This window comes from Phyllobacterium sp. K27 (assembly GCF_054796155.1).
This window is the reverse complement of record NZ_CM139240.1, coordinates 516,817-743,384: the sequence shown is the minus strand read 5'-3', so window position 1 is coordinate 743,384 and position 226,568 is coordinate 516,817. Positions and strand designations below refer to the sequence as shown.

Genomic DNA, 226,568 nt, shown 5'->3' with positions numbered 1-226,568 from the left:
GTCGGATCAGCTAAAGCAACCGTTTTCATCGACAATGACAAAGTGATTGTGACCGAATATCGGTTTGGCGTTGGAGATAATACCGGCTGGCATCGCCATGGCCATGATTACGTGGTGGTGCCATTGATGGACGGAAAAGTGAGGCTCCTCACCAAAGACGGAGAATCAATAGCCGAGATGAAGAAAGGCGTTCCTTATTTTCGGTCCGAGGGCGTGGAACACGATGTCGTAAACGCCAATGAAGGCGAATACGCTTTCATTGAAATAGAGCTAAAGTAGCGCTTTTAGCGAAAATTCACGTCACGGCCCGCTGAACGAAGAGAAACGGTGAAGCCGGCAAGAATATCAAAAAACGCCATCGCCATGAGAATGAAGAACAGTGAGTGCGAAGCGCTTGGCACGAGCAAGAACTCGACAAGAAACGCAACAAACACAAATGTAGAGAGTAGATGATCGACAACTGATGCATTGCTGGTGCGTGTTGACTTCATGATCTCGAAGAAGAGAAGGGCGAGCGACAGAACGATCATCAGGTCGCCGAGTGTCATGACCCACGTACCACCGGACAGCATCTGCATGGAGTAGAGTTGCGTAGCCCAGGGATCAGCACCACCTATTCCAGCCAATCCGGCAATGACCAGATTGAAGACAATGAGCGGCACAATCATCAACGGTATATTTGAAATCACGAAGCAATCTCCCACAAAAGCCGCTGGCCAAAAATAAAAAGACCGGCACATGGCCGGTCCTTTTAGCATGCTTTCGAAGGAAAGATCAGCCTTCTTTAGGCGTCAAAACCTGACGGCCACGATACATGCCGGTCTTCAGATCGACATGGTGTGGGCGGCGCAGTTCGCCTGAATTCTTGTCTTCGACATAAGTCGGTGCCTTCAACGCGTCAGCGGAACGGCGCATGCCGCGCTTCGACGGAGAAGTTTTTCGTTTAGGTACAGCCATTGTTCCAGCTCCAGTAATCAGTCAAAATCCGGCACTGGCCCAACTGAGCCTGTCACAATGGACAAAAATCCGGAAAGTTCGGCTGGGCTATACACCGCCTAAGAGCTTTTGACCAGCATGAGTCTTACATTTTTTGTCACGAAGCTATTAAACGAGACAATTGTGCTCCATTGGCGCCTAACCAATGCACCCGACATAAGCTCCTGCAGCACGCGCGCGGCGCTCATTGACCCTTGCCAGCATTTTCAAGCCACGGCCAGGTTTTGCCGGGTTTCGCATGATGGGGTTGGGAAGAGTGACTGCAAGATAGGCGGACTGGCGTGCAGATAATTTCGCGGCGCTGGTATTGAAATGGTGCTGCGCTGCAGCCTCAATACCGTAAATTCCAGGGCCCCATTCTGCAATATTCAGGTAGACCTCCATCAAACGCCGTTTAGGCAATATCATATCTGTCATAACAGCCAGCGGCACTTCGAGCCCTTTGCGGATAAACGAGCGGCTATTCCACAAGAACAGGTTTTTTGCTGTTTGCATTGGAATCGTCGAAGCACCTCGCGTTTGCTCTCCATCAATCGCATCGGAAACGACGGAATTCAATGCCTCCCAATCAATACCGGAATGCGAGCAGAACTTGGCATCCTCGGACATCATTACTGAATTGACGAGCGATGGCGATATATCATCCATGGAAACCCACTGACGATCATAACCGGAGAGCGTCACGAGGTCCTTGGCCATCAAAGTGGAAATCGGATGGACAAAGGGCAACCTGTAAAGACACAGCAGAATTAAAGGCAGCATTACCAGTATAATGCCCGTCAGAACCAAATAGCGCACGATGCGCCCTAAAGGCGAACGTCCGGGATCGACAAGATACCCCCTGCCCCGCTTGTTTCTGACCAAAACCCTTGCCACGTAGACCTTCCGCTTTAATTGCCATCCCGGACATAGAGCATCGAGAAGAAGAAGGGAATTCTTTCTGCAAAATTCTAGGGTCAGGACCCACTAATATGATCGAAATGGCGCCTGAAACGGCAAGAAGATGCGAGGAGAAGCGCGAAGGGCGGGGCCTTTCCCCGGCCAAGCGGTTCGACACTGCAGCTTGCAGCCGTTTCGGCGTCCGCAGGATATGGTCTTTTCGCCCGCCTACTTTGTCGCAAAGTCTTGAAAATGAACCACATTGCCATCGCCTTTGCTCCTAGTATCCAAACGAAAAGCCTCATACCATTTCGACCAGATTAATGGGTCCTGACCCTACGTGACATTTGCAAGTTGAGCAGAAAATTTATCTCATACTTGACCCAAAGACCTTTTATTGATCATTGGGCAAATATGCACGACGATGATTTCTCACTTTTCCAGTTAAGTTTGCAGCAAAGGGCGGCATCTGTAGAGATATTGCTGTCAGAGCTTTTATCCGACCGGCCGCGGAGTGGTGAGATCACACGCCCTCCAAGACTGCTTGCGGCAATGAGGCATGGGGTTCTTAACGGCGGGAAACGGCTTCGCCCTTTTCTGGTCATGGAAAGCGCAGCATTGTTCGATGCCGATAGTTCGGCTGCTTTACGTGTCGCAGCGGCTATTGAATGCATCCATAGTTATTCTCTCGTTCACGATGATCTGCCTGCTATGGACAATGACGATTTACGCCGGGGGCAGCCAACGGTGCATCGCAAGTTCGATGAAGCCGCCGCAATCCTTGCAGGTGACAGCCTTCTGACTTACGCCTTCGAACTGATCGCCAGCGAAGAAACTGAAGTTACCGCGCAAGCGCGCCTCTTGCTCATAACCGAGCTTGCCCGTGCTGCCGGAATTGGCGGCATGACCGGCGGCCAGGCACTCGATCTGGAGGCTGAAAAAGTGAAACCCGATGAACAGGGCATTATTCAGCTTCAAGCAATGAAGACTGGTGCTATTATCCGGTTTGCATGTGAATCAGGCGCCATCATGGGCAATGCCGATCAGCGAGAGCGCGAGCGCCTTGCTGAATATGGCTCCGCTATCGGTCTGGCTTTTCAACTTGCCGACGATCTTCTGGACGTGACTTCCGATGCTGGAAACATGGGGAAAGCGACAGGAAAGGATGCGGCCGCCGGGAAAGCAACACTGGTCTCAATTCACGGGATTGAGTGGACGAAACGCCAGCTTTCCGGTCTCGTCGAGCAGGCACAGCTTCTGCTTGAGCCTTTCGGTGAGAAAGCTGAGCTTTTGAAGGAAGCAGCACGCTTTATTGTGGAGCGTAAGAGCTGATCTTATTCCGCTGCCTGACTGCCCTGTCCAAAACGGTTTTCAATATAATCTGCAACCATTTTTTGAAATTCTTGAGCGATGCCGACCCCACGCAATGTCGCGACTTTCTTACCATCGACAAACACCGGTGCGGATGGGGTTTCACCGGTTCCGGGTAGCGATATTCCAATGTCAGCCATTTTGGATTCGCCTGGTCCGTTGACGATACAGCCCATGACGGCCACGTTCAGAGCTTCAACGCCGGGATATTTCTCACGCCAGATCGGCATATTCCTTCGGATATCATTCTGAATAGCCTGCGCTAACTCCTGAAACACCGTTGATGTTGTACGCCCGCAGCCGGGGCAAGCAGCAACGATAGGGATGAATTGCCTAAAGCCCATGGTCTGAAGCAATTCCTGTGCGACCTGGACTTCGCGCGTGCGATCTCCGCCGGGCTCCGGGGTCAGTGAAATACGTATCGTGTCGCCGATCCCCTGCTGCAAAAGAATGCCCATAGCGGCTGATGAAGCCACTATGCCCTTTGTCCCCATGCCGGCTTCAGTCAGCCCCAAATGCAATGCGTGATCGCACCGGCGTGCCAGTTCAGCATAGACAGCAATCAAGTCCTGAACCTGGCTCACCTTGGCCGAAAGAATGATCTTTGAGCGCGGCAAACCGATTTCTTCTGCCAATTGCGATGAAATTAAAGCAGATTGGACAATCGCTTCACGGACGACCGCCTCGGCTGTCAGCGGCGAACCTGCTTCACTGTTTTTATCCATCAGGACTGTAAGCAGTTCCTGATCGAGCGATCCCCAGTTAACACCAATGCGCACAGGCTTGTCATAGCGGACTGCCATTTCGATAATGGCGCCGAACTGCGCATCCTTCTTGTCTTTAAATCCCACATTCCCGGGATTGATCCGGTATTTTGCCAATGCTTCGGCACAGGCCGGATGATCAGCCAGCAATTTATGCCCGATATAATGAAAATCCCCGACAAGCGGCACGCTGAGACCAAGACGATCGAGTCTTTCTCGAATACGCGGAACAGCCGCAGCGGATTCGTCGCGGTCAACAGTAATGCGAACGATCTGCGAACCAGCACGCGATAACGCTGCAACCTGGGCGACGGTTCCATCCACATCCGCTGTATCGGTATTGGTCATGGACTGAACCACAACCGGCGCACCGCCACCAACCATAACGCCGCCCACATCGACACCAATCGATGAGCGTCGGGCAAAAGGTTGCGAAATATAGTCGGACATCATCAAGCTCCAGAGATGCTGTTCAGGTGGCGCAGACACAGCCATTTGTCAACACCAGCCACTCTAACCCACAGCCCCAACAGCTGGCAAAACCCATATGACAAAGTGTTCATCATCCAAACCTAGCAATTTTGCTGCAATGCAATATATTCCTCAGACACGTTGCAGAAATCTATTGCAGTTCAGGAAGCTTAAATCATGGCCAAAAAGACAGCTATTATTACTGGTTCAAATTCAGGTATTGGCCTTGGCGCAGCACATGCGCTTGCAGCCGCTGGTTATAATGTCGTGATAAACTCGTTTACCGACCGGCCGGAAGATCATGCGCTCGCCCAGGAACTTGCAGAAAAATACTCGACAGGCGTTGTTTATATCAAGGCAGACATGTCGAAAGGAGCCGACTGCCGTGCTCTCGTTGAAAAATCTGCTGAGAAATTCGGGACTGTCGATGTACTGGTGAATAATGCTGGCATTCAGTTTGTTGCCCCGGTCGATGAATTCCCCACCGAGAAGTGGGATGCAATCATCGCGATCAATTTGACTTCTGCCTTCCACACCACAGCCGCTGCCCTTCCGCACATGAAGAAGGTGGGTTGGGGTCGTATCATCAATATCGCTTCTGCCCACGGCTTACGGGCATCGCCTTTCAAGTCCGCCTATGTTGCAGCCAAACATGGTGTCATCGGATTTACCAACACCGTAGCGCTGGAAGTTGCTGAGAAACATATTACCAGCAATGCCATCTGCCCCGGCTATGTTCTTACACCTCTGGTTGAAGCACAGATCCCGGATCAAATGAAAGCCCATAACATGGACCGCGAAACTGTCATTCGCGACGTCATGCTTGAGAAGCAGGCAACCAAAGAGTTTGCGACGGTGGACCAGATCGGTGCTACAGTCGTCTTTCTGGCCAGTGATGCTGCCGCCCAGATTACAGGGACATCCATATCTGTCGATGGCGGCTGGACTGCTGCATAATGGCAAAGTCCAAAACCATTAATGTGGCCCTGCAGGGCGGCGGCTCTCATGGTGCTTTCAGTTGGGGCGTTCTTGACCGCATTCTTGAAGATGGCCGCCTGACTATTGAAGGTATTTCCGGCACCAGCGCAGGCGCCATGAACGCTGTAGCACTTGCAGATGGGTGGTCACAAAACGGCGCAGAAGGTGCGCGGGCCAAGCTTTACGAGTTCTGGCGTGCTGTTGGCCGCAGTGGGCGTTTCAGTCCGGTACAGCGCACACCGTGGGATGTTTTCTTTGGCAATTGGTCTGTCGAGAACGGTATTGGCTACAATATTTTCGAGAGTATCACCCGGGTGTTCTCACCTTACGAATACAATCCGCTCAATCTCAACCCGCTTCGCGATCTGGTCGAGAAAGAAATAGACTTCGAAAGGGTGAAAGCCTGTTCGGCACTCAAGCTTTTCATTTCCGCGACGAATGTTGAAAGCGGAAGATTGCGGGTTTTCTCCCAGAGCGAGCTCAATGCCGATGTCATCATGGCATCTGCATGTCTCCCCTATATTTTTCAGGCGGTGGAAATCGATGGCCAGCCCTATTGGGACGGTGGCTATGGCGGTAACCCCGCCCTGTTTCCCTTTTTCTATTCCAGCGCCAGCGAGGATGTGCTGCTTATCCAGATCAATCCTATCGAGCGCAGAGGCACGCCGAAAACCGCCCGTGAGATTACTGACCGCATCGACGAGATTACGTTCAATGCCGCGCTTTTGCGAGAATTTCGCTCAATTGCCTTCGTCAACTCGCTGATCAAAGCAGGCAGAATCGAGCATGGGGAATATCGCAACATCCGCATGCACAGGATTGATGCGGACGAAGCATTGGCAGGCCTTTCCGCATCATCAAAAATCAATGCGGAATGGGCATTTCTCGAATATCTGCGTGATCTTGGTCGGGCCGCGGCTGAAGATTGGCTGGAAGAGCATTTCGACGCAATCGGCGAACATGAAACGCTTGATCTTTCAGACGAGCTTGCACCGGAAATGAACATTGGTCTCAGTAAGAAGAAGCCGGGCAAACGTGTTACCGACTTCCTTATCCAACGCAAGAAACCAGCCGCCTAGCGCTTTCTTGCTTGGACTCTAGTTCTTGACGCGATCAGCAGTTGCCGCAAGGTTGGCCATCAGGAAAACAACGATCAACAACGCGGCCAGCACCATGTAGACAGGACCGAAACCTGTACTTCCACCGACGAATCCGATCGCCGAGGGCGCAACCAATATCCCTGAATAGCCCATCAGCGTCACCATGCTAAGCGCAATACCGGAGGATGTACCCGGCTGGTTGCCAGCGGCGGAAAATGCAATCGGCACCATATTTGCGATTCCAAGGCCCGAGAACGCAAAGGCGAGAATTGCAATCCATGGCGTCGGGGCAAGGCTTGCCACCAGCAATCCGGACGCGCCGACGAGAGCAGAAATGCGCAAGGTTTTCACGGCCCCGAAGCGGTTACGCACGTTATCTCCCAGAAAGCGCATAATCGACATCGTGCCGGAAAATGCAGCAAATGCGAACCCGGCGGTTGCAATGTCTGCCCCTCGTTCCTGCTTCAAATAAAGGGCAGCCCAGTCGAGCACTGCCCCTTCAGGCACCATTGAAAATAGCGCCATCAAACCGATCAGATAAATCAGCGGATTGGTCGGGAAGGACAGTTTCTGCTTTTCATGCACGATCGGCGCATCTTCCGTGATCATAAATCTGAATGATGCCAGTCCCAGAACAATTGCGATTGCCGTTGCGACAACTGCGTGCGTCAAATGTCCGTGTGCTTCAATAAGGATGCCGCCGAGAGCACCTCCGGCAAAACCACCCAGGCTCCAGAAGCCATGCGAAGATGACATGACGGCACGGGATAGTTGTTTTTCCACCTCAACTGCGTTGGCATTCATCGCAACATCCATACCACCAATGACCGCGCCAAACAGGAAAAGCGCCGGCGCTGCGGTGACAAGATTGGGGGCAAGGGCAACCAGAAGAAGTGAAAATGAACAAAAGAACGCGAAGCTGTTTACGACAGTACGTGATCCAAATCTGCCTATCAGATAGCCGCACCACGGCATGGCAGCGAGTGCGCCAATACCAAAAACCAGAATCATCAAACCTAGAGTGAACTCGCTAATACCCAAACGCGTCATGAACACTGGAATTTGCGGTGCCCAACTGCCCACAAGGAAGCCATTGAAGAAGAAAGCGCAGGCGACGGCCCAACGGCCATACACGGCGCGCTTGCGATAAACAGAAGCATCCATTGATTTTCACTGCCATACGAAATTGCGGGTCCAACAAGCTTTTAAATCGATTTAAAATCCTGTCAAATCACTCTTTCTGATCATTTATGAATAAAATTGACATCAGTTTTTGTGAAATCCCCTCATTCATAGACAATCATGAGATCCTTGGCATCGATTTGATCACCTGAACGAACAAGCACTTCTGCGATCACTCCGTCACGTTCTGCTCGCAATGCAGTCTCCATCTTCATCGCTTCGATCGATAGAAGAACATCGCCCGCATTGACTTTCTGGCCCGCCGAGATGCCGACAGTTGAGACGATGCCCGGCATTGGCGCACCAACATGCTTATCATTGGTAAGCTCCGCCTTACGCCTCACACCAGCGCCACTCGCACCATGTGTTCTGTCCGGCACTTTGACGCGTCGCGGTTGACCATTCATCTCGAAGAACACCGTGCGCATACCCTTTTCATCCGTCTCACCCACGGCCTGATTGCGCACAACCAGTGTCTTCCCACGCTCAATGGTCAGGAAGACTTCCTCTTCCTGCCCCAGACCATAGAAGTAGACATGCGTCGGCAGGACACTCGTCGGACCATAAGTATTATGCGTCACTGCAAAGTCGGTGAACACTTTTGGATACATCAGATAAGATGAGAATTCCTGATCGCTGATTGTGCGCTCCAGCTTCTCCTCGATTTCCTTGCGCTCTGCAGCAAGATCGGCAGCTGCCAGCAAGGCACCTGGACGTTCGGTGAAAGGCTTCTCGTCTTTCAGCACCTTCTTCTGGATATCTTTTGGCCAACCCTTCGGCGGTTGACCAAGATCGCCACGCATCATCGATACAACAGAGTCCGGGAAGGCAATATCCTTCTCCGGATTCTTCACATCGTCAACCGACAGATCCTGGCTCACCATCATAAGGGCCATATCACCAACAACCTTCGATGATGGCGTTACTTTGACGATATCGCCAAACATCTGGTTCACATCGGCATAGGCTTGTGCAACCTCATGCCAGCGCGTCTCCAAGCCGAGCGAGCGCGCCTGTTCCTTAAGGTTCGTAAACTGGCCGCCTGGCATCTCATGGAGATAAACCTCCGAGGCTGGGCCCTTCAAATCGCTCTCAAATGCGGCATACTGCGTACGGACAGCCTCCCAATAGAAGGAAATGCGGCGGATCCATTCAGGATCAAGCCCCGGATCGCGTTCCGTGCCTTTCAGCGCTTCAACGATGGAGCCGAGGCAAGGCTGCGACGTGTTGCCAGATAGCGCATCCATAGCCGCATCGACCACATCGACCCCTGCATCCACAGCGGCAAGAACAGTCGCAGCAGAAATACCCGACGTATCATGTGTGTGGAAATGCAGCGGCAAATCCGTGGCCTCACGCAGCGCCTTGAAAAGAACCTTGGCAGCCCCGGGCTTCAAAAGCCCGGCCATGTCCTTGACCGCTATAATATGCGCTCCGGCCTTCTCAACCTGCTGTGCCAGATCAACATAATATTTCAGGTCATATTTCGGCCGGGCAGAATTGAGAATATCGCCTGTATAGCAGATCGCTGCCTCGCAAAGCTTGTTCTCTTCCAACACCGCATCCATGCTGACCCGCATGTTTTCGACCCAGTTCAGACTATCGAAAACGCGGAACACATCGATCCCGCCACGGGCTGCCTGTTGGACAAAATACTTTACGACATTATCCGGGTAACTCTTATAGCCCACGCCATTGGCGCCGCGCAGCAACATTTGAAGCAGGATGTTCGGAGCCTGCTCACGAATTTCCGCCAAGCGCTCCCAAGGGTCTTCCGTCAAAAACCGCATGGCGACATCAAAGGTCGCGCCGCCCCAGCACTCTAGCGAGAAAAGTTGCGGCAAAGCGCGTGCATAAGTCCCGGCAACCCGCGCGATATCATAAGTCCGCATACGTGTAGCAAGCAGCGACTGGTGGCCGTCGCGCATGGTGGTATCCGTGAAGAGAGCACGCTTTTCATTGCGCATCCATTCCGCAAATTTTTTCGGCCCTAATTGATCGAGAAGCTGCTTTGTCCCATCTGGAATGGGTGTTTCAATAAATGGTACCCGCGGCAACGCTGCCTCAGCGGAAGGAACGGCTCGTCCTTTTGTTTCCGGATGGCCGTTCACTGTCACATCAGCAAGATAAGTCAGAAGCTTGGTCGCACGGTCCTGGCGCTTAACCTGTTCAAACAGCTCTGGTGTCGTGTCAATAAACTTCGTTGTGTACGAATTATCCGTGAACTTCGGATGCGTTATGATTGCTTCAAGGAAGGTCAGATTTGTCGCGACACCACGAATGCGGAATTCACGCAGGGCGCGGTGCATGCGGTGTATGGTTTCCTCAGCAGTTGGAGACCAGGCGGTGATCTTCTCAAGCAAGGGATCATAAAAACGCGTAATTACAGCGCCCGAATAGGCGGTGCCGCCGTCAAGCCGTATGCCAAAGCCGGTTGCGCCACGATAGGCCGTGATCCGGCCATAGTCTGGTATGAAATTCTGCTCTGGATCTTCTGTCGTGATCCGGCACTGCAAGGCATGACCATTTAGCCGGATATCGTTTTGAGCCGGAACGCCCGATTCTGGTGTACCGATTGTTGCGCCTTCAAGAATACGTATCTGCGCTTTGACAATATCAATGCCGGTTACTTCTTCTGTAACTGTGTGCTCAACCTGAATACGCGGGTTAACTTCAATGAAATAGAATTCATTGGTATCTGCATCCATCAGGAATTCGATTGTACCAGCACCAATATAGGCCGTTTCTTTGGCGATTTTCAGTCCGTAATCGGCAATCTCTTTGCGCTGGGCCTCAGTAAGGTAAGGAGCAGGTGCACGTTCAACGACCTTCTGATTACGCCTTTGAATCGAGCAGTCGCGCTCGAACAGATGAACCGCATTGCCATGGGTATCACCCAAAATCTGCACTTCAACATGTCTGGCGCGCTGAACCAGCTTTTCAAGATAAACTTCATCCTTGCCAAAAGCCGCCTTGGCCTCGCGCTTTCCTTCGGTAACTTCGCGGGCAATATCCTCTGGTTTGAAGATGGCTCGCATACCGCGTCCGCCACCACCCCAGGAGGCCTTAAGCATTACCGGATAACCGATCTTCTCGGCCATCTCCTTGATCATATCCATATCGTCCGGCAAAGGCTCTGTGGCGGGAACAACAGGAACACCGATTTCGATTGCCAGATTTCGAGCAGCAACCTTATTGCCAAGCCGGCGCATCGTTTCCGGCTTCGGACCGATAAAAATGATACCCGCTTCCGCGCATGCATCGGCAAATTCGGGGCTTTCCGACAAGAGTCCGTAACCTGGATGGATCGCATCGGCACCAGACAGCCGCGCCACGCGAATGATCTCTTCAATCGAGAGATAGCTTTCGATTGGCCCCATATCCTTTGCCAGATGCGGACCACGCCCAACCTGATAGGATTCGTCAGCCTTGAACCTGTGCAGGGCAAGCTTGTCCTCTTCCGCCCATATCGCCACGGTTTTCATGCCCAGCTCATTGGCAGCACGGAAAACGCGGATAGCAATTTCTGATCGATTGGCGACGAGGATTTTCTTTATAGGCAAAATGAAAACTCCGGACGAGATGCAAATCAAAATTGATTTGATGCTTTTAAGACGGCTGAAAGATTGCTGCAGTGCAAACAGTACATATTGACCACAGGAGCAGGAAATTTCCAATAGCAAAATGCCCGGTACAGGACCGGGCATTTTCTAGCATCTTAAGCAGGGTGATTACTGCTGTGTATAGCTGTACTTACCGTCTTCGCCCTTCTTCCATTCGTACATAACGTAGCCTGGAAGCTTGGGGTCACCCTTTTCATCGAACGCGATATCACCGAGCACAGTCTTGAATGGACCATTTTCCTTCATCGCCTTCGCAACAGTCTCCGGATCATTGGACTTGGCAGCTGTAGCTGCCGCTGCAATAATCTGCATTGCTGCATAGGAATACAGTGTATAAGCCTCGGGCTCGAAGCCTTCGGCACGGAACTTCTCGACAAGTTCCTTGTTTGCCGGGTTCTTGCTCGGATCTGGACCGAATGTGTTCAGGGTGCCGGCAACAGCATCACCAGCAATCGACGCCAATTCGTTTGACACAATACCGTCACCGGAAATGAATGTAACTTTCAGGCCCTGATCGGCGAGCTGACGAATGATCAGACCAGCTTCCGTGTGCAAACCGCCCCAATAAAGAACAGTTACGCCAGCCTGCTTTGCCTTGGCGATCAGCGCAGAGAAATCCTTGTCGCCGACATTGACACCTTCATAGAGCACTTCTGTCATGCCCTTGGCATTCAGTGTTTTCTTGGTTTCGTCAGCAAGGCCCTGCCCGTAAGGTGTCTTGTCATGGATGACAGCAACCTTGGCATCCTTGAACTTCTCAGCAATGTAACCACCGGCAACAACGCCCTGCTGGTCATCGCGACCGCATGTGCGGAATGTGTTCCACAGGCCGCGTTCAGTGAACACAGGATTCGTCGAAGCTGGCGTAACCTGTAGAATGCCATTTTCGGCATAGACGTCAGAAGCCGGAATTGACACGCCGGAGTTAAAGTGACCGACGACGAACTTTACTCCATCAGCAACAAACTTGTTGGCAACTGAAATACCCTGCTTTGGATCAGCAACGTCATCACCGAGCGACAACTTGACCTGTTCGCCATTAATACCGCCAGCAGCATTGATTTCAGCAACGGCAGCTTCTGCACCCTTCTGCAGCTGTGCGCCGAATGCAGCATTCGGGCCTGTCATAGGACCGCCAACACCGATCAGAAGATCAGCATAGGCATGGCCGCTCAGAGCGAGCATTGCAGCAAATGCAACACCTGAGAATAGTGACTTCTTCATTTGAAAACTCCCATTTTTCTAAGTACTTACCAAACCCCTCGCGATGTTATTTTTACATCGCTTAAGACTACATTTGCCGATTTTCCGGCAGTTGTCACGCTGATTCATTTCGCATCAGCGAGATAGATCAAGCTCCTGTTCTTTCCTTCCAACTGAAAGGAGAAACTTTTTGGTAGAGCCAGTGATATTGCCTCACCATCTGGTTTGTTCTTGTGTACCGGTACCCAAGTGTTCCGATGATGACGAGGACAATGGTGTCAACCGCATAGAAGTGCAACGTGAACATCGTGCCGCCGAAAAGGGCAAAGTGGATGAAGCGAACACCCAGGCCAAGCAGCAGCATGTAGAAGATGAGAGTAGCGACTGGTCGCCATGTCTGGGCGCAGGCCCGCCCCGTCATCCATGCGGCCCAGCCACCCATCATGCAGGTGACCAGAATGAATAGCCAGATGGATGGTTCTTCGTATAATATGCCCTGCATGGCGAAGTTCTCCTTGCGGCGTTTAAGAGCCGTCTTGTCGTGTCAGTGACGCCCGCCTTCAAGATAGGCAGCCCGCACTTCGGGATTGGCCAGAAGATCCTTGCTTGCGCCGCTCATCGTCACAATGCCGTTGACCATCACATAGCCGCGATCGGCTAGCTTCAATGCACCAAAGGCATTCTGCTCAACCAGAAACACGGTCAGACCCATTGTCTTGTTAAGCTCCTTGATCGCCTCGAAAATATGTTTGATGATCAAAGGTGCAAGACCGAGCGAAGGTTCATCCAACAGAAGCAGGCGCGGCCGCGCCATGAGCGCACGGCCAATGGCGAGCATCTGTTGTTCGCCGCCCGAAAGGGTCCCGCCGCGTTGATTGATGCGTTCCTTGAGCCGCGGGAACAGGTCGAAGACCTTGCGCACGTCCTCATCAAAATATTCGAGCTGGTCGAGGCTGGCACCCATTTGCAGATTTTCCTGCACAGTCATGCGTGGAAAAATGCGCCTGCCTTCGGGAGATTGTGCAATGCGCAGCCTTGCGATCTCATGGGTCGGTAATTGAGTTATGTCTTTACCGTCGAACATGATACGGCCCGAGCGCGCGCGCGGCATACCGAAAATCGTCATCATCAGCGTTGATTTGCCCGCACCATTGGCACCGATCAGTGTGACAATCTCACCCGCATCCGCATGCACGGTGACCCCGCTCAACGCGCGGATGTTGCCATAATAGGTCTCGACATTCTCAATGCTGAGAAGAGCTTTGTTCTCCGCCATTACTTAGCTCCTCCGCTCTTCTTGGAAGTCGGTTTCTTCTGGCTTTCCTTGACCATTGCCTTGGCTTGACCAATCCAGTCTTCGCGGGCTATGCGCCCGTCAAAAGCCAGATAAGCTTCGGCTGCGATAACATCGGCTTTCTTCCAGGACGCGATCTGGTCGAAGTGGAATATTCCATGCTCGTTGAGCTTGCGTTCGTTAACCGGGCCGATGCCCTTGATGTCGATCAGCCTGTCGGCTTTGCCGCCACGTGGTGCAGGCAGCGCATTGGCTGTTGCGCCTGCTTTAATGTGTGACGTTGCGGGTGCAGCTTTCGCTGCTGCTGGTGATGATGCAGTTTTCGCTGGCGCCTTCTTCGCTACCGGCTTGGCTTTTGAAGTTTCCGTCGTCTTGGCTGCTGTTGCCCGAACTGGTTTGGCTGCTGACTGCTTTTTCGCGGCTTTCGGCTTTGCCGGATGTACCGGTTCGGTTGCAGCGAGGCTGGAAGCAGGAGCATTCGGATGTGTTTCTTCGAACTCATGAATGGCTTCCGTCGACAGGAGATCGACCGCTGCAGTGATATCATCAGCACCGGCAGCTTCCGCATGTTCGAGCATTTCGACAATTTCTTCGTCTTCAACACCGAGATAAGCGGCAATGACTTTCGGATCATTCTTGACGCTATCCGGTGTGCCGTCAGAGATCTTGGTGCCATATTCCAGCACGACCACATGATCGGAAATTTCCATCACAACCGACATATCATGCTCGATCAAAAGAATCGAAGTCCCTGTTTCGTCGCGAATGTCGAGCAGGAGTTTATTAAGCTCGGCTGATTCACGCGCATTAAGGCCCGCTGCCGGCTCGTCAAGGCAAAGCAGTTCCGGCTCGGTGCACATGGCTCGTGCAATTTCCAGACGGCGTTGCGCGCCATAAGGAAGGTCCCCGGCCGGATCATCGGCACGATCCACGAGATTGATCTTCTCAAGCCAGAATCTGGCCTTCTCGATCGCATCCGCAGCCGCCTTCTTGTAGGTGGGAAAGCCGAGCAGCCCAAGGATCGTGTAGCCCGATGACAACATCAAAGGATTGTGCTGGGCCACAAGAAGGTTCTCAAGAACGGTCAGACCAGAGAACAGCCGGATGTTCTGGAATGTACGCGCCACCTTCGCCTTCTTGGTGATGACAAAATCCGCCATACGTTCAAGCAGATATTCCTCGCCATTCTGGCGGGTCATCGTCAGCATGCCTTCGGTTGGTTTGTAAAATCCCGTGATACAATTGAAGACCGTTGTTTTGCCCGCACCATTGGGGCCGATCAATGCCGTGATAGCACCACGCTTTGCCTCGAAGTTCAGATTGTTGATGGCGATCAGGCCACCAAACTTCATTGACAGGCGCTCTACGCGCAGAATTGCACTATTATCTTTTTGCACTTCCGAAACCATCAGCCGTGCCCTTCCTTGGTGAACTCACTCGATACCAGCTTTCGCTTGTGCAGGAATGCACTCGGTTCTCGGTTACCCACGAAACCTCGCGGCTTCCAAACCATGACCACGATCATGGCCAGACCGAACAACAGCATACGATAGAGTTCTGGAGTGAAATCATTGCCGAAAATACGCTTCAGGAACTCAAGTTCACGCAACAGCTCTGTACCGCCAATCATGACAGCAGCAGCAATTGCAATGCCAACCAGCGAACCCATGCCACCAAGAACCACAATTGCCAGGATAATTGCCGATTCGAGGAAGATGAAGCTTTCAGGACTGACAAAGCCCTGGCGAGCAGCAAAGAACGATCCGGCAAAGCCGCCAAACATCGCGCCTGTCGCAAAGGCAGTCAGCTTGGTTGTTGTGGTGTTGATGCCAAGCGAGCGGCAGGCGATTTCATCCTCACGCAATGCTTCCCATGCACGGCCGATCGGCATGCGGCGCAAGCGGATGGTCACCCATGCGGTCAACAGTGCCAGAAGCAGGATAAGGTAATAGAGGAATATTTTGTAATAGACGCCAGAATTGGGTAGGCCAAGCAGATTGGCAAACCCGCCAGGCCCAGGCGTGAATGGTATGCCGAACAATGTCGCCTTGGCGATGCCTGAGATACCGAATGTGCCCTTGGTCACCACTGTCCAGTTGATCAGCACAAGACGAATGATCTCGCCGAAGGCCAGCGTGACGATAGCAAGGTAGTCACCACGCAGGCGCAGCACCGGAAAGCCGAGAATAATACCCCACAATGCAGCGAAAATGCCCGCCATAGGCAGAAGAAGCCAGAACGAGAGCCCAAAATGCGTCGACAGCAGTGCGTAGGAATATGCCCCGACCGCATAGAACGCGACATAGCCAAGATCCAGTAGTCCGGCGAGACCGATAACGATGTTCAGCCCCCACGCCAGCATGACGTAGATAAGAATCTGAATACCGAAATTATCGACATATTTGAGAGAACCCTGCAGGCCGCCCATCATTGAGCCATTATAGGCCGCGAGAATTGCAATCACCAGAAAGGGATAGACAAACAGCAGCACAAGACCGATCTTCGGAAAGCTCTTGCGAAAGGTAGACTGTTCCTTCGCTTCTTTTGCTACGGCAGTACGCTTTTTGGCCGCGCGCGCTGCATTCCATGGCGTCACATATGCCGTCAGAAAAAATCGACCAAAACCGGCAACCAGAACAAATATCGCAAGCAGACCCCAGCGCTGGTTTAGGACAAGTTCATTGCGAATATTCTGATCCGTACGAAAGCCGACAATGAGAAAAAACAATCCCAAAGCAAGGGCTGCGGCAACCAGTCCTTCCTTTACTGCCTTGGCGAAGTTGGAATCCGGGTTAGTCGTTTGTGTATCGGCCATATGCTTAAACCTTTTCGACTTCAGGCCGGCCGAGAATACCCGACGGCAGGAAGATCAGAACGATCGCCAGGATCGAGAATGCCGCAACATCCTTGTAGTCGATGGAGAAATAGGCTGACCAGAGAGCCTCAATCAGGCCAATCAGCAGGCCGCCGATCACAGCACCTGGCAAAGAGCCGATGCCCCCAAGCACTGCCGCTGTAAAAGCTTTAACGCCGGGCGTAAAACCGTCGGTAAAGGATATGACTCCGTAGAACATCAGGTATAATGTACCGGCTACCGCCGCCAGCATTGCCCCCATCACGAATGTCATGGAAATTGTCTTATCGACGTTAATGCCGAGCAAGGCGGCCATCTTGCGATCCTGCTCGCAGGAACGCTGGGCTCTGCCAAGCGTTGTCTTGTTGACGAGATACCAGAAAGCAACCAGCAATATTGCCGTCACAACGATAATCACCATCTGCTTATAGGCAATGCTGATATCGGTGCCGGGGATGATTATGCCACCGTTGACGAGTGGTGGGATTGGCTTGTTACGAGGTCCTTGCGTGACCTGCACAAAGTTGGACAAGGCTATCGACATGCCGATAGCGGTAATCAACGGCGCCAGCCGGAATGACCCGCGCAAGGGTCGATAAGCCAGCCGTTCAATTGTCCAGCTCCAAAGGCCGGTCAAAAGCATGGCGACCAGCATCATCAGCAACAGCGCCAGAACAACCGGAACGCCACCGATAAATGTCGTTAATGCCAGAAAAACAATCATCGCCATAAAGGCGCCGAGCATGAAAACATCGCCATGGGCGAAGTTAATCATACCGATGATCCCATAGACCATCGTGTAACCAATGGCGATCAGGCCGTAAATTGAACCAAGCGTCAACCCATTGATCGATTGCTGGATGAAATACTCCATTGCAACGATACCCCTCGTTTTATTGGGAAGTTTCTTGTCCGGTTTTTCTATCCGGTTACTGTTGCCCCAACGTCATTACACCTAGCGCCTGCCATACAGAAAGCAACTGCTTTTTTGGAATCGGCGATACACTTCTTATTTGCTGGCATAGATTCTCCGGAATTTTACACCAAATTTTATCTGGCCTTTGGTGTTTTCTGCAGCACATCCGTCCATTTTAGAAAAAATCACCAGCAGAGCCCAAATTTCGCAATGCAGCAAAAAGCGTTACTTCACCACAAAACCGTGAGCAAAGGGGTCGCGATCATCTATAAAAATCGTATTATAACCCGTCATACGCGCCCACCCCGCCACGGATGGAACGATCGCAGGCTTTTCTCCAACGCTCAGCGCCTCTTCAACCCGCCCATGAAACAGCGAACCTATAATCGATTCATGGACAAAATCATCACCCGGTTTGAGTTTTCCCTTGGCCGCAAGTTGCGCCATACGCGCTGATGTGCCCGTGCCGCAGGGTGAGCGATCAATGGCCTTGTCGCCGTAGAATACAGCGTTTCTGGCATGGGCCCCAAGGACCGTTGGCTTACCGGTCCACAGGATATGACTAAGCTTGTTGACCCCGGGATTCTCCGGGTGAACGATTGTATAGCGCTCGTTCAATCGTTCCCGCAGTACAGGGCTCCAGCCGATCAAATCCAGCGCTCTGTAATCAGCCATGTCCCTGTAGTTGGCCTGCGATTCCACAATCGCATAAAAATTCCCCCCATAGGCCACATCGACAACGAGTGTGCCGAGATCCGGGCATTCCACTTCCAGAGCCTCCGCATAGAGGAAAGCAGGCACGTTGGTGATTCGCACACTCGTTACGTATTGCCCCTCTTGTGTGTACTCGGCGACGACAAGCCCGGCTGGGGTGTCCAATCGCAAAACACCCGGCACTTTTGGCGTGACCAGTCCGTGTTCGATCGCCATTGTCACGGTACCAATCGTACCATGGCCGCACATGGGAAGGCATCCGGATGTTTCGATAAACAGGATAGCGATATCGCAATCATCACGTGTCGGCGGATAAAGTATCGAGCCCGACATCATGTCATGTCCGCGAGGCTCGAACATCAAACCCGTTCTTATCCAGTCAAACTCGCCAAGAAAATGCGCACGCTTTTCCATCATCGTCGCACCGGTCAAATTCGGGCCACCGCCAGCCACCAGCCGTACTGGATTTCCACAAGTATGGCCATCTACGCAAAAGAATGAGTGACGTGCCATTTGAACTAGCTCCTGAAGCGTTTGGGACTATAGGGGGCAATCGGTATCGAGGGCGTGTGCCCTCCAATCAGATCACTGATTAGCCGGGCGGTTACCGCAGATTGAGTAAGTCCGAGATGACCATGGCCAAAAGCATAGAAAACTCTATCTGTTGATTGGGAGGTACCTATAACTGGAAGAGAATCCGGCGTCGAAGGCCTATACCCCATCCACTGGCGCCCATCCTTTGATTGCAACCCAGGCATGAACTGCTCAGCTTTACTCAGCATGATTTCAGCGCGCTTATAGTTGGGAGGCAATTTCAGTCCACCTAGCTCCACGGCACCGCCGACACGCACACCGGTCTCGAGTGGGGTAACCACAAATCCATGCCCGGAAAAGATAAGTTGCCGTTTCAGGTTGAATGCGCCAACTGGTAGTGTCGTATTATAACCACGCTCCGTTTCCAGCGGTATTCGGTCGCCGAGATTTCGGGCCAGGCGGTGCGACCAGGCTCCTGCTGCAATCACGATCCTAGCAGCATTGATGGTTTGGCCGTCAGCAAAATGCGCAATCGCGCCGTGTTCGCCTGTGCTTATTGAGGCAGCTTCGCCTTGATAAAAAACTGCACCATTTCGCTGCGCATAGTCCCACAAACCTTGGCCGACATGTTTTGGGTCACTGACGGTTTTCCACCCGGGAACGAACGTCCCGGCAATGAAACGGGGGGAAAGCCCCGGCTGACATTCCCGCAATTCACTTCCTCGCAAATGCTCAAAGGCAATTCCGGCAGATCGTCTTGCGTTCCATCCAGACAATGAAGCGTTGAGCTCATCTTCACTCTCATAAAGCTCCAATGAACCATCTTCGCGGATCATATGATCGATACCGGCACGTTGCATCAGCCCGAGCATTTCAGGCTCAGCAAGACGCATCATTGCCCCTTGCGCCTGAACCGTGCGCTCAAGCATCTCGGCACTGCTGGAACGCCAGAAGCGGTACAGCCAAGGCAAAAGTTTAGGAAAGTAAGACGGACGGATCGTAAAGGGTCCAAGCGGATCTAACAACCAGCCGGGTACCTTTGCCAGTACGCCCTTGGAGGCCATCGGCAATATATCCGAGAAAGCCAGAGCTCCGGCATTGCCGGAGCTGGTTCCCTCACACACACCCTGACAGTCGACGACGAGAACTTTATGGCCACTCTCTGCAAGAGCAGCTGCTGTCGCCACGCCGACAATGCCGGCGCCGATAATCAGAATGTCGGTATTGTCTCTTTGCATGATCAGTAAAGTGACATGAAATTTAGAGCGCCGGCAATGTCGGACGCGACGCTATCGCATCCATGACTGTCTTCTCAACCGATGTTCGGCGTGCTCCACGCAGAGGTTGGCGCGGCAAGCGTACACGATCATTGGTCCCGATCTCCAAAACCTCTGCCAGTTTAATGTTCTGCACCAGATAGGTTGAAACATCGAGATCAAGAAGCGGACGGAACCAACGGTAGATCGCCAGCGCTTCGGCATAACGACCTGCAAGGACAAGCCTGTAGATGGCCACCGTTTCTTTCGGGAAAGCTGTTACAAGCCCCGCAACCCAGCCGACAGCACCGGCCGTCAATGCTTCAAAAGCAAGATTGTCGACACCGGTGAACAGATCGAAACGTGTACCGAAATCATTGATGATATCTGTCGTGCGGCGAATGTCGTCTGATGACTCTTTGATCGCAACAAAATGATCATCCGAGGCAAGCTCAGACAAGATCGCGCTGGTGACATCGACACGATAGGCGATCCGGTTTGAGTAAATCATAACCGGAAGATCGCCCGCAGCAGCAACGGCTTTCAGCGTCGTAACCGTCTCTTCCGGGTCTGTATGATAAATGGGACTTGGAACAAGCATCAGCCCATCCGCACCTGCCTTGGCAGCGCGTTTGGCAAGAGCAGCACCATCACGCGTCGCTGCTTCATTGATTGTCAGCAGCACCGGCTTACCCTTGGCGACACCCTGCGCTGTTTTCAGCACTTCAAGTTTTTCATCATGGCTGAGCATGGGGCCTTCACCAAGCGAGCCGGCGACGATCAGACCATCGCAGCCAGCCTCCATCAGCAAAGAGAAGCAGCGTTCCATTTCGCTGTGATCGAGCCTATCATCATCAGTGAATTTGCTGGTAACCGCGGGAAGAACACCTGACCACATGATCGTACTCCTTGTTGATATATCAGAAATATATCTGTAGGGTGTGCCCCTGTCAATCGTTTCATTGAAAGACCCTGCCTCATGTTTCAACTCAATGCACATATACCCGTACAATCAGGCGAAAGCCTCGCTGAACTGGCCTACCGGCAGATTGAAGAGATGATTGTCACGCTTGAGCTTGAGCCCGGTGCAATCGTTAATGAGCGTGCATTGACAGACATAACAGGAATGGGGCGAACTCCGGTCAGAGAAGCAGTGCAGAAGCTTGCATGGGAAGGTCTGATGGAGATCCGCCCCCGTTCAGGCATAGCAATTGCGGAATTGAACCCGCAGGATTTTTCCAAAGTTCTGGATGCGCGTGAGGGAGTAGAACGCGTATTGGCACGCGGTGCAGCCCAATATGGTGCACAGTTGCACCATCACAGATTAAGTGAAGCCTCCGACGCTATGAGCAAAGCTGTGACTTTAGAGGATGTCACTGCCTTCCTGACGGCGGACAAGACTTTTGACACAATACTGGGTCAGGCCGCTGGAAATCCATTTGCAGCCCGCCTCGCATCGCCCCTGCAAACGCACAGCCGGCGTTTCTGGTTTCGCTTGCAAAGGCCTGGCGGGCTGCAACAGTCAGTTGCAGCGCACAAAGCGCTGATTGAAGCGATTATCGACCGCAATCCGGAAGAAGCTGAAGCCGCAGCGAGGAAACTGATCGAACATCTCAGAGTACTTGCACCATAAAAAAAGCCGCCAACGAAATTGCTGGCGGCTTAATTCTATTCCAGTAGAACAGCTTAGTTCATCGTCGGAATAACAAACTCCGCACCATCCTTGACGCCCGAAGGCCAACGGGATGTGACAGTCTTTGTCTTTGTGTAGAAGCGGAATGCATCCGGACCATGCTGGTTCAAATCACCAAAGCCGGAACCTTTCCAACCACCGAATGTGTAATAAGCGATTGGCACAGGAATTGGCACGTTAATACCAACCATACCGACCTGTACCCGTGACGCGAAATCACGTGCCGCATCGCCGTCACGCGTAAAAATTGCAACGCCATTGCCATATTCATGTTCGTTCGGCAGGCGCAGAGCATCTTCATAGGTGTCAGCGCGGACAATACCAAGCACTGGCCCAAATATCTCTTCTTTGTAGATCCGCATATCAGGCGTCACATTGTCGAACAGGCAGCCACCCATATAGTAGCCATTTTCATAACCCTGCATCTTGAAGCCACGCCCATCAACAACGAGATTCGCGCCTTCCTTCACGCCAAGGTCGACATAGTTCTGGATACGCTCAAGCGCCTGTTTCGTAACAACTGGGCCGTAATCTGCAGTCAGGTCAGTAGACGGCCCGACCTTGAGAGCCTCAACGCGCGGAATGAGCTTTGCAACCAGACGGTCAGCTGTCTCCTTGCCTACAGGAACAGCGACCGAAATCGCCATACAGCGCTCGCCAGCCGAGCCATACCCTGCACCGATCAGCGCATCGACCGTCTGGTCCATGTCAGCATCCGGCATGATAATCATATGGTTCTTGGCGCCACCGAAGCACTGCGCACGCTTACCATTTGCCGTTGCGCGGCTGTAAATATACTGAGCAATCGGCGTGGATCCAACAAAGCCGACCGCTTTGATGTCTGGATCGTCAAGCAGTGTGTCCACGGCTTCCTTATCGCCATTGACCACATTGAAAATGCCAGCCGGCAATCCAGCTTCAATGAAGAGTTCGGCAAGTCGCATCGGTACGCCTGGATCTCGCTCCGAAGGCTTCAGGATGAAGGCATTGCCCGATACGATTGCAGGACCGGCTTTCCAAAGCGGGATCATCGCTGGAAAGTTAAACGGCGTAATGCCTGCAACAACACCCAGCGGCTGACGCATTGAATAGACGTCAATGCCCGTACCCGCGCTGTCAGAAAATTCGCCCTTGAGCATGTGAGCCGCGCCCAGGCAAACTTCGACGACTTCCAGACCGCGCTGGATGTCGCCCTTGGCGTCAGGAATAGTCTTGCCGTGTTCACGGGCCAAAAGCTCGGCCAGTGAGTCATACTCGGCCTCAACAAGTTCAAGAAACTTGCGCATGACGCGAACGCGACGCTGAGGATTGGTTGCTGCCCAAGCAGGCTGTGCTGCCTTTGCGTTTTCAACGGCTGCGCGAACTTCGGCCGGGGTGGCCAGTGCGACAGTTCCCTGAATTGTCCCATCCATGGGCTGAAAAATTTCGGTCGTGCGACCGCTTGTGCCAGCGACATGCTTGCCGCCGATAAAATGTCCAACTTCGCGCATTGCGAGCAACCTCCCTTTGATCATGTTCGTATGCAGCATCATAGGCGCTTCAAAATATTAAATGCAAGACGTGCAAAAGCGCACCTGTTGTGCAAAAATTAAAGTACACCAGGAGGCAGTCAATGAATTGGGATGACGTTCGTATATTCCTGAGCGTAGCGCGTTCAGGTCAGATACTCGGCGCAGCGAAACGGCTTGGCGTTAATCACGCAACGGTGGCAAGACGCCTTACCGCTCTAGAGACGGCGCTTAATACCAAGCTGCTGACAAGGCGCACGAACGGTTGCGAACTGACACGCGCAGGAGAAGAGTTTCTTCTTTCAGGTGAGCGTATGGAAGCGGAAATGCTGGCTGCACGCTCTTCCCTTGGAGATGCTGACATAGCCATATCAGGTTCGGTTCGCATAGGCGCTCCGGACGGCTTTGGCGTAACCTTCCTGGCGCCGCGCCTTGCCAAGCTGACAGCAAGCTATCCGGATCTCAAAATCCAGCTCGTTCCGGTTCCGCGCTCTTTCTCGCTGTCGCGGCGCGAAGCCGATATTGCCATAACCGTTGACCGTCCCGATCAAGGTCGGTTGGTGGCAAGGAAACTGGTTGACTATAGTCTGTGCCTTTACGCCAGCCGCGCTTACTTAGCTGTCCATCCAGCGCCGCAATCAATCGAAGAACTACCCGAACACCGACTCGTCGGCTATGTCGACGATCTTGTAATCAGCCAGTCACTGAATTATGCGCCGGAAATTACCCGCGAATGGCACCCTGCTTTTGAAATATCGAGTGCGTTGGGGCAGGTCGAAGCCGTCAAGGCGGGTGCTGGAATAGGTATTCTTCATACATTCATCGCCCGTGAGCACGATGACCTTATTGCAATTATGCCGGAACGAAAAATCCGCCGATCTTATTGGCTTTCTTATCATGAATCAGTGCGCACCCTTCGCCGCATAACCGCGGTATCAGGTTTTATTTCCGATCTGGTTCACAGCGAAGCCAGCCGCTTCTCGTGATCGTTGTGAATTGTGTTCTGAAAGCATTTTTCGTTAAACACGATGATATGGATGACCGGAAAGTATTGTTGTCGCCCGGTAAAGTTGTTCGGCGACAAGAATACGAACAATTTGATGCGGCCAGGTCATGGCACCCAGCGCAAGAACAAGGTCAGCACGCTCTCGCAGAGCGGCATCGTGACCATCTGGCCCGCCAATCGCCAGCAAAAGCTGACGTTTTCCTTCGTCACGAAACTTCGCGATACTGGATGCAAATGCTTCTGACGGCATGGTCTTGCCCCGCTCATCAAGAAGCACCAGCACACCACCGGCATCAAGGGCCCTCAATAGCTGAGCGGACTCTTCCTGTTTTCGCAAATCTGCCTGTTGCGCACGGCTTTCCACGATTTCCGTCACTGACGAAAATTCGAGACCTAACGAAGCGCCAGTCTTTTTGAACCGGTCGAGATAGCGATCCGCCAGTTCACGCTCAGGGCCGGACTTCATGCGGCCCACGGCAAAAATACTGATCCGCATGATACTCCAGTCCGGCAGAGTTAAGATTTAACCCGCACCATACCGGACTCTTGCCGGCCTGTGGAACACCAGAGCTGTTCGACCCTAGTGTACGGTTTCCCCATCAAGTTCGGGAGCCTGCCACATCTTTTCGATGTTGTAGAACTCGCGCACTTCGGGGCGGAAAATGTGGATGATGATGTCGCCTGTGTCGATCAACACCCAGTCACCGCTGCTAAGACCTTCAACCTTGGCGTTATTACCGTATCCGTTCTCTTTCAAAGTCCGAAGGAGCTGATCGGCAACCGCCGTAACATGGCGATGCGAACGACCGGACGCGATGACCATATGGTCAGCGATGACGGATTTGCCTCGAAGATCGATGGGGACAACTTGTTCAGCCTTGGAGTCTTCAAGACTATCAAGCACTGATTTGAGGGCATGAGCGACGGTATTGATACCGCTGATCTCTGCCGAGGAAGGAGCCAAAGCTTCCTTCTTTTGAATTGCTGTTCTCAGTGTATTTCCTTTCCCTTAAGAACAACGCGCCGCAGCTATTGAACTCGCTGCACACGTATAAGATAGGCAGAGTTGCATAGCAGTTTCAAGACATCATCTTGATCTAACCAGCAACAGATTATTTCAGCTGCCTTTTTTTACTTTGCCGTTGCGTATTGCCGTAGAGGAGAGCAACGACCTTGGCCCATGAATGAATGTCCATGCAGGCGCTCTCGAGCGTGTCAACAAAGGAGCATCATCTTCATCAATACGGGCATAATCAAAAGTCTTGGCCATACGCGACGAAAGAAATGCCAGCGTTGATCCGGGGCGGTCGATGACGGCGATCGGAAAGGTCGAGGCAATCTGCTGCCAACGCTGCCAACGATGAAAATCTGCCAGACTATCCGCACCCATTATCCATACGAAATGCACGCCTGGATTACGCAGTTTTATCAGCGCCAGCGTATCGGCTGTATATCGAATATGGTGAGCCGCCTCAAATGCGGTAACTTTCACCCGTGGATCATGAATCAGCGCTTCACACTTTTCCAAACGCTCAGACAGCGGCGCCAGCTCACGCTTGTCCTTCAGCGGATTTCCGGGCGTGACAATCCACCAGAGCTGGTCGAGCTTCAGCCTGCGCATGGCTATTTCTGCAACCAAGGCATGCCCTGCATGCGGAGGGTTGAACGACCCACCAAACAAACCAACAGCCATGCCCTTTTCGACAAAAGGCATGCGCAGATGCGCATCGCTAATGCCGGAAATGCTCGCTGCTCGAAACGTCACGGACGTATCTGACCAGTACCGCGGACACGATATTTGAACGAAGTCAGTTGTTCGACGCCAACGGGACCGCGCGCATGCATCTTTCCGGTTGCGATACCAATTTCGGCGCCCATGCCAAACTCACCGCCATCAGCAAACTGTGTCGATGCGTTATGCAAAAGAATCGCTGAGTCGATTTCGTTGAAGAAGCGTTCCACGACATTCTGGTCCTCTGCAATAACAGCTTCCGTGTGATGCGAGGAATAGTGATTGATATGCTCCAAGGCTCCATCAATACCATCGACCAGTTTCACGGAAATGATCGCATCCAGATACTCGGTTGACCAATCCGTTTCCGTCGCCGCTTTCGCATTTCGATAAAGCCCGATGACCTGCGCGTCACCGCGAATTTCACAACCGGCCTCAGCGAGATCATCCAGCAGAGGTGTAAGATGCGTTGGTGCAATCAGACGGTCCACAAGAAGCGTCTCGGCAGATCCACAAACGCCTGTCCGGCGCATTTTGGCATTCACAACGATCTTGCGCGCCAGCTCAAGGTCAGCTGATCCATCAATATAGACATGGCAGAGCCCTTCCAGATGCGCAAAAACCGGAACGCGTGCCTCTGATTGAACACGGGCCACCAGGCTCTTGCCACCACGGGGGATTATAACGTCGAGATTGCCATCGAGACCTTTGAGCATTTCCCCAACGGCACTACGATCTGTCGTTGACACCAATTGGATTGCATCGCGCGGCAGTCCCGCCGCTTCCAGACCGTCTGAAAGTGCTGCATGGATCGCACGTGATGAATTTGCCGAATCCGAGCCGCCGCGCAAGATAACGGCATTGCCGGACTTGAGACAGAGCGCTCCAGCATCGGCGGTCACATTTGGGCGGCTTTCATAAATCACACCGATAACGCCGAGCGGAGTACGAACGCGCTCAATGTGCAGACCATTAGGTCGATCCCATTGTGCAATAACTTGGCCGACTGGATCAGGTAATTCAGCAATAGTGCGTATACTTTCGGCGATTCCTCTGATCCGTTTTTCATCAAGTTTCAGCCGGTCAAGCAACGCAGGGGTCATTCCTGCAGCTGTGCCATCAGCCATATCGCGCTCATTGGCTTGCAAAATTTCGACTTTGCGGCGCTCGATAGAATCTGCCATTGCCAAGAGTGCTGCAGTCTTAACTTCCGGCGATGCTATAGCCAATGGACGCGCAGCAGCTCGCGCCTTGCGGCCGGTTTCAGCCATCAATTCAACAATGGCTTCAGCTTCCGAAGTGTTCGCACCGGTACGTGTCAACATTTTCTACTCCTTCGCAACAGCAAGGCGCTTTGCTGCTCGCACCACCAGATCATCGCGGTGTATCATCGCTGAACGGGCATCATATCCCAGAATTTCCGCAATCTCGTTCGTCTTGCGTCCAGCAATTTTTAAGGCATCTGCCGCATCATAGGCGATGAGACCCCGCGCTGCCTCATGACCATCAGGCCCCACCACGGCAACAGTATCACCGCGCATGAATTGCCCATAAATTTCGCGAACCCCTGCCGCCAATAGCGATTTTCCCGATTTCAGCGCAACGAGTGCTCCCTCGTCAATCACCAATCGTCCCGATGGTTCCAGATTACCGGAAATCCACGTTTTCCAAGCATTTACCGGCGAAGCACTTGCTCTGAATAAAGTCGCGCGTTCACCATCATCAATGGCCTTGAGCGGGTTCAACCGCGTGCCCGAAGCAATAATCATCGCCGTGCCCGCAGCATTTGCGATCTTGCCGGCATCAAGTTTTGTTTTCATGCCGCCGCGTGAATATTCGGAAGCCGCCGCTCCTGCCATGGCCTCGATATCGGGCGTAATTGCCTCGACCATTGGTATGAATTGTGCATCCGGGTTCTGATGCGGCGGAGCCGTATAGAGCCCATCAATATCCGAAAGCAGGATCAAGAGATCAGCGCTCATCATCGTTGCAACACGAGCGGCAAGGCGGTCATTGTCACCGTAACGAATTTCCGTAGTCGCCACCGTGTCATTTTCATTGATGACCGGAACGGCCTTCAATCGCAACAATGTACTGAGCGTAGCGCGTGCATTGAGATATCGTCGCCGCTCTTCCGTATCAGCCAGTGTGAGCAGGATTTGACCTGCACGCAGGCTATGCCCACTCAAGACCTCGGCATAAGCCTTTGCCAGTTCGATTTGTCCTGCAGCCGCAGCAGCCTGGCTTTCTTCCAGCCGCAAAGCACCTTTCGGCAGACCGAGCACGTTTCGGCCAAGGGCGATTGCACCCGACGAGACAATCATCACTTCCACACCGGAGGCGGCAAGTGCCGCTACATCGGCACCGAGGCTTTCCAGCCATTGCCGTTTCAATCCGCTGGTCCTGTCAACAAGCAGTGCCGAACCGATTTTCACGACGATTCGCCGATAGGCGTGCAACTTTGGCAAGTTGTTTACCACCACCTGCTCGCCGTCACTGCGGTATTGTGTGGATTTCACGGACATTTCGGCACTCAATACTTGTAACGGTTGTCGTCCTCTACGGGCGCTTCCGATTTTCGGGAATCCAGAATAATCGCCGACAAGGCGCGCAATACCTGCTCAACACCTTCGCGGCTAACCGACGACAAGAGCATCGGCTCAACACCGGACGCTTTCTTCAATGCCGCAATCTTCTTCTTCCGCGCCGCCGCATCCAACGTATCTATTTGGCTCAAAGCGACAATTTCAAGCTTTTCAGCAAGGCCACCGCCATAGGCTTTCAGCTCATTGCGAACAGTCTTGTACGCTTCGGCAACATTTTCTTCTTGAGCCGAGATCAGATGCAAAAGGACGCGTGTCCGCTCTACGTGACCAAGGAACCTGTCACCGATGCCGACGCCCTCATGAGCACCTTCGATCAAGCCGGGGATATCGGCAATAACAAACTCACGAGCGTCGACCCGCGCGACGCCAAGGTTAGGATGTAGCGTTGTAAAGGGATAATCGGCGATCTTGGGCTTGGCAGCCGTGACACTGGCAAGAAATGTTGACTTGCCGGCATTGGGCTTGCCGAGCAACCCTGCATCAGCGATCAGTTTCAGTCGGAGCCAAAGATTGCGTTCCTCACCCTCAAGGCCCGGATTGGCACGACGTGGTGCCTGATTGGTCGAAGTCTTGAAGTGCGCGTTACCAAAGCCGCCATTGCCACCCTTGGCCAGACGATAGCGCTGTCCTACGGCTGTGAAGTCAACAATCAAAGTTTCATTGTCATTCTCGAATATCTGCGTGCCAACCGGCACTTTCAAAATGACGTCCGCGCCCTTGCCACCGGTCATGTCCCGGCCCATGCCATGCATGCCGGTCTTTGCCTTGAAATGCTGCTGATAGCGATAATCAATCAGCGTATTCAAGCCATCGACAGCTTCGGCCCAGACATCACCGCCACGACCGCCATCGCCACCATCGGGACCACCAAATTCCAGGAATTTTTCACGGCGAAACGACACCGAACCGGCACCACCGTCGCCGGAGCGGATATAGACTTTCGCCTGATCGAGAAACTTCATGGAATTTCAGTCCTTTTGTGTCGCTCGCAGGCAATACAGCAATTCCAGCGAGAATAAAACTGGCCAGTTCCCGGCGTATGGCCGTTCGGGAACCGGCGCTTTGATTTTTGATAGGCGGAGCCGGAAGTCATACCCCGGCATTCACCATACCTGCATTAGGAGGTCCAACTCCGAAGACCAATCCAGGTACGCCGGTCCAGCATATAGCGCTCCACCGGAACATTTCCCGCATTGATGGAATCCATCATACCGGTATTGGTATACTGGAACCCGCTTTTATAGAGCACCCGGCGCGATGCAATGTTTGACACGCGGCACGAAGCGTAGAGCTTTTCCACCTGCGTTGCGCGAAACACCAGATCCACCAACGCATGAGCAGCTTCGGTCGCATACCCCTTGCCCCAATGTGGCTCACCAAGCCAGTAACCTATCTCCAGTTCGTCTTTGCCTGCACCACGTCGATAATTGATGCCGCAACAACCGACGAAGGTTCCAGTTTGAGCAAGGGTAATAGCGTAGACGCATTTGCCAATCTCGCCCGCATTGGCGCGGCGCACGAAATCAACCGCATGGGCTTTTGTGTAGGGGTGCGGCATGCGTGACAGCATTTCTGCCACACGCAGATTATCGGCAAGATTGGCAATTGCATCCACGTCCTCAATGTGAGGCGCGCGCAAAACGAGGCGTTCCGTAACGAGAACCGGACAGTCTATCAGATCCAGCCGCTCATCTTCTTCTTCAAATATATCAGCAACCATTTTTCATTCCTCCAGATACGAAAAGGGAGACGGGTAGTGCCCCATCTCCCTTTGATCTTTTGGCGGTTGCCATTTTTTCACCGGGTCCGATGGGACGCCGGTGCTTCAAGCATGACCGGCTATTCTGCTGCTTCGGCGATCGGGGTGACGATCGACACGAAACTACGGCCGTTGGCTTTGGTACGGAAAGAAACTGTGCCTGCTTCAAGCGCAAACAGAGTGTGGTCCTTACCAAGACCAACATTGACACCTGGGTGCCATTTGGTGCCACGTTGACGAACGAGAATGTTGCCAGCAAGAACGCGCTCGCCGCCGAACTTCTTCACGCCAAGGCGCTTTGATTCTGAATCACGACCGTTGCGTGACGAACCACCAGCTTTTTTGTGTGCCATGGGATTGCTCCTTTAAACCTGTTCTTATTCGCCCGAAGCGGGCTTCTCAGCCTTGGCAGCAGCCTTCTTGGGCGCAGCCTTGGCCTTTGGGGCGGCTTTGGTCTCTGTCGCGTCAGCTGCAGCAACTTCTGCCTTTGCAGGCTTCTTGTTGGCCGGCTTTTCAGCGGCAGTCTTCGAAGGCTTCGCACCACCGGTGAGGATCTCAGCGATACGGATCGTTGTCAATTCCTGACGATGACCGCGTGTGCGCTTCGAATTCTGGCGACGGCGCTTCTTGAAGGCGATAACCTTGCGTGCGCGGCCCTGCTCAACAACTTCGGCTGTGACCAGCGCGCCGCTGACAACAGGAGCACCGATTGTTGCATCGGCACCAACGCCGACCATCAGAACTTCTGCGAACTGTACGATATCGCCAGCATTGCCGGAAACTTTTTCGACCTTGAGTAGGTCATTGGCGGCAACGCGATACTGCTTACCACCGGTCTTGATGACTGCGAACATTTTGTGCCCTTTCGGCGTTCGGTTCGGTTTTCTGCCGATTTCCCGGCAATAACCGTCTTTTTGTCAGTCGTGACAGATTGATCGAAAGGCACTTTTATCCATAAGAACGAAGGTACCCGAATTCAAAAACAAACGGCGCGGAGAATCCCCCACGCCAGTCGTTGGGCGCTTATAAGATCAGGATCGACGTGGAGTCAAGAAATTTAACGCAAAATTGCTCTTGTATCTGCGCGCTTTGCCCGCTATCAAGCGCGTCGCACGCTCAAGCCAAGCCCTTTGGGGCATCGCGGCACTATAAATACGGGGTCTCGACGTTGATCCCAGACGCGGAGAGGTGGCTGAGTGGTTGAAAGCACCGCACTCGAAATGCGGCATGGGGGCAACTCCATCGGGGGTTCAAATCCCTCCCTCTCCGCCATATACAACCTTTGGCCGTAAGGCTCCCCGCGATCTGGAGCATTAATTGCCAGCAACGTAATCTGACCGGTCGATTCCGTGACGCTGTAGTTTGTCATAAAATGTCTTCCGGGGGATGCCCAGTGCTTTGATGGTAGAGCGCACATCACCGCCATTTGCTGCCAAGGCTTGCTGGATGAGCCGTACCTCATATCGCTCCATGGCTTGCGGCAAACTCGAACCATCACTTTCAATGTCTGATTTTGTCGTTTCGATATTATCAAGACCAAGTGCTGTTCGTTCTGCAAAATGCACCAGTTCCCGCACATTTCCGGGCCAGTTATGTTCCATGAGATAGGAACGCAGTGCCGCTGTCGTCTCAGGCGCATCTGTCTTAAATCTTGCAGAAGCGCGATGCAGAAAATGCGTAAACAGAAGCATGATGTCATCGCGTCGCTCACGGAGCGGGGGAATTGAAACAGTCACGACATTGAGCCTGTAAAACAGATCTTCGCGAAAATTGACGCGCTGATCAGCGCTTCCAAGATCAACCTTGGCCGCAGCCACCACACGTAAATCGACCGGTCGATGATCGTTGGTACCAAGTGGTGTAATTTCCCGGCTTTCCAGAACGCGCAAAAGCTTCACCTGGGTTGAAAGTGGCATGCTCTCAATCTCGTCGAGAAATAAGGTTCCGCCGCTTGAGTGCTCGATGCGGCCGACGCGCCTTTTCTGGGCACCTGTGAAGGCTCCAGCTTCGTGGCCAAAAAGCTCACTCTCTATGACTGTTTCCGGTAGCGCTCCACAATTGAGAGCAACAAAATTCCCCTGTTTGCGCCTGCTCCATTCATGCAAAAGTCCGGCAACAACCTCTTTTCCGGTCCCTGTTTCGCCGGCAACCAATACGTCTACATCGGCACCCGCCACATGGCGCAGGGTCTTTCGAAGATTTTGCATAACCGGTGTTTGGCCAATGAGCGGCAAGGACTCGTTCATGCTTTCCACTGCCAGCCGCAATTGCCGGTTTTCCATAACCAGCCGACGCTTCTCTAACGCTCGCATTATACTTTGTACGAGGCGATCGGCAGGATAGGGTTTGGCAATAAAATCATAAGCGCCTTTATGGATCGCCTCGACAGCCATATCAATATCACCATGTCCGGTAATCAGGATGACCGGCAGATCAGAGTCCATTTCCTGCAAACGCCGAAACAGTTCAAGTCCGTCCATGTGGGGCATTCTCACATCGGTAACAACGACACCCGGAAAGTCCGGCGTCAGGAATCGCAAAGCAAGCATTGCATTGGAAAATGACTGCACCTTGAATCCCGCCAATTCAAGCGTCTGGCAATTTGCCGCACGAAGGTCATCATCATCTTCAACAAAGGCAACATGATTTGAATCCATAGTCAGATTACCCTTTTCAGATGCACGGTGAACTCGGTTCCGGCAGAGCTGCTTTCAACCTCAATGTGTCCGCCATATTCGGCGACAATGTCATGGCAAATCACCAGCCCGAGTCCCAGCCCCCGATCCTTGGATGTGTTGAATGGTGTAAAAAGCATTTGCATGATTGAATCCGGTATCCCCGGCCCATTGTCGGCAACAATCAATCGCAGTTCGTCTTCGTCAATCGAATATCGAACACTGATCTTGCTGGTCGGCCCGCCTTCTGTCGCCTCAAGCGCGTTTTGCATGAGATTGATCAGAACTTGTTCGAGCCGGATGCGGTTGCCATAGACCCTCACGTCAGGCGGCGGCATTTCAGTCAGGATTTGTCCGGCACGCTGGCGAAACCTGCTCCCTAGAAGCAACATCGCACCCTCAATGATATCACTGACACTGACCGGACCAGACTCCCCGGTGCCTTTGCGGGAAAAGGTCCTGAGTTCGTCTGTGATACTTCCTATGCGCTCCGTGAGCCCGGCAATTGCCTTCAGATTGTCCTTGGCAGGGTCGACCTGATTGCGGCCCAAAAATGTCGCAGCATTATCAGCATAGGATCGGATTGCAGCCACTGGCTGGTTGATCTCATGGGCAACCCCCGCAGTCACTTGACCTAGAATCGCCAAGCGGTTCGCCTGCACAAGCTCCAACTGTACCGACTGAAGTTTTGTTTCCGTTTTCTGACGCTCTTCCGCTTGCATGACCAGTTCGGCATGCGCCGCACTCAAATCTGCAGTTCGGGCAGCGACACGACGCTCAAGTTCGATCCGGGCCACCTCCTGCTCATGCGCGCGGCGCAACGCCAACCCGCGGCGGCGAAGGAAGAAAGCCGTGAAACCCAGCAGAGGGGCAAGGAAGAGCAATGTAATCAACCGGGCCGTACGGACCGATTCGGTCACCGTTGGCGCAGCCGGCGTCAAGGATTGCAGTTTCCAGCTTGTGGTCGGGACCGGCGTTTGAACCCGTACAAACTCTCTTCGGGACGGGGCACCCGGCAATCTTGCTCGAACGATATCCGGCTGCGCTTCTGGTATGGCCGGAGAAATATCCAGCGCCTCCAATGGTGCTCCACCAAATTGCAGGCTTTCGCGAAGCGGCCCCATGCGCTCAGCGGGAATGACAGTTTCTGTCATAAAACGCCAGTCGGGGAAACTTGTGACCAGCACGATACCACGTTGATCCAATACCAATGTCGGATCGCTGTTACGGCGCCAATCCGCCTCAATCTCATCGAATTCCAGCTTAACGACGATGACACCCAACGAACCCGTCGGCCCATCGATACGTTTTGAAATATAAAGCCCAGGCCGCTTGCTGACCGTGCCAAGGGCATAGTGTTCTGCACTGCCGTTTCGAATTGCGCGTGTGTAATAGGGCCGAAAACTGTAATTTGTTCCAACGAAACTGATGGGCTCGTTCCAGTTGCTCGCGGCGATAGCCAGTCCGTTCGCATCAAGTAGGTAAATCACTGCTGAACCAGTGCCTGCAATGAGACTTTCAAGCTTATGATTGAGACGTTGCAGCTGGCTTTCACTGCTGGTGGAAAGCGCATTGATAACGTCCCTGTCCTGTGACAGGACAAAAGGAACTGCTCTTTGCTTTTCAAGTACCGTACGCAGCAGGACAGCATTCAATTCGGCTGTACTTCGTGCACGTTCCGTTACAATTTCATACCCCCGTTCGCGGCCAACATTACCCGCCACGAAAAGCGCTACGATGATGATCAGCGCCGCTAAGAAGATCAGAACAGCCTTGTTTTTCCAACCAGACACGTCGGTCGAATGAGAAGGCTCAGGCAATTGCTCCGGATGATCATCCATAACGCGATGTGTGCATATATTCGCACAGAACACAACATTGTTGTGCGATATATCGCACAATTCTGCATCTACAAGAAAGAAACCCACACATATATTCTAATAATTTCAATTGGTTATGGAAATATCACCCAACTGGCACGCCATTTGCAATCGTGGAAGCAAGGACGGTCTACCCGTCTTTCTAACAGAGCCTGGGAGGCTAGCAGGTTGGTCCTGTCAGACGAGGCTCGCATCATGGAGGAAGTCATGAGTCCGGTGACATTAACCACGGCCAATGCTGGCCCGCAGCCATCAACAAAGGCTCCAATCTATAGCCATTTATATTTTCAGGTACTTGTTGCCATCGCGATCGGCATCGCGCTTGGGCACTACTATCCCGATATCGGAACCAGCATGAAGCCTCTCGGCGATGCTTTCATCAAGCTGGTAAAAATGATCATCGCCCCGGTCATTTTTCTGACCGTATCCACCGGCATTGCCGGAATGAGTGATCTTAAGAAAGTCGGCCGCGTTGCTGGCAAGGCCATGATCTACTTTCTGACGTTTTCGACGCTCGCCTTGATCGTCGGACTGGTCGTTGCCAACGTGGTTCAGCCAGGCGCAGGCATGAATATCGACCCCGCCTCGCTCGATCCAAAGGCTGTTGCCACTTACACGCAGCAAGCGCATGAGCAGAGCATCATCGGATTTCTGAACAATATCATCCCGACCACGATTGTCGGCGCTTTCGCATCCGGCGACATTCTGCAGGTACTGTTCTTCTCTGTGCTGTTTGGTCTCTCGCTCGCCATGGTCGGTGAAAAGGCCGAACCGGTAACCAACTTACTTCTTTTGCTTTCAGCGCCAATCTTCAAACTCGTTGCCATATTGATGAAGGCTGCACCCATCGGCGCATTTGGCGCAATGGCGTTCACCATTGGAAAATATGGCATCGGGTCTGTCGCCAATTTGATCATGTTGATCGGCACATTCTACCTGACGTCACTCTTGTTCGTTATTGTCATTCTGGGCGCGGTGGCCTGGTATAATGGCTTTTCCATCTTGGCCTTGATCCGCTACATCAAGGAAGAGCTATTGCTCGTACTTGGCACAAGTTCTTCTGAAGCAGCGCTGCCGACTTTGATGGCAAAAATGGAAAAGGCAGGCTGCAAGAAATCCGTGGTTGGCCTTGTTATCCCGACCGGCTATTCTTTCAATCTGGACGGCACAAACATTTACATGACCTTGGCCGCCTTGTTCATCGCTCAAGCGACAAACATCGACCTCAGCATGTCGGATCAGATTCTGCTTCTGCTTGTTGCAATGCTCAGCTCCAAAGGCGCTGCCGGTATCACCGGTGCCGGTTTTATTACTCTTGCAGCAACGCTTTCTGTTGTACCTGCCGTTCCCGTTGCTGGCATGGCGCTGATCCTGGGCATTGATCGCTTCATGTCAGAATGCCGCGCTTTAACCAACCTCGTTGGCAATGCTGTTGCGACGATTGTCGTGGCGCGTTGGGAGGGCGAACTCGACAAAGACAAGCTGGCTCAGGCGCTCAACGGCGAGTTGGTTGAAGAAGACGCTCTGGTCTTGGCGAATTGATTATTCAATTCGCTTTCTTGTCGATGTAATAAAAGAGTCCTGCGGTACACCATTTTTCCCCACTCCGGTGTCACCGCAGGCGCCGGGAGGTTTCATGAAAGCGATTCTTTATGCAGTGACATTGGCTGCAAGTGTTCACAGCGGTGTAGCATTTGCTGCCGAGCAACCACCAAGAGATGAATTCTTCTGGTTGGGTATGATCAATAAGACAACGATCATCATCAACTCCGAGGAAGGGTTGTTAGACAAGAATCTAACGCCAAAGATTACTGCCGGACTAAAAAAGGTTCTCACAGACGGCGCTCAACCGGGGGCAAAGCGACCCTCTACCGTCATCTCATTCGAGCCTTTGCTCATTGAAGCAGCCGGTCCGGAGGTCACCCTCATCCATGCCGGACGTTCAAGTCAGGATATGCATGCGACATACAGAGCCGCTATTTTGCGAGATGATCTTTTAAGGCTCGCAGATCAATTGGACAAGACAACAAGCACTATGGTTGATCTTGCAGAGCGCCATGTCGATACAATCGTACCCAACTATACCAACGGCGTAGCGGCTCAACCCAATAGTTTCGGTCACTACCTGCTTGGCCATGCAGCGGGTCTGGAACGCGATGCACAACGTATCAGGGAAGCTTATGCCCGAATCGACAGAAGCCCGATGGGGACAACTGTACTGAACGGCACAAGCTGGCCGCTCAACCGTACCCGCATGGCGGATTATCTTGGTTTTGGTGGCATTGTAGACAATGCTTATGATGCCTCACAAATATCATCCGTAGACGAACCGGTTGAAGTTGGAGCGATCGTCACGAGCATCGCGCTCCATACGGGACAATTTGTCGAAGATATGATGACACAATATGCGCAGCCCCGGCCCTGGATATTGCTGCAAACAGGGGGAGGCAACACATATGTCTCCAGCGCCATGCCTCAGAAGCGCAACCCTGGAATTTTGAACTCCACAAGGCAAGCCGCTTCCACGGCAGTAACATTGGCAATGGGGCCCATTATCCAAGCCCACAATATTACGCCCGGCATGCCCGATGCCAAAGACGTGGATGCCAACACGGAAGTCGTCGAAAGCGCCATCAAAGCGCTGGAAGGCTGGGAGAAAATACTCCGCTCATTGGTGATTGATCCGGACCGTTCACTTGAAGAGCTAAACAGTGATTGGACTGCATCGCAAGAATTGGCTGATGTTCTGATGCGCAAATATAAACTGCCTTTCCGAGTCGGGCATCACTTTGCTTCCGAGATTGTGGATTTTGCCAAATCACAAAACATCAAGCCACTCGATTTTCCCTATGCAGAGGCCAAGCGAATCTATGCTGAAGCTGTAAAGGGATCGGACTTTGCCAGCGAACTGCCTATGAATGAGGAGGAGTTTCGAGCCACACTCGATCCCGTGGCAATCGTGAAGAATCGTGCCACCATCGGCGGGCCACAGGCCAGGGAAATGGCCCGAATGATCAGGGCCGCCAAAGAGAAAATCGTTCTACAGGAAGCTTGGGTAGCTGAGAGGCAGCATGCGATCACTACGGCGCTTGAACGCTTGGATGATGATTTCGACAAACTTTCCACAAGCGCGAAATAAACAGCTATTGGCGCTGCTATTTTAGGCTTAGCGGGCCATAAACCCATCATTCATCATCACAGATACCGAGGTTTTCGAGATCTTTCCGGCCAGCAGCCAGAGCTTCGTCCTCGGTATCGTGCGGTCCCATCAAAACACCAGTTTCACCATCGACAACGACGACATAATACCATTTATCGTCGCTCTTCTTGTCGGCTTGGATGTAGCATCTCTGTTCGCATGTCATGCGGTATCTTCATGTATCGAAATGCCAAATGCAAACTGTGCCGCGCCTTGGCCGATACACCCGTCAGTAAACGGAGCGGTCTCCATAAATGCCGCTTGGATCATACATCTGGAACATTTCCAGCTCCACTGCGCTGAAAAATGCGCCCACTTCCTCGTCCTGTTCGTCTTCAGAAAGACCAATACGGGCCAGATGTTCGAACAGACCATCAGCAACCCTATTTCGGTAAGCTTCTTCATGGCGACCGTTCTTTTCTCTCAGTTTGGTCGCGACTTCACGAACCGTCGCTAGCCTCTTCGTCAGAGGAAAAGGGATTATCTGGCAACCCATCGCAGATTCAATTTTTTGCATGCTCGCTTATTCCCAAACGGCATTTGCCGCGTTTGCATTGATTCGCACGGAAGAATACGGGCAAGGTTCCTAACAATTTGTTCAGCATATTTTTGAGGCAAAAAAATCAATGTTTTCAAACGTTACGTAACATAAAACAGCAATCTGCCGGGTAACAGATTTGTGCGTAACAGCACCCGAATCTTGCCCGTTACGGCATGCAGGCCTATCACTTATGGGTAAGTGATTCGTTTGTTAACGGCGTAGATACTCATATATGGCACTCAGTAACGCAGAACGGCAAAGACGGCATCGTGAACGGCAGAAGCAAAAACTAGCAGCCGTCGCTCCCGATATCGCTATGCAATATGAAAATGTCGGGGCTGATCTACGCGAAAAACTCTATGCTCTGATTGATGCGGAGAACGCAGCAAGACAGCGCGCGGCAGCAGGAAAACCAATCGAGCTTACCGATTTCCGACGCGTCATTCTCGACATAGCCCTCAATGAAAATCAGTCGTCGATCGTCGACGAAGCGCGAATGATACTATTGAAAGCACTTTCAATGGGCGAGAGTTCAGAAAGAGAGATCATTGAGGCCCGCCGTCAAAAGTCCGCAAAGGCAATCGTCAAGCCTGATATGCGGGTATCGCCAGAAAGCCGCCTGTCCAAGGAACAAATAACGCCGCTTCCTCATTATCTGCGTGTTCCCAATTTCGGCTGATTGCCCAGTTCAACGGGTGACGCCGTGAAAAGCCGCTTCTCCAACAATCGAGGACGACTGTCATGACCCATCCTGCGTTATCCGAGTCCAGTGTTGCCGTAATTACCGGAGGGGCCTCGGGAATTGGTTTGGCGGCTGCAAAGCATTTTGCTGGTTTGGGCATGAAAGTCGCCATTGCCGATCTGGGTGGCGAGAAGTTGGAGGGCGCGCAGCGTGAAGTTGCCGGTCAGCATTCAGCCCGGCCGGACAATGTCATTGCAATTGCAACGGACGTGACGCGAGCCGATGACCTGCGGAACTTGAAACAGACTGTCGATGAGAGATTCGGCGGCACTGACATTTTGATGAACAATGCGGGCATACAGCCGGGAAGCAGCGTTTTCGATGTGAACAATTGGGATCGTATTATTGCGACCAACCTTATGGCCATCGTTCACGGCTGTCAGATATTCAGTCCCGCAATGATTAAGCGCCGAAAGCCAGGCCTGATTATCAACACGGGGTCGAAACAAGGCATAACCACACCGCCTGGCGATCCCGCTTATAATGTATCGAAATCAGGCGTAAAAACCTTTACGGAGGCGCTCCAGCACGAGTTACGCAACACAAAAGATTGTTACGTAACCGCACATCTTTTCATTCCCGGTTTTGTCTACACGGCCCTGACAAAGGGGGATCGCACCGAAAAACCTGCTGGCGCATGGACACCAGAACAGACGGTTGATTTCATGTTGAAGAGCGTTGCCGCCGGTGATTTTTACATTCTGTGCCCTGATAATGACGTCACGCGCGATCTGGACGAGAAGAGAATTCTTTGGGCGGCAAATGATATCATCCAGAACCGTCCACCGCTTTCACGATAGCACCCCGATTTTGAATCTCCGTTCGCCAATTTTCTTAAAAAGAGCACCTGACAGTCAGGTCAGCCGCGAGATTGGATAAATCCAAACTATCGGCTTGAAGAGCGTAGCAAGCGCACTCTATGCTGGCGCAGAAACTCTTGAACCGCATGGGCATACTATGAATTCACCTCAAAAAATTCCGACCGTTGATCCAGTCAAGCTCGACCGACTGGGTGAAGTCGCCGTGAAAATCGGACTGCAATTGCAACCGGGACAAGACCTTTTGATCACGGCGCCACTTGCAGCCTTGCCCCTCGTTCGCCGCATCACCGTGCATGCTTATAAGGCGGGTGCGGGGCTGGTAACAACGTTTTACAATGACGAAGAAACAACGTTGATGCGTTATCGCAATGCGCCGAACGATAGCTTTGACCGTTCCGCAGGCTGGCTTTACGAAGGCATGGCGAAAGCGTTTTCTGCCAACACAGCCCGCCTCGCCATCGCGGGCGATAATCCCATGCTTCTTGCGGCGGAAGATCCGGAGAAAGTAGCACGGGCAAATAAAGCGCAATCAAAAGCCTATCAACCGGCGTTGGAAAAAATTGCTGGCTTCGACATCAACTGGAACATCGTTTCATATCCGAATCCATCTTGGGCAAAGCAAGTCTTTCCAGACCAGGACCCTGAGACGGCTGTCTCAATGCTTGCCGATGCTATTTTCGCCGCATCGCGGGTGGATATTGATGATCCGGTCAGTGCGTGGCGTGATCATAACGCAGCACTGCTCAAGCGCAGGGAGTGGCTGAACGGCCTGAACTTCGCGTCCCTCAACTTCAAAGGCCCCGGGACAGATCTGATTGTAGGTCTTGCCGACGACCATGAATGGCAGGGCGGTGCCTCCACAGCCAAGAATGGCATAAGCTGCAATCCCAATATTCCAACTGAGGAGGTGTTCACCACCCCGCATGCGCTTCGGGTTGATGGCCACGTATCCAGCACCAAGCCCTTGTCGCATCAAGGTACTTTGATCGAGAATATTCAGGTCAGCTTTGAAGGCGGCAAGATCGTGCAAGCCAAGGCGACGCGCGGCGAGGAAGTGTTTAATAAAATTCTCGGAACGGATGAGGGCGCGCGCCGCCTCGGGGAGGTTGCGCTTGTTCCGCATTCCTCACCGATTTCGGCTTCGGGATTGCTGTTCTTCAATACGCTGTTCGATGAAAATGCTGCAAGCCACATAGCACTCGGCCAATGCTACTCAAAATGCTTCATCAATGGCGGAGAATTGACCCCGGACGAGGTAGCATCGAAGGGCGGCAATAAGAGCCTTATTCACATCGACTGGATGATCGGGTCCGGTGAGATCGACGTAGACGGCATCCATAAGGATGGTTCAACTGTTCCCGTTATGCGCAAGGGCGAGTGGGCCTAGAGCGGAGAACATTCAAATGGAACCAGTTCTGTTTCTCGGATGGCGAGAAAATCCACGAGAAAGGTGGCGAGGTCGATGTCTTTCCATCGTCCGACGCCGCCTGACAAAGTGGTTGGCCGCCAGCCGGAAACCCAAAGGGCCGGGTGAATTCGGACCAAATCCATCGGGCTTCGACATCGTCCGATGGAAAGGCATCGGCCTCGCCAAATCTCTCGACCTTGTTCACGAATTCCCTCCGGCAGAACGATTCCATTTGGACGTTCTCCGCTCTAAAACCTGCAATAAGAATCGCCACCGCGAAGGCGGTGGCAATCTGTTTGATCTAAAACACTATCAGGCGACGAGACGTCCGGCAGTTTCGGTCTGGGCATAAGCCCTGCCGAAGCGGTTGGCCAAAAATGCGTCAAGTGCGATGTCTTCCTGCTTGATGAAGCCCTGTTGTGGAAGGTCGCCCTTGGCAAGCATGTCCAGAACGGCGCAAATGGCCGATGCAGTGGTGATCTGGATACCGCTGTAAAGCTGCGCTCCGATATGGCCGCTATAGACCTTGTTCGCATAGGTCTCCTGCAACAGACGACCCTTCTTGCGACCACTGACTGTTACAAAAATCACGACCACATCCTGCATGGTTGATGGCAAAGCGTTTTCAAGAATGTCCTTGAACACATCGCGGCGATCACGCAGCCCGAGATCGTTCAGCAAGGCCTTCATGATCGCGGCATGGCCCGGATAGCGGATTGTACGATAGTTGAGCGTACGCACCTTGCCTAGGAGGCTTTCGCACAATGTGCCAAGACCACCGGACGTATTGAAGGCTTCATAGGTGACACCATCGAGCGAAAATTCTTCGCGCTCTTCAAGTGGCGGCACTTCAGTCAATTCGCCATCGACGATCGCTTCGCATGGCTCGCAATATTCATTGATAACGCCATCTGTTGACCAGGTAAGATTGTAATTGAGCGCATTGGATGGATATTGCGGCAGCGCACCGACACGCATGCGAACGCTTTCAAGCGTATCGAAGCGTTTGGCCAAATCATTGGCAACGATGGAGATGAACCCGGGAGCGAGGCCGCACTGCGGAATGAATGCGCTCTTTGCTGTTGTGGCCAACTGCTTGACAATCCGCGTACTGGCAACGTCCTCGGTTAAATCGAGATAGTGGACACCGGATTTGGCAGCCGCTTCAGCAATGCGCGTGGTCAAGTGGAAAGGCGCAGCGCTCAGAACGGCGAATTTGCCGTCCAGCACTTGTTCAAGCGCACCGGCTTCGGCAATTTCGATACAGCTGGTAGCTACATTCGCCGAGACTTCCAGTGCATCCAATTGCGTCTGCGCGCGATCAACCACGGTTACGTGGTAGTCCCCGGTCTCGCTCAGCAAATTGGCAATCGTTCCTCCGATTTTACCGGCACCTACAACGACGATCTCTTTCATGTGATTTCCCTGAATATGCATAAACCTTTCGGAATTTTCTCATATTGTTCGGCGGAATGCAGTGTATATACTGACGATATAACTTGTTAATTTAGTCAATATGCCGAATGGATTTGTCATTATGCTGACACAAGCCGATCATGCCTTGCTTTCCCTGCTTCGGGAAAACGCACGGGCTTCCACTGCCGATCTTGCACGCAAGCTCGGGCTATCACGCACCACAGTGCAAAGCCGTATCGAGAGGCTCGAAAATCGTGGGATGATACGCGGCTACAGCGTTCAGCTATCACCGGAGTATCAGCAGAATTTGGTCAAGGCCCACGTTCTGGTCACTGCTTTGCCTAAGTTTGCCGTGCGGGTTGAGACCTCACTTCGCAAAATACCATGGGTCAGAACCCTGCATTCGGTCAGCGGACAGTTCGACATGATCGTTATTGTTGAGGCCCCGTCGATTCAGGAGCTGGATAGATTGCTCGACGAGATTGGCGCACTGGAGGGCGTTGAAAGAACAATGTCATCAATCATCCTTTCCACACGCATAGAACGCTAAATCTGAGTCTATTTCTCTGTCTTTGCCAATGCAACTCTATCCACGGCGGCAATCATGCAAATCTCGAGATCGCCCAAACCATCCTTGATCTCGGCTTCGGTGATACCCTCGGCCTCAGCATCGGCAGCACAACGCTCTGCGAGACGTTTGGGGCGACTATCATGATTCTCCATATCGACTGGCTTGGTGGTATCAATATTGGCGTCAATCCAATTATTAACGAAATCAATGGCTCGTTGACTCATTTTGTGCTCCTGGAATTATTGTCCATCGAGCCAGTAAAACAATTGGATAACGATAAGGTTGCGCATTAACAGGCTTCGTCCGCCCATACCTTGAACTTTGTCAGAGAATTTGGGCCGAAAATATTGGTCAAAGGCACATCTGCTGCATCGCGACCGTGCGCTATCTTTACCCGGCCGATACGAGGTTTATTGTTGCGCGGATCAAATGTGTGCCATGCACCTCCAAGATAGACTTCCATCCAGGCGCAAAAATCCATCTCAGCATGCGGGAGCGGTATGCCAATATCGGTAATATAGCCGGTGCAATAGCGGGTCGGAATATTCAGGCACCGGCAAAATGCAACGGCCAGATGGGTATAGTCGCGACAAACCCCGCGCCCTTCGAAATAACCTGATGATGCCGTGCGGGTCGGATTGGAATATTCATAACCAAAAGTAATGTGGTTGTGAACGAAGTCGCAAACAGCCTGAACCCTTTGCCATCCTTCCGGAGAACCACCAAACAGCCGCCAGGCCTCATCACTCAGAAGATCCGTTTCACAATAACGGCTGCCCATCAGGTACACCAGCGTCTCGTCTGGCAGGTCCTGTACGCGATGCTGCACAGCATCCAGCACAACCGGGTCCGGCAATCCGCTATCGCGAACAAGAGCGTTCGTGGAACAGATAAAGGTTCCCGGCTCGGCAACAATCCGGTTGCACCAATTACCGAACTGATCGTGATAACCAGTGATGGTTGAATCAAAGTTGGTCTGAAATGTTTCGATACCTTCCAGATCGTCAAAACGTGAATGATGGACATTCAATATCGCTACAAGAGGTGTTTGCTGCGTGAACTCAAATACCAGCTCGCACCCTACATGTAATATCATCCACGATTCCCTTAATTGTAATTTGCGTTGAGACAGCATCGGCAGAGTCTGATGAAAAAGCAACCGCAATAGACGACCCGGCACCCACGGGGGAACAGGCACCGGGTCTTATGTTACCGATCAAAGGCTCGATCAGCTTGTGAGAAACGTCGCAGTCATATCTTGGTTCCCCTAAAATCCTTCGCGAAAAAGAAATACATAAAACGACCGCTCCCTATCATAATTCCTGGACCGCCTTCTCGATTGAAGTCGCAAAAATGCAGTTGCGGGTCGAACCGACGATCTTCTCGGCGTCGACATTTTCCGCATCCTCACCCCAGAACCCGATGATGATTTTTATACGCGCATTGCGCCGTCTGATCCGCCGTATCAAGTATCGCGCATGGGCGATGGATGAGGTGTTGAGGTAGCTGATGCAGATAGCGCTCACGCCAGCAAGTTCGAGCTTGCCGATATTTACAGCTTCGAGTTCATCATGAGTGATGTCATGAACCTCAAAATTGCTGCGCTCAAAAATATCACCAACAATAACAGCGGCAACGTCGTCCAGATCGCCACGCCCACCAGCTGATATGATGGTCTTCGGTTTGCTCGGCTCTGCCTTTTTGGTGTTCGTCTTGTTAGTTTTAGTTTGTTCCTCTAGCTCAATTCCCTCCTCCAGAATTTCCTGGTAGTCAGACAGGTTTTCGACGAGAAAGACCATGCTTTGTGCAACACGGTTACGTCTCGGGGCATCCAGAACACCGCGCCCGCGATCATGTTCGGCTAACAGAAGCGCAGGAATAGCGACAGACGAATAGTAATCAACGATGGAATTTGATTGGAGATATTCCTCTGCTTTTTCTGTTGCCTCGTCGGGGTCGCCCGACAGCAGCCGTTGGTATAATTGCTGCGGCGGCAGAAGCACCGGCTCATTCCCAAGCAGCACATCAAGAAACTCAAATTTCGGTACATGCCGCCCAAGAACGACAAGGCACACGGTCAACGGCGTAGAAAGGATAAGGCCGATAGGTCCCCATATCCATGTCCACACAATTGCCGCCATGAGAATGGCGACGGGCGAAAGGCCAGTCTTTGACCCATAAAGCAACGGCTCCATGATGTTATTGCTGATCAGCTCAAGCACGATGAACAGGGCTGCGGTCCAGACGAGCAGCATCCACCCCGGGTCAACGGCAAGCGACAGCATCAAAGGAAAGAACGCTGCGATAATGGGCCCGATATAGGGCACAAATCGCAAGACAATAGCCAGCATGCCCCATAGCATTGGATTAGGAATGCCGATCCACCAAAGCCCAATTCCTATCGGTACGCCAAAGCTGATATTGATGATAAGCTGCATCAGCAAATATTGCCCCACGCGCTTGCCCGCATCGTGCAGCGCTGTGGTCGTTCGGTGAATATCGCTTGCTCCGACCAGCTTTATGAAGCGATCCCGCAAATCTTCCCGGCGCATGAGCATGAAGATAACGACGACAATAACGATACCGATGGTTGCCAATGGCTGGATTAGCGGTCCGGCAAATGTCTGCAAGAGACTCAGCGGGTCAGGTGGAGGATTACGAATTTCGACCGGCACCGGTTTATTTGGATCCTGTACTTTCAGTGCTGTACCACTTGCAGGGTTTTGCCCCTCGACATTTTCCGGCGGTTTGCGGGCCTCATCCTGATTGTCGGGAGCATTGTCGACAGGAAAACGCTCCACTTCGTCCGATCGCCCGATTTCTTCGCTAAATCTTTTGAACATGCGGGCGCCGCGATCAAAGATACTGTTGCCAGATTGCGCATCTTTGACCGTGCGTATCTTTGTTTCGATATTATACTGATAGCTCGGCAGGTTTTGTGCCAGAACGGTTAGCTGGCTCACAACGATTCCAACAAATATTGCAATCACCATGAATGCCGCAACCACAACACTGATGACAGCGATGGCCTTTGGTACTCCATTGCGCTGCAGCCGTGTCACCAGCGGGGACAGAGCGAACGTCAAAAGCAATGCTAGCGCCAGTGGCACGAAGACGTCGCTGGCAAAATAGAGAGCTGCAACAATCGCTATTACAACTATAATCGGCGGGAAATGGGCCCGTGTATCCTCGACAACAATTGGTGAATTCACAGACTTTCTCGTCACGCGTTCCACAGCACGCGGCAATCGCCCGCTGAAATCTTCAGGGGGCATGAAAAACCTCCAATCGGAAATGCATAGAACGTCTCTCCATTAAAACCCGCCACTGCAACGCTGCCTGAGCAAATTGGTTGCATGGGATCCACAACGTTTCGTCTGGTTGATAACTGTGGAAGGTTTGGAACGAAACTCATTGTTGCGGTGTTTATTATTCGAACAATTAATCAGAGGGATCGAACATGTCGCTAACAACAATTCTTGTCGTCATCCTTATTCTTGCATTGATTGGCGTCTTCCCCACTTGGCCGCATGCGCGCAATTGGGGTTACGGCCCTTCCGGGCTACTTGGCATCGTCCTGGTGGTTCTCGTAGTTCTACTGCTCATGGGCCGCATCTGATACCAAGGAAAAGGAGTATCCATCCATGTTTCGTGGCGTTTTACTTTGGCTTATCGGGCTGCCGCTTCCAATCATCATCATTCTTTGGCTGATGGGCTATCTTTCATAAAGTCTTACAAATTCAATCATGCACACAAGCGGATGTGGGTACAGCCGAACAATAAGGAACTTACTTTGTGACACGGCCCGCTCATCGCAGCTTGCCGTGGCCACTTTCGCATGGAACAAATAGTTTCCAGTAACGTTTCGAACTCATATGCATCTATTTTCCAAGGAGTTACCGCATGGCCACCGTTTCCTCGAAAATTAAAAAAGCAGTCGACGACGCTACGGAGACGAACCCTGATTTGCAGGCGCAGGTCGCCGCGTTAAAGGAGGACATCGCCAGTATCGCTGCAACGCTCGCACAAATTGGCAAAAACTCGACCAAGGAAGCCCGAGCCAACGCTGCCAATTCTTTTGAAACAGCCAAAGTACGCGGCGAGGAAGTGTTCGAAGACCTGAAATCGCAGGCTCTGGACATCGAGGATCATCTGACCGAAACAATCCGTGACAAACCGCTGACATCGATAGCCGTCGCGGCTGGAGTTGGCTTTCTCCTCGCCCTGATCTCACGTCGCTGATCATGCTGAAACTGCTGACCCCTTTATTGACCAGCCTCGCCGCCGGGGAGATTGGCCTTACAGTTAGTCGCGTCAAACGAAGCGCGATGTTCCTGAGTGTCATCGCAATACTCAGCTCTATCGGTGCAATCTTTTTACTGATTGCAGCTTATATAGCCTTGTCTGAGCGTTATGGTGAATTGCGAGCGGCGCTTTATATTGGCGGTGGCGCAATCATTCTGGCTATCGTTCTATGTATCGCCATGAAAATATCCGACGCCATCATTCGCAAGCGCCAGCGCGACAGGGCAAAAACCGATACAACAGCGCTTCTGACAATCGCTGCTATCGCCGCCGCACCGATGCTCCTGCGTTCACGTGGCTTGTTGATGCTGGCGATACCTGCAATCGCTTTTGGCGGTTTATCGTTGCTCGGAAAAAAACCCGCAACACGACGTAGGCGTCGCCGCCAATCAGAGGAACTCAGGGATTGAGTTGTCCTTAATGGGCATGGATATAATAGCCTCCATACCGCTTTTCGAGTAACTTAACCTGACGCTGCTCGATATCACCTTGTCCAGGCTCCGCTCGATCAGACGCTCACCCAGTCCGCGTGTCCCGGGTGTGGTTACGGGGGGGCCTCCCACTTCTGTCCAATGAATAATTACACGCGATCCATCCAGCCCTGGCTCAATTTCCCAGGACACTCGCACTTGGCCTCCAGCCGCCGAGAATGCACCATGCTTGGCCGCATTTGTCGCCAGCTCATGCAACGCAATACCTAAACCCAAGGCATGATCAGGCGGCAGCACTATGTCTTCGCCGACCAATACCATCTGAGCGGCATCGTAGATTGCGTAGGGCTCAACCTGTCTTGTGATCAAGTCGACAAGATTGATTCCGCTCCACTCCCGATCGGATAAAAGAGTATGCGCCTCGGAAATCGCGCGCAATCGGCCTGAGAATGCTTCCATGAATTCGGCTGGGTCTGATGTCCGGTTCAAGGTTTGACGTGCCAATGATTGCAACATGGCCAAGGTGTTCTTGACGCGATGATTGAGCTCGCGGAGCAGGAGCCGTGTTTTCTCGGCAGCATTTTTTGTCGCAGTTATATTGATGTTCACACCGACAGCAACTGTTGGCCGACCCGATTCATCCCGTTCGAAAACCCGGCCTCTCCCCAGCAGCCACTGGCCGGATGAGGCGGCTCGGAACTCTCCCATATAATCGTGGCCATGAGCCAGGGCACGGGTAATAGCGGACTTCATCATGGGAAAATCATCCGGATGCATGGCCCGGAAAACATCCTCGCCTGTAACGGGATTATCCTCGCTCAAACCCAGCATGGAATAGGCCATCTTGTTGCCGGTAAAAATTCCGGTTTTAAGGTTCCATACCCAACTGCCAACGTTTCCAACCTCCAGCGCCATGGCATTGCGATTCTCCTCGAGGTGCAGTTTTGTCACGGCGGTTTCGTCGAGTCGGGAGTTGCGCTTCAACTCCATAAGCGACTCGGCAAGACGGGCCAGTTGTAACAATTTTTCTTTCTGCTCGTTTGTAAACTCGGACCATGCCTTAAGTGACACAATGCTCAGCGTACCGACACGCTCATTGGCGACATGAATTGGAGCAATCGCCAAAAACCGTATGGGCGGCGCTTGCGCAGCTGTATTGATTTCAGCAAACAGCACATCCTCAGATGCATCCAGAACAACGAAACATTTCTTTTCCGATGCCGCAATCGCATGTGCTTCGACCGCCCATATATCGACACCACCAACAGGCCCGCAATGAGATAGAGCGAGGCTTTGATCACTGTCCACCAGAGACACGCGCGCGCCATCAGCATTAAAAACCGATAAAGCGAGTTCCGTGAGGTTTTTCAGATCGCCATCATCTTTTCCGATCGGTCGGAGCGTAGAAAGTACATCTCGACGCGACGTTTCCGCCAAGAACGCAAAATTACTATTGGAAGTATCCGTCAACTTCATATCCCACGTGACGACCCATATTAAAGAGGCGCCCCTACTCCACTAATTTATATATCCAACGACTTCAACGCCGCCACCTTGGCATTGTTCCTCCTACGGAACATTTAATCATTCCATTCGTTGCTGAATTGCAATCAATGGAGGACAAAATGCTCAACGCAAACGACATCCTATCGGACGCAGGCCTTAGCAAAGTCCAAAAAATTGCAAAACTGGAAGAAATTCTGGCAGAAGCACGTGGCCTGCAAAGAGCGGCAACAGAAAGTGGAATGGACCCCGAGGACGGTGTGACCAGAAACCTGCGCGATATTGAACTGGCACTGGACAAACTAAACGCAGAAATGCCCGAACCCGGTGCTGCTACGCTCTAGATGTGGAGCCTCAAGAGGTTGTCCCAGTTTAGACTGAGTCGACTGATGGCGGGCGATGCCAATTGTACATATGCGTCCACTCGGGGAGATGGGCTTTGCGGAGCTCTGACGAAGGATAGGCACGTGCATAGGCCCATTCTCGCAAGGCTGTCTGGATGAAGCGTTCGGCCTTGCCGTTGGTTTTGGGCGTATAGGGTTTGGTTCGGATATGCTTGAGACCGAGCGCCTTGCAGGCCTTTGCAAAGTCCTTGGCTTTGTAGCATGAGCCGTTGTCGGTCATGACGCGTGTGACGGTGACGCCGAGGTGCTTGTAGTAGGTGACCGCCGCCTTGAGAAAGGCAATGGCGCTGACGGCCTTCTCGTCGGGCAAGATATCTGTGAAGGCGATGCGGGAGGCGTCGTCGATGCAGACGTGAACGTATTCCCAGCCGACACCACGTGAGTTGCTCTGCCCTTTGCGGTCACCGGTGATGCGGTGACCGACCCGTTCGAAACGGCCTAGCCGCTTGATATCGAGATGGATCAGGCCACCTGGCTCACTATACTGGTAGCGCACCACCGGTTCGGCCGGTTCAATGTCCTTCATCCGCGAGAGCTTTGCGCGCCGCAGGATACGGCTGACGGTAGCGGGCGAGACGCCCGTTTCGAGAGCAATGTGCTTGCCAGTCAGGCGCTGGCGGCGAAGCGTGATGATACGCTGCGCCAGCGCCTGATCTGTCTGCTGTGGACTGTTTTGCGGGCGCGACGAGCGATCGATCATCTGGGCACGCCCACCCTGTTCGAAGCGTTTGACCCAGCGCGACACGATCTTGAGCGAAACGGCATAAACGCGGCCGGCTTCTGCCTTGGTCAGCGCACCGCAAAGAACCGCGACAGCCATTTCCTCTCGACGCAACGGGGTCAGTCGGGCATTCTTATGAATGTTCATTCGGAGCGATCCTGGAAAACTGAGGTGTGGTAACTCCAGTCTCCTAAATCCGCTCCGAATGGACAACCTCCTGAAAGCTCACATCTAGAGCCAGTTGGGTTTAAATATATGGCCGGGGTGTAGCCGACAGCCCCTGCCATTTGGCAATGTCGAGAAGTATTTGATTATCAATAACTTCACACCCGCGGTCGAGCCAACGCAACGCGCCTGTGGCCGCGAGTTTCTTCAATGTTTTGTTCGTATGAACAATCGACAGACCAAGCGTGTCAGCGACGTGCTGCTGGCGCAGAGGCACCATCAGCTTGTTGTTCTTTACCATTCCGACCGATTTGGCGCGCTGGTATAGAAACGCGAAGAGATAGGCTGCCCGTTCCAGTGCTGACCGACGTCCAACACTCAACAATATCTCATCAAGCATCTGCTCCTCGCGGGAGGCCAGCCAGGTAATATCATACGCAATAGTTGGAAAACTCTGAAAGAGCGTCGGCATTTTGTCTCGCTGGAACACACACAGCACCATGGGAGAAAGCGTCTCGACAGAATGTTGCATCTCTTTCATCAACGAGCCCTGTAGCCCGATGAGATCTCCCGGCAGCGCATAATTGAGAATCTGCCGACGGCCATCTTCAAGCGTTTTGTATCGGAACGCCCAGCCCGAAAGGACGGTGAAAAGATGCGCACTACTGGCACCCTCGCCAAGCACTGTGGTACCAACATCTGCAACCAGTTCTCCTATCTTGAACCGGGACAGAAAGCTGACTTCGTCTTTTTCATGCGGCTGGAAATGCGGATAGTTCTGCAAAGGGCACCTTTCGCAAGGGTACTGTCTTACTGCCGATGCTCCATTATTCTTCATTGCTTTACCCGGTTGCAGCTCAATGCAAACTACCACGCCTTTAAAAAATCACATGCGCTTTCTTCTCAATTGATATGTCTTAGTTAAATGACAGTCCCGCAAAGGAGTCCCATAACCGCCGCCACACTGGAGTTTGGGATATGGAACTGGCTGGCAAACGCGTCTTGGCACTCGAAGACGAATACTTGATTGGTTTGGAGCTGGAACGAATTGCGGAAGAATGTGGCGCCAGATCCGTATACGTTGTTTCTACCATTGAGCAGCTGCTGGGCTGGATAAGAAGCGGCCAAACATGTGACCTAGCGATACTTGAAGTGGAGGCTCACGGTGTCTCCTCGCTTAAAGCGGCATCATTGCTTCAGGCACGCAACATCCCTCTCCTGTTCACCAGTGCTTATGATGCCGATCTGTGTGGTATTGCCGAGTTTACAGATACGCCTGTTGTGGGAAAACCTTATGGGAGAAGCCAAATCATACGGGCTGTCGCGTCGCTTGGCAGTTTTCCAACCGACCGGCCCTCAAGCTAAGGCAATTCAGGCGAACTTGTTTGATGTAACCTGGGTAGCAACAGCATCCGGACCGTAGTCGACCTCACCTTCAATTTCCAGAAGTTCCTGCAGGCGGGTCCGGGCACGGCTGACACGGCTTTTGATCGTTCCGACAGCGCATCCGCATATTTCAGCGGCCTCTTCATAGGAAAACCCGGAAGCTCCCACCAGAATGATAGCCTCGCGTTGATCATTGGGAAGTTTTTCCAAAGCTTTTCGGAAGTCCTGTAGATCCAAGGATCCGTATTGCGCAGGGTGAACCGACAATTGTTCCGTAAAAATTCCGTCTGAATCCTGCACTTCACGACCGCGTTTGCGCATCTGACTATAGAACTCATTGCGCAGAATCGTGAAAAGCCACGCCTTGATGTTCGTACCAAGCTCGAACGAATCCTGCTTGGCCCAAGCCTTCATGATCGTGTCCTGAACAAGATCGTCTGCTCTGTCCGGGTTACCGATCAACGAAACCGCAAAGGCTCGCAACTTAGGCAGCGAAGCAATCAGATTTCTTTTAAAGTCCTTTGATTCATGTACCATTCAAGGGCCCGCTTACTTCGAGGATCGCGAATGCAGGCGTTCAGCCTCGTCGAGCTTCTCTAGAAGATCGAGAAATCTGGCCGGTATCTCCTCTTCTTGTACAGACGCATATAACGCTCGAAGCTTTAAACCAATTTCCGTTTCAGCATTTTTTGCATCGCGGCGAAGAACACGCGCTTTGGTGGGCGCAACGGAAGGTTTTATTTTTGCGTTCATTGCTTGATCTTTGCTGGTATGTCGACGCGATGTTCTTAGGCACATTAATGGCGATAATGTCTGAGTGAAGAAAAAGTTCCGGCCATGGGAACTTTTTTTTTGCACAAGTGTTGTAGGACGGAACTCTCTAACTATTCTGATCAATATCGCCTGAACAGGGAACGCACTCGAATGTCATTATCCACCCGGATAGCCCCCCATTTGCCTTATCTTCGCCGTTTCGCCCGCGCCATCACCGGATCACAATCTTCAGGGGATGCTTATGTAGCGGCCACCCTTGAAATTCTCATAACCGATATTTCCCTGTTCCCCGATACGGGATCAGACCGGGTCGGTCTTTATAAATTGCTGATCAAACATTTTAATTCAGTCAATGTCCGGCCTTTGGAAATTCAGTCAGAATATGGCTGGGAAAAACATGCTGCTGCAAATCTGACATCGATTGCCCCGAGGGCACGTCAGGCATTTTTGCTTATCAGCCTTGAAGGGTTCAGCCAGTCTGAAACCATGGAAATTCTCGATATTTCCGATGACGAGCTTTATGCCCTTCTCGATGAGGCGTCCGTTGGCATATCAAAACAGATCGCAACAGATATTCTTATCATCGAAGATGAGCCTTTGATCGCTATGGATATTGAACACATGGTTGATAGCCTGGGCCACAAGGTCGTAGGAATTGCCCGCACCAAAGATGAAGCGTTGAAGCTTTACTCGGAAACACAACCAAGCATGATACTGGCGGACATTCAGTTGGCAGATGGCAGTTCGGGAATTGATGCTGTCAACAACATCCTTAGTCAGGACGCGGTTCCCGTAATTTTTATCACGGCATTTCCAGAGCGCCTGCTGACAGGCGAGCGACCCGAACCCACCTTCCTTGTTACCAAGCCGTTTAACCCGGATATGGTGAAGGCACTCATCACTCAAGCTCTGTTCTTCAAGGAAAGCAGTAAGGCAAAAGCATAGGACAGCAAACCTTCTTCCTCAATATTGCCGGAACCAAACGAACCTTATTTCGTTTCTATTTCAACAATAGAGGGAGTCGACAATGCTTTACTATGCAGTAATTTTTCTGATCATCGCGCTCGTCGCGGGCGCTCTCGGTTTTGGCGGAATTGCTGGTGCTTCTGCTGGTATAGCCCAGATTATATTCTACGTGTTCTTGGCACTGCTTCTTGTGTCACTCATCGCAAGCATAATAAGACGCGCCTGAACCGGGTAAAGTCGCCATTAAAACTGGCGGTTTTACATTTAGGCTTACACTTAATTCAACTTGTTGATAGCAAGCCGGGATTGCACCGATCCACCTATCGTAGTAGTCCACCTGGAAACAAGCGGTGGGGTTTGGAGTGGTTTGGCGGAAATTCAACTTGGCCTCACTTGACGGTCCGGAAATAAACTGGGCGTGGTTTGCACGGCGCGCGCCTCGAATAATTGCTGTTTACATTATCCTTCTCCTCGCTTTACGCCTGTTGCTATCCCGCTTCATGGAGATTGACGAGGCCCAGTTCGTCGGGGCTGTCGACTTTTCATGGATATATGGCAACTCCCATCCACCCTTGTATAATTGGCTCGTCCGGCTGGCGCTTGAACTGACAGGCTGGAACTGGGTGCTGTCGCTTGCACTTGTGCGTCTGTCACTTCTCGGTCTTTATCACTGGCTTGTCTTCGATACAGCAAGGCGCTTTGCTGGGGATCGGGCGGGTGTTCTGGCGCTCGTGGCCTCGGCTTTTCTGCCACAAATCGTGTGGATGTCGATACAAACAACAGCACACACGATTCTTGTCATCGTCGCCTCAATTGGAGTAATCCATGCTCTGGCGCTCATGAGGTCCGGAGCCGGTAACATTGCTTATGTGTGGTTCGGGGTTTGGGCCGCCATAGGCGCACTTGCCAAGTACAACTTCTTTATATTTCTGATCAGCTTCCTCGTCGCCGCGACCCTGACACCATCCATCCGCCGTCAGCTCTTTAGCCGGCCAATCTGGATCTCAATCCTGATCTTTATTACGGCGTTGACGCCAGTCGTTTTAGCATCGCTGAATGCTCCGCTGGCAGCCACCGCAGGGCGCATGGCAAAACTAAGCCAACCCGTAGAATATCTCAATCTTATCGACCTGCCTTATATAGGCTTGGATGGATTCTTCAGCCTTGTTGTTTCTACTGTGCTCTGGTCTGGATTGGCTTTTGTCGTGTACGTCATTGGGAGAACGCGGGATCACCCGCGCCCCGTAGCCGACGGTGACGAAGAAGTTCGTAAACTGCTCTTGCGCACAATACTAATTGGTCTGGGAGCGTTTGCACTGCTGGTTTTGCTGGCCGATTATCATTCAGTGGCCCAACGTTACATGGCACCCATTTTGGCACCGACAGCAATCTTGCTTGCGCTGCGCTTCCCTCAGGTCCTTGGAGCGCGCAATCTATTGTTTTTATCGGTGTGCATGTTTGTGCTCGCTCCGCTCGGCTTTGCCGGCGTAGCGCTTTTTGGAACGCCGCGATTCACCTTCCCTTTCGATGCAGTCAGCAGCGCCATTCGCGCCCAAAATCCAGCTCCGGCAACAGTCATCTCAAATCGTCAGGACGATGCTGCGAACATCTCCGTCCTTTTGCATTGGCCGCCCGAGCGAGGCACAGCCACGGACACCGTTATTGTCTGGCACGGCAATGATGCCCCAGCCGAAGATCTTCTCGCTCAATTGCCTGCCGATGCCCTGCCCACCAGCCCGGTTACGCGCGTCTCTGCTCCTGTCAGAAATTTCAACGGAGAGCTGCGAACTTTCAGCTTTCAGCGCTTTTCATCTCGGTCACCTGTACCGGATCAGAATAACGACGGATAAGCCAGAACACGCCAACCGTATCGAGAAAAGCAACGGCAGCCCGATCAAAGAAACCATATTTGGAAACGCCAGCCAGTCTTGGCCGGTCTTCGATGTCGACCTCAATAACGGCCATGCCAGCACGGCGTGATAGCGCCGGCATAAATCGATGCATATTGTCGAAATAAGGGAAGTGCCGCGCCGCGGCGGCCGGCAGGATTTTGAAACCGCACCCTGCATCCCGGCAATCATCTTTCAGAAGACGCTTGCGAATAAAATTGGCAATGCGTGAGGTCACGAGTTTGACCAAGCCATCATTCCGACGTTTGCGCACGCCTGCAAAAAGCACTGGCGGCGATGTTTCTATACGGCTCCACAGCTTTTTAATATCGGCAGGATCGTTCTGGCCGTCACCATCCAATGTGGCAATCCACCGGCCATTGGCGGCTTGAAAACCGCTAAGCAACGCGCGCGATTTGCCCGTACGCTTTTCATGTCTCAACACGCGAATCCTGCTATCTGCACGCAAGGCTTCACCAGCCGAACCATCCGTCGAACCGTCGTCAATGACGATGATCTCATATGCTGGGCCGTTGGCCATGACAGTGCTGATCTCTTGGACAAGCAAACCAATATTGCCGGCCTCATTATATACAGGAACAATAATTGTCAGTTCGATCATATCAGGAAACCATTAAACGATACCGGAAGGATGCTGGCGGCAGAACCAGTTCATACTCGATACGATAATTTGCTATGTATAGATACGTCGAAACGATTTCCATCCCTTCCATAGCAATTCCAGCAAAAGTGGGAATCGGTTTTGCGTCCGGAATTGCGTAAAAGCAAAGAGATAGAGCATTGAAGGCGACTCCGTTTTCGCCGGAAATGCTCTAATCGGACAAAATCAGACCTTTCGCTGTGCAACTATGCGGCTCGTTATTTAACGCCGCAATTCCGCCATTCGGATTGCTAGTACAATAAAGAGCTTTCGATGCGAACCCATCATGGTTAATGCTTAGGTGGAGCTTTCTAGAGTGGTTTGAATAACATGTTGATTCCGGACAGGTAATGAAACTTGAGCTAAGCAGAGCATTTATCGGTTCGGGCAAGAGCATTTCCGGAGCAATCATTCTTGCCTGCGCTATGGCGTTCAGCCCGGATGCCCGAGCCCAACCAACAGCTACTCCGTCCGAGCAATCATCCATCGAATCAAAGCGTGCGGAAACCGCAAAAGAGCTTGAGGAGTTGACCAGCCAGATATCGCTTTCAGCCGACAAAGTCGCTTCGCTCGACAAAGAAATCTCCGGTTTGAAAAAAGACCAGACAACGATTACCGCTGCGCTTATCCAAGCGGCCAAAACCGAAAAAAAGCTAAGCGAAGATATTAGCAACTTTACGGATCGACTCACCGGGCTGCGCGAACGCGAAGATGGCGTAAGGCTCGTCTTGCGGCAGCGCCGTGGCGCCCTGGCCGAGGTGCTCGCTGCCTTGCAAAGAATGGGCCTAAGCCCGCCTCCAGCCCTGCTCGTACGTCCCGATGATGCCTTGGCATCTGTGCGCAGCGCTGTCCTTCTGGGCGCAGTTGTTCCTGAAATGCGCGAACAGACGGAAGCCTTGGTCGCCGATCTGAAAGAACTGACCAGAATCAAGACTTCGATTTCAGAAGAGCAGGCCCGATTGACTTCGGCACTGTCCAGTCAAGCAGAGGAAAAGAAACGACTCGACCTTCTGCTGGCTGAAAAGCAAAAACTGCAAACCACATCCGAGGAAACGCTGACCGCTGAAAGACAGCGGGCCGAGCAGCTGGCGAAGCGTGCCACTTCGCTGCAGGGCCTTATCGCCGCTATGGAAAAAGACATGGCGGAAGCACAAAAAGCCGCCAACGAAGCCAGCAGCGAAGAGCAGCAGAGGCTCGAAGCCAGCCGGAAACGCGCCGATGAGTTTGCCGCAAATCAAAACCGCCTGGTTGCGCAGGTAAACTTTGCCTCATTGCGCGGGCGACTTGCAATGCCTGCCGCAGGCAAACTCGTTAAGCACTTTGGCGATAATGACGGTCTTGGCGGCACTCTTCAGGGAGACACGCTGGAAACCAGCTCCGGTGCGACAATAACCGCTCCTGCGGATGCGGTTGTTCTTTATGCGGGCGCATTCCGCTCCTATGGTCAACTCTTGATACTTGACGCCGGCAATGGCTATCATGTCGTTTTGGCGGGAATGTCCAAAATCAATGTCTCGCAGAACCAGTTTGTTCTGGCAGGAGAGCCGGTCGGTGTAATGAACGAACAACTTATCGCGAGCAGTGCACCTGTACTGGGAAATGGAGCTCCAATGCTTTACATTGAGTTCCGGAAAGATACAAAACCTGTTAATCCCGCCCCATGGTGGGCTGATCGACTTGCTGGAAGGACCGCAAATGATACGTAGACTATCGCTTCTCATGGCTGGAGCACTGATGGGCGCTACGGCAATGGTTGTTGTGCAGGGTGCCCTGCCCACTACCGCTGCAGAGGCTGCGGGCAATGACACCTATAAACAGCTATCAATTTTTGGTGACATATTCGAGCGCGTGCGCGCCCAATATGTCACCCCGCCGGATGACAAGAAGCTGGTTGAGAATGCCATTAACGGCATGCTGACCTCGCTTGATCCGCACTCATCTTACATGAATGCTGAGCAGGCGCAGGACATGCGCGTTCAGACCAAGGGTGAGTTTGGCGGTCTCGGTATCGAAGTCACCATGGAGAATGAGCTGGTAAAGGTCATCGCACCGATTGATGATACGCCAGCCGCGAAAGCCGGCGTTCTCGCCGGAGATTATATCTCGAAAATCGATGGCGTCGAAGTTCGTGGGCTGACACTGACAGACGCGGTCGACAAGATGCGCGGCGAGATCAAAACCCCGATCGAGCTTACGCTGATCCGTCAAGGCGCGGACAAGCCGATTGTGCTGACAATCATCCGTGATGTGGTTAAAGTTCAGGCGGTGAAATCGCGCGTCGAAAATGACGTTGGCTATGTCCGCGTGATCTCCTTCACTGAAAAGACATTCGATGACCTGCAAAAGGCCATCAAGGATATTCAGAGCAAGATTCCCAAAGACAAGCTCAAGGGCTTCGTTCTCGATCTTCGCCTCAATCCGGGCGGCCTTCTCGATCAGGCAGTCGCTGTTTCGGATGCTTTCCTCGACAAGGGGGAAGTTGTCTCGACGCGTGGCCGCGATCCCCAGGATATTACCCGATTTGATGCCCGTTCCGGTGATTTGACCGACGGAAAGCCGCTGATCGTTCTCATCAATGGCGGTTCAGCCAGTGCATCCGAGATTGTCGCCGGTGCATTGCAGGATCATCGTCGTGGCACCATTCTGGGTACACGTTCATTTGGTAAAGGCTCTGTGCAGACAATCATTCCGCTTGGCGAAAACGGTGCACTGCGCTTGACCACGGCGCTCTATTACACGCCTGCCGGCAAGTCCATTCAGGGCAAGGGCATCATCCCCGACATTACGGTGGAGCAGCCATTGCCGGACGAGCTCAAGGGCAAGGTTGAGCCGATGAGCGAGTCAAGCCTCAAGGGCCACATAAAGGGTGCTCAGGAAGATGCCGAAGGTTCCGGTTCTATTCCTTATGTTCCACCGGAGCCAAAGGACGATCTGCAACTCATTCAGGCAATGAAACTTTTGCGCGGCGAACAGGCCAATGCAGCTTTTCCTGCCGATCCCAAAAAGGGCGTTCCTAACTGACATGATCAAAATGGCCGGGCTTTCCTTGAATAGTCCGGCCACTTTCCTTTCTACCCGCGGCACTTGCCGCCAGCCCTTCCTCCTTTCCCCCCCTATAGCGCGCCAAAGGCATTGCCGTTGCAACCGGCTCGATCTTTGACATGACCATTGAAGCAGTCGCGGCATAAGCGAATGAGGCAAAGACGCGCGGTATAGGGATCGTCCCGTATCGGCGCTTGTCCACGATCTCCAAAAGGGTTAGCACTTCCAACGCGCCCACCGGAGCTTTCGCATGAGCAAGAACAAAAAGCCTGTCGATCCACAATCCCTGCCCTATCGTCCTTGTGTCGGCATCATGGTGCTCAACAAGGAAGGACTTGTCTGGGCCGGCCATCGTATTGTCATCCCTAATGACGAGATGGATGGGCAGACACAGCTTTGGCAAATGCCGCAAGGCGGCATAGATGTGGGTGAAGCTTCAGAACCGGCAGCCCTGCGCTAGCTTTACGAAGAAACCGGTATGAAGTCCGTATCCTTGCTGGCCGAGGCGCCAAACTGGATAAATTATGATCTGCCACCGCATCTCATAGGCATTGCTCTCAAGGGTAAATATCGCGGTCAGACACAAAAGTGGTTTGCTTATCGCTTCGAAGGCGACGAAAGCGAGATCGCGATCAATCCCCCGCCCGGAGGACATACGCCCGAATTCGATAAATGGGCGTGGAAGCCAATGGCCCAATTGCCTGACCTGATCGTGCCATTTAAACGCGCCGTCTATGAAGAAGTTGTGACCGCGTTCAAGCATTTGGCGGGATAATCCTCCCGCTCTTCATTCCGCTGCAACCGGGCTTTCTTCGTCTGGAACCAGTATACGTCGCTGACGATAGTCTACGCCTCGTGAATTCCAGAACACTCGAATAGCTTGGCCGATAATATCGTCGGAATGAACGAATCCGAGCGCAAACCTGCTATCATTTGAAGTATCCCGATTATCTCCCAATACAAAGTAATGATCAGCAGGGACAACCGAAGTTTCCGTGTCGTCCCCCGGATGCCCTTCTATGAAGTTTACAACCTCATAAGATACACCATTTGGGAGCGTCTCCCATTGTAGCTTGGCCAAAGGTGGCATTCCCGGGCAGTTGCAGTCACCTGTCGGTACAAGTGACACGGCGCTGCCATTAATATGTAGAGTGCCGCTTATCATTTGAATCGTATCACCGCCCTGCCCCACAATCCTGCCGACTGAGGTTCTAGGGCCGTCGCCAGTATGAAACTCGACAACACTGCCGAGGCGCGGAGGCGAATCGAATAAAGCGCCTTTCAGCACAAGATAATTGTCGCCATTCACCAGCGTTGGCTGCATGCTCTCATCATGCACTGAAAATGGTTCTCCCAGCCATGCATAGCATCCAATCGAAAGCGAAATTGGCAGAACTATCCCAAGCACAGTGACGGCCGCGCCATGGGAGTACCATTTCGTTGACACAGTTCCTAACCTCCAGCGCCAAACGAAGTCGACACCTGTAAGTCCGTAGGCCAGCCAGCCCCAGGTCACCAGCAGGTCACCGCGAATGTGCTTTGGCAGGACTGGCAACCCATACAGCAGAGCAAAAATAAGCGCAGCGGAAGATACCAAGGCCCAGATGGCTGCCAAACGTCCTCGGCCAACCCACAGCAAACCAGCAAATATTCCAAAAAAGAATGTTATAAGGCCTGTCGATACAAGCCCTCGAGACTTGTGAAAAAGCATAATAAAAATCCATAATAAAAAAGCGGACCTAAGCCCGCTTCATCATCATCGATCATGCAGAACGATTCAAGCTGCCTTGATGGCATCCTGCAAAGTCGTCAACTGACCGAGCAGGTCTTCGGCGCGGGACTTTTCTTCGCGCGTGGTTGCATCTTCGAAGTCTTCCTTGGCGTCCTTGATGCGGTTCTGCAACTCATCAGCCTTTATATCGGTAACGTGTACCGCCGATTCCGCCAGAAGAATGCAGCCATCCGGAGTGACATCAACGAAACCACCAAAAACAACATAGCTGTCCGGCTTGCCGTCAGCTGCCTTCACAGTGACCACACCCGGCTTGATCGTTGCCATCAATGGAGCATGGTGAGCCATGACAGTCATGTAACCTTCCGTGCCCGGAACAACGACTTCAATGACCTGCTCCGAAAGAAGAAGGCGTTCTGGTGAGACGAGTTCAAACTGGAAGGCTTCAGCCATGATATCCACTCAATTCCTGTGATCTAGAGCGCTTTACGTTTTGATGAATCAAAACTGCGCTCTAAGCCTTTGTTCCTACGCAATCCCGGACGCAAAACCGTTTCACACTTTTGCTGGTATTGCTCTAGACCTGATCAATTCAAGCAATTGCAAAACGGGGGAACGGGTCCCAATAGCAATTGCCAAGTTAGACAGAAAAGGGCGGGCCGTGGCCCGCCATCATTTCCGCAATCAGGCTGCTTCTGCTGCCAGACGCTGTGCCTTTTCGATTGCCTCATCGATCGAGCCAACCATGTAGAACGCTGCTTCCGGCAGATGATCATAATCGCCATTGCAAAGGCCTTTGAAGCCCTTGATGGTATCGGCCAGGTCGACCAGCTTGCCCGGTGAGCCGGTGAAGATTTCAGCAACGAAGAACGGCTGTGACAGGAAGCGCTCGATCTTGCGGGCGCGTGCCACGGCAATCTTGTCTTCTTCCGAAAGCTCGTCCATGCCGAGAATGGCGATGATGTCCTGAAGCGACTTGTAGCGCTGCAGAATTGACTGCACCTGACGGGCAACCTGGTAGTGTTCATCGCCAACGATGATCGGATCGAGCATGCGCGATGTTGAGTCGAGCGGATCCACAGCCGGGTAAATACCCTTTTCGGAAATCGCACGGTTCAAGTTTGTCGTCGCATCCAGATGGGCGAAGGATGTCGCAGGCGCCGGGTCGGTCAAATCGTCGGCAGGCACGTAAATTGCCTGAACCGAAGTGATCGAACCCTTGTGCGTCGTGGTGATGCGTTCCTGCATCTGGCCCATGTCGGTTGCCAGCGTTGGCTGATAACCCACAGCAGAAGGAATGCGTCCGAGCAAAGCCGACAATTCCGAACCAGCCTGCGTGAAGCGGAAAATATTATCCACGAAGAACAGAACGTCCTGGCCCTCATCACGGAAATGCTCCGCAACTGTCAGACCGGACAGAGCAACACGGGCACGTGCCCCTGGCGGCTCATTCATCTGACCATAAACAAGCGCTGCTTTGGAGCCTTCGCCGCCGCCTTCCTTGTTCACACCGGACTCGATCATTTCGTGATAGAGATCGTTACCTTCACGGGTACGTTCGCCCACACCGGCAAATACCGAGTAACCACCATGCGCCTTGGCGACGTTGTTGATCAACTCCATGATCAGAACGGTCTTGCCAACGCCAGCACCACCAAACAGACCAATCTTACCACCACGTGCATAAGGTGCGAGAAGATCGATAACCTTGATGCCGGTGACCAGAATCTGCGCTTCTGTTGACTGCTCGACATATTCAGGAGCTGGCTGGTGAATAGCGCGGGTCAGTGTCGTCTTGATTGGGCCGGCTTCATCAACTGGCTCACCAATAACGTTCATGATACGGCCAAGCGTTTCAGGTCCAACCGGAACCATGATCGCTGAACCTGTGTCATATACAACCTGACCGCGAACCAGACCTTCAGTCGAGTCCATGGCGATCGTGCGAACAGTGTTCTCGCCGAGGTGCTGTGCAACTTCCAGAACCAGACGGTTGCCAAGGTTGTCGGTTTCCAGAGCGTTGAGGATCTTTGGCAGAACGCCGCCATCGAAAGCCACGTCGACAACAGCGCCGATGACCTGGCTGACACGACCGACAACGCCGGTTGCCTTCAGTGCAGTCTTCGGTGTTGATGATGCCTTGGCAGATTTGGCTGCCGGAGCTTTCGTTGCCGCCGCCTTGACAGCTGGTGCCGCCTTGGCTTCAGCCTTCGGAGCTGCTTTCGCCGCTGCTGGCTTAGCTGCTGCCTTGGGTGCAGCTGCTTTTGCGGCTGCGGGTGTTTTCGGGGTCGCTGCTTTTGCCATCGATCCTTACCTTCGCGATTAGAGCGCTTCCGCGCCCGAAATGATTTCAATCAGTTCTTTGGTGATCTGGGCCTGACGCTGGCGGTTATACGACATTGTCAGCTTGTTGATCATGTCACCGGCATTGCGGGTTGCGTTGTCCATTGCGGACATGCGCGCACCCTGTTCCGATGCCGCGTTTTCAAGGAGAGCGCGGAAAACCTGGACAGAAATATTGCGCGGGATCAGATCGCCGAGAATGGCTGCCGGGTCCGGCTCATATTCATAGACTGCATCACCCGCTGTTTCCGGCTCGGCATCGCCAATGGCGCTGGCCGGGATCAGTTGCTGTGCAGTTGGAATCTGCGAAATCACAGACTTGAACTCGGAATAGAACAATGTGGCGACATCGAAAGCGCCTTCATTGAAAAGTCCGATGATCTTACGACCGATCTCGTCAGCATTGGTGAAACCAACCTGTTTCACTTCACGCAGATTGACGTGATCAATGATGTATTTGCCAAGATCACGGCGCAGAATATCTGCACCTTTCTTGCCAACAGTGATGATCTTCACCGTCTTGCCATCAGCAAGCAACCGGCGCGTATGTTCGCGGGCCAGCCGCGCGATTTGCGAGTTGAAACCGCCGCAAAGTCCGCGTTCTGACGTGCAGACGATCAACAGATGCACATCATCCTTGCCGGTTCCGCTCATCAGCACAGGCGCGTCATCACCATCCACATTGGAAGCAATATTGGCCAGAACCGCAGCCATACGCTGCGAGTAAGGGCGCGCGGCTTCCGCAGCTTCCTGTGCACGACGCAGCTTCGCCGCAGCGACCATCTGCATCGCCTTGGTGATTTTCTGCGTCGCCTTGACCGAGGCGATCCGGTTTCTCAGATCCTTTAACGAAGGCATCCGTTCATCCCGTCAGTGGTTACGCGAAAGACTTGGCAAAGGCATCAACTGCTGCTTTGAGCTTGCCTTTGGTGTCGTCGCTGATCTGCTTTTCTGATGCGATTGTGCTCAGAACATCCTTATGTTCCGTGCGCAGCCAGGTCAGCAGGCCCTGCTCAAACTTGCCAACCTGATTAACAGCAAGCTTGTCGAGATATCCGTTAACACCTGCGAAAATCACGGCAACCTGTTCTTCCGTCTTGAGCGGCGAGAATTGTGGCTGCTTCAAAAGCTCGGTCAGACGCGCACCGCGGTTTAGCAGGCGCTGCGTCGAAGCATCGAGATCGGAACCGAACTGCGCGAAAGCAGCCATTTCACGATACTGCGAAAGCTCACCCTTGATCGAACCGGCAACCTGCTTCATCGCTTTGATCTGCGCAGCAGAACCAACGCGGGAAACCGACAGACCAACGTTAACAGCCGGGCGGATACCCTGATAGAACAGGTTGGTTTCGAGGAAGATCTGGCCGTCGGTGATCGAGATCACGTTGGTCGGAATATAGGCAGACACGTCGTTTGCCTGCGTTTCGATGATTGGAAGGGCGGTCAGCGAACCGGCGCCATTTTCGTCATTGAGTTTTGCAGAGCGCTCCAGCAAACGGGAATGCAGATAGAAAACGTCGCCAGGATAAGCTTCGCGGCCCGGAGGACGGCGCAGCAACAGGGACATCTGACGGTAAGCAACAGCCTGCTTGGAAAGATCGTCATATGCGATCAAGGCGTGCATGCCGTTGTCACGGAAATATTCACCCATGGCGCAACCGGCAAACGGTGCCAGATACTGCATTGGTGCAGGATCCGAAGCAGTCGCAGCAACGATGATCGAATATTCAAGCGCACCGCGCTCTTCAAGGATCTTTACGAACTGGGCAACAGTTGAACGCTTCTGGCCGATAGCGACATAAACGCAGTAAAGCTTCTGGTTCTCGTCACCGGCATCATGCGCAGGCTTCTGGTTGAGGAATGTATCGAGAATAATCGCGGTCTTACCGGTCTGGCGATCGCCAATGACCAACTCGCGCTGACCACGACCAACCGGGATCAGAGCGTCAATAGCCTTGAGGCCAGTCGACATTGGCTCATGCACCGACTTGCGGGGGATAATGCCAGGGGCCTTCACGTCAACGCGCGAACGCTGCGTCGCCTTGATTGGACCCTTGCCGTCAATTGGATTGCCAAGAGCATCAACCACACGACCGAGCAATTCCTTGCCCACCGGAACGTCAACGATAGCGCCTGTGCGCTTGACCGTATCGCCTTCCTTGATGTCACGGTCGGAACCGAAAATAACGACACCAACATTGTCGCTTTCAAGGTTCAAGGCCATGCCGCGGGTTCCGTCAGGGAACTCCACCATTTCACCGGCCTGAACATTGTCCAGACCGTAAACACGGGCAATACCGTCACCGACGGACAGAACCTGACCAACTTCGGAGACTTCTGCCTCCTGGCCAAAATTCTTGATTTGATCTTTAAGGATTGCGGAAATTTCCGCGGCGCGGATGTCCATCAGCCGACCTCTTTCAGTGCAAGCTTAAGCGAAGAAAGTTTTGTGCGAAGCGAAGTGTCGATCTGGCGGGACCCCAACTTGACGATGAGACCTCCAAGGATCGACGGATCAATGGAGACATTGATTGTCACGTCCTTGCCGGCGACGCTTTTCAGCGTGGCCTTCAATTCTGTCTGTTGCGCTGCCGTCAAGGCATGCGCGGAAGTAACATCTGCCGCAACCTCACCGCGATGGGCGGTGGCGATCTGGCGGAATGACTTGATCATTGCGGGCACCGAGAACAGGCGCCGGTTCTGCGCAACGAGACGCAGAAAATTATTAACGAGACCGCCAATCTTGGCCTTGGTCAAAATGGCGGAGATCGCCTTGACCTGATCGCCGGAAGAGAAAACCGGGCTGACGATCAAACGCTTCAGTTCAGGACTGCCATCGATAAGGGCCTCGAACCTGCCGAGATCTTTCTCTACCTGCGCAACGGATTTTGCCTCCAGTGCGAGATCAAACAATGAACCCGCATAGCGCTGGGCAACACCGGAAATGAGCGACGAAGTTTCTGCCACGAACGACAAGCTCTCTGCGTTTTGGCCAAAAATCGGACGACCTGAAGGGATTTCGGGTCAAATCTTTGGCATTATTGATTTTTTTAACTTCAGAACATGACCCGGAGGCCATCTCTGACGAGATTTGATTGCCGTCTAGCATAGGAATACCGGACTCGCAACACGGGAATCCGGTAAAATACCTATCAGAATTGCCGCAACTCTGGATAATTATGAGTCGGCTATTCCACTAACGCCTTTTAGACTATGCGATAAAGCCGAAAGCAAACAGCAGCGGTCCAGCGGCAAGGGCTAGTTCAATAATAACCATTACCCAGTTGTAAATCGTGTTGCCACGGTCTGACATCATCGAGATCAGGCGGCCGAAAAGCGTAATCCCCCAGGAGACGCCAAGAGCGATCCACAGGAAGGGCTGTGAAAAGATCAAAGCGGAAAGGCCAAGTCCCAGATAGAAGCCGGCCAGAGGTCCGCGAACCGCTGAAAGAGCCTCCGGATGAGCAGGAACTGTCTGGAGCCGCAGAATCTTCAAGGCAATGCGCGGAGCAAAAAACAGGATGCAGCCGAATACCACCGTGATGGCAGCCGATAACCAGGCCATCCATTCCCCCTGACTTGCCGGCCAGTAAAGTTCCATTTCTTGCCCCTTCCTTAAACACACAATTCGCCCGCTTAATAGATCGCCTGACGTCCTCACGGACGCAAGAGGGTGATCTATCCTTTTGTTTTAGCATCGGATTATCCGAAAACCGGAATTCCACTTTTCGGTCCGATGCTCTAGCAGCACCTTCTATAGCACCGCACTAAAACTTGTCATGGAGCGGCGAAAATGGTGATTTTCGAACCCCGGAGCGAATGTACATTTGGGTACATGAGCACCGGCGTACAGAAAAGCGCCATTTGCAGCCCACCATGGCGGGTTTTATAGAAAGCTCTGCGGATCAATATCAACCTGCACCCTAATCGACCCTCTTTCTTTTGGCCCGGCGCTGAGCATGGCGCGAATAAAGCCCTGAATATCCGCCTTGCGTGTGCCGTGGATAAGCAACCGGAAACGATGGCGTCCGCGCACCAGCGCCAGCGGCGCTTCTGCCGGACCCAGAACACTAATCTGTTGCGATACAGGCGCAGCACGGCGCAAGGCTCGCGCATGCCCCTCTGCTTCTGGCCTTGTGGCAGCGGAGATAATCAATGCACCAAGTCTGCCAAACGGAGGAAGGCCAGAGCGTTCCCGCTCTTCTATCTCCCGATCATAAAATGCCTGTGCATCGCCCGAAACAATAGCCCGCATCACCGGATGGTCAGGCTGATAGGTTTGCAACAAGCCCGTACTTTTCTTGCCGGTTCGCCCGGCCCGGCCCGTTACCTGATTGAGCAATTGGAACGTTCGCTCCGCAGCGCGCGGATCGCCATTAGCGAGGCCTAGATCCGCGTCGACCACGCCGACCAGCGTCATATTGGGGAAATTGTGCCCTTTGGCGACAAGCTGCGTCCCGATCACAATATCGGCCTCGCCGCGCGCAATCGCATCAAGCTCAAGCCGCAACCTTTTGACACCCATCAAATCTGACGACAGCACGATAATTCGCGCATCAGGGAAGGTCTTTTCAGCTTCTTCAGCAATGCGCTCGACACCAGGCCCACAGGCGACAAGATGGTCGAGCGTCCCGCAGGAAGGACATGCGTCCGGCTTGGGCTCATGATGTCCGCATTGGTGACAGACAAGCTGGCCGCGAAACCTGTGTTCGACAAGCCAGCTGGAGCAACACGGACATTGGAAACGGTGGCCGCAAACTTTGCAAAGGGTCAAAGGAGCGTAACCGCGCCTATTGAGGAAGAGCAGCGATTGTTCCTTGCGCTGCAAAGTCTGGTTAACCGCTTCCACCAGCGCAGGTGACAGAAACCCGCCCGGACGCGGCGGCGATTTGCGCATGTCGATGGCGCGAAGATTGGGCATGGCAGCTTCGGCATAACGACCTGTCAGGCGGATGCGGGTATATTTGCCCTGTATCGCATTGACCTGGCTTTCAATCGATGGTGTTGCCGAGGCAAGGATCACCGGAAAATTGCCGATATGCCCTCGCACAACGGCCATGTCACGGGCATTGTAAAATACCCTGTCTTCCTGCTTGTAGGCAGCGTCATGTTCTTCATCGACGATGATCAATCCAAGATCATTGAATGGCAGAAACAGGGCTGACCGCGCGCCAGCCACAACCCGGACCTGACCCTCCATCACCTGCCGCCAGACACGCTCACGCATTTTGGGCGCCAGGTCGGAATGCCACTCTGCAGGCTTGGTACCGAAGCGATCATGAAAACGGTCAAGAAACTGCTGGGTCAGTGCGATTTCCGGCAAAAGGATCAGCACCTGTTTGCCCTGCTCGATTGCCTTTGCAAGCGCTTCGAAATAAACCTCTGTCTTGCCCGAGCCGGTTACACCATCAAGCAGAGTAACCGAAAAATCTTCATTCGATACAGCTTCCACCAGCTTGCCCGCAGCTTCGGCTTGATCACTGGAAAGAACTGCTTTCGCATAGTTGACGTCTGGTGCAGCGACAATCGGGCGCGGCGGGATCATCACCTGCTCAAACACACCCGCAGTATGAAGACCATCGATCACTGTAGCGGACACACCGGCAGCGTGGGCAAGGCCCGTGCGCGTCCAGGCCATGCCATCGTCAGCAAGCTCAAGAACACGGGCACGTGCCCCCGTCATCCGCTCCGGCTCTTTACCCGAAAAGCGCAAGCCCGGCACATGCGGCTCCGGGTCGAAAGCCGCCGGAACGCGCAGCACCATGCGCGCCACCATGCCGGGCGGCGAGATTGTATAATCGGCAGCCCATCGCATAAAGCGCATCATGCCGTCATCGACAGGCGGACAATCAAACAGTTCCGAGATTGGGCGCAATTTCTTGGCAGAAATATCCTCGGTAACATCGCTTGTGACAATGCCCGCGACCTCACGCGGTCCCAATGGCACCCGCACAATGGAGCCCGATTTTACATCCATTCCCTCCGGCACGGCATAGCTATAGGGCCGCTCTGCCGGCATAGGCACGAGCACCGGAACGATTTTTTGCGGGGTAGACGAATCTTCACTCATATGTGCGTGACCTTGACGCGGCTTTGGTCTAAAGAAAAGCCACTTTCCGGAGATATATCCCATCTCCTGTTCCAGACCAGCTGTCATATTAGGAAGGAATGCCCCAATGAAGTTCTTTGTCGATACTGCCGATGTTAAGGAAATCCGCGAGCTTAACGACCTTGGACTGGTCGATGGCGTTACGACGAACCCTTCGCTCATTCTCAAATCCGGCCGCAGCATTCTCGAAGTCACCAAGGAAATCTGCAGCATCGTCAAGGGCCCGGTTTCAGCAGAAGTCGCTGCCGTGGAATACGAGCAGATGATGAAGGAAGCCGCGGTTCTTGCCAAGATTGCTGACAATATCTGCATCAAGGTTCCGCTGACCCTTGACGGATTGCGTGCCTGCAAGGCGCTTCGCTCCGACGGTCATCTCGTCAATGTCACCTTGTGCTTCTCCGCCAATCAGGCGCTTCTTGCCGCCAAAGCCGGTGCAAGCTTCATCTCACCCTTCATCGGCCGTATTGATGATATCGGCGTTGACGGTATGGAGCTGATCTCTGAAATCCGCACCATCTATGACAATTACGATTTTCCAACCGAAATTCTTGCTGCGTCAGTCCGCACGGTCAACCATGTCAAGAGCGCAGCTTTGATCGGCGCTGATGTTGTCACTGCCCCGCCTGCCACTTTGAAGGCGCTGGTCAAGCACCCGCTGACAGATAAGGGCCTTGAGACATTCCTTGCCGATTGGGCAAAGACAGGCCAATCCATCGCTTGATTCGATCTGATAACTCAATTGAAAAAACGCCCGCCTTGATTGATCAAGGCGGGCGTTTTCGTCTCGTTTACATTGCCTCTCAATCATCGAACTGGCCAGTAAGGCCCAGTCCCTCTATTGCTGTTGCACCGTCTTTGCGGATCACTGTCATTGAACGCACGCCTGTCCGGGCGGTGATTTCCTCAGCAAGTATCTGTGAATGGGTTACGATCCACACTTGCGTGCGTGCGGCGGCCTGCGCGATCATTTCGGCCAATGCTGGAAGCATTGAGGGATGCAGACTGGTTTCTGGCTCATTCAATGCAATCAAACCTGGAAGGCGATAGGACATAAGGGCTCCAGCCAGCGCAAGAAACCTTATTTGCCCGTCGGATAGTTCTTCCGGACGGAAAATACGTTGCGGAAACTCCGGCAAGCGCAATCCGAATGTAGCCGTTTCGCCCGGTAAGGGTACATCCAGAATGGCACCGCCAAGTGCATCGGCAATACAGCGGTCAAGATCAGCCTTATCTTCGCGAATATGCGCCAATGTTGCAAAGACTGCCGCCAGATTACGTCCGTCCTCGTCAAGCATCGGTGCGGTGATAGCCAATGACGGCTGACGGATCGGTGATTCCCTGTCTGTTCGAAAACCATGATAAAAGCGCCAGCCCATTACCGTAGCTCGCAGGTCACCTACTTCAGGATACCGGCCTGAAGTTCCAAGGATAGCCAAGGCAGTCTCGGAATTGAGAAGCTTGAGCGGATATTGCGTACGCCTTCCTGCATCGTCTCGAACTGAAACAGCCGGTCCCTTGCGCTCCATCATATCCACCGGACGACCGCTGTTGATAGAAAGTCCCTCTTCCTTGATCTGAGGCTCGAAGGCAAAACCTGCAGCCGCTGGCGGGCGCAAGCCCAGCTCTACCCTGTAATCGGCACGTATGGCCGTGTCATCGGCTTCAAAACACGCATGGAAGCCCATCCGAACCGGACCGGCTTTGCGTTTTCCACTCCACAGGGCTGACTGCATGCCACCTTCGCGCGCAATCTCGTAAGAGAGCGATCCCTCAGCAGCCGACTTTATTAGCTGCATTGAGCGATAGAGGTTAGATTTGCCAACGCCGTTCTCACCAACGAACAGCGCAAGCTGGCCTATATCGAGACGTATCGAGCGAAGCGACCGATAACCCGTCGCAAAGAGTGAAGTCAGGCGCACAAATTGCCCCCGTCGTGATCATCCATCAGAACTTGGAAAGGTCCTGCGCGACACTCAGGTTCAACGCCTCGGCAAGTTCACGCGCGGCACGATTATTCGCGTCGCGCGCTGCCCGAGTGGCCGCAAAACGCTGTCTCGGCGAATCATAGTTCGACGTCACAATCCGTGTTCCCTTGCCGACGACCTGCCCGTCCGAAGTTCGCGTCAGGACGTAAGTGCCGGTCATACGGATCAAACCTGCTGTCGGCTGACCTGATTTATCGTTGGTTGCATTCTGGATAAGCGCCAGAGACAGATTCTTCGAGCTCACACCGAGCCGCAGTGAATATGCAGGGCTTGCTGGCTGGCCCGCGCCTCCCGCAAAAAGGAAGATCATATGGTTACGCACTTCCTGCGTAACGCGGTCGCCAGGCTGGTTGATGGAAACACTCGCCAGCTTGGAGCGCAGGCTGCCATTGACACCAACGCTGGTGCCGACAGCAGGCGCGGCATCCGAATAAAGCGGCCGCACTTGGCAACCGCTTGCAACCAACGCCAGCCCTACAACGCATAAGGACAACAAACGCTTGGAGCCAAAGCCCTGCATCCAACGATCAGACAACGACATTGATGATCCTCTGCGGTACAATGATGACTTTCTTCGGCGAATTGCCATTCAACGCTGCCTGCACAAAATCAAGCGCAAGCACGGCCTTTTCGACCGTCAATTGATCCGCATCGCGGGCAATTGTCAAATCCCCGCGCTTCTTTCCGTTGATCTGCACAGGCATTGTAACATCGTTCTCGACAATCAATGCCGGATCGAACTGCGGCCATGAGCGGTGCGCAATCAAATCTTGCCCACCCAGCGTTTTCCAGCATTCTTCAGCCAAATGCGGCATCATCGGCGCAATCATCGAAAGCAACATTTCCGTGGCCTGCCGGCAAGCACCGGTCAAGGCTGCATCTGCCTTGCCTGTCGCAATCTTCTGCAAGGGTCCGGCCAACAGGTTCACCAGTTCATAGAGACGCGCCACGGCCTTGTTGAAGCCCAACTTCTCCAGATCTTCGCCGACCAGCTTGACCGTACGATGTGCCGCCTTGGAAATCTGCAAAGCATCGCCATCTGTCGCCGCGACTGGCACCACACCGCGCAGGCCCTCTGCCGCTTCGGATATCAGACGCCATACACGCTGCACAAAGCGGTGCGCACCTTCCGCGCCCGCTTCAGTCCAGATCACATCGCGTTCGGGTGGCGAATCGGACAGCATGAACCAGCGGGCAGTATCGGCACCATAGGAAGCAATAATATCGTCCGGATCGACGACATTCTTTTTCGACTTCGACATCTTCTCGATCGAGCCGATTTCGACCTCCTCGCCAGTTGCGATCAAAACCGCACGGCGCTTCCCGTCGGTTTCTTCCAGCCGCACCTCTGCCGGAGTGACCCATCCATCCTTGCCGTTATAGGTCTCGTGCACGACCATGCCTTGGGTAAACAGGCCTTTGAAAGGCTCGCTGATATCCAGATGACCGGCCACTTTCATCGCCCGCGTAAAGAAGCGCGAATAGAGCAGATGCAGGATGGCATGTTCAATGCCACCAATATACTGATCGACCGGCAACCAATGATTGGCGATTTTAGGATTGGTCGGCTCGTTTTCCCATGGCGCCGTAAAGCGCGCGAAATACCACGACGAGTCAACGAATGTATCCATCGTGTCGGTTTCGCGCCGCGCAGCCTTGCCGCAATTCGGGCAGTCGACGTGACGCCAGGTCGCATGACGGTCCAGCGGATTGCCGGGACGGTCAAATTCCACATCGTCCGGCAGCTTCACCGGCAAATCGGCCTTGGGCACCGGCACCACACCGCAATCGTCGCAGTGAATCATTGGAATCGGGCAACCCCAATAACGCTGGCGTGAAATACCCCAGTCGCGCAGACGGAAATTGACCTTGCGTTCGCCTTGCGGGCGATTGCCGATTGTCTGATTTTCCAGCTTCTTTGCCACCTCATCGAACGCTTCGGCAGGCGTCAATCCATCGAGAAAGCGTGAATTGATCATCACGCCATCATCGACATAGGCTGTCTCTGTTACCTGGAAGGTCGCGGCATTCGCGTCCTTCGGCATAACAACCGGCACAACCGGCAAGCCATATTTATTGGCAAAATCCAGATCGCGTTGATCGCCGGAAGGGCAGCCGAAAATTGCGCCTGTGCCATAGTCCATCAAGACAAAGTTGGCGACATAGACAGGCAAAGTCCAGCTCGCATCCAGCGGGTGGACGACACGCAGACCCGTATCGAAACCCTTCTTCTCAGCCGTTTCCAGAGCAGCAACGGAGGTTCCAGCACGCCGGCATTCCTCGTTGAATTCCGCCAGCGCAGCATTGTGCTCGGCAGCTTTCTTTGCCAGCGGATGATCCGCAGCAATAGCGATAAACGAGGCACCGAAAAGCGTATCGGGGCGGGTCGTATAAACTTCGATCTCGTTTGCCTCAGACGTGGCGGATTTCTCATCCAGCGCCCAGCGGATCAGCATTCCTTCAGATTTGCCGATCCAGTTGCGCTGCATCAGGCGCACCTTGTCCGGCCACTGGTCCAACCCATCCAGCGCGCTCAGCAGTTCTTCGTTGAAATCGGTGATCTTGAAAAACCATTGCGTCAGTTCACGTTGCTCAACCAGAGCACCGGAACGCCAGCCGCGCCCGTCAATGACCTGCTCATTGGCAAGAACGGTCATATCCTCCGGGTCCCAATTGACCTTGGAGGATTTGCGCGTCACCAGCCCCTTCTCGACGAAATCGAGAAACAGCATCTGCTGACGGTGATAATATTCGACATCGCATGTTGCGAACTCGCGCGACCAGTCGAGCGACAGACCCATGGACTTGAGCTGTGTGCGCATCGAATCGATGTTCTGATAGGTCCAGGTTTTCGGATGAACCTTGTTCTGCATGGCCGCATTTTCCGCAGGCATACCAAAGGCATCCCAGCCCATCGGGTGCAGAACATTGAACCCTTTGGCTCGCTTATAGCGCGCCACAACATCGCCCATGGCATAGTTGCGCACATGGCCCATGTGGATACGCCCCGACGGATAGGGGAACATTTCGAGCACATAATAGGGATCGCGCGGATCATCATTGCTGGTTTCAAAAAGCTTGGCATCGTCCCAAACTTTCTGCCAATGTTTTTCTGCCACACGGGGGTTGTAACGTTCGGTTGCCATGAACGGAATTCTCTTGCAAAGGATACTGGATTAGGGTGCATCGAAGTTCAGGTCAGGGTGAGCCGAAAATGGTCGTTTTCGAGAACCGGAACGGAGTGAACTTTGGTTCATGAGTACCGGAAGCAAAGAAAAATGCCATTTGCAGGCCACCATGGCGTGAATCTCGCACACCCTAGTTGGCCGGACCTTCACCACGTATTGGGTGAACCGTCAACCACTTGAGACTTTCGGGCGGGCGAAAACCGGCTCGAACCGTATAAATAGGAACAAAACCTGCCATGTCGACTGCTGTAGATCAACTTTTCTCCGTGCGCGCTGCAATTGGCAAAGCGTCTATCGAGGCCGGGCGCAAACTGGATTCGGTTGTGCTGGTCGCAGTTTCCAAGACGTTCGACGCCGATGAAATCCGCCCCGTATTGGAGGCCGGACAACGCATATTTGGCGAAAACCGCGTTCAGGAAGCACAAGGCAAATGGCCAGCGCTTCGCGCCGAATTCCCCGACCTTGAACTGCACCTCATCGGACCGCTGCAATCCAACAAATGTGAGGATGCTGTTGCACTGTTCGATGTGATCGAGACCGTCGACCGCGAGAAGATCGCAGCCGCACTCGCGGCCGAAATGAAAAAGCAGAACCGCTTCCCAAAACTCTATGTTCAGGTCAATACCGGCTCTGAACCGCAAAAAGCCGGTATCGAACCTAAAGAGGCTGTCGCTTTTGTGCAGCGGTGCCGTGATGTGCACGGCCTTGCGATTGAAGGCTTGATGTGTATTCCTCCTGCTGATGAAAATCCCGGGCCCCATTTTGCTCTGCTGCGCAAGATCGCGGGAGAGGCACAGGTGGAAAAGCTCTCCATGGGAATGTCCGGCGATTATGAAGTTGCCATAGGTTTTGGCGCGACTTCCGTGCGCGTCGGCTCGGCAATCTTCGGTGGGCGTCCCTTGCCGGCAAAGTAGCTATGCTCACACAAACATGGCCCATTGTCGCATATCTGCGACGGAACGCCTTTGCCAGATATCATTTGCTGTATTTACGCAGCGATTTGCATGGTGATAATAAAATCAAATACCTTCCTCCGGGAAGGATTCCGGGTGGAGGCCCGCAAGATCAGTTTGGAGGAAATGAATGTCCGAGAAGGTATATCCCGTGCTGGCCAGCGCGAAGAAGAACGCGCTTATCGACAATGATACCTATCTCAGCTGGTACAAGCAGAGCGTCAAGGATCCGGAGAAATTCTGGGGCAAGCACGGCAAGCGTATCGACTGGTTCAAGCCCTACACCAAGGTAAAGAACACCTCATTCACCGGTAAGGTTTCCATCAAATGGTTTGAGGATGGCGTTACCAATGTTGCCTATAATTGCATTGACCGCCACCTGAAAAAGCGTGGCGATCAGGTTGCGATCATCTGGGAAGGCGACAATCCCTATCTCGACAAAAAGATCACCTATAACGAACTTTACGATCAGGTCTGCCGCCTTGCCAATGTGATGAAAAAGCATGGCGTCAAGAAGGGAGACCGCGTAACCATCTACATGCCGATGATCCCTGAAGCATCCTATGCGATGCTGGCCTGTGCCCGTATCGGCGCTGTTCATTCCGTGGTCTTTGGCGGCTTTTCGCCTGACGCTCTGGCCGGACGCATCATCGATTGTGAATCGACTTTTGTGATTACCGCCGATGAGGGTATGCGCGGCGGCAAGCCTATCCCGCTCAAGGACAATACGGACAAAGCGATCGACATAGCCGCCAAGCACCACGTCATGGTCAGGAACGTCCTGGTCGTCCGCCGCACCGGTGGCAAGACCACTTGGGCAACCAGCCGCGATCTTTGGTATCATGAAGAAATCGCGTCGGTTAAGGGCGACTGCAAGCCGGAAAAGATGAAGGCGGAAGATCCGCTTTTCATTCTTTATACGTCGGGCTCGACGGGCAAGCCGAAAGGCGTTCTCCACACCACAGGCGGCTATCTCGTCTATGCGTCCATGACGCATGAATATGTCTTTGATTACCACGAGGGCGATATTTACTGGTGCACCGCCGATGTGGGCTGGGTTACGGGCCATTCCTATATCGTCTACGGTCCGCTCGCCAATGGCGCGACCACCCTCATGTTCGAAGGTGTTCCAAACTACCCTTCCGTATCGCGCTTCTGGGAAGTCATCGACAAGCACAAGGTCAACATCTTCTACACAGCACCCACTGCGCTGCGTGCTTTGATGGGCGCGGGCGACGCGCCGGTCAAGAAGACCTCGCGCAAATCCCTGCGCATTCTGGGCTCCGTCGGCGAGCCGATCAACCCGGAAGCATGGGAATGGTATTATCAGGTCGTCGGCGACAAGCGCTCGCCCATCGTCGATACCTGGTGGCAGACAGAAACCGGCGGCATTCTGATCACGCCACTCCCCGGTGCGACTGCTTTGAAACCCGGCTCCGCAACACGTCCTTTCTTCGGCGTACAACCACAGCTCGTCGATAATGAGGGTGGTGTCATTGAGGGAGCGGCAGACGGTAATCTTTGCATCACCGACTCTTGGCCCGGCCAGATGCGCACGGTCTATGGCGACCACAAGCGTTTTATCGAGACATACTTCTCCACCTATAAGGGCAAGTATTTTACCGGCGACGGCTGCCGCCGCGACAAGGATGGCTATTACTGGATTACTGGTCGTGTGGATGATGTTCTCAACGTATCCGGCCACCGCATGGGCACGGCAGAGGTTGAGTCGGCACTGGTTTCGCACGACACTGTTTCGGAAGCCGCTGTCGTTGGTTATCCGCACGATCTGAAGGGCCAGGGCATCTACTGCTATGTCACCCTTATGGCTGGCCTCGAGGGTTCCGATGCATTGCGCAAGGAACTTGTCACTCATGTGCGCAAGGAAATCGGCCCTATCGCTTCGCCGGACAAGATCCAGTTTGCACCGGGTCTGCCCAAAACACGTTCCGGCAAGATCATGCGCCGTATTCTGCGCAAGATCGCGGAAGATGATTTTGGTTCACTTGGCGATACATCGACACTCGCTGATCCAGCGGTTGTCGATGATCTGATTGCCAATCGCCAGAACAAGAAGGGCTAAGCTTTCCTCTCTAGCAACATCATGGTGTGGCTCGCTCTGGGCCAGCTAGCGGTGACCTCAATGCGTGGTTCGACGGGGCTCACCATGAGGGAGGCGGTGTTTGGCAGGGAAATAGTTTTGAGATGTTGCAAGTAAATCTTGCAATACAATACCTTTCCTCATGGTGAGCCCCGTCGAACCACGCATTGTGCGATCTGCGGCTAAATTAGCTGTTCAATCCTCTGAACCGGCCCGGTCGAAGGGCGAGCCACGCACAATAAGGCTACCTTCTACCTATACAAATCGGCTCGCGTCTGCGGCACAGCCGATATCCCGCGCTTGCGTCTGGATGCCAATGTCTGGTTGATCTGCACGGTGCCGCGTTCGAAAGCCAATGCGCAGCCGGTCAGGTAAAGCAGCCAGAGCCTTGCTTTTGGCGCGCCGACTTCGGCAATTGCTTCATCAAAGCGGGCATGCAGCCGATCAGCCCAGATGCGGCAAGTCTTGCCGTAATGTTCGCGCAGATTTTCCGCATCATGCACCTCAAAGCCATGGCCTTCGAGGTTCTCAACCGTCATGCCCAGATGATCAAGCTCACCACCCGGGAAAATATACTTCACCAGCGCCAGATGCTCAGCGCTCTTGCGGCCGAAGGCCTTTTTGTTGCGCTTCATGCGGCGGGTAATTGCGTGATGCAGATAAAGCCCGCCGGGTTTCAGCAGCTTGTGCACGCTCGAATAATACGTGTCGTAATGCGCGATGCCGACCGCTTCAAACATGCCGATGGAAGATATTTTGTCGAAGCGCATCTGCGGGTCTTTAGCCAACTCCTCATAGGATTTGACGTGGATGGCAATCTTGTCCTCAAGGCCTTCCGCCTTTATGCGTTCACGCGCCAGTGCTGTCTGCGCTTCCGACAGGGAAACGCCTGTGCCGGTGACACCATAATGTTTGGCAGCATAGATAAGCATCGCGCCCCAGCCGCAGCCGATATCCAGCAGCCTTTCGCCGGGCTCCAAGCGCAGCTTTCGGCAAATCAGCTCCAACTTGTCGGCCTGTGCCTGATCGATCGTATTGTTCCAGTCGGTGAAATAGGCGCAGGTGTAAACCATGCGATCGTCGAGAAAGAGCTGGTAGAACGCGTTCGACACATCATAGTGATGTGTAATTGCCTCTTTGTTCGAGCCACTCACATAGGGGTTTTTGCCACCAAGGCCCGATGATCCACTCTTGCCGCCAATCAAAAGCAGCGCGGGAATGTCCTTCAGCAATTGCCATTTCGGCAGCGCCTTGATCTTCTGTTTCAGCTTGCCCTTTGGCCCGCGCTCCACAAGATCGAACAGCGTGCCATTCTTGACGTCGATCTGGCCGGACACCCACAGCTCGACAATGGAACCAATATTTGGCTTAAGTGCCAGTTGGCGAACAGTCATCGGGTCATTGATGACCAGCACAGGCCCATCAGTAATATCGCCTATACGGGTGCCATCCCACAATTCGACCGAAAATTGCGGCTCGATCAAGTCAATCACGGTGCGGATAATTCGCGCTGCCCGGTGCTCAGCTGCCATTTCTTGCCTCCAGGCACTGGGATCAGTGCTTGCATAAATACGAAACTTGATTTGCTCTAAGCAGGTTTCCCGGAACTGTCCAACAGTTTTCCTGCAAAGAAAAGCTCGCCAAGCCCATTTGCAGGCAGTCCGGCGCGCAAGACTGATTTATCTCTTGAAATTTGCCGAAGACCACCCCATTCTCTTCATGTGTTCAACGAACGTAAAGGAGGTGATCCGATGTCTAGTGATTTCGATATGTGCCACAAGGCGTCTGATGCTACTCTGCGGAGATCATCTCTCCGTTGAAACAGCAGCCCGGTCGCGACCGGGTATAGGGCCTTAGGCCAGACGGAATTGCGGGCCATCCTTAAAGGGTGGCCCTTTCCTTTTGGGTCTGTTGCAGGCGATGCTTATAGCACAGGTTTGTTGACGTGGGCCTTCTCCTGTCAGGCGACACCAACCCGCAATTGCATTGGAAGTGTTTTGCTTCCTTCTCGGAATAATGATACCACCTGATTTGCCTCAAAACGGTGCATTTTGCCTTTTAAAAAGGCACCCCTCTGAAAGACTGAACAATGTCGGTGGTTATAGCTCAAAATGCCGTGTCGCAGCGCGCATGGCGTGATGAAATCGTGGCGATGCTCACTTTGAGCTGGCCTATCATCCTGACCAATGTGGCACAGGTTGCGATGACCGCTACCGATGTGATGATGCTTGGCTGGCTGGGTTCTCACGCACTGGCAGCGGGTGCGCTTGGCACAAACCTCTATTATGTTCCGATGATCTTCGGTCTGGGCCTGATGACGGCAACGACGCCGATGATTGCACGCGAACTGGGGCGTAACCGCTTCACTGTACGCGAAGTCCGCCGCACTGTGCGCCAGGGGTTATGGATCGGTGTGACCATTTCCATACCGATCTGGATTGTCTTGTGGAACGCAACCCCCATTCTTCTGGCAATGGGACAGGATGCGGATCTGGCGCGGGAAGCCGGCACTTATGTGCACGCCATGCAATGGGCCGTGCTGCCCTTCTATTTCTATATTGTACTACGCTCGTTCATGGCCGCCTTGGAGCGTCCCGGCTGGGCACTGGCCATCGCCTTTCTGGCGGTCGGCTTTAACGGGCTGGCAAACTATGCCTTGATTTTCGGCAACTTCGGATTTCCGAAGATGGGTATTGTCGGCTCAGGAATAGCCACCACACTCTCTTCGGCCCTGCTGTTTTTGGGTCTGGTGGTGGTCATAGCGCTTGACCGCCGGTTCCGGCGCTATCGCCTTTTTGGCCGCTTCTGGCGCGCCGACTGGCCGCGCTATGGACAATTGATGCGGCTGGGTCTGCCAATCGCCGCGATCCTGAGCTTTGAAGTCACCATCTTCAATGCAGCAGCATTCCTCATGGGTATTATCGGACCAAGTTCACTTGCTGCTCATGCCATCGCCATACAGATCGCATCCATCAGCTTCATGGTTCCGCTTGGCTTTGGGCAAGCCGCCACTGTGCGTGTCGGACGCGCCTATGGCGCGCAGGATTCTGACGGGATAAAACGGGCCGGCTGGGTCGCCTTCACAGCAGGCACAGGCTTCATGGCACTTACCGCCTTGCTGATGATACTTGCACCTTTGCAACTCATCCGCGCCTTCATCGATATCCATAATCCGGCCAACGCCGAAGTCATTGGTTTGGCCATATCGTTTTTGGCTCTGGCTGCCCTGTTCCAGATTTTCGATGGTGCTCAGGCAGTTGCCAGCGGCATGCTGCGCGGACTGCATGATACGACCATTCCGATGGTCTATGCGGCCATCGCCTATTGGGGCGTTGGTCTGCCCCTCTCCGTGGTGCTTGCTTTCTGGCTGGATATGCAGGGCGTCGGAATCTGGATCGGCCTGTTGAGTGGTTTGGCCGCCGCATCACTGTTGTTGCTTAGTCGTTGGCTAAGGCGAGAGAAGCTCGGGATCGAGATCATACGTTAAAAGTCGATTGTACGGCCTTTGATCTCCCAGTCCCCGAAACGTGCAGGGTCCTTGCCACCCCGTCCACCGATCTCGCGGGGCTGATCGGCGGCGGCTTTTTCCGCCGCATGTCGTGCTTCAGCTTCTTTTAATGCCCGTTGCGCCGCGGGCGGCAGCTGGTCAAAACTTGGGCGCGGGCGCTGATCATCATTGTCGGCCTGCGGCTGTGTCGATGACTGTTCACCGGAATTGGATGGGGTCATGTTATACTCATTCCGAATATACTGATCATTGAAGCTTGCGATGCGAAACCCCATCATATAGCGGAATAAACGCACTAAAGGAACAAACTTGGCTAATATAGAGAGACTTCTTCCATGAACGTAATGCGCACGGGAATGCTGCTCGCCTTCATGACAGCCCTCTTCATGGGCGTCGGGTTTCTCATCGGTGGAACCAGCGGCATGATGATTGCTTTTGTCGTCGCAGCGGGCATGAACCTTTTCAGTTACTGGAATTCAGACAAAATGGTGCTGAAAATGCATCATGCCGTCGAGGTCAATGAAGCGAATGCGCCCGAGTATTACGGCATCGTGCGCGATCTCGCGGCCAATGCCAATCTGCCCATGCCCAAAGTCTACCTGATCCAGAATGCGCAACCCAATGCCTTCGCAACCGGGCGCAATCCGGAAAACGCTGCTGTCGCAGCCAGCACCGGCCTCTTGCAAGCTCTGACCCCGCAGGAGGTCGCCGCGGTCATGGCACATGAGCTTGCCCACGTCGAACATCGCGACACGCTGATCATGACCATCACTGCCACGCTCGCCGGCGCCATTTCCATGCTTGGCAATTTTGCCATGTTCTTTGGCGGCAGTCGTCAGAACAATAATCCCATCGGCTTCATCGGCATTATTGTTGCCATGATCGTTGCGCCTTTTGCGGCAATGATCGTTCAGATGGCTATCAGCCGGACCCGCGAGTATGCGGCTGACCGGCGCGGCGCGCAGATTTGCGGCAACCCGCTCTGGCTCGCTTCCGCACTGAACAAGATTGCGCGCGGCGCAAAACAGATCGTCAATGAGGATGCCGAGCGCAATCCTGCCTCTGCGCCCTTGTTCATCATCAACCCCTTGAGTGGTCGTGGCGCGGACAATCTGTTCTCGACGCATCCAGCCACTGAAAATCGCATAGCAGCACTGGAGGCCATGGTGCAGGAATTTCGTCAGGCTCAACCAGCACCGCAGCAGGGCCGTCCGGTTCAAGCACCAGCGGAGGAAGAAATTCAGGACGACCGCCCTTCACCCTGGGGCCGCAATGGCGGTGGGCGTAAAGGGCCATGGGCATGAGTGTGGAGCACGGTACGAAACGCCCATTCGGTAAAAAGCCTAAAGATTATATCGACGCAGAAGACCGCCCGGGTCTTGCGGCACGGCAATGCGCAACGCGGCTCCTTGGAGCGGTTATCGAAAAACATACATCGCTTGATGGGCTGACCGATAATAATAATGGCCATCCGCAATATATAGAGCTGGAAGATCGCGACCGCTCGCTTGTGCGCGCCATCCTCGGCGCTGCCTTGCGTAATCGCGGCACGATTGAAACAGCCATCGGCCAGATGATCGACCGGCCACTGCCGGAAAATGCCGTTGCCCTGAAGCACCTCCTTCATGTCGCAGCTGCACAAATCCTTTATCTGGATGTTCCAGATCGCGCGGCTGTCGATCTTGCTGTGACGGCTGCCAATAATGACCCGCGCAATCGCCGCTTTGCCTCAATGGTCAATGCTGTGCTTCGCCGCCTCTCCCGCGAGAAAGACACGTTCAAGGCTGGTGCCAGCAATGTGCCGGAGTGGTTTGAGCAAACGTTGATTTCTGCCTATGGCAAAGACAAGGCGAAAGCCATTCTCGACATTCAGGCGAAAGAGCCGCCTATCGACCTGACGGTTAAAGGCGACCCGGCTGAGTGGGCGGAAAAGCTGGGCGGCATTGCCCTGCCAACAGGTTCCGTACGGCTTGGCACGGTAGAAGGTTCGCTGACCGAACTTCCCGGCTTTACTGAGGGTGAATGGTGGGTGCAGGATACCGCTGCCAGCCTTCCGGCCAAGCTTTTTGGCGACATTAAAGGTCAAAGGGTTGCTGATCTGTGCGCCGCTCCCGGCGGCAAGACAGCGCAATTGGCCCATGCTGGAGCGAAAGTTACAGCCCTCGATCTTTCTGCCAACCGACTGAAGCGTCTGCGCGGCAATCTTGAACGTTTGGGCTTGATAGCTGAAACCGTTGAAGCCAATCTGTCCGCCTATAATCCCGCAGAACCCTTCGACGCCGTGCTGCTTGATGCTCCCTGTTCCTCGACAGGAACCGTGCGCAGGCATCCCGACGTGCCTTGGACGAAAACACCTGAAGATGTCCGCAAGCTTGCCAATCTTCAGGCGAGACTGCTCGACCATGCGGTGACCATTGTTCGTCCGGGCGGAATTGTCGTGTTTTCCAATTGCTCACTTGATCCTTTGGAAGGTGAAAACGTTTCCCGCGATCTTCTTGCAAAGAACCCCGCCATTGAACTCGTGCCCGTAACGAAAGATGAGGTCGGCGGCCTTGCCGAACTGATCACACAGGAAGGGTTCGTCCGCTCGACGCCAGCAGACTTGTCTCACGAAAATCCGGCTCTTTCCGGTATGGACGGCTTCTTTGCAGCGCGTTTCCGCCGAAAATACTAAAATTTTAACTGTTCAGGCTGCATAATCGCTGACTGTCGGCAATTTGAAGCAATAATAATATGGTCGCGTTGAGCGAAACACCGCAACTATGGGGACTTGCAACAGCGCAGCTTTGGCGCCGTTTCCGCAGACGTGTGCGTATGGGCCCGCTCTATCGCTGGCGGTTTACCGGCTTTACGCCGGAGCGCGTGCTCATAGCCCCACAGGACTTACGCCCTGCCGATCCGCAGCTTGCCGAAGAATTTTATCATGGTCGATTCGCCTTGGCGGGTCGGGTGGTCGAGACCGGCGGACGTTCACCTTTCCTCGTTGAACCACCCAATGCTGCCTGGCAAGCCGCCCTTCATAATTTCGGCTGGCTGCGCAACCTGCGCGCGGCAAACACGGAACTTGCCACTGCCAATGCACGTGCCCTGCTGGGCGACTGGATTACCACCCAAGGCCGCTCGATCAGCGGCCCCGCCTGGGCACCGGAAGTGACGGCTCAGCGTATCATCGCATGGTTGCAGCACTCTAATCTTATCCTCGCTGGTGCAGAGCTTCGTACCTATCGCCAGTTCATGCGCTCGCTTGCCATGCAGGTTCGTTACCTGCGGACCATGGCCACCGTCATGGATGATGGCGAAGAAAAACTGCGCGCGCGCATTGCGCTGGCTCTTGCCGCGCTGGCGCTGCCTGTTTCTTCAAGCACCAGCCGCTCGGCGCGGCGCAATCTCGAGTTGGAGCTTGTCCGGCAGATATTGCCGGATGGCGGACATATCTCACGCAATCCGCTGGCGATCCTGGAATTACTGGCCGATCTGCTGCCCCTGCGCCAGACCTATGCCAGCGGTCAGGAAGCGCCGCCCAAGGCGCTTATAGAGGCGATCGAGCGCATGCTGCCTGCGCTGCGGTTCTTCCGTCATCACGATGGCAACCTTGCGCTTTTTAATGGCGTTGGTGCAACCATGCCGGAACGGGTGATTGCCGTGTTACGGCACGACGATATTGGCGGCTTGCCGCTCATACACGCCGCCCATTCCGGTTACGAACGCCTCTCCATGGATTCAACAACCATCATCGCAGATACGGGCCTTGCGCCGCCCGTTACGGCATCACGTGACGCCCATGCTGGCTGCCTGTCCTTTGAAATGTCCTCCGGGCGCAGCCGTTACATCGTCAATGCAGGTGTTGACCGTTACGGACCTGCCGAGTTTCGTCCGCTGGCCCGCTCCACCGCAGCCCATTCAACAGCAACAATCAACGATACATCGTCTTGCCGTTTCAGCAATACATCCAGCCTGTCGACAATGATCGGCACGCCCATCATTGCTGGCCCCAGCAAGGTCAATGTCGAGCGTATCGAAAAACCGGGAATAATCGGCTTTGTTGCCAATCATAATGGCTATGTCCGCCCATTCGGTATTTACCATGAACGTCAGATTGTCCTGTCACACAATGGCAGTGTGATCGAAGGCATTGACAGCTTCTTTGCGGCTGGCCGCAATCCTCTGCGCCACACCGGAGCGGAAGAAATCGTCATCCGCTTCCACCTGCATCCTTCCGTCAATGTCAGTGTGGATGATCACGGCCTCATCGTCCTGCAAGCCGATAATGACGATATTTGGATGTTCTCGTCCACCATACAGCCCTTCGTGGAAGACTCGCTCTTCTTCGCCGGTTTTCGGGGTCCCGTGAAAACCCGGCAGATTACGCTTTCCGTCAATGCTGCCAATCGTCCGGAAGTCGAGTGGCAATTCACGCGCACGACACTCGGTGTTTACGGCTGATCCCAAATCGCTGAATCTTGTATGACAACGGGGCGACAAAAGTCCCTTGATCGGCTATATGGAATATAACACCCTCGCCGCATTCGCCGGCACAATCCCGTTTTCAGATATAGTATCAGGAGCCGATCAATGGAGTATCGTCAGCTTGGCCGTTCCGGCCTTAAAGTATCCGCGTTCAGCCTCGGAACCATGACATTTGGCGGGAAAGGCAATTTCGCCAAGACCGGCGACACTGATCTTGAAGGCGCAAAGCGGCAAGTCGATATGGCGCTGGATGCCGGGATCAATCTGTTCGACACGGCAGACATCTATTCCAACGGTGCCTCGGAGGAAATTCTCGGGCAGGCCTTGAAAGGCAAACGCGACAGGGTTCTCGTCGCGACCAAAGCACGTTTCCGCATGGGCGAGGAAATCAACGATGCGGGTCTTTCGCGCTATCATCTTATCCGTGCGGCTGAAGTGAGCCTGAAGCGTCTGGGTACAGATCACATCGATCTCTACCAGCTTCATCAGTGGGATGGTCTTACGCCGCTGGACGAAACCCTCGAAGCACTTGATACACTTGTTCGCTCAGGCAAGGTCCGTTACGTCGGCGTTTCCAACTTTTCTGCTTGGCATCTGATGAAGGCGATGGGCATTGCCGCATTGGAAAAATTCATTGCTCCTGTCAGCCAGCAAATTCACTACAGTCTCGAATCGCGCGATGCGGAATATGAGCTGATCCCTGCCACAATTGACCAGCAATTAGGCGTCCTCGTCTGGAGCCCTCTCGCGGGAGGACTGCTTTCAGGCAAGTATCAGCGTGGCAAACCCACACCGGAAGGGACGCGCCAGCTGGCCAATTGGGGCGAGCCACCAATCCGCGACGAAGAACGCCTCTATGATATTATTGAGGTGCTCGTTGGCATTGCTGAAACGCATGGGGTTTCGGCGGCGCAAGTGGCGCTCGCATGGCTTCTTGGACGTAACGGCGTAACGTCCCTCATAGTCGGCGCAAGGACGGACGCGCAGCTTGCAGACAATCTCAAAGCTGCCGATCTTGTACTAACAGCCGAAGAGCGCGCCAGCCTCGACAAGGTAAGCCAGCCGCCATTGATCTATCCTTATTGGCATCAGGCCCGCACCGCCTCAGACCGCCTGTCTGCAGCAGACCTCTCACTCATCGAACCTTATCTCAGCAAATAGGAATAGACCGGCGCGTTAAAAGGTCTCCTCATTCTTGGGTATTCGCCAACCAAATCACCCGTGTGAACTTGTGTAAAAAGGTAGGATTCCGGCTCGGCCTGTGCTAACGGCCAAGCCAATCCATTGACCCTGCGAAATTTAAGGACGAACCCATGGCCGTCGCCGCGAAATCTTTTCCCGCTCCCAATCTCCATCCGGTTAAACGGGCGCTCATTTCCGTTTCCGACAAGGCGGGCCTGACAGCGCTCGCCCATGCGCTGCATCGTCATGGCGTCGAAATTCTCTCGACAGGCGGAACATCCAAGGCGATTGCTGCTGAAGGCATTCCGGTTCGCGATGTTTCGGACATCACAGATTTCCCTGAAATCATGGATGGCCGTGTCAAGACCCTGCATCCCAAAGTGCATGGGGGGCTGCTTGCAGTGCGCGATGATCCCGAGCATGTCGAGGCAATGAAGACCCATGACATTGGCGAAATCGACCTTGTTGTCATCAATCTCTATCCCTTTGAAGAGGTCCGCCATTCCGGCGCAGACTATGCCAATATTGTTGAGAATATCGACATTGGTGGTCCGGCCATGATCCGCGCCGCCGCCAAGAACCATGCCTATGTCGGCGTCGTTACCGAGACCGGCGATTACGACATGGTTATCGCCATGCTCGACAAGCATGAAGGCTCATTGCCCTATTCCTTCCGCCAGAGTCTTGCTGCCAAGGCCTACGCACGTACCGCCACTTATGACGCAGCAATTTCCGGCTGGTTTGCGGAAGCTTTGATGACAGAAACCCCATCGCGCCGCGCCATTGGCGGACACCTCCATTCGGTCATGCGTTACGGCGAAAACCCGCATCAATCCGCCGGCTTTTATCTCACCGGCGAAAAGCGCCCGGGTGTCGCCACTGCCACCCAGCTTCAGGGAAAGCAGCTTTCCTATAATAATATAAACGATACCGATGCGGCCTTTGAACTGGTTGCAGAATTTGATCCTGCCCGCACATCCGCCGTTGCCATCATCAAACACGCAAATCCATGTGGCGTGGCTGAAGGTGCGACATTGAAGGAAGCCTATTTGAAGGCCCTCGCCTGTGATCCGGTTTCCGCTTTTGGCGGCATTGTTGCCCTCAACAAGACGCTGGATGCGGATGCAGCGGAAGAGATCGTCAAGACGTTCACCGAGGTCATTATTGCTCCTGATGCCACGCCGGAAGCGCAAGGCATTGTCGCGGCCAAGAAAAATCTGCGTTTGCTGGTAACGGGTGGCCTGCCTGATCCGCGCGCTGGCGGTATCAGCGCCAAGACGGTTGCGGGCGGCATTCTGGTCCAGTCGCGCGACAGCGGCGTTGTCGATGATCTGGATTTGAAGGTCGTTACAAAACGCGCGCCAACTGATGCCGAAATGTCCGATCTCAAGCTGGCCTTCCGCATTGCCAAACATGTGAAATCCAATGCGATCGTCTACGTCAAGGACGGAGCGGCGGTTGGCATCGGTGCCGGTCAGATGAGCCGTGTGGATAGTGCGCGTATTGCAGCCCGCAAGGCGGAAGATGCCGCCGAAGCCGCCGGTCAGGCGATACCTCTGACCAAGGGTTCCGTCGTTGCGTCAGATGCGTTCTTCCCCTTTGCTGATGGATTGCTCTCCGCCGTTGCCGCAGGTGCAACGGCTGTCATCCAGCCGGGTGGTTCAATGCGTGATGATGAGGTCATCGCGGCTGCCGATGAGCATGGCATTGCCATGGTCTTCACCGGCATGCGCCATTTCAGGCACTGATTTGAGAGCAATTCCAGGAAAAGTGTGAGGCGGTTTTCCGTCAGGAATTGCGTAAAAATAAAGGCTTAGAGCGTCGTTTTGATCAACGCTCTAGCAGCGGGATATGGCGTCCTTGCCAAAATCGCCAGACCAGCAAGCAGGAAGATGAGGATCATGGCCATGCCGAGGCGTGGCGATCCGCTTAGCGCCGTTACGGTTGCTACCATGAAGGGCGCGAGGAAACTTGTCGCCCTTCCGGACAATGCGTAGAGGCCGAAATAGCGTCCTGCCTCATCGGCTGAAACACTGCGCGCCATATAGGAGCGCGATGAGGCCTGCACCGGGCCGAAGGCAATGCCTATCAGCAGCCCAAAGCAGATATAGGCTTTTTCTGCTGGCGTGCCGAACAGACCGCCGCTATCAACACCGGGCAATTGCAGCAAGCCAAAAAGCGTATAGCCCGGTCCCGTCGAAACGATCCCAAGCGTTGCGATAATAAGTGAGAGCAGAGATGCGATGACGACGGTCTTGGACCCAAACACCGTGTCGAACTTGCTCGCGGCAAGGCAGCCGAAAATGGCCACCACATTCAGGATAATACCGAAGATACCGATCTCCGCCGTTACCCAGCCGAACATCGTCGCCGCAAAGGCTCCGCCAAGGGCGATCAGTGCGTTCACCCCATCCTGATAGATCATGCGCCCGATGAGAAAGCGGACGATCCCCGGTCGTTGCCTTGCCTCGACCAAGGTCAATCTGAGTTCACTTAGGCCAGCGCGCACAGCCTTTGCCGCTGGCAAGCCCTTCACGGCGTCCGGCGTAAAGAAGAACATCGGCAGGATGAAAATCAGATACCAGAGAGCCGCCAAGGGTCCTGTCGCCCGGTCTCCTTCGGAAAGGTTGGGATCAAGTCCCAAAATCGGGCTTGCCCCAAGCAGCGTCTTTCCTGTTTCCGGAGAAGCGGCCATGAACGCCACAACAAAGATCAGAACGATCATTCCACCGAGATAGCCGAGGCCCCAGGCAATATTGGAAATACGGCCAATATCCTTTGGCTCGACCAGTCGCGGCATCATGGAATCGTTGAAAACAATAGAAAATTCAGCGGCTATCGACGCCAGAGAAAAGAAGACCAGCGGCACGATCAGGCCGGAACCCGGCTCGGCAAACCATAACATGCAAAGTGAAAGAATTTTGATAAGGGCAAAGAAGCCGATCCATGGTTTGCGGCGTCCTGTCTGGTCGGCAATCGAACCGAGCACCGGCGATAATATGGCGATGAACAGGCCGGAAATGGCAATGCCATAACCCCATGCTGCCTGCCCCATTGCGGGGTCGGTGGCCATGCGCGAAACGAAATAGGGACCGAAGATAAAGGTTGTTACAACAGTGAAAAAGGGCTGCGCCGCCCAGTCGAAAAACATCCAACCCCATATACCGCGCTTCGGTGCTTGTTGCATGCAGACTCCAGTGGTCAGAAGATCAACTTCGCAAATCTATGGCACTGGTTATCTCTCCCCTTGCGGGAGAGAAAGGATTTTCCTGGATTTAGCCTCTTTACTAAATCCTTGGAAAATCCAAGAGAGGGGATAGTTCGATGGACCAAATCCCCTCTCTTGTGATTTCAAGCACTTAGCAAGAGCTAAGATGCTGAAATCACATTCTCCCCCACAAAGGGGGAGATAGCCACCTCCAAATCACGAAAGATCAGATAATAGCCCGGCAGCAACGGCAAGGCGCGAGACCGTCAAGTCACCCGTTTCGACGATGCTTGCCATGCGCTGCCGCACCTCGTCGATACGCGCACCGCGACCAGTCAGCCACTCCTTGGCAGGATCGGATTTTTTGCCATGCTGGGTGAGTGCTGATACTGCAATGCCCCGCCGCGCCTGGCTGATCAGATCGGTGGCACGGGCAAGCGCCAGCCCATCGTAATAATCAGCAACGGATACATTGCGCGCAGCATCTTCAATACGCCCGATGCGGAAGGCTTCAGAAATATCGAAGTAAGCTTTGGCTGCGGCAGTAATGTCCACATTGGCTGCCTGCGCCACTGCTGCAATATCCGGGATGATCGGAGCGATTTCCAGACGAGCCATCTGCTCGGCCAAGGGCTGCGGCGCTCCCAGTGCAACATTGTTGGCCGTATCCTCGTGAATAAGCGTCATCATGGTTGCTGGCAGCAGCTTGTCGAGACGCGGCAACAAGGCATTGCGACCGGCTTTGATCTCCGCGATCGCGCCGCCGAGATCGGCGCTCTTGCGATTGCGCAATACCCAGGCGGTCGTCCAGTTGAGCATCTGCGCCACCTTGGCGTAAAGTCCGTTCTGCACATCGCCGGGCATGAAATTATCCAGGCGATCAATCGCGTCGAACAGATTGTCCACCTCGAATCCATCGCGAACAATGACATAGGCCCGGACGATTTCCGGTCCCGATTGACCCGTCAGATCCGAAAGCCTGCTAACAAAGGTCGGGCCACCCCGATTGATCACATCATTGGCCAGCTGTGTCGCAATGATTTCCCGGCGCAGGCGATGGGTGCGAATTTCGTCGGCGAAACCCTGCTTCATCTGAACCGGGAAATATTCCATCAGCTCGCGCTCGAAATAAGGATCATCCGGCAGATCGCTCGCCAGAAGCTGGTCTGACAGGACAATTTTGGCATAAGCCAAAAGTACACCAAGCTCGGCACGGGTCAGCGGAATGGCTTCGATCTGACGTTCCTGCAATGCCTTGTCTTCCGGCAAGGTCTCGACCTTGCGGTTGAGAAGCTTTTGCGCCTCTAGGTCGCTGATAAAGCGAGCCTGATAGGCAAGATCCGCAACACCGCGCCTCTGCGCCAGCGAAAGCGCGAGCGTTTGCAGATAATTGTTACGCAGAACCAGAGAGCCGACTTCATCGGTCATGGATTCCAGCACCTTGTCGCGCTTGTCGCGCTTCAGTTTGCCGCTGCGCATGGCCTGCGCCAATGCAATCTTGATATTAACCTCGACGTCCGACGTATTGACGCCAGCAGAGTTATCAATGGCATCGGAATTGCAGCGACCGCCCAGAAGACCAAATTCGATACGCGCTTTCTGCGTCACGCCGAGATTAGCGCCTTCACCAATAACCTTGGCCCGTACATCGCTGCCAGTAATGCGGATGGCATCATTGGAGCGATCGCCAGCCTCTGCATCGGTTTCAAGCGATGAGCGTATATAGGTGCCGATACCGCCAAACCAGAGCAGATCAACCGGCGCTTTGAGAATAGCTGTCATGATTTCGAATGGTGTCGCAGTAACCTTGCTAAGACCGATGGCCTTTGCCGCTTCCTTTGAAAGCGTGATGGATTTTTGCGAGCGCGAGAAAACACCACCGCCAGCGGAAATCTTCGATTTGTCGAAATCCTGCCAGCTGGAGCGCGGCAGATCGAACAGGCGCTGCCGCTCCTTCAATGTCGCATTTACATTCGGTTCCGGATCAATAAAAATATCGCGGTGATCGAAAGCCGCAATCAGTTTGGTCTGTGGCGATAGCAGCATACCATTACCAAACACATCGCCGGACATATCGCCAACGCCCACAGCCGTGAACGGTGTGGTCTGGATATTGGTGCCGATTTCACGGAAATGGCGTTTGACCGCTTCCCATGCACCGCGCGCGGTAATGCCCATTTTCTTGTGATCGTAGCCGACAGAGCCGCCTGAGGCGAAGGCATCGTCCAGCCAGAAATCATGTGCCTGGCTAATCGCATTGGCCGTATCGGAAAAAGTGGCTGTGCCCTTATCGGCCGCAACGACGAAATAAGGATCGTCGCCATCAAGACGGATGATGTTCTCCGGCGGCACAACAGTTTCGCCGTGCAGATTGTCTGTGACTGAGAGCAATGTCGAAATGAAGGTTATATAGGCCGCGCGGCCTGCTTCAAAGATCGCATTGCGGTCAGTTCCCATTGGCAACCGCTTCGGATAGAAGCCGCCCTTTGCGCCGACTGGCACGATAACAGCGTTCTTCACCTGCTGCGCCTTGACCAGCCCCAGAACCTCGGTGCGATAATCCTGAGCGCGATCTGACCAGCGCAGACCGCCGCGCGCGACCGGGCCAAAGCGCAGATGTACACCCTCGACCTCAGGGCCATAGACGAAAATCTCGCGATAGGGACGTGGCGCAGGCAGTTCATCTACAGCCCGCGGATCAAGTTTGAAGGCAAGGGTAATGCGTTCGCTACCGTCTTCTTCCGGCGCAAAGGCATTGGTGCGCAATGTCGATTCGATCAAATTGAGGAATCGCCGCAGGATGCGATCATCATCGAGGCTCGGCACCCCCTGCAATGCTTCCTCGGTAGAAGCGCGAAGCTTTTGCTGTGCAGTTAGCGATTTCGCCACCCCGGACTTGTTTTTCGCAGGATTGAAGCGTTGATCAAACAAACCGAAAATCTGCCTTGCTATAGCGGGATACCGGTTCAGCGTGGCAGCGATAAAGTCCTGCGAATAAGGAATGCCTGCCTGCTGCAAATAGCGGCCATAGGCGCGCAAAATGATGATTTGGCGCGATGAAAGCTGACCTGTCAGTGCCAGCGCGTTATAACCGTCATTGTCCGAAGCGCCATCCCAGATACTGCGGAAAACCTCCTCGAACAGATCACCATCATCGGCAAGATCGATTGGGGTTCCAGATGTACTTGTCAGCTCCATATCGTGGACAAAGAGCGGGCTGCCATCGGCAGCGGGCAGAGCGAAAGTCTGCTCGCTGATGACACGGAAGCCCATATTTTCGAGAAGGGGAACGCGATGTGAAAGCGCAACCGCCGATCCATAATGATAGATCTTCAAGGATGCAGCGCCAGGGCCGTCCGTGCGGTGGCGGTAGAAGTCGACGAACAGCGGATTGTTGCGCGTCAGCCCGGCAATACGCCCGGCATCGACAAGCGCTTCGTCAGGTGAAAAATTTTCACGGTAGCTGTCAGGAAAGACCGCTGCCAGCGCGGTAAATTCCGCAGAGCCAGTGCGGTCTCCAACCTCGGCAACGGCATCCTCCCAAGTGCGTACGATAGCGCGGACATTCTCCTCCAGCACTTCGCGCTTGACTTTGGGGAAGTCGTTTTCCGCGTGACCTATAATGAAGTGGACGCGGGCCAGATTGCCTTCAGGGAAGGCCGGATAATAGGCCGACACATGCCCGTCAAAGACCGAGGCAAAATAGGACCCCATCTTTTCGCGCACGACAGAATCATAGCGCTCACGTGGAACATAGACGATGATCGAGGCGAACCGTCCGAATGGATCAATACGCGGCAGGACACGCACGCGCGGCCGCTCGCCCAGCGCCAGAATGATCTCCGCGTTGCGGGTCAATGTTTTGACGTCGATCTGGAAAAGATCGTCGCGCGGATAGCCCTCAAGCACCTTGATCAATTGCTTGCCGGAGTGATCTTCACGGTTGAAACCAAGTCGGCTGATAACGCTTTCGGTCTTCGAGCGCAGATAGGGGATTTTCAGCACGGAACGCGTATAAGCGCCTGATGTAAACAGGCCGACAAAGCGCAACTCGCCGCTCACTTGACCTTCTGCATCGTAGGTTTTGACGCCGATATAATCCATATAGCCACGGCGATGCACCAGCGACTTTGTATTCGCCTTGGTGACAATCAGCGGCTCCGGACCGGTGAGGAACGCAATGATCTGCGGTGTGGTGGTCACACCCTGATTGCCGCGCTTGAGCACGCGGACGTCTGGATCGCGCAAAATGCCAAGCCCCGGCTTGCCCGAACGTTCCAGCTCACCCTGGCTGGCATCGCCCTGGTAGTCATATTCGCGGACACCGAGGAAGGTAAAATTATTGTCGCGCAACCACTCGAGAAACTCGACCGCCTCGTCGCAAGCCGCTTTCTTCATCGGCGTCTTGCCGATCTTGTATGCCTCGATAGCGTCCTCAAGACGCGCTGCCATGGCTGCGCGGTCGTTGACTGCTTCCCTGACCTGCTTGAGCACCAGATTAAGCGCCGCCAGCATAATCTCACGTGCTGGCGCATCCAGCGCCGGCACATGAATCTGCATGACGGAGACGCGGGCTATACCTGCAGCGGGCTTGTCAGGACCAGCGGCCCCGATGACGGTACCGCTCTTTTTATCCACATCCATTACCGGATGCAGAACGAGATAAACCGAGCTGACCCGCTCGCTGATCTCGCCCAAAACCGAGTCGAGCAGGAAGGGCATATTGTCGTTGATCAGGGAGATGACAGTAATCGGCCTTCCGTCGCGGGCGACAGCACTCCCATCGGAGAGATCAATCAGCGGCTTTCCGGTTTTGAACCGGCCCAACGCGTCTTCGGCAAGCTTGGCGGAAGCAGACAACGCACCCGCATCATAGACTGCCAAATCCTCTTCCGGTGCGCGCGCAAAGAGCAATTCCTCGAAGAGCCTGACCTTGTTTTTCATGCTTGATTTTGACGTCGGCTTGGCCTTTTTCGTGGAATCTTTGCCGGAAATCATAAAATACCCCCCTGAACTCTCGAAACTGGGCCGATCATAGCCATTAAATAAGGCTTTTCGACCCCAAATTGCATGCGGACGTGAAAATAGCGTGACACGCAAGAATATTACAATTCCACGAGGTGATCATCGAGTTCGTTGACATCTTCCTGGCTTACCGGGAAATGTTCCTCCAGCAGCAAACCGGCTCTGTCGATTGCCTGAAGAAAACCCGAGGCAACTTCGCCTTTTTTTGCGTGATTCGTTAGCAGGCTGACAATGCCGTTCCACTCATCCTGCTCGACTTTGGCATTGATTCCAGCATCGGCAATTACCTCGGCATAGCGTTCAGCCAGCGAAACAAAAAGCAATATGCCGGTTCTTTCCGTTGTCAGATGAACATTGCGCGCTAGAAATTGCTGAACGGCATTTTGATGCGCGCGGCGATAACGCACGCGCCTTGGTACGAGCAGCATCGTCATGCCGGGCACAAGCCAAAGCACAAGCACCGCGGTCAGAAATGCGGCCAGAATCGCAAGCCCGAACGTCGGCAGCGGAATGGTGAACCAATACCAGTGCGCGGCGATCGCCACGACCACCGCAGCAAGCAAAATACCGCACGCAGCTGCAAAACCGGCAACAAAGAAGTAACTGTCGCTGCGCCGCGCCACCACGGCATAGATCTCACCGCTTGTACGGCTTTCTGCGGACCGGATCGCCTCGGCAATGCGTTTGTGATCAATCTCTGTGATTAAGGCCAACCTACCAGCTCCCCGATGCGCCGCCGCCGCCGGAAGAACCGCCGCCGCCCGAAAATCCACCGCCACCACCGCCCGACGACCAGCCACCACCGCCGGAGGACCAGCCTCCCCTGCTGCCACCACTCCGCTTTGATGGCCGCGTGTCGATATTCATTCCAAGCCAGCGATATTGGCCGGGGCCGATCTTTTGGCCGAAAACCGGCGCCAGCACAGCCATGCCGAACCCGCCAAAGAAGATGGTGGCCCAGATCGTGATGAAGATCACCATGAACCAGTCAATGTCAGTATTGGGCTCTTTGATATTGCGCTTTGCGCGCGCATCAAGCTCGGCTGTGTCGCCTGAAAGAACCTGAATTATGTCCCCGACACCGCGCGATATCCCTCCGGAATAATCGCCGGATCGAAAACCGGGAATAATGCTGTTCTCGATAATGAGCTTCGACAACAGGTCAGTCAGCGTGCCTTCGAGCCCATAGCCCACTTCGATCCTGACCTTGCGGTCATTGGGAGCAACGACAAGCAAAACGCCATTGTTTTCCTGTTTCTGCCCCAAAGCCCAATGGCGATAAAGCCGATTGGAATAGGATTCAATATCCTCGCCATCAAGATCAGGCACCGTAACGACAACCACCTGATCCGAGGATTTCTTTTCAAACGCTTCCAGTTGCCGCGTGATCGCTTCGCGGGTGCCGGGATTGATGACATTTGCGGCATCGACAACGCGTCCCGTCAGTGCTGGCAACTCCGCCGCAAAGACATGAACGGAGAAAATAGCAAGCAGGACAAGAGCCAGCCAAAGGCGGCTGGCACCGGCAGCTATCGGATACAGCGCTCTCACATCAAAGGCCTAGAATTTCACCTGAGGCGTCTGCTTGGCTGAGTCTTCAATATTGAAGGTCTGGTAAGGCTCATTGCCGGTAAACCAGATCCAGGCCCAGATCATTGTCGGCATGGTTTTCAATGCCGTATTGTAGACCCGCACCGCTTCGATATAGTCGCGGCGAGCCACAGCAATGCGGTTTTCAGTGCCCTCAAGCTGCGACTGCAAGGCGAGAAAGTTCTGGTTGGATTTCAGGTCCGGGTAGTTCTCGACCACAGCAAGCAGTCGCGACAGCGCGCCGGTCAACTGGGCCTGATTCTCCTGAAATACTTTCATCGCATTGGGATCGGTCAATGTTTCGGGCGATACCTGTACGGAAGTCGCCTTGGCTCGCGCTTCGACCACCGAGGTCAACACGTCCTTTTCCTGCGCAGCATAGCCTTTGACCGTTTCGACAAGATTGGGGATCAGGTCGGCCCGCCGCTGATACTGGTTCAACACCTCGCTCCATGCTGCCTTGGCGCGTTCTTCATTGGTTGGAATTGTGTTGAACCCGCAGGCCGATAGCAGCGGGACAAGCATGGTCAGTACCAGAACAGAAAGAACGCGACCCATTTTACGACGGGGTGCCAGCGATGAGCTCATATACTGCATAGTCCACTCTCCAGTTTCTACTCGTCCCCAACGGCCAAGGCCGAATAGCCCAGACCCTAGCTATTTTTTTCTCCAAAAGGAACTGGCAAAGCGCTATGGTGAACACGAAGCAACGGAGCCACCATGACAGGCAGCAACAAAGACAATCAACAGGGCAAGGAAGCGCAGCGTATCCTGCAGCGCGTGGGCGATGAAAACGTCTCCAGCGGCCATTCCTTCACCCACCGCAGCAAAGACCATTTTTCCGCCAGGGACACCGATGCGTCCGATCCGATAGAGGTTCTTGGCACACGCATCGGCAGAGGCTTGGGATTGCTTGTCGTCATCGCCATGTTTATCTGGTTTATAATCTCCTTCTTTGGCTTGGGCTGATCCGCCACTTCCCAACGCACACGAGTATTGCCAATGAGTAATCCCGCTGTTTCTTCCAATGCCGTTATTGTCATTTCGAGTCATGTGGTGCGTGGCTCGGTGGGCAATCGGGCCGCTGTTTTTGCACTGGAAACCCTCGGGCATCCCGTTTGGGCGGTCCCGACGGTCATTCTGCCATGGCATCCGGGGCACGGCCCCGCCAAACGCATCGTGCCACCCGCTGAACAGTTCGACGATCTGATTGCAGATCTGGAACGCGCGCCATGGCTCGGCGAAATAACCGGCATCATGAGTGGCTATCTTGGCAATGCCGCGCAGGCATCTGCAGTTGCTCGCCTTGTCAAAACCATCAAGGCGAAAAACAGGAATATCCTCTATCTTTGCGATCCCGTTATAGGCGATGAAAAGGGGCTTTACGTTCCCGAGGCGACGGCGATAGCTATAAGAGACGAGCTGATGCCGCTGGCCGATATTTCGACGCCCAATCGCTTCGAGCTTGCGTGGCTGGCTGGTGCCGACCTGCCTGACAACAAGGCGATCATGCAGGCAGCGCTTCACGCAGGCCCGGCTACAATGCTGGTGACGTCAGCATATCCCATGCTGGCTGGCGGTACAGGCAATCTTCTGGTCAATCACACACTCGCACTGCTTGCCGAGCATCGCCTCGTTACCGGACCGACCAACGGTCTTGGGGATCTGACTTCCGCCTTGTTTCTAGCCCGCATGCTTTCGGGAATCGAACTGGAACAGGCACTGCAACGGACAACCGCATCTGTTTTTGAAATCATGGCGCGCTCTGCCAAGCGTGGAGCGGACGAGCTTATGCTTGAAGCCGATGCCTCAAGTCTCGCCACGCCGATGGCGATGGTGCAAATGCGACGTCTGCCCCATCCCACCAAGGGCATCAGGGCCTGAAAACCTATGATCTGCCACCTGCGATGAAACTACTCTATTGTGATGTCTGACGTTTTGACGCCCCTGCTACCAATTGAATTTTCGAACAATCAGGATTAGAGCAAACCCATGACCCTGCTTCCCGAGAGACTCCTCACCGGTTATCGCAACTTCATGGCCCATCGCTTCTCCAATGAGACGCTGCGCTACAAGCAATTGGCAGAACAGGGCCAGACACCCGAAACTCTGGTTATTGCCTGTTGTGATTCCAGATCTGCTCCGGAAATCATCTTTGATACGGCGCCGGGCGAGATCTTCGTCGTTCGCAATGTGGCCAATCTCGTGCCGCCCTATTCACCTGACGGCGAATATCACTCTACCTCGGCAGCACTCGAATTTGCGGTGCAAAGCCTGAAGGTCAAGCACATCGTTGTCATGGGTCACGGCCGTTGTGGTGGTATCAAAGCTGCGCTCAGTTCTGACAGCCAGCCATTGTCACCCGGCGACTTTATCGGCAAATGGATGAGCCTTGTGGCTCCTGCCGCCGAAGCCGTAGCAGCCAATGAACTGATGACGCCTTTCGAGCGTCAGACTGCGCTGGAGCGTATCTCCATCCGTTACTCGCTAAAAAACCTTCGCAGTTTTCCCTGCGTCGACATTCTGGAGAAAAAGGGCAGGCTGACGCTGCATGGTGCCTGGTTCGATATTTCTACAGGCGAATTATGGATCATGAATCCAGAAACAGGTGATTTCCTGCGGCCCGATCCAGAAGAAAACGGTGTTGCGGAAGTATCAGCGCAGAGTTGAAAAAAGCGGCCCCTCGGGAGCCGCCTTTTGTTGAGCAGTGAAGTCCGCTGTAAGCATCAGTAGGCGCGGATAATGAAAGCTGCCCGCGGATACCACCAGCCATCATGACCGCGGCGATATCCATGACGCTTTTCGCGGTAACCACGATGACCGTTCCAGCGACGATCGCGCTCGCGCCTGTTGTTATAGTGTGAACGACGATCATGCCGCTCATACCGATCACGACGATCATGCCGGTCATATCGATCACGGCGATCATGCCGTCTTTCCGCATGATGCTTGCGTTTTTCGCGGTGTTGCACCGTCTCGACATTTGATGTCACCTGAACCTGTAACGGGGCAACGGGTGCGGCGTAGGATGATGCTACTGACGTTAAACCAATGATGGCGGCCACAAAGCCGGCACCAATCGCTGAGATTACTCGTTTCATGAAGTGCTCCATTGAACTCTACAACCTAGAGTCAGAACTCAGAGGTGCGCCTTCACCCATGAACAAGGTGTGAACGAGCCGTTTATTATTCAACAATGGGACTCAGCGCTTCTTTTTACGCTTCGGGGTTTCTGCCTTGGTTTCAAAAAGGTCTGTGTCACCTTCGGTCTTGTCAGCTTCGATTGCTGGGCCCTTAATGTTTTCTGCTGATTTTGCCTTGAGCGGGGCCTTGTCTGCCGGAGGAGTTTTTGTATCGCTTGTCTTCTGTGCGAATTTTATCGCCATTTTGCCTGATCTCCTTGCCGGTATGCGAGGACGCAACGCACGTCCAACACTTGCCTATCACGCAACACTCAGATGATCGCGTTAATTCGCAACTTTCAGCACCTTTGTTGTATAGGCTTGCCGCCAATGCTCAGAAATGCATCCCTTATGATTATAATTTCACCGCTTTGCATAGCAGCTATGCATTTATAGCGATTGTTGCGCTGCAAAAACAGGCTTATGTAGCAATCAGTCATCGCGGTACTCCTCCCATTTTGCCGCGATGGCTGTTCCCCTCTGGAGGTTTTTAACCTTCACAATTCAGGCCGGGCTTTTTAGTCCGGCTTTTTTTTGCCTGCAATCCAAAACCGAACCCCAAATTTACAATAATCATTCACCTTGTTTCCGAAAGATTTCTTCATGGCAAAAGCATATGCTTGCCCATGAATGCTGAGGGTGACTATGCGTTTTTATAACCTCTGGTCGGCACGATTTGCGAGTCTGTCGCCGGTGATGCAAGTTCTGATTGTGATAGCGATTGGCACTGTGTTTGCAGATGCCATGGCTGCGACATTCTTTTTGCTCGGTGGTTACGACCAGCTGGATAAAACAATTTATCTGACAACTGTCATCGTATTAACCGTCGGCCTTCCGCTATGCGCTTTTCTTGTAAGCTGGAATCACCGGCTGAAACAAATGACCGGCGAGTTGGACACTGCCTTTCGAAAGGACGGGATGACCGGGCTCTTCACCCGGCATGAGTTTTATCTACGCGTTGGCCACTTCATTAAGTCAAGCAATCCCGTGTTGAGTGCAGGGGCTATTCTCTATATCGACGTTGATCATTTCAAGCAGCTCAATGACCGATACGGACATACGGTCGGAGATGATATTGTCTTGGATATCGGCATATTGATTCGCGAAATGATGGGGCGCCGCGACGTGGGCGCGCGCTTTGGCGGCGAGGAGTTTGCCGTCTTTCTCGCTGATGCGGATTATGGCCAGGCCGCCTGGCTTGCCAACAGGATACTTGCAGGTTGCCGGGCTGTCAGGCGGCGCGCAGGCGAGCGCGATGTATCGGTCACTGTCAGTATCGGCGTTGCATTTCACGCTCCGGGCCAAACGCTGGAGCAGTTGGTCGATAAGGCTGACCAATGTCTTTTTCAGGCAAAGGAACAGGGCCGCGATCGTATCGTCTATGGACCCTCCAGTTGAACGCCAATTCGAGCGACTTGAATTAACCGCAGACTCCCGTCATCTTGCAGGCAGCTGTCTCCTTCCGAAAAATCTCCCGAGGTATAATCATGAGCCATTTGTTCCAGCCATTGCGTTTGGATACGCTGGATCTTCCAAACCGCATTATCATCGCCCCCATGTGCCAATATTCCGCCGAAGGCGGCAACGCGACAGACTGGCATATGATGCATCTGGGCAATCTGGCGCTGTCAGGCGCAGGTCTGTTAATCACCGAGGCAACTGCGGTGACCGCGGAAGGGCGCATATCCTACAAGGATCTGGGACTTTATAATGATGGCAACGAAGCGGCTCTTGCCCGTGTACTGCTGGCGATAAGGGAGCATTCACCTATGCCGGTCGCCATACAACTGGCCCACGCAGGACGCAAAGCATCGGTTGATCTTCCCTGGAAGGGTGGCAGGCAAATCGCACCCGACCATGCGGATGGCTGGAAAACTGAAGCGCCGTCAGCAATTCCCTATCTGGATGAGTATGACGCTCCCACTGCATTGGACAAAGCAGGATTGGCGCGAATCCGGGACGCTTTTGCAACCGCTGCCGAACGTTCTGCCCGGTTGGGAATAGACGGCATCGAGGTACACGGCGCACACGGCTATCTTCTGCATGAGTTCCTTTCACCCCTTTCAAACAAGCGTGAGGATGAATATGGCGGAAGCTTGGAAAACCGTATGCGCTTCCCCCTCGAAGTGTTTGAAGCCGTGCGTTCCGCTTTCCCCGCTGACAAGCCGGTGTGGATACGAGTTTCAGCAACCGATTGGGTTGAGGGCGGCTGGGACGTGGATATGACCGTCGCCTTTGCCAAGGCGCTGGAGAAACTTGGTTGTGCAGCAATCCATGTATCGAGCGGTGGCCTGTCACCTTTGCAGCAAATGGCGCTGAGCCCCGGCTATCAGGTCAACCTCGCCCGCAAGATCAAGCACGAAACCGGGATGACGACCATTGCTGTGGGTTTGATAAACGAGGCGGAACATGCCGAGGCAATTGTGGCCAACGGCGACGCCGACGCGATCGGGCTGGCTCGGGCAATTCTTTATAACCCGCGTTGGCCATGGCATGCAGCAGCCAAACTGGGGGCTCAGACATTCGCCCCACCGCAATATCTGCGCTGTCAGCCCCGTGCTTACCCGAAGCTTTTCGCCCACACCGACTAAAAGGTACGACGCCAGAAGCTAGAGAAAAATTTGCTCTAGCTTCTACGGCTGTCCCCGGTTTTTGTATAGTGCTGGTGCTTGTCTTCATACATTAACAGATCAGCGCGCTTGGCAACCGCTTCCAGCTTTTCTCCGACTGCGCTTGTCGCCCATCCAATCGACACTTTCAGAACGATGTTCGAATAGTACTGATTGTTGATCTCGATCAGGCTGCGGATTTCTTCGACCATGCTGGTGACACCCAGCTCGTCAATCGACGGCAGGAGTACCGCGAATTCGTCACCGCCAATACGAGCCGCGTAACAAGAAGACTTGACCGCCTCTCCGAGCACTTCGCCCATACGGCGCAACAAACCATCGCCGACACCATGGCCCCACTGATCATTGATGGCCTTCAGGCCATTGAGATCCAATATGATGATCGAAACCGGAAAAAACTCGCGGCGCTCAAGCCGGTTGAGCTCATCAACATAGAATGCGCGGTTGTGCAGCTTCGTCAGCACATCATGCTTGCCCAGATATTCCAGATAGGCTTCGGCTTTCTTGCGCGCGGTAATATCCGTCAGTGAAATCTGAACCAGTGACCAATCCTGTTCATGCCCTGGCAGGACCGAAAACTGCAAGAGAACATGGCGCTCCGTACCATCGAGTGCATAATTCACTGTCTCGCGGCTGTGAAACAGGTTGCCGTTCCATAGTTCGATGAGCTGTTCACGAAAATGAGTGTTCATGACATCGCGGAAAATCTCCGGCAGGCGGCGCAGCAATGTCATCTTGTCCGGAGCCAGAAAAAGCCTCAGCGTTTCGCGATTAACATCGACGACGCGAATTTCACTGGCACACTGCCCGACAAATTCCGGGTGAACATCCGTGAATACCCGAAAATCTGTAATGCCCCGCTCGCGCACTTCATCCAGCAGCTTCTTTATGCGGCTGAAATCCTCGACCCATAGCGAGACGGGAGAATGTTCGAACAACCCTTCAGCATATTGCTTGCTTTCAATCTGCTGACGGCGGGCGGCTTCCCGCTCCGTCACATCCTCGATGGAAAGCAGAACCCGTTCCCAGGTTTGTTCGTAGCCAGGCAGCACTGTACCGCGCAACTGAATATTCAGCCGCCCTCCCGATAAAGTATAGTTGACCGTGTCACTGGAAAACTCGAGCTCTCCATTCCACAGCGCTGCCAACTCCTGAACGTGGGATTGAAGCATGTCATCGCGGAAGATGGCGCCGAGATTGGCCGTCAGGCTTTCAAAACTTTCCGCCTGAAAAAGCGAGAGCGTCTTCCTGTTGACCTTGAGAACGCGGATGAGGCCCGAACATTCGCGAATACGGGAAACATCTTCCAACAGATAGGCTTTGATGTCCGTAACACCAGCCTTGCGCCACATGTCGAAAAGAGCCCGCACACCGCTGAAATCTTCCAGCCACAGTGAAATCGGCGCGAGATCGAACGTGTCGCTCTCGGTCTGGTGATCAATATGGTCGTTCATTGCAGTTTGAACTCTTGGCTTGGAGGAGCGTTCTGCTTGAAGGGGTCCGATGCATACCGGACCCGAAGTCGAAAATCAGATTCTACCGGCCGTCGATCTGTGCAGCCATGATGGCGATTGCCTGCTGATAGACACTGGCGGCATTCCAACCCTGAATGGCTGCGTAATTGGGCTGTCCCTGCTGGTATCCGGCACCCGGCTGCCAGCCATGGCCACGCAGGAAATTTGCCGTTGATGCCAAAGCATCAGCCTTGGAACGCACCATGTCGATGCGCCCATTGCCGTCACCATCGACACCATACTTCAACACATTCAGCGGCAGGAACTGTGTCTGGCCGATTTCGCCATGCATCGCGCCCTTTGCATCGGGAGACAGGGTGCCGTTGTCGACAAGCTTGAGCGCAGCATTCAAATGCGGGCGGAAATATGCCGGACGACGGCAGTCATAGGCCAGCGTCGCAACTGCGGAAAGCGTATTCTGGCTGCCGAGATAAGCACCGAAGCCGGTTTCCATGCCCCATATGGCCAAGAGAGGACCGGCAGGCACGCCATAGCGCTGTTCAAGGCGAGCGAAAAGAGCCGCATTCTGGGCTTTATGCTTCTTGCCGCGCGCAACGATTGTCTGCGCGCCACGTACCTGCATGAACTTGTCGAGCGAATATTTGAAGCTCTTCATGTTCCGGTCGGCATTGATCGTCTTTCTGGCATAGGTAACATTATCCAGCGCCCGGATACCCCGGCTGCCGATGCCCTGAGCTTGCGCTTCCTGCTTGTACTGCTGAATCCATTCGGGGAAACCAGAAGAGTTGTTGCCACATTGACTGGCTGCATGCGCAGTGCCGGCCAAGCCGAAAAGAACGGTCGCGACGCCCGCAAAAAATCTGCCTTTGGCAACAAATGCCATGGATATCTCCTTAAAAGTTGAATCGTCTCCTGCCTATCTGCCACTTTTCAACGGTCCTGTCATCTGTATGCATCAAGCCATAGCACCGGAAATGGGGCTCGTTTCGGCGGTTTTTAGGCAATTCTGGCTAAAATCACACACATTCCGTCCAGGCACAGACCGTTTCTTCAACCGCACATAGTACAATCTTTGGTTGTACTTGCGGGGTTTTCGCCTCTGGGCCTTGGACTAATTGATAAGGGTCTGACTGCTTTTCAGTGTGATAATCTATTCCAACAACCTCAGAATTTAGCATATTTTTGTATATACAATAATTATTGACCAAAGCGATTTTTATGAGTAGACTTGAATGGGACGAAGAAAAGAGCCGAAGCAACCAGCGAAAGCATGGTGTGGCCTTCGCTAAAGCTTACGACTTTGAGTTTAGCACGTGCCTGGAGCACTTAGACAACAGGGAGTTTTATGGTGAAGAGCGCATTGTCGCGCTGGGATTTATTGGCAGTACACTTTTTACCCTGACCTACACGGAGCGTGGGGAGAAGATTAGAGTTATTTCGCTTCGAAAATCGACAAAAACGGAAATGGTGAGATATGCACAAAACTATGACTGAGGAAGAGCGCAAGGTTCACCGTGCCCGTATACAACGCGCTATGGAAAGCATTACCCCTGAAGAAGATGCCGCTCTGACGAAGGCGGCCCTCGACGATCCCGATACGGCATTGATCACGTCTTTGAGCAAACGCCGTCCGGGCCGTCCCATGGCCGATGCGCCCAAGATGCCGGTTTCCATTCGCCTCAGCCCCGATGTGCTCGACTATTACCGCTCAACCGGCCCCGGCTGGCAAGGCCGGATTGATGAAACCTTGCGTGAGGCAGCGGGGCTGAAAAAGCGCGCGTGAGCGCCGCTTGGGACCGTACATCTTGACTCTGCGGCGTATTTCCTGTTTAAGCCGCGCATCAATCCGCGACGAGCAATAAACTCCGAGCAGCCAACCGGGACCCCGCAAGGGTTCAAACGATCCCGGAGGTCAACACCCGACAGCGCGATGCGCCCTCGGGTGTCATTTTGCTTGTGGCTCTTTGCCTTGGCGCGGTTGGTACTTATCTTTCGGGGAACGGTCTTCGAAGGGATAAAGGAAAGTTTGAATGTTCGAGAGCTTACAGGAACGACTGGGTACTATCTTGAACGGCCTGACAGGCCGTGGCGCGCTGTCGGATGCCGATGTTTCGGCAGCTCTGCGCGAAGTACGCCGTGCATTGCTTGAAGCAGACGTTGCGCTTGATGTTGTCCGCTCGTTTACTGACAAGGTTCGTGCCAAGGCGGTCGGCGCAGATATTCTTAAAAGTATCAAGCCCGGCCAGATGGTCGTCAAGATCGTCCATGACGAGCTGGTCGACATGCTGGGGGCCGAAGGCGTCACTATCGATCTGAATGCCCCGGCTCCCGTCGTCATCATGATGGTCGGCTTGCAGGGTTCAGGTAAAACAACCACCACCGGCAAGATCGGCAAGCGTCTCACTGAGCGCTCCAAGAAGAAAGTTCTGCTTGCCTCGCTCGATACACGCCGTCCTGCCGCCCAGGAACAGCTCCGTCAGCTTGGTGTTCAGACCGGCGTTGACACTCTGCCCATCATTGCAGGCCAGACTCCGGTGGAGATCGCGGCGCGTGCCGTGCAGGCTGCCAAGCTTGGCGGCCATGATGTCGTCATTCTCGATACTGCCGGCCGCACCCATATTGACGAGCCGCTTATGCTCGAAATGGCCGACATCAAGAAGAAGGCCAATCCGCACGAAATCCTGCTGGTCGCCGATGCGCTGACAGGTCAAGACGCTGTCAATCTCGCGCGCTCCTTTGATGAGCGCGTTGGAATTACCGGACTTGTTCTTACCCGTATGGATGGTGATGGTCGCGGTGGTGCTGCCCTCTCCATGCGTGCCGTTACCGGCAAGCCGATCAAGCTGATCGCCACCGGCGAAAAGATGGATGCGCTGGAGGAGTTTTATCCCCGCCGTATCGCTGACCGCATTCTCGGCATGGGCGACATTGTTTCGCTGGTTGAAAAAGCTTCCGAAAACATCGATGCGGAAAAAGCCGCGGCGATGGCCAAGAAGATGCAGTCCGGCAAGTTCGATCTGAACGATCTGGCTGACCAGATCGGCCAGATGCAGAAGATGGGCGGCATGGGCGGCATCATGGGAATGATGCCCGGCATGGGCAAGATGAAGGATCAGATGGCCGCTGCCGGTCTTGATGATTCCATCTTCAAGCGCCAGCTCGCAATCATCTCGTCCATGACCAAGGCCGAGCGCAGCAATCCCGATATGCTCAAACATTCCCGCAAGCAGCGTATTGCCAAGGGTTCCGGCACCAATGCCGCCGACATCAACAAACTTCTGAAAATGCATCGCCAGATGGCGGACATGATGAAGTCGATGGGCAAGGGCAAAGGCGGCATGATGAAACAGATGATGGGCGGTCTCGGCGCCAAGATGGGGCTTGGCGGGCTCGGTGGTATGGGCGGCATGCCCGATCTGTCGAAAATGGACCCCAAGCAGCTTGAAGCCTTGCAGAAACAGGCTGAAGCAGCTGGCTTCGGTAAGGGCGGCGGCTTGCCGGGCGGCCTCGGCGGACTTCCGGGTGGTCTTGGCGGTCCGGGCGGAATGCCACGGCTACCAGGGCTCGGTGGCGGTGGCCTCCCCGGCTTTCCAAAGAAGAAAGGTTGATCATGAGCGCATCATCCCTGCCAGAAGAATTGCTCGATCTGCGCGCCTCCATCGACAATATTGATGCAGCGCTCATTCACATGCTCGCAGAGCGCTTCCGCTGTACCAAGGCTGTTGGCGTTCTCAAGGCGAAGAACGGTCTGGCACCTGCTGACCCCAACCGCGAAAAACAACAGGTCGAACGGCTGCGCACTCTGGCGCTGTCTGCCGACCTAGACCCCGATTTTGCCGAGAAGTTCCTGAACTTCATCGTCAAGGAAGTGATCAGGCATCACGAAACAACCGCTGCCAAAGAAAACGGCGGCTAAGCAATTCCACGGAATTGCGACAACAGAACAACCTAGGAGACTACCAATGCCATTGAAAATCCGTCTGGCCCGTGCGGGCTCAAAGAAGCGCCCTTACTACCATGTCGTCGTTGCTGACGTTCGTTCGCCACGCGACGGCCGTTTCATTGAAACAGTAGGCGCTTGGAACCCAATGCTTCCCAAGGATGGCGATCGCGTCAAGCTTGATGCAGAGCGTATCAACTACTGGATCGGTCATGGCGCACAGCCAACTGACCGCGTTCTTCGCTTCCTTGATCAGGCTGGTATCGCCAAGCGTGACACCCGCAATAACCCTGAGAAGGCACTGCCAGGCAAGAAGGCGCAGGAACGCGTTGCCATGGCCAAGCAGGCTGAAGAAGATGCGAAGGCAAAAGCTGCTGCTGAAGCAGAAGCCGCTGAAGCTGCCAAGGCCGCTGCTGCCGAAGCTGCTGCTGCACCTGCAGAAGCACCAGCTGAAGAAGAAGCTGCCAGCTAATTGGCAGTTTCAATTATTGAATGCAAACGGGTGGCCATGTGCCGCCCGTTTTGTTTTGGCTTGCTTCCAGATCCATTCAATGCCCCGCGCCTGAATGATCCCACCACTCCCGTGCTGCACAAACATACAAGACCGTCAGTTCCCCGACTGTTATCTCCGACGTTTCCGCAATCCACGAATGGAGGTTAAACTCATGACTGATACCAAGATTGTTGTCGTTCTACGCGATGACCTTGCCACCTGGCAAAAGCTCAATGTGGCGGCCTTTCTGACAAGCGGCATTACGGCCCAGTATCCGGCCATTATCGGCGAACCATATAGGGATGGCGCGGGAAATGTCTATAATGCGATGGCAATCCAGCCAATGGTGGTGCTTGCTGCAGATCAAGAGACGCTTCGGAAAATTCACAAACGATCGCTTGAGCGCAATATAACGACATCAGCCTATGTCGAAGAGATGTTTGCAACCGGTAATGACGTTGCCAATCGCGAAGTATTCGGGCGTTTCGAACCTGAGACTGCCAAGCTGGTTGGAATCGCATTACGGGCTGAAAAAAGAGCTGTCGACAAAATTACCAAGGGAGCAAAGATGCACCCATAATGGCAGTCACCCTGAAACCAGCCCGTCCCATGCCGCCATCGCCGCATGGGCCGTCTTGGTCAGTTGCTGTAATGTGGCTCCATCGCGCGCCGTGATCGACATGCCGTGCTGTACGGTGGCATAGAACTCCGCCACTTGCTGGAGATCGACCGAAGCTACAATCTCACCTTCGCGCACGCCGCGTTCCAACCTTTCGCGAAGCAACGTCACATTGTCGAGCCTGCGCTCTCGCAAGAGCGAGCAAGGCGTCCCCGAGCCCTCGTCACCATGCAGCGCACCGAGCACCACCATGCACCCATGCGGCTGGTTCGGGTCGGTATGCGATATTGCGGTTTGCATGAGAAAGTCGGCAATTCCTTCTTTTGCAGTGGCTGCATTGGGCAAGGAGTTCTTGATGCGCTGACCCACCTTGTCCGTATAGAGTTGGACAGCCTCCTTGAAGAGTTCGGCCTTGCTGCCAAATGCCGCGTAAAGGCTCGGCGCATTGATTTCCATCGCCGCCGTCAGATCAGCCATGGAGGCGCTCTCATAACCTTTTTTCCAGAAAACCTGCATGGCGCGTTCAAGCGCCGCGTCGCGGTCGAATGCGCGGGGGCGACCTTTCGCGGTCATGGCAAATTCCTTTCTTTAGTGATCGATACATAAATCACTTGACGACCTAATACAACCATGACATGAATTATGTATCGATCACTACATAAAGGATGTTTCATGTCTCGCCTCGAAAACAAAGTCGCCTTCATCACGGGCGGAAGCCGCGGAATGGGCGCAGCCATTGCGCTCAAACTGGCACAGGATGGCGCAGATATCGCCATCACCTATACCAGCGCCGCCTCCAAAGCCGATGACACGGTCAAGGCAATCGAGAAGCTTGGCCGCCGCGCCATTGCCATCAAGGCCGACAATCTTGACGCCGCAGCGGTCGAAAATGCTGTCAACGAGGCCCACGCCAAGCTTGGCCGTCTCGATATTCTTGTCAACAATGCGGGCGTCTATACGATGGATACGGTGGACGAATTGGAACTGGCTGAATTCGACCGGGTTATGTCGATCCACGTTCGCGCCAGCTTCGTCGCTTCAAAAGCCGCAGCCGCGCATATGGGCGCTGGCGGGCGCATCATCACAATCGGTAGCAATCTTGCCGAGATCGTGCCTTCAGCGGGGCTTCTCGCCTATTCCACCAGCAAGGCGGCGCTTGTCGGCCTGACCAAAGCACTCGCCCGTGACCTTGGCCCACGCGAAATCACGGTCAATATCGTCCAACCCGGCTCCACTGATACGGATATGAATCCCGCCAATGGCGATCATGCTGAAGAACAGCGCGCCCGCATGGCGATCCCAAAATTTGGCGAGGCGAAGGATATTGCCGGACTGGTAGCTTTTCTCGCAGGCGAGGAAGGCCGCTTTATCACCGGGTCAAGCTTTGTCATTGATGGCGGCGCCAATATTTGACGAGCGCTTCTGCGTGAGCGCTCTCGCACTTGCTACCGATTATCTCTCCCCTTGCGGGAGAGATTGCCTTTAAAACATGCTGCTTTGCGCTGTAATCGGATGAAACACCGGGCTCCCGGAAATGCCCGCAATGACCCGATGTTCAAGATCCAGCAAATAGCGTTTGCGATGCTTGCCGCCACCATATCCGGTCAGGGCACCATCGGCACCAATGACGCGATGACAGGGAATGAGTATCGCCAAGCGGTTCTGGCCGTTGGCCGCGCCCACTGCCCGGCTTGAATTCGGCTTGCCGAGATCGCTTGCTATGGCGCCATAGGTGCGGGTTTCGCCAAAGGGTATATCCTGCAATACAGACCATACCTGCTTTTGAAAGGGCGTTGCAGGTAAAGCCAAGGGCGTTTCAAACGTCGTCAACTTCCCTTCGAAGTAAGCATCAAGTTCCGCCTGTATCTGATTGAGTACGGCATTGCTTCCCGAGTTGATCGAATAACCATAGCGCTGCTGCAACTCTTTCAGTTCGTCGGGCAAGATGGGCCGGTCATGGAATTCCAGCAGAACCAGCGCTTCGTCGGTTGCCATGGCAACCATCGGGCCGATTTTTGTAGAAAGGGATCTGCTAAGCAATAATCTGGACACAGGCTTTTCTCCGAATCTGCACAGAGAATAGCGTCGATTCGTCAGACGCCAATCCGTTTCTTGCTCTGCGGAAACCTATTGCCGCGAGGCTATCGTCAAAACCGCCCCTGCCTCAGCCAGAGCTTGCGCTATATCGGCTGGCGGTTCCCGATCTGTCACCAACTCGTCAAACCCATCAAAACCGCAGACTGTGACCAGCCCGCGCCGCCCGAATTTTGTGGCATCGGTGATCGCCAGTTTGCGAGCACCCCTCGAAAGCACAGTGCGGGCGAACTCCGCCTCCTCCAGATCATAGTCCATAACGCCACCCGAGGCATCGATTGCGCCTATGGAGATGACGGCATGATTGACACTGAACTGGCTGACAAATTCCATTGCCGATACTCCCAAGGCCGCACCGCTATCGCTGCGCAATTCGCCACCAGCCATGAAAACCCGATTGCCATTTACGGTCGCTAGAATACGGGCAATATCAGACGAGTTGGTAATAATTGTGAGATTGCGATGCTGCAAAAGTTCACGGGCAAGAAAGCTCGTTGTTGTTCCAGTATCCAGCATGATGGATTCGCCATTCTGGATCATTCCCGCGGCATATTGTGCAATCAGCCGCTTCGCATCAGCATTCTCCCGCATACGCAATTCAAAGGGTGCTTCACCAAGATGCTGCGGCAGGCTCACCGCGCCATGAACGCGGGTAACTGCGCCCTCGTCATGTAAAGGCTTCACGTCGCGCCGGATCGTTTCCAGAGAAACACCCAGCTTCACGGCCAGGTCGGCAATCGAAATCGTTCCTTCTTCTTGCAAAAGACGTGTTATTTCACCGCGACGCTTCGAACTCATGACTGAACCTTTGACGAAAACGTAAGATTACGGGCACAAATACCACATAATTTGATGTAATCAGGCATAAAAACTGCAAAATACCACATAATTCTGTTGACAGACGCTTTGTGATGCAGGAACCTGACTACACAATAAGAAGCGTGGTCAGACAGGCTCATCGTGAGGGGAAGTATCCTCGAATAACAAGAAGCATTTATGAGGGTGCTAGGCATTAGATCTTGAATAATCGTTCTGTTCCATGGAGAGTTCACAATCTCCTGAATATGACCGGGGCTCATGATGAGTCTGCCTGACTGCGCTTCGTGCCACCGCGCAAAATAGCTCTTCCACAGCGAGGAGCGGACGCGAGGCGAAATTGAAATCGCCCCGCTTAAAGCGATATCAGCAATGAAAGCTAAGTGGTCGAGGACGATACGGGCAACACACCGCCCAAGTCTGCGCCAGAGCTTTCCGGCTGGGTCTGGCGCTGGATCATTCGGTCTAAAGTCCACAGATTTTGCGGCAGAACTGCAGATTTTTCCGACTTTTTTACAATTTTAACATGCAATTTTGGTGTAGGCGGTTGATCTCACTTGTGGGGTTGACTTTACAGCGCCGTGGAGCCAAATGACGCCATGCAGGGTCCGCATTCCGCGGCCTGCTTGTTTCAACCAGGAATCCATTTCCATGCCCAGCGACGATAGTAGTCGATTGTTTGCGCCGTCAGCGGTGATCCTGGCCTGATTTGAAATCAGCTCGCCTTGATCCCCCTTGACGGCGGATCGACGGAAAGGCGAGTTAAATGAACAACATCCTCGTACACCAGGATGCGGTAAACGCAGACCTGAACATCACGCAACGCCTCGCATCCATGCATGCCGCCGATGCGATCGAGCTTCTTAACGATCTCGAACTCACTGATATTATTGATATTTTTAATGAGATGCCGCTTGAACACGCGGTACTCATTCTTGATCAGCCCGAACTGCTTTCAGCGCCAGCCATCATCGAAAAACTGCCCGCTGCCAAGGCTCGTGACATTCTTGATGAAATGTCGATTGACCGGGTTACCGATATTTTTCAGGAGTTTGAACCTGAAACCCGCGCTCGTCTTGCCGCTGGTCTCGGCCCTGAAACCACTGCCGCACTACGCAAACTCCTGCGCTATCCGCCCCATACGGCGGGCAGCCTGATGACGACTGAATTCGTCAGCGTGCCATCCGGCTGGACCGTTGCACAAACTCTACAGTATATCCGTGAAGTCGAACGTTCCCGCGAAACGATATATGCGATCTATGTCATTGATCCTGCATCGAAAATTCTGCTTCGTACTGTGGCATTGCGGCGGCTCATCAGCAGTGAACCCGAGGCTTCCATTTTGAGCGTTGGGCGTGATGTTGCTCCGGTCGTGGTCACGCCACTGACTGATCAGGAGGACGTTGCCCGCCTCTTCCGCAAGCACGATCTATTGGCTGTGCCGGTCGTGACCGGCAACAATCAAGTCATTGGAATCGTTACCGTTGATGACGTTATTGATACCATGACGCAGGAGATGACAGAGGATACGCTGAAGTTTGGTGGCATGGAGGCCTTGAACAAACCTTATATGCAAATCGGCTTCTTCCAGATGATCCACAAGCGGGCCGGTTGGCTCGGAATTTTGCTGCTCGGCGAAATGCTGACCGCCAGCGCTATGCAGCATTTCGAAGGCGAGCTGGAGAAAGCCGTTGTTTTAACACTGTTTATCCCTTTGATTATGAGCTCCGGCGGCAATTCCGGCTCGCAGGCTACCTCCCTGCTTATTCGTGCGCTGGCCTTACAGGACCTACGCTTGAAGGACTGGTGGCGGGTCGCCCTGCGCGAAATACCAACCGGGCTGGTGCTTGGATCATTCTTGGGCCTGATCGGCGTTGCACGTATCGCCGCCTGGCAAATGCTTGGTCTTTATGATTACGGTCAGCACTGGCAATTGGTTGCCGCCACGGTCGGTGCTGCGCTGGTCGGTATCGTGACGTTCGGCTCTCTGGTCGGTTCGATGCTGCCTTTCGCCATGCAGCGGCTGGGTTTCGACCCCGCAAGCGCTTCTGCACCTTTTGTCGCAACGCTTGTCGATGTTACAGGATTGGTGATTTATTTCAGCATTGCACTGGTTATCCTGTCCGGAACCTTGCTCTGAAAAGCAGACAGAAAGTGACCCGGGCGGCATATTCCTGTGCCGCCCCCTTTCGCAATTGCGAAAAAACATGTATGGAGCGCGCAAATGTAAAAGCGCCGCATGCAATTTTGCGTCCACAATCCTCCAAAGAGAACCTCATGAAACTGCGCAACATCGCGATTATCGCACACGTTGACCATGGCAAAACCACGCTTGTTGACGAACTATTGAAACAGTCCGGCAACTTCCGCGAAAATCAGCGCGTTGCTGAAAGAATGATGGACTCCAACGACATCGAAAAGGAACGCGGGATTACCATTCTCGCTAAAGCCACTTCCGTTGTCTGGAAAGACTCCCGCATCAACATCGTCGATACACCTGGACACGCCGATTTCGGTGGTGAAGTCGAGCGTATTCTTTCGATGGTTGACGGCGCTATCGTTCTCGTCGATGCAGCTGAAGGCCCGATGCCACAAACCAAGTTTGTTGTCGGCAAGGCTCTGAAGGTTGGCCTTCGCCCGATCGTAGCAATCAACAAGATCGATCGCCCTGATGCGCGTCATGAAGAAGTCGTCAACGAAGTCTTTGATCTTTTTGCTGCTCTCGACGCGACAGATGAACAGCTTGATTTCCCGATCCTTTATGGTTCAGGCCGTAATGGCTGGATGGCAAAGAACCCGGAAGGCCCGCAGGATCAAGGCCTATCGGCTCTGTTTGACATGGTTCTTGATCATGTGCCCGAGCCAACTGTTGGCGAAGGTCCTTTCAAAATGATCGGAACGATCCTTGAAGCCGATCCGTTCCTCGGACGCATCATTACGGGCCGTATCCATTCCGGCACAGTCAAGGCCAATCAGCCGGTCAAGGTTCTGCACGGCGACGGCACACAGATCGAAACCGGCCGTATCTCAAAGATTCTGACGTTCCGTGGCCTTGAGCGCCAGGCGATTGATGAAGCTCATGCTGGTGACATCGTTGCGATTGCCGGCCTGCAGAAAGGCACTGTGGCCGACACATTCTGCGCTCTTGAAGTGACGGAACCGTTGCATGCGCAGCCGATTGATCCCCCAACGGTTACCATGTCCTTCATCGTCAATGACAGCCCGCTCGCCGGCACTGAAGGCGACAAGGTTACCAGCCGCGTCATTCGTGATCGCCTGATGAAGGAAGCTGAAGGCAATGTCGCGCTCAAAGTAGAAGAATCCGGCGAAAAGGACTCATTCTTCGTGTCCGGCCGCGGTGAATTGCAGCTTGCCGTTCTCATCGAGAATATGCGCCGCGAAGGCTTTGAGCTTGGTGTTTCCCGTCCGCGCGTTGTGATGCAGAAGGATGACGCAGGCAATCTGCTTGAGCCTATTGAAGAAGTTCTGATCGACGTTGATGAAGAATACTCCGGAACGGTTGTTCAGAAAATGTCCGAACGCAAGGCCGAAATGGTTGAGCTGCGTCCTTCCGGCGGCAACCGCGTCCGCATGGTTTTCTACGCACCGACTCGCGGCCTCATTGGTTATCAGTCAGAACTTTTGACCGATACACGTGGCACCGCAATCATGAACCGCCTGTTCCGCGCCTATGAGCCATTCCGGGGCGAAATCGCAGGGCGCAACAATGGCGTCCTGATTTCCAATGATCAGGGTGAATCCGTAGCCTTCGCCATGTGGAACCTCGAAGACCGTGGTCAGATGATCATCGAAGCAGGCGTCAAGGTTTATGCCGGTATGATCATCGGCATCCATTCGCGCGACAACGATCTTGAGGTGAACATCCTCAAAGGTAAAAAGCTGACAAACATTCGTGCTGCCGGCAAGGATGAAGCCGTGAAGCTCACGCCTCCAATCCGTATGACGCTTGAGCGTGCGCTGTCGTGGATTCAGGACGATGAACTCATGGAAGTCACGCCAAAGTCCATTCGTTTGCGCAAGCTTTATCTCGATCCGAATGAGCGCAAGCGTTTTGAAAAGAGCAACAAGGCTGCCGGCGCAGCCTGATTGCAGCAAATTGGTAGACCATTTGAAAAGCGGCGTTCATCGCCGCTTTTCTTTTTGACGCCCAAAAAATCGTCCGCAACGCCGTTGCGAAATTGCGTGTCGCGGGTCTATGCTCTTTATCATGAGCACGCATGTAACCGAGATACGAAAAGCCGGTTTGGCTGATGCAGTGGCAATTTCGGCCATTCATCTGGCTGCTTGGCGCGGCGCTTACTCCGGCATCATTCCTCATCGTGCTCTTAACACCATGCTGGAGCGCAGGGGAGCAGACTGGTGGGTACGGGCCATCAAGCGCTCCACACAAATTCTGGTAGCGGATATCGGGGGTGTCGTTGCCGGTTATGCAACGCTGGGGCCTAACCGCGCTCGCCAGTTGCTGGAAAAAGGCGAGGTTTACGAGCTCTATATTCGCCCGGAATATCAAGGCTGCGGGCTCGGTTCGCGATTGCTTGGCGCTGCCAGGCGCAGCTTGGGGGATCAGGGTCTCAAGGGCACGGTCATCTGGGTGCTTGAGGACAATGATCTGGCTGTTTCGTTCTATCACGGTGCGGGGGGGCGGGACGTAGCCGAAGGCGTCGAGTGCTTCGACGGCAAGATGCTCAAGAAGCGTGCTTTCGTCTGGAGTTGACGATCCTCATCCTAAATCCACCACACCACGATATACCCTGATTTTGCGCCTAATCGTCGCAAGAATAGGTCGGATGACGACCTAAAGGCCGACGCGTTGTTGCGCAAAGGGCCAAAAATCAGTACAGCACTCCCAAACCAACAAGGACTCTTAGAATATGCGCATCGATGCCATTCCTGTCGGCAACAATCCTCCTGAAGACGTTAACGTGATCATCGAAGTCCCCGTCGGCGGTCAACCCATCAAATATGAACTGGATAAGGATTCCGGCGCGCTCTTCGTTGATCGCTTTCTGCACACGCCAATGACTTATCCCGGCAATTATGGTTTCGTACCGCATACATTGTCAGATGATGGCGATCCTATCGATGTTCTTATCTGCAATACCCGCGCATTGATGCCGACAAGTGTGATCAATGTCCGTCCGATTGGCGTTCTGGTCATGGAAGACAATAAGGGTCAGGATGAAAAGATCATTGCTGTTCCTTCGCCTCATCTGACGTTGCGCTATGAGAAGATCCACAACTATACCGACCTGCCGGAAATCACCCTCAAGCAGATCCAGCATTTCTTTGAACACTATAAGGATTTGGAGCCCGGCAAATGGGTGAAGATTGGCGATTGGGGCGATGAAGACGCCGCGCGCCAGCTGATTAGGGAAGCCATTGAGCGCCATAACGCCAAAGTCGGCGCAGCGTAATCTCTTAATATTGTAATAATCCGGACAGCTTGGCAATCAAGCTGTCCGGATCGCTTTCAAGCCTGACCTGTTTGAGCCGCGACGTTGCCCCTGCAACAATTGTGACATTTCGCGGCGCTACATCCAGCCATTTTGCCAATAGCTTCCTAAGTGCAGCATTGGCCTTGCCATCTTCGGGAATCGCCCGCACCCTCACCTTGAGGTGCGCGCGTCCGTCATCGGTTGTTTCCACACCTTCAATCGCATCTTTTGCAGACTTTGGAGTGAGCCGCACAAAAAGCGTGAGGCTGTCAACTCCCTTGCGAAAAGGATGGTTCGCCACCGCTTACAGCAGAATGGGTGCAATCGTGGTCCATAGCAGCTGACGGACGAAGAAGATCAGCAACAGCAGAACGATGGGAGAAATGTCGATCCCGCCAAGATCGGGCAAAAACCGTCGTATAGGGCGCAGAGCTGGTTCGGTCACGCGATAGAGGAAATCACCAATTGAAGCGACGAACCTGTTGCTCGAATTGATGACATTGAAAGCGTAAAGCCATGAAAAGATCGCGCTGGCAATAAGAATCCAGGTATAGATATCTAGGGCAAGGTCAATGGTGCGGATAATGGCGAGCATCTGTTTCTCCTGAAAGTCTCAGTTTATGTAGCGATTGACTGGCCCGCGAGCAAGGGGCCAGCGATCAGGCGCATTCCTCAGCTGGCCCTCCAAAAGACGCTCATAGTATTTCCATGTCGTGTACTGTCTACAAACACTAGAGCGTGGCTGTATGGCCGGGAAACCACTAGATATTGTTGAATTTCAAAAACAGGAATAAATATAAAGCTTGTGATTCGGGCCAATTCGGCCGTTTTTCATCTAGGGGGTTACCATGCTAAATAGACTATCGGCTGAATTCTTCGGCACGTTCTGGCTTGTTCTTGGTGGTTGCGGCAGCGCAGTTCTGGCAGCTGGACTTCCCGACGTTGGTATTGGTTATCTTGGCGTTGCATTGGCCTTTGGCCTGACTGTTCTCACCATGGCTTATGCTGTCGGCGGCATATCAGGCGGCCATTTCAATCCAGCGGTATCGCTTGGACTGGCTATCGCTGGCCGCTTCGATTTCAAGCAACTTATCCCATACTGGATTGCACAGATTATCGGAGCAATCGCTGCAGCAGCCGTGCTTTATCTTGTTGCATCTGGAAAAGCCGGTTTTGCTGCCGGAGGCTTTGCATCTAATGGATATGACACGCTTTCGCCAGGCGGCTATGGGCTCACTGCAGTGCTTGTCGCCGAGGTCGTGCTTACAGCGTTCTTTCTGATCATTATCCTCGGAGCAACGTCTGCTTCCGTCCCTGCAGGCTTCGCACCGATCCCGATTGGCCTTGGCCTGACATTGATCCATCTGGTGTCGATCCCGGTAAGCAACACGTCGGTCAACCCGGCTCGCTCCACAGGCGTGGCTCTGTTTGCCGAAACCGCTGCTCTTGGCCAGCTTTGGCTCTTCTGGGTAGCTCCGCTCATTGGTGCTGCCATTGGCGCAATCATCTGGAAAGCTTTGCTCGGCAAAGATTAACCCTGCTAAGGGAGCGAGTTGGCCAAACCTGCTCGCTCCCTCTTGCTTTCAGTCTGCAACATAAAGTGCCGCTTTTCTCTCTACTTCCGCGGTAAATTGCTCTAGAAGAAATCTCCATCTTCCGGAGCTTCTTCACCGAAATGACCATTCCTGAAACGGACGCGGTTCACGATCGTTACGCCGCCTTTCGCCATTCCTCCTTCACACTTTACTGGCTTTCACGATTCTTTGGCTCCTTCGCCATTCAGATCATCAGTGTTTCGGTCGGCTGGCAGATCTATGATCTGACACGAGATCCGTTTCATCTCGGCATGGTAGGACTTGTGCAGTTTGCCCCGGCACTTCTGCTGGTTCTGGTTACCGGTGCTGCATCTGACCGTTTCGGGCGCCGTCTCATCATGGGATTATCGATTGGCGTCGAGCTGATTTGTGCAGCACTGCTGCTTTTGCTGACGGTGACACACAGCTTCAGCCCTGCGCATGTGTTCCTTGTGCTGGCTGGCTTTGGTGTAGGACGGGCGTTTCTCGGCCCCGCCTCCTCATCACTTGTCGTTAACCTTGTGCCTGCAGAGATATTCTCCAACGCCGTTTCATGGAACTCTTCGGCTTGGCAAATTGCCACATTGGTCGGGCCTGTCGCGGGAGGCTTGCTTTATGGCATATCCCCTGTGGCAGCATATGGCATCGCGTGTCTCATGCTACTCATTGCCTTCTTTGCCATATTCTCCATACCCAAGCCTACGCAGCATACGCTGAATGAGAAAAAGTCTCTCCAAACCCTGCTGGCAGGCTTTCACTACATCTGGAAGGAAAAGGTCGTCCTCGGCGCAATTTCGCTCGATCTTTTTGCGGTTTTATTGGGTGGGGCAGTAGCACTGCTTCCTGTCTATGCCCGTGACATTCTGGAGCTCGGCCCTTGGGGGCTTGGCATGCTGCGTGCAGCACCGGGTGTTGGCGCAATCCTGACCGCCGTCTGGCTGACAGGCCATCCCATCCGCGACCATGCTGGCCTGATCATGTTTGCCTTCGTAGCGATGTTCGGCCTGCTCACCATCATGTTCGGCGTCTCAAATCTTGCCTGGCTTTCCATCGTCGTTCTCGCATTGATGGGTGCGGCTGATATGGTCAGCGTTTACATCCGCGAAACGCTACTTCAGCTCTGGACACCGGACAATGTTCGGGGCCGCGTCAATGCTGTAAATATGGTGTTCGTCGGTGCCTCAAATGAACTGGGCGAATTCCGTGCAGGCGTCATGGCTTCGATGATCGGAACAGTTCCAGCCGTTGTCTTTGGTGGCATAGGGACGGTCGCTGTGGCCGGGCTATGGGCCTGGTGGTTCCCGCAGCTCCGCAAGGCACGCAACTTGCAGGGTCGAACCTGATGCGCTTCAGGCAGTAACCGCAGCGCCAAAGACAATTCCCAGAAAACGCTGGAGCCAGGCTTTGAGAATGGTATCGTGGATCATTCGGCCTTCCAGGTGATCCCGACCCTGCTGGGCGCCACAAAGCGAAAAACGCTCTGATCCACGAACCACCCAACGCTGCATCATGGCGCGCGTCAACTCCGCATGGAACTGCACGCCCCATGCATTCTTTCCATAACGGAAAGCCTGGTTGGCATAGGTATTTCCCGTAGCCAACAACGTGGCCGATTTTGGCAGGTCAAAGCCTTCCCGGTGAAAATGATAGACCATGGATGGCCAATCCATAAGCGCCCTGCCAGCCTCTGTTGGTTCCAAGGGATACCAGCCTATTTCAACCAGCCCATCGGGATGAGGGGAAACCTTTGCGCCAAGATGATTGGATAGCATTTGCGCGCCAAGGCAGATGCCAAGGAATGGCTTTTCTTCGGCCAGCGGCACCGATAGCCAATCCGTTTCCCGCTTTATAAATGCTTCAGGATCATTGGCACTCATGGGGCCGCCAAAAATGACGGCTCCGGCATGACTGTCCAGCGTATCCGGCAAGGCATCACCAAGCGGCGGACGGCGGATATCCAGTGCAAAACCGGCCTCAACGAGCAATTGTCCGACACGGCCAGTGCTTGATCGTTCCTGATGAAGAACTGCAAGAATTTTCGGACGTTGTATATGGCTTCCGTCCATCCATTCTGTCTGGAACATCCGTCTTGGTCCTATTCTTCGGGCACATCCCGTTCGGCTCGAACTGCAGCCCGCTGCTTCATGGTGACCCGATCCCGGGTGGAAACGCCGATCAGTTCAGCAACCCGCCAGACAACATTGTCCTCAAGTTCATGAGCGACTCCATCGGCAAAAACAACTTCCCACATCAGTTCAATGAATCTGATACGGGCATCCTCGTCAAGATTGCGCTTTATGATGCTGGTGAAACTGTAAAGATCAACGGCCTCCTGATCGGCCTGCTCACCCTCACTCAGAAGACGCTTCAGTGCCTCGCCCTTCAATCCGTAAGCATCGGATATGAGTTGTGAAACACGCTTGCGTTCTTCTTTGCTGCTGGAGCCGTCTGCATCCATAACGTGAAAGAGCAGAGCCGCAGCGGCAAGACGCGGGTCCGATTTTGAAAAATGCTCAGAACCGCTTTCACCTGATGGTAGCGCTTTGAAAAAAGTAACAAGGCGATCAAGCATTTATGGTCTTTCCACTTTAAGTATCACTTTTCCTTGTTAGCCTGAGTAAACCTACCTCGCCACTGTACATCTTGCCGCAAACGAGATTAAGACGGAGTTCCACCGCCATCAGAACAACTTGAACTTCTTGTTGGATTGCGATGATTTATATTCCGGCTTCACACCTGGATCGTCTGGCACCGGCCCAACAAATGGTTCGCTGACTGGCTCTTTCGACTTCTCCGGAAGCCGCGGTAGCACCGACGCAGTCCGCCGAGGCAGTTCCGCATCTTCCTGGGGGGCCTCCACCATAGGCTTTGCAGGTTTCTGCACTGGTGGTTCAAACGGTACAATTTCCGCATCCACCACCTCCGGGTCCACGGCAATTATCTCCGGCTGCGATTTTTCCTCCTCCTCGCGCGTCGGTAAGATCGGCTTTGCCTCCATTGCGGGCTGCCTTGGTTTTGATGGCTCCGTTGCCAGTGCACTATCAAAATCTTCGCCCGCATCAATGACAGGGCCGATTTGTTCAACCGGGACCTTCCACATAAATGCATCAAGCTTGCCGGTTACGGGTGAAGCGGGAGCCCAACGATCCGAGACATAGCCATCGGCAGTCCAGGCGGGATCGCGTGGCGCTTTAACCGCTCGCGACAGCCATTGACGGACACGACCTTGATCGCCAGTCTGCGCTTCTTCGATGTCTGCCAGCAGCAAATAAGCGCTCTCGCGGGGCGTACTGCGCAGAACTGCTTCTGCCGCTTCACGCGCTTCCTTGAGTTCACCAGCACCAAGAGCCGCGTGAGCAATTGCCAGATTGGATTCCGCATGATGCGGATAGAGCCCAGCCAGATGGCGTGCACGCTTTAAGCGGTCGATGGGCGAATCGCCAACCCGGGCATGGACATATGTTTCCGCGACATCAGGATGCGGTTCCCGTTTCCAGGTATATTCAAGAATTTTCGACCCCTTACGCAGATCGTTCTGCGCAAACAGCGCCCTTGCGGCAACAATGGCCGCTGGAACAAGGTCGGGAGCCAGCTTGTTGGCTTCAATTGCCAACGGCTTTGCATTCACCGGATCGCTCTCATATGTCTCAATGGCCTTTGCAGTCAGGATGACAGCCCGCTCACGTTTGGCCTTTTCCTTGTCGATCTGCTTGGTTGCCTTCTGCTTGTCGAGGAGCAACAGAGCGCCATCCCAATCGCCATGGGTGGTTTTCTGTCCAAGCGCTGCGGACGCCGCCCACTCAACATTAGGAGCCAGCAGAGCGGCTTCTTCGGCATAATGGCGCGACGCATCGCGCGCGCCCAATCTTTGCGCTTCCAGATAAAGGCCACGCAGACCGAGCAACCTGGTCTCCGGATCATCAAGCATAGCTTCGAACTTTTTTCGGGCATCGTCAGTACGGCCTTCAAGCATTGCAGCTTGGGCATCAAGCAGTTTGATCAGCGGCTCCTGATCGACATTAAGAAGCTTTTCCGCTTGCTTGATCATCAATCGCGCTGTTTGGCCATCACCGGCACCGGCAGCAATCAGGCCCGTGGAAAGTGATTGATATCCCCGGTCACGCTTGCGTGCACGAAAATGCCGCCGTAAGGCGTAAGGCGAGGTGACAATGCTTTTGATAAGCCACCATGTCAGCATGACCGCAGCAACAATGGCGACAATACTTGTTGCCGCAACCATAAGGCTGACCTTGTATTGCATGCCGGCAAAAGTCACAACGAGATCGCCGGGCCGGTCTGCAAGCCAGGCAAATCCGACACCGAGCAACAGGACGACAATGAAGAAGAACAGAATACGCATCATGATCTTCTTACTCCTGACCCGTCGATGTCTTGATGCCGCTCAAAGCATCGGATAAGGCTTTTGACACGACCGCACTCGCATTCTGCCGCGCCTTCATGGCATTGCCAAAATCTGCGGAAGCCGTTTTAGCCATATCTGGAAGTTTTTCCCATTCTGCAATTGCAGCGTTCAGGTCACCAGCATGCAAGTGAGCCTCGATACGCGCCGTGATCGCATCAGCGCCCTCCCCCTCAACCATACCAACGGGCCGCGCCTCGACCAGACCAGATGCGCTCGACCATAGTCGATCCAGAATTCCGGCATTGGGATCAACGGTGCGTGTGCTTGCTATGATTTTGGCGGCAACATCTCCAAACTCACTTGCCAGCGTGGTGACCGTCGGTATGCCTTTGGTTTCGGCTGGTCGCAATGATTCAACATCGCCGGCCACTGGAGCAACGGCAAGGTAGGTGTCAAGTTCGGCCTTGTAAGGTTCTCCGCGATCAACAGCAGCCTTTAAGCCAGTGGCAGCCATTGCAAGCGCCATATTGGCTTGGCCGGATGTATCATTGACCTTCGCTTCGAGCGCATCCAGCCTCGTAGTTGCACCCGCAGCAGCACCATCAGCTTGCGCGACTTGTTGCTTGTTGGCACTGATTTGTTGTTCCAGCGAGGCTATGCGCGCATCAATAGCGCTGGTATCCACCGCCGTGCTGGTTGCGGGTGCGCTGTTTTGAATATCCGCAACGCTCTGTTTTACCGAACCCAACTCTGCCCTAAGTGCAGCGATCTGTTCCGATGCCTGTTTTGCACCATCAAGCGCTGCTTGACTGGCTTCATCGAGCGGCTTTGCAGGTGCATCGCGCAATTGGGCAATCTGCTGTTCCAACCCGGACAGATCCGCCTTCGGCGATGGAAGCATGCCTGCCCATTGGAGGGCTGCTGCGCCAGCAAGAACAACCACACCGCCAACAAGCCCCGAAACGAGTCGCCCCAATGAGTCGTTCGATTCTTGGATAGGGCTCGCAGCGCTGACGCTGGCAGCCGGCTTTTTCTCTGGCGTTGGGTCAGCGCGACCAAAGTTGCGAGATGAAGACGTATCCGCATCAGACCGTTGTTCCATGGTTTCACTTGTCGCGGCTGCTGTCTTGGCCGCAGGGTCGAAACCCACCGGTTCCGGCTCTGGCACATTATTGGGTGATACTGCAGACTTTGTTATGGAAGAGGGTTCCAGTTCAATCGTCATCGATTTACGGGTCGTTTTGGAATGACGTGGAACGGTAGATTTGGCCATGGAAACTCTCTTCTGGAACAGATGTGCTTCGATTGAACTCTAAAGCTAGCAAGGAAGTTCCTCATATGAAACCACCGTGATGCAAGCTTGCTCATTAGCAGATGGTGTCAAGCATGCAGCAATTCGAGTAATGCGACTTCATCTTGAACACTGGCAGCGCGCATGTGACGAAAACCCTGGCTTGAAATGATAGGTACAATATTGTCAGAAAGGCATAAAAATTCTGTATTTTCAAATAGATGATAAGCATTGGCTTGCTCAATTATGGCCAGAAGTGTTGCAGCGCCTCTTTTCGAATACACCAGACAAACATTGACTGGCGAAGAGTTAAAAAACTGGACTAAATAATCAGTCTCATAGCGCTTTAAAATCGTGTCATAGATCAAAACTGGTGTGACTCCTCGACCTGACTGCCCGACGATTTCTTCAAACTCGGGTGATCTGACCCGCCCTGCAAGATAAAGAACCCGCGCATTCATAGCCGTTGAATTATTGATCTTCTCAGCCAGCGAAGACCCATTGCCGTTTCCCGTCAGAACCTGCTTGAAGCCTTTAGCCTGCGCTATATCGGCAGTTGCACCACCAACCGCAAAGCAGGGTAGGTCATGGAATGTTGCAAGAAAGTCTTCCGGCGCATGGCGCAATGCATTCGCGCTGGTAATTGCAACGGCATCATAATGCCCATGCACATCTTGCACTTGCAGAGGCTCAACTTCACTAAGTGGCAACACCAATGGCTGAAAGCCGAGCTCAGCCAACCGTCCGGCTGTTCTGGTTGCTCCGGGTTCGGGCCGCGTAACCAAAACAGATCTCATATCAGAGCCAGTCCGTAAAGAAATGAGCGCCAGCCATCTCCCGGACCCGCAGCGCCGCATCCCGTCCGATTTGGGCAGCATCCGCAATGGAACCCTCGCCTGTAACTTCATGAACCTCGCTCCCATCAGGCAGCAGGATCATCCCATGGAAATGCAGTGCCTTGCCTGAGATTGTCGCCAGCCCGGCAAGCGGAGTGCGGCACGAACCATCCAACGCACCAAGGAACGCCCGCTCACATGCCAGCGCAGTCGACGTTGGCAAATGATTGATCGGAACAAGAAGATTGTCGATCCGGTCATCGCCAATGCGGCTTTCGACCGTGATAGCGCCTTGTCCGGGCGCTGGAGGGAATGTCTTGGCATCCATAAGCTCGGTTACGACATGGCCGAGATCAAGCCGTTTCAGCCCAGCAAAAGCGAGGAACGTCGCATCAACCTCTCCATCGGCGAGCTTGCGCAACCGCGTCTGCACATTGCCGCGGAAGTTGATAACTTCAAGATCGGGGCGAATGCGTTTGATCAATGCCTGACGCCGAAGCGATGCAGAACCGACAACAGCGCCCAATGGCAGTTCGGTCAAAGTTTTAGCGCTACGCCCAATGAAAGCATCGCGTGGGTCTTCCCGCTCAAGAAACACCGATAGGTGCAAGCCGTCCGGCAGAAATGTCGGCATATCCTTGGATGAATGGACAGCCAGATCAATGCGGCCATCGGCAAGCTGTTCTTCGATCTCCAATGTAAAAAGACCTTTGCCACCAACTTCCGACAAGGGTTTGTCCTGAATCCGGTCGCCACTCGTCGAAATGACAACGATCTCGATGTCTGCTTCGTCCAGACCATGAGCCCTGACCAGCCGGTCGCGCGTCTCCCGGGCTTGCGCGAGCGCGAGCGCGCTCCCACGTGTACCGATCTTGAGCGTTTTTGTTTGCATTGGCCGCAGTCCGTGTTACGCGAGTTCCATATTCATGGCCTCTACTAACGGGCTTTTATTCGACCGGCAATGCGACGAAGGATATTGATGCGGGTTCTGGGTATTGAAACGAGCTGTGACGAGACGGCGGCGGCTATTGTCGAGCGCGATGAGTATGGTCATGGCACCATTCTTTCAAACGTCGTGTTAAGTCAAATCGAAGAACACGCGCCCTATGGCGGTGTCGTACCGGAAATTGCCGCGCGCGCTCATGTCGAAGTGCTCGACCGGCTGATTGGTCAGGCACTGCACGAAGCGCATTTGACGCTCGACGACGTTGATGCCATTGCTGCGACAGCGGGCCCGGGACTTGTCGGTGGGCTGATCGTCGGGCTGATGACCGGCAAGGCAATAGCCTTGGCAAGCCAAAAACCATTCTACGCAATCAATCATCTTGAAGGCCACGCACTGACGCCTCGCCTGACTGATAATGTTGAATTTCCCTATCTTTTGCTCCTCGTTTCCGGCGGCCATACGCAAATGGTTCTGGTCAAGGGACTGGGAAACTATGAGCGGCTTGGCACAACCATTGACGATGCGCTCGGTGAAGCCTTTGACAAAACCGCCAAAATGCTTGGACTTGGCTATCCGGGCGGGCCTGAGGTTGAAAAGGCAGCATTTCTCGGTGATTCAACACGTTTCTCGCTCCCGCGTCCGCTAAAAGGTGAAGAGCGCCTCGACTTTTCTTTCTCCGGTCTCAAAACCGCCGTGCGCCAACTGGCGACCAGTCTGGAACCTCTATCGCAAACGGATGTGAATGATATTTGCGCGGCTTTTCAGGCCGCCGTAGCCGATACGCTGGATGACCGTGTTGCACGCTCTCTTATGCGGTTCCGCGAAACATTCCCTGCCGTGGACCGCCCTGCATTGGTGGTCGCAGGGGGCGTTGCGGCAAACAAGGTCCTGCGTGGTGTGCTCCAGCAGCTTTGCGACAAGAGCGGCTTTCGCTTCATTGCGCCACCAATGGCTCTCTGTACGGACAATGCCGCCATGATCGCATGGGCGGGCGCTGAACGCGCAAGCCAGACGCCTCCCGATTCCCTTGATATTGCTCCACGCTCGCGCTGGCCGCTGGATATGTATTCTGCCCCCCTGATTGGTGCTGGTCGCCGTGGAGCAAAAGCATGAGTGAGCGGCCACCAATCGCCATATTGGGCGGTGGCGCCTATGGTACAGCGCTCGGAACAATGGCTGCATCCAATGGCAGCTTGGTGACGCTTTACGCACGCGATCCCATCACAGTCGCAGCAATTAACAATACTCACCGCAATGATGCCCATTTGCCTGGCATCCCCCTTCATCCGTCGCTGACGGCAAGCAGCGATGCCAGAACCGTTCTGATGCATGGGAAGTATATTCTGTGCGCGGTTCCGGCGCAGGCACTTTCGACGGCCTTAAAGGAGCTCAAGGATCACATTTCAGCGTCAACACCGTTGATCATCTGTGCCAAGGGAATTGAACGGTCCACCGGCTTTCTCATGTCGGAAGTGGCACATCAAATACTCCCCGGTCATCCGCTTGGCGTCCTTTCAGGACCCAGTTTCGCCACCGATGTCGCCAGAGGATTGCCCACAGCCGTGACTGTCGCGTCCCGCAATCAAGCACTGGCTGACAATATCGCTGTCGCTCTCTCAGGCGCAACGTTCCGCTGTTACTCTACAGATGATGTGACGGGGGTCGAGATCGGCGGGGCACTGAAAAACGTGCTCGCTATCGCAGCTGGTGCTGCTATCGGCAGGGGATATGGCGCCAGCGCACAGGCTGCGCTTGTTACGCGCGGCTTCGCCGAATTACGTCGCATCGGCCATGCTTTAGGGGCAAGGTCCGAGACGATTATGGGCCTCTCCGGGCTTGGCGATCTCATGCTGACCTGCTCGACACCGCAATCGCGCAATTACTCTTATGGTATTGCATTGGGCAAGGCAGATGACTTGACGGGGCGGCCACTGGCGGAAGGCGTTGCAACAGCCTCCATTGCAGTTGAACTCGCAGCGCGTCATGCTATCGATGTCCCGATCATTTCAGCTGTCGCAAGAATATTGGCTGGAGACATTACTGTCGATGAAGCCATGGAAGCACTGCTTTCAAGGCCACTCAAAAATGAGGACTAGAAAAATACCATGCTTTTTGCGTTTTTATGCAACGACAAACCCGATAGCCTGCAATTGCGTCTTGGTACACGGACCGCGCATCTTGATTATCTGAACGGTCTTGGTGACCAGCTAAAATTCGCTGGCCCTTTTCTGGGCGATGATTCCAGGCCAAATGGCAGCCTTGTAGTCGTTGAGGCTGCTGATCTGGCAGCGGCAAAACAGATCGCCGCAAATGACCCTTACGCGAAGGCGGAGCTATTCGCCTCTGTCGATATCCGCCCGTGGAATTGGGCAATCAAGAACCCGGACAACAAATAGGTTTCAACATGGCATATTGGCTGTACAAATCCGAACCTGACGCATGGTCGTGGGAACAACAGAAGGCTGCCGGTGCCAAAGGCACAGAATGGACAGGCGTGCGCAACTATCTCGCCCGCAACAATATGCGCGCCATGAAGATCGGCGATAAAGGTTTCTTCTATCATTCCAACCAAGGTCTGGAAGTGGTTGGCATCGTCGAAGTTTGCGCGCTCAGCCACCCCGATTCGACCACCGATGATCCGCGCTGGGATTGCGTTGATATTCGAGCCGTCCGGGACATGCCAAAGCCGGTTACCCTCAAAGATGTCAAAGCCAATCCGAAGCTTGAAAAAATGGCTCTGGTCACCTCAATGCGTCTTTCAGTACAGCCGGTGACAGAGGACGAATGGGAAGAAGTTTGCCGCATGGGTGATCTCATTCCGGCCCCCAAATGATCGCTCTTCATGGCTGAGACCGAGCTGGACCCGACCAGTGATCGTTACCGTCAGTTCGTGCTGGCCAACACGTCTATACAGTCGCCGCCGCACGTTCCGGAGATAAAGCTTCATCTTGCCGATGAAGCCCATGACCTTTGGCAACGCACGGAAGAAGAGCTCGCGACCATAGGACTTCCGCCGCCATTCTGGGCCTTCGCATGGGCTGGCGGCCAGGGTGTCGCACGCTATGTGATTGATAATCCACAAATAGTCAGAGGTCGCCCTGTACTTGATTTCGCGTCAGGCTCGGGCCTGGTCGGTATTGCCGCTGCAATGTCCGATGCAAAACATGTATTCTGTTGCGATATCGACCCCTTTACGCAGCCTGCAATCCTTCTCAACGCCGCTGCTAATGATGTCATGCTGGATATTATGATTGCCGACCTTATCGGTACCGATAAAGGATGGGATGTCGTGCTGGCAGGCGATGTTTTCTACGATAAAGCTTTGGCAGATTTACTCATTCCCTGGTTTACCAAACTTGCTTCCCGCGGTGCCGAAGTGATTGTCGGAGATCCGGGGAGATCCTATTTTCCCAAGGATTTACTCCAGCCGCTTGCTGTCTATTCAGTTCCGGTGACGCGCGTTCTCGAAGACGCTGAAATCAAGAAAACAACGGTCTGGCGTTTTCCGGTCTAACGCAGGACACGAATAACCGTTTTATTCGACAAAAGCGGCAAAAGACGGTTCATATCTGCACGGCTCAAGGCAATGCAGCCCTCAGTGGGTGTATAGCCGGGCCGCGCCAGGTGGAGGAATATCGCGCTGCCCCCACTTCTCCTGCGTGGCCGGATATTCCAATCCAGAACGATACAGATGTCGTAGAGATCGTCCTTGCGCCACATGGTTTCGTGGCTCGCATTATAAGGTATCCGCACTTTGCGGTTGTAATTGCGATCATTGCTGACTTCGCACCATCCATCGTTCTTTTTCAATGGGTTAAGGCGCAATAGAGGCGTGGACCTCACCCGCTTGTCGGGCCTTTTAAAGCCATAGAGAAGCCGCAACCGTCCTAAAGGTGTGCCACCATCGCCCTCCCGCTTTCTCGTGGTGATACCGCCCTTACCAAGCGCGCAACGCAGGACAATTGCGCCTGCGATCAGCAGGCCCTGGCTTTTATGACCGGGACGCGGACGAACATCGATATACTTCAAAGGGGTTAGTGGCATGCTTGCCTCATAAAAAGCATTTTTATGTCAGACTGATGCGCCACATAAGCAATATCAAGTCGATGCTCTTTCTTTCCTGTAGAATTCGACTTAAATTCCAACGACTTCTTTCCATCTGCGGGAGATCCAATGACAGCGCGTACCATTCTAATCGTCGACGATGATGCAGACCTGCGGGCAATTCTGGTTGAGCAACTGAGCCTCTATGAGGAGTTTCAGATTGTTCAGGAAGACAATGCAACCAAGGGCATACAGGCTGCGCGTAACGGCGTTGTTGATCTGCTGATCATGGATGTCGGCTTGCCGGACATGGATGGGCGCGAAGCCATCAAGCTCTTGCGTAAGGGCGGTTTCAAGGCACCGGTGATCATGTTGACCGGCCATGATACTGATTCTGATACGATTCTCGGGCTCGAATCAGGCGCAAACGATTATGTCACCAAGCCATTCCGCTTCGCTGTGCTGTTGGCGCGCATTCGCGCACAGTTACGCCAGCACGAGCAGAGTGAGGATGCGACTTTCGTTGTTGGCCCCTACACGTTCAAGCCCGGCCAGAAAATGCTGATTGATGCCAAAGGTGGCAAAATCCGGCTCACTGAAAAAGAAGTCGCGATTATCAAATATCTTTACCGCGCCGGCGGCAAGGTCATTACGCGCGATATTCTTCTGGAGGAAGTCTGGGGATACAATTCCGGAGTAACCACCCACACGTTGGAAACCCATGTTTACAGACTTCGCCAGAAAATCGAGCAGGATCCATCGAATTCAACCATACTCGTCACGGAAAGCGGGGGATACAAGCTCATTCCTTGATGCCGATCGGGTCAATCTAGGTATATGTCTGTAATTGCATGGCAATTGAAGATGATATTCGCATTCTGGAGACAGTGGGGCTGTTCGGCACGTTTACGCGCGATCAGTTGCGTCTGCTTGCCTTCGGGACAGAGCGGCTCGTCCTGCGGGAAGGGCGCGAGCTTTACCGCGAAGGCCAGTCAGCCGATTGCGCCTATGTCATTGATCGTGGTGCGATTTCTCTGTTCCGCGAAGGTCCTTCCGGACGGGTTTCCCTCAAAACTGTAGGTCCGGGAGCGGTGCTTGGTGAGATGGCTATCATCGCTCAAACCAAGCGTCTTACCAGCGCAATGGCGGATATAGAGACCGAAGTCATCCGCCTCAATCGCTCATTGTTCCGGCGTATTCTTGAAGAATATCCGGAAATCGCCGCTGCGTTGCACGACCAGATTTCTGCAGATCTGAGCCAAATGATCGCGGAAATTTCCAAATATGAAAAACTGTTCGGCGAAAACTAACTCGCGTCAACACAACTAATTTTCTCGCTGCGGTTGAATTTTTACCGCAAAATTCGACCAATTCTCTGCGAAAATCCTCGTTCCTTGTGCGGGGTCAGCATCAAACCATCGAAATTTGATTCCAAACCTGATCAGTCCAGCTCGAAACGTGCGATCACTGGAACGTGGTCCGACGGCCTCTCCCATCCACGCGCTTCGCGCAGGATTGTGATGTCCCTCAGATCAGCCTCAAGGTCAGGCGATCCCCAAATGTGGTCCAGTCTCCGGCCCCGATCCGCCGCTGCCCAATCGGCCGCCCGATAACTCCACCATGTATAAATTTTCTCGGATGGCGGAATATGATGGCGCATCAGATCGCTCCAGCCGCCATTCTTGCGCAAAGCTTCCAGACCCTCCGTTTCGATAGGGGTGTGGCTCACAACCTTCAACAACTGTTTGTGTGACCAGACATCGGTTTCGAGTGGCGCAATATTGAGGTCGCCCACCAGCAGGGAGGCATGGCCATCGCCATAAACCGCATTCATGGCTTTCATCTCGTCAAGGAAACCGAGCTTGTGCTTGAACTTCGGATTGATCTCCGGATCGGGTTCATCACCACCGGCCGGGACATAGAAATTATGGATACGCATCCGTTTCGATCCAGCAGTCACAACCGTGCTCAAATGGCGGCAATCGGCGATATCGCAAAAACCGACCCGGGCCGGTTCTGTCAAAGGACGGCGGGAAAGTGTTGCCACCCCGTGATAGCCTTTCTGGCCGCTGATCTCGATATGTTCGTAACCGGCCATGTGAAAGGCTTCCCGCGGAAACAGATCATCGGGGCATTTGGTTTCCTGCAGGCACAGCACATCCGGTTGATAATCACGCAGAAATTGCAGGACGAGCGGCAAGCGCAAGCGCACCGAATTGATGTTCCAGGTAGCAACGGAAAAAGGCATGGGGAAATAGTCTCGCGGGTGATGAATGAGCTGCGAGACTAAAACAACTTATCGATGATTGGAACCTGCTATCATCAATCTGAAACGACTGTCCTGATCTATCTTTTCTTCATCGCAATACGGGTATAGTCGATTTTGAACATACCCTTGGCGAAGCGCACGCCGGTGCGGACATTGGTGATCATTACAGTCGTATCAAGACCCTGCGCATCGGTAATGGTCCATTGACGCAGTTCGAAGGTCTTCGGGTCAAACATCATCGTTATGGTCGAATTTCCGAAGATCGATTTGTCGCCAAGGACGATCGTCGTCATGTCCGGCTCTTCCTTGACCGATTTGACCGTATTGCTGGACAGGTTGATCTGATCGCTGAGCAGCAGCTTTAACGGCGTCTTTGATAGAGGGATAAGATCCCAGGTATCGAGCTTACGATTATTGATCACAACGGATTCGCCATCCGAGATGACACGAATTGGTGAGGGCTTGTTGTAGTTGAAGCGAATCTTGCCCGGGCGTTCAATATAGAAGGTCCCTTCCGTCTGCTCGCCGCGCGGACCGAACTGAACAAAGTCTCCGGTCAGCGTTTTCACGCTCGCAAACTGGTTGGCAATCTGCTGTGCCGCGCCTGACACTGCATTCTGCGCCAGCGCAGGTGTTGCAAGGAGTCCCACGCCAATTATCGAAGCAGCGACGGCGCGCCGGGCGAGTGGGCCTGCTACGCTAAACAATGCTGTCATGGTTTTCATGGGTCTAGGATCTCCTGTCATCTTGCCTTAAGTATTACCCGATCAGTTTGGCTCGAGTATGGCCAAGAAACGGCAGCCTACGTCATCCGGTTCCACAATGTCGTCACGTAACAACCACGTTACTCCAATGTAGGAATTGGTTTAGCCACTTCCAATAACGCTCGTAACAGCCTGTTACGTTACGTTTGAATTTCCAAACAAATACAGGCGTTTAGGTATTCTTGCCTGTCTTAAAAATCATCATCCTGTGTCGGCACAAGAATCTCACGCTTGCCTGCGTGGTTGGCCGGACCGACAAGCCCTTCCTCTTCCATACGCTCGATGATGGAAGCGGCACGATTATAGCCAATGCCGAGACGACGCTGGATATAGCTGGTCGACGCCTTCTTATCACGCAATACGACCGCGACAGCCTGATCATAAGGATCATCGGAATCTTCCAGATTGGAGGTCCCGGCGGGGCCGCCGCCACTATCATCCTCATCATCTTCCTCGGTGATCGAATCGAGATATTCCGGTACGCCCTGCAATTTGAGGTGCTGAACGATCTTTTCGACTTCATCGTCACCAACGAAAGGCCCGTGCACACGCTGGATGCGCCCGCCACCAGCCATGTAGAGCATGTCGCCCATACCCAGCAATTGCTCACCGCCCTGCTCGCCAAGAATAGTACGCGAGTCGATCTTGGAGGTAACCTGGAAGGAAATGCGTGTCGGGAAGTTCGCCTTGATCGTGCCGGTGATAACATCCACCGACGGGCGCTGCGTCGCCATGATCACATGGATGCCGGCGGCACGCGCCATCTGCGCCAGACGCTGCACTGCGCCTTCAATATCCTTACCGGCAACCATCATGAGGTCGGCCATCTCGTCGATGATGACGACAATATAGGGCATGGCGTTCAGATCGAGTTCTTCCGTCTCGTAGACCGCTTCGCCGGTGGCGCGATCAAAGCCGGTTTGCACCGTGCGGGCAATGCGCTCACCCTTCTGCCGGGCCTGCTCAACGCGCTGATTGAAACCGTCAATATTGCGGACGCCCACTTTCGACATTTTGCGATAGCGGTCTTCCATCTCCTTGACTGTCCATTTGAGCGCGACAACGGCTTTCTTCGGATCGGTAACGACCGGAGTCAGTAGATGTGGAATACCATCATAGATGGAAAGTTCGAGCATCTTTGGATCAATCATGATCAAGCGGCATTGTTCCGGCGTCATCCGGTAGACCAGTGACAGGATCATCGTGTTAATGGCGACAGATTTACCCGAGCCTGTTGTACCGGCCACCAGCAAATGTGGCATCTTGGCAAGATCGGCAATAACCGGCTCGCCATTAATGGTTTTGCCCAGCGCCAGCGCCAGTTTGGTTTTGGTCTGCTCAAAATCGCGACTGGCGAGCAGTTCGCGCAGATAGACCATTTCACGTGTCTGGTTTGGCAGCTCTATGCCAATGGCATTGCGGCCCGGAACAACGGCTACGCGAGCCGCAATCGCGCTCATCGAGCGGGCAATATCATCGGCAAGCGTGATGACGCGTGAGGATTTGATGCCGGGCGCTGGCTCCAGCTCATAAAGTGTGACCACTGGACCCGGCCGGACATGGATGATCTCACCACGCACGCCGAAATCCTCCAGAACACCTTCAAGGAGCCGTGCATTCTGTTCCAAGGCTTCTTTGGAAAGGCTGGGATTGCGCACCACATTCTTCGGTTCGCTAAGGAAATGCAGCGGTGGCATTTCGAAACCATCGGACTTGATAAGTGAAGCCTGCGCTTCACGCTGAATACGCGCGCCTGTCCTGGGAGCCGGAGCGGGCGTTGCAACACGGGTTGCAGGTTTTGCTGCCGGGCGGGCGGGCGCTGCCTGCGGTGCCCAGTCATCGACGGCCTCATCTTCATCGCTGAAAGCTACGGGATCAAAGCGGTCCCCTTGACGGTCAAAGTCATCATTGTCGATTTCAATGGACGGAGCTTCAATTTGCGGCGATGCGCCATAAAAACCTGGTTCGCGACGCTCGCCACCATTGCTGGCCTTTTGACGGGACACCGGAATGTCATCAAAACCATCATCATGGTGAGAGCCAAGACTGCGCGCACTGTTGTAGATTCCAGCGCTTCTGCCGGAAAGACGGCGGAACAAGGCGCGTGTGCTGTAGAAGAAATGTGTAACGGCACCGAGCGCAAGCAGCCCCCCGCCTTCGCGTTCATCATCCTCATCCTCGTCATCATCGAAGTCGTCCGCTTCGGCCACATGACGGGTGGTCTTTTTGGCAATGGCAGGCTCGCTGCCGCGATAGGTAAGACCGCTGGCGAAGGCAAATATCCATAAAGTGGGAACTGCCAATACGCCGACCAATATCATGGCAAGGCCACCGCGTGGAAAGGTGCCCGTGAAAATGGCAGGAATTTTGAGAACCATGTCACCCAGAACACCGCCAAGACCAATCGGCATTGGCCAGCTTTCCGGTATGGCAAAACATCCGGCCATGGCCGCTGCAAGCAGCGACGCGCAGAACCATGCAACAGCGCGCCGGGCCATACGGTCAACACCGCGACCCGTCATGAATAGCCCACCCCAGAACACGGCTGGCATTAATGCAACCACAGTCGACAGGCCGAAAAACTGCATTCCAAGGTCGGAAAACACTGCTCCGGCATAGCCAAGAGCATTCTGCGTAGGATTGGACGTGGCGTGACTGAAGCTCGGATCAAGCACATTCCAGGTTGCCAGACTGCCGACGGCCAGCGCGACGAGGCAAAGGATCGCCAGCCCGATCAGGATGTTTATCTGCCTGCGGAAAAGGCTGTAGAAGCCAGTCCTATCGTCATCGATGGCATAAGAGGCTGAATATCCTTGACGCATGAAATCCGATCCCACGTGAATCTATGCTCGGCGGCTGTGCAAGCCACGGAGCTGATTCCAAACTTACGGGGTGGATGGTTAAGGGGCTATTAACCATGGGCGGATGGTGCAATCGATTTTGCGGTGCAAGCGATAAATGATGGAGCAAATTTTGCTCTAAACGCTGTTCTTCGCCATGTATATTACACTGGGCAATCCGTTAAAATGTGCATCGCATGTAAGCAAAGTCGCGTTATGTCGAAGCGCCGTAGCGTAGATAATTGCATCGGCAGTTGCCAATTTATGCTCGCGGCAAAGCTCCGCAGCTTCAAGTGCGGTTGATGTATCCAAAGGTGTGACAATGCACTTTTGAGTATAGGCGATAATATCGTCGGCAGCATCCTCCCCCTTCTCCCGCAAAAGCCATTTTGCCAGTTCGTGTTGAACCAGAGTTGGCACAATGCACTCGCTCCGGTCCGGAAATTTTCCGACCAGTTTGGCCGCCAAAGGACTGTCTACCAACCACTCGATCCACACCGATGTGTCTACAAGTTGCATCAGTGTCTGTCTTTCCTGTCGCGGTAATTTTGCGCGTTAGCGTTCTTTGCCAATCCCCTCAGATCGTCAAATTCGGGAACCGGCATCACGAGAACGCCTTTTCCTTTCGGTAAAAAGACGAATTCCTGACCGGCATGCCATTGCTGTTGGATTCGGACGGCCTTTGGAATCGATATCTGGAATTTTGTCGAAAGAGTTGCCGTGTCCGCCATTTCTTACCTTATACCTATCGATAGACTTTTAGTAAGATAAATATAGTTGTGTCGTATTAAAATGCAATACGGCTTTGTACAAACAAAAGGCCCGGAAAACCGGGCCTTTCGCAATTCAGGAACGAGAAGCTATCAATTGTGGTAGGCAGCTTCGCCGTGGGAGGTGAGGTCGAGACCGATAGATTCGTTCTCGGCGGTTGGACGCAGGCCAACAAGCACATCCACAATCTTGAAGAGGATGAAAGAACCGACACCGCTCCATACGATGGTCAGGGCAACTGCCTTGATCTGCACAAAAACCTGGCCACCCATTGTCACGTCATCGGCGAAACCCGTACCGCCGAGCGCCGCACTGGTGAAGATACCTGTGCCGATAGCACCAACAATACCGCCAATGCCATGCACGCCGAACACATCGAGGCTGTCATCATAACCGAGCTTCGGCTTGACCACGGCGACCATGTAGTAGCAGATCGCACTGGCAATGGCGCCGAGGAAGATCGCACCGACCGGCCCCACTGTGCCCGCAGCTGGCGTAACCGCAACCAGACCTGCAACGATACCTGATGCTGCACCGAGCATGGATGCTGTCTTGCGTGCGAGTGCTTCAATGGCAACCCAAGCGATAATGGCACCTGCTGTTGCAGTGAAGGTATTGATCATGGCAAGCGCTGCTGTGCCATTGGCTTCAAGTGCCGAACCGGCATTGAAGCCGAACCAGCCAACCCACAGAATCGCAGCGCCGATCATGGTGAGCGGCATGGAGTGTGGAGCCATCATATCGCGGCCAAGACCTGCACGCTTGCCGATGACGATGGCACCGACCAGACCTGCAATACCCGCATTGATATGAACGACGGTACCACCGGCAAAATCAAGAGCGCCCCAGTTGAAGATCAGACCATTTGCATCCCAGACCATATGGGCAATCGGGAAGTAAACAAAGGTGACCCAAAGCGCAACGAACAGGATGGTCGCCGAGAACTTGATCCGCTCGGCAAAGGCACCGACGATAAGCGCCGGGGTGATGCAGGCAAATGTCATCTGGAAGCAGATGAAAACCAGTTCCGGAATCTCAACGCCATCCGTGAAGGTGGCAGCGGCAGAGTCAGGCGTAACACCGGCAAGGAAAAGCTTACCCAGACCGCCCCAATAAGGGCTGGTGCTGCCGCCAAACGCGAAGGAGTAACCATAGACCACCCAGATGACCATGACGACGGCTGTGATGCCGGTGCACTGCATGAGCACGGAAAGAACGTTCTTGGCGCGAACCAGGCCGCCATAGAACAGCGCGAGACCTGGAAGAATCATGAACAGGACGAGGATGGTCGCAACCATCATCCAGGCAGTATCACCCTTATTGATTGTTGCTACTGCTGCGGCTGCAGCTTCAGGGGCAGCCGGGGCTGCTTCCTGCGCAAAAGCGGCCAGCGAGCCAAATGCGGTCAATGCCAGCGCGCCCAGAAGGGAGCTGCCTGCCGCTTTGGTTAAACTATTTGGAATTTTCATTATGCTCTCCTTGAACCCCAATAACTTACAGCGCTTCGGTGTCGGTCTCGCCCGTGCGGATACGGACTGCCTGTTCGATGCTGAGAACGAAAATCTTGCCGTCACCGATCTGGCCGGTCTTGGCGGCGGCAGTGATGGCCTCGACGGCGGTATCGACGAGATCCGATGCGACAGCCACTTCCACTTTCAATTTGGGAAGAAAGCTGACGGCATATTCCGCGCCGCGATAAATCTCGGTGTGTCCCTTCTGGCGGCCGTAACCCTTCACCTCAGTGACGGTCAGGCCCTGAATGCCGACAGCGGTGAGTGCTTCGCGCACCTCGTCCAACTTGAACGGCTTGATGATGGCCATCACAATTTTCATTGACTATACCCCTGCGCTTTGCGCGGTGCCCCTCAGATGGAATTATCTGAACTCTCAGCAACCGCGTTGAACCCATCGCCTCAGGCCATGTCGGCCATTGGTGACTGCTCAGGAGTATTCAAGTTCCGTGCCAGATTCGAAAAATACTTCTAATATACTGAAATCAAAAAGATATTTTTTAAGTCCTGCTTGTAGTGCCGATGCAACACAGCAATGTGCCTAAAATTTAGGCGACAAAAACAAGGCAACGGGGGTTTACCTTGTACTATGCACACGAATTAGGCCTTCCTGCGCAGTGGAGGCGATTAAAGTGCCGTCACGGCTATAAAGTGCGCCACGATTGAAGCCCCGTGCGCCTGATGTGTTCGGACTATCGGCGGTATAAAGCATCCAGTCATCGAAACTGAAAGGCCGGTGAAACCACATGGCGTGATCGAGGCTGGCGACCTGCAAATCCCGATCAAAAATATTGCGGCCATGGGCATAAAGCGACGTATCGAGCAAGGTCATGTCTGAAAGATAGGCAAGAACCGCAGCCTGTATAGCGCGATCCTCCGGCACGGGTCCGGTGGCCTTTATCCAGACGCTTTGCTCGGGTGGGAGCTTATCGCGGGTCAGATAATGCCGAAGCGAAAGCGGCTTGATCTCAATGGGCCGATCCTGCTCCCAATATTGCCGGATGATCTTGGGCGCATTCTGCAGATACTGTTCTTTCATATCCTTATCGGAAATGAGATTTTCCGGCTCGGGAAGATCCAATGGCTTGGGTTTTTGGTGCTCCAGCCCCTCTTCATCAATCTGGAACGAGGCTTCCAGAGAAAAGATGGCATGGCCATGCTGGATGGCAACGACGCGACGGGTCGTGAAACTTGAACCATCGCGAATGCGGTCAACCTCATAAATGATCGGCACTTTGGGATCGCCCGCCCGCATGAAATAACCGTGCAGGGAATGCACATGGCGGAGCGGGTCCACTGTCCGCTGCGCCGCAACAAGTGCCTGCCCGATGACCTGACCGCCAAAAACCCGCTGCCAACCGACTTGGGGGCTGCGACCTCGAAACAGGTTGTGTTCAAGCGTCTCAAGGTCGAGTATGGACAAAAGCTCGGTCATAGCTGTTGACTTGGGTGCTTCGGACATGAGCGGACATCTCCAGTTCGTCTGTTTCATCGCTTGCAACAGGAACAGCCCGACAAGTCAAGCATTCACCATCCGGAGGCAATCATGGACGCAACCCGCACAGACATTATTATCGCCGGAGCAGGCTATGTCGGCATGGCGAGTGCAGTTGCACTGAAGTCGTCAGCGCCGCATCTGGGCGTAACCATCATTGATGCTGCGCCTGCCGGCGTCTGGCGCAATGATACGCGTGCTTCGGCCATCGCGGCAGCGGCGAGCCGCATGCTGGACAGGCTCGGATGCTGGCAGAGCATCCTGCCGGATGCTCAACCGATCAACGAAATGATCGTTACCGATTCGCGCACCGCCGATCCGGTGCGACCCGTATTCCTGACCTTCGATGGTGAAATTGAACCTGGCGAACCATTTGCGCATATGGTGGAGAATCGCCTTCTCAATGCTTCGCTGAGGAAAAAGGCAGACGAACTCGGCATTGTAATTATCGAAGGTGCGCCGGTTCATGGCTTTGATCAAGGCGACAACGGTCTGACGGTGCGCTACGGCGATGAAAAATCCCTGCAGGCCCGGTTGCTGATTGCTGCCGATGGCGTGAAATCACGCCTGCGCGACATGGCAGGTATCAAGACAGTCAATTGGGACTACGGTCAGTCTGGCATTGTCTGCACCGTCGCCCATGAGCGCCCGCATGATGGCCGCGCGGAAGAGCACTTCCTGCCTGCCGGTCCCTTCGCCATTCTGCCGCTGAAAGGCAATCGTTCGTCGCTGGTCTGGACAGAACGGACTGCCGATGCCGACCGCCTCGTCAAGGAAGATGAGTTTGTATTTGATGCAGAACTTGAACAACGCTTCGGACTGAAGCTTGGCGAATTGCGTGTGGAAGGCCCACGCAAAGCTTTCCCGCTGAGCCTGACGCTGGCACGGGATTTCATCAAGCCCCGTTTCGCGCTTGTCGGCGACGCGGCCCATGGCATCCATCCCATCGCCGGTCAGGGACTCAATCTCGGCTTCAAGGATGCGGCCGCCCTTGCCGAAACGATCGTTGATGCGGACCGGCTCGGCCTCGACATTGGCTCTACCGCAGTGCTGGAGCGCTATCAGACATGGCGCCGTTTCGACACCGTGCAGATGGGCGTGACGACTGACGTGCTCAACCGGTTGTTCTCCAATGACAATATGCCCGTGCGGGCCTTGCGTGATTTTGGTCTTGGCCTGGTTGAGCGCATGCCGCGGCTCAAAGGATACTTCATCCGTCAAGCCGCGGGATTGTCGCCTACCGCCCCCAAATTGTTGCAGGGGCAGCCGATTTAGTACTCATTGCAAAAATGCTGTGCGTGGTTCGCCCTTGACCGGCTCAGGATGGCAAAAGCATTATGCGTGGTTCGACGGGGGCTCACCATGAGGAAGGTTGTTGTTTGCAGGACCAACTTTCTGCAAGGTTAGCGACCGGTGTGCAACCCAGTACCTTCCTCATGGTGAGCCCCGTCGAACCACGCACCTGAGGGAGTTGCATCGATAGCTTGAATCCCGGACTAAAGCGGGCGCGGGAATCGCCGGTAGATCGCCTCGATTTCAGCCAGAACTTCCGGCGAAAGCACAAGATCGGCCGCGGCTATGTCCGTCTTCAGGTGATCCATTGAAGTTGCACCGATAATCACGGAGGTCATGAATGGCCGGGTGAGCGCGAAAGCAATGGCCATTTGCGAAACATCAAGGCCGTGTTTTTTTGCCAGTTCCACATAGGCACGCACCGCTGGCTCAGAATATTCATTGTTGCGCCAGAGGCCACCTGTCTGGATCGCGCCGCGCGTACCAGCCGGAACTTTTCCATCCAGATATTTGCCGGTGAGCACGCCCGAAGCCAGAGCCGAGTAGGCAAGCAGTCCAACATCTTCATGATGGCTGAGTTCAGCAAGGTCGAGATCGAACACGCGCTGGATCAGGCTGTATTCGTTCTGCACGGAGACAACACGCGGCAGATCGCTGCGCTCGGCCAGCTTCAGCCATTGACCGATACCCCAAGCCGTTTCATTCGAAAGCCCGATCTGCCTGATCTTACCTTCATTGACCATATCGCCAAGACCAAGCAGCGCGTCTTCAATCTGGTCAAGAACCTCTGTCTGGTTTTGGGTATGCGGCGCAAATTTCCAGGCCGTACCGAAATGATAATGCCCGCGTGCTGCATAATGCACCTGATAGAGATCAATATAATCTGTTTGCAGCCGTCTCAAGCTGCCCTCTACCGCTTCGCGGACGCTTGCGCGGCTGGGCTTGTTGCCTTCACGTATCCAACTATTGCCACCACCTGAAATCTTTGTCGCCAGGACAAAGCGATCGCGCTTGCCGGTCTTCTTGAACCAGCTGCCAATATAGGATTCGGTTTTGCCATAGGTTTCGGGGCTGGACGGAACTGCATAAACTTCCGCCGTATCCATGAAATTGACGCCGGCATCCAGAGCATAGTCGATCTGGTTGTGGGCATCGGCTTCCGTGTTCTGTACGCCCCAGGTCATGGTACCGAGGCAGATTTCCGTGACGTTAATATCCGTCCGGCCAAGTTTCTTCAGTTTCAAGGGAAGTTTCCTATCTGGATTGATCAGTCGATTTCAAGACCAAGCTTTTGCTTGAGCTTTTTCACACGCTGGCCGTAAGTGGGAGGAACGGTGACAGCAGCAGCAGCTTTGCCCACCATACCAATCAATTCAAGCTTTTCCATATCGTTTAACCTCTGCCGCAAAAGCGGCGCGGTTTTTTCGATGACAGTGACTGCATCATCAATCTGGCTTGATGCCCACTTTGCATAGATCACGGCCTCATCTGCCTTGGCGGGATCACTAATACCGGCAATCGCATTCCGAACCGCTTCATAATGATTGTCGCTTATCAGCATATCTTCTGAAACAATCGCGAAAATGACCGTCGCTGCCGCAAGAACGGGATCCTCAATAGCCGTCAAAGGCGAATGTTCATGCTGGATGCGGATCTTTCTACGGCGCAAATAGCCACGCGCCTTTCCGGCAGTATCAATTACTTCACTTGCTGCGTCACCCAAGGTCCGCATCCGGTACCACCAGAAAAGACCGCCCCCGACAATCCCGAGCAAAGCCAGAAGAATATGCATTAACAAGGCCCCATTTTGATTTTTCCGTTCTAGAGAAGGGATATCCGTTTGTATATTATGCCAAGGTAGGGCTGCCATGGATTTGATACGGAACACTGATAGGTATTACACGTTAATGGACGTACGACCGATACACATCTTAACGAGGGAGAGACACTCATGGACAGACAAGCAACAGCAATTTGGCAGGGCGCGCTGAAGAACGGCAAAGGCACGCTCAACACGCAAAGTGGTGCTCTGAAGGCTCTTCCCTATAATTTTAAGGCGCGCTTCGAGGACGAAAGCGGCAAATCAGGCACCAACCCGGAAGAGTTGCTGGCTGCTGCCCATGCAGGCTGCTTTGCCATGCAGCTTTCACATTTTCTGGCCGAGAACGGCACACCGGCAACCAAGCTCGACGCCAAGGCCGTTGTTTCCGTCACCCCTGCGGCGGGCGGTGGCTTTGAGATCACAAAAAGCGCATTGACGCTCGTCGGCGATGTTCCCGGCATTGATGCGGATACATTCGCCAAGCTCGCCGATCAGGCCAAGGCAACCTGCCCGCTCTCAAAAGCGCTCGGCGCAATTGAAGTAACGCTGGACGCTAAGTTGGCTTGAGCCAACTCGATTCAAAGCACCCAAAAAGCCCATCATAACAGGTGGGCTTTTTCTTTGGGACACAGCACCAGTGAGTCAGATCAAACCCGGCGCTCCACCATCATCTTCTTGATTTCGGCAATTGCCTTGGCAGGGTTCAGACCCTTGGGGCAAGTTTGCGCGCAGTTCATGATCGTGTGGCAGCGGTAAAGCCGGAATGGGTCTTCCAGATTGTCGAGACGCTCGCCTGTCGCCTCGTCACGGCTGTCGATCAGCCAGCGATAGGCTTGCAGGAGGACAGCAGGGCCGAGATAGCGGTCGCCATTCCACCAATAGCTCGGGCATGATGTCGAGCAGCATGCGCATAGGATACACTCGTAAAGTCCGTCCAGCTTGGCGCGATCTTCATGGCTTTGCAGCCATTCCTTCGCAGGCTCCGGTGAGACTGTTTTCAGCCAAGGCTCAATCGAGCGATGCTGGGCATAGAAATTCGACAGGTCCGGCACCAGATCCTTGACCACTGGCAAATGCGGCAGCGGATAGATTTTTACTGCACCCTTGATCTCATCCATACCCTTGGTGCAGGCGAGGGTATTGGTGCCGTCAATATTCATCGCGCATGAGCCGCAAATGCCTTCGCGGCAGGAGCGGCGCAGGGTCAGCGTTGGATCGATCTTGTTCTTGATCCACAATAGGCCATCAAGAACCATCGGCCCGCAATCATCCAGATCGACATAATAGGTATCGATGCGTGGATTCTCGCCATCATCCGGCGACCAGCGGTAAATACGGTATTCGCGCAGATTATTGGCACCTGCCGGACGCTCCCAGGTCTTGCCGGGCTGCATCTTTGAGTTTTTGGGAAGTGCAAGTTCAACCATAATGCTCTGATTCCCTTAGTACACGCGCGCTTTTGGCGCGATCTTGGCGAGGCTGATGCCGCCATCCTCTTCCTTGACCAGCGGGTCAAGATGGACAGGACGATAGCCGAGCGTCACTTTGCCCTCCGGCGTCAGCCAAGCGAGGCTGTGCTTGCGCCAGTTGACATCATCGCGGTTTGGAAAATCTTCATGCGCATGGGCGCCGCGGCTTTCCTTGCGGGCTTCCGCAGCAACGACCGTGGTCAAGGCGTTGGCCATGAGGTTTTCCAGCTCCAGCGTTTCCACCAGATCGGAATTCCAGATCATCGACCTGTCGGTGACCTTGACATCAGGCAACTCAGTCCAGATTTTCTCCATGCGGGTCACACCGGACTTCAGCGAGTCCGATGTGCGGAATACCGCCGCATCTTCCTGCATGGTCTTCTGCATTTTCTCGCGCAGCACAGCCGTTGGCGTTCCGCCATTGGCATGACGCAGACGATCAAAGCGGTCCATGATCTTCGTGACCGAAGCCTCGTTGATTTCCGGAATTTTCGAATTGCGATCGATCACCTGACCAGCGCGAATGGCAGCAGCGCGGCCAAATACAACCAGATCGATCAGCGAATTGGAACCGAGGCGATTGGCACCATGCACGGAGGCGCAACCCGCTTCACCCACAGCCATCAGGCCGGGCTGGATACGATCAGGGTTTTCTGGTGTCGGATTGAGCGCTTCGCCCCAATAATTGGTCGGAATGCCGCCCATATTGTAGTGAACCGTCGGCAGAACCGGGATGGGTTCGCGTGTCAGGTCGACACCCGCGAAAATCTTCGCAGACTCAGAGATGCCCGGCAGGCGTTCATGCAAAACCGCAGGATCAAGATGATCCAGATGCAGGAAGATGTGATCCTTGTTCTTGCCAACGCCGCGACCTTCACGAATTTCCAGCGTCATGCAGCGGGAAACCACGTCACGAGAAGCAAGGTCCTTGGCGGACGGCGCATAGCGCTCCATGAAACGCTCGCCTTCGGAGTTGACCAGATAGCCACCCTCGCCGCGTGCACCTTCAGTAATCAGGCAGCCGGCGCCATAAATGCCGGTCGGGTGAAACTGGACAAACTCCATGTCCTGCAAAGGCAATCCGGCGCGGGCGACCATGCCGCCGCCATCGCCGGTGCACGTATGCGCCGAGGTGGCGGAGAAATAGGAGCGGCCATAGCCACCTGTCGCCATGACCACCATCTTGGCGGCAAAGCGGTGGATTGTACCGTCATCCAGGTTCCAGGCAACAACGCCGGTAATCGTGCCGTCTTCGTCCTGAATGAGATCAAGCGCGAAATATTCGATGAAGAACTGCGCATTGTGGCGCAGGGACTGGCCATAAAGCGTGTGCAGGATGGCATGGCCGGTGCGGTCTGCCGCGGCGCATGTGCGCTGCACAGGCGGTCCATCGCCATAATTCATCATATGGCCGCCAAACGGGCGCTGATAAATCTTGCCTTCTTCTGTGCGGGAGAATGGCACGCCATAATGCTCAAGCTCATAAACCGCAGCAGGTGCTTCGCGGGCCAGATATTCCATCGCATCGGTATCGCCGAGCCAGTCAGATCCCTTGACCGTATCGAACATATGCCACTGCCAGGAATCGGCGCCCATATTGCTGAGCGAGGCTGCAATGCCGCCCTGCGCCGCAACCGTATGGGAGCGGGTCGGGAAAACCTTGGTGATGCAGGCTGTTTTCAAGCCCTGTTCGGCCATGCCAAGCGTGGCACGAAGACCGGCGCCGCCAGCACCGACGACGACCACATCGAACTTGTGATCAATGAACGTATAAGGCTTTGCAGCTTTGTTTTCTGTAGTTGCCATAATCGAGCTTAAACTCCGAAACTCAGCTTGAGGATCGCAAAGAGAGACACAACACCGACTGCGATTGTGAAGAAGGTATTGAGCATGATGCAGGCGAGCTTTGCGCCTTCACCATGCACGTAATCCTCAATGACCACCTGCATTCCAAGACGCATATGGTAAAGGCCGGACAAAAGCACCAGAATGAGAACCAGTGCCGTCAGCGGATGGGAGAGTGCTGCACGTGTTTCCTCAAAGCTCGCCCCATGCAGAGACACGATCAGCCCGATGAAGAACAGCATCAGCGGAATGTTTGCGACTGCTGTCAGTCTTTGACGCCAGAAATGTTCGGTGCCTTCTTTCGCGGAACCCAATCCGCGAACTTTGGCAAGCGGCGTGCGCATATCAGCCATTGCTAAAGCTCCTCAACCCAGTGTGAATACGGCGACCCAGACAAGGATCGTCAACAGAATGGATGCAATGAGCGACGCCCATGCCATTTTGGTCGTCGTGTCTTTTTCCAGTCCACGCCCGGTATCCCAGATCAGATGGCGGATGCCGCCAATCATGTGGTGGATAAGCGCCCAGGTGTATCCCACGAGCACTAGAAGGCCGATCCAGGAACCGTAGACCATGGAAACAATATCGAACTGCTGCTCGCTTGTCGCGGTTGCGATCAACCACCATGCAACCAGCAATGTGCCGAAATAGAGCGCACAGCCGGTAATGCGGTGGACAATGGACATGACCATGGTCGGGATTGGTTTATAGATTTGCAAGTGAGGCGACAAAGGCCGGTTTGCATGCAAATTTGTTTTGCTCATAGCGTCCCCAATGAGAAAAGCCACGCCGCAGGGATGACAGAAAGGCGGGCAGGGCCGAAAGGCTGATAAAGCCAATTTAGAAGGGTTTTAATGCGGTTTTTGCACTGCGTCAAAGCCCCATTCAGAACCCTCATGCGGCGAATTGGCCCGAATAGCAAGTCAATAAGGTTTTCGCATAGAATTCAATCGTTTAAACATGGAAAAGTCCGTATCTGACGATGAGATTCCGTGATCAAAATGTCGTCAAATATAGTTGAGTGAGTCTGTCCATATTTCTCCAAAGCGCTATTTTACGTCAGTGAAAACCGGCATCTAGGATGAACACTGACCTACTTTACTTCATTGGCAGCAAGCCATACCATTCCCATCACTAAGAAATCATCCCCAACTTCCGGATCAGGCTTTGGATAAGGAAATTTGGGCAGCTTTTTAAAGGTTGCAAACCAGCGTCTAAACGACTTTATAAGTTCGTGTGAACAACCTTTCTCCGCGTAAAATTGATTTACATTCTCCGAAAGGACTTTATCGAGACTTTCGGCTCTCGCTAAAATTATCTCCCGCGAAACATTGGGCTGCCGCCTTAAGAATACGTTCATCGCATAGATTTTTGACAAATCCATATTGGAGATAAAATTCGATTTCTCGGCCTTGCCGTTAAAGTTAAACTCGCCACATAATTTTGCAGCGAGTACAGAAGCTGTGTATTTATTTGCGACATCCACCAGCTTTAAATCAAATTCACTTTCCTCATAGGAGAAAGCCGGCTGAGCGAAACTAGAAAACAAAGAAATTAATAATATTAATATACGAAATAGCATGTGGTATTCACCTCATTAAATTACCCTATAATATTAGATAAATAGTCTATTGATTACCGAAACGGATAATGAAACTTGTCCAGTCCGCAGGCGCTGCAACCTGTTCATATAACTTGCGGCCATCTTCCGGCATACGCGGCGCATTGAGCGACAGCTTGGTCCAGCCGCGCTCTTCCGCCTTGTCGGCAAGCACATCGATCAGCGCCTTGGCAATGCCTTTGCCGCGATGATCATGATGCACATAGATGTGGTCCACCTGCCCTGCCCGCATACCCGAAACGGGTTCGGGAAGATCGTAGAAAATAACAAACCCGACCAGCTTTCCATCCAGCCGCGCACCAGCGATCTCTGCGGCACGATCACGCAAGAGGTTTTCAGCATAGTAGTCGTCCGGTCGGCGAGGCGCACCACGCTTCAGCGCTTGCGCATAGCTAGCAAGCAATGGAGAAAATTCGTGTGCATCGTTCAAATGCAGCAGGGATATATCAATGGCGTGTTCCTCTGGAGCTTTCTTGGTCATTGTTGCTTCCGTCCCTTTATGGCTGCGTTGCCTCAGGATTGGTTGATTGTACCGGTCGCGTCAACCTTTTACGCAAATCAAAATCGATTTGATTTGCCTCATATGCGCAGCGCCTGTATGGCACCCGCACATTTGAAAGGTTTGATCATGGCTCAGCGCTCCGGGGGCGCCCTCGTACTATTTTCTGGCGGACAGGATTCCGCCACATGTCTCGCCTGGGCACTGTCGCAGTTTGACCGCGTTGAAACTGTCGGTTTCGACTACGGACAGCGCCACAGGATTGAGCTGGAGGTCCGCAAGGAATTCCGTGCGGCCCTGACTGCACATTTCCCACAATGGTCATCACGTTTGGGCGAGGACCATATGCTGGACGCAGGGATTATCGGCCAGCTGGGCAGCTCGGCCATGACCGACGATATCGCCATTGAAATGGCCGAAAATGGCCTGCCCAATACATTCGTGCCCGGCCGCAACCTGCTGTTCTTCACACTGGCAGCAGCTTTGGCCTATCGCCGCGGTTTGCGGGTGACTGTCGGCGGCATGTGCGAAACAGATTACTCCGGCTATCCCGATTGCCGTGATGATACGCTGAAAGCCCAACAGGTTGCGCTGTCGCTGGGGCTGGATCGACGCATCACCATCGAAACGCCGCTCATGTGGCTCGACAAGGCCGAGACCTTTGCGCTTGCTGAACAATTGGGAGGGCAATCGCTGCTCGGTTTGATCGTTGAGAACAGTCACACTTGCTATCTCGGCGACCGCAGCAAGCGCCACGATTGGGGCTATGGCTGCGGCACATGCCCCGCCTGCGAGCTGCGGTCAAGCGGCTGGCAGAAGTTCAAGGCGGAGGCCGTATGACCTACGCTGTCAAGGAAATCTATCTCACCCTGCAAGGCGAAGGCAACCATACGGGCCGCGCAGCAGTCTTCATGCGCTTTGCCGGATGCAATCTCTGGACAGGCCGGGAGCAGGACAGAGCAACAGCCGTGTGCCAATTCTGCGACACGGATTTTATCGGCACTGATGGGCCGGGTGGTGGCAAGTTCAAGAGCGCCAATGCACTTGCCGATGCGGTTGCCGCCCAATGGCCGCAAGGCGGAGGAGGCACGCCCTATGTGATCTGCACAGGCGGCGAACCTTTGCTGCAACTTGACAGGCCGCTCATCGACGCCTTCCACGCGCGTGGATTCGAGGTTGGGATCGAAACCAATGGCACGCTGGTTGCTCCGGACAGCATTGACTGGATTTGCGTCTCGCCCAAAGCGGCCGCTCCTCTTGTCCAGACCAGCGGCAATGAACTGAAACTGGTCTTTCCGCAAAAGGAAAGCGAAGCGCATCCTTCGCGTTTCGAACAGCTTTCCTTTGAGCATTTCTATTTGCAACCTCTTGACGTCATCGGTGATCCGGCGCAAACCGCCGCCCATGTGGCATCTGCAGCGGCCTATTGCCTCGCACATCCGCTTTGGCGGCTGAGCACGCAGACACATAAGATGAACGGGTTGCCCTAAGGGTAGCCTATGGCGGGCGCCTGTATTGCGCCAAGGCTAACGGAGCACTTATGAGAATCTTCAACGAATTCACGTTTGAGGCGGCACATCATTTGCCGCATGTTTTCCCCGATGGGCACATCAATACGCGGCTGCACGGCCATAGTTTCCGTGTGCGTGCGACCCTTGAGGGAAAGCCTGACACAAAGACCGGCCTCATCACCGATCTTGGACTGGTCCAAACTGCTTTCAGCAGCGCGCGCGAAAAGCTGGATCATCGTTATCTCAACGAAATCGACGGGCTGGAAACGCCAACCCTTGAAAACATCGCCATGTGGTTGTGGCGGCATTTCTCTCCTGATTTACCTGGCCTTGCTGAAATCGGCGTCTACCGCGACACATGCGGCGAAGGCTGCGAATATCAAGGTGAGTATGAAACAAAGAGGGATGCAGCATGAGCCATTATGCAGAAAGCTCAACAATGCTGGGCAAGGACACCAAACTTCCGCAGCATCCTGATGAGGCAATTCTGGAAGCGGTTCCAAACCCGCAAGCAGGGACCTTGTTTCTTACACGTTTTGCCTGTCCTGAATTCACCTCGCTCTGCCCCGTGACAGGACAACCGGATTTCGGCCATTTGGTCATCGACTATGCGCCGGGCGAAACATTGCTTGAGTCTAAATCGCTGAAACTGTTTCTGGGCAGCTTCCGCAACCACGGCGCGTTTCACGAAGATTGCACTGTGAGCATTGGCAAGCGCATTGTGGAAACCGTCAAGCCTCTATGGCTGCGCATTGGCGGCTATTGGTATCCGCGCGGCGGCATTCCCATTGATGTATTCTGGCAGACAGGGCCAATGCCGGAGGGTCTGTGGCTGCCGGACCAGGGCGTGCCGGGCTACCGGGGACGGTAATTCGTTTCATAGCCCCCACCTCTCCGTCATCCTCGGGCTTGACCCGAGGAACTCGTTGAGGAGGGGCTGCCTCCTAATACTCGCACAGGAGAAGGTAAGAGTGGGTCCTCGGGTCAAGCCCGAGGATGACGGAGAGGGAAACGATTAGCTTCCAATCCCGTGCATTGTAACCCTGCTCCCCACAAGGGGGAGGTAGAAAGAACCTTCGCTTACTTCCACTCGCGAATATCGACAAAATGTCCGGCGATTGCGGCGGCGGCTGCCATGGCAGGCGACACGAGATGCGTGCGGCCCTTGAAGCCCTGACGGCCTTCGAAGTTGCGGTTCGATGTCGATGCACAACGCTCGCCCGGCTTCAGGCGATCATCATTCATGGCAAGGCACATGGAGCAGCCCGGCTCACGCCAGTCAAAACCGGCTTCCTTGAAAATCTTGTCGAGGCCCTCGGCTTCCGCCATTTCCTTGACCAGACCGGAACCCGGCACAATCATCGCATCAACAGTTGGGCTGACCTTGCGGCCTTCGACAACCTTTGCAACAGCGCGAAGATCTTCAATGCGACCATTGGTGCATGAGCCGATAAACACGCGATCAAGCTTGATGTCAGTGATCGGAGTGCCCGGCTTCAGACCCATATAGTCAAGAGCGCGCCATTTCGAGCTACGCTTGGTTTCGTCTGCAATATCGTCCGGATTAGGAACAGCACCCATGACAGAGATGACATCTTCCGGCGAAGAACCCCATGAAACAATAGGCGGCAGATCGGCAGCGTTCAAAACAACAACCTTGTCGAAATGGGCACCCTCATCACTCTGCAAGGTCTTCCAATATTCAACAGCGCGATCAAACTGCTCGCCTTTCGGCGCACGCGGCTTGTCTTTCACATAGGCAAATGTCGTTTCGTCAGGCGCAATCAGACCAGCGCGCGCACCGCCCTCGATTGACATATTGCAGATGGTCATGCGGCCTTCCATCGACAGCGCGCGAATGGCTTCGCCAGCATATTCGATGACATAGCCCGTACCGCCAGCCGTACCGATTTCGCCGATAATGGCGAGAATGATATCCTTGGCTGTCACGCCTTCCGGAAGCACGCCATCGACACGCACCAGCATATTCTTGGCTTTTGACTGAATAAGCGTCTGTGTAGCAAGTACATGCTCGACTTCCGACGTGCCTATACCATGCGCCAAAGCGCCAAACGCGCCATGGGTGGAGGTGTGGCTGTCGCCGCAAACAATGGTCATGCCCGGCAGGGTGAAACCCTGTTCCGGCCCGATAATATGAACGATGCCCTGACGAATGTCTTTTTCCGAATAATATTCGACGCCGAAATCCGCAGCATTCTTGGCAAGCGCTTCAACCTGAATCCGGCTTTCCTCGTTCTTGATCCCGTTGATACGATCCGGCGAAGTGGGAACGTTATGGTCGACCACTGCGAGCGTCTTTTCCGGGTGGCGAACCTTGCGGCCGGTCAGTCGCAGACCTTCAAAAGCCTGCGGGCTGGTGACTTCATGCACAAGGTGGCGATCAATATAGAGGAGGCATGTGCCGTCATCCTGTTGATCAACCAAATGGTCATCCCAAATCTTGTCATAAAGTGTGCGTGGCGCAATCATCGCGATATCCTGGCAGTGGGGTCTTTTCAATTATTTCGTGGGACATATGCACTTGAGGCCTCTCAACGTCAAGAAACAAGCATTAAAAGTGACAATGCGCCGCTACCTAACCAAGTGAAATCATCGGTTGCGGCGGCCAAGACGCCGCTCTGCCCACCGCAACAGCAAAGATAGGCTGATGGTCAGGATGAGATATATATAGGCGACCACAGAGTAGGTTTCAAAGAAGCGAAATGAACCCGACGCATAGACCTTGCCCATCTGCGTGATATCGACCACCCCGAGGACCGAGACCAGCGACGAATCCTTGACCATTGCAATGAAATCATTGCCGTAGGGCGGCAAAATGGTGCGAATTGCCTGCGGCATGACAATAAGCCGGAAACGCGGAAAACGCCGAAGGCCCAGGGCCTTTGCCGCTTCGATCTGGCCCGCATCAACAGCTTGAATACCAGCGCGGAAAATTTCGGCAAGAAAGGCCGAATAGGCAAGCACCAGAGCGATGATTGCGCGCCAGAGCAGGGAGAAATCCCGCACCAGCAATGGCTCAGTGAAGCCAGCGCTTTGCAATGGTTGCGTGATGAAATTCCATCCATAGACCAAGGCCGGCGCGCCGACAAAGGCGATGTAAAACAACAGGACCAGCAGCGGAACGCCGCGCATGATCTCGACGTAAAACCGCGCGATCTGCCTGACGGCGATATATTCTGACCGGCTCATAATGGCTAGAATGAGCCCCAGCACTGATGCAAGAAAGAACGCAACAATAGACACCCAGACCGTTATCCAGATGCCTTGGGCAACGGTTGAAAAAACCTGCCCGTAAAGCGGATTGACGAGGATAGCGAGGCCCAAAGCAATAGCGATGCCCGCGGCGACAATGAGCCACCACGGAAAATCAGCCTTTTCCTCCGGGCGTGATGCGGCTTCGGGCTTCAAGACCGCATACTCACCTATTGACCCAGCTTGTAGTCGAAAAACCACTTCTTGTTCAGCGCATCGAATGTGCCATCCGCTTTCAATGCGGCAATCGCGGCATTAACCGGTGCAACAAGATCAGAGCCTTTTGGAAAGATGAAGCCGAAATCTTCTGTGCCGAGTGGTCCACCAATCAGCTTCAAAGCACCGCCCGATGCATCAACATAGCCCTTGCCTGCGGTGCTATCGGTGAGAGCAAGATCAACATCGCCGGTTTTCAGTGCCTGAACGGTTGCACCGAATGTTTCAAACAGCTTGATGCGCGCGTTCTGCTCATTGCCGTCAAGGACATTGTAAACGGCAACATAGAAGTTGCTGGTTCCTGGCTGTGCCCCAACCAGCGTATCCTTGGATTCGGAAAAGCTCTTGGCGTCAGTAAAGCGCTTCTCGTCACTCCGCACGAGCATGAATTGCTCAGAACGCATATAGGGTTCGGAAAAATCCACCTTCTGCTTGCGTTCATCATTGATGGTGATGCCGTCCATGCCGACCTGGTACTGATTATCGGAGACAGCCTGAATCATCGCATCCCAGCTTGTATTGAGATACTCGATCTTGAAATTGAGGCGCTTGGCAATTTCGTTCATCGCGTCATATTCCCAGCCCACTGGCTTGCCGGTTTTGGGATCAACGAACTGCAAAGGCGGATAGGCATTCTCGGTTACCACAGTCACCTGTTTGCCGCCCAAATCCGGCAGATCGGCGGAAAAGGCGGAAATCGGAAGCATGGCCAGCGCAATGGCTGCCAGAAAAACGGAACGCAAGTTCATCGGAAACCTCTGTCGTGCAATAGCTTTGGCAACTGATTTCACCTTGTCACCGGCACGTCAATCCCTGCAAGCATGTCTGTTTCCCTCAAAGACGACGCCCATGGAAAAACGCCCAAAACAAAAAAGGCGGCCCATTGAGCCGCCTTTTTCAAAGTTCATGCACAGCGCTTATTCAGCAGCAGGTGTCTTTGCATCAGTTGCTTCGGTCACTGTTTCGGCAGCGCCGGTTGCAGGAACAGAAGTCTTGCTCTTACGGTTGTCTTTCTTCTCGACGATACGGGCAGCCTTACCTGTGAGACCACGCAGATAGTAGAGCTTCGCACGACGTACCTTACCGCGACGAACAATATCAACGCCTTCGACCAGCGGTGAAATGATCGGGAATACGCGTTCTACGCCTTCGCCATAGGAAATCTTGCGAACTGTGAAGTTCTCATTGATACCAGCGCCATTACGGGCAATGCAAACGCCTTCATAGGCCTGCACGCGGGTACGTGTACCTTCAGTAACACGAACATTGACACGAACTGTGTCGCCTGGCTTGAAATCTGGAAGCACGCGCTTGGCTTCGATTTTTGCTCTCTGTTCGAGATCGAGCTGGCGAATAATATCGACGGCCATTGTCTTATCCTTTTATTGTTCAAACAGTCAGAGCGTCCACACTGGAAAGCAGCATCTTGGCCGCATTTCTATGTCTCGCAAGAGACAGGGGCGAATTCACCATTCATTGATTAACAGACTTCGGATTTTCCGAGTTGGCGGGCAATTACACCATAAAAGCCGCTTTGTCACCTGTTTTACCGATTCTTTTTATCCCAAAGATCCGGCCGCCGCTCGCGGGTCAGTCTTTCGGCTTCGGCGCGCCGCCACTTATCGATTGCGCCGTGATTGCCGGAAAGAAGCACATCCGGAATCCGGCGCCCCTCCCATTCCTGCGGTTTGGTATAATGCGGATGTTCAAGCAGCCCTGTCTCAAAGCTCTCGGTTTCGCCGGAAAGCGCATTGCCCATGACACCGGGCAGAAGCCGCACAATCGCATCGAGCACCACAATTGCAGCGGTTTCACCGCCGGACAGGATATAGTCGCCGATAGAGACTTCTTCGAAATTACGGCCTTCAATGAGACGCTCATCCACACCTTCGAAGCGTCCGCAGAGCAGGATCGCCCCCGGGCCCGCCGCAAGTTCACGCACACGCGCCTGTGTCAAAGGTTTGCCGCGCGGACTCATGAACAGTTTCGGACGCTCATCCGCCACCTGATCGACTGCACGCCCAAGCACATCGGGTTTCATTACCATGCCCGCACCGCCGCCCGCAGGCGTATCGTCAACCATGCGGTGCTTGTCTGTCGCGAAATCACGTATTTGCACGGCCTCCAGTGACCATGCCCCCTCGGTCAGGGCTTTACCTGCCAGCGAAACGCCAAGTGGCCCTGGGAACATTTCCGGATAAAGCGTCAGGACGGTCGCACGAAAGCCGGTCATCAGGACTTGTCTTTCCCCTCGCCGCCAAGCTGACGACGGCGCTCTTCATCTTCATTCTCATCGGGAAGAAGGCCAGCTGCGGCAGGATCAACGACGATATGCCCGGCCTTGAGGTCAACATGCGGAACAGCAGCCAATGTGAAAGGGATCAGCATGGGACGTTTGCCCGGAATGGAAAGCTCCAGCAGATCGCCACCACCAAAGTCAAACATGGCCGAGACCTTGCCATGCCTGTTGCCATCGGCGTCGATTGCTTCCAGCCCGATCAAGTCGGAATGGTAATATTCATCCTCATCCAAATCCTGCGGAAGCTGCGAACGCTCGATAAACAGCGTCGTTCCGTTTAGCGCTTCAGCCATATTGCGATCATTGACGCCGCGAAAACGCACAACCACAACCGTCTTGGCCGGGCGGATATCCAAAACCTCGAAGGCCCTGCCCGTCACGTCATAAAGCGGCCCATAATCGGCCAGCGCCATGGGATCGCCTGTAAAGGTCTTTACCCTCAGTTCGCCGCGCGTCCCATGCGCCGCGCCGATCACCGCCAACTGAACCGGATCATTCAACTTTGCCATTGGTCTATCCATTTAAAATCTGTTCTGCACGAATTAGAGCAAACGCCGGATAAAACCAAGGTGAAACCTTCTCGTAAGGGTTCCTGTGTCATTGTCGACATATCAAAGCCAAGGAGCGATGCCATGGGCGTCCAACCGAAAACCGAACAGTTTCTCATCTCCGCACGCCCCGATCTGATCGATGCGCGCGAGAACTGGCTGACATCGCTCAGGAACACCCGCCGCCTCGCAAAAAATACGCTTGAGGCCTATGAGCGCGACACACGGCAATTTTTCCAGTTCCTGACTGGTCATCTGGGTGAACCTCCGGCACTGAAAGACGTGGCGACATTGCGGATCGCCGATCTTCGGTCTTTCTTGGCACGGCGGCGCAATGATGGCGCTGGCGCCCGCACGCTTGGACGCGGGCTTGCGGGTATCCGCTCCTTCCTGCGCTATCTTGAAAAACAAGGCATGGCCAATGCAGCCGCCTCTATCGCCATGCGGGCACCAAAACAGCCGAAATCTCTACCCAAGCCGCTAACAACAATCGACGCGCGGCGCGTTGTCGAGATTGGCGAACAGCTCAATGAAGAACCATGGATTGCGGCGCGCAATGCCGCCGTGCTGACGCTGCTTTATGGCTGCGGTTTGCGCATATCCGAAGCACTTGGACTTGATGGTGGAGCATTGACCGATCCTGATGCCCGCTCAATTCCCATTACGGGAAAGGGCGGCAAAACACGCATGGTTCCGCTGCTTTCCATTGTGCACCGGGCTGTTGCAGAATATCGCAGGCTTTGCCCCTATGACCTTGAGGAAGGCAAGCCGCTGTTTCGCGGCGCGCGCGGCGGCGAACTGCATTCAGCCATTATCCAGCGCGATATGCAGAAGATGCGTGGTGCGCTTGGCCTGCCCGACACCGCTACGCCACATGCACTACGCCATTCCTTTGCAACGCATTTGCTGGGTCGTGGCGGCGATTTGCGTACAATTCAGGAACTGCTTGGTCATGCGAGCCTTTCCACGACACAGGTCTATACCGGCGTCGATACGGACCGCTTGATGGAAATTTATGATAAAGCGCATCCGCGCGCCTGATTGAAGCAATTGAGACCGTTCATGGACAATAATATTTCGTCTCCGCTCGACCGCTATGCTGATGCTTTGTTGCGGCTGTGCGGGGGGTTGAGCTGGCTGTTGCTGGCATCATTTTTCGCAGTCGCGCTAGGCGCGAACTATGCCCGTGCGGAAGAGACTGCTTGCGGTGGTAAAAATCTGATCGAGGAAATGGCAAAGTCCGATCCGGCAAAACTTGCAAGGCTGCGCGAAGAGGCGGCTGCTACACCCAATGGCCATGGTCTGCTCTGGAAGATCGAAAAGCCGGGCGTCGAGCCTTCCTGGCTTTATGGCACAATGCATCTGACTGATCCGCGCGTTCTTAACCTCGGTGCCCCTGCCAAAGCAGCCTATCAGGCCGCCAACAGGGTCATTATCGAGACGGATGAAGTTCTCGATCCGAAGGGTCCGCTGAAAGTCATGGCCGAGTCGCCGGAACTGATGATGTTCACCGACGGAACAACCTTGGATAAGATCATTCCAGCCGACAAGCTGGCTGCAGTCAAAGCCGCTTTGTCGGAACGCGGAATCTCGTTAAGCTCGATAAATCGAATGCAACCCTGGATGCTGACAAGCATGCTCGCCATGCCCGCCTGTGAAATGGCAAGAAAGAGGCAAGGCATCGCATTTCTGGATATCAAGCTGGCGGAAGGCGCCCGGGAGAATGGAAAAGAGATTGGCGGCCTCGAAACCATTCGCGATCAGCTCAGCGCCATGGCCTCGCTTCCGTCGCAATTTCACATAGATGGAATGATCGAGATGCTGGCACTCGGTCCCAAGATGAAAGATATCTTCGAAACAATGACTGTCCTTTATGTGCAGGGTGATATCGGCATGATTTTTCCGCTCATGCGATCCGTGTCACCTGACAGCACAGCCAGCGGCCAAAATTATGCGGAATTCGAAGAAAAAATGGTCAATGCACGCAATCGGACCATGGCGGAGCGTGCAGAGCCAATAATTGCCAAAGGAAACGCATTTATAGCCGTTGGTGCTTTGCATCTTCCCGGCGAACAAGGCTTGGTATCTCTTTTGAAAAAGCAAAACTATACAGTGACCGCGCAGTGAAGCGTGGAACAGGCATATCGTGTTCTGGAACTTTACACGATCACATCCGTTATCCATTCATCGGCATCATTTGAATGCCATGGAGGATAGAACATGACCTACGATCCAAACGTGCAACGACCGGCAAATGAACCGTTGGACCCGGCCAAATCGGATAGGCCTTCCACAGTTGTCAACAATAAGACCGGTAGTGGCGGGACCTATCTGATCGCCGCCATCATTATCGCTGCAATCGTCATCGGTGGTTATTACTTCCTGAACGGAAATACCGAAATGGAGGCTCCGGCTCCAACAGCGCCGGCCACCGATACAACAACGCCGCCAGCAACGCCCGCACCGGCTGAGCCTCCGGCATCGACTGCGCCGGCACCAGCGCCTTCAGATGCGGCCCCTACCCCGGCACCGGCTGAGCCTGCCCCAGCGCCAGCTCCAACCGAGCCTGCACCAGCCCCTGCTAATTAATGCGGTGAGCGAGAATCCAAAAAGGCCCGAAAATTCGGGCCTTTTTCATGCAGTTTTCGCGCAAATTTACATATGGATCGCTTTGGCGAATGTCGCCAAAGCGGCTTCGCGCACAGCTTCCGACATTGTCGGGTGAGCATGGGTCGTACGCGCCAGATCTTCCGATGAGCCGCCAAATTCCATAAGAACCGTTGCCTCATGGATCATCTCTCCAGCACCATAGCCAAGGATATGAACCCCCAGAACGCGATCCGTGTTCTTGTCAGCGAGGATTTTGACAAACCCGTCCGTGTGCAGCATGGCGCGGGCGCGGCCATTGGCAGTGAACGGGAACTTGCCCGACTTGTATTCAACACCAGCCGCTTTGAGCTCTTCTTCGGTCTTGCCGACAGAAGCAACTTCCGGCTGCGTGTAGACAACACTCGGAATGGCGTCAAAATTGACGTGACCAGCCTGTCCGGCGAGAATTTCGGCAACTGCAATGCCTTCATCTTCCGCTTTGTGCGCCAGCATGGGCCCCTTGACCACATCGCCAATCGCATAAATGCCGGACACATTGGTCTGCCAATGATCATTGATGGCAACACGGCCGCGATCATCCACCTCAACACCCGCTTCTTTAAGACCGAGACCGTCCGTATAGGGCTTGCGGCCTGTAGAGACGAGAACCACATTGGCCTCGATCGTCTGGGCGTCGCCGCCCTTGACCGGCTCGAAAGTAACTTTTGCACCCTTGCCGGATTTCTCGACAGCGGTCACCTTGGCGGAGAGTTTGAATTCAATACCCTGCTTTTCCAACATACGCTGGAACTGTTTCGACACTTCGCCATCCATTGGTCCGAGAATCTTGTCAAGGAATTCGACCACAGTCACCTTGGCGCCAAGGCGCGCCCAGACCGAGCCCAGTTCCAGACCGATAACGCCGCCGCCAACGACGACGAGATGTTCTGGGACAGCTTGAAGCTCCAGAGCGCCTGTCGACGAAATGATGATCTTCTCATCAAAGGCAACATCAACGCCCGGAATGCCCGCGACATCGGAGCCGGTGGCAATAACGATATTCTTGGCTTCCACTTCCTGAACCTTGCCGTCTTCGCCTGTCACTGACACTTTGCCAGCAGCAACAACCTTGCCGGTACCGATGAATGTGTCGGTCTTGTTCTTCTTGAACAGGAAGGCAACGCCATTCACATTGGCATCCACTGTCGCCTGTTTGTGGGCAAGCATGGCCGGAAGGTTGAGTTTTGGCGTACCAACTTCAACGCCGAGCGTCGCGTGGGAGTGACCGGCTTCATGAAAAACCTCCGACGCATGGAGCAAGGCCTTTGAAGGAATGCAGCCAATGTTCAGACAGGTGCCACCAAAGGTCGCGCGCTTTTCAATGACGGCGGTTTTTAGACCGAGTTGTGCCGCTTTGATCGCGCACACATAGCCACCGGGGCCAGATCCGATGACGACGACATCATATGCCATGATTGATTCCTTTGCTGTAACTCACATCATTATTGTTGGGGAACGCATTCCTTGAAGCGGAATACATCCCACGGAAATGTTTCGATCGGCTTTTCCAGCCTGAAGTCGAAATTGCTCATCGCACCGGAAAGATTGGGCATCAGCAAAGCTTGTGCTGCGGGCTCTTTTGCCTGTGGAAGATAGACGGCTTCTGCGCTGTCTTTCAGCGCATAAGGCACGCCTTCCCATACTGTACAAGCCGCCAGTTCATCACCTGTCGCGTCGCCGCCAGGGCAATCATACATAATGAGGGCATTGGGCCTTGCCGCTTCATCGCGCATGACCACACCGTCAAGTTTCAAATCCGTATGATTGCGCTGCAGGACGAACTCGTTTGACGTTGCAACAGGCTGATCTTCGGGAAAGTGCTTGAATGTCAGCGTGTAATCATCATCGCTGTCTGTGTAGACAGCACGGTCCTGCGTACATGCGGCATGGACGGGAGAGGCAAAGACAATTCCAAGCGCTGATATGGCTGCTAGGCTTTGTCTTATGGTGCTACGGAAAGGAGCGGCCATTGGCTAGCTTGCCTGACTGGTCGCAAGCTTGATGCCAAGCCCGATGAAAACCATGCCGGTTACACGATTGAACCATTTGCCCCAGGAAATAAAGCGATCTCGCACGGACTGGATCGTAAAGAAGGTCGAAACCGCGACAAACCATGCAATCAGGGCAAGCGCCATGAACACGCCATAGCCTGCCTGAATGAATACTGGCGTTTCATGGCTGACCAGCGCAGAAAACAATGACAGAAAGAACAGGACGGCTTTGGGGTTCAGCGCATTTGTGACAAAGCCCAGAAGAAACGAGCGCCCATCGGAAATCCGCTTCTGCGTGACATTCTCAACAACGCCCGCGGGTGCTTCCATTGCCGGTGCACGCAGGGCCTTGATTCCGAGATAAACGAGATAGGCTGCACCAGCCCATTTCAACAAGCCAAACAGAAGAAGGGACTTCGACACAAGAAGACCAAGGCCCAGAACAGTGTAGCTGATATGGAAAAGCAGCGACGAGCCGATGCCGATGCTCGTCATGATAGCGCTGCGGCGGCCATGCACGACGCTTTGCCTGACAACAATGGCAAAGTCAGCCCCCGGCGAGACGATCATAATCGAGAAGACCGCCATCAGACCAAGGAATTCGTACATGTAGTGCGACATGCTTATTCTCCAGAGACAACAGACGGTGCCGGTCAGCTCCCGGAAAGAGCCACCGGTACAGTGTTATTGCTTAGAGCGTTTTGCGTTTTGAGATTCAAAACGACGCTCTAAATCTTTATTTTTACGCAATTCCGGACGCAAAACCGGTTCCCACTTTTGCTGGAATTGCTCTAGAGATCGAGAACGAGACGCTCCGGATCTTCCAGGCTTTCTTTAACGCGAACAAGGAAGGTAACTGCTTCCTTGCCGTCAACAATGCGGTGGTCGTAGCTAAGGGCCAGATACATCATTGGACGGATGACAATCTGACCACCAACGACAACCGGGCGCTCCTGAATCTTGTGCATGCCAAGAATGCCGGATTGCGGTGCGTTGAGGATTGGTGAAGACATCAGCGAGCCGTAAACACCACCATTCGAAATGGTGAATGTGCCGCCCTGCATGTCGGCCATTGACAGCGCACCATCGCGTGCAGCTTTACCGAGACGGCCAATATCCTTCTCGATTTCAGCAATCGACATCTGGTCGGCATTGCGCACGACCGGAACGACAAGGCCCTTATCCGTTCCGACAGCAACGCCGACATGAGCAAAGTTCTTGTAGATAATGTCTGTGCCGTCAATCTCGGCATTAACCGCTGGAATTTCCTTCAAGGCATGGGTAACAGCCTTGGTGAAGAAGCCCATAAAGCCAAGCTTGACGCCATGCTTCTTCTCAAAGATCTCCTTGTAGCGATTACGCAGATCCATGACCGCAGACATATCCACCTCATTATAGGTGGTGAGCATGGCAGCCGTGCTCTGAGCATCCTTGAGACGGCGCGCAATGGTCTGGCGCAAGCGGGTCATCTTCACGCGCTCTTCGCGCGATGCATCGTCCGGTGCTGAAGCTGGGCGCGCAACGGCCTTCGGTGCTTCGGCAGCGGCGGGTTGCGACGTGAAGCCCTTGGCAACGGCATCAAGAACATCGCCCTTGAGAACCTGGCCACGCTTGCCAGAGCCTTCAACTTGTGAAACGGCAACGCCCTTTTCGCTCAGAAGCTTGGAGGCCGCTGGCGAAGCCGGCATTTCGCTGGGCTTGCGCTCGGAAATAGGCGTATTGCCTGCCACCTGAGCTGCCTTGTCTTCTGCCTCACCAGTCGAATCCGCTGAACCGGAGCCGGATGCCTGTGCAACTGCGTCAGGCTTGGCTTCCTCTTTCTTCGGCTCTTCTTTTTTGGCAGGTGCTGCAGCAGCGCCTTCGCCGGAGCCTATCATGCCAAGCAAGGCACCGACTTCAACCGTATCACCTTCCTTGGCGGTGATTTCGGCAAGCGAACCGGCAGCCGCAGCAGGCACTTCGATCGTTACTTTGTCGGTCTCAAGCTCGACCAGCGGTTCGTCGACAGCAATAGCTTCGCCGACCTTCTTGAACCATTTGCCGATCGTTGCTTCGGAAACGGATTCGCCCAGTGTTGGGACGCGGATTTCGGTTGCCATGTTCTCAGCTCTCGTTGATCTATTAACTGTTCAGAACGACCTCAGGCCGCCCTATCTTTGTTTACTTTATGAACCCAAAGCATCTTCAAGGAATGCTTCAAGTTGTGCAAGGTGCTTGGACATCAGGCCGGTGGCAGTCGAGGCGGCGGCCGGACGTCCGGTATAACGGACGCGCTGATGTTTGGCGTCGATATGCGCCAGAACCCATTCCAGATAAGGATCGATAAAGGCCCAGGCACCCATGTTCTTGGGTTCTTCCTGACACCACACCATCTCGGCATTGCGGAAACGCGACAGTTCGGTGATCAAGGCCTTCGCCGGGAACGGATAAAGCTGTTCGACACGCAGCAAATAAACGTCGTCGACACCGCGCTTTTCGCGCTCTTCGTAAAGGTCGTAATAGACCTTGCCGGAACAGAGAACGACGCGGCGAATCTTCGAATCCTTCTGCAGCTTGATCGGTTGATTCTTCAGCAATTGCGCATCATCCCACAGCAGGCGGTGGAAGGATGAATCGCCTGTGAAATCACTGACTGATGATACAGCACGCTTGTGACGCAGCAGAGATTTCGGTGTCATCAGGATCAGCGGCTTGCGGAAGTCGCGCTTCATCTGGCGGCGCAGAATGTGGAAGTAATTTGCAGGGGTCGTGCAATTCGCGACCTGCATGTTGTCTTCCGCACAAAGCTGCAAATAGCGCTCAAGGCGGGCCGAGGAATGCTCAGGACCTTGACCCTCATAGCCGTGTGGCAGCAGGCAGACCAAGCCCGACATACGCAGCCATTTACGCTCACCCGACGAGATGAACTGGTCGAATATGACCTGCGCACCATTGGCAAAGTCACCGAACTGCGCTTCCCAAAGGGTAAGCGCGCGCGGATCGGACAGCGAGTAGCCATACTCGAAACCAAGGACCGCCTCTTCCGAAAGCATCGAATTGATGACTTCGTAAATAGCCTGGCCCTTCTGGAGATTATTCAGCGGTATATAGCGCTGTTCCGTGTTCTGATCATAGAGAACCGAGTGCCGTTGGCTGAATGTTCCACGCTCGACATCCTGACCTGAAAGGCGAACCGGATGACCTTCGATTGCCAGTGAGCCGAATGCCAATGCTTCTGCGGTCGCCCAGTCAAAACCTTCACCGGTCTCGACCATCTTGGCGCGATTGTCCTGAAACCGCTGAATGGTGCGGTGGACGTTGAAGCCCGCCGGTACCTCTGCCAGTTTCTTGCCGATTTCCTTGAAGGTTTTCAGTGGAAGGCCAGTCTTGCCCCGGCGCTGTTCGTCAGCATTATCTGCCGTGCGCAAGCCGCTCCATGCGCCATCCAGCCAATCGGCCTTGTTGGGCTTGTAGTGCTGACCGGCTTCAAATTCCTGCTCAAGGTTTTCGCGCCAAGTGGCACGCAATTTCTCAAGTTCGGCCTCGCTTATCAGTCCTTCTTCGATCAGCTTTGAGGAGTAAAGCTGCACAGTCGTTTTCTGACCGCGAATGGTCTTGTACATCAGCGGCTGCGTGAATGCGGGCTCGTCACCCTCATTATGGCCGAAGCGGCGATAGCAGAACATGTCGATGACAACCGGCTTGTGGAATGTCATGCGGTATTCGGTAGCGATCTTAGCCACATAAACAACGGCTTCCGGGTCATCGCCATTGACGTGAAAAATCGGTGCTTCAATCATCTTCGCCACATCGGAAGGATAAGGCGAGGAACGCGAGAAGCGCGGATTGGTGGTGAAACCGATCTGGTTGTTGATAATGAAATGCACCGTACCGGCGACGCGATGGCCACGCAGACCGGAAAGGCCAAGACATTCGGCAACGACACCCTGACCGGCAAATGCGGCATCGCCATGCAGCAGCAGCGGCATGATCTTGGCGCGCTCCGAAAGCGGCACCACTTCATCACGGTCACGCCCTGCAAGCAGATCCTGCTTGGCACGCGCCTTGCCCATCACAACCGGGTTGACGATTTCAAGATGCGAAGGATTGGCTGTCAGCGACAGATGCACTTTGTTGCCATCGAACTCACGATCCGATGAAGCACCAAGATGGTACTTGACGTCGCCCGAACCTTCCACATCGTCCGGTGCGTAGGACCCACCCTTGAACTCGTGGAAAATGGCGCGATGCGGCTTGCGCATGAACTGGCTAAGCACATTGAGACGCCCACGATGCGCCATGCCAAGAACGATTTCCTTGAGTCCCATCGAACCGCCACGCTTGACGATCTGTTCAAGCGCTGGAATGAGTGACTCGGCACCGTCAAGGCCAAAGCGCTTGGTGCCCTTATATTTGACGTCGATAAATTGCTCGAAGCCTTCAGCCTCGACCAGCTTGGAAAGGATTGCCTTCTTGCCTTCTGCGGTAAAGGCAACACCCTTGTCAGGACCCTCTATACGTTCCTGAATCCATGCCTTTTCTACCGGATCGGAGATGTGCATGAACTCCACACCGATCGTCGAGCAATAGGTGCGCTGCAAAATGTCGAGCATCTGCGGAATGGTCGCATATTCGAGACCGAGAACATTATCGATGAAGATCTTGCGGTCGTAATCGGCTGGCGAGAATCCGTAGCTCTCGGGCGACAGCTCGTTATAGTCTTCCTTGACTTCGGCCAAACCCAGAGGATCGAGCTTGGCATGCAGATGACCACGCATGCGGTAAGCGCGGATCATCATGATGGCGCGCACAGAATCGCGTGCTGCATGGATAATGTCAGAGTCGGATACGGATGCCTTCGCGGCGGCACCATTTGTGGCGGCAGCGCCGTTCGTGCCTTTCGACTTCAGCTTATCCGTAATGTGTTTTTCGACTTCACCCCAATTGCCATCAAGAGCAGAAACAAGCTCGCCATTGCCGGCGATTGGCCAATTTGGCTTTTCCCAGGACGCACCCTTGGCGTTCTTCTGGATATCGTCTTTGTTGTCACCGAGATTGGCAAAGAATTCCTGCCATTCCGCATCCACCGATGCCGGATCTTTCTCGTACTGTGCGTGAAGTTCCTCGATATAGTGGGCATTGCCCCCATAGAGAAATGAAGTGAGGGCAAAAAGATCGTTGGCCTGTTCTTGACGTGCCATGTTCGTGACCGGAGCTGTGCCCCGTCTCCCTTGATAAGAGTGCACCGGCGTTCCGGTGCCACCCTGGGTGAGGTTCGCTCAATTTTTGAGCGTCCCCCGCGGATTGACCAGGGCGGCAACCGCCCCGATCCTTCTTAGCGTCGATAAAGGCGAAAGTTCGCCTCTAAGCGGTCTTATCCCTTGAGGACTTCGACCAATGTCTTTCCAAGCTGCGCAGGTGACGGCGAAACGCGGATGCCCGCTGCTTCCATCGCTGCGATCTTGTCTTCCGCGCCGCCCTTGCCGCCGGAAATAACCGCACCGGCATGACCCATTGTGCGTCCGGGAGGAGCTGTGCGTCCGGCGATGAAACCGGCCATTGGCTTCTTGCGTCCACGCTTTGCTTCATCAGCGATAAACTGGGCTGCCTCTTCTTCTGCCGAGCCACCGATTTCACCGATCATGATGATCGACTTGGTTTCTTCGTCAGCAAGGAACATCTCCAACACGTCGATGAATTCCGTACCCTTCACAGGGTCGCCGCCGATACCGACAGCGGTGGTTTGGCCAAGGCCTTCATTCGTCGTCTGGAACACTGCCTCATAGGTAAGCGTGCCGGAGCGGGATACAACACCCACAGAACCCTTCTTGAAGATATTGCCCGGCATGATGCCGATCTTGCATTCTTCAGGTGTGAGAACGCCTGGGCAATTTGGCCCGATCAGGCGCGATGTGGAGCGGTCCAAGCGAGCCTTGACCCGAACCATATCCATGACCGGAATGCCTTCGGTGATGCAGATGATCAAAGGAATCTCTGCTTCAATGGCTTCCAGAATGGCCTCTGCCGCGCCTGCTGGCGGTACGTAGATCACGGAAGCATTGGCGCCTGTGCGATCCTTGCCTTCGGCAACCGAAGCAAAAATCGGCAATTGTGCGCTCGAACCGGTAGGCAGATTGCCTTCCCAGGTCTCGCCACCCTTCTTCGGATGAATACCGCCGACCATTTGCGTACCATAATAGGCCAGAGCCTGTTCGGTGTGGAATGTGCCGGTCTTGCCGGTCAGGCCCTGAACGAGAACCTTGGTGTCTTTGTTAACAAGAATAGACATGCCTTAGTTTCCCTTCACAGCCTTGACGATTTTCTGCGCCGCATCATCCAGATCATCGGCGGAGACGACATTCAGACCACTTTCATTGATGATCTTCTTGCCCAGTTCAGCATTGGTGCCTTCAAGACGAACGACGAGCGGAACCTTGAGGCCGACTTCCTTGACCGCAGCAATCACACCTTCCGCGATGATGTCGCATTTCATGATGCCGCCGAAGATGTTGATCAATATGCCTTTGACAGCCGGATCGGCAGTGATGATCTTGAACGCAGCAGTTACCTTCTCCTTGTTGGCGCCACCGCCAACATCGAGAAAGTTTGCAGGCTCCGCGCCATAAAGCTTGATGATATCCATCGTTGCCATGGCAAGACCGGCACCATTGACCATGCAGCCAATATTACCATCGAGAGCGACATAGGCGAGATCGTATTTGGATGCCTCGATTTCCTTCTCGTCTTCTTCGGTGGTGTCGCGCAGCTCGACCACATCCGGATGACGGAACAGAGCGTTGCCATCAAACGAAACCTTGGCATCGAGAACGCGTAGACGACCGTCTTTCATGACGATCAGCGGATTCACTTCGAGCAGGCTCATGTCCTTCTCAGTGAAAGCCTTGTAAAGGATCGGGAAAAGCTTCTCGCCATCGGCACGTGCTTCGCCGCTCAAGCCATAGGCATCATTGATCTTGGCGATATCATCTGCCGTCACGCCCTTTTCCGGGTCGATTGCTACAGTGATGATCTTTTCCGGCGTATCATGCGCAACCGCTTCAATATCCATGCCGCCTTCTGTGGAGACCACGAAAGCAGGACGGCCCACAGCGCGGTCAACAAGGATCGACAGATAAAGTTCGCGATCAATATCGGCGCCGTCTTCAATGTAGAGACGGTTGACCTGCTTGCCTGCCGGACCGGTCTGCTTGGTAACCAGCGTGTTGCCGAGCATTTCCTTGGCATTGGCAACAACTTCCTCGACAGACTTGGAAAGGCGTACGCCGCCTTTTGCATCCTGACCAAGTTCCTTGAACTTGCCCTTGCCGCGTCCGCCAGCATGAATCTGGCTCTTCACCACATAAAGCGGACCCGGCAGAGTCTTTGCCCATTCTTCCGCCTGCTCAACGGAGTAAACCGCAACGCCATTGGCGATCGGCGCACCGAATGTGTGCAGCAGACGCTTGGCCTGATATTCGTGAATATTCATATGATATTTCCTCTACGAATAATCCCGGGCTTTGGCCCAGGATCGTTTCAGAATTGTTTCGTGAGCCGAATTATTTGAGGTTCGGGGCGATATTGATGCAGGCTTCACAAAGCCCGGCGACCGAAGCCACCGAAGCCTCAAACTGCTTCTCTTCTGTCTTGTTCAAATCGATTTCGATAACGCGCTCGACACCACCTGCGCCAATAATGACAGGCACACCCACATACATGTCCTTAACGCCATATTGGCCGGAAAGATGTGCAGCGACAGGGAGAACGCGCTTCTTGTCCTTCAGGAAAGCTTCGGCCATCTGAACAGCCGAGGAAGCAGGCGCGTAGAATGCAGAGCCAGTCTTGAGCAGACCAACGATTTCCGCACCGCCGTCACGGGTACGCTGAATGATCTGGTCAAGCTTTTCCTGGCTCGTCCAGCCCATTTTCACCAGATCCGGCAGCGGGATACCGGCAACAGTCGAGTAACGTGCAAGCGGCACCATGGAGTCGCCATGGCCACCGAGAACGAAAGCGGTGACGTCTTCAACCGAAACCTTGAACTCATCGGCAAGGAAATAACGAAAACGGGCGCTGTCCAGAATGCCGGCCATGCCGACAACCATGTTTTTCGGAAGACCGGAGAATTTCTGCAATGCCCAGACCATCGCGTCGAGCGGATTGGTGATGCAGATCACGAAAGCGCCGGGGGCATATTTCTTGATGCCCGCGCCGACCTGCTCCATGACCTTCAGGTTGATGCCAAGAAGATCGTCGCGGCTCATGCCTGGCTTGCGGGGAACACCCGCAGTGACGATAACAACATCTGCGCCTTCAATGGCTGCATAGTCATTGGCGCCGGTAAGCTTGGCGTCGAAATCATCAACCGGAGAGGACTGAGCGATGTCGAGACCCTTGCCCTGAGGCGTCCCTTCCGCGATGTCGAAGAGAACAATGTCGCCGAGCTCTTTGAGCCCGATCAGATGTGCAAGCGTTCCACCGATCATACCTGAGCCGATGAGGGCGATTTTATTACGTGCCATGCTGGATACTTCCCTGATCTGAAGTTTTGCCTGAACTTAATGCCTTGACCGACGCCAAAGACGAAAATACGATTTTCAGAAATGCCCATCGGCAATCTGTCGCCATATGCCTCTGCGTTGGGTGGTTCGAATATTCCTCTTTGGAAAATAACTCAACTTAAAATTTTCCCCTCAATGAATTCAATCGTTTAGATTTGATGGGATTTACGTAAACGTCAATGTGATTTAGCATTTCAAGTCTTTTCGAGAGTCTCTTTACACACCCAAAGTATCAGTCTCATGAAGCTTCGGCCGTTGGGCGGGCGGTGATCTCAAGATATTCCTGGCTTTGCATTTCGAACAGTCGCGATGCCGTACGGTCGAACTCAAAAGCCTCGGTTCCACGATTGGCAACATAAAGCTTGTCTGGGGAAGCTGCGGCCGAGATCACGATATGCACGTGATGGTCGTAGAGAATATCAACAAGAATGATAAAACGCTTGGCCTCATTCCTGCGTGAATGATCAAGCACAGGCACCGCATCAATGAAAATCGTCTTATAGCGCTGAATGATGGCCGTGTAATCCGCCGCGCCAAGCGGTTTGGAGCAAAGATCAGCGAAGGTAAAGCGGGCAGCATTGCAGCCAGCCTTCGGTATTACCACGGTCCGGCCTTTTACCGTCACGCTATCGGACGAGACCGTCGCGCCTTCGGTGGCTGCATGCCATGCCTCATCCATGCGTTGGCTTGTATCGTCATTCAATGGCGATAGATAAACCGGCATGTGATTGAGCTTCTCCAGCCGGTAATCGGTGCGTGCGTCCAGATTGATAACATCCACATGGGTCTTGAGCAGATCAATGAACGGCAAAAACAGCTGGCGATTGAGGCCATCCCGATAAAGATTATCCGGCAGCACGTTGGAGGTGGCAACAAGCACAACACCGCGCTCGAACAGGGCCCGGAACAGTCTCGACAGGATCATTGCATCGGCAATATCCGTGACCGTGAATTCATCGAAACACAGCACCCATGATTGTTCAGCCAAAGCATCCGCGACGGGCGGTATCGGATCATCCTGCTTTGTTTCGCCATTCTTGAGCGCCTTGCGATGTTCATTGATACGCTCGTGAACATCAGCCATGAAATCCAGAAAGTGAGCACGGCGCTTGCGTTTGACGGGAACGAGTTGATGAAACATGTCCATCAACATGGTCTTGCCGCGCCCGACCTCACCATAAATGTAAAGACCCTTTACGATCTCATTGCGCGGTGATTTTCGGCTGAAAAGCCAACCCAGGGCACTGGACTTCGTTGCCAGACGCCTCGTTGCCACATCATGAATAAGCCGGTCAAAACGCAAGGCCAGCTGCTGTTGCGCAGGGTCCAACTCAAGCTCCCCCGTCTGAACGAGCGTCTGGTAGCGCTCGTTCACCGAAGGGAACACTTTCAGATTATCATGCGACATGCGGAAAGCAGTCTCTTAAGGCCGCGCCCTGGTGTTAGCGGGAGAGTGTCAGGTTCTGCCCACCGGATGTCTGGCCGTCAAATTTCGACGCACCTGACGAGTAAAGCCGCGCTACAGTGCCGCCGGCTGCATCATACAAAGTAAGCTGTTTGCCGCTGACTGCCCAAGAGGACAGCGCTGCAAGCTCACCCGGACAACGAAGCGGGCCAGCGCGATAGCCTTGGCCAAACTTTGTTTGCGGGGTTGCGATTTTACAGCTTTGGCCGCCCATGTTTGCATTCCATACCCCGGCAACGCTACCAGCGGTAAGGTCCGGAGCGTTTTCCGGAGGCAGTGCCGCCATCTGGGTATTGGCTTGGGCGTCCGGAGCTGCAGTGGCGGTCGTCGGCGCCGTCGGAAACTGATTGCCACCGGGAGGTGGAAGCTGGCTCTGACTGACAGAGCCGGAAGGAGCCGCTTGCAACGGTGCTGGTCCCGAATTCATCGGTTCCATCCGCGAACTCTGGCATCCAGCCAACACCATGCCGACAGCGGCAACGGTCAGCAAATTGACCTTCAAAGTTCCCATAACCTCAGTTCTCCATCTGCATAATCTGATTCGGGGAATGCAAGCCCATTCCTGCGATTAACCATGATACAATGGCCATCTGGCCAAAATTCTCAACCCAAACACCAAAAAAAACCGCCGTTCAACGGCATTTCCATTGGCAAGTGCATTCAAAAACCGGCTGGAATGGCAATATCGCCACACATGACCGCGCCAACCTTTTCAGCCCGGCTCAGCCACATTCATCAGTTTAAACATTTCAAGGTGAATAAAGTCTTATTATGTCGTGCGAAGTCGTGACTAATTACCAGCGGACATGCGCAGATGCTCGCCAACACATTGATAACCGGCAGAGTGGTACTGGTATTTTTCCGCTAATTCCGCCATATAGCCATGAAACAGTCGTCACAGGTTAAAACTGGCATGGAAAAGCGCGCACCCTTCGCGAAGATGAACGGGCTCGGCAACGATATTATCGTTGCCGACATGCGTGGGCGCGCGGACAGAATTACGCCTGATGCTGCAATTGCACTCGATCACGATCCTGCAACCAAGTTCGATCAAATCATGGCAATCCATTCGCCCCTGAAAGATGGTACGGATGCTTATGTCGAGATCATCAATTCCGATGGCACGCAGGCACAAACCTGCGGCAATGGTATGCGCTGCGTCGTACAGGCGCTCAGCGCCCAGACAGGCAAGCGCGAATTCTCTTTCGAGACAATTGCCGGAATTCTGACCGCAAGAGAGCATCCGGACGGTCAGATATCTGTCGATATGGGCAAGCCGCATTTTGGCTGGCAGGAGATTCCGCTTTCCGAACCCTTCCACGACACACGAAAGATCGAATTGCAGATCGGCCCCATTGATGCGCCAGTCTTGCACTCACCTTCCGTTGTCAGCATGGGAAATCCACACGCCATTTTCTGGGTCGATCAGGATGTTTGGACCTATGATCTCGAACGCTTCGGCCCAATGCTCGAAAACCATCCGATGTTTCCCGAAAGGGCCAATATTTCCATCGCCAACGTAACGAGCCGTAACGCAATAACGCTGCGCACATGGGAGCGCGGTGCCGGGCTTACCCGCGCCTGCGGTTCTGCCGCTTGCGCCGCCGGTGTATCAGCAGCGCGCACCGGCCGGACTGACCGTGCCGTGACCGTAACCGTACCGGGTGGCCCACTGGTCATCGAATGGCTGGAAGATGATCATGTCTTGATGACAGGGCCAGCCGAGTGGGAGTTTTCCGGTACTCTTGATCCTCAAAATGGCAGCTGGGCACGCAATGAAGTCGCTCAGGGAGCGGCCTGATGGCTGTGGACGTCGTCACCTTCGGTTGCCGTCTCAACACCTACGAATCCGAGGTGATGAAGCAGGAGGCCGATGCCGCCGGTCTTGGTACGCTTGAAAATGGCGCGATTATTTTCAACACTTGCGCTGTAACCAGCGAGGCGGTGCGGCAGGCGCGGCAGGCGATACGCAAGGCGCGCCGCGATAATCCGGAAGCGCGGATCATCGTGACAGGCTGCGCCGCGCAAACAGGCGCCGATGATTTCGCGGCCATGGACGAAGTTGATCTCGTCCTTGGCAATGAGGAAAAGCTCAAATCCAACTCCTACCGTATGCTGCCGGACTTTGGTGTCAACCAGTTCGAAAAAGTGCGCGTCAATGACATCATGGAGGTGCGCGAAACCGCATCACACATGGTCGACGCTATTGAAGGGCGGGCGCGTGCTTTCGTTCAGGTACAGAATGGTTGTGATCACCGCTGCACTTTCTGCATCATTCCTTATGGTCGCGGCAATTCCCGTTCAGTGCCTATGGGCGGTGTGATCGAACAGGTCAAACGGCTTGTCGGTAATGGCTATCATGAAGTGGTGCTGACCGGCGTCGACATGACCAGCTATGGCCCCGACCTTCCTGGCAATCTGCGCCTCGGCAAGCTGGTGAAGACTGTGCTGAAGGAAGTTCCTGATCTCCAGCGCCTGCGCCTTTCTTCCATCGATTCCATCGAAGCCGATGATGACCTGATGGAGGCGCTCGCAACCGAAAGTCGGTTGATGCCGCATCTGCATCTTTCGCTTCAATCCGGCGACAACATGATTCTAAAACGCATGAAGCGCCGTCATTCACGCGAAAACTCCATCGAGTTCTGCGAAACTGTGCGAAATATCAGACCAGACATTGTTTTCGGTGCAGATATCATTGCCGGTTTTCCAACAGAAACCGATGAGATGTTTGAAAATTCGATCCGTATTGTCGAGGAATGCGGCCTGACAAATCTTCACGTCTTCCCCTTCAGTCCGCGCGAAGGAACGCCTGCCGCGCGCATGCCACAAATGGATCGCAGGATAATCAAGGATCGCGCCGCGCAGCTAAGGGCTGCTGGCGATGCGGCCTATGATAAGCATCTGCGCAGCCTTGTTGGTACGCATCAGAAAATTCTCATTGAGCGCGAGGGTATTGGCCGCACCGAAGGCTTTACGCTTGCCGGTGTCGATGCTGGTGCGGCGGGGACCATCATCGAACGGATCATAACAGGCCATGACAGTGACAAACTGTTGGCCAACGCCAGTGACAATGGCAGCAATCGCCACGCGGCATAAAAAGTAAAGCAGCATTCATGGCTCTGGGTTTCATCAAGAAGATATTTTCATTCGGCAAGAAGGAGGTTGAGGAAACCCCTGCCGATGTGCGGCTGCTTGAGGCGGAAAAGGCCGAAACGGTTGAGCAAGCCTATGAGGATACCAACGCGCAGGAAACATTGCCTGTTGCGGAACAGGCTTCTACCGCGGAAGTCGAAGAGCCTGCTTCGCCTGTAGAGTCCAAGGCAGCTGTTGACGAACCTTTACCCGAACCTGAAATTCTACCTGAACCAGAGCCGGAAATCGTCCCGCAAGTTGATCTCGAGTCAACAGAACCCCTCGAACAGGTGATCATTGAGACTCTTGCGCCAGTCGAAGTCGAAGCTCTTCAAGAGAAGAAGTTTGAGCCTGTCATTGAACCGCCGGCGCAGGAACCTGAACTCGATACGCCCACCCAGCCGGAACTTGAACCTGTTCCCGAGCCGGAACCTGTTGTCGCAACGCCAGTCGTTGTCACGCCCGTAGAGCCTCCTGCGGCACCGAAAGCTGCAACAAAGAAGGTTACTGTTTCCAAGACAGTCGAGGAGAAGCAGACCGAGGAACCACAACCGGTAGAGCCGGAAAAGCGTATCAGCTGGTTCGAGCGCCTTCGCAAAGGATTGTCACGATCATCGCAACAGCTTGGCGATTCCATTGGCAGTATTTTCACTAAGCGAAAGCTTGACGAAGACACGCTGCAAGACCTCGAAGATGTTTTGATCCAGGCTGATCTCGGCATGGAAACGGCGATCCGGATTACAGATGCTTTGAGCGCCACGCGTTACGGCAAGGATATCAGCACCGATGAGGTGCGCAACATCATGGCAACGGAAATCGAGAAAGTGCTCGGGCCGGTGGCAAAGCCACTGGAACTGGATCTTTCCCATAAGCCGCACGTCATTCTCGTCGTGGGGGTCAATGGAACGGGCAAGACCACAACAATCGGCAAGCTCGCTGCAAAGCTGACAGCCGGGGGTCTGAATGTCATGCTGGCGGCGGGAGATACGTTCCGCGCCGCGGCTATCGAACAATTGCATATCTGGGGCAAGCGCACTGGCGCGCCGGTCGTCTCCAGCAAGATTGGCGCAGATGCCGCCGGGCTTGCCTTTGATGCGTGGAAACAGGCCAAGGAAGCCGGAAGCGATGTGCTAATCATCGATACCGCTGGGCGGCTGCAAAACCGGGCAGAGCTTATGGAAGAACTGGCCAAGATCGTGCGCGTGCTCGGCAAGCATGACCCTGAAGCGCCGCACACTGTGTTGCAGACGCTGGATGCGACCACCGGGCAGAACGCGCTCAACCAGGTTGAAATTTTCCGGAATATTGCTGGTGTCAACGGCCTGGTCATGACCAAGTTGGATGGCACGGCGCGCGGCGGCATTCTTGTCGCCATCTCGGCAAAGCATAAGTTGCCGGTTTATTTTATTGGCGTAGGCGAGCAGGTCGATGACCTTGAGCCATTCGCGGCAAGCGATTTTGCCAAAGCCATTGCTGGAGTTGCATGATGAACGAACCGATATTCGAGCGCGACCCATCCGATCCCGCGCACAAACAGGTCAATCCTTTGCTGAAACTGGCACTGGAAATGGGCCCGTTGATGATCTTCTTCTTTGCCAATGCAAAGGGCGAATGGTTGTTGGAGAAGTTTCCCTCCCTGTCAAATATTGGCGAGCCGATCTTCGTCGCTACTGCCTTGTTCATGGCAGCAACTTTCATTGCGCTCGGCGTGTCTTGGGCGCTCACCCGAACCCTGCCGATCATGCCGCTCATTTCCGGTATTGTCGTGCTGATCTTTGGCGCTCTTACGCTCTGGCTGCATAACGAGACTTTCATCAAAATGAAGCCGACAATCGTCAATGCGTTGTTTGGCGTCATTTTGCTTGGCGGGCTGTATTTTGGCAAAGCGCTTTTGGGCTATGTTTTCGATAGCGCATTCAAGCTCAATGCCGAAGGCTGGCGTAAGCTGACGCTACGCTGGGGTATCTTCTTTCTCTTTCTTGCAGTGCTCAATGAAGTGGTCTGGCGCAGCTTTTCGACGGATTTCTGGGTGGCATTCAAAGTGTGGGGCACAATGCCGATCACGCTGCTTTTCACATTCGCGCAAATGCCGCTGATCATGAAATATTCAGCCGAACCGCTAACCAATGAAAAGGCTGCCAGCAAGAAGAATTAGAGCAAGGTTTGCTCTAATTCTTCTTTAGCGCAGCCTCTATAGCAGGCATCAAGTCTGTGCGGATCGTCTCTTCGGAAAATGGCCCGACGTGCTTGTAAGCAATGGTCCCGTCGCGTCCGATCAGGAATGTTTCCGGCACACCGTAGACGCCCCATTCAATCGCTGCGCGTCCATTGAGGTCGGCACCCACTGCCGCATAGGGATTGCCGAGATCGTCAAGAAATCCGACTGCGTTTTCCGGCTTATCCTTGTAGTTAAGGCCAGTCAGCACAATCCGCTTGTCCTGTGCGAGCTTCATCAACAGCGGATGCTCCTGACGGCATGGCAAACACCATGAGCCGAATATATTGACCAGCGTGACCTGGCCTTTGAACTTGGATGGATCAAGGCCGGGGACAGGCTGGCCATCCTTCATGAGTCCCGCAACCGCCGGCAGCGAAACATTCGGTGCTGGCTTGCCTATCAATGCGGAAGGAATGACCGATTCATCGCGGCCTGATGCCAGTTGCAACGCGAAGATCGCGGCCAGAATGACAAACAGGATCAAAGGCAGAAAAGCGAAGATCGGATTGCGCTTGCCACGCACGCCTTGTGCCCGAACATCCTCGCTCATGATGCACCATCTTTGCCGGAACCTGAACGGCGACGAATGCCACGCGCTTCAAGATCGCGGAGCGCATTGAGCTGACTGCGCTGATCAAGGACAATCCAAACAATCAGACCCATCAAAGCGATGGCTGCTGAAAGATAGGAAGCAAGCACAAAAGCCGTATGACTGCTCATTGTGGCGCCTTTCGCTCTACGCTGCGCGCAGCCAAGCGCCGCATGGCAGTGACACGGCGTCGCCATATCTCATTGCGCATGGCCATAATATGCAGCGTGAAGAACAGCAGCGTAAAACCGATTGCCATGACCAGCAATGGCCAGAGCAGTGAAGGATCAATGGTCGAGCCGCCCATGCGGATGACCGATGCCGGTTGATGCAGCGTATTCCACCAATCGACGGAAAACTTGATGATCGGGATATTGACGAAACCGACCAGCGTGAGGATGGCAGTCACTCTTGCTGACTTTGCCGGATCATCCATGGCGCGCGTCAGCGCGATCACACCGAGATACATGAGAAACAGCACAAATACCGAGGTCAGGCGTGCATCCCAGACCCACCATGTTCCCCACATGGGCTTTCCCCAGAGTGAACCTGTGATGAGTGCAAGAGCCGTAAAAACCGCGCCTATGGGCGCCGCGGCCTTTGCGGCGACATCGGCAAGGGGATGCCGCCAGACAAGCGTGCCAAGCGCCGCGATCGACATGACTGTATAGCACATCATGGAAAGCCAGGCGAAAGGCACGTGGATGAACATGATCTTGACGGTGACGCCCTGCTGGTAGTCATCCGGCGCTGTCATCGACATCCAGAAACCGATCGCAAGCGTGATGAGTGTCGCTCCACCCAGCCATGGCAGGATGCCCCCTGCAAGATTTAAAAACCTTGTCGGGTTGGCGAGATCGATCCATCGTCCGGGTTTGGATGCCGCATTGCTCATGAAAGTCTCTTAGCTTTTCATATTTGGTTGCGCAATTCACCAGTCTGTCAGTCGGCTGACGATTTAAGGGCAGCTGCCGCTGCCCATGGACCAATAACCGCAAAGAACAATGTAATCGCACCTAGAATAGACAAAGGTGCCAGAAATGGGGCCGCCTCTTCAATTGCGCCATAGGACGCAGACACGCCGAAAATGAGCACAGGAATTGTAAGGGGCAGAACAATCACCGAAACAAGCAACCCGCCCCGCGGCAACGAGACCGCGACCGCAGCACCCACAGCCCCTATCAGGGTGATCGCTGGTGTTCCAATCAGAAGCGTCAATGTTGTTGCACCAATTGCCATGGGCTCCATGTTCATGAACAACCCCAGCAGAGGCGCTGCAATGACCAGCGGCAAAACGCTCACTGTCCAGTGTGCAAGGCATTTGACCAGCACCGTCAGTGCCAGCATGTGACGTTCAGAACTCATGATCAGAAGATCAAGCGAACCATCATCGCGATCTGCCTGAAACAGCCGGTCAAGACCGAGCAACGTTGCAAGCAAAGCGCCGATCCACAGCATGGCCGCACCAATACGCGCAAGAAGCTTTAGATCAGGGCCCACACCGAAAGGTACAACAGCGATCATGGCCAGAAAGAACAATATTCCGACCATGACGCCCCCGCCCGCCCGCAGACCTAGACGGGCATCACGAATAAACAAGGCGCCCATCAGCTGATCGCCTCAAGCGTGAGTTCTCGGAAATGAGGCAATCCAAGCGGCAAATGTGTTGCCGCCATTATGATGCCGCCATTCCCCAGATGAGCCTGCATCAATGCCGAAAACTGCGCTTCGGATGACTTATCCAGCCCTGCAGTCGGCTCATCCAGAAGCCATATAGGCCTATCACTGGCGAGAAGCCGCGCTATGCTGGCGCGGCGTTTCTGTCCGGTGGAGAGATAGCCAAAGGGCAAATGTCCGATATCAGCCAATCCCACCATTTCCAATGCTTCAGATACCGACCGCGCTTCGACACCATGAAAGGACTGCCAGAAACGAAGATTTTCCTCCAGGGTCAGCGCGGGTTTCATTGCATTCATATGCCCGAGGAAGTGACATGCCGCGCCAAGTGTCTCGAACTGATCGGGATTATCCTTAAGTTGTATTTCTCCTTCGGCTGGCCGCAACAGCCCTGCCGCGATTCGAAGCAGCGTCGATTTGCCAACTCCATTTGGCCCGGTGATAAGCAGGGCTTCGCCAGCATGAATGGTAAAGTTGAGCCCGGAAAACAAGATTTCCCCGCCCCGCTCTCCGCCCAACCCTTTGGTTACTAACTGCATGAAAAACCCGCTTTTTCTGTTTTGAGAGCAACCAAATGACCATTTCGCCGCAGCCCGTATTTTTGCGCCTTACGGTCTGGCACAAATCACGGAAAAACTCTATATACCAGTCAACCATGCCAGCGGTCGGCGTGGAAACAATTTTGGCCGATCTCGAGCGAGTACTTCTTGGTATTTGCTGCGGGACGGACAGCGGAAATGACTGCACCCGCACCTTAGCGCGTCCTTGAAACGCGGCAAAGGCGTTCGTCCCGGGTTTAGGCCTCAGCATAAGGACGAACGCAAAATGTCTCAGATTGATAGTTTTAAATGCCGTAAAACCCTCACCGTGGGGAATAAGGAATATGTTTATTTCAGTTTGACCGAAGCCGAAAAGAATGGCTTGGAAGGTATCTCCGCACTTCCATTCTCCATGAAAGTCCTGCTTGAAAACCTGCTACGCTTTGAAGACAACCGCTCTGTTTTCAAGAAAGACATCGAAAACGTCGCCAAATGGCTCGTCGACCGTGGCTCTGCCGGCGCTGAAATTGCCTATCGCCCTGCCCGCGTTCTCATGCAGGATTTCACCGGCGTTCCAGCAGTCGTCGATCTCGCCGCAATGCGCGATGCAATGGTCAATCTCGGCGGCGACCCTGAAAAGATCAATCCGCTCGTTCCCGTCGATCTGGTTATCGACCACTCCGTCATCGTTGACGAATTTGGCAACCCGCAAGCTTTCAAGCGCAATGTTGATCTGGAATATGAGCGCAATGGCGAGCGTTACCGCTTCCTGAAGTGGGGCCAGCAGGCGTTCAAGAACTTCCGCGTTGTTCCACCCGGCACAGGCATCTGCCATCAGGTAAACCTCGAATATCTGGCACAGGGCGTCTGGACCAAGGAAGAAGACGGCGTGACAGTCGCTTACCCTGACACCTGCGTTGGCACCGATTCGCACACCACCATGGTCAATGGTCTTGGTGTTCTCGGTTGGGGTGTTGGCGGCATTGAAGCCGAAGCTTCCATGCTCGGTCAGCCTGTTTCCATGCTTCTGCCAGAAGTCATCGGCTTCCGCCTGACCGGCAAGGTCAAGGAAGGCGTTACGGCAACCGATCTGGTTCTTACCGTTGTCCAGATGCTCCGCAAGAAGGGCGTCGTCGGAAAGTTCGTCGAATTCTTCGGTCCGGGTCTTGATTCCATGACGCTCGCAGACCGCGCCACCATCGGCAATATGGGTCCGGAATATGGCGCAACATGCGGCTTCTTCCCAATTGACAGCGAAACCATCAACTATATGCACATGTCTGGCCGCGACGAGGATCGTTTGGCGCTGGTAGAAGCCTATTCCAAAGCACAGGGCATGTGGCGCGAAGCAGGTGCTGCCGATCCGGTCTTTACTGATACGCTGGAACTGGATCTTGGGACAGTCGTGCCATCCATGGCTGGTCCCAAGCGTCCTGAAGGCCGTATTGCGCTGGAAGGAATTGCATCGGGCTTCCGCGAATCTTTGCAGAAGGAATACAAGAAGACTGAACAGCTCGATGCACGTTATCAGGTCGAGGGCGAGAATTATGATCTGGGCCATGGCGATGTTGCCATTGCCGCCATCACGTCCTGCACCAATACGTCAAATCCAAGTGTTCTGATTGCCGCTGGTCTCCTCGCCCGCAACGCAGTTGCCAAGGGCCTGAAATCCAAGCCTTGGGTCAAGACTTCGCTCGCCCCCGGCTCGCAGGTCGTTGCCGCCTATCTGGAGAGCGCAGGTTTGCAGGTTGAACTCGATAAGCTCGGCTTCAACCTGGTTGGTTTCGGTTGCACGACATGCATTGGCAATTCCGGTCCATTGCCTGCCCCGATCTCCAAGACAATCAATGATAAGGGCCTGATTGCCGCTGCTGTTCTATCCGGCAACCGTAATTTCGAAGGCCGTGTATCGCCGGACGTGCAGGCAAACTATCTTGCCTCGCCACCTCTGGTTGTGGCCTATGCCTTGGCCGGTACGGTTACCAAGGATCTGACAACCGAGCCACTTGGAGAAGATCAAAACGGCAATCCTGTTTTCCTCAAGGATATCTGGCCTTCCAGCCACGAAATCCAGGAATTCATCACCAAGAATGTTACCCGCAAGCTCTTCTCGGCAAAATACGCGGACGTGTTCAAGGGTGATGAGAATTGGCAGAACGTTAAAGTGCCTGCTGGTCAGACCTATGCGTGGGATGACAATTCCACTTATGTGCAGAACCCGCCATATTTTGTTGGCATGGGCAAGACACCGGGTAAAGTCAACGACATCAAGGGTGCGCGGATTCTCGGCCTGTTTGGCGACAAGATCACCACCGACCATATTTCTCCAGCTGGTTCGATCAAGGCAGCTTCACCAGCCGGTCAGTATCTGACCGATCACGGTGTGGCTCCCCTGGACTTCAACCAGTACGGCACACGTCGCGGCAACCATGAAGTTATGATGCGTGGTACTTTTGCCAATATCCGTATCCGCAACCATATGCTCGGTGAAAATGGCCGTGAAGGCGGTTACACTATCCATTATCCGACCAAGGAAGAAATGCCGATCTATGATGCGGCAATGGAATATCGCCGTGAGAACGTGCCGCTGGTGATTTTCGCTGGTGTGGAATATGGCAACGGCTCGTCACGCGACTGGGCTGCGAAGGGTACAAACCTGCTCGGCGTTCGCGCCGTTATCTCCCAGTCTTTCGAGCGTATCCACCGTTCGAACCTTGTCGGTATGGGCATTGTTCCGTTCGTTCTCGAGGATGGCACAAGCTGGCAGTCGCTGGGTCTGAAGGGCGATGAAATCGTCTCCATTGAGGGTCTCGCCACGATCCAGCCGCGGCAGAAAACATTTGCCACGGTGACGTTTGCTGATGGTCAGGTGAAGCAGGTTCCTCTGATCTGCCGCATCGATACCATCGATGAACTGGAATATCTGAAGAATGGCGGCATCCTGCAATACGTTCTGCGCGATCTCGCTGCCTGATTTGGCATCATCTAGTTGAGTTTTGAAGGGCCGCCGGGCGATCGGTGGCCCTTCATCGTTGAGTGGTACAGCATTCGTGATCGAATTCACCTCAAAGTGACTTCCTCTTGAATGAACGGACTCCTATCAATCTTCTGGCAACCAATCTGACAGATAAGATTTAGAAATTTCACCAAGAAAGCCCAATCTTGCTCACGCGCACCACCTCAAAACTCTTGGCCATCGGCCTGCCTCTTCTGGCAGCGATTGCTTATGTGGTACCGGTCTGCGCGGAAGATGCAGGAACGAAGCCGGAAGGTGTCGTTGAGCTTTATACATCGCAAGGTTGCGGATCATGTCCCCCCGCTGATGCCGTTCTCAAAAAACTGGCAACCGAAGGAAAGGTCGTAGCGCTGGCTTTCCATGTCGACTACTGGGATTATCGGGGCTGGACAGACAATCTCGCTTTGCCCGAAAACACTGAGCGCCAGAATGAATACCGCAAGGCCCTTGGCCTGAATGGCGTTTACACGCCACAGGTTATCATTAATGGCCGCGAGCATATGAATGGGCAGGATGAAACGAAGATCCGCCGACGGATTGCGGAGATGCGCGATACTCCCTCCGGACTGACAGTGCCGGTTTCCATTGAAAAGGCTGCAAAAAATCGGCTTCTTATTGACATCGGCTCCGGGCCGGTCACAACAAACCCTGTCCGCGTCGTCCTCGCATATTTCAATCGCGAGAGCATCGTCTCGATACCAAGGGGTGAAAATACCGGGCGCATGGTGAGCTATGCCAATAGCGTGCGTGCCATGGAAACTGTGGGCATGTGGGACGGCAATGCTCAGCAGATCGAGATTCCGGTGAGTGAGCTTGCCAGCAAGAAAGCTTCAGGCTGCGCAGTGCTGTTGCAAGAAATGCTTGGCGAGGGCCAGCCCGGGCCGATAATCGGCGCATCAATCATGGCAGCCAAATAGTTTCAACAAAAACAGGCCGGATAAATCCGGCCTGAGCTATTGGGGCATGTTGCCAATATGCTGAGAACTATTGGACTAATCTGAACAATCCGCTTGGGGCGGGGGGCTTGGGTAATCGAACTGTCCTGATCAAACCGTCTCTGGCAACACCACTGGATGTTCGTTTCGAAATCCGGCGGCAATGCGTAAAGAGTGTGGCGAGAAAGTGTCGCTCAATCACCATTCGCTTCACCTCGTATTGGTTCGTGAGACGACAAATGGTGGAAGCCGTGTCGATAAAAATTGTGCCAGGAGAATCTGCGAGCTTGTAAAATCGGCCGGATGGGGTCACCTTATTGTCATCCAGGTGTCACACGACAAATTCAAAGGCGGTTGATTGATGGACAGCAATGCAGGTGGCGACGATTCGCAGCGTCAGGCGAAACTCATCCCCCTCGTTCGAAACAATGATTTGCCAATCACCTTTAATCGGCGCGAACTCAATCAGATCTTGCGTGTCTATGGGTTTATGGTGTCCGCCGGCGAATGGCGCGACTATGCCATCGACCATCTTTCTGACAGAGCCATATTTTCGGTTTTCCGACGCACCAGCGAAGTCCCGATGTTTCGCATTGAAAAGAACCCCAAGCTGTCGCGCAAGCAGGGCGCCTATAGCGTCATCGCCGCAAGTGGCCTGATTCTTAAACGCGGGCACGAGCTCGATAGGGTCTTGCGCGTTTTCGACAAGACGTTGAGCATCGTGCGCAGCTGATTATTAGAGCCTTATCTTTTTAAGCAGGAAAGGCTCTAAGCGGTGGCTTATCTGGAAGGGTTGCTGCGCCGCCATTCATGTCAAGCTGCATCAGAACCGTATCCAGCCAGCGGCCATGCTTGAAGCCGGAGGCTTCTATCTTGCCGCAATACCGAAAGCCTGCCTTGGTGTGCAGACGGACAGAGGCAGACCCCTCATGACCATCGCCAATAACCGCAAGGAACTGACGGAATCCCAAGGCAGTGCAATCATCAATGAGCCGCTGAATGAGGATTTTGCCCAATCCCTTGCCCTTGGCTTCCGGCGCTATATAGATCGAGTCTTCAACCATCCACCAATAGGCAGGCCGCGCCCGGAAATAGCTGGCATAGGCATAGCCAATCACTTTGCCATCCTGTTCAGCGGCAACATAAGGAAAGCCATCGGAGGTGAGCGTATGAAACCGGTTCGTCATTTCCTGAAGATCAGGCGGGTCGATCTCATAGGTGGCTGTGCCGTGGAGGACGGCATCCCGATAGATGTCAGTGATGGCTTCCAGATCGGCGGGCTGCGCAGGGCGAATATGAATGTCGGACATGGGCTTCGCTTGATGGGTAAATCTTGGCAACTTTCATGCACCTGTTTGTTATGGAATTAAAGGGCTGACACGGCAAATTGGATCAAACATTTCTATGGAAGGCATAAAAAAGGGCAGCTTGGAGCTGCCCTTTTCCATTACTCGTTCCAACGCAAATGCTATTCGCGGTTGCCCAGGAATTGCAGCAGGAACATGAACATATTGATGAAGTCGAGATAGAGACGAAGTGCGCCCATGATTGCCTTGCGGCCATAGGAGTCTGAATCGTCGCCTTCGTAATACATTTCCTTGATCTGCTGGGTATCATAGGCGGTAAGGCCCGCAAACACCAGCACACCGATCGCCGAGATAGCGAATTGCAATGCGCTCGACTGAAGGAAGATATTGACCACCGAAGCAAGCAGGATACCGATTATACCCATGAACAGGAATGAACCGAAACCGGAAAGATCACGCTTGGTTGTATAGCCGTACAGCGAAAGCGCGCCAAACGACGCTGCCGTGATGAAGAACGTCTGAACAATGCTTCCTGAAGTATAGACCAGGAAGATTGAAGAGAGCGACGCGCCCACAAGAGCAGCATAGACCCAGAACGTGGTCTGGGCAGCGGCAACGCTCATCGAGTTAATGCGGAAGCTCAGGAAGAACACTGCAGCCAGCGGCGCGAGCATTACCACCCACTTCAATGGCGATACGAAGAACGTAACGCCGAAGCTGGTCAGCATCTTGCCGTTTGGCAATGTTGCAGCCGCAAGCGACGCATCATTGGTCGTTGTCATATAAACGATTGCGAGTGCGGCAAGACCGGTCACTGCGAGACCGATCGCCATAAGATTGTAGACCTTCAGCATGTAGCTGCGTAGACCTTGATCGATCCCCGCGTCCACACGCACTCCGGCCGTATTCTGGGCCTGGATATTGCGATAGTCAGCCATGGTTTTCCTCATTGCTTCGTCCCGCCCTTGTGTCGGGGACTATCCCCCAGGCGCCGCTGGCGGGACCCCAGCATGCCTTGATAAGAATTATGGTGATTAACCCGCCCTATAACAAGTCCTGTTTTGCTCAAGATTGCGTGCGTAATTGCAAAATAAGCCTTAAACTGTCAAAAATTACATGTTTTTAATCATTTCAAAGGTTTCTGAGCACAGGCGCGGCCTTCTGCCCAAGTATGCGCCATGTCCCCGCAAGTCCAAATCCTACCGTCAGAATCAGGGCCACGGCAACGGTAACGACAGCGACTTCCGGCTGGAATGAGGCTGGCAGCGTCATGACCCGAACGATCACATACCAGGCCGCCAAGCCGCCTGCCAACAGCGCAAATACCGCCGTCGAAAGTCCCAGAAGCACATATTCAAGCGTAAAGGCCTGGATAAGGGTTCGCCGCGTCGCACCAAGCGTTTTCAACACCACTGCATCGTGAATACGTGCCCGGTTCCCTGCTGCCAATGCACCGCCCAAGACCAGTATTGATGCGATCAAGGCAACCGATGCAGCGGCACGAATGGCCACTGCCAATTGTCCTACAAGCTCGTTCGCAATCGTGATGGCGTCCTTGACACGAACTGACGTGACGGCGGGATAGGCACTGGTTACCTCCCGCATGACATTGGCTTCTGCTGCCGTGGTCGCAGTGGGATCTGACAATGTTGCCAACCATGCATGTGGAGCCCCGGTAAAAGTATTGGGCGAGAAGACCATGACAAAGTTGATTGCAAGCGATTCCCATTGTACTTCGCGAAAATTGGCAATGCGCGCCGTCATGTTGCGGCCAAGAACATTAACGGTAACAGTATCACCAATCTTCAGGCCGAGATTACGGCCTTCCTCTGCCGAAAATGACACCAGCGGCTCTCCGCTATAATCCGCGGGCCACCAACTTCCCTCGGTCAGGGTTGAATTCTCCGGCACGTTCTTCGCGTAGGTAATCCCTCTGTCACCACGCAGCACCCACGCACCTTCCGGCGGAATGATCATTTTGGTAATATCAGTGCCGTTGAAAGCCACGATACGGCCACGCAGCATCGGCGCGCTTACAATCTTTCCATTGGGGGCAGATTTCTGCAGTAAATCCTTGAACTGATCTATTTCCCTGCTTTGGATATCCACGAAGAAGAAGTTTGGTGCCTTTTCAGGCAGATTGCCGGCCAATTGCTGTCTGAGGCTGCCATCAATCAAAGCAAGGGAAACAAGCAGGGTCAGACCGAGACCAAGCGACAAAACCACAGAGGGCGTTAACGCGCCAGGTCGGTGAATATTGCCAATAGCCAGACGAAGCGCTGTCGAAGAAACGCGAGGCGCACGGCGCGCCAACCATTGGACGAGGCTGGAAACGGCACGCAAGATCACAAACGAAACAGCAACGGCACCCACGAACACAATTGCAATACGCCGGTCATAGGCGAAATAGATTGCCAGCAGACAAAGCGCTCCAATCAGCGCGACAGCAATGCCAATATAGGCGGGTTTTGGCCAGCCGCGCTGGTCGAAACCCTGCTCGCGGAACAAGGCTGTGGCTGGAACGTCGCGCGCGCGCCCTAAAGGCAGGATTGCAAAGGCCAGCGTAGTCAAAAGGCCGAACAGGGCAGCCCAGAGCAATGCGCCTGGATAAAAACCGCCCGATCCTGCAATGGGAAGAACGTTTTGCAGTGCATAGGCTGCCAGATAGGGAATAGCAGCGGCTGCAATCAGACCTATCAGAATGCCGACAATGGCGAGGATGACGATCTGAAAGAGATAGACTGCAATAACGAACCATCCCGGCGCGCCCAGTGATTTGAAGGTTGCGATAACGCCGCGCTTGCCATCAAGGTAGGATCGAACGGCATTGGCCACTCCAACACCGCCAACGACGAGGGCGGTCAATCCGACCAGTGTCAGGAACTGTGAGAAGCGTTCAATATTGGCGCTGAGCGAGGGGGCGGCATTGGTGCGGCTGCGAATGGTCCAACCGGCCTGCGGGAACTTTTCTTGTGCTTCATTGCGAATGAGCGTGATAGCCTGCTCGCTGGAGCCTGCCGGGAGCGAAATTTTGTAATTGTGATCGACGAGACTACCGGGCTGGACAAGTCCTGCGGCACCAAGTCCTTCAAGCGACACCATGAAACGTGGTGCAAAACCGAAGCCGTCGGAAAGTGCATCCGGCTCATTCACGATGACGGAGCGAACTTCAAAACTTGCCGAGCCGAGAAGAATGCGGTCGCCGAGCTTCAAACGCAGTCGTTCAAGAAATATCTCTGCAACCGCCACACCATAAGCACCGTCTTTTTCGCCGAAGAGCGCCTGATGATCAAGTTTTGGAGCCGTTTCCAATTTTCCATTCAAAGGATAGGAGTCGTCAACCGCCTTGACTTCCACCAGCGACTGGTCGCTGCCATCGGGAAGCCGGGCCATGGAGCGCATATTGGCGCTCACCGCCACTTTGCCTTTGCTTTCGAGGAAGGTCCGTTCTCCGGTAGTAACTTCGCGCTGGTTAAGCTGGAAGCGAATATCGCCGCCGAGAATACTCTGGCCTTGGATTGAGATTCCCGCATTCACCGAATTGGCAACCGAGTTCACACCGCCAATCGCAGCGACCCCGAGTGCGATACAGGCGAGGAATATATAGAATCCTGACAGGCCGCCGCGCATTTCCCGCAGCGCAAATCGCAAAGCCAGTTTCAACGTTGGGCCCGAACCAAATGGTGAACTGCTCATGCGGTTTTTGCCAATGCAGATGCGCCTTCATCCGACTCGATCAGGCCTGAGCGGACGCGAATTTCCCGGTCGCAGCGCGCAGCCAAGCTGGTATCATGGGTGACAAGCACCAAGGTAATGCCCAACTCGCGCTGTTTTTCAAAAAGAAGATCGGTGATTTGCCGCCCTGTGGTCGTATCGAGATTTCCGGTTGGTTCATCGGCAATCAGGATTTTGGGCGACGGTGCAAGAGCTCTGGCAATAGCCACGCGCTGTTGTTCCCCGCCGGAAAGTTCACCCGGATAATGGGTGACGCGATCAGCCAGACCCACGGCTGAAAGCATGCGTTCTGCAATGACAAAAGCGCCTGGCTTTCCGGCCAACTCCAAGGGAACCGCCACATTTTCCAGTGCTGTCATATTTGGGATCAGATGAAATGACTGGAAAACAATACCAATATTCTGGCCGCGAAATGCCGCTGTCGCATCCTCGCTCAATGTTTCAAGCCTTGTGCCTGATATCTGAACCGAGCCGGAGTCCACATGCTCAAGTCCGGCCAAAACCATTAAAAGGGTAGATTTTCCTGACCCTGACGGCCCGACAATCCCAACGGATTGGCCCGCATCTATATCGAGAGAAATGCCTTTGAGGACATGCACTGCAGAAGCACCGGTGCCGAGTGTCAACTCAATGTGATCGAGCTTGATAACGGATTTCGTCACGAAAAGACTTCCTTTGCGATATGGTCCACACAACATGCAATGCAGTTGATCTGATATGGGTGTCCCGAAATGATATTCAAACCATTGATAAGAATTGTTGTTTTTCTTAGTCTTGTTGCCCTGCCTGTTTCGACTTTGGCCAATCAAAATACCGTGTCCGGACAACCGCTGTCCGTTGTGGGCTTTGGTGACAGCCTGATGTCGGGATTTGAACTACCTGTTCAAGACTCATTTCCGGCCCAGCTGGAAAGGGCACTGAAGGATGAGGGCATTAACGTCACAGTCGCAAATGCCGGCGTGGCGGGTGAGACAACAACTGATGCCGTGAGCAGGCTGGATTGGTCCGTGCCGGAAGGCACCGATCTGGTTATTCTGGAATTCGGCGCAAATGACGCGCTTCGGGGTCTTTCCCCCGAAATAAGCGAAAAGAACCTTTCCGAAATCATCGAGAAGCTGCAACAGCGCAAGGTCCAAATCATTCTGGCTGGAATGCTTGCTCCCCCGAATATGGGTAGTGATTACGAGGAAAGGTTCAACGCGATTTTTCCGCGATTGGCTCAGAAATATGATGTCCCGCTCTATCCTTTCTTCATGGAAGGTGTAGCGGCACAAAAGCCATTGCAGCTGGAAGACGGCATGCACCCAAATACGGAAGGTGTTGCTAAAATGGTGGACGGGTTTTTACCGATCATCAAAAAGACAATAGCTGGCAACACATCACTGACGAATAAAGCCACTGGCTCCAACGTATCGCAATAGAGCACAGCCTCGCTATACCGTGTCCAATTTGTCGCGCAGGGCAATAATATGTGAACTATGGCTTGCCCCCGGACAGGTTCGATGATTCTCTAGGGGTACAACTCGATTCGGGGAGGATGCCTTATGCCGCGTCTCTTTACTGCCCTCGAAATTCCGCGCGACGCCGCACTTTCGCTGTCGTTGTTGCGCGGCGGACTCCCTGGAGCCCGATGGATCGATGTCGAAAACTATCACATCACATTGCGTTTTATCGGGGATGTCGAAGGTCATGTTGCCGACGAAGTGGCGAACGCACTTGACCGTATAAGGCGCCCGGAGTTCACGCTTCGCCTTTCAGGTGTTAAGGCCTTTGGCTCCAAGAAGCCGCACAGTGTGGTTGCCTCTGTCGCGCCTTCGCCCGATATTCAGGCCCTGCAAGCTGAAATAGAGCGCATCTGCCAACGCCTGATGCTCGGTCCTGATCCCCGGAAGTTTACCCCTCACGTTTCGCTGGCGCGGCTACGCAATGTCCGTAACGAGGAAATTGCCCATTACCTCTCCTCGCGGGGAAATTTCTCCACGGCGCCCTTTTCTGTGGGGCGTTTTGTGCTGATGTCATCACGCGATTCAGTTGGCGGTGGACCCTATATTGTCGAGGAGGCCTGGCCTCTTGAGTCACGCCGGTCCTCTTATCAAAATCTCGCAGAAAGACCTTTTGAAGCGGCAAGGATCATCCGGTAGATCGTTTCGAAATCAGTATCTGTGCCGTAATAAGGGTCAGGGATTTGCTTGGCATCGCCGAGAGCGATCTCATAAAACAGTCCCGTCTGCGCGGAGGCGCCAGCGGGACGGCGCTTCTCGATAGCAGTCATGTTCATTCTGTCCATGCCGACAATCAGGTCAAAGCGGTGAAAGTCATCTGCCGTCAGCTGCCTGCATTGTTGACCGGCAATATCGATACCATATCGCCCAGCTACTTTGATTGATCTCGCATCCGGAGCTTCGCCGGTGTGATAACCATTGGTTCCTGCCGAATCGATCAAAATTCCCGCTGCCTTGCCTCCTGCTTCCAGCACAGATCTGAATACGCCTTCTGCTAATGGCGACCGGCAAATATTGCCAAGACATACAAAAAGGACAGACCGAAACGGCAAAGTTTTCATTGTCGCACCATAATCTGAAATGTGGCTTTGACGATCTCGCTTACCAAAGAATTCACACCATTGTGAGCGAAACTCTTGCACCATCCCTTCTTCCTTCCCATGTTCTTGCAGAATAACTCGAAGGAAAAGGAATGGACGAGATCAAGATCGGTGAAATTCTGGAGCCTGGCAGCGCCCATCAGCAGCGCTCACGTGAGGAGCGTGTTCGCGCGTCTTTCTGGAAAACCGTGCGTAAGGCTGCAAAGAACATTCCATTTCTCGACGAAGTGGTCGCTGGTTATTTTTGTGCACTTGATCCCGCCACCCCCACGAAAGTTCGCGGTATATTGCTGGCGTCACTGGCATATTTTGTCCTGCCGCTGGATTTCATTCCGGACTTCATTCTTGGTCTCGGCTTCACCGACGATGTGGCCGTCATGATGGCCGCATTAAGCGCTATCCGCACCAACATCACTCCGGCACATCGGGCCGCTGCACGACAGGCGATCGCGGATCTGGATACAGACAAGAAAGACTGATCGACATCACAAGACTGTGAAGAGCCTGAATGCCAAAGTCTCGCCGCTTTTATTTGGCTGGTGTTAGCGCATCGGACTTGAATGAGGCTATGACCTTTCTGGCTCTAAAAATTGCTTTTTTGACCTGTCTTCACCGTTTGGTAACCCAGATTAAGCCAAATTAAGACAAGCGAACTGGACAATGCGGCATCCGGATTACATTTCGGACCATTGCCGGTTCATGAGTTATGAAGTGCACAATAAAACTGGTAGGTAAAATGTTTGGAAAATCGATCGTAGCAACCTCTGTGCTCATGCTTGGGCTGGTGGGGACAGCTTTTGCCCAGACCCCGAGTCAGATCAGCCAGTTTAACGCATGGGGTGCCTATAGCTATCAGCAGGGTAAGGGTAAGGTCTGCTACGTTTTGTCTGTTCCGGTCGATAAACAACCAGCGCAAGTTGATCATGGCGACAATTTCTTCATGGTAAGCCAGAAGCCTGGCCAGAATGTCAGCTTCGAGCCTCAATTCAAAGCCGGCTACGATTTGCAGGAAAATTCAAAAGTCTTGGTCAAGATTGACCAGCGCACCTTTTCCATGTTCACCAATGGCAGCCATGGCTGGATGGAAAATGCAGCGGAAGAGCCGCAGCTTGTTGCCGCCCTGCGGGCGGGTCAGAAAATGACAATCAATGCTGTTTCCAAGCGTGGCACGAAGACAAGTTACGCCTATTCACTCAAAGGCGTTACGGCAGCCCTCAAGGCGATTTCTACCTGTAATTGATCCGGGCACCTCAATTCGATTTCAAGCAATGGCCCTGCTTGGAGCCAGACCAGGCGGGTCATTTTGCGTGCATAGGTGACGTGGCCGCCGGAACGTGGTATGAGCCCCGCTTCCGTTAAGAACGTTAGAAAAACCCATGTCCGTATCGCTTGACCTGACACATCCTGTTGCCCGGGATAAATCCCGTGATGCCGTTCGCGCGCCGATTGCTGAAAAGCCATCGCTAATCGGCCTGACGCGCCCCGAAATTGCCGAGGCACTCATTGCGGTCGGTGTCCCCGAACGTCAAGTTAAAATGCGCGTGGCGCAGGTCTGGCATTGGCTGTATGTTCGCGGTGTTTCACATTTCGATGACATGCAGAATATTTCGCGCGAGATGCGTGATTTATTGGATAAAAACTTCAACATTGCCCGACCTGAGATCGTGGAAGAGCAAATTTCCAATGACGGCACGCGCAAATGGCTATTCCGGTTTCCGCCGCGTGGTGCCGGCCGGCCTGTAGAGATCGAGACGGTTTATATTCCGGAAGAAGGGCGAGGCACTCTTTGCATTTCCAGCCAGGTGGGCTGCACACTCACCTGCTCGTTCTGCCACACCGGCACACAGAAGCTTGTGCGAAATTTGACCGCCGAAGAAATTCTGTCGCAGCTTCTGGTGGCGCGTGATCGTCTTGGTGATTTTCCGGATCGTAACACACCAGATGGTACAATGGTCCCGGCAGAGGGCCGCAAAGTATCCAACATCGTCATGATGGGTATGGGTGAGCCGCTTTATAACTTCGAGAACGTCAAGAAGGCACTGCTGATCGCTGCCGATGATGCGGGTCTTTCACTATCCCGTCGGCGTATTACTCTTTCGACATCCGGCGTCGTGCCAGAAATTTACCGTGCGGGTGAAGAGATTGGCGTGATGCTTGCAATCTCGCTGCATGCGGTGACTGACGATCTTCGTGACATGCTGGTGCCGATTAACAAGAAATATCCTCTTAAGGAATTGCTCGCGGCTTGCCGCGCCTATCCGAGCCTGTCCAATTCAAAACGCATTACGTTCGAATATGTCATGCTTAAGGGCGTGAATGACTCGCTTGATGATGCGAAGGAACTGGTGAGAATGCTCAAGGGCATTCCGGCCAAGATCAATCTGATCCCCTTCAACCCTTGGCCCGGTGTCAATTATCAATGTTCCGATTGGGAGCAGATAGAGAAATTTGCCGATTATGTGAACGCGGCTGGCTATGCATCGCCTATCCGTACACCGCGCGGCCGGGATATTCTTGCCGCATGCGGCCAGCTTAAATCGGAGTCGGAACGTATGAAGAAGACAGAGCGTCTGGCATTTGAAGCGGCAATGATTGCCGGCCACGGCGAAGACTGAACCGGCGTGCTGTATCTCGCGCGCTTTACGCTGATCGTGACTGGATTTGTTTGCGCTGTCTTTGCCGCGTCGCTGTTTCTGAATATGCTCCTTGTCGGCAGCACAGAATGGCTGGGAGGCGAAGGGCCGTTTCTTTATCTGACGATACCGGCTTTTGCATCCGCGATTGGCTATAGTATATTCATTCCGGCGGCTGTTATCATAATCTATGCTGAACTGACCGCATGGCGCGACTGGCTATTCTACACGCTCGGCGGCGCAGCAACGGCAGTAGTCATTATCGTCTGGAAATGGCGCCCGCAAACTGAAGATATCAGCACCTTTGCCGCAATACTGGCAACGGGCATCGTTGGCGGCTTTGTCTATTGGATGATTTCCGGCCGTAGCGCTGGTATCATTGCGCCACGCCCGACAAATCTGCCCTGAGTCACTTTGCCTGTGCGAGCAGTATCTTGGCGGCAAACGCCGAGAACACCCCGGCAAACAGCCAATCCGTAATACGTGTCACGGTCGGGTTTTTCCTCAGCAACATTGAAAACCTGTCAGCCGCAATGATCATTGGCGCAACCACCGGCAAGGATAGCGGTATGAAAAGCACGCCAAGAAAAAACAGCTTGCCCGGCGCATGCGGATCGCTGGCGGAAACGAACTGCGGCAGGAACGTCATGAAGAAAAGGATGATCTTTGGGTTGAGAAGATTGATACCCAATCCTGTCAACCAGTTCTGAAACAATGTGTGAGCTTGGTTGGTCTTCTTCTCCGGAGAGAATGCCGAGCCATAGCGGATTGCCTGATAAGCCAGCCACATCAAATAACCAGCGCCTACGACCTTGAGTGCAAGAAATGCGGATGGCGAAGCGACGATCAGTGCTGAGAGACCAATGGCCACCATGGTCGTGTGGATAACGATACCAGTGCAGGCTCCTGCCAGACAGGCAAAACCAGCAGCCTTGCCTTCGGACAGTGACCGCCCGACAAATAATGTCATATCCGGTCCCGGAGTAATCGAAAGCACAAAAGTGGCAACGATGAATTGCAGTATAATCGGCCAATCGGGAATGAAGGTCATCAGAGGCTCCGGGAAAAACTCGGCGGAAGCTAACGCGAAAAACAGCTTCACGCCATACGTATTTGCATCTCATCCTCTTTTAGCTGCGCTTGCCAATAGCGGCGCAAATGCTACAAGACCCCAACTGAAATTTCAGGATTGCGACGGCAATCAACAGACAGGATACATGCAATGAACAAATGGAAAGACGTCAAGAAAGTCGTGCTGGCCTATTCGGGTGGGTTGGATACATCAATCATCCTGAAATGGCTACAAACGGAACTTGGCGCAGAGGTCGTTACCTTCACTGCCGATCTTGGGCAAGGCGAAGAACTGGAGCCGGCACGCAAAAAGGCCGAAATGCTCGGCATCAAGGAAATTTACATTGAAGATGTGCGTGAAGAATTTGTTCGCGACTTTGTTTTCCCGATGTTCCGCGCCAATGCCGTCTATGAAGGCGTTTACCTGCTTGGGACGTCGATAGCCCGCCCGCTCATCTCCAAGCACCTCGTTGAAATCGCTGCCCGCACTGGTGCAGACGCAATTGCGCATGGTGCAACGGGCAAAGGCAATGATCAGGTTCGTTTCGAGCTTTCCGCCTATGCACTCAATCCTGACATCAAAGTCATTGCGCCTTGGCGCGACTGGACATTCAAGTCCCGTACAGACCTTTTGGAATTTGCGCGCGAACACCAGATCCCAATCGCCAAAGACAAACTTGGCGAAGCGCCATTCTCCGTGGACGCCAATCTCCTGCATTCTTCCTCGGAAGGCAAAGTGTTGGAAGACCCATGGCAGGAAGCACCCGAATATGTGCACCAGCGCACCATCTCACCCATGGAAGCGCCCGATAAAGTCACAGAAATCGAGATCGCTTTCGAGAAGGGCGATGCAATCGCTATTGATGGCAAGCCGCTTTCACCTGCCACACTGCTGAAGACCCTCAATGATCTTGGCCGCGACAATGGTATCGGTCGCCTTGATCTGGTTGAGAACCGTTTCGTTGGCATGAAATCGCGCGGCGTTTACGAAACGCCGGGGGGCACCATCCTGCTTGCCGCACATCGTGCGGTGGAATCAATTACGCTCGACCGCGGTGCCGCCCATCTCAAAGATGAGTTCATGCCGCGCTATGCCGAGCTGATCTATAATGGCTTCTGGTATTCGCCCGAGCGTGAAATGTTGCAGGCCATGATCGACAAGAGCCAGGAAGATGTGGAAGGCAGTGTTCGTCTGAAACTCTACAAGGGCAACGTCATGGTTTCAGGCCGCAAGTCGAACAAATCGCTCTACTCTGACGCTCTCGTAACATTCGAAGACGATCGCGGCGCTTATGACCAGAAGGATGCAGCAGGCTTTATCCGCCTCAATGCCTTGCGGTTGCGCACCTTGGCTGCCCGCAAACGGAACAGCTAGAGACTATAGACGGCGGGCTGGTCCCGCCGTTTTCATTTCGCCGCTTGTGACCATCACAGCGGCACCCTAGATGATAGAACACAATCCAGCCCACACGATGGAGTTCCCATGTCCTCTGCCAAACCAGCCATCAACACTGCATTGACGAACTGGACAGGGCCTCTTGGTCTGCCGGACTTCACAGCCTTCAACGATCAGGATTTTGACGCGGCATTTGACGTGGCGCTAGCAGATGATCTTGCAGACATCGAAGCAATTATCAGCCATCATGAAGCGCCGACCATTGACAATACCCTGAAAGCTTTACAGCTTTCCGGTGAGATGTTGGATCGCGTGTCATCCATTTTCTGGACGCTGGCTGGCGCAAACACCAATGACACAATTCAGGCATTCGAGCGGTCCATTGCTCCGAAACTGTCGCGCCATTCATCCTCTATCATGATGAATCCGCATTTATTTGCCCGTATCGACTCCCTCTATGAGCAGCGCGACCTTCTGGGGCTTGATGCCGAAACAGATCGTGTTCTGGAAAAGATCTGGAAAAGTTTTGTGCGTAGCGGGGCCCGGTTGGATGAGCAGGGTAAGGCGCGTCTTGCAGATATCAACGAGAAGCTTGCCAGTCTCGGAGCGCAATTTGATCAGAACGTCCTCAAGGATGAGTCTGATTGGGCTTTGTTTATCACGGACGAAGCTGATTTGGCGGGCGTACCGGATTTCGTACGGGATGCAATGCGCGGTGCAGCTGAAGAGCGCAAGCAAACAGGTGCTTGGGCCGTTACATTGTCACGTGAAATTATCGAGCCATTTCTGTCATTCGCAGAGAATCGCGACTTGCGTGAAAAAGCTTTCCGGGCTTGGGCGGCACGGGGCGAGAATGGCGGTGATACCGACAATGTTGCCATCGTCGCGCAGACAGTGGCCCTCAGATCGGAGAAGGCCAAACTTCTCGGTTATAAAAGTTTTGCCGCATACAAGCTCGACAACACCATGGCAAAAACGCCCAAGGCCGTAATGGATCTTTTGGAGCCTGTCTGGCAGAAGGCGAAAGCGCGTGCCAGCGAAGAAGAAGGCGATCTGCAGCAGTTGATCACCAACGAGGGCCGCAATCACAAGGTTGCGCCGTGGGACTGGCGTTTTTATACAGAAAAGCTGCGTAGCGAACGTTTTGCTTTCGATGAAGCCGAGTTGAAGCCATATTTGCAGCTCGAGAAAATTATCGAAGCCTGTTTCGATGTAGCAACGCGTCTGTTCGGTATTACCATCAAGGAACAAACCGGCATTGCCACCTGGCATCCAGATGTCAGGGCCTGGGAAGTATTCAATTCTGATGGAACCGAATGCGGGGTATTTCTTGGCGACTATTTCAACCGCCAGTCGAAGCATTCCGGCGCATGGATGGGTGCATTGCAGTCACAGCACAAGCTGGGCCATGTGCAAAAGCCGATCATCTATAATGTAATGAACTTCGCCAAGCCGCTGAAAGGCGAGCCAGCCCTGCTCTCGCTGGATGGTGCACGCACCCTCTTTCACGAATTTGGCCATGCTTTGCACGGGCTGCTGTCAGACGTTACTTGGCCTGCAGTTTCAGGCACATCAGTGTCACGGGATTTCGTCGAGCTTCCATCCCAGCTTTATGAGCACTGGCTAACGGTACCATCAATCCTCGAAAAATACGCGGTTCACTACCGTACAGGCGAGCCAATGCCAAAAACCTTGCTCGACAAGGTACTGGCCGCAGATACTTTCAATGCTGGTTTCAAAACGGTCGAATTTACCTCATCTGCCCTGGTTGATATGGCATTCCATGCGGATGGCATGCCATCCGAAGATCCCATCCAGTTCGAAGCGACCACTCTGCGGCAGCTGGATATGCCCGATGCAATTATCATGCGCCATCGCACGCCGCATTTTAAGCATGTGTTCTCCGGTGATGGTTATTCTGCCGGATACTATTCTTACCTGTGGTCGGAAGTTCTCGATGCTGACGCGTTCAAGGCCTTTGAGGAGACCGGTGACACATTCAACGGCGCCCTCGCCGCGAAGCTGAAGAAATACATCTATTCGGCTGGCGGTAGCAAAGACCCCGAAGAGCTTTACAAGGCTTTCCGGGGTAAAATGCCCACGCCCGATGCAATGATCGACAAGCGTGGGCTGTAAGCGGTTGTAATCAGGATTTGGCAAAAGCCAGAAGATCGGCGTTCAACTTGTCCTTATGTGTCGTCGCAAGCCCATGCGGCGCACCGGCATAAACGTTCAAGGTGGCGTTTTTCACCAGCTTGACGGCTTTGCGGGCAGCGTCATCAATCGGTACGATCTGGTCATCATCGCCATGGATGAAGAGTGTAGGTACGTCGAACTTCTTCAGATCTTCGGTAAAATCCGTCTCAGAAAATGCCTTGATGCAGAAATATGAGGCTGGCATTCCGGCCATCATGCCCTGCAACCAGAAGGCATTTCTTATGCCTTCGGATTCTTTCGCACCAGCGCGATTGTAGCCATAGAATGGCAGTGACAGATCTTTGAAGAACTGCGACCGGTCTGCAATCACGCCATCACGAATGCCATTAAAAACATCGATAGGCAGGCCTTCGGGGTTTGCCGCGGTTTTCAGCATCAGCGGCGGCACCGCACCCACAAGCACTGCCTTGGCGACACGCCTTGTGCCGTGGCGACCGATATAACGGGCGACTTCGCCGCCACCTGTCGAATGACCAACCATGATTGCATCTTTAAGATCGAGTTTCTCAAACAGCTCGGCCAGATCATCTGCATAGGTATCCATGTCATTGCCATTCCAAGGCTGGCTGGAACGCCCATGACCGCGACGGTCATGGGCAATCACACGGTAGCCCTTCGAAGCAAGGAAGAACATCTGATCTTCCCAGGCATCCGATGTCAGCGGCCAGCCATGGCTGAACACGACCGGCTGTCCCTTGCCCCAATCCTTGTAATAGATTTCTGTACCATCCTTGGTTGTGATCGTGGTCATTGTTCTGTGTCCTTTCACTGGCAGGTTGGATTTATCGGCCGCCATCGCGGGGAGAGAGGGGAGACTGAGAGCAGCTGCCGCTCCGATACCCGCCGTCAGTACAGAACGGCGCGAGGTTAATTTATTAAAGTTGTCGATCATGATGTTAGAGCATGTCTTGCGTCAATTAATCGAAATGCGTACGTCGAGATTGCTGCGTGTCGCTTCCGAGTAAGGGCAAACAATATGCGCTGCATCAACGAGCTCGCGCGCCTGCCCAGCTTCAATACCCGGCAATGTCACAGCGAGAGCAACGTCCAAACCGAAACCCTTGCCATCTTCACGCGGTCCGATGCCGACGGTTGCCGTTACGGCAGTTTCTTCGGGCAGCTTGACCTTCTTCTGCGAAGCGACAAATTTCAATGCACTCAGAAAACAGGCTGAATACCCAGCCCCAAACAGCTGCTCGGGATTAGTACCCTGTGCGCCATTGCCACCGAGTTCCTTGGGCGTTGAAAGCGTGACTTCCAAACGACCATCTTCACTCTTTGCGCTGCCATCGCGCCCGCCTGTTGCTGTTGCCCTGGTTGTATAAAGAATGCTCATTTTCTTTCCTTTCGATTGTAATCTGCTCGATGCATATTAAATTGCACGCAATTGAATTGTGCGCAATAGTTATTTTATATAAATGATGAAAAATTAAATGGTGCACGATTGATCGAGCTTGGTTATCCTGAGCAAGTTGTTGAGAAGGAAGATAAAATGGCCCCGAAAAAGCAAAATCCGGAATCGCAGTTGAAGCTGGAGAATTTCCTTTGCTTCGCCATTTACTCCACTGCTAACGCCGTAACCCGTGCCTATCAACCTCGGCTTTCAGCGCTAAAGCTTACCTATCCGCAATATCTGGTGATGGTGGTATTATGGGAAGAGGAGAACCAGACTGTCACAGCTATCGGTGACAAGCTCAGTCTGGACTCCGGGACATTGACGCCGCTGTTGAAGCGGCTGGAAACAGCCGGTCTTATATCGCGTCGGCGCGACAAGGCCGATGAACGACAGGTTCTGATCAATCTGACTGATGATGGCCGTGCCATGCGAGAACGCGCGGAATCAGTGCCTGTGGCAATGGGACAGGCATTTGGCTGCACCATGGACGAAGCGCGTGGAATGCGCGCTGAACTGATCAGCCTGCGCGACTCTCTCGTGGCGAGCATCGACGAGACAAAATAAAGGCGCTGTTTCCAGCGCCTTTATAGGTCATTATCGCCAGTGATTATGCAGCAATCTTCTTTGGCTGGATCAGTCCACGAGCAACCAGAAGTTCTGCGATCTGAACGGTGTTCAAGGCTGCGCCTTTGCGCAGATTGTCAGAAACGATCCAGAGCGACAGGCCGTTTTCGACCGTTATGTCTTCGCGGATACGTGAAATGTAGGTGGCGTCTTCACCGGCAGCTTCATAAGGTGTGATGTAACCGCCGTCTTCATGACGATCGATAACAAGACAGCCAGGCGCATCGCTCAATATTTCCCGGGCTTCTTCAGCGCTCATTGGGCTCTCAAACTCAATGTTTACTGCCTCGGAATGACCGATGAAAACAGGCACGCGTACGCAGGTCGCCGTCAGCTTGATTTTGGGATCAAGCATCTTCTTGGTCTCGGCAACCATCTTCCACTCTTCCTTGGTATATCCGTCCTCCATAAATACATCGATATGGGGAATGACATTGAAGGCGATGCGCTTGGTGAACTTCTTGGCTTCCACCGGGTCGGCCACGAAGACCGCGCGCGACTGTTGGAAGAGTTCATCCATGCCGTCCTTACCCGCGCCAGATACGGACTGATATGTAGAAATCACCAGACGCTTGATGCGCGCCTTGTCATGCAGCGGCTTCAAGGCAACGACAAGCTGCGCTGTCGAGCAATTCGGATTGGCAATGATGTTCTTCTTGCTGAAGCCCACAATCGCATCCGGGTTCACTTCCGGTACAATCAGAGGAACGTTGGAATCGTAGCGCCACGCGGATGAATTATCGATAACGACGCAGCCCTGCGCTCCAATCTTTGGCGACCATTCTTTGGAAATATTGCCGCCCGCAGACATGAGGCAAATGTCGGTGTCTGAAAAATCATAGGTATCGAGCGCTTTGACCTTGAGCGTCCTATCTCCATAGGAAACTTCGGTGCCCTGTGACCGACGTGACGCCAGAGCAACGACTTCGCTCACTGGAAAGCCACGCTCTTCCAGTATTGTCAACATTTCGCGGCCCACATTGCCTGTGGCGCCAACAATCGCAACCTTGAAACTCATTATATATTCTCCTGTCCCTCTCCGCTGCTTTTAACCCGCCGGCCACTGCGGGTCTTATCCCCCGAGCCGGGCTCGGGAGGGGGCGAGCAGGCCAAGGGAAATCAGACCGTTTTGGTGGTCGTTTTCGAGAGTGTTTTGGCCGAAATTTTGGTTTGGAAAGCAGGCGCACGAACAGAACCGGCAACAATGCCGGAACGGTTGAATAAAAATAGCGATGTTGATTCGCTGTACACGCGGGGCTCTCCTAGTCCGTTTGTGCTTGTACGCGGTTTCCAAGAAGAGTCAATTACATCTTTAACGGGCAAGAATATGTCGTGTTACGCACAATTTTAGACATTTGGCATAAGTTACGGGCTTTGCTTTCTTCAATATTTAGTCAACAATTGACTGGTGCATTGGGTTGTATGACCTTGGGGGGAAGAAATTCACAAGGACGTTCGCCAGCGTGCGATCTGCAATAGCACAGGCTAGGCAGAAAGACTGTACGCAAATGTCGATAGTGGGGACATGACAAAAGCTTTGGGCTGAACGTGTCTCTTTGAACTTGGGACTTAATTGCTGTTTTCTGGGAGGAATAGAAATGGCATCCACTACCGTGGCCGGCGCTACCAGCCGGGGGATGACGCGGGAAGAAAAGAAAGTAATCTTCGCTTCTTCTCTCGGCACTGTTTTTGAGTGGTACGACTTTTACCTTTACGGTTCATTGGCTGTCTTTATTGGCGCCGCATTCTTCAGTGAGTATCCTGAAGCAACCCGCAACATCTTTGCTTTGCTTGCATTTGCCGCCGGCTTTCTGGTCCGCCCGTTCGGCGCGCTGGTGTTCGGCCGCATCGGCGATCTCGTCGGCCGCAAATATACCTTCCTTGTCACAATCCTGATTATGGGTTTATCGACCTTTCTGGTCGGTATCCTGCCAGGCTCAGCAAGTTGGGGTATTGCGGCTCCGATCATTCTGATCGTCCTGCGCATGCTTCAGGGCCTTGCCCTGGGCGGTGAGTATGGCGGTGCTGCAACTTATGTTGCGGAACACGCGCCCAGCAATCGACGTGGCTTCTATACTTCCTGGATTCAGACCACCGCTACGCTTGGTCTTTTCCTGTCACTCATCGTTATTCTGATCATTCAAAATTCAATGTCCAAGGAAGCATTCTCCGCTTGGGGATGGCGCATTCCTTTCATCCTGTCATTCGTTCTCTTGGGTGTTTCTGTCTGGATTCGTTTGTCACTCAGTGAATCTCCTGCCTTTAAGAAGATGAAGGAAGAAGGCAAAGGATCCAAGGCTCCCCTTACTGAAGCATTTGGACAATGGAAGAATGCAAAAATCGCTTTGCTGGCGCTCTTTGGTCTTACAGCAGGTCAGGCAGTTGTTTGGTATTCAGGTCAGTTTTACGCGCTGTTCTTCTTGCAGAACGTTCTGAAAGTAGACGGGGAATCCGTAAACATCATGATTGCCATTGCACTCTTGTTGGGTACAGGCTTCTTCGTTTTCTTTGGTTGGCTGTCTGACAAAATCGGACGCAAACCCATCATCATGGCTGGCTTGGCGCTCGCCATTCTCACCTATTTTCCACTGTTCAAAGCATTGACCTGGGCCGCAAATCCGGCGCTCGCGTCATCGCAGCAGAATGTGCGTGCAACGGTTACGGCAGCACCGGGAGATTGTAACTTCCAGTTCAATCCGGTCGGGACAAGAAAACCGGTCACCTCTTGTGATGTTGCAACAGACTTCCTTGCCAAGAACTCGATCCCTTATGATATCGCTGTAACAGCTCCGGCAGGCGCTGCTGCAACGGTCAAGATCGGTGAGGAAACTGTTGAATCCTACAATGTATCATCCGCCGGTACTGATGCTGCTGCAAAAGACGGCGCATTCAAAAAAGGCGTAAACTCTGCGCTTCAGGATGCTGGTTACCCGCTTGTTCGCGATCCTGTAAAGGTTGCAGACAGCAAGCTTGATGCCCTGGTTGCGGCTAATCCAAAACTAGCATTGGATGCAGCTGCCATCCGCGCAGGCGAGAAAACCGTTGTTCCTGTGGATCAGGCCGTCAAAGACAAGCTGATCACTGCCGAGGAAGCTGCCGGTGCCACTGAAGTTACCGTTTATACTGTACCAAAAGCCGGTGCATTCAAGATGGTAGCGGATCCGGCAGCGGTCAATTGGACAATGATTATCGGTATCCTGTTCATTCTCGTCCTCTATGTGACGATGGTTTATGGGCCGATTGCAGCAATATTGGTTGAAATGTTCCCGACCCGTATCCGCTATACCGGTATGTCTCTACCCTATCATATCGGCAACGGCTGGTTCGGTGGTCTATTACCGGCAACAGTCTTCGCGATGAGCGCAGCCAAGGGCGATATTTACTACGGCCTCTGGTATCCAATCGTAATCGCTACGATGACCTTGATCATCGGTCTGCTCTTCGTTCGCGATACAAAAGATACCAATCTGGACGAAATAAAATAACATTCTGCCAAACAAAAAAGCCCGGCGTGATCATTCACGCCGGGCTTTTCATTTCAACCACTATGGTCATGCAGTGAGAGATTTGAACTTTGCAAGAATCGCATCACCCATCTCAACAGTTCCAACTTTCGTCATGCCATCGGACATGATGTCAGCAGTGCGGATTCCATCCTCAAGAACTCCGGCAATAGCCGCTTCCAGCCGATCTGCTTCAGCCACCATATTGAACGAATAACGCAGACACATAGCGAACGAGGCGATCATCGCTATTGGATTGGCCGCTCCAGTACCGGCAATATCCGGCGCAGAGCCATGCACCGGCTCATACAGAGCCTTACGGCTTCCTGTTTTGCCGTCGGGCGCACCAAGCGAGGCTGATGGTAGCATGCCCAGTGACCCTGTCAGCATTGCAGCAATATCGGAAAGCATATCGCCGAACAGATTGTCTGTGACAATGACGTCAAACTGCTTGGGCCAGCGCACAAGTTGCATGCCGCCGGCATCGGCAAGCATATGATCAAGTTTCACATCCGGATATTTGGTCTTATGGGTTGCAGTGACGACCTCATTCCACAAAACGCCCGACTTCATGACGTTGCGCTTTTCCATTGAGGTGACCTTGTTGCCACGGGTGCGGGCTAATTCAAAAGCGACCCCGGAAATGCGCTCGATCTCATAGGTATCGTAAACCTGAGTGTCGATGCCGCGCTTTTGTCCGTTGCCAAGATCGCGAATTTCCTTCGGTGCTCCGAAATACACACCGCCAGTCAGCTCACGCACGATGAGAATATCCAGACCTTCCACGATTTCCTTCTTCAAGGAAGACGAATCAGCAAGCGCCGGATAGCAGATAGCCGGGCGCAGATTGGCAAATAGCTCCATATCCTTGCGCAAGCGCAGCAGACCCGCCTCAGGACGAACATCATAGGGAACGCTATCCCATTTTGGACCACCAACAGCACCAAACAGCACAGCATCCGACGCCAATGCCTTTTGCATATCTGTTTCGGAAATGGCTTTTCCATGTGCATCGTAAGCACAACCGCCGACCAGGCCCTCGTCCAGCTCAAAATCACTTTTCAGCTCGGCATTCATATAGGCAATAATCTTGCGGACCTCGGCCATTGCCTCAGGGCCGATACCATCGCCTGGAAGAAGGAAAAGCTTTTTCGATGCCATGCTGGGAAACCTCATTATGTCATTAGCTCTTGTCAGGATGGCGCGTACTTAGCGCAACTTGAGCAAAGAAGAAAAGCGGTTTGCGAAATTATCTTAGAGCCTCACCGATAGGCACGCCTGTCAAATACCAAAAAGCCCGGCAAAAACCGGGCTTTTTGGATATTGAAACAGAATGATCAAGCCCAAGGACGCATTTCAGCATTGGACGCTTCGAAACTATCGATTTTCGATGCTTTTTCCATCGTCAAGCCGATGTCGTCCAAACCATTGAGCATACAGTAGCGACGGAACTCGTCGATCTCAAAGCTGATCGATCCGCCATCCGGTCCCTTGATCGTCAAAGCTTCAAGGTCAATGGATACCGTTGCATTCGAACCGCGCTGCGCGTCGTCCATGAGCTTATCGAGATTTTCCTGACTGACCCTGATCGGCAAAATACCGTTCTTGAAGCAGTTATTGTAGAAAATGTCTGCGAAACTCGTAGAGATGACACACCGGATACCGAAGTCCAGCAAAGCCCACGGCGCATGCTCTCGGCTGGAACCGCAACCGAAATTATCACCAGCGACAAGAATCTGAGCTTTGCGATAAGCTGGTTTGTTCAGGACAAAATCCGGATTCTCGCTGCCATCCTCAGCGTAACGCATTTCAGCGAACAGTCCCGTACCCAAGCCGGTACGCTTGATCGTTTTTAGATAGTCCTTAGGAATGATCATGTCAGTATCGACATTGATGATGGGCAGTGGGGCGGCAACGCCCGTGAGCTGGGTGAATTTATCCATAATAGCTGCCTGTACAGTCCGTGCGTAGGTAAGATTTATTCTTGGCTTTACACCAGCTTGGCCATGAATCAAAGCCTTTCACCTGTGGCACTTTATGCTTGTCAAATCTCAACCCTTGCCTTGCAAACCACTTCGGGGCAAAAAGTTGTCATGAGCAAGCTTTTCCGTCCGCGCCGATCCCTACTCTATGTTCCTGCATCCAATCCAAAAGCCTTGGCCAAAGTGGCATCCCTGAATGCCGATGCTATTATTTTCGATCTTGAGGATGCTGTCGCTCCCGAAGCCAAGGAAGATGCGAGAGAGGCTCTGCGCACGTATTTTGCAGCCAATCCGGCAGGCAAGGCCGAACGCATCATTCGTATTAATCATCTTTCCAGCGAATGGGGCAGTGAAGACCTTCTGGCTGCCCGCGCCTGTAAACCCGATGCGATTCTTCTGCCCAAGGTAGAGAATCTGCAGGATGTGATAGGTGTAGCGGAAATCCTGGAAGAAACCGATGCATCTGAGAATGTGCGTCTGTGGGCGATGATCGAAACGACGCGCGGTATTATCAACGCCGATGAAATCGCCGAACTTGGTCTCCGATCCACCTCGAGACTGGATTGTTTTGTCGTGGGCACGAACGACATAGCTAAAGAAACCGGAACAGCTTTGGAAAAAGGCCGGCATTTTTTCACGCCATGGCTTATGCAGATTTTGTTATGTGCCAAGGCCGGACGCCTCGATATTGTTGATGGCGTCTATAATGACTTTAACGATATGTCCGGCTTTGTAACCGAATGCAGCGAATCTTTCAAAATGGGCTTCGATGGCAAGAGCCTTATCCATCCCTCGCAGATTGAACCGGCGAACAAGGCGTTCACACCCAACGCGCAGTCAATAGCTGAAGCCCACTCTATTGTTCAGGCTTTTGACCTCATCGATAACGCAGGCAAGGGAGCGATTTCGCTGAATGGCCGGATGGTGGAGCGCATGCATCTTGAAACAGCACAAAAGTTGCTGGCAAGGATTGAAACAATCGATCAGAATTAGAATAAGTCAGACAAGCCTGAGAACTGGAACTCTATTATGAAGCTCTACAGATTTTTGACCGGCCCGGACGATGCAAGCTTTTGCCATAAGGTAACAGCCGCCCTTAACAAGGGCTGGCACATTTATGGTTCACCCACCTATGCGTTCAATTCAGTAACCGGCATCATGCAATGCGGGCAGGCTGTCGTTAAAGATGTCGATGGAGTTGACTACATACCCGGCACAACGAAGCTCAGCGATCACTAAATTCCAGTCAGCGCCTTAACGCCTGATACTGTGGTGGCGCTGAGTATTCGACGGGCAAGGCCATCGCCCCGTAACAGGCTATTCGACGCTTGCCTCTACACGTTCCATCTCCTCATCGGATAATCCGAAATGATGACCAATCTCATGGATGAGAACATGCGTAACAATATCGCCAAGCGCTTCTTCATATTCCGCCCAATAATCAAGTATAGCTCGCCGATAAAGCGTAATGCGATTGACCTGATCGCCCGTCTGCAAGGAAAATCGTTCGCCTATCCCATTGCCCTCGAAAAGGCCCATGAGTTCAAAGGGTGATTCCAGCCCCATATCGTCAATGATCTGGTCATCGGGAAACTCCGCGATCTGCATCGTGATTTCACCACACAGGCTGCGGAAGTTTTCCGGCAAATGGGCATAGGCATTAATCGCCAGCGATTCGATTTCAGCGATTGAAGGCGACAGGCGATTAGCCCAGTCGGCCGTTTGATTACTTCTGGCCATCACAAATCCTGGTAAGGTGTTCGTGGCCTCATATAGTGCGTTGGGGGCAAGTATGCGAGAGTGTCAATCTTCGAGAGCCCGGGCCTCTGAGGGAAGCATGATGGGGATACCATCTCGTACCGGATAAGCCAGCCGCGCCTTCTTGGAGATCAACTCCGATTTTTCCTGATCATATATCAGCGGTCCCTTGGTTAAAGGGCAAACAAGAAGCTCCAGCAATTTGCGATCAAGAGGTGTTTCACGATCAGCTTCTGTCATGGCGCGCCCTATTGCAGACTTGATTCATAGTCGTCTTGATCTTTTGCAAGAGCTATCTCAGTGATCGCAATCAAGGTTTCGGCTCTGGTTTTCAGATCTGTGGCTTCAAGCAAGGCTTGCTTTTCCGCTGCACCGAAAGGCGACATCATGGCGAGCGCATTCACCAGTGTTTCATTGCCAGCTCGTGATATGCCTTCCCAATCAGCCTCGAGACTGTTCGCATCGAGATAAGCGCGAAAAACACGCAGAAGTGCAGCCCTGTCAACCTCGCTGTCATCCGCCTCATCAAGGTCCGCACGCAAAGGCGCAATCTTGCATTGGCGATAAGGCGTGCGGGTTGAAAGTTCTTTCACAACTCGAAACCGGCAAATACCCTGAAGTGTAACCAGTATCCGGCCGTCACCTGTTTCGGCAAAGGAAGTTATCCTTCCAAGACAGCCTACTTCACTCAACTCAAGACCGTCTTCGTCTTCCTGATCAAGGCGGGGCTGGATCATGCCAATAACCCGTTTAGAAGCAAGAGCCGCATCGATCATCGCAAGATAGCGCAGTTCAAAAATGTTGAGCGGCAATTGACCACCGGGCAGCAGCAGTGCTCCCAAAAGAGGGAAAATCGGAACGTTTTCGGGTATATCGTCCAGCGTACGATAGCGAACATTTCCAGCTTGCATAACTTGCTCCGGGCCAAGCCCTTTAATCTGCTTTTCTGTATACTATACCTGTCAGGAAAACAGCAGGGAGGAAAGTTTACGGCGTGCGCTCATGGAAGCTGGATCACCCGCCCCCCAAGCATCGAAAAACTGCAAAAGCTGCTTGCGCGCGCCGTCCTCATTCCAATTACGATCTGCCTTCATGATGGCGAGAAGATGGTCGGCCGCCTCATCACGTTGATCCTTGGCGTTAAGTATCATGGCCAGATCATATCTCGCCTGGTGATCTGCAGGATTGGCCTTAAGGCGTGCTTCCAAAGCCGATTGATCGCCAAGCGCGGCGACTTGCAAGGCCAAAGCAATTTTTGCTTGAGCTGCCCGCACTCCGGCGTCTTCCTTGCCCGCTGGCGGCACTGACTCCAATGTTGCCTGTGCGGCCTGGATATCTCCAAGCTCGATCAGGCAATTTGCAAGGCCTGCAAGCGCCGCGACATGATCAGACACTTCTCCAAGCACTGCTGAGTAAATCTGGCTGGCTTGCTCAAACTCGCTTGCCTCAACCATTTGCGCGGCAGCGGCAAGCGCATCCTTTATTGCTTCATCGCGACCACCATTTGGCGAGGCGATCTTGTCAATAAATTCATTTACCTTCGATTCCGGCAAGGCGCCCATAAAACCATCTACGGGTTTACCATCCGAGAACGCGATCACGGCAGGTATTGACTGAATACCCAACTGCCCGGCAATTGCCGGATGGTCGTCAATATTCATTTTAACAAGTTTAACACGACCGCCAGCAGCCTGCACCGCCTTTTCCAAGATTGGCGTGAGCTGCTTGCAAGGGCCACACCACGGAGCCCAGAAATCGACAAGGACAGGCTGTCTCTTTGATTCAGCAATCACATCGGCCGGAAACGCAGCGGTTGTCGTATCCTTGATGACATCGCCCACAGGTGCAGGTGCTTCAGTGGATCCGAAAGTCAGCGTTGTTGCCGATGAACCACTGCCATACCCGCCGCTGAACGGATTATCTATATTGCTCATAAAATTCTCCGTCATCTTTGGATGATTAAATGCCGTTGGTAACGGCTTGTCTAGAACACTCAGTTTGGGTCTTATGCGCCAAATTTCAAGATCAAAGGCTCGTGTCCGGTCGCTTGGAGGAATCTCAAAAGATCGGGCGGGCGTATCGATGTTGTCGCCTCATTGGTCAGCGGGTGCGCATTGATGACTTCGTGATCGAACAGGCTTTCATCAAGTATGACTTTCACATTGTGATCCACATCATTGACGACACCGAGCACACTGACAGCGCCGGGAACAAGACCAAGGTACTCCAATAGTTTTTCCGGCTTGCCGAAAGATACCCGACTCGCTGCGCCAATTTTGGTATGGATGGTTTTCAGATCCACCTCGGCTTCCTCATCGACTGTCAGCAGGAAGAAGCTGTCCTTCTTGTCTTTAAGGAAGAGATTCTTCGTATGGGCACCAGTGACTTTTCCGCGCAAGGCTTGAGCTTCAGCAACGGTAAAAACCGCGGCGTGGCGAACTGTCGAAACTTCAATGCCAAGATCGCTGATGAATTGCATCAGTTGTTCGTACGACTTAGGCATTGCATACTCCTCACATCCACCAGGCGCTTTGTGAAACTTGTCTAAAGGCTCGGGGGCATTGTCTCAAGCAAAACCCTGAGACTTCATGGGACAATCTGTAAATTTTACGGATATCGAAAGAAAGTCCAATTTTCCCTGTTGCAATTGGTCTGCGCTTGGGTCATATAGCACCCGCTTCGCAAGACTAACTGGCGCATGCGGGAGTAGCTCAGGGGTAGAGCACAACCTTGCCAAGGTTGGGGTCGAGGGTTCGAATCCCTTCTCCCGCTCCAGTTGTCCGAAGATCAAAAGGCTCAGGTTTACCTGGGCCTTTTTGCTATTCAGAAACGTTTTTCCTGTCTGGCTCGATATGCGCGATTGCACAGGTGGAATGATATTTGCAATGTTCAGCTAAATAGCTAAACCATTGCCCATGGCACAGAAAAAAGCTCATGAAGTAGATTCGTTTTTAAAGCGTTTGGATCGCAGCTATCCGATCGTGCTTCTTTACGGGCCTGATAAAGGCCTGGTCAGCGAAAGAGCTGAGCTCTTCATTTCAATGACCGGATTGGCGAAAGATGACCCTTTTGCAGTTATCCGGCTGGATGCCGACATCATACAGGCGGAGCCCGGACGTTTATCCGATGAAGCCAACACAATATCCATGTTTGGTGGAGAGAGGCTGATCTGGGTGCGAAGCGCTTCCGGCCAGAAGGGTTTGGCTGATGCAGTTTCTCATTTGGCGAAGAATCCACCCGTTGCAACCTTCATACTTATCGAAGCTGGCGATTTGAAGAAAGGTGCGGGCTTACGAGGCATTGTCGAGCAAAGTGCCAGCGCAATGGCCCTGCCCTGCTATAGCGATGATGCGCGAGGTATTGACAGTACGATTGACGACATGCTGACCAAAAACCGACTGCAAATCGCTTTAGATGCGCGCAACTTGCTGAAAGAAAGTCTTGGCGGCGACAGATTGGCTACCCGTGCCGAGCTGGAAAAAATCTGCCTTTATGCACATGGCAAGGAGCGGATAACGATAGAAGATGTTCGTGACATTATAGGTGATGTCAGTGCCACATCTTATGAGACAATTGTCGACGCCATGATCACGGGAAATTTAAATGATTTCACTTCGGCATTTGATCGTGTCGTAAACACGGGTAGCTCAAGCTTTTTGATCCTCAGTTCAGCAATACGGCAGTTTCAAGCGTTACAAACGCTCCGTTACGGCATGGAAACAGAAAACAAAAATGCAGCTGCGATGGTTGCATCAGCAAGACCACCCGTATTCTTTGCAAGAAAAAAACTCATGGAAATGGCGCTTCAGCGCTGGTCAACAGCATCTTGTGCAAGAGCAATCGCGCGTCTGCAAAAGACTGTTCTCGATAGCAGGCGCAATACTGCTCTGTCGGTTCCAATCATCCGCCAAACGATGATTGCTCTGGTCGCTGAAGCAGCCCGGGCCGGACGCACCGCCGGGCGCTAACAGAAAGCCAATGATTTCAGGCCAAACCGCCCCATTTTGTGCGGTTTTGCAAACGCTGGCAAATCTCATCCAGCTGCTCAAGCGTCGTGTAATGAATACGCACATCCCCCCCCTTATTGAGGTGATTGACTGTAACACGCATGCCCATCACATCAGAAAGAAGTTTCTCAAGCGCCTGCGTATCCGCATCCTTTTCATTAGGCGTCTTTGCTTTGGGTGATTGCTGTTTTCCGCTTTCGCCCTGAGCCAGCGCTTCCGCTTGGCGGACCGATAGGCCATCGCGGACAATCTTGTCCGCCAAAGCAGCAGGATTATCGGCGGTGATCAATGTGCGTGCATGACCTGCAGACAGCGAACCATTTGTGATCATGTCGCGCACAGGCTCCGGCAACTTCAATAGCCGAAGTGTGTTGGCGACATGGCTTCGACTCTTACCTATGACCTGCGCCAAGTCAGCTTGCGTGTATTCGTGATCATCGATAAGCTGTTGATATCCCATACCTTCTTCCAAAGGATTGAGATCGGCGCGTTGTACATTCTCAATGATCGCAAGTTCAAGGGCAACGCGATCATCCACCTCGCGAATGATGACAGGAACTGTGGTAAGCCCGGCACGTTGCGCTGCACGCCAGCGACGCTCACCCGCTATCAACTCGTACCTGTCCGCCGAATCCTTGGCCAAACGGACAACCACCGGCTGAACAATGCCATGCTCACGGATGGAATTTGTCAGATCCTCCAGATCGCTTTCTGTAAACAATCTGCGGGGATTGCGCGGATTGCGGGCAATAAATTCTATCGGAATTTGCCGATCCAGCGTCGCGGCAGGAGCAGCTGCTTCGTCGGGCACACGATCCATCTCACCGATTAATGCTGCAAGGCCACGTCCCAAGCGTTTCTTTGACAGATCTTCATTCATTGTAACAGGCTCTCAAATGTTTCGTTCGCGAATCGATTAGGCGGCGCGCAAGTGACGCTCTCGTTGTATGACTTCCGATGCCAGTTGCAAATACGCCTGACTGCCGGCACATTTCAGATCATACAGAATCGCAGGAATCCCATAGGATGGCGCTTCTGAAACCCGGACATTGCGCGGAATAACGGTACGATAAACCTTATCACCCATAAATGACCGCACATCATCGACAACCTGGGTCGCCAAATTGTTTCGCCCATCATACATAGTAAGGACAATGCCCTGAATTGTCAGTGCAGGATTAAGTGATGTACGCACCTGGCTAACGGTTCAAGCAACTGGCTCAAGCCCTCCAGAGCGAAAAACTCGCACTGCAATGGCACTAAAACTGAATCTGCCGTCGCCATGGCATTCATCGTGAGCAAATTAAGTGATGGCGGACAATCTATAAGAATATAGGTAAAGACCGAAGTCGATGCGTTGCCCCTAAATGCTTTTCGCAAGCGGGTTGCGCGATCCGAGGCATTCGCGATCTCCATTTCGACGCCCAGAAGATCCATCGTAGATGGGATTAATGACAGACTTGGAACAGCCGTCGGCACCGCAGCCTCTTCCACTGTCGCAGTCTGCATCAAAACATCATAGGAGGATATAGCGCGGCTCTTCCGATCGACTCCAAGACCAGTACTTGCATTTCCCTGCGGATCCAGATCAACAATGAGCACATTTTCGCCAATCGCAGCCAATGCAGTCGCGAGGTTGATCGCGGTCGTTGTTTTTCCTACGCCGCCCTTCTGGTTTGCTATTGTTATAATGCGAGTCTGGTTGTTCATTGGCTTTTCCTGAACACTAAACTGTTCGTTGCCGATAAAAGGAGCAAGTTCAGCGCGGTTGTTAAAGTTTTCGAAGATTGCTTATTTGCAAAACAACAGAATCTTTATCGACAGCGCTTCTATGTTCTACCAGATCAAACGTCCAGTCGTCACGAGTTTCATCGATTTCCCGGCGGTAATCCCTACCTTTTTGAAAAAGCGCGGTTGCGCCTCCCGTTAACCAAGGCTCTGCATGCACAAATAGCTCTTTCAATGAGGCGAGGGCTCTTGCAGTAATAATGTCCGGAACAGCAATTTTTTCCCACATAGTATCAATTCTGGAAGCATGGACGGTACCAGGCGCAGAGGCTTGGCCAATAGCCGTTCGTAAGAATGCAGCCTTTTTAGAATTGCTCTCGACAAGATCGATCTTGCTATTAGGCGATTCCTTCAACAAAATTGCAAGAATAACGCCAGGAAATCCTCCACCCGAACCAAGATCGAGCCAGAGTTTCGCCTCGGGCGCCAAACAATAGAGCTGTGCACTGTCAAGTATATGTCGTTCCCACAACTGATCCAGCGTAGAAGGTGACGCCAGATTTATGGCCTTGGACCACTTTCTGAAAAGCGCCTCAAAAGCAAATAAATCCTCCAATGTTTCACGTGAAACATGTGGAAGAACTTCTCGAAGGCTTTTTTCGCGATTCATACTCACGCCGCGTTCCGTGGCGAGGCGCGTCTTATCTGTGTGATTATCAGCGCTAACGCCGCAGGCGTCATGCCATCAATCCGCTGCGCCTCGGCAATCGAACGAGGTTTTCGTTGTTTAAGCTTCTGCTTTAATTCGTTAGACAACCCGGCCGTTGCGTCGAAATCTATCCCCGAAGGAATCGTCAACATTTCGTCGCGTTGCATTGCCGCAACATCACTTTTCTGGCGTTCGAGATAAACCGCATATTGCGCCTCAATCTCGAGTGCTTCGCCAATACGTGGATCCAAGCTACTCAACACTGGCCAGATTTCCTTAACGCGGCGGAGATTGATATCTGGAAAAGCCATAAGATCGTAGGCTGAACGCCGAACGCCATCCTGATTCAGGCGCAAACCCACATTTGCGGCAGCCGACGGAGTAATCATCAAACTCTTGGCCAAATCGCGAGCTTGATCGAGAGCTGCGGTACGCTGCTTAAAGCGAAGTTCACGTTCCTTTCCCAGAATACCAAGACGATCTGCGAGCGGAGTAAGGCGTTCATCAGCATTGTCAGCCCGCAAGGACAAGCGAAATTCCGCCCGCGACGTAAACATCCGATAAGGCTCACTCACGCCGCGGGCTGTTAAATCATCGACCATTACACCAATATAGGCTTCGGTACGTTGCATAATAATAGGATCCGACCCGCCAGCGAGCTTCGCAGCGTTAAGACCCGCCAGCAATCCCTGTGCCGCGGCTTCCTCATAGCCAGTCGTTCCGTTAATCTGTCCAGCCAGGAAAAGCCCCCGAACGCGCCGCGTCTGCAGGCTGCGTTCAAGTTCACGCGGATCAATAAAATCGTATTCAATGGCATAGCCAGGCTGCAACATTATTGCATGTTCAAGGCCTGGAATTGTCTTGAGTATGTCGCGCTGAACGCTCTCTGGTAATGAGGTGGAAATGCCGTTGGGGTAAACCGTATCGTCGTCCAGTCCTTCCGGCTCCAGGAATATCTGATGGCCATCACGGTCACCGAACTTTACGATTTTGTCTTCAATTGACGGGCAGTAGCGTGGGCCAATCCCTTCAATGGATCCCGAATACATGGCTGATCGATGGATATTTGCACGAATGACCTCATGTGTCGCGGAAGTCGTCCGTGTTATGCCACAATCAATCTGTGGATTGGCGATTGAATCCGTCATCAATGAGAAGGGTAAAGGATCCTCGTCGGCTGACTGAGTTTCCAGGCTCCTCCAATCGATCGACTTGCCGTCCAGTCGGGGCGGTGTTCCCGTTTTCAAACGTCCAAGTGCAAAACCTTGCTGAAGCAGCGTATCGGACAATCCGAGGGCAGGAGCTTCGCCCATACGGCCAGCAGGAATTTGCTTCTCGCCAATATGGATCAGCCCTCGAAGGAAAGTGCCCGTTGTGAGAACAACAGCTGCGCAGTCCAGAACGCGGCCATCCATCAATTGGACACCGGTCACACGGCCCTCGAATAGTATAAGGTCGTTTGCTCCACCTTCGACAACTGTCAGGTTTTCTTGTTCCTTGATCGCCCGCTGCATTGCGAGTCGATACAGCTTGCGGTCAGCCTGTGTGCGAGGACCGCGTACGGCCGGACCCTTACGCCGATTAAGCAGTCTGAACTGGATTCCGGCAGCATCAGCTACCCGCCCCATTAGGCCATCCAAGGCATCAATCTCTCTGACTAAATGACCTTTACCTAAACCACCAATCGCGGGATTGCATGACATAACGCCGATTGTATCTGCACGATGGGTAACCAGTGCAGTTCTCGCGCCAAGCCGCGCTGAGGCAGCAGCAGCTTCACAGCCCGCATGTCCACCACCAATAATGATGACGTCAAATGATCTCTGCACGATACAAAACTTTCTGGATTCGATTTGACCTCTTGATGATCAAAACTGCGCTGTGAGTCAAGTATAGCCCTATGAACAATGTTTCACGTGAAACATTCTTTGCTATAAATTCTCGTCCACGTTTCGGGATACGATATTGTATGTCGCAAGTGTTTCACGTGAATCATTTGCCTATACAGAACTGCGAGAATACCACATCCAGAATATCTTCAACATCCACGTCACCGGTTATCCGTCCAAGCGAGTATGAAGCGCGTCGGAGATACTCCGCACGGACCTCTAAAGGCGCGGACACCTCATCAAGAGCAAACTGAATCTCCACCTTGGCTTCATTGAGGAGTTCCATGTGACGACGCCGGGTCGGCAGCGGATCAGAAATATCACCAGCCGCAGCTTCCGCTTTCCGAGAGAGCAATGTCAGCAGATTCTCAACGCCCTGATGGTATGCGTGGAGATCACCAAATCATAATCACTTAACTCGGCTGTGCTAACGAGATCTGCCTTGGTGCCAATCCGTATAATATTCTCGCCCAATGGCACATCAACCGGGATTGGGTTGGAAAGATCGGTGAGGCTGACAATCAGATCAGCTGACTGGGCCCGGTCGAGTGCTCTCTCTATCCCGATCATCTCCACCGTTCCAGCTGTGCTGCGAATTCCGGCTGTATCGGTTACCAAGACCGTAATCCCGGAAAGGTCGAGTTTGATTTCGATCAGGTCTCGCGTTGTGCCTGGCTCGTCAGAAACGATCGCAACATCGCTGCCGGCCAGCACATTCAGAAGACTGGACTTTCCAGCATTTGGAGCACCTATAATGACGACCCGATAGCCATCTCTTACTATAGCCCCGCGCTTGCCATCGCTTACATGCTTGGCAATGCGACCAGCAAAATCCGCCATTTGTTGCCAAACCATATCAGATACCGAACCAGGCACATCGGACTCATCAGCAAAATCCAGTTCAGCTTCTATGAGGGCGCGTGCCCGAATGAGATCCATTCGCCAGCCAGAATAAAGCTGTGCTTGCGCACCAGATGATATTTGCAAAGCCAGGCGTCTTTGACTGTCTGTCTCAGCCGCTATCAGATCGGCAAGCCCTTCAGCAGCAGTCAGATCGAATTTGCCATTAGTGTAGGCTCGCCGGGAGAACTCGCCTGCCTCAGCCATTCTGCATCCGTCGAACACATAAAGCGTTGTCATCATAGTATCGACCACAGCCTTACCGCCGTGGAGGTGGAACTCGGCGCAGTCCTCTCCTGTAAAACTGTTGGGAGCGGGAAAGAACAGAGCCAAGCCTTTGTCTATCAACGCGCCATCGGCACTTTTGAAGGAAGTCAGTTTTGCAAGGCGCGGCGAGGGGATCCTGCCGCAAATCGTTTCGACAACGAATCGAGTGCGTGGTCCCGATACGCGGATGGTCGCTATTCCAGATGGAAGTCTTCCGCTCGACAATGCGAAGATTGTTTCTTCAAAAATGTGATTCATTTATCCCGTCCTACTACACAGGCTTTGATAACCCCCTTAAGATAATTGGGAAAGAGCAAGGTGATCCATGTCCAAGGCAGCTAACCTGCTGGGTGATCAATCCAGCCCCTATTTGCGGCAACATGCAGATAATCCCGTTCACTGGCGACCGTGGGGCAGAGCAGCGCTGGATGAAGCTATTGTCACGAACAAGCCCATTCTACTCTCCGTCGGCTATGCAGCATGCCACTGGTGCCACGTAATGGCCCACGAATGTTTCGAAGACATCGAAGTCGCCGCGTTAATGAATGAACTTTACATCAATATAAAGGTGGATCGCGAGGAACGTCCTGACATCGATCAGATCTATATGGCTGCACTGAGCGCAATGGGCGAGCAGGGCGGTTGGCCGCTAACAATGTTCTTGACGCCCGAAGGAAAGCCTTTTTGGGGCGGTACCTATTTTCCAAAGCATTCGCATTATGGCAGACCCGGATTTCTTGATGTTTTGCGCTCTGTGGATGGAGTATGGCGTAATGATCGCCATCGTATTGAACAGAATGTTGTTGCCCTGACCCAGCATATTAGTGCACGGCTCGACGCCAAAACCGAAGGAACGAAGCTCGATCCTGCTTTGATCAATCAATTCGCATCCAATATTTTCGGGGCAATGGATCCCGTCAAAGGCGGTTTAACTGGATCTCCCAAGTTTCCAAGTGCACCTTTCATGGATACGTTGTGGCTTTCCTGGCTGCGCACTGGCGAGACAGCACACAGGGACATATTCTTAAAAAGCCTTCAGACCATGCTTCAGGGGGGAATCTATGATCACCTTGGCGGCGGTCTGTCCCGATATTCAGTCGATGATGCATGGCTTGTCCCGCATTTTGAAAAAATGCTTTACGACAACGCCCAGGTTATTCGGCACGCCACTTACGCCTATGGTCAATCGGGCAATAGTTTGTTCCGTATCCGAATCGAAGAGATCGTATCTTGGCTTGAGCGTGAGATGATTGTGGGTGGTCGGTTTGCCTCCAGCCTCGACGCCGATAGCGAAGGTGAGGAGGGCCGCTTTTACATTTGGCAAAACGACGATATTCCTGGAACAGAAGAATTCCAACAGTTTCGAGAAGTGTATGACGTCACCGAAAGCGGCAACTGGGAAGGCAAGACCATTCTGAATCGCTTGCACTCGATAGCTCTCCTGAATGATGAGGTGGAAGAAGGGCTGACCAAAACGCGGGAGAAACTTTTCGCTGTCAGGGAACAACGGGTTCGCCCAGGGCGCGATGATAAGGCTTTGACCGACTGGAACGGGCTGATGATTCGGGCCCTTGCAGAGGCCGGCCGTATGTTTGGCAGACGAGAATGGATATCGCTTGCAGCGACTGCATATCATTCCGTGTCCGAATCGATGGTGGACGGACGATTGCCCCATTCCACACTCGGAGATTCGCGTTTGTTTCCTGCCTTGTCATCCGATTACGCAGCAATGATAAATGCCGCCATATCGTTACATCAAGCGACGCAGAACACTGGTTACATTGACGACGCAAAGCATTGGCTGGAAATGCTGGACAGTTGGCACCAGACGGAAGACGGGGACTATTCGCTCAGTGCCAACGATAGCACTGATACCATTATTCGCGTTCGGGGCGATCAGGATGAGGCTATTCCAAGCGCGACAAGCCAGATTATTGAAGCATTGTCTCGGTTGGCGCTCATAAGCGGTGATGAAGCGTTGCGGCAGCGTTGCACTCATATTGCTGAAAATGCACTCGGTCGCGTCTTGCAACAGCGTTACGGACAAGCTGGAATACTCAACAGTGTCAGCTTGTTACTGGATCAAATGAAGCTCGTGATCGTAACACCAGACAAAGATCATCCCCTAATGCGGGTGGCGGATCACATTGTTGATCCACGCCGGATTGATCTGTGGGTCGAACACAGGGAAGACGTAAAGATTGAACTGGTTGCTGGCGGTGGCGAGGTCACAATAAACAAGCCCGCAGCATTTTTGTGCCGCGGGCTTATTTGTCTTGCACCAGTTGAGACAGAAGCAGAGCTCGAGGCGCTGCTTCGATCCAACGTTTAAGTATTCATATTGTCGAAAAAGTCGCTGTTGGTCTTGGTCTGCTTTAGCTTGTCGATAAGGAATTCGATTGCATCTGTCGTGCCCATTGGAGCAAGGATACGGCGCAGAACAAAAATCTTCTGCAAGTCCTGACGAGGAACCAGCAAATCTTCCTTACGTGTTCCGGACTTGAGAATATCCATGGACGGGAAGATGCGCTTGTCAGCAACCTTGCGGTCAAGGACGATTTCGGAGTTACCTGTGCCTTTGAATTCTTCAAAGATGACTTCATCCATACGGCTGCCCGTATCGATCAGTGCCGTCGCGATAATAGTCAGCGAACCACCTTCTTCGATATTACGAGCAGCACCAAAGAAACGCTTGGGACGCTGCAATGCATTGGCGTCAACACCACCGGTCAGAACCTTACCGGATGACGGCACCACCGTGTTGTATGCGCGGCCAAGACGCGTAATCGAATCGAGCAGGATGACAACATCGCGCCCATGTTCGACAAGACGTTTTGCCTTTTCGATGACCATTTCCGCAACCTGTACGTGACGCGATGCGGGCTCGTCGAATGTTGACGAGACAACTTCGCCTTTCACTGAGCGCTGCATATCCGTCACTTCTTCCGGGCGCTCGTCGATAAGAAGAACAATCAGATAGCATTCAGGATGATTTGCAGTGATCGAATGCGCGATATTCTGCAAGAGCACGGTTTTACCAGTACGTGGCGGTGCCACGATAAGCCCACGCTGGCCTTTGCCAAGAGGCGCCACCAGATCGATCACACGGGCCGAAAGATCCTTGGTTGTCGGATTCTCTAGCTCCATCTTGAAGCGTTCGTTCGGATAAAGCGGTGTCAGATTGTCAAAATGGATCTTGTGACGGATCTTTTCAGGATCTTCAAAATTGACTGTATTTACTTTCAGAAGTGCGAAATAGCGTTCGCCTTCTTTTGGCCCACGAATTGGACCTTCGACTGTATCGCCGGTTTTCAGCGAGAAGCGGCGGATCTGCGATGGCGAAATATAGATATCATCGGGGCCCGGGAGATAATTTGCATTGGCGGAACGCATAAATCCAAAGCCATCTTGCAAAATCTCGACCACGCCTTCGCCAATGATCTCTACTTCCTGAGCAGCAAGCTTTTTGAGGATCGCAAACATTAATTCCTGTTTGCGCATGACACTGGCGTTTTCCACTTCCAGCGTCTCCGCGAAAGCCAGAAGGTCCACCGCGGTTTTGTTCTTAAGTTCTTGTAGTTTCATTTCCTGCATGTGTGCGGAACTCTAATTCTTGTTGTTTAAATGGGGAAGGGAAATGACGATGCCTGAATGCAGTGCCACGATATCATGGCCGGTGATGCTATGGCGGTATTTCCGTAGGAAGAGCCCCTTTTAGCTAATAGACCAGCCAAGGGCAAGAGGTTTCATGAGTCCTGTTGATATAAGACTGGTGTTTTTATGATGAATCAAAATGGCCTAATAATGACCATGATCACAATAACAACCATGAGCAATGTGGGAACTTCATTCATCAATCGCCAGAAACGTGCAGATTTTTCATTGCGATCTTCTGAGAATTGCCGAACAGCCTTTGAAAAAAAGCCATGAACCCCTGACAGAAGAATGACTGCCAGAAACTTTACGTGAAACCAGCCGTCCAGATATGCCTGACTTTGCCAGGCAAGCCAGAGGCCAGCAAGCCAGGTCAATCCCATAGCCGGATTTATAATGGCTTTAAGGAGACGGTTCTCCATAAGTTTAAACGTCTCGGATTGAACAGAGCCAGGTTCAGCAGCACAATGATAAACGAAAAGACGTGGCAGATAGAGCATGCCAGCCATCCACGATATGACTGCAATGACATGGATAGACTTGACCCAAAGATATGCCCTGTCCGGATAAAGTAAAACCAGACCAATCGCTGCAAGAGCCACTGCCGCCATGATCGCGCGTGGCAAAACCGGGACTTTTCGGCTTGTGTCTGATGAACTGGTCAAAACTTCCCTCCCTATCTCGTTGCCAGACGTACGCGATTAATCATCTGTTCGACATGAGAAACAGGCGCATCCGGTGTAATGCCATGGCCGAGATTGAATATGAGTGGACCGTGGCCGAGCGCATCGAGAATTGCATCCACACCTGCATCAATTGCTTTTCCGCCCGCAACAACACGCAGTGGATCAAGATTTCCCTGAACGGCACCATCACCCTGTAGCGATGAAGCCATTGAAAGTGGGACAGTCCAGTCCAGTCCAAGTGCTGTCACACCCGTGCGCTGCCTGTAATTGGTGTAAAGCCCTCCAGCTCCCTTTGGAAAGCCAATAATTGGAACATCGGGATGCACAGCGCGTACTTTTTTGACGATCTTCGCAACAGGTTCAATACAAAATGCTCAAAACAGGCTTCATCAAGAACACCTGACCAGCTGTCAAAAATCTGAACTGCATCTGCACCGGCATTGATCTGGCGTATGAGATATTCTGCCGAAACATCCGAAAGTTCGTCAAGCAGTTTCCTGAAGGCTTCAGGTTCGCGATAGGCGAACAGCCGGGCCGGAGCCTGATCTGGCGTCCCATGACCGGCTATCATATAGGTCGCTACGGTCCAGGGGGCCCCACAGAAGCCTAGGAGAGTGGTTTCAGTAGGCAGCTGTTGTCTGAGCAGACGAACCGTCTCATAGACTGGCTCCAGCCTGTCTGCAGCACCGTCAGATTCCAGCCAGAATATTCCGTCTTTATCGATTGGCGTCATTAATGGTCCTCGGCCCTCTTCAAAACGAAGGTCACGACCAAGCGCATGTGGAACGACAAGAATATCTGAAAACAGAATTGCCGCATCAAAACCAAAACGGCGAATTGGCTGCAAAGTTACTTCAACTGCCAAATCCGGAGAATAGCACAAGTCGAGAAACGTTCCGGCATTCTTTCTCACTTCCCTGTATTCGGGGAGATAACGACCAGCTTGCCGCATCATCCAGATTGGAGGTGGGAAAACAGTTTCACCTCTTAAGACTTTCATCACTTTGCGATCGGTCATTAGGTGATCCCTCTCCCTGGCCTTTCTTAAAAAAGAAATTCAGATCTATTTTGGATTTTCTGATTCTTAGAGTCTGTTAGTAGCGGGAATTAACACATTGTCAGAAATTTCCCACAGCTAACAATGAGACATCAAATAAAGGAAAACATTCATACCCAGTGAGACAATATAGGGGAGAACAATAAATATTTATAATTTTCAACTACTTAGAGGATAGGCACTCGCGATTGTCTTGTGGATATTCGATGAATAACAGACGAAAAGTCGCAACAATCCACACTATGCGGATTCAAACGGCATTGTTGCCCACAGGTGGGCTCGCTGTGGATGACTTGCCAACAATCCACATGGCTGCCATCTCTTGGGGTAATTCAGCCAATTTGTCCCCATTCATCAACAGGACATGGAAATTTCTGTGACGAAACCAGTAAATTACTTTCATCTTCACATGATTTCTGATGCGACCGGTGAGACTCTTATTGCTGCCGGCCGTGCTGCATCGGCGCAATACGCCCATGCAAGGGCTATTGAGCACATTTATCCCCTCATCCGAACCGAAAAACAGATACGCAAAGTGCTTGAGGGTATAGATGCGGAGCCTGGAATTGTCCTTTATACGATTGTCGATCAACGGCTCGCGGCAATGGTGGATGATGGTTGTGCCGAACTTGGCGTTCCCTGTGTTTCGGTCCTCGAACCTGTGCTCACGCTGTTCCAATCTTATCTTGGCGCTCCCGCAGGGCGCAGGGTAGGCGCACAGCATGTTTTGAATGCTGAGTATTTTCAGCGTATTGATGCGCTCAACTTTACGATGGAGCATGATGACGGCCAATTGCCGCCGGATATTGAAGAAGCGGATGTTGTTCTCATTGGTATTTCCCGCACTTCGAAAACACCTACAAGCATTTATCTTGCCAATCGTGGTATAAAGACCGTCAATGTACCGATTGTTGTCGGTGTCCCGGTACCTGATGTCCTCGTGAACTCCCAAAAGCCTCTTATCGTGGGATTGGTTGCCTCGGCGGAGCGTATTTCTCAGGTTCGCCAACATCGTGTCCTTGGTGCTACGCATGGTTTTGATGCGGATCACTATCTGGACAGGGCAAATATCATCGAGGAATTGACCTATGCCCGACAAATCTGTCACAGGCATAATTGGCCAATGATCGACGTATCGAGACGTTCAATTGAAGAAACCGCTGCCGCTGTGTTAGCCCTGCGGGCACAAGGCCGCTAACGCCAAGCTCCTATAGGAGAAAATCATGGACATAATTCTCGCTTCCAAAAGCCCGTTCCGAGCCACTTTGCTAAAGAACGCCGGGGTAAAGTTCACGGCGCGATCAGCGGATATAGATGAACGCTCTGTAGAAGCACCTCTTTATAAAAGCGGCACAACACCGGAAGACGTCGCTTTGGTACTGGCAGAAGCAAAGGCGCTTGATGTCAGCGAGCGTAATCCATCGGCCCTTGTGATTGGTTCGGATCAAACATTATCACTTGGCGATGAAGTCTTGCACAAGCCGGAAAATATGGAGGCAGCCCGCCGCCAATTGTTGAAACTTTCCGGCCAGACCCATCATCTCAATAGCGCTGTGGTTCTTTGCAAGGATGGCCAGACCCTTTGGAGGCATGTGTCGGTGGCGCGGATGACATTGAGGGACCTCACGCCAGAGTTTGTTGGCCGCCATTTGTCTCGCGTTGGCCCCGTGGCATTGCAAAGTGTTGGCGCCTATCAATTTGAAGGTGAGGGGGTGCAACTCTTTGAGAAAGTCGATGGCGATTATTTTACTATTGTAGGATTGCCGCTGTTGCCCCTACTAGCAGAGCTGCGCAAGCAAGGAGCAATTGATGCATAAAGCCTTCGTAGCCGGATTTCCGATCAAACACTCCCGATCACCATTGATTCACGGTCATTGGCTCAAGAAATATGAACTGCAAGGCTCCTACAAAGCCATTGAAGTGGCTCCGGAAGACTTCTCTAATTTCGTTAATAATTTGCAGAAAAACAGTTGTGTCGGAGGCAATGTCACGATCCCTCACAAGGAAATGGCTTTTGCATTGTGCCAGAAACTTGAGACCGCCGCCGAAGAGATCGGCGCGGTCAATACATTGTGGTTTGAAGATGGACAGCTTTACGGCACCAACACCGATGCTTATGGGTTTCTCGCAAATCTCGATGCCGGAAGCCCGGGATGGGAAAAGGGGAAAACTGCGCTGGTTCTGGGTGCTGGTGGTGCGAGCCGGGCGATTGTCTATGCGCTCAAACAGCGTGGACTGACAGACATTCGTATTGTCAACCGGACTTTGGCAAGGGCTAAGGAGTTGGCCGACCGTTTTGGCTCAGGCATTAGTGCGCATGAATGGACTGCGGTGCCAGAACTGCTGCAGGATGCCTCCCTTATTGTGAACACAACCTCGTTAGGGATGGAGGGCAAAGAAAGCCTGTCTATCGACTTATCGGGCGTCAGGTCTGATGCGCTGGTAACTGACATCGTTTATGTTCCGCTGGAAACTCCCCTCTTGAAAGCCGCCCATAAAGCCGGACTAAAAACAGTCGATGGTCTTGGCATGCTGTTGCATCAAGCGGTTCCTGGGTTTGAACACTGGTTTGGTGTCCGCCCGGAAGTGACACCGGAATTGCGTGACCTGATTCTCACTGACATGAATGGCGGAAAGAAACCATGATTGTCCTTGGTCTAACCGGATCAATCGGTATGGGTAAGTCAACGACGGCCCAGATGTTTTTGGATGCAGGAATACCGGTCTATTCGGCTGACGATACGGTGCACCGGCTTTATAGAGGGGAGGCTGCGCCGCTCATCGAACAGGCATTTCCAGGTACGACCAAAGACGGCGAGGAGGTGGATCGGGTGAAATTATCGACAGCTGTCATGGGCAAGCCGGAGGCCTTACAAAGGCTGGAAAATATCGTTCATCCGCTTGTCCGTAACGAAGAGTTGAGATTTCGGCAGGAAGCAAAGGAGAGTGGAGCGAAACTGGTTCTCCTCGATATTCCCCTGCTTTTTGAGACCGGAGCGGAAAAGCGGGTTGATAAGGTTTTGGTGGTCACCGCACCGGAGCAGGTGCAGCGGGAAAGAGTGCTTGCCCGCGAGGGTATGACGGCTGACAAGCTCGATGCCATACTTGCAAGGCAAGTACCGGACGCTGAGAAGCGCAACCGCGCCGACTTTATCATTGATACAAGTCAGGGGCTTGTAGCCGCGCGCGCGGAGGTTAAAAAAATTATCCACTCACTGGTGGATATGTCCGCAGACTAACGACGCAATGTTCTCGCAGCCTTGCAAGAGCTGGTGAAGTCGTGGAATTTACACAAAAGGTGATTCCATGCGCGAAATTATATTTGATACGGAAACAACAGGTCTCGACCGGCTGGATGATCGCATCATCGAAATCGGCGGTGTCGAGATGATCAACCGGTTTCCGACAGGACGGACATTTCACGTCTTTATTAATCCCGAAGGAAGAGCGGTTAATCCCGAAGCTCTGGCGGTCCATGGCATCAGCAATGAACAATTGCTCGACAAGCCACTATTCGCCGGAATCCTTCAGGATTTTCTTGATTTCATCGACGGCGCAAAA

223 protein-coding genes, 2 tRNA genes and 5 pseudogenes (2 of these 230 only partly in view) are annotated in these 226,568 nt (G+C 53.4%); 94 read left to right on the top strand and 136 right to left on the bottom strand.

Annotated features, from left to right (window positions below; genetic code table 11):
* A protein-coding gene (locus ACYJL1_RS03605) for a cupin domain-containing protein (RefSeq protein ID WP_460897072.1) crosses the window boundary here: on the top strand, positions 1-279 show its 3' portion. It extends 3 nt beyond the left edge of the window; the window shows 279 of its 282 coding nt (coding positions 4-282); the start codon falls outside the window, past its left edge; its stop codon occupies positions 277-279.
* A gap of 5 nt (positions 280-284) precedes the next feature.
* Here ACYJL1_RS03605 and ACYJL1_RS03600 read toward each other — a convergent pair whose 3' ends face one another.
* From ACYJL1_RS03600 to mtgA, 3 genes are all read right to left on the bottom strand, one after another.
* Positions 285-689, bottom strand: coding sequence for a hypothetical protein (locus ACYJL1_RS03600; protein WP_460897071.1), 405 nt, complete (start codon positions 687-689; stop codon positions 285-287).
* Positions 690-774: 85 nt separating this feature from the next.
* Positions 775-957 carry a 50S ribosomal protein L32 gene (gene rpmF / locus ACYJL1_RS03595; protein WP_008121851.1) on the bottom strand — a complete coding sequence of 61 codons (183 nt, stop codon included), beginning with the start codon at positions 955-957 and terminating at the stop codon, positions 775-777.
* A 177-nt stretch (positions 958-1,134) separates the two neighbouring features.
* On the bottom strand, positions 1,135-1,797 hold the full coding sequence (gene mtgA, locus ACYJL1_RS03590) for a monofunctional biosynthetic peptidoglycan transglycosylase (protein WP_460897920.1): 663 nt from the start codon (positions 1,795-1,797) through the stop codon (positions 1,135-1,137).
* 492 nt (positions 1,798-2,289) lie between these two features.
* Between mtgA and ACYJL1_RS03585 the strand changes: the two genes are divergently transcribed.
* Positions 2,290-3,207, top strand: a complete 918-nt coding sequence (locus ACYJL1_RS03585; protein WP_460897070.1) for a polyprenyl synthetase family protein — start codon at positions 2,290-2,292, stop codon at positions 3,205-3,207.
* A 2-nt stretch (positions 3,208-3,209) separates the two neighbouring features.
* Here ACYJL1_RS03585 and ispG read toward each other — a convergent pair whose 3' ends face one another.
* Positions 3,210-4,460, bottom strand: a complete 1,251-nt coding sequence (ispG, locus tag ACYJL1_RS03580) for a flavodoxin-dependent (E)-4-hydroxy-3-methylbut-2-enyl-diphosphate synthase (RefSeq protein WP_460897919.1) — start codon at positions 4,458-4,460, stop codon at positions 3,210-3,212.
* 198 nt (positions 4,461-4,658) lie between these two features.
* Here ispG and ACYJL1_RS03575 point away from each other — a divergent pair, with 198 nt between their 5' ends.
* Positions 4,659-5,438 carry a 3-hydroxybutyrate dehydrogenase gene (locus ACYJL1_RS03575; protein WP_460897069.1) on the top strand — a complete coding sequence of 260 codons (780 nt, stop codon included), beginning with the start codon at positions 4,659-4,661 and terminating at the stop codon, positions 5,436-5,438.
* A complete protein-coding gene (locus tag ACYJL1_RS03570; protein WP_460897068.1) occupies positions 5,438-6,538 on the top strand; it encodes a patatin-like phospholipase family protein in 1,101 nt (366 codons plus the stop codon). Before ACYJL1_RS03575 ends, ACYJL1_RS03570 begins: the two co-directional genes overlap by 1 nt.
* A gap of 18 nt (positions 6,539-6,556) precedes the next feature.
* Here the strand turns inward: ACYJL1_RS03570 and ACYJL1_RS03565 are convergent, their stop codons facing one another.
* The 11 genes from ACYJL1_RS03565 to ACYJL1_RS03515 all read right to left on the bottom strand — a co-directional run bounded on the left by ACYJL1_RS03565 (position 6,557) and on the right by ACYJL1_RS03515 (position 21,033).
* On the bottom strand, positions 6,557-7,723 hold the full coding sequence (locus tag ACYJL1_RS03565; protein ID WP_460897067.1) for an MFS transporter: 1,167 nt from the start codon (positions 7,721-7,723) through the stop codon (positions 6,557-6,559).
* 122 nt (positions 7,724-7,845) lie between these two features.
* The gene (gene pyc, locus ACYJL1_RS03560; protein WP_460897066.1) at positions 7,846-11,304 is read right to left on the bottom strand and encodes a pyruvate carboxylase; all 3,459 of its coding nucleotides are present in this window, start codon (positions 11,302-11,304) and stop codon (positions 7,846-7,848) included.
* 168 nt (positions 11,305-11,472) lie between these two features.
* Complete coding sequence (locus ACYJL1_RS03555) at positions 11,473-12,588, bottom strand: branched-chain amino acid ABC transporter substrate-binding protein (RefSeq protein ID WP_460897065.1); 1,116 nt, start codon at positions 12,586-12,588, stop codon at positions 11,473-11,475.
* Between the two features lie 127 nt (positions 12,589-12,715).
* The gene (locus ACYJL1_RS03550) at positions 12,716-13,069 is read right to left on the bottom strand and encodes a DUF6867 family protein (RefSeq protein ID WP_460897064.1); all 354 of its coding nucleotides are present in this window, start codon (positions 13,067-13,069) and stop codon (positions 12,716-12,718) included.
* Between the two features lie 42 nt (positions 13,070-13,111).
* Positions 13,112-13,843 (bottom strand): ABC transporter ATP-binding protein, encoded by a 732-nt coding sequence (locus ACYJL1_RS03545; RefSeq protein WP_460897063.1) that lies wholly within the window; start codon positions 13,841-13,843, stop codon positions 13,112-13,114.
* Complete coding sequence (locus ACYJL1_RS03540) at positions 13,843-15,270, bottom strand: ATP-binding cassette domain-containing protein (RefSeq protein WP_460897062.1); 1,428 nt, start codon at positions 15,268-15,270, stop codon at positions 13,843-13,845. Before ACYJL1_RS03540 ends, ACYJL1_RS03545 begins: the two co-directional genes overlap by 1 nt.
* The gene (gene livM / locus ACYJL1_RS03535; RefSeq protein WP_460897061.1) at positions 15,270-16,676 is read right to left on the bottom strand and encodes a high-affinity branched-chain amino acid ABC transporter permease LivM; all 1,407 of its coding nucleotides are present in this window, start codon (positions 16,674-16,676) and stop codon (positions 15,270-15,272) included. Before livM ends, ACYJL1_RS03540 begins: the two co-directional genes overlap by 1 nt.
* 4 nt (positions 16,677-16,680) lie before the next feature.
* Complete coding sequence (locus ACYJL1_RS03530) at positions 16,681-17,589, bottom strand: branched-chain amino acid ABC transporter permease (RefSeq protein WP_460897060.1); 909 nt, start codon at positions 17,587-17,589, stop codon at positions 16,681-16,683.
* Positions 17,590-17,856: 267 nt separating this feature from the next.
* Positions 17,857-18,858 (bottom strand): 4-hydroxyproline epimerase, encoded by a 1,002-nt coding sequence (locus ACYJL1_RS03525; protein ID WP_460897059.1) that lies wholly within the window; start codon positions 18,856-18,858, stop codon positions 17,857-17,859.
* A gap of 5 nt (positions 18,859-18,863) precedes the next feature.
* On the bottom strand, positions 18,864-20,117 hold the full coding sequence (locus tag ACYJL1_RS03520; RefSeq protein ID WP_460897058.1) for an NAD(P)/FAD-dependent oxidoreductase: 1,254 nt from the start codon (positions 20,115-20,117) through the stop codon (positions 18,864-18,866).
* A gap of 22 nt (positions 20,118-20,139) precedes the next feature.
* On the bottom strand, positions 20,140-21,033 hold the full coding sequence (locus tag ACYJL1_RS03515) for a dihydrodipicolinate synthase family protein (protein WP_460897057.1): 894 nt from the start codon (positions 21,031-21,033) through the stop codon (positions 20,140-20,142).
* 81 nt (positions 21,034-21,114) lie between these two features.
* Between ACYJL1_RS03515 and ACYJL1_RS03510 the strand changes: the two genes are divergently transcribed.
* Positions 21,115-21,768: a GntR family transcriptional regulator gene (locus ACYJL1_RS03510; RefSeq protein ID WP_460897056.1), complete on the top strand. Its 654-nt coding sequence runs from the start codon at positions 21,115-21,117 to the stop codon at positions 21,766-21,768.
* 53 nt (positions 21,769-21,821) lie between these two features.
* On the opposite strand, the gene ACYJL1_RS03505 is transcribed toward ACYJL1_RS03510, so the two are convergent.
* Positions 21,822-23,318 (bottom strand): CoA-acylating methylmalonate-semialdehyde dehydrogenase, encoded by a 1,497-nt coding sequence (locus ACYJL1_RS03505; protein WP_460897055.1) that lies wholly within the window; start codon positions 23,316-23,318, stop codon positions 21,822-21,824.
* Between the two features lie 122 nt (positions 23,319-23,440).
* Here ACYJL1_RS03505 and ACYJL1_RS03500 point away from each other — a divergent pair, with 122 nt between their 5' ends.
* Positions 23,441-24,322, top strand: a complete 882-nt coding sequence (locus ACYJL1_RS03500; RefSeq protein WP_460897054.1) for a LysR family transcriptional regulator — start codon at positions 23,441-23,443, stop codon at positions 24,320-24,322.
* A gap of 33 nt (positions 24,323-24,355) precedes the next feature.
* Here ACYJL1_RS03500 and rlmH read toward each other — a convergent pair whose 3' ends face one another.
* From rlmH to rplU, 9 genes are all read right to left on the bottom strand, one after another.
* Positions 24,356-24,838 (bottom strand): 23S rRNA (pseudouridine(1915)-N(3))-methyltransferase RlmH, encoded by a 483-nt coding sequence (gene rlmH / locus ACYJL1_RS03495; protein WP_460897053.1) that lies wholly within the window; start codon positions 24,836-24,838, stop codon positions 24,356-24,358.
* 84 nt (positions 24,839-24,922) lie between these two features.
* Positions 24,923-25,306, bottom strand: a complete 384-nt coding sequence (gene rsfS / locus ACYJL1_RS03490; protein WP_460897052.1) for a ribosome silencing factor — start codon at positions 25,304-25,306, stop codon at positions 24,923-24,925.
* 153 nt (positions 25,307-25,459) lie between these two features.
* Positions 25,460-26,056, bottom strand: coding sequence for a nicotinate-nucleotide adenylyltransferase (locus ACYJL1_RS03485; RefSeq protein ID WP_460897918.1), 597 nt, complete (start codon positions 26,054-26,056; stop codon positions 25,460-25,462).
* 47 nt (positions 26,057-26,103) lie between these two features.
* Complete coding sequence (locus tag ACYJL1_RS03480) at positions 26,104-27,399, bottom strand: glutamate-5-semialdehyde dehydrogenase (protein ID WP_460897051.1); 1,296 nt, start codon at positions 27,397-27,399, stop codon at positions 26,104-26,106.
* Positions 27,400-27,402: 3 nt separating this feature from the next.
* Complete coding sequence (gene proB / locus ACYJL1_RS03475; protein ID WP_460897050.1) at positions 27,403-28,599, bottom strand: glutamate 5-kinase; 1,197 nt, start codon at positions 28,597-28,599, stop codon at positions 27,403-27,405.
* An 8-nt stretch (positions 28,600-28,607) separates the two neighbouring features.
* Positions 28,608-29,642, bottom strand: a complete 1,035-nt coding sequence (gene obgE, locus ACYJL1_RS03470) for a GTPase ObgE (protein WP_460897049.1) — start codon at positions 29,640-29,642, stop codon at positions 28,608-28,610.
* Between the two features lie 155 nt (positions 29,643-29,797).
* Positions 29,798-30,400 (bottom strand): GNAT family N-acetyltransferase, encoded by a 603-nt coding sequence (locus ACYJL1_RS03465; RefSeq protein ID WP_460897048.1) that lies wholly within the window; start codon positions 30,398-30,400, stop codon positions 29,798-29,800.
* 119 nt (positions 30,401-30,519) lie between these two features.
* Positions 30,520-30,792 carry a 50S ribosomal protein L27 gene (rpmA, locus tag ACYJL1_RS03460; RefSeq protein ID WP_115054309.1) on the bottom strand — a complete coding sequence of 91 codons (273 nt, stop codon included), beginning with the start codon at positions 30,790-30,792 and terminating at the stop codon, positions 30,520-30,522.
* A gap of 24 nt (positions 30,793-30,816) precedes the next feature.
* A complete protein-coding gene (rplU, locus tag ACYJL1_RS03455; protein WP_008121909.1) occupies positions 30,817-31,293 on the bottom strand; it encodes a 50S ribosomal protein L21 in 477 nt (158 codons plus the stop codon).
* Between the two features lie 328 nt (positions 31,294-31,621).
* On the opposite strand from rplU, the gene ACYJL1_RS03450 reads away from it, so the two are divergent.
* Positions 31,622-31,711 (top strand) — tRNA-Ser (locus ACYJL1_RS03450).
* A gap of 41 nt (positions 31,712-31,752) precedes the next feature.
* Here ACYJL1_RS03450 and ACYJL1_RS03445 read toward each other — a convergent pair.
* Together ACYJL1_RS03445 and ACYJL1_RS03440 are read right to left on the bottom strand one after the other, a co-directional pair.
* Complete coding sequence (locus tag ACYJL1_RS03445; RefSeq protein ID WP_460897047.1) at positions 31,753-33,096, bottom strand: sigma-54-dependent transcriptional regulator; 1,344 nt, start codon at positions 33,094-33,096, stop codon at positions 31,753-31,755.
* A 2-nt stretch (positions 33,097-33,098) separates the two neighbouring features.
* A complete protein-coding gene (locus tag ACYJL1_RS03440; protein ID WP_460897046.1) occupies positions 33,099-34,955 on the bottom strand; it encodes a sensor histidine kinase in 1,857 nt (618 codons plus the stop codon).
* A gap of 246 nt (positions 34,956-35,201) precedes the next feature.
* Here ACYJL1_RS03440 and ACYJL1_RS03435 point away from each other — a divergent pair, with 246 nt between their 5' ends.
* Positions 35,202-36,536 carry a dicarboxylate/amino acid:cation symporter gene (locus ACYJL1_RS03435; RefSeq protein ID WP_460897045.1) on the top strand — a complete coding sequence of 445 codons (1,335 nt, stop codon included), beginning with the start codon at positions 35,202-35,204 and terminating at the stop codon, positions 36,534-36,536.
* Positions 36,537-36,630: 94 nt separating this feature from the next.
* Positions 36,631-38,133 (top strand): argininosuccinate lyase, encoded by a 1,503-nt coding sequence (locus ACYJL1_RS03430; protein ID WP_460897044.1) that lies wholly within the window; start codon positions 36,631-36,633, stop codon positions 38,131-38,133.
* Between the two features lie 46 nt (positions 38,134-38,179).
* On the opposite strand, the gene ACYJL1_RS03425 is transcribed toward ACYJL1_RS03430, so the two are convergent.
* Both ACYJL1_RS03425 and ACYJL1_RS03420 read right to left on the bottom strand, forming a co-directional pair.
* Entirely contained in the window at positions 38,180-38,359 is a 180-nt protein-coding gene (locus ACYJL1_RS03425; protein WP_460897043.1) for a hypothetical protein, read from the bottom strand.
* A 63-nt stretch (positions 38,360-38,422) separates the two neighbouring features.
* Positions 38,423-38,710, bottom strand: coding sequence for a DUF6074 family protein (locus ACYJL1_RS03420; protein ID WP_460897042.1), 288 nt, complete (start codon positions 38,708-38,710; stop codon positions 38,423-38,425).
* Positions 38,711-38,966: 256 nt separating this feature from the next.
* Between ACYJL1_RS03420 and ACYJL1_RS03415 the strand changes: the two genes are divergently transcribed.
* The 3 genes from ACYJL1_RS03415 (at position 38,967) to ACYJL1_RS03405 (ending at position 41,684) form a co-directional block, all read left to right on the top strand.
* Positions 38,967-39,413 carry a hypothetical protein gene (locus ACYJL1_RS03415; protein ID WP_460897041.1) on the top strand — a complete coding sequence of 149 codons (447 nt, stop codon included), beginning with the start codon at positions 38,967-38,969 and terminating at the stop codon, positions 39,411-39,413.
* Between the two features lie 62 nt (positions 39,414-39,475).
* Positions 39,476-40,276 carry an SDR family NAD(P)-dependent oxidoreductase gene (locus tag ACYJL1_RS03410; RefSeq protein WP_460897040.1) on the top strand — a complete coding sequence of 267 codons (801 nt, stop codon included), beginning with the start codon at positions 39,476-39,478 and terminating at the stop codon, positions 40,274-40,276.
* 157 nt (positions 40,277-40,433) lie between these two features.
* Positions 40,434-41,684 carry an aminopeptidase gene (locus ACYJL1_RS03405; protein ID WP_460897039.1) on the top strand — a complete coding sequence of 417 codons (1,251 nt, stop codon included), beginning with the start codon at positions 40,434-40,436 and terminating at the stop codon, positions 41,682-41,684.
* A gap of 333 nt (positions 41,685-42,017) precedes the next feature.
* Here ACYJL1_RS03405 and ACYJL1_RS03400 read toward each other — a convergent pair whose 3' ends face one another.
* Positions 42,018-43,121 carry a saccharopine dehydrogenase family protein gene (locus ACYJL1_RS03400; RefSeq protein WP_460897038.1) on the bottom strand — a complete coding sequence of 368 codons (1,104 nt, stop codon included), beginning with the start codon at positions 43,119-43,121 and terminating at the stop codon, positions 42,018-42,020.
* A 121-nt stretch (positions 43,122-43,242) separates the two neighbouring features.
* On the opposite strand from ACYJL1_RS03400, the gene ACYJL1_RS03395 reads away from it, so the two are divergent.
* On the top strand, positions 43,243-43,671 hold the full coding sequence (locus ACYJL1_RS03395) for an Lrp/AsnC family transcriptional regulator (protein ID WP_460897037.1): 429 nt from the start codon (positions 43,243-43,245) through the stop codon (positions 43,669-43,671).
* Positions 43,672-43,679: 8 nt separating this feature from the next.
* Here the strand turns inward: ACYJL1_RS03395 and ACYJL1_RS03390 are convergent, their stop codons facing one another.
* The 3 genes from ACYJL1_RS03390 to ACYJL1_RS03380 all read right to left on the bottom strand — a co-directional run bounded on the left by ACYJL1_RS03390 (position 43,680) and on the right by ACYJL1_RS03380 (position 46,967).
* Complete coding sequence (locus tag ACYJL1_RS03390; RefSeq protein ID WP_460897036.1) at positions 43,680-43,916, bottom strand: DUF768 domain-containing protein; 237 nt, start codon at positions 43,914-43,916, stop codon at positions 43,680-43,682.
* 65 nt (positions 43,917-43,981) lie between these two features.
* On the bottom strand, positions 43,982-44,788 hold the full coding sequence (locus ACYJL1_RS03385) for a transglutaminase-like domain-containing protein (protein ID WP_460897035.1): 807 nt from the start codon (positions 44,786-44,788) through the stop codon (positions 43,982-43,984).
* 217 nt (positions 44,789-45,005) lie between these two features.
* Positions 45,006-46,967: an AI-2E family transporter gene (locus ACYJL1_RS03380; protein ID WP_460897034.1), complete on the bottom strand. Its 1,962-nt coding sequence runs from the start codon at positions 46,965-46,967 to the stop codon at positions 45,006-45,008.
* A gap of 185 nt (positions 46,968-47,152) precedes the next feature.
* Between ACYJL1_RS03380 and ACYJL1_RS03375 the strand changes: the two genes are divergently transcribed.
* The 3 genes from ACYJL1_RS03375 to ACYJL1_RS03365 all read left to right on the top strand — a co-directional run bounded on the left by ACYJL1_RS03375 (position 47,153) and on the right by ACYJL1_RS03365 (position 48,407).
* Positions 47,153-47,311 carry a DUF3309 domain-containing protein gene (locus ACYJL1_RS03375; protein WP_460897033.1) on the top strand — a complete coding sequence of 53 codons (159 nt, stop codon included), beginning with the start codon at positions 47,153-47,155 and terminating at the stop codon, positions 47,309-47,311.
* 284 nt (positions 47,312-47,595) lie between these two features.
* On the top strand, positions 47,596-47,934 hold the full coding sequence (locus ACYJL1_RS03370; RefSeq protein WP_460897032.1) for an ElaB/YgaM/YqjD family protein: 339 nt from the start codon (positions 47,596-47,598) through the stop codon (positions 47,932-47,934).
* A 2-nt stretch (positions 47,935-47,936) separates the two neighbouring features.
* Entirely contained in the window at positions 47,937-48,407 is a 471-nt protein-coding gene (locus ACYJL1_RS03365; protein ID WP_460897031.1) for a hypothetical protein, read from the top strand.
* On the opposite strand, the gene ACYJL1_RS03360 is transcribed toward ACYJL1_RS03365, so the two are convergent.
* On the bottom strand, positions 48,387-49,898 hold the full coding sequence (locus ACYJL1_RS03360; RefSeq protein WP_460897030.1) for a sensor histidine kinase: 1,512 nt from the start codon (positions 49,896-49,898) through the stop codon (positions 48,387-48,389). The genes ACYJL1_RS03365 and ACYJL1_RS03360 overlap by 21 nt on opposite strands.
* A 155-nt stretch (positions 49,899-50,053) precedes the next feature.
* On the opposite strand from ACYJL1_RS03360, the gene ACYJL1_RS03355 reads away from it, so the two are divergent.
* The gene (locus ACYJL1_RS03355) at positions 50,054-50,275 is read left to right on the top strand and encodes a hypothetical protein (protein WP_460897029.1); all 222 of its coding nucleotides are present in this window, start codon (positions 50,054-50,056) and stop codon (positions 50,273-50,275) included.
* On the opposite strand, the pseudogene ACYJL1_RS03350 reads toward ACYJL1_RS03355, so the two are convergent.
* Positions 50,272-51,203, bottom strand: a pseudogene (locus tag ACYJL1_RS03350) (IS481 family transposase). The gene ACYJL1_RS03355 and the pseudogene ACYJL1_RS03350 sit on opposite strands and share 4 nt — an antisense overlap.
* Before the next feature lie 100 nt (positions 51,204-51,303).
* Positions 51,304-52,059 (bottom strand): Crp/Fnr family transcriptional regulator, encoded by a 756-nt coding sequence (locus ACYJL1_RS03345; protein WP_460897028.1) that lies wholly within the window; start codon positions 52,057-52,059, stop codon positions 51,304-51,306.
* A gap of 140 nt (positions 52,060-52,199) precedes the next feature.
* On the opposite strand from ACYJL1_RS03345, the gene ACYJL1_RS03340 reads away from it, so the two are divergent.
* A complete protein-coding gene (locus ACYJL1_RS03340; RefSeq protein ID WP_460897027.1) occupies positions 52,200-52,586 on the top strand; it encodes a response regulator in 387 nt (128 codons plus the stop codon).
* A 6-nt stretch (positions 52,587-52,592) separates the two neighbouring features.
* Here ACYJL1_RS03340 and ACYJL1_RS03335 read toward each other — a convergent pair whose 3' ends face one another.
* Complete coding sequence (locus ACYJL1_RS03335) at positions 52,593-53,144, bottom strand: RNA polymerase sigma factor (RefSeq protein WP_460897026.1); 552 nt, start codon at positions 53,142-53,144, stop codon at positions 52,593-52,595.
* Positions 53,145-53,156: 12 nt separating this feature from the next.
* Positions 53,157-53,360, bottom strand: a complete 204-nt coding sequence (locus tag ACYJL1_RS03330) for a NepR family anti-sigma factor (protein ID WP_460897025.1) — start codon at positions 53,358-53,360, stop codon at positions 53,157-53,159.
* 171 nt (positions 53,361-53,531) lie between these two features.
* Here ACYJL1_RS03330 and ACYJL1_RS03325 point away from each other — a divergent pair, with 171 nt between their 5' ends.
* From ACYJL1_RS03325 to ACYJL1_RS03315, 3 genes are all read left to right on the top strand, one after another.
* On the top strand, positions 53,532-54,326 hold the full coding sequence (locus ACYJL1_RS03325) for a response regulator (protein ID WP_460897024.1): 795 nt from the start codon (positions 53,532-53,534) through the stop codon (positions 54,324-54,326).
* 82 nt (positions 54,327-54,408) lie between these two features.
* A complete protein-coding gene (locus ACYJL1_RS03320) occupies positions 54,409-54,573 on the top strand; it encodes a DUF1328 domain-containing protein (RefSeq protein ID WP_460897023.1) in 165 nt (54 codons plus the stop codon).
* Positions 54,574-54,730: 157 nt separating this feature from the next.
* Positions 54,731-56,197, top strand: a complete 1,467-nt coding sequence (locus ACYJL1_RS03315) for an ArnT family glycosyltransferase (RefSeq protein ID WP_460897022.1) — start codon at positions 54,731-54,733, stop codon at positions 56,195-56,197.
* Here ACYJL1_RS03315 and ACYJL1_RS03310 read toward each other — a convergent pair.
* Entirely contained in the window at positions 56,139-56,858 is a 720-nt protein-coding gene (locus ACYJL1_RS03310; RefSeq protein ID WP_460897021.1) for a glycosyltransferase family 2 protein, read from the bottom strand. The genes ACYJL1_RS03315 and ACYJL1_RS03310 overlap by 59 nt on opposite strands.
* Positions 56,859-57,247: 389 nt before the next feature.
* Here ACYJL1_RS03310 and ACYJL1_RS03305 point away from each other — a divergent pair, with 389 nt between their 5' ends.
* Both ACYJL1_RS03305 and ACYJL1_RS03300 read left to right on the top strand, forming a co-directional pair.
* Complete coding sequence (locus ACYJL1_RS03305) at positions 57,248-58,603, top strand: murein hydrolase activator EnvC family protein (protein ID WP_460897020.1); 1,356 nt, start codon at positions 57,248-57,250, stop codon at positions 58,601-58,603.
* Positions 58,593-59,918 (top strand): S41 family peptidase, encoded by a 1,326-nt coding sequence (locus ACYJL1_RS03300; RefSeq protein WP_460897019.1) that lies wholly within the window; start codon positions 58,593-58,595, stop codon positions 59,916-59,918. Before ACYJL1_RS03305 ends, ACYJL1_RS03300 begins: the two co-directional genes overlap by 11 nt.
* Here ACYJL1_RS03300 and ACYJL1_RS03295 read toward each other — a convergent pair.
* Positions 59,911-60,141, bottom strand: a complete 231-nt coding sequence (locus ACYJL1_RS03295) for a hypothetical protein (RefSeq protein ID WP_460897018.1) — start codon at positions 60,139-60,141, stop codon at positions 59,911-59,913. The genes ACYJL1_RS03300 and ACYJL1_RS03295 overlap by 8 nt on opposite strands.
* 48 nt (positions 60,142-60,189) lie before the next feature.
* Here ACYJL1_RS03295 and ACYJL1_RS03290 point away from each other — a divergent pair.
* A pseudogene (locus ACYJL1_RS03290) lies at positions 60,190-60,714 on the top strand (RNA pyrophosphohydrolase).
* 12 nt (positions 60,715-60,726) lie between these two features.
* Here ACYJL1_RS03290 and lepB read toward each other — a convergent pair.
* From lepB to ACYJL1_RS03250, 8 genes are all read right to left on the bottom strand, one after another.
* A complete protein-coding gene (gene lepB / locus ACYJL1_RS03285) occupies positions 60,727-61,650 on the bottom strand; it encodes a signal peptidase I (RefSeq protein ID WP_460897017.1) in 924 nt (307 codons plus the stop codon).
* A gap of 66 nt (positions 61,651-61,716) precedes the next feature.
* The gene (locus ACYJL1_RS03280; protein WP_460897016.1) at positions 61,717-62,124 is read right to left on the bottom strand and encodes a F0F1 ATP synthase subunit epsilon; all 408 of its coding nucleotides are present in this window, start codon (positions 62,122-62,124) and stop codon (positions 61,717-61,719) included.
* A 231-nt stretch (positions 62,125-62,355) separates the two neighbouring features.
* A complete protein-coding gene (gene atpD / locus ACYJL1_RS03275) occupies positions 62,356-63,975 on the bottom strand; it encodes a F0F1 ATP synthase subunit beta (protein ID WP_460897015.1) in 1,620 nt (539 codons plus the stop codon).
* Between the two features lie 18 nt (positions 63,976-63,993).
* Positions 63,994-64,872 carry a F0F1 ATP synthase subunit gamma gene (locus tag ACYJL1_RS03270; protein WP_460897014.1) on the bottom strand — a complete coding sequence of 293 codons (879 nt, stop codon included), beginning with the start codon at positions 64,870-64,872 and terminating at the stop codon, positions 63,994-63,996.
* A 19-nt stretch (positions 64,873-64,891) separates the two neighbouring features.
* The gene (atpA, locus tag ACYJL1_RS03265) at positions 64,892-66,421 is read right to left on the bottom strand and encodes a F0F1 ATP synthase subunit alpha (protein ID WP_460897013.1); all 1,530 of its coding nucleotides are present in this window, start codon (positions 66,419-66,421) and stop codon (positions 64,892-64,894) included.
* On the bottom strand, positions 66,421-66,981 hold the full coding sequence (locus ACYJL1_RS03260) for a F0F1 ATP synthase subunit delta (RefSeq protein ID WP_460897012.1): 561 nt from the start codon (positions 66,979-66,981) through the stop codon (positions 66,421-66,423). Before ACYJL1_RS03260 ends, atpA begins: the two co-directional genes overlap by 1 nt.
* A 244-nt stretch (positions 66,982-67,225) precedes the next feature.
* A complete protein-coding gene (locus ACYJL1_RS03255; protein WP_460897011.1) occupies positions 67,226-67,615 on the bottom strand; it encodes an AGROH133_08824 family phage infection protein in 390 nt (129 codons plus the stop codon).
* A 285-nt stretch (positions 67,616-67,900) separates the two neighbouring features.
* Positions 67,901-70,084, bottom strand: coding sequence for a primosomal protein N' (locus ACYJL1_RS03250; RefSeq protein ID WP_460897010.1), 2,184 nt, complete (start codon positions 70,082-70,084; stop codon positions 67,901-67,903).
* Between the two features lie 106 nt (positions 70,085-70,190).
* Here ACYJL1_RS03250 and fsa point away from each other — a divergent pair, with 106 nt between their 5' ends.
* Entirely contained in the window at positions 70,191-70,844 is a 654-nt protein-coding gene (fsa, locus tag ACYJL1_RS03245; protein ID WP_460897009.1) for a fructose-6-phosphate aldolase, read from the top strand.
* Positions 70,845-70,923: 79 nt separating this feature from the next.
* Here fsa and ACYJL1_RS03240 read toward each other — a convergent pair whose 3' ends face one another.
* From ACYJL1_RS03240 to leuS, 3 genes are read right to left on the bottom strand one after another with little or no spacing between them, the layout of a single operon-like run.
* The gene (locus tag ACYJL1_RS03240) at positions 70,924-72,042 is read right to left on the bottom strand and encodes an AAA family ATPase (protein ID WP_460897008.1); all 1,119 of its coding nucleotides are present in this window, start codon (positions 72,040-72,042) and stop codon (positions 70,924-70,926) included.
* A gap of 25 nt (positions 72,043-72,067) precedes the next feature.
* On the bottom strand, positions 72,068-72,649 hold the full coding sequence (locus ACYJL1_RS03235) for an LPS assembly lipoprotein LptE (RefSeq protein ID WP_460897007.1): 582 nt from the start codon (positions 72,647-72,649) through the stop codon (positions 72,068-72,070).
* A complete protein-coding gene (gene leuS, locus ACYJL1_RS03230) occupies positions 72,636-75,254 on the bottom strand; it encodes a leucine--tRNA ligase (RefSeq protein ID WP_460897006.1) in 2,619 nt (872 codons plus the stop codon). Before leuS ends, ACYJL1_RS03235 begins: the two co-directional genes overlap by 14 nt.
* A 278-nt stretch (positions 75,255-75,532) precedes the next feature.
* Here leuS and ACYJL1_RS03225 point away from each other — a divergent pair, with 278 nt between their 5' ends.
* Together ACYJL1_RS03225 and acs are read left to right on the top strand one after the other, a co-directional pair.
* Complete coding sequence (locus ACYJL1_RS03225) at positions 75,533-76,210, top strand: YggS family pyridoxal phosphate-dependent enzyme (RefSeq protein WP_460897005.1); 678 nt, start codon at positions 75,533-75,535, stop codon at positions 76,208-76,210.
* A 169-nt stretch (positions 76,211-76,379) separates the two neighbouring features.
* Positions 76,380-78,332, top strand: a complete 1,953-nt coding sequence (acs, locus tag ACYJL1_RS03220) for an acetate--CoA ligase (RefSeq protein ID WP_460897004.1) — start codon at positions 76,380-76,382, stop codon at positions 78,330-78,332.
* 269 nt (positions 78,333-78,601) lie between these two features.
* On the opposite strand, the gene ACYJL1_RS03215 is transcribed toward acs, so the two are convergent.
* On the bottom strand, positions 78,602-79,882 hold the full coding sequence (locus ACYJL1_RS03215; protein WP_460897003.1) for a class I SAM-dependent methyltransferase: 1,281 nt from the start codon (positions 79,880-79,882) through the stop codon (positions 78,602-78,604).
* A 557-nt stretch (positions 79,883-80,439) separates the two neighbouring features.
* On the opposite strand from ACYJL1_RS03215, the gene ACYJL1_RS03210 reads away from it, so the two are divergent.
* On the top strand, positions 80,440-81,837 hold the full coding sequence (locus tag ACYJL1_RS03210) for an MATE family efflux transporter (protein WP_460897002.1): 1,398 nt from the start codon (positions 80,440-80,442) through the stop codon (positions 81,835-81,837).
* On the opposite strand, the gene ACYJL1_RS03205 is transcribed toward ACYJL1_RS03210, so the two are convergent.
* Entirely contained in the window at positions 81,834-82,079 is a 246-nt protein-coding gene (locus ACYJL1_RS03205; protein WP_460897001.1) for a DUF1674 domain-containing protein, read from the bottom strand. The genes ACYJL1_RS03210 and ACYJL1_RS03205 overlap by 4 nt on opposite strands.
* 114 nt (positions 82,080-82,193) lie before the next feature.
* On the opposite strand from ACYJL1_RS03205, the gene htpX reads away from it, so the two are divergent.
* The 5 genes from htpX to purH all read left to right on the top strand — a co-directional run bounded on the left by htpX (position 82,194) and on the right by purH (position 89,255).
* Positions 82,194-83,162 carry a zinc metalloprotease HtpX gene (htpX, locus tag ACYJL1_RS03200; protein WP_460897000.1) on the top strand — a complete coding sequence of 323 codons (969 nt, stop codon included), beginning with the start codon at positions 82,194-82,196 and terminating at the stop codon, positions 83,160-83,162.
* Positions 83,159-84,532: an RsmB/NOP family class I SAM-dependent RNA methyltransferase gene (locus tag ACYJL1_RS03195; protein ID WP_460896999.1), complete on the top strand. Its 1,374-nt coding sequence runs from the start codon at positions 83,159-83,161 to the stop codon at positions 84,530-84,532. The genes htpX and ACYJL1_RS03195 overlap by 4 nt, the downstream gene beginning before the upstream one ends.
* A gap of 59 nt (positions 84,533-84,591) precedes the next feature.
* Positions 84,592-86,301 (top strand): heparinase II/III family protein, encoded by a 1,710-nt coding sequence (locus tag ACYJL1_RS03190; protein ID WP_460896998.1) that lies wholly within the window; start codon positions 84,592-84,594, stop codon positions 86,299-86,301.
* Between the two features lie 129 nt (positions 86,302-86,430).
* Positions 86,431-87,486 carry an aldo/keto reductase gene (locus ACYJL1_RS03185; protein ID WP_460896997.1) on the top strand — a complete coding sequence of 352 codons (1,056 nt, stop codon included), beginning with the start codon at positions 86,431-86,433 and terminating at the stop codon, positions 87,484-87,486.
* Positions 87,487-87,638: 152 nt separating this feature from the next.
* Positions 87,639-89,255 carry a bifunctional phosphoribosylaminoimidazolecarboxamide formyltransferase/IMP cyclohydrolase gene (purH, locus tag ACYJL1_RS03180; RefSeq protein WP_460896996.1) on the top strand — a complete coding sequence of 539 codons (1,617 nt, stop codon included), beginning with the start codon at positions 87,639-87,641 and terminating at the stop codon, positions 89,253-89,255.
* A gap of 65 nt (positions 89,256-89,320) precedes the next feature.
* Here purH and ACYJL1_RS03175 read toward each other — a convergent pair whose 3' ends face one another.
* The 5 genes from ACYJL1_RS03175 to ACYJL1_RS03155 form a co-directional block, all read right to left on the bottom strand.
* A complete protein-coding gene (locus tag ACYJL1_RS03175; protein WP_460896995.1) occupies positions 89,321-90,694 on the bottom strand; it encodes an MFS transporter in 1,374 nt (457 codons plus the stop codon).
* A gap of 237 nt (positions 90,695-90,931) precedes the next feature.
* Positions 90,932-95,713 (bottom strand): NAD-glutamate dehydrogenase, encoded by a 4,782-nt coding sequence (locus ACYJL1_RS03170; RefSeq protein ID WP_460896994.1) that lies wholly within the window; start codon positions 95,711-95,713, stop codon positions 90,932-90,934.
* Positions 95,714-95,820: 107 nt separating this feature from the next.
* On the bottom strand, positions 95,821-96,453 hold the full coding sequence (locus tag ACYJL1_RS03165; RefSeq protein ID WP_460896993.1) for a TPM domain-containing protein: 633 nt from the start codon (positions 96,451-96,453) through the stop codon (positions 95,821-95,823).
* A gap of 1 nt (position 96,454) precedes the next feature.
* On the bottom strand, positions 96,455-97,246 hold the full coding sequence (locus ACYJL1_RS03160; RefSeq protein WP_460897917.1) for a TPM domain-containing protein: 792 nt from the start codon (positions 97,244-97,246) through the stop codon (positions 96,455-96,457).
* A 54-nt stretch (positions 97,247-97,300) separates the two neighbouring features.
* Positions 97,301-97,918 (bottom strand): LemA family protein, encoded by a 618-nt coding sequence (locus ACYJL1_RS03155; protein WP_460897916.1) that lies wholly within the window; start codon positions 97,916-97,918, stop codon positions 97,301-97,303.
* Between the two features lie 132 nt (positions 97,919-98,050).
* Here ACYJL1_RS03155 and ACYJL1_RS03150 point away from each other — a divergent pair, with 132 nt between their 5' ends.
* From ACYJL1_RS03150 to ACYJL1_RS03140, 3 genes are all read left to right on the top strand, one after another.
* Positions 98,051-98,299 (top strand): hypothetical protein, encoded by a 249-nt coding sequence (locus ACYJL1_RS03150; RefSeq protein ID WP_460896992.1) that lies wholly within the window; start codon positions 98,051-98,053, stop codon positions 98,297-98,299.
* A gap of 33 nt (positions 98,300-98,332) precedes the next feature.
* Positions 98,333-99,214: a pyridoxal kinase PdxY gene (gene pdxY / locus ACYJL1_RS03145; RefSeq protein WP_460896991.1), complete on the top strand. Its 882-nt coding sequence runs from the start codon at positions 98,333-98,335 to the stop codon at positions 99,212-99,214.
* A 108-nt stretch (positions 99,215-99,322) separates the two neighbouring features.
* Positions 99,323-100,000, top strand: a complete 678-nt coding sequence (locus ACYJL1_RS03140; RefSeq protein WP_460896990.1) for a carbonic anhydrase — start codon at positions 99,323-99,325, stop codon at positions 99,998-100,000.
* 56 nt (positions 100,001-100,056) lie between these two features.
* Here the strand turns inward: ACYJL1_RS03140 and ACYJL1_RS03135 are convergent, their stop codons facing one another.
* Positions 100,057-100,431, bottom strand: a complete 375-nt coding sequence (locus tag ACYJL1_RS03135; RefSeq protein WP_460896989.1) for a hypothetical protein — start codon at positions 100,429-100,431, stop codon at positions 100,057-100,059.
* A 102-nt stretch (positions 100,432-100,533) separates the two neighbouring features.
* On the bottom strand, positions 100,534-100,716 hold the full coding sequence (locus ACYJL1_RS03130; protein ID WP_460896988.1) for a hypothetical protein: 183 nt from the start codon (positions 100,714-100,716) through the stop codon (positions 100,534-100,536).
* A gap of 441 nt (positions 100,717-101,157) precedes the next feature.
* Here ACYJL1_RS03130 and ACYJL1_RS03125 point away from each other — a divergent pair, with 441 nt between their 5' ends.
* Together ACYJL1_RS03125 and ACYJL1_RS03120 are read left to right on the top strand one after the other, a co-directional pair.
* On the top strand, positions 101,158-101,910 hold the full coding sequence (locus ACYJL1_RS03125; RefSeq protein WP_460896987.1) for a GGDEF domain-containing protein: 753 nt from the start codon (positions 101,158-101,160) through the stop codon (positions 101,908-101,910).
* Positions 101,911-101,999: 89 nt separating this feature from the next.
* Positions 102,000-103,103 (top strand): NADH:flavin oxidoreductase/NADH oxidase, encoded by a 1,104-nt coding sequence (locus ACYJL1_RS03120; protein ID WP_460896986.1) that lies wholly within the window; start codon positions 102,000-102,002, stop codon positions 103,101-103,103.
* Positions 103,104-103,138: 35 nt separating this feature from the next.
* On the opposite strand, the gene ACYJL1_RS03115 is transcribed toward ACYJL1_RS03120, so the two are convergent.
* The gene (locus tag ACYJL1_RS03115) at positions 103,139-104,596 is read right to left on the bottom strand and encodes a sensor domain-containing diguanylate cyclase (protein WP_460896985.1); all 1,458 of its coding nucleotides are present in this window, start codon (positions 104,594-104,596) and stop codon (positions 103,139-103,141) included.
* 82 nt (positions 104,597-104,678) lie between these two features.
* On the bottom strand, positions 104,679-105,500 hold the full coding sequence (locus ACYJL1_RS03110) for a lytic murein transglycosylase (protein WP_460896984.1): 822 nt from the start codon (positions 105,498-105,500) through the stop codon (positions 104,679-104,681).
* Between the two features lie 335 nt (positions 105,501-105,835).
* On the opposite strand from ACYJL1_RS03110, the gene ACYJL1_RS03105 reads away from it, so the two are divergent.
* The 6 genes from ACYJL1_RS03105 (at position 105,836) to ACYJL1_RS03080 (ending at position 109,630) form a co-directional block, all read left to right on the top strand.
* Complete coding sequence (locus ACYJL1_RS03105) at positions 105,836-106,111, top strand: BrnT family toxin (RefSeq protein ID WP_460896983.1); 276 nt, start codon at positions 105,836-105,838, stop codon at positions 106,109-106,111.
* Positions 106,092-106,400, top strand: a complete 309-nt coding sequence (locus ACYJL1_RS03100; protein WP_460896982.1) for a BrnA antitoxin family protein — start codon at positions 106,092-106,094, stop codon at positions 106,398-106,400. The genes ACYJL1_RS03105 and ACYJL1_RS03100 overlap by 20 nt, the downstream gene beginning before the upstream one ends.
* Before the next feature lie 247 nt (positions 106,401-106,647).
* Complete coding sequence (gene ffh / locus ACYJL1_RS03095) at positions 106,648-108,225, top strand: signal recognition particle protein (RefSeq protein WP_460896981.1); 1,578 nt, start codon at positions 106,648-106,650, stop codon at positions 108,223-108,225.
* A gap of 2 nt (positions 108,226-108,227) precedes the next feature.
* Positions 108,228-108,533 carry a chorismate mutase gene (locus ACYJL1_RS03090; protein ID WP_460896980.1) on the top strand — a complete coding sequence of 102 codons (306 nt, stop codon included), beginning with the start codon at positions 108,228-108,230 and terminating at the stop codon, positions 108,531-108,533.
* Positions 108,534-108,579: 46 nt separating this feature from the next.
* A complete protein-coding gene (gene rpsP, locus ACYJL1_RS03085) occupies positions 108,580-109,029 on the top strand; it encodes a 30S ribosomal protein S16 (RefSeq protein ID WP_460896979.1) in 450 nt (149 codons plus the stop codon).
* 193 nt (positions 109,030-109,222) lie between these two features.
* Positions 109,223-109,630: a DUF2000 family protein gene (locus ACYJL1_RS03080; protein WP_460896978.1), complete on the top strand. Its 408-nt coding sequence runs from the start codon at positions 109,223-109,225 to the stop codon at positions 109,628-109,630.
* A gap of 6 nt (positions 109,631-109,636) precedes the next feature.
* Here ACYJL1_RS03080 and ACYJL1_RS03075 read toward each other — a convergent pair whose 3' ends face one another.
* The gene (locus ACYJL1_RS03075; RefSeq protein ID WP_460896977.1) at positions 109,637-110,242 is read right to left on the bottom strand and encodes a TetR/AcrR family transcriptional regulator; all 606 of its coding nucleotides are present in this window, start codon (positions 110,240-110,242) and stop codon (positions 109,637-109,639) included.
* A gap of 99 nt (positions 110,243-110,341) precedes the next feature.
* On the opposite strand from ACYJL1_RS03075, the gene ACYJL1_RS03070 reads away from it, so the two are divergent.
* Positions 110,342-111,082 carry an SDR family oxidoreductase gene (locus tag ACYJL1_RS03070; RefSeq protein WP_460896976.1) on the top strand — a complete coding sequence of 247 codons (741 nt, stop codon included), beginning with the start codon at positions 110,342-110,344 and terminating at the stop codon, positions 111,080-111,082.
* Positions 111,083-111,151: 69 nt separating this feature from the next.
* Here ACYJL1_RS03070 and ACYJL1_RS03065 read toward each other — a convergent pair whose 3' ends face one another.
* Both ACYJL1_RS03065 and ACYJL1_RS03060 read right to left on the bottom strand, forming a co-directional pair.
* Positions 111,152-111,664 (bottom strand): methylated-DNA--[protein]-cysteine S-methyltransferase, encoded by a 513-nt coding sequence (locus ACYJL1_RS03065; RefSeq protein WP_460896975.1) that lies wholly within the window; start codon positions 111,662-111,664, stop codon positions 111,152-111,154.
* A 132-nt stretch (positions 111,665-111,796) separates the two neighbouring features.
* Positions 111,797-112,561: a DeoR/GlpR family DNA-binding transcription regulator gene (locus ACYJL1_RS03060; protein ID WP_460896974.1), complete on the bottom strand. Its 765-nt coding sequence runs from the start codon at positions 112,559-112,561 to the stop codon at positions 111,797-111,799.
* 784 nt (positions 112,562-113,345) lie between these two features.
* Between ACYJL1_RS03060 and mgtE the strand changes: the two genes are divergently transcribed.
* From mgtE to ppa, 4 genes are all read left to right on the top strand, one after another.
* Positions 113,346-114,719 (top strand): magnesium transporter, encoded by a 1,374-nt coding sequence (gene mgtE, locus ACYJL1_RS03055; protein ID WP_460896973.1) that lies wholly within the window; start codon positions 113,346-113,348, stop codon positions 114,717-114,719.
* Positions 114,720-114,856: 137 nt separating this feature from the next.
* Positions 114,857-116,686: a translational GTPase TypA gene (gene typA / locus ACYJL1_RS03050; RefSeq protein WP_460896972.1), complete on the top strand. Its 1,830-nt coding sequence runs from the start codon at positions 114,857-114,859 to the stop codon at positions 116,684-116,686.
* A 121-nt stretch (positions 116,687-116,807) separates the two neighbouring features.
* Positions 116,808-117,314 (top strand): GNAT family N-acetyltransferase, encoded by a 507-nt coding sequence (locus tag ACYJL1_RS03045; protein ID WP_460896971.1) that lies wholly within the window; start codon positions 116,808-116,810, stop codon positions 117,312-117,314.
* A 157-nt stretch (positions 117,315-117,471) separates the two neighbouring features.
* Entirely contained in the window at positions 117,472-118,014 is a 543-nt protein-coding gene (ppa, locus tag ACYJL1_RS03040) for an inorganic diphosphatase (protein ID WP_460896970.1), read from the top strand.
* A 4-nt stretch (positions 118,015-118,018) separates the two neighbouring features.
* Here the strand turns inward: ppa and ACYJL1_RS03035 are convergent, their stop codons facing one another.
* Together ACYJL1_RS03035 and ACYJL1_RS03030 are read right to left on the bottom strand one after the other, a co-directional pair.
* Complete coding sequence (locus tag ACYJL1_RS03035) at positions 118,019-118,336, bottom strand: DUF167 family protein (RefSeq protein WP_460896969.1); 318 nt, start codon at positions 118,334-118,336, stop codon at positions 118,019-118,021.
* 3 nt (positions 118,337-118,339) lie between these two features.
* A complete protein-coding gene (locus tag ACYJL1_RS03030; RefSeq protein WP_460896968.1) occupies positions 118,340-118,630 on the bottom strand; it encodes a YggT family protein in 291 nt (96 codons plus the stop codon).
* 253 nt (positions 118,631-118,883) lie between these two features.
* Here ACYJL1_RS03030 and aqpZ point away from each other — a divergent pair, with 253 nt between their 5' ends.
* Together aqpZ and ACYJL1_RS03020 are read left to right on the top strand one after the other, a co-directional pair.
* Positions 118,884-119,570, top strand: a complete 687-nt coding sequence (gene aqpZ, locus ACYJL1_RS03025) for an aquaporin Z (protein WP_460896967.1) — start codon at positions 118,884-118,886, stop codon at positions 119,568-119,570.
* 140 nt (positions 119,571-119,710) lie between these two features.
* The gene (locus ACYJL1_RS03020; RefSeq protein ID WP_460896966.1) at positions 119,711-120,952 is read left to right on the top strand and encodes an MFS transporter; all 1,242 of its coding nucleotides are present in this window, start codon (positions 119,711-119,713) and stop codon (positions 120,950-120,952) included.
* 6 nt (positions 120,953-120,958) lie between these two features.
* Here ACYJL1_RS03020 and ACYJL1_RS03015 read toward each other — a convergent pair whose 3' ends face one another.
* The 6 genes from ACYJL1_RS03015 to hemC form a co-directional block, all read right to left on the bottom strand.
* Positions 120,959-121,693, bottom strand: a complete 735-nt coding sequence (locus tag ACYJL1_RS03015; protein ID WP_460896965.1) for a glutamine amidotransferase — start codon at positions 121,691-121,693, stop codon at positions 120,959-120,961.
* Between the two features lie 11 nt (positions 121,694-121,704).
* The gene (locus ACYJL1_RS03010; RefSeq protein WP_460896964.1) at positions 121,705-122,181 is read right to left on the bottom strand and encodes a tellurite resistance TerB family protein; all 477 of its coding nucleotides are present in this window, start codon (positions 122,179-122,181) and stop codon (positions 121,705-121,707) included.
* A gap of 108 nt (positions 122,182-122,289) precedes the next feature.
* Entirely contained in the window at positions 122,290-123,972 is a 1,683-nt protein-coding gene (locus ACYJL1_RS03005; RefSeq protein WP_460896963.1) for a heme biosynthesis HemY N-terminal domain-containing protein, read from the bottom strand.
* A 7-nt stretch (positions 123,973-123,979) separates the two neighbouring features.
* Positions 123,980-125,245: a COG4223 family protein gene (locus tag ACYJL1_RS03000; RefSeq protein ID WP_460896962.1), complete on the bottom strand. Its 1,266-nt coding sequence runs from the start codon at positions 125,243-125,245 to the stop codon at positions 123,980-123,982.
* A 107-nt stretch (positions 125,246-125,352) separates the two neighbouring features.
* Positions 125,353-126,003 carry a uroporphyrinogen-III synthase gene (locus ACYJL1_RS02995; RefSeq protein ID WP_460896961.1) on the bottom strand — a complete coding sequence of 217 codons (651 nt, stop codon included), beginning with the start codon at positions 126,001-126,003 and terminating at the stop codon, positions 125,353-125,355.
* 58 nt (positions 126,004-126,061) lie between these two features.
* Positions 126,062-126,991: a hydroxymethylbilane synthase gene (gene hemC, locus ACYJL1_RS02990; RefSeq protein WP_460896960.1), complete on the bottom strand. Its 930-nt coding sequence runs from the start codon at positions 126,989-126,991 to the stop codon at positions 126,062-126,064.
* Between the two features lie 87 nt (positions 126,992-127,078).
* On the opposite strand from hemC, the gene tsaD reads away from it, so the two are divergent.
* Genes tsaD through ACYJL1_RS02965 form a run of 5 tightly spaced genes read left to right on the top strand, consistent with a single transcriptional unit; the run spans position 127,079 to position 130,559 of the window.
* Positions 127,079-128,158: a tRNA (adenosine(37)-N6)-threonylcarbamoyltransferase complex transferase subunit TsaD gene (gene tsaD / locus ACYJL1_RS02985; protein WP_460896959.1), complete on the top strand. Its 1,080-nt coding sequence runs from the start codon at positions 127,079-127,081 to the stop codon at positions 128,156-128,158.
* Positions 128,155-129,141 carry an NAD(P)H-dependent glycerol-3-phosphate dehydrogenase gene (locus ACYJL1_RS02980; RefSeq protein ID WP_460896958.1) on the top strand — a complete coding sequence of 329 codons (987 nt, stop codon included), beginning with the start codon at positions 128,155-128,157 and terminating at the stop codon, positions 129,139-129,141. Before tsaD ends, ACYJL1_RS02980 begins: the two co-directional genes overlap by 4 nt.
* 9 nt (positions 129,142-129,150) lie before the next feature.
* Positions 129,151-129,441 carry a YciI-like protein gene (locus ACYJL1_RS02975; protein WP_460896957.1) on the top strand — a complete coding sequence of 97 codons (291 nt, stop codon included), beginning with the start codon at positions 129,151-129,153 and terminating at the stop codon, positions 129,439-129,441.
* Positions 129,442-129,449: 8 nt separating this feature from the next.
* A complete protein-coding gene (locus ACYJL1_RS02970; protein ID WP_460896956.1) occupies positions 129,450-129,878 on the top strand; it encodes an EVE domain-containing protein in 429 nt (142 codons plus the stop codon).
* Between the two features lie 9 nt (positions 129,879-129,887).
* Positions 129,888-130,559: a class I SAM-dependent methyltransferase gene (locus ACYJL1_RS02965; protein WP_460896955.1), complete on the top strand. Its 672-nt coding sequence runs from the start codon at positions 129,888-129,890 to the stop codon at positions 130,557-130,559.
* Here the strand turns inward: ACYJL1_RS02965 and ACYJL1_RS02960 are convergent.
* The gene (locus ACYJL1_RS02960) at positions 130,556-131,089 is read right to left on the bottom strand and encodes a L,D-transpeptidase family protein (RefSeq protein ID WP_460896954.1); all 534 of its coding nucleotides are present in this window, start codon (positions 131,087-131,089) and stop codon (positions 130,556-130,558) included. The genes ACYJL1_RS02965 and ACYJL1_RS02960 overlap by 4 nt on opposite strands.
* A 129-nt stretch (positions 131,090-131,218) precedes the next feature.
* Between ACYJL1_RS02960 and ACYJL1_RS02955 the strand changes: the two genes are divergently transcribed.
* Together ACYJL1_RS02955 and ACYJL1_RS02950 are read left to right on the top strand one after the other, a co-directional pair.
* Entirely contained in the window at positions 131,219-131,902 is a 684-nt protein-coding gene (locus tag ACYJL1_RS02955) for a response regulator transcription factor (RefSeq protein WP_008122166.1), read from the top strand.
* A gap of 38 nt (positions 131,903-131,940) precedes the next feature.
* On the top strand, positions 131,941-132,399 hold the full coding sequence (locus ACYJL1_RS02950; protein WP_460896953.1) for a cyclic nucleotide-binding domain-containing protein: 459 nt from the start codon (positions 131,941-131,943) through the stop codon (positions 132,397-132,399).
* A gap of 131 nt (positions 132,400-132,530) precedes the next feature.
* Here the strand turns inward: ACYJL1_RS02950 and ACYJL1_RS02945 are convergent, their stop codons facing one another.
* The 8 genes from ACYJL1_RS02945 to tesB form a co-directional block, all read right to left on the bottom strand.
* The gene (locus ACYJL1_RS02945; RefSeq protein WP_460896952.1) at positions 132,531-133,337 is read right to left on the bottom strand and encodes an exodeoxyribonuclease III; all 807 of its coding nucleotides are present in this window, start codon (positions 133,335-133,337) and stop codon (positions 132,531-132,533) included.
* Between the two features lie 98 nt (positions 133,338-133,435).
* Positions 133,436-134,074, bottom strand: coding sequence for an outer membrane lipoprotein carrier protein LolA (locus ACYJL1_RS02940; RefSeq protein WP_460897915.1), 639 nt, complete (start codon positions 134,072-134,074; stop codon positions 133,436-133,438).
* 239 nt (positions 134,075-134,313) lie between these two features.
* Positions 134,314-136,944 (bottom strand): DNA translocase FtsK, encoded by a 2,631-nt coding sequence (locus ACYJL1_RS02935; RefSeq protein ID WP_460896951.1) that lies wholly within the window; start codon positions 136,942-136,944, stop codon positions 134,314-134,316.
* 156 nt (positions 136,945-137,100) lie between these two features.
* Complete coding sequence (locus ACYJL1_RS02930) at positions 137,101-137,481, bottom strand: PIN domain-containing protein (protein WP_460896950.1); 381 nt, start codon at positions 137,479-137,481, stop codon at positions 137,101-137,103.
* Positions 137,481-137,693 carry an AbrB/MazE/SpoVT family DNA-binding domain-containing protein gene (locus ACYJL1_RS02925; RefSeq protein ID WP_460896949.1) on the bottom strand — a complete coding sequence of 71 codons (213 nt, stop codon included), beginning with the start codon at positions 137,691-137,693 and terminating at the stop codon, positions 137,481-137,483. Before ACYJL1_RS02925 ends, ACYJL1_RS02930 begins: the two co-directional genes overlap by 1 nt.
* Before the next feature lie 132 nt (positions 137,694-137,825).
* On the bottom strand, positions 137,826-139,202 hold the full coding sequence (locus ACYJL1_RS02920; protein WP_460896948.1) for an ammonium transporter: 1,377 nt from the start codon (positions 139,200-139,202) through the stop codon (positions 137,826-137,828).
* A 25-nt stretch (positions 139,203-139,227) separates the two neighbouring features.
* On the bottom strand, positions 139,228-139,566 hold the full coding sequence (locus ACYJL1_RS02915; protein ID WP_008122182.1) for a P-II family nitrogen regulator: 339 nt from the start codon (positions 139,564-139,566) through the stop codon (positions 139,228-139,230).
* A gap of 255 nt (positions 139,567-139,821) precedes the next feature.
* The gene (gene tesB, locus ACYJL1_RS02910) at positions 139,822-140,706 is read right to left on the bottom strand and encodes an acyl-CoA thioesterase II (protein ID WP_460896947.1); all 885 of its coding nucleotides are present in this window, start codon (positions 140,704-140,706) and stop codon (positions 139,822-139,824) included.
* Positions 140,707-140,790: 84 nt separating this feature from the next.
* On the opposite strand from tesB, the gene ACYJL1_RS02905 reads away from it, so the two are divergent.
* Positions 140,791-142,014, top strand: a complete 1,224-nt coding sequence (locus ACYJL1_RS02905; protein WP_460896946.1) for a ubiquinone biosynthesis hydroxylase — start codon at positions 140,791-140,793, stop codon at positions 142,012-142,014.
* Between the two features lie 221 nt (positions 142,015-142,235).
* On the opposite strand, the gene ACYJL1_RS02900 is transcribed toward ACYJL1_RS02905, so the two are convergent.
* Positions 142,236-143,276 (bottom strand): aldo/keto reductase, encoded by a 1,041-nt coding sequence (locus ACYJL1_RS02900; protein WP_460896945.1) that lies wholly within the window; start codon positions 143,274-143,276, stop codon positions 142,236-142,238.
* Between the two features lie 23 nt (positions 143,277-143,299).
* Positions 143,300-143,824, bottom strand: coding sequence for a hypothetical protein (locus ACYJL1_RS02895; RefSeq protein ID WP_460896944.1), 525 nt, complete (start codon positions 143,822-143,824; stop codon positions 143,300-143,302).
* A gap of 159 nt (positions 143,825-143,983) precedes the next feature.
* Between ACYJL1_RS02895 and ACYJL1_RS02890 the strand changes: the two genes are divergently transcribed.
* Positions 143,984-144,421: an OsmC family protein gene (locus tag ACYJL1_RS02890; RefSeq protein WP_460896943.1), complete on the top strand. Its 438-nt coding sequence runs from the start codon at positions 143,984-143,986 to the stop codon at positions 144,419-144,421.
* 80 nt (positions 144,422-144,501) lie between these two features.
* Here ACYJL1_RS02890 and ACYJL1_RS02885 read toward each other — a convergent pair whose 3' ends face one another.
* The 6 genes from ACYJL1_RS02885 to ACYJL1_RS02860 all read right to left on the bottom strand — a co-directional run bounded on the left by ACYJL1_RS02885 (position 144,502) and on the right by ACYJL1_RS02860 (position 149,270).
* Positions 144,502-145,281, bottom strand: a complete 780-nt coding sequence (locus ACYJL1_RS02885; RefSeq protein ID WP_115054414.1) for a succinate dehydrogenase iron-sulfur subunit — start codon at positions 145,279-145,281, stop codon at positions 144,502-144,504.
* Between the two features lie 15 nt (positions 145,282-145,296).
* Positions 145,297-147,129 (bottom strand): succinate dehydrogenase flavoprotein subunit, encoded by a 1,833-nt coding sequence (sdhA, locus tag ACYJL1_RS02880; protein ID WP_460896942.1) that lies wholly within the window; start codon positions 147,127-147,129, stop codon positions 145,297-145,299.
* 8 nt (positions 147,130-147,137) lie between these two features.
* Positions 147,138-147,521 carry a succinate dehydrogenase, hydrophobic membrane anchor protein gene (gene sdhD, locus ACYJL1_RS02875; protein ID WP_122083213.1) on the bottom strand — a complete coding sequence of 128 codons (384 nt, stop codon included), beginning with the start codon at positions 147,519-147,521 and terminating at the stop codon, positions 147,138-147,140.
* A gap of 12 nt (positions 147,522-147,533) precedes the next feature.
* Positions 147,534-147,932, bottom strand: a complete 399-nt coding sequence (gene sdhC, locus ACYJL1_RS02870) for a succinate dehydrogenase, cytochrome b556 subunit (RefSeq protein ID WP_460896941.1) — start codon at positions 147,930-147,932, stop codon at positions 147,534-147,536.
* Positions 147,933-148,261: 329 nt separating this feature from the next.
* Positions 148,262-148,750, bottom strand: a complete 489-nt coding sequence (locus tag ACYJL1_RS02865; protein ID WP_460896940.1) for a hypothetical protein — start codon at positions 148,748-148,750, stop codon at positions 148,262-148,264.
* A gap of 46 nt (positions 148,751-148,796) precedes the next feature.
* The gene (locus ACYJL1_RS02860) at positions 148,797-149,270 is read right to left on the bottom strand and encodes a GNAT family N-acetyltransferase (protein WP_460896939.1); all 474 of its coding nucleotides are present in this window, start codon (positions 149,268-149,270) and stop codon (positions 148,797-148,799) included.
* A gap of 147 nt (positions 149,271-149,417) precedes the next feature.
* On the opposite strand from ACYJL1_RS02860, the gene queC reads away from it, so the two are divergent.
* Genes queC through queF form a run of 4 tightly spaced genes read left to right on the top strand, consistent with a single transcriptional unit; the run spans position 149,418 to position 151,670 of the window.
* Positions 149,418-150,128: a 7-cyano-7-deazaguanine synthase QueC gene (gene queC / locus ACYJL1_RS02855; RefSeq protein ID WP_460896938.1), complete on the top strand. Its 711-nt coding sequence runs from the start codon at positions 149,418-149,420 to the stop codon at positions 150,126-150,128.
* The gene (gene queE / locus ACYJL1_RS02850) at positions 150,125-150,778 is read left to right on the top strand and encodes a 7-carboxy-7-deazaguanine synthase (RefSeq protein ID WP_460896937.1); all 654 of its coding nucleotides are present in this window, start codon (positions 150,125-150,127) and stop codon (positions 150,776-150,778) included. Before queC ends, queE begins: the two co-directional genes overlap by 4 nt.
* Before the next feature lie 50 nt (positions 150,779-150,828).
* Positions 150,829-151,215: a 6-pyruvoyl trahydropterin synthase family protein gene (locus ACYJL1_RS02845; protein WP_460896936.1), complete on the top strand. Its 387-nt coding sequence runs from the start codon at positions 150,829-150,831 to the stop codon at positions 151,213-151,215.
* Positions 151,216-151,238: 23 nt separating this feature from the next.
* Positions 151,239-151,670, top strand: a complete 432-nt coding sequence (gene queF / locus ACYJL1_RS02840) for a preQ(1) synthase (RefSeq protein ID WP_460897914.1) — start codon at positions 151,239-151,241, stop codon at positions 151,668-151,670.
* A 209-nt stretch (positions 151,671-151,879) separates the two neighbouring features.
* Here queF and leuC read toward each other — a convergent pair whose 3' ends face one another.
* From leuC to rimM, 6 genes are all read right to left on the bottom strand, one after another.
* On the bottom strand, positions 151,880-153,289 hold the full coding sequence (gene leuC / locus ACYJL1_RS02835; protein ID WP_460896935.1) for a 3-isopropylmalate dehydratase large subunit: 1,410 nt from the start codon (positions 153,287-153,289) through the stop codon (positions 151,880-151,882).
* A gap of 120 nt (positions 153,290-153,409) precedes the next feature.
* On the bottom strand, positions 153,410-154,228 hold the full coding sequence (locus ACYJL1_RS02830; protein WP_460896934.1) for an amino acid ABC transporter permease: 819 nt from the start codon (positions 154,226-154,228) through the stop codon (positions 153,410-153,412).
* Between the two features lie 14 nt (positions 154,229-154,242).
* The gene (locus ACYJL1_RS02825) at positions 154,243-155,037 is read right to left on the bottom strand and encodes a transporter substrate-binding domain-containing protein (RefSeq protein WP_460896933.1); all 795 of its coding nucleotides are present in this window, start codon (positions 155,035-155,037) and stop codon (positions 154,243-154,245) included.
* A 168-nt stretch (positions 155,038-155,205) separates the two neighbouring features.
* Positions 155,206-155,658, bottom strand: coding sequence for a 50S ribosomal protein L19 (gene rplS, locus ACYJL1_RS02820; RefSeq protein WP_460896932.1), 453 nt, complete (start codon positions 155,656-155,658; stop codon positions 155,206-155,208).
* A gap of 176 nt (positions 155,659-155,834) precedes the next feature.
* Positions 155,835-156,521, bottom strand: a complete 687-nt coding sequence (trmD, locus tag ACYJL1_RS02815; RefSeq protein WP_460896931.1) for a tRNA (guanosine(37)-N1)-methyltransferase TrmD — start codon at positions 156,519-156,521, stop codon at positions 155,835-155,837.
* Entirely contained in the window at positions 156,521-157,096 is a 576-nt protein-coding gene (gene rimM / locus ACYJL1_RS02810) for a ribosome maturation factor RimM (RefSeq protein ID WP_460896930.1), read from the bottom strand. Before rimM ends, trmD begins: the two co-directional genes overlap by 1 nt.
* Positions 157,097-157,219: 123 nt before the next feature.
* Here rimM and ACYJL1_RS02805 point away from each other — a divergent pair, with 123 nt between their 5' ends.
* The 3 genes from ACYJL1_RS02805 to ACYJL1_RS02795 all read left to right on the top strand — a co-directional run bounded on the left by ACYJL1_RS02805 (position 157,220) and on the right by ACYJL1_RS02795 (position 159,724).
* Positions 157,220-158,176 carry a tyrosine recombinase XerC gene (locus tag ACYJL1_RS02805; protein ID WP_460896929.1) on the top strand — a complete coding sequence of 319 codons (957 nt, stop codon included), beginning with the start codon at positions 157,220-157,222 and terminating at the stop codon, positions 158,174-158,176.
* A 21-nt stretch (positions 158,177-158,197) separates the two neighbouring features.
* On the top strand, positions 158,198-159,262 hold the full coding sequence (locus ACYJL1_RS02800; RefSeq protein WP_460896928.1) for a TraB/GumN family protein: 1,065 nt from the start codon (positions 158,198-158,200) through the stop codon (positions 159,260-159,262).
* A 93-nt stretch (positions 159,263-159,355) separates the two neighbouring features.
* The gene (locus ACYJL1_RS02795) at positions 159,356-159,724 is read left to right on the top strand and encodes a hypothetical protein (protein ID WP_460896927.1); all 369 of its coding nucleotides are present in this window, start codon (positions 159,356-159,358) and stop codon (positions 159,722-159,724) included.
* Between the two features lie 66 nt (positions 159,725-159,790).
* Here ACYJL1_RS02795 and lpdA read toward each other — a convergent pair whose 3' ends face one another.
* The 10 genes from lpdA to ACYJL1_RS02745 all read right to left on the bottom strand — a co-directional run bounded on the left by lpdA (position 159,791) and on the right by ACYJL1_RS02745 (position 172,291).
* Entirely contained in the window at positions 159,791-161,197 is a 1,407-nt protein-coding gene (gene lpdA, locus ACYJL1_RS02790; protein ID WP_460896926.1) for a dihydrolipoyl dehydrogenase, read from the bottom strand.
* 29 nt (positions 161,198-161,226) lie between these two features.
* Positions 161,227-161,754, bottom strand: coding sequence for a hypothetical protein (locus tag ACYJL1_RS02785; protein ID WP_460896925.1), 528 nt, complete (start codon positions 161,752-161,754; stop codon positions 161,227-161,229).
* A gap of 3 nt (positions 161,755-161,757) precedes the next feature.
* Complete coding sequence (locus ACYJL1_RS02780) at positions 161,758-162,396, bottom strand: LysE family transporter (protein ID WP_460896924.1); 639 nt, start codon at positions 162,394-162,396, stop codon at positions 161,758-161,760.
* Positions 162,397-162,566: 170 nt separating this feature from the next.
* A complete protein-coding gene (gene odhB, locus ACYJL1_RS02775; RefSeq protein WP_460896923.1) occupies positions 162,567-163,874 on the bottom strand; it encodes a 2-oxoglutarate dehydrogenase complex dihydrolipoyllysine-residue succinyltransferase in 1,308 nt (435 codons plus the stop codon).
* 66 nt (positions 163,875-163,940) lie between these two features.
* Positions 163,941-166,955 carry a 2-oxoglutarate dehydrogenase E1 component gene (locus tag ACYJL1_RS02770; RefSeq protein WP_460896922.1) on the bottom strand — a complete coding sequence of 1,005 codons (3,015 nt, stop codon included), beginning with the start codon at positions 166,953-166,955 and terminating at the stop codon, positions 163,941-163,943.
* A 173-nt stretch (positions 166,956-167,128) separates the two neighbouring features.
* A complete protein-coding gene (gene sucD / locus ACYJL1_RS02765) occupies positions 167,129-168,043 on the bottom strand; it encodes a succinate--CoA ligase subunit alpha (RefSeq protein WP_460896921.1) in 915 nt (304 codons plus the stop codon).
* Positions 168,044-168,046: 3 nt separating this feature from the next.
* On the bottom strand, positions 168,047-169,243 hold the full coding sequence (sucC, locus tag ACYJL1_RS02760; RefSeq protein ID WP_460896920.1) for an ADP-forming succinate--CoA ligase subunit beta: 1,197 nt from the start codon (positions 169,241-169,243) through the stop codon (positions 168,047-168,049).
* Positions 169,244-169,313: 70 nt separating this feature from the next.
* Positions 169,314-170,276 carry a malate dehydrogenase gene (gene mdh, locus ACYJL1_RS02755; protein ID WP_122083193.1) on the bottom strand — a complete coding sequence of 321 codons (963 nt, stop codon included), beginning with the start codon at positions 170,274-170,276 and terminating at the stop codon, positions 169,314-169,316.
* A 277-nt stretch (positions 170,277-170,553) separates the two neighbouring features.
* Positions 170,554-171,723, bottom strand: coding sequence for a cell division protein ZapE (gene zapE / locus ACYJL1_RS02750; RefSeq protein WP_460896919.1), 1,170 nt, complete (start codon positions 171,721-171,723; stop codon positions 170,554-170,556).
* Positions 171,724-171,757: 34 nt separating this feature from the next.
* The gene (locus tag ACYJL1_RS02745; RefSeq protein ID WP_460896918.1) at positions 171,758-172,291 is read right to left on the bottom strand and encodes a protease inhibitor Inh/omp19 family protein; all 534 of its coding nucleotides are present in this window, start codon (positions 172,289-172,291) and stop codon (positions 171,758-171,760) included.
* Between the two features lie 402 nt (positions 172,292-172,693).
* On the opposite strand from ACYJL1_RS02745, the gene dapF reads away from it, so the two are divergent.
* From dapF to ACYJL1_RS02725, 4 genes are read left to right on the top strand one after another with little or no spacing between them, the layout of a single operon-like run.
* Positions 172,694-173,581, top strand: a complete 888-nt coding sequence (gene dapF, locus ACYJL1_RS02740) for a diaminopimelate epimerase (protein ID WP_460896917.1) — start codon at positions 172,694-172,696, stop codon at positions 173,579-173,581.
* Positions 173,581-174,876, top strand: coding sequence for a tRNA (N(6)-L-threonylcarbamoyladenosine(37)-C(2))-methylthiotransferase MtaB (gene mtaB / locus ACYJL1_RS02735; RefSeq protein ID WP_460896916.1), 1,296 nt, complete (start codon positions 173,581-173,583; stop codon positions 174,874-174,876). The genes dapF and mtaB overlap by 1 nt, the downstream gene beginning before the upstream one ends.
* Positions 174,877-174,893: 17 nt before the next feature.
* Positions 174,894-176,399, top strand: coding sequence for a signal recognition particle-docking protein FtsY (gene ftsY, locus ACYJL1_RS02730; protein WP_460896915.1), 1,506 nt, complete (start codon positions 174,894-174,896; stop codon positions 176,397-176,399).
* Positions 176,399-177,067 carry a septation protein A gene (locus ACYJL1_RS02725; protein WP_460897913.1) on the top strand — a complete coding sequence of 223 codons (669 nt, stop codon included), beginning with the start codon at positions 176,399-176,401 and terminating at the stop codon, positions 177,065-177,067. Before ftsY ends, ACYJL1_RS02725 begins: the two co-directional genes overlap by 1 nt.
* A 13-nt stretch (positions 177,068-177,080) precedes the next feature.
* Here ACYJL1_RS02725 and ACYJL1_RS02720 read toward each other — a convergent pair whose 3' ends face one another.
* Genes ACYJL1_RS02720 through ccmA form a run of 5 tightly spaced genes read right to left on the bottom strand, consistent with a single transcriptional unit; the run spans position 177,081 to position 179,935 of the window.
* The gene (locus ACYJL1_RS02720; protein ID WP_460896914.1) at positions 177,081-177,680 is read right to left on the bottom strand and encodes a DsbE family thiol:disulfide interchange protein; all 600 of its coding nucleotides are present in this window, start codon (positions 177,678-177,680) and stop codon (positions 177,081-177,083) included.
* Positions 177,677-177,850 carry a heme exporter protein CcmD gene (gene ccmD, locus ACYJL1_RS02715; protein ID WP_460896913.1) on the bottom strand — a complete coding sequence of 58 codons (174 nt, stop codon included), beginning with the start codon at positions 177,848-177,850 and terminating at the stop codon, positions 177,677-177,679. The genes ACYJL1_RS02720 and ccmD overlap by 4 nt, the downstream gene beginning before the upstream one ends.
* A complete protein-coding gene (locus ACYJL1_RS02710; RefSeq protein ID WP_460896912.1) occupies positions 177,847-178,614 on the bottom strand; it encodes a heme ABC transporter permease in 768 nt (255 codons plus the stop codon). Before ACYJL1_RS02710 ends, ccmD begins: the two co-directional genes overlap by 4 nt.
* Before the next feature lie 47 nt (positions 178,615-178,661).
* Positions 178,662-179,327 carry a heme exporter protein CcmB gene (gene ccmB / locus ACYJL1_RS02705; protein ID WP_460896911.1) on the bottom strand — a complete coding sequence of 222 codons (666 nt, stop codon included), beginning with the start codon at positions 179,325-179,327 and terminating at the stop codon, positions 178,662-178,664.
* Entirely contained in the window at positions 179,327-179,935 is a 609-nt protein-coding gene (gene ccmA / locus ACYJL1_RS02700) for a heme ABC exporter ATP-binding protein CcmA (protein ID WP_460896910.1), read from the bottom strand. Before ccmA ends, ccmB begins: the two co-directional genes overlap by 1 nt.
* Positions 179,936-180,221: 286 nt before the next feature.
* Here ccmA and acnA point away from each other — a divergent pair, with 286 nt between their 5' ends.
* From acnA to ACYJL1_RS02685, 3 genes are all read left to right on the top strand, one after another.
* Complete coding sequence (gene acnA / locus ACYJL1_RS02695; protein WP_460896909.1) at positions 180,222-182,909, top strand: aconitate hydratase AcnA; 2,688 nt, start codon at positions 180,222-180,224, stop codon at positions 182,907-182,909.
* Between the two features lie 188 nt (positions 182,910-183,097).
* Positions 183,098-183,868, top strand: coding sequence for a DUF1223 domain-containing protein (locus tag ACYJL1_RS02690; RefSeq protein ID WP_460896908.1), 771 nt, complete (start codon positions 183,098-183,100; stop codon positions 183,866-183,868).
* Positions 183,869-184,247: 379 nt separating this feature from the next.
* Positions 184,248-184,619, top strand: coding sequence for a DUF2794 domain-containing protein (locus ACYJL1_RS02685; protein ID WP_460896907.1), 372 nt, complete (start codon positions 184,248-184,250; stop codon positions 184,617-184,619).
* A gap of 19 nt (positions 184,620-184,638) precedes the next feature.
* On the opposite strand, the gene ACYJL1_RS02680 is transcribed toward ACYJL1_RS02685, so the two are convergent.
* The 4 genes from ACYJL1_RS02680 to ACYJL1_RS02665 form a co-directional block, all read right to left on the bottom strand.
* Positions 184,639-185,196, bottom strand: a complete 558-nt coding sequence (locus ACYJL1_RS02680; protein ID WP_460896906.1) for a GNAT family N-acetyltransferase — start codon at positions 185,194-185,196, stop codon at positions 184,639-184,641.
* A gap of 158 nt (positions 185,197-185,354) precedes the next feature.
* Positions 185,355-186,131 (bottom strand): Bax inhibitor-1/YccA family protein, encoded by a 777-nt coding sequence (locus ACYJL1_RS02675; protein ID WP_460896905.1) that lies wholly within the window; start codon positions 186,129-186,131, stop codon positions 185,355-185,357.
* Between the two features lie 193 nt (positions 186,132-186,324).
* Positions 186,325-188,889 carry an ABC transporter permease gene (locus tag ACYJL1_RS02670; RefSeq protein ID WP_460896904.1) on the bottom strand — a complete coding sequence of 855 codons (2,565 nt, stop codon included), beginning with the start codon at positions 188,887-188,889 and terminating at the stop codon, positions 186,325-186,327.
* A complete protein-coding gene (locus ACYJL1_RS02665) occupies positions 188,886-189,590 on the bottom strand; it encodes an ABC transporter ATP-binding protein (protein ID WP_460896903.1) in 705 nt (234 codons plus the stop codon). The genes ACYJL1_RS02670 and ACYJL1_RS02665 overlap by 4 nt, the downstream gene beginning before the upstream one ends.
* A 69-nt stretch (positions 189,591-189,659) precedes the next feature.
* Between ACYJL1_RS02665 and ACYJL1_RS02660 the strand changes: the two genes are divergently transcribed.
* Together ACYJL1_RS02660 and thpR are read left to right on the top strand one after the other, a co-directional pair.
* Positions 189,660-190,349, top strand: coding sequence for an arylesterase (locus ACYJL1_RS02660; protein ID WP_460896902.1), 690 nt, complete (start codon positions 189,660-189,662; stop codon positions 190,347-190,349).
* 123 nt (positions 190,350-190,472) lie between these two features.
* Positions 190,473-191,069 carry an RNA 2',3'-cyclic phosphodiesterase gene (thpR, locus tag ACYJL1_RS02655; RefSeq protein ID WP_460896901.1) on the top strand — a complete coding sequence of 199 codons (597 nt, stop codon included), beginning with the start codon at positions 190,473-190,475 and terminating at the stop codon, positions 191,067-191,069.
* On the opposite strand, the gene ACYJL1_RS02650 is transcribed toward thpR, so the two are convergent.
* Positions 191,021-191,491: a low molecular weight protein-tyrosine-phosphatase gene (locus ACYJL1_RS02650; protein ID WP_460896900.1), complete on the bottom strand. Its 471-nt coding sequence runs from the start codon at positions 191,489-191,491 to the stop codon at positions 191,021-191,023. The two genes, thpR and ACYJL1_RS02650, sit on opposite strands and share 49 nt — an antisense overlap.
* Positions 191,492-191,622: 131 nt before the next feature.
* On the opposite strand from ACYJL1_RS02650, the gene ACYJL1_RS02645 reads away from it, so the two are divergent.
* From ACYJL1_RS02645 to ACYJL1_RS02630, 4 genes are all read left to right on the top strand, one after another.
* A complete protein-coding gene (locus ACYJL1_RS02645; protein WP_460896899.1) occupies positions 191,623-192,009 on the top strand; it encodes a YkvA family protein in 387 nt (128 codons plus the stop codon).
* Between the two features lie 257 nt (positions 192,010-192,266).
* On the top strand, positions 192,267-192,770 hold the full coding sequence (locus tag ACYJL1_RS02640) for an invasion associated locus B family protein (protein ID WP_460896898.1): 504 nt from the start codon (positions 192,267-192,269) through the stop codon (positions 192,768-192,770).
* A 136-nt stretch (positions 192,771-192,906) separates the two neighbouring features.
* Positions 192,907-194,145 carry a dual-specificity RNA methyltransferase RlmN gene (gene rlmN / locus ACYJL1_RS02635; protein WP_460896897.1) on the top strand — a complete coding sequence of 413 codons (1,239 nt, stop codon included), beginning with the start codon at positions 192,907-192,909 and terminating at the stop codon, positions 194,143-194,145.
* Positions 194,146-194,151: 6 nt separating this feature from the next.
* A complete protein-coding gene (locus ACYJL1_RS02630; RefSeq protein WP_460896896.1) occupies positions 194,152-194,571 on the top strand; it encodes a hypothetical protein in 420 nt (139 codons plus the stop codon).
* Between the two features lies 1 nt (position 194,572).
* Here the strand turns inward: ACYJL1_RS02630 and ACYJL1_RS02625 are convergent, their stop codons facing one another.
* Complete coding sequence (locus tag ACYJL1_RS02625; protein ID WP_460896895.1) at positions 194,573-195,214, bottom strand: LysE family translocator; 642 nt, start codon at positions 195,212-195,214, stop codon at positions 194,573-194,575.
* Between the two features lie 171 nt (positions 195,215-195,385).
* Between ACYJL1_RS02625 and ACYJL1_RS02620 the strand changes: the two genes are divergently transcribed.
* Together ACYJL1_RS02620 and ACYJL1_RS02615 are read left to right on the top strand one after the other, a co-directional pair.
* Positions 195,386-196,609 carry an argininosuccinate synthase gene (locus ACYJL1_RS02620; RefSeq protein ID WP_460896894.1) on the top strand — a complete coding sequence of 408 codons (1,224 nt, stop codon included), beginning with the start codon at positions 195,386-195,388 and terminating at the stop codon, positions 196,607-196,609.
* A gap of 108 nt (positions 196,610-196,717) precedes the next feature.
* Complete coding sequence (locus ACYJL1_RS02615; protein WP_460896893.1) at positions 196,718-198,766, top strand: M3 family metallopeptidase; 2,049 nt, start codon at positions 196,718-196,720, stop codon at positions 198,764-198,766.
* 10 nt (positions 198,767-198,776) lie between these two features.
* On the opposite strand, the gene ACYJL1_RS02610 is transcribed toward ACYJL1_RS02615, so the two are convergent.
* Complete coding sequence (locus tag ACYJL1_RS02610; RefSeq protein WP_460896892.1) at positions 198,777-199,598, bottom strand: alpha/beta fold hydrolase; 822 nt, start codon at positions 199,596-199,598, stop codon at positions 198,777-198,779.
* Positions 199,599-199,760: 162 nt separating this feature from the next.
* The gene (locus tag ACYJL1_RS02605; RefSeq protein ID WP_460896891.1) at positions 199,761-200,183 is read right to left on the bottom strand and encodes an organic hydroperoxide resistance protein; all 423 of its coding nucleotides are present in this window, start codon (positions 200,181-200,183) and stop codon (positions 199,761-199,763) included.
* Between the two features lie 156 nt (positions 200,184-200,339).
* On the opposite strand from ACYJL1_RS02605, the gene ACYJL1_RS02600 reads away from it, so the two are divergent.
* Complete coding sequence (locus ACYJL1_RS02600; RefSeq protein ID WP_460896890.1) at positions 200,340-200,807, top strand: MarR family winged helix-turn-helix transcriptional regulator; 468 nt, start codon at positions 200,340-200,342, stop codon at positions 200,805-200,807.
* A gap of 43 nt (positions 200,808-200,850) precedes the next feature.
* On the opposite strand, the gene ACYJL1_RS02595 is transcribed toward ACYJL1_RS02600, so the two are convergent.
* Together ACYJL1_RS02595 and ACYJL1_RS02590 are read right to left on the bottom strand one after the other, a co-directional pair.
* A complete protein-coding gene (locus ACYJL1_RS02595) occupies positions 200,851-201,885 on the bottom strand; it encodes an aspartate-semialdehyde dehydrogenase (protein WP_460896889.1) in 1,035 nt (344 codons plus the stop codon).
* A 101-nt stretch (positions 201,886-201,986) separates the two neighbouring features.
* Entirely contained in the window at positions 201,987-202,118 is a 132-nt protein-coding gene (locus tag ACYJL1_RS02590) for a hypothetical protein (protein WP_460896888.1), read from the bottom strand.
* A gap of 347 nt (positions 202,119-202,465) precedes the next feature.
* Between ACYJL1_RS02590 and ACYJL1_RS02585 the strand changes: the two genes are divergently transcribed.
* Positions 202,466-204,352, top strand: a complete 1,887-nt coding sequence (locus tag ACYJL1_RS02585; protein ID WP_460896887.1) for an MFS transporter — start codon at positions 202,466-202,468, stop codon at positions 204,350-204,352.
* Between the two features lie 66 nt (positions 204,353-204,418).
* On the opposite strand, the gene leuB is transcribed toward ACYJL1_RS02585, so the two are convergent.
* Positions 204,419-205,531 (bottom strand): 3-isopropylmalate dehydrogenase, encoded by a 1,113-nt coding sequence (gene leuB / locus ACYJL1_RS02580; protein WP_460896886.1) that lies wholly within the window; start codon positions 205,529-205,531, stop codon positions 204,419-204,421.
* Positions 205,532-205,707: 176 nt separating this feature from the next.
* Complete coding sequence (gene leuD / locus ACYJL1_RS02575; RefSeq protein ID WP_460896885.1) at positions 205,708-206,313, bottom strand: 3-isopropylmalate dehydratase small subunit; 606 nt, start codon at positions 206,311-206,313, stop codon at positions 205,708-205,710.
* A gap of 57 nt (positions 206,314-206,370) precedes the next feature.
* On the opposite strand from leuD, the gene ACYJL1_RS02570 reads away from it, so the two are divergent.
* Together ACYJL1_RS02570 and ACYJL1_RS02565 are read left to right on the top strand one after the other, a co-directional pair.
* Positions 206,371-207,345: an HpcH/HpaI aldolase/citrate lyase family protein gene (locus ACYJL1_RS02570; RefSeq protein ID WP_460896884.1), complete on the top strand. Its 975-nt coding sequence runs from the start codon at positions 206,371-206,373 to the stop codon at positions 207,343-207,345.
* 36 nt (positions 207,346-207,381) lie between these two features.
* Positions 207,382-207,591: a DUF1737 domain-containing protein gene (locus ACYJL1_RS02565; protein WP_115054484.1), complete on the top strand. Its 210-nt coding sequence runs from the start codon at positions 207,382-207,384 to the stop codon at positions 207,589-207,591.
* Between the two features lie 78 nt (positions 207,592-207,669).
* Here ACYJL1_RS02565 and ACYJL1_RS02560 read toward each other — a convergent pair whose 3' ends face one another.
* The 5 genes from ACYJL1_RS02560 to ACYJL1_RS02540 form a co-directional block, all read right to left on the bottom strand.
* Entirely contained in the window at positions 207,670-208,092 is a 423-nt protein-coding gene (locus ACYJL1_RS02560) for a metallopeptidase family protein (RefSeq protein ID WP_460896883.1), read from the bottom strand.
* A gap of 63 nt (positions 208,093-208,155) precedes the next feature.
* Complete coding sequence (locus ACYJL1_RS02555; protein WP_460896882.1) at positions 208,156-208,350, bottom strand: Trm112 family protein; 195 nt, start codon at positions 208,348-208,350, stop codon at positions 208,156-208,158.
* An 8-nt stretch (positions 208,351-208,358) separates the two neighbouring features.
* The gene (locus ACYJL1_RS02550; protein WP_460896881.1) at positions 208,359-209,021 is read right to left on the bottom strand and encodes an LON peptidase substrate-binding domain-containing protein; all 663 of its coding nucleotides are present in this window, start codon (positions 209,019-209,021) and stop codon (positions 208,359-208,361) included.
* Positions 209,022-209,072: 51 nt separating this feature from the next.
* The gene (gene trxA / locus ACYJL1_RS02545; RefSeq protein WP_460896880.1) at positions 209,073-210,044 is read right to left on the bottom strand and encodes a thioredoxin; all 972 of its coding nucleotides are present in this window, start codon (positions 210,042-210,044) and stop codon (positions 209,073-209,075) included.
* Between the two features lie 71 nt (positions 210,045-210,115).
* Complete coding sequence (locus ACYJL1_RS02540) at positions 210,116-210,613, bottom strand: prolyl-tRNA synthetase associated domain-containing protein (RefSeq protein ID WP_460896879.1); 498 nt, start codon at positions 210,611-210,613, stop codon at positions 210,116-210,118.
* A gap of 197 nt (positions 210,614-210,810) precedes the next feature.
* On the opposite strand from ACYJL1_RS02540, the gene ACYJL1_RS02535 reads away from it, so the two are divergent.
* Both ACYJL1_RS02535 and holA read left to right on the top strand, forming a co-directional pair.
* Positions 210,811-210,885: transfer RNA gene (locus ACYJL1_RS02535), tRNA-Gly, on the top strand.
* A 140-nt stretch (positions 210,886-211,025) separates the two neighbouring features.
* Entirely contained in the window at positions 211,026-212,078 is a 1,053-nt protein-coding gene (gene holA, locus ACYJL1_RS02530; RefSeq protein WP_460896878.1) for a DNA polymerase III subunit delta, read from the top strand.
* Between the two features lie 16 nt (positions 212,079-212,094).
* On the opposite strand, the gene ACYJL1_RS02525 is transcribed toward holA, so the two are convergent.
* From ACYJL1_RS02525 to mnmE, 5 genes and pseudogenes are all read right to left on the bottom strand, one after another.
* Positions 212,095-212,997 (bottom strand): ParB/RepB/Spo0J family partition protein, encoded by a 903-nt coding sequence (locus tag ACYJL1_RS02525; RefSeq protein WP_460896877.1) that lies wholly within the window; start codon positions 212,995-212,997, stop codon positions 212,095-212,097.
* A 36-nt stretch (positions 212,998-213,033) separates the two neighbouring features.
* Positions 213,034-213,827, bottom strand: a pseudogene (locus ACYJL1_RS02520) (ParA family protein).
* Positions 213,828-213,888: 61 nt separating this feature from the next.
* A complete protein-coding gene (gene rsmG / locus ACYJL1_RS02515; RefSeq protein WP_460897912.1) occupies positions 213,889-214,515 on the bottom strand; it encodes a 16S rRNA (guanine(527)-N(7))-methyltransferase RsmG in 627 nt (208 codons plus the stop codon).
* Between the two features lie 2 nt (positions 214,516-214,517).
* On the bottom strand, positions 214,518-216,383 hold the full coding sequence (mnmG, locus tag ACYJL1_RS02510) for a tRNA uridine-5-carboxymethylaminomethyl(34) synthesis enzyme MnmG (RefSeq protein ID WP_460896876.1): 1,866 nt from the start codon (positions 216,381-216,383) through the stop codon (positions 214,518-214,520).
* Positions 216,384-216,546: 163 nt separating this feature from the next.
* A pseudogene (gene mnmE / locus ACYJL1_RS02505) lies at positions 216,547-217,868 on the bottom strand (tRNA uridine-5-carboxymethylaminomethyl(34) synthesis GTPase MnmE).
* A gap of 67 nt (positions 217,869-217,935) precedes the next feature.
* Here mnmE and ACYJL1_RS02500 point away from each other — a divergent pair.
* Entirely contained in the window at positions 217,936-219,942 is a 2,007-nt protein-coding gene (locus ACYJL1_RS02500; RefSeq protein ID WP_460896875.1) for a thioredoxin domain-containing protein, read from the top strand.
* Here the strand turns inward: ACYJL1_RS02500 and rho are convergent.
* The 3 genes and pseudogenes from rho to hemE all read right to left on the bottom strand — a co-directional run bounded on the left by rho (position 219,939) and on the right by hemE (position 222,968).
* Positions 219,939-221,204 carry a transcription termination factor Rho gene (gene rho, locus ACYJL1_RS02495; RefSeq protein ID WP_115054498.1) on the bottom strand — a complete coding sequence of 422 codons (1,266 nt, stop codon included), beginning with the start codon at positions 221,202-221,204 and terminating at the stop codon, positions 219,939-219,941. The genes ACYJL1_RS02500 and rho overlap by 4 nt on opposite strands.
* A gap of 194 nt (positions 221,205-221,398) precedes the next feature.
* The gene (hemJ, locus tag ACYJL1_RS02490) at positions 221,399-221,875 is read right to left on the bottom strand and encodes a protoporphyrinogen oxidase HemJ (RefSeq protein ID WP_460897911.1); all 477 of its coding nucleotides are present in this window, start codon (positions 221,873-221,875) and stop codon (positions 221,399-221,401) included.
* 65 nt (positions 221,876-221,940) lie between these two features.
* Positions 221,941-222,968 (bottom strand): annotated as a pseudogene (hemE, locus tag ACYJL1_RS02485) (uroporphyrinogen decarboxylase).
* 403 nt (positions 222,969-223,371) lie between these two features.
* Between hemE and ACYJL1_RS02480 the strand changes: the two are divergent.
* The 5 genes from ACYJL1_RS02480 to dnaQ all read left to right on the top strand — a co-directional run.
* Positions 223,372-224,205 carry a pyruvate, water dikinase regulatory protein gene (locus ACYJL1_RS02480; RefSeq protein ID WP_460896874.1) on the top strand — a complete coding sequence of 278 codons (834 nt, stop codon included), beginning with the start codon at positions 223,372-223,374 and terminating at the stop codon, positions 224,203-224,205.
* 25 nt (positions 224,206-224,230) lie between these two features.
* Positions 224,231-224,824 carry a Maf-like protein gene (locus ACYJL1_RS02475; protein WP_460896873.1) on the top strand — a complete coding sequence of 198 codons (594 nt, stop codon included), beginning with the start codon at positions 224,231-224,233 and terminating at the stop codon, positions 224,822-224,824.
* Positions 224,817-225,653, top strand: coding sequence for a shikimate dehydrogenase (locus tag ACYJL1_RS02470; protein ID WP_460896872.1), 837 nt, complete (start codon positions 224,817-224,819; stop codon positions 225,651-225,653). The genes ACYJL1_RS02475 and ACYJL1_RS02470 overlap by 8 nt, the downstream gene beginning before the upstream one ends.
* Positions 225,650-226,246, top strand: a complete 597-nt coding sequence (gene coaE, locus ACYJL1_RS02465; protein ID WP_460896871.1) for a dephospho-CoA kinase — start codon at positions 225,650-225,652, stop codon at positions 226,244-226,246. The genes ACYJL1_RS02470 and coaE overlap by 4 nt, the downstream gene beginning before the upstream one ends.
* A gap of 67 nt (positions 226,247-226,313) precedes the next feature.
* Positions 226,314-226,568: the 5' portion of a DNA polymerase III subunit epsilon gene (gene dnaQ / locus ACYJL1_RS02460; protein WP_460896870.1), read on the top strand. 453 nt of this gene lie beyond the right edge of the window; the window shows 255 of its 708 coding nt (coding positions 1-255); its start codon is at positions 226,314-226,316; its stop codon lies off the right edge, out of view.

Coding starts and splice junctions, on each gene's coding strand:
- thpR (WP_460896901.1), top strand. CDS start 190,473: ATGCCGCGTCTCTTTACTGCCCTCGAAATTCCGCGCGACGCCGCACTT.
- ACYJL1_RS02470 (WP_460896872.1), top strand. CDS start 224,817: ATGCATAAAGCCTTCGTAGCCGGATTTCCGATCAAACACTCCCGATCA.
- ACYJL1_RS02605 (WP_460896891.1), bottom strand. CDS start 200,183: ATGAGCATTCTTTATACAACCAGGGCAACAGCAACAGGCGGGCGCGAT.
- ACYJL1_RS03380 (WP_460897034.1), bottom strand. CDS start 46,967: ATGCCCCCTGAAGATTTCAGCGGGCGATTGCCGCGTGCTGTGGAACGC.
- holA (WP_460896878.1), top strand. CDS start 211,026: ATGGCACAGAAAAAAGCTCATGAAGTAGATTCGTTTTTAAAGCGTTTG.
- ACYJL1_RS03520 (WP_460897058.1), bottom strand. CDS start 20,117: ATGCAAAGAGACAATACCGACATTCTGATTATCGGCGCCGGCATTGTC.
- rpsP (WP_460896979.1), top strand. CDS start 108,580: ATGCCATTGAAAATCCGTCTGGCCCGTGCGGGCTCAAAGAAGCGCCCT.
- ACYJL1_RS02650 (WP_460896900.1), bottom strand. CDS start 191,491: ATGAAAACTTTGCCGTTTCGGTCTGTCCTTTTTGTATGTCTTGGCAAT.
- trmD (WP_460896931.1), bottom strand. CDS start 156,521: ATGACCGGCTTTCGTGCGACCGTCCTGACGCTTTATCCGGAAATGTTC.
- purH (WP_460896996.1), top strand. CDS start 87,639: ATGGCCGTCGCCGCGAAATCTTTTCCCGCTCCCAATCTCCATCCGGTT.
- ACYJL1_RS02555 (WP_460896882.1), bottom strand. CDS start 208,350: ATGACAGAAGCTGATCGTGAAACACCTCTTGATCGCAAATTGCTGGAG.
- ACYJL1_RS03340 (WP_460897027.1), top strand. CDS start 52,200: ATGGAACTGGCTGGCAAACGCGTCTTGGCACTCGAAGACGAATACTTG.
- atpA (WP_460897013.1), bottom strand. CDS start 66,421: ATGGACATCCGCGCCGCGGAAATTTCCGCAATCCTTAAAGATCAAATC.
- ACYJL1_RS02895 (WP_460896944.1), bottom strand. CDS start 143,824: ATGCATATTCTTCTGGCTTTGCTCGGGATTGTCGGGGGCGGTCTTTTC.
- ACYJL1_RS02785 (WP_460896925.1), bottom strand. CDS start 161,754: ATGGCCGCTCCTTTCCGTAGCACCATAAGACAAAGCCTAGCAGCCATA.
- acs (WP_460897004.1), top strand. CDS start 76,380: ATGTCCGAGAAGGTATATCCCGTGCTGGCCAGCGCGAAGAAGAACGCG.
- ACYJL1_RS02800 (WP_460896928.1), top strand. CDS start 158,198: ATGGACAATAATATTTCGTCTCCGCTCGACCGCTATGCTGATGCTTTG.
- ACYJL1_RS03115 (WP_460896985.1), bottom strand. CDS start 104,596: ATGAACGACCATATTGATCACCAGACCGAGAGCGACACGTTCGATCTC.
- ACYJL1_RS02955 (WP_008122166.1), top strand. CDS start 131,219: ATGACAGCGCGTACCATTCTAATCGTCGACGATGATGCAGACCTGCGG.
- ACYJL1_RS03445 (WP_460897047.1), bottom strand. CDS start 33,096: ATGGATTCAAATCATGTTGCCTTTGTTGAAGATGATGATGACCTTCGT.
- hemC (WP_460896960.1), bottom strand. CDS start 126,991: ATGCAAACAAAAACGCTCAAGATCGGTACACGTGGGAGCGCGCTCGCG.
- ACYJL1_RS02860 (WP_460896939.1), bottom strand. CDS start 149,270: ATGACCAAGAAAGCTCCAGAGGAACACGCCATTGATATATCCCTGCTG.
- ACYJL1_RS03065 (WP_460896975.1), bottom strand. CDS start 111,664: ATGGCAACCGACGAAGCGCTGGTTCTGCTGGAATTCCATGACCGGCCC.
- fsa (WP_460897009.1), top strand. CDS start 70,191: ATGAAGTTCTTTGTCGATACTGCCGATGTTAAGGAAATCCGCGAGCTT.
- ACYJL1_RS03060 (WP_460896974.1), bottom strand. CDS start 112,561: ATGAGTTCGAAGCGTCGCGGTGAAATAACACGTCTTTTGCAAGAAGAA.
- sdhA (WP_460896942.1), bottom strand. CDS start 147,129: ATGGCAACTACAGAAAACAAAGCTGCAAAGCCTTATACGTTCATTGAT.
- ACYJL1_RS03125 (WP_460896987.1), top strand. CDS start 101,158: ATGCGTTTTTATAACCTCTGGTCGGCACGATTTGCGAGTCTGTCGCCG.
- rsmG (WP_460897912.1), bottom strand. CDS start 214,515: ATGAATCGCGAAAAAAGCCTTCGAGAAGTTCTTCCACATGTTTCACGT.
- rimM (WP_460896930.1), bottom strand. CDS start 157,096: ATGGCAAAGTTGAATGATCCGGTTCAGTTGGCGGTGATCGGCGCGGCG.
- ACYJL1_RS02685 (WP_460896907.1), top strand. CDS start 184,248: ATGGACAGCAATGCAGGTGGCGACGATTCGCAGCGTCAGGCGAAACTC.
- ACYJL1_RS03400 (WP_460897038.1), bottom strand. CDS start 43,121: ATGAAAGAGATCGTCGTTGTAGGTGCCGGTAAAATCGGAGGAACGATT.
- ACYJL1_RS03505 (WP_460897055.1), bottom strand. CDS start 23,318: ATGCGCGAAGTTGGACATTTTATCGGCGGCAAGCATGTCGCTGGCACA.
- ACYJL1_RS03550 (WP_460897064.1), bottom strand. CDS start 13,069: ATGCAGGGCATATTATACGAAGAACCATCCATCTGGCTATTCATTCTG.
- ACYJL1_RS03575 (WP_460897069.1), top strand. CDS start 4,659: ATGGCCAAAAAGACAGCTATTATTACTGGTTCAAATTCAGGTATTGGC.
- ACYJL1_RS02905 (WP_460896946.1), top strand. CDS start 140,791: ATGGACGCAACCCGCACAGACATTATTATCGCCGGAGCAGGCTATGTC.
- ACYJL1_RS02865 (WP_460896940.1), bottom strand. CDS start 148,750: ATGCTATTTCGTATATTAATATTATTAATTTCTTTGTTTTCTAGTTTC.
- ACYJL1_RS02970 (WP_460896956.1), top strand. CDS start 129,450: ATGGCATATTGGCTGTACAAATCCGAACCTGACGCATGGTCGTGGGAA.
- sdhD (WP_122083213.1), bottom strand. CDS start 147,521: ATGGCTGATATGCGCACGCCGCTTGCCAAAGTTCGCGGATTGGGTTCC.
- ACYJL1_RS02770 (WP_460896922.1), bottom strand. CDS start 166,955: ATGGCACGTCAAGAACAGGCCAACGATCTTTTTGCCCTCACTTCATTT.
- atpD (WP_460897015.1), bottom strand. CDS start 63,975: ATGGCAAAAGCAGCGACCCCGAAAACACCCGCAGCCGCAAAAGCAGCT.
- ACYJL1_RS02780 (WP_460896924.1), bottom strand. CDS start 162,396: ATGTCGCACTACATGTACGAATTCCTTGGTCTGATGGCGGTCTTCTCG.
- ACYJL1_RS03525 (WP_460897059.1), bottom strand. CDS start 18,858: ATGGCACGTCACTCATTCTTTTGCGTAGATGGCCATACTTGTGGAAAT.
- ACYJL1_RS03010 (WP_460896964.1), bottom strand. CDS start 122,181: ATGCTTGATCGCCTTGTTACTTTTTTCAAAGCGCTACCATCAGGTGAA.
- ACYJL1_RS02500 (WP_460896875.1), top strand. CDS start 217,936: ATGTCCAAGGCAGCTAACCTGCTGGGTGATCAATCCAGCCCCTATTTG.
- ACYJL1_RS02525 (WP_460896877.1), bottom strand. CDS start 212,997: ATGAATGAAGATCTGTCAAAGAAACGCTTGGGACGTGGCCTTGCAGCA.
- rpmA (WP_115054309.1), bottom strand. CDS start 30,792: ATGGCACACAAAAAAGCTGGTGGTTCGTCACGCAACGGTCGTGATTCA.
- ACYJL1_RS03410 (WP_460897040.1), top strand. CDS start 39,476: ATGACCCATCCTGCGTTATCCGAGTCCAGTGTTGCCGTAATTACCGGA.
- aqpZ (WP_460896967.1), top strand. CDS start 118,884: ATGCTAAATAGACTATCGGCTGAATTCTTCGGCACGTTCTGGCTTGTT.
- rlmN (WP_460896897.1), top strand. CDS start 192,907: ATGTCCGTATCGCTTGACCTGACACATCCTGTTGCCCGGGATAAATCC.
- ACYJL1_RS02610 (WP_460896892.1), bottom strand. CDS start 199,598: ATGACCACGATCACAACCAAGGATGGTACAGAAATCTATTACAAGGAT.
- ACYJL1_RS03555 (WP_460897065.1), bottom strand. CDS start 12,588: ATGAAGAAGTCACTATTCTCAGGTGTTGCATTTGCTGCAATGCTCGCT.
- obgE (WP_460897049.1), bottom strand. CDS start 29,642: ATGAAGTTTCTCGATCAGGCGAAAGTCTATATCCGCTCCGGCGACGGT.
- ACYJL1_RS02645 (WP_460896899.1), top strand. CDS start 191,623: ATGGACGAGATCAAGATCGGTGAAATTCTGGAGCCTGGCAGCGCCCAT.
- ppa (WP_460896970.1), top strand. CDS start 117,472: ATGCGCATCGATGCCATTCCTGTCGGCAACAATCCTCCTGAAGACGTT.
- rho (WP_115054498.1), bottom strand. CDS start 221,204: ATGCAGGAAATGAAACTACAAGAACTTAAGAACAAAACCGCGGTGGAC.
- ACYJL1_RS03500 (WP_460897054.1), top strand. CDS start 23,441: ATGAATTGGGATGACGTTCGTATATTCCTGAGCGTAGCGCGTTCAGGT.
- tesB (WP_460896947.1), bottom strand. CDS start 140,706: ATGTCCGAAGCACCCAAGTCAACAGCTATGACCGAGCTTTTGTCCATA.
- ACYJL1_RS02600 (WP_460896890.1), top strand. CDS start 200,340: ATGGCCCCGAAAAAGCAAAATCCGGAATCGCAGTTGAAGCTGGAGAAT.
- proB (WP_460897050.1), bottom strand. CDS start 28,599: ATGTCCGTGAAATCCACACAATACCGCAGTGACGGCGAGCAGGTGGTG.
- ACYJL1_RS03205 (WP_460897001.1), bottom strand. CDS start 82,079: ATGACCCCATCCAATTCCGGTGAACAGTCATCGACACAGCCGCAGGCC.
- leuB (WP_460896886.1), bottom strand. CDS start 205,531: ATGGCATCGAAAAAGCTTTTCCTTCTTCCAGGCGATGGTATCGGCCCT.
- leuC (WP_460896935.1), bottom strand. CDS start 153,289: ATGATTGCGCCACGCACACTTTATGACAAGATTTGGGATGACCATTTG.
- ACYJL1_RS03140 (WP_460896990.1), top strand. CDS start 99,323: ATGACCCTGCTTCCCGAGAGACTCCTCACCGGTTATCGCAACTTCATG.
- ACYJL1_RS02945 (WP_460896952.1), bottom strand. CDS start 133,337: ATGCCTTTTTCCGTTGCTACCTGGAACATCAATTCGGTGCGCTTGCGC.
- ACYJL1_RS03365 (WP_460897031.1), top strand. CDS start 47,937: ATGCTGAAACTGCTGACCCCTTTATTGACCAGCCTCGCCGCCGGGGAG.
- ACYJL1_RS02975 (WP_460896957.1), top strand. CDS start 129,151: ATGCTTTTTGCGTTTTTATGCAACGACAAACCCGATAGCCTGCAATTG.
- ACYJL1_RS03000 (WP_460896962.1), bottom strand. CDS start 125,245: ATGGCCAAATCTACCGTTCCACGTCATTCCAAAACGACCCGTAAATCG.
- ACYJL1_RS03585 (WP_460897070.1), top strand. CDS start 2,290: ATGCACGACGATGATTTCTCACTTTTCCAGTTAAGTTTGCAGCAAAGG.
- ACYJL1_RS03270 (WP_460897014.1), bottom strand. CDS start 64,872: ATGCCTTCGTTAAAGGATCTGAGAAACCGGATCGCCTCGGTCAAGGCG.
- ACYJL1_RS03375 (WP_460897033.1), top strand. CDS start 47,153: ATGTCGCTAACAACAATTCTTGTCGTCATCCTTATTCTTGCATTGATT.
- hemJ (WP_460897911.1), bottom strand. CDS start 221,875: ATGGCGGCAGTGGCTCTTGCAGCGATTGGTCTGGTTTTACTTTATCCG.
- tsaD (WP_460896959.1), top strand. CDS start 127,079: ATGCGGGTTCTGGGTATTGAAACGAGCTGTGACGAGACGGCGGCGGCT.
- leuD (WP_460896885.1), bottom strand. CDS start 206,313: ATGGATAAATTCACCCAGCTCACGGGCGTTGCCGCCCCACTGCCCATC.
- queC (WP_460896938.1), top strand. CDS start 149,418: ATGGCTCAGCGCTCCGGGGGCGCCCTCGTACTATTTTCTGGCGGACAG.
- ACYJL1_RS03465 (WP_460897048.1), bottom strand. CDS start 30,400: ATGGTTGCTGATATATTTGAAGAAGAAGATGAGCGGCTGGATCTGATA.
- ACYJL1_RS02805 (WP_460896929.1), top strand. CDS start 157,220: ATGGGCGTCCAACCGAAAACCGAACAGTTTCTCATCTCCGCACGCCCC.
- ACYJL1_RS02640 (WP_460896898.1), top strand. CDS start 192,267: ATGTTTGGAAAATCGATCGTAGCAACCTCTGTGCTCATGCTTGGGCTG.
- ACYJL1_RS02920 (WP_460896948.1), bottom strand. CDS start 139,202: ATGAAAATTCCAAATAGTTTAACCAAAGCGGCAGGCAGCTCCCTTCTG.
- ACYJL1_RS02540 (WP_460896879.1), bottom strand. CDS start 210,613: ATGCCTAAGTCGTACGAACAACTGATGCAATTCATCAGCGATCTTGGC.
- mtaB (WP_460896916.1), top strand. CDS start 173,581: ATGGCTGTGGACGTCGTCACCTTCGGTTGCCGTCTCAACACCTACGAA.
- ACYJL1_RS03020 (WP_460896966.1), top strand. CDS start 119,711: ATGACCATTCCTGAAACGGACGCGGTTCACGATCGTTACGCCGCCTTT.
- ccmB (WP_460896911.1), bottom strand. CDS start 179,327: ATGGGCGCCTTGTTTATTCGTGATGCCCGTCTAGGTCTGCGGGCGGGC.
- ACYJL1_RS03570 (WP_460897068.1), top strand. CDS start 5,438: ATGGCAAAGTCCAAAACCATTAATGTGGCCCTGCAGGGCGGCGGCTCT.
- ftsY (WP_460896915.1), top strand. CDS start 174,894: ATGGCTCTGGGTTTCATCAAGAAGATATTTTCATTCGGCAAGAAGGAG.
- ACYJL1_RS02675 (WP_460896905.1), bottom strand. CDS start 186,131: ATGGCTGACTATCGCAATATCCAGGCCCAGAATACGGCCGGAGTGCGT.
- ACYJL1_RS03015 (WP_460896965.1), bottom strand. CDS start 121,693: ATGTTCCAGACAGAATGGATGGACGGAAGCCATATACAACGTCCGAAA.
- ACYJL1_RS03325 (WP_460897024.1), top strand. CDS start 53,532: ATGTCATTATCCACCCGGATAGCCCCCCATTTGCCTTATCTTCGCCGT.
- ACYJL1_RS02680 (WP_460896906.1), bottom strand. CDS start 185,196: ATGTCCGACATTCATATTCGCCCTGCGCAGCCCGCCGATCTGGAAGCC.
- ACYJL1_RS02710 (WP_460896912.1), bottom strand. CDS start 178,614: ATGAGCAATGCGGCATCCAAACCCGGACGATGGATCGATCTCGCCAAC.
- ACYJL1_RS02565 (WP_115054484.1), top strand. CDS start 207,382: ATGAAGCTCTACAGATTTTTGACCGGCCCGGACGATGCAAGCTTTTGC.
- ACYJL1_RS02720 (WP_460896914.1), bottom strand. CDS start 177,680: ATGAGCGAGGATGTTCGGGCACAAGGCGTGCGTGGCAAGCGCAATCCG.
- ACYJL1_RS02560 (WP_460896883.1), bottom strand. CDS start 208,092: ATGGCCAGAAGTAATCAAACGGCCGACTGGGCTAATCGCCTGTCGCCT.
- lpdA (WP_460896926.1), bottom strand. CDS start 161,197: ATGGCATATGATGTCGTCGTCATCGGATCTGGCCCCGGTGGCTATGTG.
- ACYJL1_RS03395 (WP_460897037.1), top strand. CDS start 43,243: ATGCTGACACAAGCCGATCATGCCTTGCTTTCCCTGCTTCGGGAAAAC.
- ACYJL1_RS03250 (WP_460897010.1), bottom strand. CDS start 70,084: ATGAGTGAAGATTCGTCTACCCCGCAAAAAATCGTTCCGGTGCTCGTG.
- mgtE (WP_460896973.1), top strand. CDS start 113,346: ATGAACAACATCCTCGTACACCAGGATGCGGTAAACGCAGACCTGAAC.
- ACYJL1_RS03545 (WP_460897063.1), bottom strand. CDS start 13,843: ATGGCGGAGAACAAAGCTCTTCTCAGCATTGAGAATGTCGAGACCTAT.
- ACYJL1_RS03215 (WP_460897003.1), bottom strand. CDS start 79,882: ATGGCAGCTGAGCACCGGGCAGCGCGAATTATCCGCACCGTGATTGAC.
- ACYJL1_RS03330 (WP_460897025.1), bottom strand. CDS start 53,360: ATGAACGCAAAAATAAAACCTTCCGTTGCGCCCACCAAAGCGCGTGTT.
- ACYJL1_RS03510 (WP_460897056.1), top strand. CDS start 21,115: ATGTTTCAACTCAATGCACATATACCCGTACAATCAGGCGAAAGCCTC.
- coaE (WP_460896871.1), top strand. CDS start 225,650: ATGATTGTCCTTGGTCTAACCGGATCAATCGGTATGGGTAAGTCAACG.
- rlmH (WP_460897053.1), bottom strand. CDS start 24,838: ATGCGGATCAGTATTTTTGCCGTGGGCCGCATGAAGTCCGGCCCTGAG.
- ACYJL1_RS03420 (WP_460897042.1), bottom strand. CDS start 38,710: ATGCAAAAAATTGAATCTGCGATGGGTTGCCAGATAATCCCTTTTCCT.
- ACYJL1_RS03540 (WP_460897062.1), bottom strand. CDS start 15,270: ATGGTTTCGGAAGTGCAAAAAGATAATAGTGCAATTCTGCGCGTAGAG.
- queF (WP_460897914.1), top strand. CDS start 151,239: ATGCTGGGCAAGGACACCAAACTTCCGCAGCATCCTGATGAGGCAATT.
- livM (WP_460897061.1), bottom strand. CDS start 16,676: ATGGCCGATACACAAACGACTAACCCGGATTCCAACTTCGCCAAGGCA.
- pdxY (WP_460896991.1), top strand. CDS start 98,333: ATGAGTAATCCCGCTGTTTCTTCCAATGCCGTTATTGTCATTTCGAGT.
- rplS (WP_460896932.1), bottom strand. CDS start 155,658: ATGGCCGTCGATATTATTCGCCAGCTCGATCTCGAACAGAGAGCAAAA.
- ACYJL1_RS03030 (WP_460896968.1), bottom strand. CDS start 118,630: ATGCTCGCCATTATCCGCACCATTGACCTTGCCCTAGATATCTATACC.
- sdhC (WP_460896941.1), bottom strand. CDS start 147,932: ATGAGCAAAACAAATTTGCATGCAAACCGGCCTTTGTCGCCTCACTTG.
- ACYJL1_RS03175 (WP_460896995.1), bottom strand. CDS start 90,694: ATGCAACAAGCACCGAAGCGCGGTATATGGGGTTGGATGTTTTTCGAC.
- ACYJL1_RS03135 (WP_460896989.1), bottom strand. CDS start 100,431: ATGAAACGAGTAATCTCAGCGATTGGTGCCGGCTTTGTGGCCGCCATC.
- ACYJL1_RS02825 (WP_460896933.1), bottom strand. CDS start 155,037: ATGAACTTGCGTTCCGTTTTTCTGGCAGCCATTGCGCTGGCCATGCTT.
- ACYJL1_RS03485 (WP_460897918.1), bottom strand. CDS start 26,056: ATGCCTTTTGTCGAAAAGGGCATGGCTGTTGGTTTGTTTGGTGGGTCG.
- ACYJL1_RS03435 (WP_460897045.1), top strand. CDS start 35,202: ATGAGTCCGGTGACATTAACCACGGCCAATGCTGGCCCGCAGCCATCA.
- ACYJL1_RS03320 (WP_460897023.1), top strand. CDS start 54,409: ATGCTTTACTATGCAGTAATTTTTCTGATCATCGCGCTCGTCGCGGGC.
- ACYJL1_RS03185 (WP_460896997.1), top strand. CDS start 86,431: ATGGAGTATCGTCAGCTTGGCCGTTCCGGCCTTAAAGTATCCGCGTTC.
- ACYJL1_RS02795 (WP_460896927.1), top strand. CDS start 159,356: ATGACCTACGATCCAAACGTGCAACGACCGGCAAATGAACCGTTGGAC.
- ACYJL1_RS03005 (WP_460896963.1), bottom strand. CDS start 123,972: ATGATGCGTATTCTGTTCTTCTTCATTGTCGTCCTGTTGCTCGGTGTC.
- ACYJL1_RS03070 (WP_460896976.1), top strand. CDS start 110,342: ATGTCTCGCCTCGAAAACAAAGTCGCCTTCATCACGGGCGGAAGCCGC.
- ACYJL1_RS03090 (WP_460896980.1), top strand. CDS start 108,228: ATGAGCGCATCATCCCTGCCAGAAGAATTGCTCGATCTGCGCGCCTCC.
- ACYJL1_RS02620 (WP_460896894.1), top strand. CDS start 195,386: ATGAACAAATGGAAAGACGTCAAGAAAGTCGTGCTGGCCTATTCGGGT.
- ACYJL1_RS03255 (WP_460897011.1), bottom strand. CDS start 67,615: ATGGAACTTTACTGGCCGGCAAGTCAGGGGGAATGGATGGCCTGGTTA.
- ACYJL1_RS02935 (WP_460896951.1), bottom strand. CDS start 136,944: ATGCGTCAAGGATATTCAGCCTCTTATGCCATCGATGACGATAGGACT.
- ACYJL1_RS03415 (WP_460897041.1), top strand. CDS start 38,967: ATGGCACTCAGTAACGCAGAACGGCAAAGACGGCATCGTGAACGGCAG.
- rplU (WP_008121909.1), bottom strand. CDS start 31,293: ATGTTCGCAGTCATCAAGACCGGTGGTAAGCAGTATCGCGTTGCCGCC.
- htpX (WP_460897000.1), top strand. CDS start 82,194: ATGAACGTAATGCGCACGGGAATGCTGCTCGCCTTCATGACAGCCCTC.
- ccmA (WP_460896910.1), bottom strand. CDS start 179,935: ATGCAGTTAGTAACCAAAGGGTTGGGCGGAGAGCGGGGCGGGGAAATC.
- ACYJL1_RS03105 (WP_460896983.1), top strand. CDS start 105,836: ATGAGTAGACTTGAATGGGACGAAGAAAAGAGCCGAAGCAACCAGCGA.
- ACYJL1_RS03345 (WP_460897028.1), bottom strand. CDS start 52,059: ATGAAGAATAATGGAGCATCGGCAGTAAGACAGTACCCTTGCGAAAGG.
- queE (WP_460896937.1), top strand. CDS start 150,125: ATGACCTACGCTGTCAAGGAAATCTATCTCACCCTGCAAGGCGAAGGC.
- ACYJL1_RS02980 (WP_460896958.1), top strand. CDS start 128,155: ATGAGTGAGCGGCCACCAATCGCCATATTGGGCGGTGGCGCCTATGGT.
- acnA (WP_460896909.1), top strand. CDS start 180,222: ATGTCTCAGATTGATAGTTTTAAATGCCGTAAAACCCTCACCGTGGGG.
- ACYJL1_RS03385 (WP_460897035.1), bottom strand. CDS start 44,788: ATGATATTACATGTAGGGTGCGAGCTGGTATTTGAGTTCACGCAGCAA.
- ACYJL1_RS02670 (WP_460896904.1), bottom strand. CDS start 188,889: ATGAGCAGTTCACCATTTGGTTCGGGCCCAACGTTGAAACTGGCTTTG.
- typA (WP_460896972.1), top strand. CDS start 114,857: ATGAAACTGCGCAACATCGCGATTATCGCACACGTTGACCATGGCAAA.
- ACYJL1_RS03045 (WP_460896971.1), top strand. CDS start 116,808: ATGAGCACGCATGTAACCGAGATACGAAAAGCCGGTTTGGCTGATGCA.
- ACYJL1_RS03565 (WP_460897067.1), bottom strand. CDS start 7,723: ATGGATGCTTCTGTTTATCGCAAGCGCGCCGTGTATGGCCGTTGGGCC.
- ACYJL1_RS02595 (WP_460896889.1), bottom strand. CDS start 201,885: ATGAGTTTCAAGGTTGCGATTGTTGGCGCCACAGGCAATGTGGGCCGC.
- ACYJL1_RS03355 (WP_460897029.1), top strand. CDS start 50,054: ATGCTCAACGCAAACGACATCCTATCGGACGCAGGCCTTAGCAAAGTC.
- ACYJL1_RS02745 (WP_460896918.1), bottom strand. CDS start 172,291: ATGGGAACTTTGAAGGTCAATTTGCTGACCGTTGCCGCTGTCGGCATG.
- ACYJL1_RS03335 (WP_460897026.1), bottom strand. CDS start 53,144: ATGGTACATGAATCAAAGGACTTTAAAAGAAATCTGATTGCTTCGCTG.
- ACYJL1_RS03370 (WP_460897032.1), top strand. CDS start 47,596: ATGGCCACCGTTTCCTCGAAAATTAAAAAAGCAGTCGACGACGCTACG.
- ACYJL1_RS02475 (WP_460896873.1), top strand. CDS start 224,231: ATGGACATAATTCTCGCTTCCAAAAGCCCGTTCCGAGCCACTTTGCTA.
- ffh (WP_460896981.1), top strand. CDS start 106,648: ATGTTCGAGAGCTTACAGGAACGACTGGGTACTATCTTGAACGGCCTG.
- ACYJL1_RS02930 (WP_460896950.1), bottom strand. CDS start 137,481: ATGCAACTTGTAGACACATCGGTGTGGATCGAGTGGTTGGTAGACAGT.
- ACYJL1_RS03120 (WP_460896986.1), top strand. CDS start 102,000: ATGAGCCATTTGTTCCAGCCATTGCGTTTGGATACGCTGGATCTTCCA.
- ACYJL1_RS02965 (WP_460896955.1), top strand. CDS start 129,888: ATGGCTGAGACCGAGCTGGACCCGACCAGTGATCGTTACCGTCAGTTC.
- ACYJL1_RS02940 (WP_460897915.1), bottom strand. CDS start 134,074: ATGACAGCATTGTTTAGCGTAGCAGGCCCACTCGCCCGGCGCGCCGTC.
- ACYJL1_RS03280 (WP_460897016.1), bottom strand. CDS start 62,124: ATGGCTGAAGCCTTCCAGTTTGAACTCGTCTCACCAGAACGCCTTCTT.
- ACYJL1_RS02585 (WP_460896887.1), top strand. CDS start 202,466: ATGGCATCCACTACCGTGGCCGGCGCTACCAGCCGGGGGATGACGCGG.
- ACYJL1_RS03155 (WP_460897916.1), bottom strand. CDS start 97,918: ATGAGCTCATCGCTGGCACCCCGTCGTAAAATGGGTCGCGTTCTTTCT.
- ACYJL1_RS02915 (WP_008122182.1), bottom strand. CDS start 139,566: ATGAAAATTGTGATGGCCATCATCAAGCCGTTCAAGTTGGACGAGGTG.
- ACYJL1_RS02660 (WP_460896902.1), top strand. CDS start 189,660: ATGATATTCAAACCATTGATAAGAATTGTTGTTTTTCTTAGTCTTGTT.
- ACYJL1_RS03110 (WP_460896984.1), bottom strand. CDS start 105,500: ATGGCATTTGTTGCCAAAGGCAGATTTTTTGCGGGCGTCGCGACCGTT.
- ACYJL1_RS03170 (WP_460896994.1), bottom strand. CDS start 95,713: ATGATTTCCGGCAAAGATTCCACGAAAAAGGCCAAGCCGACGTCAAAA.
- ACYJL1_RS02845 (WP_460896936.1), top strand. CDS start 150,829: ATGAGAATCTTCAACGAATTCACGTTTGAGGCGGCACATCATTTGCCG.
- ACYJL1_RS02550 (WP_460896881.1), bottom strand. CDS start 209,021: ATGCAAGCTGGAAATGTTCGCTATCGTACGCTGGACGATATACCCGAA.
- ACYJL1_RS03310 (WP_460897021.1), bottom strand. CDS start 56,858: ATGATCGAACTGACAATTATTGTTCCTGTATATAATGAGGCCGGCAAT.
- ACYJL1_RS02960 (WP_460896954.1), bottom strand. CDS start 131,089: ATGCCACTAACCCCTTTGAAGTATATCGATGTTCGTCCGCGTCCCGGT.
- ACYJL1_RS03100 (WP_460896982.1), top strand. CDS start 106,092: ATGCACAAAACTATGACTGAGGAAGAGCGCAAGGTTCACCGTGCCCGT.
- ACYJL1_RS03300 (WP_460897019.1), top strand. CDS start 58,593: ATGATACGTAGACTATCGCTTCTCATGGCTGGAGCACTGATGGGCGCT.
- ACYJL1_RS03515 (WP_460897057.1), bottom strand. CDS start 21,033: ATGTGGTCAGGTGTTCTTCCCGCGGTTACCAGCAAATTCACTGATGAT.
- ACYJL1_RS02480 (WP_460896874.1), top strand. CDS start 223,372: ATGGAAATTTCTGTGACGAAACCAGTAAATTACTTTCATCTTCACATG.
- ACYJL1_RS03440 (WP_460897046.1), bottom strand. CDS start 34,955: ATGGATGATCATCCGGAGCAATTGCCTGAGCCTTCTCATTCGACCGAC.
- ACYJL1_RS02925 (WP_460896949.1), bottom strand. CDS start 137,693: ATGGCGGACACGGCAACTCTTTCGACAAAATTCCAGATATCGATTCCA.
- ACYJL1_RS02625 (WP_460896895.1), bottom strand. CDS start 195,214: ATGACCTTCATTCCCGATTGGCCGATTATACTGCAATTCATCGTTGCC.
- ACYJL1_RS02885 (WP_115054414.1), bottom strand. CDS start 145,281: ATGGTTGAACTTGCACTTCCCAAAAACTCAAAGATGCAGCCCGGCAAG.
- ACYJL1_RS03530 (WP_460897060.1), bottom strand. CDS start 17,589: ATGGAGTATTTCATCCAGCAATCGATCAATGGGTTGACGCTTGGTTCA.
- ACYJL1_RS03305 (WP_460897020.1), top strand. CDS start 57,248: ATGAAACTTGAGCTAAGCAGAGCATTTATCGGTTCGGGCAAGAGCATT.
- ACYJL1_RS03480 (WP_460897051.1), bottom strand. CDS start 27,399: ATGTTGACACGTACCGGTGCGAACACTTCGGAAGCTGAAGCCATTGTT.
- ACYJL1_RS03430 (WP_460897044.1), top strand. CDS start 36,631: ATGAAAGCGATTCTTTATGCAGTGACATTGGCTGCAAGTGTTCACAGC.
- sucC (WP_460896920.1), bottom strand. CDS start 169,243: ATGAATATTCACGAATATCAGGCCAAGCGTCTGCTGCACACATTCGGT.
- ACYJL1_RS03235 (WP_460897007.1), bottom strand. CDS start 72,649: ATGTCGTTGTCTGATCGTTGGATGCAGGGCTTTGGCTCCAAGCGTTTG.
- ACYJL1_RS03130 (WP_460896988.1), bottom strand. CDS start 100,716: ATGGCGATAAAATTCGCACAGAAGACAAGCGATACAAAAACTCCTCCG.
- ispG (WP_460897919.1), bottom strand. CDS start 4,460: ATGTCCGACTATATTTCGCAACCTTTTGCCCGACGCTCATCGATTGGT.
- ACYJL1_RS03190 (WP_460896998.1), top strand. CDS start 84,592: ATGGTCGCGTTGAGCGAAACACCGCAACTATGGGGACTTGCAACAGCG.
- ACYJL1_RS02890 (WP_460896943.1), top strand. CDS start 143,984: ATGGACAGACAAGCAACAGCAATTTGGCAGGGCGCGCTGAAGAACGGC.
- ACYJL1_RS02725 (WP_460897913.1), top strand. CDS start 176,399: ATGAACGAACCGATATTCGAGCGCGACCCATCCGATCCCGCGCACAAA.
- sucD (WP_460896921.1), bottom strand. CDS start 168,043: ATGTCTATTCTTGTTAACAAAGACACCAAGGTTCTCGTTCAGGGCCTG.
- ACYJL1_RS03425 (WP_460897043.1), bottom strand. CDS start 38,359: ATGACATGCGAACAGAGATGCTACATCCAAGCCGACAAGAAGAGCGAC.
- trxA (WP_460896880.1), bottom strand. CDS start 210,044: ATGAGCAATATAGATAATCCGTTCAGCGGCGGGTATGGCAGTGGTTCA.
- odhB (WP_460896923.1), bottom strand. CDS start 163,874: ATGGCAACCGAAATCCGCGTCCCAACACTGGGCGAATCCGTTTCCGAA.
- ACYJL1_RS03150 (WP_460896992.1), top strand. CDS start 98,051: ATGACAGGCAGCAACAAAGACAATCAACAGGGCAAGGAAGCGCAGCGT.
- zapE (WP_460896919.1), bottom strand. CDS start 171,723: ATGTCGCATGATAATCTGAAAGTGTTCCCTTCGGTGAACGAGCGCTAC.
- ACYJL1_RS03225 (WP_460897005.1), top strand. CDS start 75,533: ATGTCGACTGCTGTAGATCAACTTTTCTCCGTGCGCGCTGCAATTGGC.
- lepB (WP_460897017.1), bottom strand. CDS start 61,650: ATGCTTTTTCACAAGTCTCGAGGGCTTGTATCGACAGGCCTTATAACA.
- rpmF (WP_008121851.1), bottom strand. CDS start 957: ATGGCTGTACCTAAACGAAAAACTTCTCCGTCGAAGCGCGGCATGCGC.
- leuS (WP_460897006.1), bottom strand. CDS start 75,254: ATGGCAACCGAACGTTACAACCCCCGTGTGGCAGAAAAACATTGGCAG.
- ACYJL1_RS03405 (WP_460897039.1), top strand. CDS start 40,434: ATGAATTCACCTCAAAAAATTCCGACCGTTGATCCAGTCAAGCTCGAC.
- ACYJL1_RS02950 (WP_460896953.1), top strand. CDS start 131,941: ATGGCAATTGAAGATGATATTCGCATTCTGGAGACAGTGGGGCTGTTC.
- ACYJL1_RS03390 (WP_460897036.1), bottom strand. CDS start 43,916: ATGAGTCAACGAGCCATTGATTTCGTTAATAATTGGATTGACGCCAAT.
- ACYJL1_RS03075 (WP_460896977.1), bottom strand. CDS start 110,242: ATGACCGCGAAAGGTCGCCCCCGCGCATTCGACCGCGACGCGGCGCTT.
- ACYJL1_RS03210 (WP_460897002.1), top strand. CDS start 80,440: ATGTCGGTGGTTATAGCTCAAAATGCCGTGTCGCAGCGCGCATGGCGT.
- dapF (WP_460896917.1), top strand. CDS start 172,694: ATGGAAAAGCGCGCACCCTTCGCGAAGATGAACGGGCTCGGCAACGAT.
- ACYJL1_RS02615 (WP_460896893.1), top strand. CDS start 196,718: ATGTCCTCTGCCAAACCAGCCATCAACACTGCATTGACGAACTGGACA.
- ACYJL1_RS03080 (WP_460896978.1), top strand. CDS start 109,223: ATGACTGATACCAAGATTGTTGTCGTTCTACGCGATGACCTTGCCACC.
- mdh (WP_122083193.1), bottom strand. CDS start 170,276: ATGGCACGTAATAAAATCGCCCTCATCGGCTCAGGTATGATCGGTGGA.
- ACYJL1_RS03195 (WP_460896999.1), top strand. CDS start 83,159: ATGAGTGTGGAGCACGGTACGAAACGCCCATTCGGTAAAAAGCCTAAA.
- ccmD (WP_460896913.1), bottom strand. CDS start 177,850: ATGAGCAGTCATACGGCTTTTGTGCTTGCTTCCTATCTTTCAGCAGCC.